This window comes from Kribbella sp. NPDC048928, from assembly GCF_043197975.1.
Lineage (GTDB): Bacteria > Actinomycetota > Actinomycetes > Propionibacteriales > Kribbellaceae > Kribbella.
Genome location: NZ_JBICUC010000010.1, coordinates 115,344 through 346,029, shown reverse-complemented (window position 1 = coordinate 346,029; position 230,686 = coordinate 115,344). Strand labels below are relative to the sequence as shown.

Here is a 230,686-nt window from a genome sequence, read left to right as displayed (position 1 = left end):
CCGACCCGCGTCAGATGACGCTCTCGGCGGGACTGGCCTCTCTGAAGGGCCAGTACCTCACCAACTATCCTGTGCTGATGGCCGGCGCCGTGATGGCGACGCTCCCGATGATTGTGGTGTTCGCGATGCTGCAGCGGCAGGTCGTCGAGGGCGTCGCGTCGGCCGGTACGAAGGGATGACGCGATGACGTCCACACCGGCCGGCTCCGTCGCCGGCCGGCTGGCCACCGGTGCGCCGCTCACCTGGCTCTTCACCGGCGACAGCGTCACGGCGGGCGAACAACACACGTACGGGCACCGTGACTTCAGTCAACTGTTCGAGGAACGGATCCGGTACGAACTCGGCCGGGGCACCGACACCGTGGTCAACACCGCGAAGAGCGGCTGGACGGCGGACGTTCTCGCCCGGATGCTCGACCACGCGGTGCTGCGCTGGAACCCGGATCTTGTGATCGTCGGGCTCGGACTGAACGACTGCCACGACGGTGAGGCCGGTCGCGACCGGTTCCGGATGAGGTACGCCGATGTGGTCGACCGCATCATCGCGGCCGGCGCTCATCCCGTTCTCCAGACTCCGAACGGCGTGCTGCCGTCGAGTCCGGAGGCGCGGACCGGCGCGCTTCCTGGTTACGCCGAGGACATCCGGGCCCTGGCCACTGCACGTGGCTGCACCCTGATCGACCACCAGTTGGTCTGGACACGGGCCGAGCGCGCCACCCAGGCGTGGATCAGCGAAGGCTGCCATCCGAACGGCTACGGGCACATCGTGATGGCGCACACGCTGCTGCGGTCGCTCGGCCTGTTCGATCCTCGCAGTCACCTCGGCCGGCTGCACGTCCCCTACGGTGATCTCGCGGACGGGGCGGGTTTAGACGATTCAATTGGGGCTGACTAGACTGCTCGCGACCTAGTTGGCTGCTGGACGGGGGATGATGGCGACGCCCAGCATCAAGGAGGTTGCGCGGCGGGCCGGGGTTTCGGTGGGGACCGTGAGCAACTTCTTGAACCGGCCGGCGATCGTGGCGCCGGACACGCGGCAGCGGGTGCGGGAGAGCATCGAGGCGCTCGGCTTCGTACGGAACGAGGCGGCCCGGCATCTGCGCGCCGGGCGCAGCCGGACCGTCGGCCTGGTGGTGCTCGACGTCACGAACCCGTTCTTCACCGCCCTTGCCGAGGGCGCCGAGGGGCTCGCGTACGAGCACGACACCGTGGTGATGCTGTGCAACAGCAAGACCGACCCGGTGCGCGAGGGTCATCACCTCGACCAGCTCGAGCAGCAACGCGTGATGGGCGTCCTGATCACCCCGATCGACAGCAACGATCCGCAGCTCACCTCGCTGGTCGAGCGCGGTACGCCGGTGGTCCTCGTCGACCGTACGGCCGACCGCGGCCTGTGCTCGGTGTCGGTCGACGACCAGCTCGGCGGACGGCTCGCCGGGAACCATCTGATCGAGTCCGGGCATCGCCGGATCGCCTTCATCGGTGGGCCTTTCACGATGCAACAGGTTGCCGACCGCAAGCAAGGCATCGCCGCGACCGTCGAGGCGGCGGGCGATGTCGAGCTGCAGTGCCACGAGGTGGACGTGATGGGCGTCATCGAGGGCCGGGCGATCGGTGAGCGGATCGCCGCACTGCCGCCGCGGTCGCGTCCGACCGCCGCGTTCCTCGCCAACGACCTGCTCGCGCTCGGATTCCTGCAGGGCATGGCGGTGGCCGGTCTGCGGGTCCCCCGCGACATGGCGATCGTCGGGTACGACGACATCGACTTCGCGCGCGCGGCTGCCGTACCGCTGTCCTCGGTGCGACAGCCGGCCGAGCTGCTCGGGCGTTCCGCGATGGAGCTGCTGCAGGAAGAGGTCGAATCGGCGGAGCGGCACCAGCACCGGCAGGTGATCTTCCAGCCGGACCTGATCGTCCGCGAGTCCAGCGACCACAAGCGCCGCCACTGATGCCGGTCCTGTACGAGAACGCTCTCGCGACGCCCGACGACCTCGACGCCTTCCGGCTCGAGGGCGACGGCGCTACGTCGTTCCCGCTCGGCCGGCTGCGGCTGGAGAGCGGCCGGCCGGCCGGGGACGGGCAGGACGCGAACGTCGTACTGTGGTGCCCGGAGGACTTCCCGCCGGACATCACCGTCGAGTGGGACTTCTGGCCGATTCGCGAGCCGGGGTTGTGCATCCTGTTCTTCCACGCCAGGGGGCGCGACGGCGAGGACCTGTTCGACCTGCAGCCGCGGACGGGGCCGTACGAGCAGTATCACCACGGCGACCTCGACACGTACCACGTCTCGTACTTCCGCCGGCGGTGGCCGGCCGAGCGCGCCTTCCACACCTGCAACCTGCGCAAGAGCTACGGCTTTCACCTGGTCGCGCGGGGCGCCGATCCGATCCCTGATGTCGCGGACGCGGACGGGCCGTACCACCTTCGGCTGACGGTCCGGGGCGGCGAGATCTCCTTTGCCATCAACGATCTTCGCGCCTTCTCCTGGCGCGACGACCGCCCGCTCGCGGGCGGCAAGCTGGGGCTGCGCCAGATGGCTCCGCTGATCGGCGAGTACGCCAACCTGCGCGTCTCCCAGTCCTGACGCAGCCTTGGCCCAGTCCTGACGCCCGTCCGCCGGGCCGCGTGACCAGTCTCTGACAAACGCTTTCCCAAGCCTTGACATTGAGACGATTCAACCATACGGTCACAACACTTTTTCGCCCGACACAAGGCAGGAACCGGCATGGACACTGGCTGGGCCGTCAAGCTGTACGGCGTTGCGGACGAGGTCCTCTGGACGATCAAGCTGAACGCGCTGTGGATCCTCTTCACGCTGGCCGGCGGCATCGCCCTGGGTATCGGCCCGGCTACGCTCGCGGCCTATTCGCTCACCAGACGCCGGTCATCGGGTGAATCGTTTCATGCTCTACCTGCCTTCCGGACCGCGTTCCGCCAGGAGTTTCGGCGCGGGACGCTGCTTGTCCTGCCCCTGGCCGTGGCCGCCGTACTCCTGGTCGGCAACTATCTGTACTTCGCCGCACTCGGGGCCGCACTCCCCCGGCTGGCCAGCCTGGTCGCGCTGGTCGCGCTCGGGCTGATTGCCGGCTACGCCCTGCCGATGGCCGTGCACTACGACCTCGGTGTCCGTCTGTTGTTGCCCAAGGCATCGCTGCTCGCGCTCGCGCGGCCGGCGTCGTCCCTGGTCCTGCTGTTCGTCGCGGTGTCCATCGCCTATCTGTCGGTCAGGTTCGCCGTGTTCGGCGTCCTGCTCGCCGGTGGTGCCTGGATCCGGCTCGACACCTGGCTCTGCTTGCGCTTCTTCGCCGAGAACGACGCGCGCCTGCACCCGAGTAGTCACTGAAAGGGAACCCATGACCATCATCTCTGCCCGGCGGATCGCCGTGGCCGCAGTCACGACGGCGCTGCTCGCCGCCTCCGCCTGCTCCGGCGGCGGCGACGACAAGGGCAGCGCCGCCACCGGCACCGAACTCACGGCGATGGCGCCGCTGTTCGGCACCGCACCGGATCCGAACGGCGAACTGCAGCAGGCGGTCGAGAAACTGATCGGCAAGAAGCTCAAGATCACCTGGGTGCCGAACGCGGAGTACGGCGACAAGTCGAACGTCACGCTCGCCTCGGACAAGATCCCGGACGTGATGGTGGCGAACGAGAAGAGCCCGTCGTTCGTGAAGGCGGCCGAGGCCGGTGCGTTCTGGGACCTGACCGGCAAGCTCGACAAGTACCCGAACCTGAAGCCGGCCGACGAGCAGACCGCGAGGAACTCGCAGACCAACGGCAAGACGTACGGCATCTACCGGGTCCGGCCGTTGCTGCGCTCGGGCATCGTGATCCGTAAGGACTGGCTCGCGAAGCTCGGCCTGAAGGAGCCCGAGACGGTCCAGGACCTGTACGCGATCGCCAAGGCGTTCACCGAGAAGGACCCGGACGGCAACGGCAAGAAGGACACCTACGGCCTGATCATCCCGAAGTGGCCGGGCAACTACGCCAGCGCGAGCCCGTACGACGTGATCGAGACCTGGTTCGGCGCACCGAACGGGTGGGGTGAGCGCGACGGCAAGCTGGTGCCGGGCTTCGACACCCCGGAGTTCCTGAAGGCCAACGAGTGGCTGCGCGGCTGGGTGAAGGAAGGCCTGGTCAATCCGGACTTCGCCACCTTGGACAGTGCGAACTGGAACGACCCGTTCGTGCAGGGCAAGGGCGGCATGATCATCGACGTCAACGTACGGGCGACGCAGCTCCTCGACCTGTTCAAGGAGAAGAACCCGAAGGACTTCGACAAGGTCACCCTGGTCGGCAACCTCAAAGGCCCGGACGGCCAGAAGCACTCGTACCCGTTCACCGGCTACAACATGGTGATCGCGATCTCCAAGCAGCACGTGCGCACCGACGAACAGCTCGACGACGTCCTGAAGACGCTCGACAAGCTCGAGTCCAAGGAGGGCTCGATCCTGCTCACCAACGGCATCGAGGGCCGCAACTTCAAGGCCGACGGGCAGTACGCCGTGCCGATCAACTCCGACGACCCGAAGGTGAAGGCGATCCAGAACGACGTCGACAAGGGCTTCATCCAGCTCGGGACGCGCGCGTCGGTCGGGCTCGGTGCGTACGCGCTGCGGCCGAACGACGAGGCCAGCCGGAAGATGCGGGAGAAGTTCGACGTGCTGATGAACGAGGACCTGAAGACCGCGGTGTTCAACCCGGCGCTCAGCATCATCGCGCCGACGTCGGTGTCGAAGGGACAGACGCTGGACACGATCGTCCCGGACGCGCGGATCAAGTACCTGTCCGGTGCGATCACCGAGGACCAGCTGAAGGCGCAGATCAAGCGCTGGTACGACAGCGGTGGCACGGACATCGTCAAGGAGGTCAACGACCTGTCCGCCAAGGCCGGCGGCTGAGGGGCTGTTGACCGATGGCCACCGACCTGGTGCCGGAGGTGGTGCAGCCGGCTGCTGACGCGCAGCGGCCGGCCTCCACCTCGAAGCGCACACGCCGTCCGCGGAATCTGGTCCGCGACCTGCTCCGCTACCGCTGGCTGTACCTGTTGCTGCTGCCCGGCCTGGCGTACTTCGTCGTGTTCAAGTACCTGCCGATGTACGGCCTGCACATCGCGTTCAAGGACTACGTGCCGTTCCTGGGCTACTCGGGCAGCGAGTGGGTCGGGCTGAAGCACTTCCAGGAACTGTTCACCGGACCGGACTTCGGCCGGTTGCTGTTCAACACGCTGCTCCTCGCATTGTTGACAATTCTCTTCGTCTTCCCGGCGCCGATCGTGGTCGCCCTGCTGCTGAACGAGCTGCGGGTCAACGTGCTGAAGCGGTCCGTGCAGTCGCTGGTCTACATTCCACATTTCCTGTCGTGGACAATCGTCGCGTCGCTGACGTACCTGCTGTTCTCGGTGGACTTCGGCGTGATCGCGAACTGGATCCACGGCCTGGTCGGCGGGCAGAAGACCGACTACGTCGCGCAGGCGGCGTGGTTCCGGCCGCTGATCGTGCTGCAGCTGCTCTGGAAGCAGACCGGCTGGGGCACGATCATCTACCTGGCGGCGCTGGCCGGCGTGGACTCGCAGCTGTACGAGGCCGCGCGGGTGGACGGCGCCGGGCGCTGGCGGCAGTTCTGGCACATCACGCTGCCGGCGATCCGGCCGACGATCGTGGTGATGGCGATCCTGACGTCCGGGCACCTGATGGACTCCGGCTTCGAACAGATCTGGCTGATGACGACCTCGCTGAACCGCGACGTCGCGGACGTGTTCGACACGTTCGTGTACTACATCGGCATCACCCAGGGCTCGTTCAGCTACGCAACCGCGGTCGGGTTGTTCAAGGGCGTCGTCGGCGTCGTACTGATCTTCGGCTCCAACCTGCTGGCCAAGCGCCTCGGCCAGCGCGGGCTCTTCTGAGGGGGACGCACATGAACCAACGGGTGCGGTACTACGACTCGGTCGGCAGCCGCGTGTTCGACGTACTGAACGCGGTGCTGCTGTCCGCGCTGGGCCTGGTGACGGTGCTTCCGCTGCTCTATGTGCTGGCCGGATCGTTCGCCAGCGAGTCCGAGATCAGCTCGCGGCCGTTCTTCCTCTGGCCGCACAAGTTCGTCACCGACACGTACCACTACATCTTCTCCACGGACACGTTCGTACGGGCGTTGCTGACCACGGTCGCGGTGACCGCGGTCGGTACGGTGATCCAGCTCTTCCTGACGCTCACCATGGCCTATCCGCTGGCGAAGCGATTCCTGCCGGGACGGGCCCTGGTACTGAATCTGGTGATCTTCACGCTGGTGTTCAGCGGCGGCATGATCCCGACGTACCTCGTCGTGCGCGATCTCGGGCTGCTCGACAGCTACTGGGCTTTGATCCTGCCGCTGGCGATCAACCCGTTCTACCTGATCGTGGTGAAGAGCTTCTTCCAGGAGCTGCCGGAGGCGCTCGAGGAAGCGGCCCGGATCGACGGGTGCAACGAGCTGAACGTGTTCCTGCGGATCGTGCTGCCGTTGTCGAAGCCGATCATCGCGACGTTCTCGCTGTTCTACGCGGTCGGCATCTGGAACGACTACATGTCGCCGCTGCTCTACATCGACGACAGCAAGAAGTGGACGCTGCAGATGATCGTCCGGCAGCTGACCGCGGCGAACGCGGACTCGGCGAACGTACTGCAGCAACTGGAGACGGTGACGTTCCCGGAACAGGGACTGAAGTTCGCGGTCGTGGTGGTGGCGACACTGCCGATCCTGTTCTTCTACCCGTTCCTGCAGAAACACTTCGCGAAGGGCGTCCTGATCGGGTCGGTGAAGGAGTGACGACGTTACAGTGGCTCGAAATGCCTTGCCGGCAAGGTGTTTCCTGGGGTGTGCCGTGGCCGCGCGGAACGGTTGCTGACGGCACCCGGTTCGCGCTGGCCGATGGTACGCCGGTGCAGAGCTGGACGACCGCGACGTGGCCGGACGGGTCGGTCAAGTGGTCCGCGCATGCGATCGGCCCGGCCGAGCAGCCGGAGTCGTCGTACGAGCTGGTGGTCGGCGAGCCGTCACAGCCGACTGAACCCATCCGCCTGGAGCAATCAGGGGACGAGGTACGGGTGACCTCGGGCGCAGTGACGTGGACGCTGCGCAAACCGAACCTGATCGCCTCGATCTCGTCCAACGGTGAGGAGATCGTCCGCGAGGTCCGGTTGGTCAGCATCCGTCAGGACACACCCGAGCCCGGCGCGGCCCGGGAACAGACGACCGCGATCGTCGACAATCTCATTGTCGAACAGGACGGACCGGTGCGCGCCGTGGTCAAGCTGACCGGCCGGCACGGCAACTGGCTACCGTTCGCCGTGCGGTTGTACTTCTACGCGGGCGCTGCCGACGTTCGGATTGTTCACAATTTCGTCTGGGACGGCGACCCGGAGCGGGACTTCCTGGCGGGGCTCGGGCTCAGCGCGGACGTGGTGATGCGCGACGAGCCGCACAACCGCCACATCCGGCTGGCAGGTCCGGCCGGGTTCCTCACCGAGGCAGTACGCGGTCTGACCGGCCTGCGACGCGATCCCGGCGAGGGCGTACGCCAACAGCAGGTGGCCGGCCGCGCCGTCACGGAGATCCCCAACCCGGAGGTGGCGGACCGCCTGCACCTCATCCCGCAATGGAACGACTACACACTCGACCAGAGCAGCGCGGACGGCTTCACACTGCGCAAACGCACCAGCGCGGGACATGGCTGGGTGACGATCCCGTCCGGCACCAGAGCACCCGGCTACGGGTACGTCGGCGGTGTCAGCGGCGGCCTGGGTTTCGGGCTCCGTGACTTCTGGAAGCTGCACCCGACACGCCTGGACATCCGCAACGCGGCGACACCGGTCGCCACGGCCACGGTCTGGATGTGGTCGCCCAGCGCGCCGCCGATGGACGTGCGCTACTGGCACGACTCCATGGGCCAGGACACGTACGACGAGCAGCTCGAAGGACTCGAGATCACCTACGAGGACTACGAACCCGGCTTCGGCAACGCCCACGGCATCGCCCGCACCCATGAGCTCCGGCTGCGCGTCCACGACACCACCCCGTCCGCAGCAGACCTGGCCGAGCATGCGGAGCTCCTCAACTCCCCCGGCCTGCTCACTGCCTCCCCGGCCCGCTTGCTGGAGGCAGGTGTCTTCGGCACGTGGAGCCTGCCCACAGCCGACGACCAGGACATCGAGGCCCGGCTGAACTTCCTCTTCCAGTACTACGTCGGTCAGCGCGAGCAGCGTCGCTGGTACGGGTTCTGGGACTACGGCGACGTCATGCACACGTACGACGCCGACCGGCACACGTGGCGGTACGACGTGGGCGGGTACGCGTGGGACAACTCGGAGCTCTCCCCCGACCTGTGGCTCTGGTACCAGTACCTGCGGACCGGCCGCGCGGACGTGTTCCGGTTCGCGGAGGCGATGACCCGCCACACCGGTGAGGTCGACGTCCATCACCTGGGTCGCTGGAAGGGCCTGGGTTCGCGGCACAACGTGCAGCACTGGGGCTGCAGCTGCAAGCAAGTACGGATCTCCAGCGCGATCTACCGGCGCTTCTACTACTACCTGACCGCGGACGAGCGGACAGGTGACCTGCTGGACGAGCTGGTCGACATCGAGGACGCGTTCCTCAGGATCGATCCACAACGCAAGGTACGACCGGACGTCTACTCCCCCGACCCACATGCGTTGTCGATCGAGCTCGGTGTCGACTGGGGCGCGCTGGCCGCGGCCTGGCTGACGCGGTGGGAGCGCCACGGGGACGAGCGGGCCCGCGCACGCCTCGTGGGCACCATGTCCGACATCGCCTCCCTGCGGTACGGCTTCCTCACCGGCAACGCCCGCCTGGACCTGTCCACCGGCCGCTTCGACTCCAGCCGCGACAACATCGCCGTATCGCACCTGTCGTCGCTCTTCGGCCTGCCGGAGATCTGTTCGGAGCTGATCGACCTGGACCTCGACGTACCGGGGTTCGAGAAGGCATGGCTCGACTACTGCAGGCTTCACCTGCTCACGCCCGAGGAGCAGGCCGCGGAGGTCGGTCAGCCCCTGCAGGGCATCTCACTCGTCCAGGCACACAGCCGGCTGGCCGCGTACGCGGCCGCCCGCACCGGCGACCCCGAGCTGGCCCGGCTCGCCTGGCGGAAGTTCTTCGTCGACGAGGGCGATCAGCTCAACCGCAACGCCATGCAACGCGAGACCGAGTGGCGGACCACTCCGGTCGACGGCGGCCTGATGCCCGTCGACGAGGCCGCGTTCATCAGTACGAACGGCGCGTCGCAGTACGCGCTGGCAGCGATCCAGAACCTGTCCCTGATCCCCGAACACCGGAATGACAGAGGTGGAACGGCATGGAGGTCTCCCGACGCACCGTCCTAGCAGGTATGGCCGCAGTCCCTGCGGTGTCCCTGCTCGACAACATCCAACCCGCCGCCGCGGCCGAGGCCCCGGAGGTCAAGCTCAGCTGGCTCGAGGGCAAACCCACCACGGCTGCTGTCACGACGTGGGGCACGCCGTGGCCGAAGGGCGCCGTACCGGCGAACCAGTCGTTCGCACTGCACGCCACGGACGGCAGCGACGTACCGCTGCAGAGCTGGCCCACCGCGTACTGGCCGGACGGCTCGCTCAAGTGGAGCGCCCACGCGATCGCGGTGGATGCACCTGCCGAGTCGTACACACTCGGTCCCGGTACGGCGACCGCACCGGCGCAGCCCGTCACGGTCACCGACGAGAAGCTGTACGTCGATGTGAACACCGGCGTGATCAAGGCCCGGATCCGCAAGAGCGGCACCGACCTGATCAGCCACATCTGGCGCGGTGACGTGCTGATCGCCCACAAGGGCCGGCTCGTCAGCCTCAAGCAGGACAAGATCACGGACGACGAGGACGGCGGTGCTGTCCGCGAGCGCTACGACAGCGACATCACCCAGGTCACCGTGGAGCAGTCCGGACCGGTGCGCGCCGTCGTCCGGGTCCAGGGCCGGCACAAGTCGCGGAAGGGCCGGACCTGGTTGCCGTTCTCGATCCGCCTGTACTTCGTGGCGGGCGCGGAGAACGTACGGATGGTGCACACGTTCGTGTACGACCGCGACGGGCAGAAGGACTATGTCGCGGGCCTCGGCGTCCGGTTCTCGGTGCCGATGCGTGATGCGGCCTACGACCGGCACGTGCGGTTCGTCGGCGAGGACCACGGGATGGTGTCCGAGGCCGTACAGGGCATCACCGGCCTGCGCCGCGATCCCGGTGCGACCGTACGGGCCGCGCAGATCGCAGGGACCAAGCTGGCCGACCCGGCGACCTGGGACCAGCGCGTGACGACCCGGCTGAAGTGGATCCCCGAGTGGAGCGACTACTCGCTGAGCCAGCTGAACGCCGACGGCTTCACGGTCAAGAAGCGGACCGCCAAGGACCGCGGCTGGATCTCGGTCGACCAGGGTAAGCGGGCCTCCGGGCTCGGGTACGTCGGCGGGGTGAGTGGCGGATTCGCCTTTGGGCTCAGGGATTTCTGGCAACGGCACCCGACGCAGCTGGACATCCGGAACGCGGCGAGCGAGGACGCCGAGGTGACCGTCTGGCTGTGGTCACCCGCGGCCGGTGCGATGGACACGCGGTTCTACCACGACGGCATGGGCGAGGACACGTACCCGGAGCAGTTGGACGCCCTCGAGATCACGTACGAGGACTACGAGCCCGGATTCGGTACGCCGTACGGCATCGCACGGACGGCGGAGCTCACGTTCTGGGCACTGGCCGCAACGCCGACGGCTGCGCGGCTCGGTGACCTGGCGGACCAGGTGCGGACGCCACCACAGCTCATCAACCCGGTGGACCACCTCGTCACCACACGGGTGTTCGGCGGGCTGTTCAGCCCGGTGGACCGGTCCGTACCGGCGAAGGCGGCGATCGAGGACCACCTGGACTTCCTCTTCGACTTCTACCGCGGGCAGGTGGAGTCGCGGCACTGGTACGGGTTCTGGGACTACGGCGACATCATGCACACGTTCGACGAGGACAGGCAGGTGTGGCGCTACGACGTCGGTGGGTACGCCTGGGACAACTCGGAGCTCTCACCGGACCTGTGGCTCTGGTACGCGTTCCTGCGGTCTGGGCGTGCCGACATCTTCCGGTTCGCCGAGGCGATGACGCGGCACACCGGTGAGGTCGACGTGTACCACCTCGGCCAGTGGGCCGGCCTGGGCACGCGGCACGGCGTCCAGCACTGGGCCGACAGCGCCAAGCAGCAGCGGATCAGTACGGCGGCGTACCGGCGGTTCTACTACTACCTGACGGCTGACGAACGTACTGGCGACCTGCTGTCGGAGCTGGTCGACTCGGACAAGACGTTCCTGGTACTGGACCCGATCCGCAAGATCCGCACCGAGCCGTACACGCCTGACCCGCATGCGCTGTCCATCGGCCTCGGCACGGACTGGAGCGGTCTCGCGGCCGCCTGGCTGACCGAATGGGAACGGCAGGGTCCGAAGGCCGCGGTGGCGAAGGCCAAGCTGCTCGGGACGATGGAGACGATCGGCGCGATGCCGAACGGCTTCGTGACCGGCAGCGGGCTGTACGACCTGGACACGGGTCGCTTCGCGCCGGTGACCGAGAAGATCGTCAGCGTGTCGCACCTGAGCGCCATGTTCGGCGAGGTGGAGATGTGCGCCGAGCTGATCGACCTGGTCGACATGCCGGCGTTCGAGGCGGCCTGGCTGCAGTACTGCCGCCTGTTCAACGCGACCCGCGCAGAACAGACCGCCGAGTGCGGCGCGTACTTCGGCAACCTGATCCTGCGGCAGGGCCACGCGCGACTGACGGCGTACGCCGCGGTCCGGCTGAACCGCGACGACCTGGCCACCCGCGCGTGGCACGAGTTCTACACCGGCGACGGCTACGGCCCGAACCTCCCCTGGAGCGCCGAGGACGTCACCACCACCCTCAACCCGACGAAGTCGGCCAAGTGGGTCTCCACCAACACCACCGCCCTCTACGGCCTGTCCGCGATCCAGACCCTCGCCCTCACCGGCGACCGGATCACCAACCCCTAAGAGGTCAGCCGACCTCGGCCATGATCTCGTCGGAGACGTCGAAGTTGGCGTAGACGTTCTGCACGTCGTCGCTGTCTTCCAGAGCGTCGATCAGGCGGAAGATCTTGCCGGCGCCGTCGGCGTCCAGTTCCACCGTCATCGACGGGACGAACTGGACGTCGGCGGAGTCGTAGTCGATGCCGGCGTCCTGCAGCGCGGTCCGGGCCGCGACCATGTCGGTCGCCTCGGTGACGACCTCCCAGGACTCGCCCAGGTCGTTCACCTCGTCGGCACCGGCCTCGAGGACGGCCTCCATCACGTCGTCCTCGGACAGGGACTTACCGTCCTGGTCCTTGGCGACGACGATCACGCCCTTGCGGTTGAACAGGTAGGCGACCGAGTTCGGGTCGGCGAGCGAGCCGCCGTTGCGGGACATCGCCGTCCGGACGTCGGCCGCGGCCCGGTTCCGGTTGTCGGTGAGGCACTCGACGAGCATCGCGACGCCGTTCGGGCCGTAGCCCTCGTACATGATCGTCTGGTACTCCGCGCCGCCGGACTCGGCACCGGATCCGCGCTTGATCGCGCGGTCGATGTTGTCGTTCGGGACCGAGGTCTTCTTCGCCTTCTGGATGGCGTCGTACAGGGTGGGGTTTCCGCCAGGGTCGCCACCGCCCATCCGGGCGGCCACCTCGATGTTCTTGATCAGCTTCGCGAAGAGCTTGCCGCGCTTCGCGTCGATGACGGCCTTCTTGTGTTTCGTGGTGGCCCACTTGGAGTGGCCTGACATGGCGAACCAACCCTTCTTACCCTCTTGCGAACGTCTAGCGGCCGCGGACCAGCTCGGCGAAGTAGCCGTGCAGCCGCGCGTCCCCGGTCATCTCCGGATGGAACGACGTGGCCAGCAACCGGTCGTGGCGAACCGCGACGATCCTACCCGTGGCAGGGCCCGACCTCACCGTCGAGAGTACCTGCACGTCCTGACCGACCTGCTCCACCCACGGTGCACGGATGAACACGGCGTGGTACGGCGTGTCGAACTCCGGGCCCAGACCGGGGAAGTCGAGGTCGGCCTCGAACGAGTCCACCTGCCGGCCGAACGCGTTCCGGCGAACCGTCACGTCCAGCCCGCCGAGCGTCTCCTGGCCACTGATCCCGCCGGTGATCCGGTCGGCCAGCATGATCATCCCGGCACAGGTGCCGAACACCGGCATCCCGTCCGCGATCCGCTTCTGCAGCGGCTCGAACAGCTCGAACGCCCGGGCCAGCTTGTCCATCGTGGTCGACTCGCCACCCGGCAGCACCAGCGCCTCGACCTGCTCCAGCTCCGACGGACGGCGGACCGTCCGCGCGTCGGCGCCGACCTCGGTCAGCATCGCGACGTGCTCGCGCACGTTCCCCTGCAACGCGAACACGCCGATCACTGGCTTGCTCACCGCGGTTCCTCCTTGTTCACGTACTCGGTCTCGCCGACCAGCCGCACCTCGTGCGGGCCGATCCAGAGGATCTGGAAGATCCCGGTACTGCGGCCGATCGGCGCGGCGATCCGCGCCGACTCCAGCTCGTCGAACTCCAGCGGCCGCTCGCCCCACGACTGCAGGCGGTACGCGACCCGCCGGACGACGTCCCCGGGCGCGATCGGCATCGCCGGCGGCGGGCCGAGCCGGACGTTCCCCTCGGGGAAGGTGACCAGCAGCTGGATCCGGCCGCCGGTCTCGTTCGCGTACGCCTGGGCGTCGGTCCGGCTGGCGTAGACGCGCGGCGCGGCGTACTTGTCCGGGACCGCCTCCCAGACCAACTGCCGGACCGCGGAGCCCGGCTGCACGAACGTCACAGCGTCACCCGGCGGTGCCAGGTGAGGGTGACCTCGATCCGGCCCTCGTCGTAGACGGACGGCAGGCCGCTCTCGTTGAGCAGGGTGAGGACGTCCTCGAGCAGTGGCTCCCCCGGAGCCACGTTGGCCGTGTCCGGGTGCCAGAGCTTCAGCTCGAGCATCCCGAAGTCGACCGCGTGCCAGACGTCGGTGTCGGTGAAGAACACCAGGCCCTGCGGATCGCCGGCGGCCTCGAGCGCCTGCCGAGCGGCGTGGTGGTCCGACGTGTAGCGGACCACCACCAGTCCCAGCCGCTCGAGCTCGGCCAGTACGACCTCGAGCCGGTCCGGATCGGTCGTGGCCGGCCAGTCCGCCGCCTCGGCGTCGAGGTCCATCACCGCCTCACCGATCAGCAGCGGCACCAGGCTCGCGGCGTCCATCGACGGCGCGTCCTCCTGGACCGCCTCGGTCAGCGCGGCGGTGATCGTCGCGTGGTCGGCGTACCCGGACCGCACCAGAACCCGTGCCAGGCCCCGCAGTTCCCGTGCGGTCCGTTCGTCGACGTGCATACCGCCCAGCGTAGTCGAGCGCGCTACTTCACACCGCCGGCGGTGACCGAGACCTGCAACTGCCGCTGGAAGATGATGTAGACGACGAGCACCGGCGCCACCGTGATCACCACGGCCGCGAACAGCGCACCGAAGTCCACCGCGTAACCGGCCTGCGACGCGAACGACGCCATGCCCTGCGAGAGCACGTAGTTCTTCGAGTCGGTGTTCAGGGCGACCGGCAGCAGGAACTGGTTCCAGAGGCCGAGGAAGTTGAAGATGGCAACCGAGGCCATCCCCGGCCGCGCCATCGGCAGCATCACCGAGAAGAACGAGCGCCACTCGCCGGCCCCGTCGATCTGCGCCGCCTCGTAGATCTCGCCCGGCAGCGCCTTGAAGAAGGAGTGCAGGAAGAAGACCGTGAACGGCAGCGCGAACGCGACGTAGGTGATGATCAGCCCGGGCAGCGTGTTGAGCAGGTTGAAGTTCTTCAGCGTGAAGAACAGCGGCACGATCGCCAGGAAGACCGGGAAGGTCAGGCCGGCGAGCATCGAGTAGTAGATCAGCCGGTTGCCGGGGAACGTGAACCTGGCCAGTACGTACGCGCACATGGCGCCGAGGACCATCACCAGCACGAGTGCGCAGCCCACGACGATCACGGTGTTCGCGAAGTACCGGCCGATGCCGGCCGTCGTCCAGGCGTTGGAGTAGTTCTCGAACCGCAGCTTGTGCGGCAGCGTCAGCGGGTTGCCCAGGACCTCCTGCGTCGACTTGAACGAGGAGACCAGCGTCCACAACAGCGGGAGGATCACCAGCAGCGACCACAGGATCAGCGCGATGTGCGCGGTCGTGGCGACGCCCTTGCCCTCCCGGGCGCGCCTGCCGGGCACGCGGGGCCGGGCGACCGGTTCGGCCCGGTCGACAGTCGTTGTCATCGGCGTACCTTGACCTTTCGCTCGCGTCCGCCGGTCAGGGCGTTCACCAGGAAGACCAGGAGCGCGAACAGCATCGTGACGGCGGCCAGGATCACGCCCATCGCCGTCGAATATCCGAACTGGCCCTTGGTGAAGGCCGTGGTGAACAGCTGCTGGGGCATCACGAGGGTCGAGTTCTGCGGGCCACCACCGGGGTTCAGCGCCTGCATGTACACGAAGGCGTCGAGCGCGGCGATCCCGAGATAGACGTACGCCGTCTGCACGTTGTCGCGGATCAGCGGCAGCGTGATCGAGACCGCGGTCCGGAACCGGCCGGCGCCGTCGATCCGGGCCGCCTCGAACACCTCGGGCTCGATGCCCCGGATGGCCGCGATGAACAGCACCATGTAGAAGCCGACGAAGCCCCAGATCATCACGAACATCGAGGCCGGCATCGCGGTCCGCGCATCACCGAGCCAGGCGTAGTTCTCGAAGCCGTGCAGCCCGATCTTGGACAGCACCGCGTCCAGGATGCCCGAGCCGGGCGTGAACACCTGGGCCCAGATCAGGCCGATCACGATCGCGGGGATCACGTACGGGAAGAACGAGACGATCCGGTAGTAGCCGGAGTTCCGCAGGCCGCGGACCGTACCGGTGCCCGAGCCGCCGATCGTCACCAGCGTCGCCAGGGTCAGCGACAGCACGATCGTCACCAACGGCACGACGATCGCGAGCTCGACGTTGTTGCGGACCGCTTTCAGGAAGATGTCGTCGTGGAACAGCTTGACGTAGTTGTCGAAGCCGACGAAGTTCTGTCCCGCACTGAACCCGGACCAGTCGGTCAGCGAGTAGTACAGCGCCTGCACGAACGGGGAGACCACGAAGATCAGGAAGACCGCCAGCGGCAGACCGAGGAACACGACCATGAAGCTGATCCGGTCGAAGGTCAGCGGCCGGCGCCGCCGGGCGGCGGGCCGCTGCGGCCCACCACCCGGTACGACGTCTTGCGTCACGGTCACTTCGTGACCGGGATCTTCTTGACGGAGCTGTCGTTGCGCACCTTGTCAGTGATCTGCTGCAGGCCCTTGGTCAGGCCGGCCGCGTCCAGCTTGCCGGACAGGAACGAGTTCCAGACCACGAGCTGGTCGGGGTTCGTGCCGTACAGCGTGATGAACTGGTAGTCGAAGACGTTGGTGCCGGCCGCGTCGAGCATCGCGGTCTGCGACTGCAGAGCGGTCGAGCCGAAGCCGTCCGCCGGAACCAGGCCCTTGACGATCGTCGGCGCCAGCCGGGTCTTGGCGAAGTTGGTCGCCGCGTCCTTGGACAGCATCGCCCGCAGTACTTCCTTGCCTCCGGCCACGTTCTTGGCCTTGGACGGCACGACGAACGGCTCGCCGGCCGCGCTGCGCAGCGTCTCATACGGCAGCTTGGAGTTCGCGGTCAGCGTGGGCTCCGGGATGCCCTTCATGTCGAAGCCGGCTTTGGTGGCCTTCTTCATCTCGTTCTCGATCCAGGAACCCGACGGGTACAGGATCGCCTGCTGGTCGTTGCTCCACTTCGCCTGCGCGGCGGTGAACTGGGTCCCCGCACCACCCGGCACGAAGTAGCCGTTCTTGACCATGGTCTCCATGGCCTTGAAGACGTCCTGGACCTGCTGCTTGGACCAGCAGTCGCCCTCGAGGTTGCCCAGCGACAGGCGGACGTCGTCGCCGCCCTCCTTGATCGCCGAGTCGATGGCCATCGTCTGGTAGTAGGTCGCGGCCTCCTTGCCCCAGACGAACAGGTACTTGCCCTTGGCCTTGGCCTTGGCGCCCAGGTCGAGCAGCTCCTCGTACGTCTTCGGCGGCGTCCAGCCGTTCGCCTTGAACAGGCTGTCGGAGTACCACAGGCCGTAGAGGGTCAGTACGTAGTTGATCGCGAGGAACTTGTCCCCGTACGTACCGGGAGCCTTGACGCCCGCGTACAGCGTGTCGGCGATCTTCGTGCCCTCGAGGTTGTTGGCCTCGAAGACGTCGTCCAGCGGTGCCAGCTGGTCCAGGATCGTGTTGAAGCCGATCTGGTTCGCGCCGGAGTTGTCGATCAGGTCCGGCGGGTTGCCACCGACGAAGCGCGGCTGCAACTGCTGAGCGATCTGGGTGGACGGGGAAACCTTGACCGTCGAGCCCGAGTGCTTCTGCTGAACGATGTTGGCCGCGAACGTCACATAGTCGTAGCCGTAACCACCGTTGAAGATCACCGCGTCGACGGACGACTTGTCCGCCATGCCGAACGGGTTGTCCGACGTCTTCTCCCCGCCCTGCGAGGAGTTGTCGTCGTTGCTACCACTGGCCGCGCAGCTGGCGAGCGCGCCGCCGAGGGGCAGCACCGCGGCCGTGGCCAGGCTCCCCCGCAGCAGACTCCGACGTCCGATCTTGCTGGTCTCGCTCATTTCGTCCTGCCTCTTCTCACTAGATTCCCGACGGTGCTGTTCGCACCTGCCCCTTGTGGTGAGCGTCCCCCGTCCCGTAGCCGGCCAGCGCTCGTCGCGGCCGGTCGCCCACGTTCCGGCCGCACGATCGGCAGCAGTGCGCGCTTCCACGCACCGCCCCCCTCGAGGCATTACGCATTGTCTTGACTAAAGTCGTTCGACGTCAAGCCTCCGGACGGCGAGTCCTGGACCCGGCAACCGGCGGCCGAACAGCCTCGAACCACTCTGCAATCCACGGCCCCCACGCTCGCTGTCCTGCCCCGGCGCCGCGACCGACGCGCCGAATCCGATCCCATTTCGTGACCTCTGGACAGGGGTGATCCGGTTCAGCGGCGCGGTTTCGGGCGCTTGGTCGGGACGGCGGTGAGTGGATCGTCCGGCCAGGGATGCCGGGGGTAGCGGGCTCGCAGGTCGGCTCGGACCTGCGGATAACCCTGTTGCCAGAACGAGGCGAGATCGCTCGTGATCGCTACCGGGCGCCGTGCGGGCGACAGGAGATGCAGTACGACCGGGACCCGGCCGTCCGCGACGACAGGAGTTTCGGTCCAGCCGAAAACCTCCTGGAGCTTCACTGCGAGGACGGGCGGCTCGACACCGTCGTACGCGAGTCGCACCTGGGTGCCGGACGGGACCTGGAGCCGTTCTGGTGCGAGTTCGGCGAACCGGGTTGCTGCGGGCCATGGGAGGAGCCGTCGGAGGGCGGAGGTCAGGTCGAGGTGGGCAAGATCCCGCGAGTTTCGTACCGAGGTGAGCTCAGGGCCCAGCCAGGCGTCGAGATCACCCAGGAGTGCTTCGTCGTCCACAGCGGGCCACGGGTCTCCGAGATGGGCGTGGCAGAACGCCAGCCGCTCTCGCAGGGCGAGCGCAGTGTCTGACCAGCGCAGTACGGACAGGCCGCTGCGCTGGATCCCGTCGCGGACGGCTGCCTGGACGAGCAGCCGGTCGGGGTTGGTCAGTGGTACGTCGTTGAGCACGATCGCACCGAGTGTCTCCACGCGCCGCGTCACGATCCGGCCGTCGTCCCAACGGATCTGGTCGGTGGTCGAGACCAGATCGGCCGCGACGTCCCGCGCGGTCCGCTCGTCGATCGGCGCCGCGGAACGGATCCTCGCGTCAGCACGACCGGGCGCGCGATCAGCGACCGCGATCGCCAGCCAACTCGTACTCCGCAGCGGCGACCCCGGATCCAGCGCGGCTCCCGTACCCCCAGACATCTGGTACGTCACCGAGTCAGCCCCCCGAACCCGCCCCACCCGATCCGGATAAGCCAACCCCACGACCACCCCCACCGCCAGATCATCCGCCGGCCGCGGTCCAACTCCAGTTGAGTGTTCTGTGGTTGGGGTATTTCGGGTGAGACGTTTTACTTCTTCTCGCCAGCGGGTTGTGGCGGCTCGGTCGGTGCCACGGCGGAGGGCTCGCCAGCGGGCCGGCAGGTCATCGCCGAAGTCGCGGCCGGAGTCGTCCGAGAGCATCGCGACGATCTCCCGGGCCCGATCGGCACCGACCCGCGGCGCACCGTCCAGCAACGCACGCGCCAACCGGGGATGCGCGCCGATCGCCGCCATCCGCCGTCCCCGCTCAGTGATCCGGCCACCGTCGTCAACAGCATCAAGCCGCCGCAACAACTCCGTCGCCGCGCTCATCGCCACCACCGGCGGCGCATCCAGCAACCGCAGCCCCTCACCACCCGGTGCACCCCAGGCCGCAAGATCGAGCGCGAACCCCGCCAGATCGGCGATCGCGATCTCCGGCGCCGGATGATCGTCCAGATGCGAGTGATCGGTAGCAGACCAGCACCGATAGACCCGGCCAGGCGCCTCCCGCCCAGCACGCCCCGCCCGCTGATCGGCCGACGACCTCGACACCCGGCACGTCACCAACGCCCCGAGACCACGGGACTGATCGGTCCGAGGCTCCCGAGCCAGCCCCGAGTCGACCACCACCCGCACCCCAGGCACCGTCAGCGAACTCTCCGCGACCGACGTCGTCACCACGATCCGCCGTGTCGCACCCGGCGTCAGCGCACGCTCCTGTTCGGCCCTCGACTGACGACCGAACAACGGCAACACGTTCGCATCGCCCAACCGACGCGTCACACCATTGATCTCGGCCTCCCCCGGAACGAACACGAGGATGTCGCCGTCGTTCTCCGTCAACGCCCGCCGCACCACAGCCGCAACATGATCCAGCAGGCGCGGATCAACCCGCCCACCGGGAAGCAACGGTACGGGCACCGGTGGTGGCGCCCATTCGATCCCCACGTCGAACAGCGCAGCCGACGCGATAACGACGGGCGCCGGCGCATCCGTACCCAAAGCACGACTCAGCCTGAGCGTATCCGCAGTCGCCGAGGTCGCAACCAGCGCCAGATCTTCCCGGAGATTCGCCCGGATGTCGATGCAGAACGCCAGCAGCAGATCCGCATCGAGGTGCCGCTCATGACACTCGTCGATCACGATCGCAGCGACCCCTGGCAACTCCGGGTCCTGCTGCAACCGCCGTACCAGAAGCCCAGTCGTCACTACCTCGACGCGGAGCCCCTTGCCGCCGCTGCGTTCGCCACGCATCGCGTAGCCGATCCGCTGCCCGAGCGGCTCGCCGACCAGCGTCGCCAGCCGGGTCGCCGCCGCGCGAGTCGCCATCCTGCGCGGCTCGGCGACGACGATCGTGCCCTCGAGCGCGTCCCCCAGCGCCAGCGGCAACAACGAGGTCTTCCCCGACCCAGGCGGCGCAACCAGCACCGCCGTACCGCGCGACCGCACGGCCTCAACAGTCGCAGGCAACACCGCCCGCACCGGCAGCTCCGCCCCCGGCACGGACGACTCAGGCAGCAACACCCCTAGAAGCTAGCCGACAACTCCTTACCAGCCGCGGTCGGCAAGGCGGTGCGGCTGGGGGATCTCGTCGACGTTGATGCCGACCATGGCTTCGCCGAGGCCTCGGGAGACCTTGGCGATCACGTCGGGGTCGTCGTGGAACGTGGTGGCCTTGACGATCGCCTCGGCGCGCTGCGCGGGGTTGCCGGACTTGAAGATGCCGGAGCCGACGAACACGCCCTCGGCGCCGAGCTGCATCATCATCGCGGCGTCGGCCGGGGTGGCGATGCCGCCGGCGGTGAACAGCACGACCGGCAGCTTGCCGAGCGCGGCGACCTCCTTGACCAGCTCGTACGGCGCCTGCAGCTCCTTCGCAGCGACGTACAGCTCGTCCTCGGGGAGGCTCGTCAGCTTGCGGATCTCCTGGCGGATCTGGCGCATGTGGGTGGTCGCGTTCGAGACGTCACCGGTGCCGGCCTCGCCCTTGGAGCGGATCATCGCCGCCCCCTCGGTGATCCGGCGCAGCGCCTCGCCGAGGTTGGTCGCGCCGCAGACGAACGGAACGGTGAAGTTCCACTTGTCGATGTGGTTCGCGTAGTCGGCCGGGGTGAGCACCTCGGACTCGTCGATGTAGTCCACGCCGAGGCTCTGCAGCACCTGGGCCTCGACGAAGTGACCGATCCGGGCCTTGGCCATCACCGGGATCGACACCGCGGCGATGATCGAGTCGATCATGTCCGGGTCGCTCATCCGGGAGACGCCACCCTGCGCGCGGATGTCGGCGGGCACGCGCTCGAGCGCCATCACCGCGACCGCACCGGCGTCCTCGGCGATCTTGGCCTGCTCGGCGGTGACGACGTCCATGATCACGCCGCCCTTGAGCATCTCCGCCATGCCGCGCTTGACCTTCGCGGTCCCGGTCTCCGGCGCAGCCTGGGTCTGGTTCTCGGTCACTGCTTCCTCCTGGTCGTGGGGCTCACTGTCCAGATTAGGAGGTTCCGGGCAGCTAACTTCAGTCCACCTCGGATCAAGTGGACTGAAGCGACTCCCCCAGCCGGGAAACGACCAGCCGCAGCGTCGCCGGCGGGGCGGTGAACGGGATCCGGATGTGCCGGCGATCAGTGGCGTCCGGCGTGAACAGGTCACCGGCGCCGAGCAGCAGGCTGCGTTCGCGGGCTGCGTCGAGCACCCGCCGCGCCCTGGTCTCGGTCAGCTCCAGCCACAGGGTCATACCGCCGGTCGGGGTGGACCACGCGACGCCGTCGAGCGTACGCAGACCAGTCTCGAGGGCGTTCAGGTTGGCTCGCAGCCTGGTGCGGCGGCGGCCGATGACTTTGTCGAGCTTCGGCACGATCGCCTGCGCCAGAAGGTCGTCCAGCGCACTCGGCGACGCAACACTGAGCTGTGCGGCACTGTTGATCCGCCGCCGCAGCTGCTTGCCGGTCCGGACCCACCCGACCCGCAGCCCACCCCAGACAGTCTTCGAGAGCGACCCCACGCTGACCGTCCTGGGGTATCGGCTCAGCGGCTCGGCCTGCTTGCCGTTCGCCAACCAGAGCGGACGCATGGTCTCGTCACTGATCAAGGCCGCGCCATAACGGCGAGCAATCTCAACCACCGCCTGCCGTCGGTCGGCCGGCAGGCTCAGCCCGGTGGGGTTGTGGTTGTCCGCCTGGAGGTAGATGACCTTCGGCCGATGCCGCCGGCACAGGTGGGCCAGCTGATCGGTGTCCCAGACCCCGGCCGGCCACCCGGCCACGTCCAGGCGGTGCTTACGCAGCAGATCAAAGGCCGCCGGGTACGTCGGTGTTTCGGTGATCGCCACGCCGGGTCCGAGGTCCAGTCCGGCCAGCGCGGCATTCAGGCCGGCTGCTGCACCGACGGTGAGCGTCAGCTGCTCCGGCTCCGTGGGAACGCCTTCGCGCGTAAGGCGGTCGGCCAACGCTGCCCTGAGCTCTGGCGAGCCACCTGGCGGCGGACCGTCACCTCCCATGGCCTGTGGGAGCCCGTCCTGCACGATCTGCGCTGCTGCTTCGGCCACGTCGTGCGGTGCGGCTGTGGTCGCGAAGCGCAGGTCCAGTACGGGGCGGTCCCCCGCTGTCACAGTCGACGCCGGTGCAACTGGGTCCAGTAGCCGGTCCAGTGGTCGTACCACGGTCCCGGAGCCGCGCTTGGTCTCGAGTACGCCGTCACGGCGCAGGTTCTCGAACGCGCGTACGACGGTCACCCGGCTCACCCCGAGCCGTTCCGCGAGCACCCGCTCCGACGGCAACCGGGACCCGATCGACAGGTCGCCACGCTCGATCCGCCGCAGTACGAGCCCTTCAACCTGCTCGGTCTTGGTCCCGTCCGCCCCGTCCAGATCCCCCACCCGCCACATAAGTCCAGTCTCCCACAACTGGCCTGATCACCCCGTCTGAGTGCTCAAAGTTGTCGGTGGGCGGTGTGAGGATGTGGGGGTGGACGAGCGGTGGGCTGTGGGGGTCGGGGCGGGTGGGGGCGCTGCATTGGTTGCGCTGCACCCGGACGGGCAGCCTGCTGGTGAGGTGGTGCACGAGGCGGACCTGGTGCGGGCGGTTGCGTCGCGGCCGCAGGTTTCGCGGTGGGTCTGGCGGGCTTCGGCCGAGATCTACCCGCGGTTACTGGCGGCCGGGGTCCGGGTCGAGCGGTGCTACGACATCGAGAACACCGAGGGCCTGCTGCTCGGTCACGAGGGCCGGCTCGGCGAGCCACGGTCCGCGGCCGCCGCGTGGGGCCGGTTGAGCGGCGGCCCGGTCCCGGCCGATCCGCCGCTGCGTGCCGTCGTGCCGGGTGAGCAGTCGTCGTTGTTCGACATCGCCCCGGAGCCGGTCCCGTTCGAGGCGCTCCTCCGGGTGTACGCCGATCAGCTCCGCCGGCACGAGCAGGCCGAGTACCCGGATCGCATGCGGTTGCTCACGGCATCGGAATCGTCCGCGATGCTGGTCGCCGCCGAGATGGACCTGGCCGGCCTGCCGTGGAGCGCGGACGCGCACCGGCAGGTGCTGAGCGACCTGCTCGGCGAGCGCTTCGGCGGAACGGGTGAGCCGCGGCGGCTGACCGAGCTCGCCGACGAGATCTCCGCGGCGTTCGGCCATCGGGTACGTCCCGAGCTGCCCGCCGACGTACTCAAAGCGTTCAAACAGGCCGGGTACCAGGTGAAGTCGACCCGCAAGTGGGAGCTCGAGCACCTCGACCACCCGGCTGTCCCGCCCCTCCTGGAGTACAAGAAGCTCTATCGGATCTACACCGCGAACGGCTGGAGCTGGCTCAACGACTGGGTCCACGACGGGCGCTTCCGGCCCGGGTTCGTGCCCGGCGGCACCGTCTCCGGGCGCTGGATCACCAACGGTGGCGGCGGGCTGCAGATCCCGAAGGTGATCCGCCGCGCGGTCGTCGCGGATCCGGGCTGGCGCCTGGTGGTGGCCGACGCGTCGCAGCTCGAGCCGCGGATCCTGGCCGCGATCTCCCGCGACCCAGCGCTGATGGAGGTCGCGAGCGATCCCGGCGACCTGTACAAAGCGGTCTCGGACCAGGCCTTCGCGGGTGATCGCGCACAGGCCAAGATCGCCGTCCTGGGAGCGATCTACGGCCAGACGTCCGGCGACGGCCTGAAGAACCTCGCCATGCTCCGCAAACGGTTCCCGCGCGCCGTTGCGTACGTCGACGACGCAGCCCGGCTCGGCGAGGACGGCCGGCTCGTGCGGACGTACCTCGGCCGTACATGTCCACCCGCCGGTCACGCACTCGACGCCGCGCTCCTGGAGGGCCCGCCCGCCGATGTCCCGGCTGCAGATCCACGGCACGCACGCGCCCGCGGGCGCTTCACCCGGAACTTCGTCGTCCAGGGCTCCGCCGCCGACTGGGCGCTGTTGATGCTCGCCGCCCTTCGCCAGTCCCTGACGTCGCTGAAGGCGGAGCTCGTCTTCTTCCAGCACGACGAGGTGATCGTGCATTGCCCTCAAGACGAGGCCGATCAGGTCACGGCGGCGATCCAGCAGGCGAGCGATCTGGCCGGCACGCTCACGTTCGGCTCGACGCCCACCAACTTCGCGTTCACCACCGCCACGGTCGAGGTCTACGCCGACGCCAAGTAGAACTATTCGCCGTCCTCGAGCTCGATCGTGGTCGGCATCGGCGCCCGGCCCGCGAGCCGGAACCAGCTGACCAGCCGGCGCTGCCGCAGGTCCCGGGTGGAGACCACGACATCGTTGTGGAAACGCCGCGCCAGCTGCACGCGACGCATCGCCAGGTTGAGCTCGCCCGCCCATGGCTCGACATCGGTGCCGGTGGCATGGATCGCCCGGGTCAGCGCGGACTCCGCCTGCTCGTGCACCTCGATCGGCTCCAGCGAAGCCGCTCGCGCCCGGTGCGCCGCGTCGACGAGCAGCAACGCGGAGGCCGCGTCGAGGATGTCGCTGCCCGCCAGCTCCGCGACCAGGGCGGAGCGCCGGGCGAGCTCGGTCTCCAGCGACGCGCGGGCGAGCTCGACCCGATGGTGCAGGCGATCGAGGCGGCCCGCGGTCCAGCTCGCGTAGGCGCCGAGCAGCAGCACCACGCCCACCGCGAGCAGCACCCAGGAGATCTCCACGCCCCCATTCGATCACCCCTTACGGAGCGCTGACGGTCCAGCCGGATCGCGTAGTCGCGGCGTGGGGTGGCACTAGCGTCGGGAGCATGGCTGACATCGGCGTGCTCGGCGGGTCCGGGTTCTACTCGTTCCTGGACAAGGCGGAGACCATCTCGATCGACACCCCGTTCGGGGCGCCCAGCGAGGCGCCCGTCGTCGGCGAGCTGGACGGGCGTTCGGTCGCGTTCATCCCCCGGCACGGTGCGGATCACCGCTTCGCGCCGCACCGCGTCAACTACCGGGCGAACCTGTGGGCGCTCCGCGAGCTCGGCGTCCGCCAGGTGCTCGGCCCGTGCGCGGTCGGCTCGCTGAAGCCTGAGCTGACTCCGGGCACGTTCGTCGTCCCCGATCAGTACGTCGACCGCACCTGGGGCCGCGAGCAGACCGTGCACGACGAGGTGGTGCACGTCTCCGCCGCGGACCCGTACTGCCCCGTCGGCCGCGCCACGGTGATTGCTGCCGGCAACGTCGTACCGGACGGGACCATGGTGGTGATCAACGGGCCGCGATTCTCCACCCGCGCCGAGTCCCAGTGGCACGCCGCGCAGGGGTGGTCCGTGGTCGGGATGACCGGCGCGCCGGAAGCGGCGATCGCCCGCGACCTCGCGCTCTGCTACACCTCGATCGCCGTCGTCACGGACCACGACGCGGGCGTCGAGACCGGTACGGGCGTCACGCAGGCCGAGGTGTACGCAGCGTTCAAGCAGAGCATCGAACGCCTCCAGCACCTGCTGAAGGACGTCGTCGGGCAGCTCCCCGAACCCGATGCCGACTGCAGCTGCCACCACCCGCTGGACGCCTGATGAAGGTCCTGCTCACCGGCGGCGCCGGCTTCATCGGCCGGCACGTCCACCACCAGCTCCTTGCCGAGGGCCACGAAGTCACGGTACTCGACTCGTTCCGCCCGGACGTGCACAGCGAACGTCCCGCGCCGCGGGACGATCTGATCATCGGCGACGTCCGCGACCCACGCACGTTCGAGGGCATCGACACCGTCGTGCACCTCGCCGCCAAGGTCGGCCTGGGCGTTCACCTGGACGACATCGACGACTACGTCTCCTCGAACAGTCTCGGTACGGCCGTACTGCTCAAGTCGCTCGGCAGCATCCGGAATCTCGTCTACGCCAGCTCGATGGTCGTGTACGGCGAGGGGCGCTACGACTGCGACGTCCACGGGCCGGTTGCTCCGGGACCCCGGCGCAGCGAGGATCTGGACGCGGGCCGTTTCGAACCGCCCTGCCCGTACTGCGCTGCGCCGCTCCGGCCGGGCTTCGTCACCGAGGACGCCGTCCTCGATCCGCGGAACGCCTACGCGGCCAGCAAGCTCAACGGCGAGCACCTCGCCGCGGTGTGGGCTCGCGAGACGGGCGGCCGGGTCACTGCGCTCCGCTTCCACAACGTGTACGGACCGGGCATGCCGCGCAACACGCCGTACGCCGGGGTCGCCGCGATCTTCCGGTCGATGCTCGAACGCGGTGAGACGCCACGAGTCTTCGAGGACGGCCGGCAGCGCCGCGACTTCGTCCACGTCCGTGACATCGCTACCGCCGTCACGCTCTCGGCGTCCGCACTCCCCCAGCAGCCGGCCTTCACGGCGTACAACGTGGGCAGCGGGACGGTCAGCACCATCGGGCAGGTCGCCAGCGAGCTGGCCCGCGCGTACGACGGCCCCGAGCCGATCGTCACGGGACAGTACCGCCTCGGCGACGTACGGCACATCACCGCGTCGTCGGACCGCATCAAGCACGAGCTCGGCTGGAAGCCCGCGTACGACCTGCCGACCGGACTGGCCGACCTACTCGGCGCTGCTGCCGACTGAGGCCGGGAGGTCGATCTCGAAGGCGCAGCCGCCGTCGATGTTGCTGACGGCAATGTTGCCGTCGTGGGACTCGACGACGCCGCGCGCGATCGCCAGCCCGAGGCCGCCGCCGCTCGATCCGGACGCGGCGGTGGCAGGCGTCCGCTGCTCGTCGCCGCGCCAGCCGATGTCGAACACCCGGTCCAGATCGTCGGTGGGGATCCCGCCGCAGCCGTCGGTCACCGCGAGCCGGACCCGCCCGTCGGTCTCGCGATCCACCGCGAGCGTCACGGTCCCACCCGGCGCCGTGTGCCGGATCGCGTTGCCGACCAGGTTCGTGACCGCGCGGGTCAGCTCGTCCGGATCACCTTGGACCGCGAGGCGATCCGCGTCGGTCGGCGTGGTCACCGCGAGCTGCACGCCCTCGGCCCGCGCGTGCTCGTTGTTCTCCCCGGCGACGTCGTCGACGAGCTCGCGCAGACTCACCGCGGACCGCCGCCGTGGCGGCGGAGCGGCCGACAGCCGGGACAGCTCGAACAGGTCGTCCACCAGCCCGGTCATCCGGTCGACGGTCGACCGCATCTGCCGCAACGCCCCCGGTACGTCGTCGATCACGCCGTCCTCGAGCCCCTCGGACACCGCCCGCAGCCCGGCCAGCGGCGTCCGCAGGTCGTGCGACATGAACGCGACCAGCTCCCGCCGGCTCGACTCCAGCGCCCGCTCCCGCTGATGTGAAGCGGCAAGCTTCTTCCGGGTGATCTCCAGCTCGTCGGTCAGCTCGGCCAGCTCCGCAGGAACCGCGCCACCGGCAACGTCCGGCGGCTCGTACGACGTCCCGAGATGCCGCAGCCGCCGTCCGACGTCGCGCGATCCGGTGCTGATCCAGTGCCCGAGCAGGACCGACATGACCAGGCCGAGCAGGGCCGCGAACGCCAGCGTCCACAGCACCACCCACGAGTCGTGCTCGGAGATGAACATCGCCCGGACGCTCTGCAGGACCGCGGCCAGCGCGGCGGCCATCGGCGCCAGCCCAGCGACGATCATCGTCACCCGCAGCGAACGGCGGCGGAACTGCCACAGGATCGCAGCGCCGACCGCCGCCACCACGAGCGTCCAGAGCGTCGTCAGGGCGAGGATCGTTGCCATGTCTTTGGTCATCGGAAAGCCTTGCTGATCACGCGTCGCCGGCGAACATGTACCCGGTCCGCGGGACCGTGAGCACCAGCTTCGGGTCGGACGGGTCGAGCTCGAGCTTCTCGCGCAACCGGCGGACGTGCACGATCACCGTCGACGAGTCGCCGAAGTCCCAGCCCCACACCCGGCGCAGCAACTCGACCTTCGTGTACGCCTTGCCGGCATGCGCCACCAGGTACGCGAGCAAGTCGAACTCGCGGTGCGTCAGCGACAACTGCTCGTCGTCGAGGTACGCGCGCCGTGCCGCCGTGTCGACGATCACCGGCCCCGCGCTGAGCTTCGTCGGCGTCAGGTCCAGCCCGGCCAGCCGCTCCTCGCGCCGCACCATCGCCTGCACTCGCAGCGTCAGCTCCCGCGGGCTGAACGGCTTCACCACGTAGTCGTCCGCGCCGACCTCGAGGCCGACCAGCCGGTCCTCCTCCTCGCCGCGCGCCGACAGCATGATCACGGCCGCACCGTCGTCGGCCGCACGCATCCGGCGCAGCACCTCCAGACCGGACAGCACGGGCAGCATCACGTCCAGTACGACGACCGTCGGTTTCCACTGCTGCCAGACCTCGACCGCCGACGCGCCGTCCGGGACGACACGGGCTTCGTACCCGGCCTTGGTCAGGTACGCCGAGACGACATTGGACACGGTCGGGTCGTCGTCGACGACGAGCACACGGGTAGCCACGCTCAGAGCCTAGATCCTCCGGACGGTCGGCAGTTCGGGCCTCCCCGGAACGCAGTATGCCGTAAGCGATCCGTAGTCGTGTTCGGGCTCCGGCTAGGCCGATCCGTACCTACGGTCGAGACATGCCCGTCGATCTCGTCCTGCCGTGCCTGAACGAGGCGGCCGCCCTGCCCTGGATCCTGGAAAGGCTCCCGGCCGGCGTCCGTGCCATCGTCGTCGACAACGGCTCCACGGACGGCTCACCCACAGTCGCCGCGGACCTGGGCGCCACCGTGGTGACTTGCGACGTCAAGGGGTACGGGGCCGCATGTCACGCCGGGCTGGAGGCAGCTGACGCGGACATCGTCGCGGTGATGGATGCGGACGCGTCGCTCGATCCGCAGCAGCTGGTCCGGGTGACGGCGCCGGTGGAGGGCGGTCAGGCAGACCTGGTACTCGGTCGTCGGCGGCCTGTCTCGCGCGGCGCCTGGCCGTGGCACCTGCGGCTCGCGAACGCGGAGCTCTCGCGGCGGATCAGGCGGCGTACGGGCGTCGCTCTGCACGATCTCGGCCCGATGCGCGCCGGTCGCCGTACGGCGCTGCTCGGCCTCGGGTTGACGGACCGCCGGTCCGGGTACCCACTGGAGACGGTCGTCCGCGCGGCCGACGCCGGGTGGCGGATCGCCGAGGTCGAGGTCGATTACCTGCCACGCTCGGGCCGCTCGAAGGTCACCGGCACACCCCTCGGCGCAGCCCGCGCCGTCCTGGACATGTCGAAAGTACTGCGCTGATGAGCGGCACCGTGATTGTGATTGCGAAGGAGCCCGTGGCCGGGCGGGTGAAGACGCGGTTGCAGACCGAGTTCACAGCGCGGGAGGCGGCGGCGCTGGCCCGGGCGTCACTCGTGGACACGCTGAGCGCCGTACGGGCCACGGGGGCACGGCTGGTGATCGCGTTGGAGGGCACGGCGGGGTCGTGGCTGCCGGGTGAGTTCGAGGTAGTGAAGCAGCGCGGGGACGGGCTGGACGAGCGGATCGCGGCGGCGTTCGAGGACGCGTACGACGGGACGCCGATGCTGCTCGTCGGGATGGACACACCGCAGCTCGCGCCAGAGCTGCTGTCGTTCGAGTGGAACGGGTACGACGCGGTGCTCGGGCTGACCGAGGACGGTGGGTTCTGGTGCCTCGGGCTGCGGATGCCTGATCCTCGCGCGTTGCTGGGCGTACCGATGTCGACCGACCACACCGGACGCGACCAGCTGCGACGCCTGCGGGCGCTGGGGTTGCGAGTCGGGATGCTGCCGACGCTGCGGGACATGGATACGCCGCGGGATGCCGCGTACCTGGCGGCCGAGTTCCCCGGGTTGCGGGTGTCACGACTCTTCTGCAGGCTCCAGCACTCGGCGCATCCAGGGCTGCTGTTCGACCAGGCGCTGGGCGGTACGGCGAGAGTTGTTGCCACTGGCATCGATGGGCGAACGGTGCCCGCACTGTCCGAGCTGGAGCGCTGGTCGGCGCCCGCGGATGAGGTGGATCGCCTCGCACTGAGCCGGTGCGAGGGACCCGTACTGGACATCGGCTGCGGACCGGGGCGGATCGTCACAGCCCTTGCAGAGCGTGGAATTCCGGCACTCGGGGTCGACGTGTCGCCGCAGGCGGTATCGCTCACGACGTCGCGGGGAGCGGCGGCGCTGCATCGGCCGGTCCAGGAGCCGCTGCCCGGCGAGGGGCGCTGGGGCAGCGTCATACTGATGGACGGGAACATCGGCATCGGCGGCGACCCCGCCGACCTGCTCCGGCGCTGCGCCGAACTCGTCCGCCCGGACGGCATCGTGCTCGTCGAGGTCGATCCCGACGACGACCTGGACGACACCACGCCGATCGTCCTGCAGACCTCCACCGGCCGCCGCTCCACCCCGTTGCCCTGGGCAAGAGTCGGCGCCCGAACGCTGATCCGTCACGCCCGCGAGACCACCCTGCAACCCACCGAAGACTGGCGCACCCCGCACCGAGCCTTCCTAACCCTCCGCCGCACCGCATGAGCCGCACTCCGGACGATCCCAATCCCACCACCCAAGCACAACGCCCAGAGGACGGTGCACCCACGTGCGATCACACCGCGCGCCCGCACCCCAACCCGCTGACGCTCCCAGCCGCCCCACCACACCCCAACCCGCCACCGCACCCCGCAGGCTCTATCCCGGCCCCTGCCCCTGCCCAGAGAGGTGGGGTTGGTGGGGCGGCTCGCGGGAGGCGGGTTGTTGGGCGGTGGGGGGTAGGTCTGGGTGCGGTAGCGGTCAGTGCGGGGGCTGTCGTGGCTGCGGCGTACGGGTGGTGGGCGGATGCGGTGTTGGTTGTGGGGGTTGTGGTGGTGGCGGGGCTCGTCTGGCGGTTCGGGCGGGGGTTGAGCATCGCGACGGTTGTGGTGATCGCGGGGCTGTGTCAGGTGCCGGGGTTGTTCCATGCGCCGATCACCAGTACGGATGCGTACCGGTACGTCTGGGACGGGCGGGTGCAGTTGGCGGGGCATTCGCCGTACCGGTATGTGCCGCTCGACGACGCGTTGGCGACGCTCCGCGACCCCGTGCTGTTCCCGGGTCTGACGTCCGATCAGCGCTCCGGGGTGAGCGGCATCCCCAAGGATGCGGCGCAGTTGCCGGTAGACGACGTACGGACGCCGATCAACCGGCCGGGCGTACCGACGATCTACCCGCCTGTCGCGGAGGCGTACTTCACGGTGGTCGCACTGTTCACGCCGTGGTCCGCCGGCACGCTCGGGCTGCAGATCGCGGCCGCATTGCTCGCAATCGCACTCACCTGGCTACTCGCCGTACAGAACCCGCGCTGGGCGGCCTTGTGGGGTTGGTCACCGATCGTCGCCCTCGAGGCCGGCAGCGCCGCCCACGTCGACGTACTCGCCGCGCTCCTGATCGCGGCCGCCGTCGTCACCGCCACCCGCCGCCCGAAGCTCGCCGCCGTCCTCCTCGGCGCCGCCGGCAGCGTGAAGCTCCTCCCGCTCCTGCTGCTCCCCGCCTTCCGCCACCAGAAGCCACTCGTTGCCCTGGGCACCTTCCTCGCCTCGTACGTCCCGCACGTTCTTGCCGTCGGCACCTTGGTGCTCGGCTTCCTGCCCGGTTATCTCAACCAGGAGGGCTTCGAGGACGGCAGCTCCCGGTCGGCGATTCTCGCGCTCCTGCTGCCTCCTGGGCCTCGTCAGCTCGCCGCCGCGGTCCTCGCGGTCGCCCTCGCCGCGCTCGCCTTTCACCGCGCAAAACGGGACCCGATCGCCCTCACCTGCTGCTGGCTGTACGGGGCCGCGCTGCTGATCGCCACGCCGACCTACCCGTGGTACGGCCTCCCGCTGATCGCCCTCGCCGTACTCGCCCGGCGCGCCGAGTGGATCGCCGTACCGCTGGCGGCCTACCTCGCCTACGCGAGCTTCGGGCACGACACCCGGCAGGGCCTGATCCACCTGACCGCCGCTGTCATCGTTGTCAGCACCATCACGGTCCGTCGCCAACTCGTTGCGAAATCAGGTTTGACCGCACCGCCCCCACGCACGAACACTGGCGAGCGTGACGAAACGCATCGCCCTCGCGACCTCGGCCGAGCTCGCTGAGTTGCTCCCGGACGACCGCCCGCTCCTCGCCGCGCTCCGCGCCGCCGGCCTGGATCCGGTGGTCGAGGTCTGGACCGACCCGTCGGTCGACTGGTCCGCCTACGACGCGGTCCTGCTGCGTACGGTGTGGGACTACTTCCGGCTGTACGACGAGTTCACCGAGTGGCTCGCCCAGCTCGACAAGGCCGACGTACCGGTCCTGAACGACACTGGCACGGTCCGCTGGAACAGCGACAAGCAGTACCTCCTCGAACTGCGGGAGCGCGGCGTCGCGATCGTCCCCTCGCAGATCGCCGCCGGCGCGTGCCTGCGCGAGGTGGTCGCCGGGCTGAGCGGCCAGCAGATCGTGATCAAGCCGACCGTGAGCGGCAACGCCCTGCACACCGTGCGCGGCGTCGCGGGCTCACCGGAGCTGGATCAGGCGCTCGCGGAGCTGCCGGACGTGGTCTATCTGGTGCAGCCGTTCCTGCCCGAGATCCAGTCCGACGGCGAGTGGTCGCTGCTGTTCTTCGACGGCGAGTTCAGCCACGCGGTCGTCAAGCGGCCCGCGGACGGCGACTACCGGGTCCAGGAGTCGCACGGTGGACGAACCGAGGCGGCCGACCCGACACCACACGTACTCGAGAGCGCCCAGACCGCCCTGGCCGCCTCCGGCCCGGCCCCGGTCTACGCCCGCGTCGACGGCGTGGTCGTGAACGGCCGCTTCCTCCTGATGGAGATCGAGCTGATCGAGCCGTACCTGTTCTTCCCCCAGTCCCCCGAAGCCATCACCAAACTCGCCACCGCAGTCGCCGCACGCCTCTGACCGGCAGCCTTCTAGAGTCGGGGTCATGCCGACACTTGAGGACATCCGCAAGGCCGCCCAGGAGCTCGAGGGACGGATCCATCGCACACCGGTGCTGACGTCGTCCGCGCTGGACGAGCGGTTCGGCGCGGAGCTGGTGCTCAAGGCCGAGCTGTTCCAGAAGACCGGCAGCTTCAAGGTCCGCGGCCTCCTGACCAAGCTGCTCCGGCTGAGCCCGGAGGAACGCACCCGCGGCGTCATCACCGTCTCGGCCGGGAACGCGGCCGGTGCACTCGCGTGGGCCGCACGGAACGCCGGCGTCCCGGCGACCGTGGTGATGGCGAAGACGGCCGTACCGGCGAAGGTCGACGCGGCCCGCGGCTACGGCGCGACCGTGGAGCTCGTCGAGGGCGACCTGATGGCGCAGTACGAGCAGATCCGCGACGGGCGGCAGCTGACCGGCGTCCACCCGTTCGACGACGAGGACGTGATCACCGGCCACGGCAGCCTCGGCCTGGAGCTGCTCGCTGACCGGCCGGACCTCGACACGGTACTGGTCCCGGTGGGCGGCGGCGGACTGATCTCGGGCGTCGCCACCGCGGTGAAGCTGCTCAAGCCGGAGATCCGCGTGATCGGGATCGAGCCGGAGCAGGCCGATGTGGTCAGCCGCAGCCTCGCGGCCGGCAGCCCGCAGAAACTCCCGTCCGCCCGCTCGATCGCGGACGGTCTTGCCGCCCCCGTCTGCGGCACCCGCAATCTCCCCCTCATCCAGCAGTACGTCGACGAGGTCGTCCGCGTCAGTGAAGCCGCCCTGCTGGAGGCGACCCGCCTGGTGATGTCCCGTACCAAGCTCGCCCTCGAACCCGCAGCCGCGGCGCCGTTCGCCGCGATGCTCGAGGGCAGCGTGCAGGCAGCCGGAGTCACCGCCGCGGTAGTGAGCGGCGGCAACCTCGACGTGTCGAAACTACTGCTCTAAACAGTCGCGAGTGGGGCGTGGGAACGGACGCCGTCGGACGGGTCGTCGACCTCGTCGCGGCGGCGTACCGGATCGTTCTCCGGGAGGAGGATGTCGCGGGCGACCACCAGCATCAGCCACAGCGTCCCGGCCATCCGGAGGATCACCGAGAGCCAGTAGATCCGGTCCGGCACGTTCGGATCGCCCGGTTGCAGGAACTGCGCCAGATGCATCCACACGAGCATCCAGTAGAAGCACTCGCAGGCCTGCCAGATCAACCAGTCCCGCAGCCGCGGCCGCGCCAGCGCGACCAGGGGAAGCAGCCACAGTACGTACTGCGGTGAATAGACCTTGTTGATCAGCAGGAACGCCGCCACCACCAGGAACGCGAGCTGCGCGAAACGCGGCGGCCGTGGTGCCATCAGCCCGAGAATCGCGATCGACAGGCACAGGCCGGCGAAGATCACGATGTTCAGCTGGTTGACGTCGGTGACCTCGTGCTTGGCGAGCTTCAGGACGTACCAGATCGAGCCGTAGTCGCTCTCCCGCTGGTCGTTGAACTGCCAGAACGAGAGCCACTCGTTCTTCGCCAGCAGGTAGATCGGCGCGTTCACCAGGCCCCACGCGACCGCCGACGCGATCGCCGCCTGGAACCACGGCCACAGCTTGCGCCCGCGGATGCACACGATCAGCAACGGCCCGAGCAGCAGGAACGGGTAGAACTTCGCCGCCGTCCCGAGCCCGAGCAGGATCCCGAACCACACCGGTTTCCCGCGCGACCACGCGAACATCGCCCCCGCCGTCAAGGCGACCGCGAACAGGTCCCAGTTGATCGTCGACGTCAATGCCAGCGCCGGGGCCGCGGCGACGTACAGGGCGTCCAGTGGCTGCCCACGCGCCGCGCCCGGCCGGGAAGCGACCCCGCGCGCGGTCGCGACCGTGAGACCGACGATCAGCAGCGCACAGAGGAACAGCATCACGGTGTTGACCAGGAAGAACACGCCGGCCGTGTCGCGCTTCTGCTCGACGGTGAGGTCCTTCTTCGGGTCGCCGGTCATCAGCCAGGTGATCTGCGCGGCGACCTCCATGAAGCCGCCGGTGAGCACCGGGTACTCGAGCACGGGGTAGTTGCCGGTGTCGAGGAACGGCCGGTTGCCCTCCGCGAACCCGCGCTCCTGGTAGAGGAACCCGATGTCGGAGTAGCACAGCGCCTTGAACGGCCGCCAGCTCTGCCGGTCCCAGCCGGCCTCCATGCACGGCGCCTTCTGCAGGACGCCGAGACCGAAGGTGAGCGTGCAGACGGCCAGCGCGATCCGCAGCGGTGTCCACCACGACGAGCTCAGCCGTGCGAACCGGCCCGTCGGCCCGTCGAGCCCCGCGGTCAGGCCGGCAAGGGCCGGATCGGCCTCCGACGGCGTCAGCGCGGGCTCGCGTTGTGGTCCGGTCACGGTCGGCATCATCTCCTATCGACTCCTCCGGCAACAGCCCGGGTCGCCGAGGTTACCCACCCGGGGCATCGGCGTCCGGGACGTCGGCGGCGCGCGCCGGGTCGAGGCGGTCGAGCCAAGCCGTGAGCAGCTTCTCGAGCTGGGCGGACTCCCCCGGAGTCAGGACGCCGAGCAGGCGCTGTTCGTTGGCCATGTGGGCGGTGAACGCCTTGTCGATCAGCCGCCGTCCGGCCGGGGTCAGCCGCACCACCCGGCCGCGCCCGTCGTCGTCACTGCGCCGCCTCCGGACCAGTCCGGCCGCCTCGAGCCGGTCGACCCGCTTGGTGACCGCTCCGGTGGTCACCATCGTGTGCAGCGCGATCTCCCCCGGCGCACGCTCGTACGGCGCTCCCGCCCGGCGCAGGGCCGCGAGGACGTCGAACTCCCCCTCGCTCAGCCCGTACTGCGCGTAGAGCAGCGTCAACTCGCCGGTCAGCTGGTTGGCGATCCGGTGCAGGCGGCCGATCACACCCTGCGGGGTGGTGTCGAGGTCCGGCCGCTCGGCCCGCCACTCCGCCTGGATTCTCGCTACGTGGTCCACCGTTCCACTCTATCTTCCCGGGAAGCTACAATATTTTCCATGGAAGATACTTTCCGCTGGACCCTGGTCACCGCGATCGCGCCGGTCGCGTGGGGCACCAACTACTTCGTCACCCACGAGTACCTCCCGGCCGGACATCCCTTGTACGGTGCGGTGTTCCGCGCGCTGCCCGCGGGCCTGCTGCTGCTCGTACTGGCGCGCCGGCTCCCCCGCGGCGTCTGGTGGTGGCGCTCGATCCTGCTCGGCATCTGCAACATGGGCGCGTTCTTCGCGCTCATCTACCTCGCCTCGCAACTGCTCCCGGTCAGCCTCGCGTCGACGATCATGTCCGCGGCGCCGTTCACGATGGCGCTGTTCGCGTGGGGCCTGCTCGCGGAGCGCCCGACCGTTCTGGTCCTGACCGGAGCGACCGCGGGCGTCGGCGGCGTCGTCCTGCTGCTCGGGGCCGGCTCCACGTCCGTCGACCTCCGGGGCGTCGCAGCATCCGCCGCCGCGCTCACGATGTCGTCCTGCGGGTACGTCCTGACCAAGAAATGGGGCCGCGCGTCCGACGGCCCGATCGCCACGACCTCCTGGCAGCTGATCGCGGGCGGCGTCGTCCTCATCCCGTTCGCGATCGCGGTCGAGGGCGCTCCACCACGCCTCGACGGGCCGGCTGTCGCGGGTTTCGCGTACGTCGGACTCGTCGCGACCGCGCTCGCGTTCACGGCCTGGTTCGCCGGCCTGCGCAGACTCCCCGCCGCGACCGTGGGCCTGATCGGGCTGCTGAACCCGATCACCGGCGTACTCCTCGGGCTGCTCGTCTCCGGAGACGTCCTGACCCTGCGCCAGGTCGGCGGGCTCGCCCTGGTCCTGCTCGGCATCGCGCTCAGCCAGGTCAAGCCGAACCGGCCGACCCGCAGGAGCGCAAATGAGTGTCGAAGCGCTTCGACTGGGGTAGAACTGGGGCAGGCACAGGAAAGGGGATGACGTGGTCACGATCGCGGATGTCGCGCGGCACGCCGGGGTCGCGGCCAGCACGGTCTCGTACGTCCTGAGCGGGAAACGCACGATCTCGATCGACACCCGTGAGCGCGTGCAGCGCAGCGTCCAGGCACTGGGCTACCGGCCGAACGCGAGTGCGCGCGCGCTGGCCAGCCAGCGGTCCAACGTCCTCGCCCTGGTGATCCCGCTGCGCACCGGGATGCACGTCCCGGTGATGATGCAGTTCGCCGCCGCAGTGGTCACCACCGCCCGCCGGTACGACCACGATGTACTGCTGCTGACCGCCGACGAAGGACCGGAAGGGCTCGAACGGGTCGCGCAGAGCTCGCTCGTGGACGCGCTCGTGGTGATGGACATCGAGCTCGACGACGAACGCGTCCCGGTCTTGCGGGAGCTGCCGATGCCCTCGGTCCTGATCGGCTACCCCGACCAGGCCGACGGACTCACCTGTATCGACCTGGACTTCGTCGCCGCGGGCGCGCACTGCGTGGACCACCTGGCCGACCTCGGGCACCGCTCGCTGGCCCTGCTGGGTACACCGTCCGCGGTCTACGAGCGGCAGACAGGCTTCGCGCAACGCACGCTGAGTGGTTTCACTGAGGCCGCCGAGCGTCGTGGCGTGCTCGGAGTCGAGACGCCCTGTGAGCACACGTTCGACGCGATCCTGCAGACCGTACGGCAACTGCTCGACGACCACCCGGACATCACCGGCCTCGTGGTGCAGAACGAGCCGATCATCGGACCGCTCCTGGACGTCCTGCGCCGCCTCGGCCGCCGGGTCCCCGAGGACATGTCCCTGGTCGCGATCTGCGCGGACGATGTCGCCGAGCGGCAGGTTCCGCAGCTCTCGTCGGTCTCGATCCCGGCCGAGCAGATCGGCGACCAGGCGGTCCAGTCGCTGATCACGAAACTCGAGGGCGGCGAGGTGCCGGCGTTGACCCTGCTGCCGCCTGCGCTCACGGCCCGGGAGAGCAGCTGCCAGGCCCCTCAGCGCGACTTCAGCACCGCATAACCACCGGGCGCCAACGGCACCTGCCCGACGACCAGCTCGCTCCCCTCGGCCGGTACGTCCACGTCCGTGTCGCCGTGGTTGATCAGGAACGTCCACGTGGTGTCGCCGGACCGCCTCCGCACCGTTTCGACGGGCGACGGTGACAGGTCGAGCAATCGCAGGGCGGTCTCGTCGTCAAGCTCGGTCGACACGTACCAGGCAACGCCCGCGCCCACCTCGTGCCGCGTGATCGCGGGCTTGCCGTCCAGCCCGCCACCGGCGTACCGATCGACCACTTCGGCCGACACGGCCCGTACGTCCTCGCTCCACACCCGCCCGCGTCCACCGGAGGACAACGCGATCTCGCGGTCGATCGGCAGCGGATGGAACTCCTCCACCCGGACGCCGAGCAACTCCGCATACGCACCCGGATACCCGCCGAGCCGCACCCGGAGCTCGGGATCCACGATCCCGCTGAAATACCCGACCACCAACCGTCCGCCGGCCTCGACATAGGCGGTCAGCGATGCCGCGGACTCGTCGCTCACCAGATACAGGTTGGGGACGACAACTGTCTTGTACGACGAGAGATCCGCAGTGGGCGCGACGACGTCGGCCGTCACCCCCGCCCGCCAGAAATGCCGGTGAGCCGACCGCACCGCAGCGAGATAGTCGAGCGCGGACGACGGCAGATGGGTCCCCTGCATCGCCCACCAGCACTCGACGTCCCACAGGATCGCCACGTCCGCCTCGACGTTGCTCTCGGCAACTTCAGCCAGCTGCGGCAGCACGGCCCCGAGCTCGGCGACCTCGCGGAAGATCCGGCTGTCCGCCCCGGCGTGCGGGACCATCGCCGAGTGGAACATCTCGGCCCCGCCGCGCGACGCCCGCCACTGGAAGAACAACGCGCCCTGAGAACCCCGCGCGATGTGCGACAGGCTGTGCCGCGCCATCCGGCCCGGCTCCTTCGCCTGCAGCCGGCGTCCCTCGTTGAGCGTCCCGGCCGCCTGCTCCATCAGCAGCCAGGGCTTGCCGCCCGCCCACGACCTGGCCAGATCCGCGGCGAACGCGGTCTGCTCCTCCGCACCGGCGTCGACCCGGTCCGGATAGTTGTCGATCGCAACAAGGTCGACGGCGCCGGCCCACTGGGCGTGGTTCACCGGCACCCAACCGCCGAAGACGAAGTTGGTCGTGATCGGCAGCTCCGAGAACGTCCGTAGCTCGGCCTTCTGCTCGAGGTACGCCGCCAGCAGTTCGTCGGACCAGAAGCGCCGATAGTCCAGGAACTGGGTCGGATTCACCAAGTACTGCGTCTTCCGCGGCGGCTCGATATCCGTCCAATCGGCGTACCTCTGGCTCCAGAAGGCGGTCGTCCACGCGTCGTTGAGCCGGTCCAGGTCGCCGTACTGCTGCTGGAGCCACTCGCGAAAACGCGCCGCCGCCAGTGAGCAGTAGCACGTGGTCCCGTACTCGTTGTGCACGTGCCACATCGCCAGCGCCGGGTGGTCGTGGTACCGCTCGCCCAGCACCCGTGCGATCCCCCGAGCGGCATCGCGGTACGCCGGCGCGCAGGCACAGTACGTGTCCCGGCTGCCGTGTGTCAGCCGTACGCCATCCGCTGTAACCGGCATCGCCTCCGGATGCAATCGGGTGAACCACGGCGGTGGTGACGCGGTCGGAGTCGCCAGGTCGACGCGTACGCCACCGTCGTGCAGCAGGTCGAGCACCTGGTCCAGCCAGCCGAACTCGTACCGCCCGGGCGCCGGCTCGAGCGACGACCAGGAGAACACCCCGACCGTCACCAGGTTCACGCCGGCCCGGCGCATCAGGTCGACGTCCTCCTTCCAGACCGCCGGGTCCCACTGCTCAGGGTTGTAGTCGCCGCCGTACCAAAGGGTCACGGGCTCAGCCTTTCACGGCGCCGATGATGACGCCCTTCGCGAAGTGCCGCTGGATGAACGGGTAGACCAGCAGCACGGGGACGATCGCGATCACCACGATCGCCATCTTGATCGCCAGGCCGGGCGCCGGGGAGAGCCCGAGCCCGACGCCGGTAGCGACCCCGCCGGCGCCGGTTGGCAGCGGCTGCTGCTGCACGATGTAGGTCCGCAGCACCATCTGCAGCGGCCATTTGCTGTTGTCGTTGATGTAGAGCAGCGCGTTGAAGAACGCGTTCCAGTAGCCGACCGCGTAGAACAGCCCGACGACCGCGACCACGGCCTTCGACAGCGGCAGCACGATCCGGCGCAGGATCGCGAGTTCGCCCGCGCCGTCGATCCGGGCACTGTCGATCAACTCGCCCGGGATGCCCATGAAGAACGCCCGCATCACGATCAGGTTGAACGCCGAGATCGCGGCCGGCAGGATCAGCGACGCGTAGTGGTCGATCAGCCCGAGGGAGTTGACGACCAGATAGCTCGGGATGATGCCCGGCCCGAACAGGAACGTCAGCAGCACCACGAACAGCAGCGGCCGGTGGAACAGCGATCCCGGCCGCGACAGCCCGTACGCCGCGAACACGGTGATCCCCAGGCTGAAGGCGGTCCCGACCGCGGTGATCAGGACGCTGATCAGCAACGCGCGCGTGACCACACCACCGGAGAGCAGTTGCACGTACGCCGCGATGGTCAGATCGCGAGGTACGACGACAAGTCCGCCGGCCTTGGTCACCGCCGCGGTCGTGGACAGGCTGGTGACCACCACGACGTACAACGGGAACGCCACGGCGAGCGAGATCAGCGTCAGCACCACCGGCTTCCCGAGCCGGTCGACGACGGTCGGTTCTTCTTCCCAGACAGCTCGTTCGCTCATGACCGTGAATACACCCCCTGCTCGCCCACCAGGTGCGCGAATCGGTTGGCGGCCAGGACGAGGACCAGGCCGACCACGCCTTTGAAGAGTCCGGCCGCGGCGCCGTACCCGAAGTCGCCGACCAGCAGGCCCTGGTAGTAGACGTAGGTGTCGAGGACCTCCGCGGCGCCGCCTCCGACAGCGCTGCGTTGCAGGATGAACTGCTCGAACCCGACGGTCAGCGCGTCGCCGAGGCGCAGGATCAGCAGCAGCACGATCACCGGACGCAGACCAGGCAAGGTGATGTGCCAGAGCCGGCGCCAACGGTTCGCACCGTCGGCCGCGGCCGCCTCGTACAGCGCCGGGTTGATCGTCGACAGCGCGGCGAGGAACACGATCATCCCCCAGCCGGCGTCCTTCCAGACCGCCTGCGCGGTGACGAGCAGGATGAACGTGTCCGGCTTGGTCATCAGGTCGACGGCCTGGTGACCGTGGTCCCGCAGGGTCTGGGAGAGCAGGCCGGCGCCGCCGATCATCTGCTGGAACAGCGACACGACCAGCACCCAGGAGAAGAAGTGCGGCAGGTAGACAACACCCTGCACGAGGTTGCGGATCTTCGCCGACAGCACGCTGTTCAGCAGCAGGGCCAGTGCGATCGGGACCGGGAAGAAGAACACCAGCTGGACGGCGGTGATCGACAGCGTGTTCGCGACCGCCCGCCAGAACGCAGGCTCGGAGAACATCCGCCCGAAGTTCGAGAACCCGATGAAGTCGCTGCCGCGGATTCCGGCGTACGGCGAATAGTCCTGGAACGCGATCACGTTGCCCAGCGTGGGAAAGTAGTGGAACACCCCGAGCAGCACCGTCACCGGCAGCACCATCACGAGCAACGGCCAGTCCCGCCGGAACCGATGCCGCAGACTCATCCCGCCGGTCCGGGCCGCCCGCACTCCCGTTCCGCGGACGCGCACCCTACCGACCGTTGTCACTGAGAACCTTGGCGTAGAAGTCGCGGCCCTCGTTGCCGCCGTTGTCCTGCCACTGCTGCACCGCGCTCTTGAGCTCGCTGACCGGCCGGCGGCCGCGGAAGATGTCCTGCAGGGCGTCGTCGAACGGCTGGGCGAGCGCGGCCATCTTCGCGGGCTGCTCGACCCGGATCCCGTCGAACAGGTTCTTCTCCCGGAGCTTCGCCGCCGCGTTCTGCCAGGCACTCATCGCCTGGACGTACCCGGGGTACTCGCTCTCGGTGATGGCGGTCGGACGGCCGCCCAGGAAGACGTACGTCTGCGAGACCTCCTTCTGGCCGAGCGCGGTCAGCTTCGGAGCGCCGGACGCCTGCTTCACGTAGTGCTTCCCCTCGACCCCATAGGTGTAGAGCTGGTACTCCTCGGTCCCGAACGGCGCGGCGGTGTAGTTGAGCACCCCGAGCAGTTCCTTGACGCGATCCTGCCCGACGCCCTTCTTCACGAAGGTGAAGATGCCGGCCGGTTCACCGCTCCAGACGATCGGCGTCCCGCCGTCGTGCGCGAACGGAGTCACCGCCTGCGGGTTGTACTTCGGGTTGATCGGCAGTTGCCGCTGCAGCGACTCGTGCCAGCCGCCGAGCCCGTTCTGCCGGATCAGCACCTTGCCGCCCTCGAACAGCGCGTTCTCGTCCGCACCGGCGTTGGCGACGACCTCCGGGTGCACGTACCCCGACTGGAAGAGCTTCCGGACGAAGGCCACTCCGGCCTCGAACTCCGGCGTCTCGATCTTGTTCACCAGCTTGCCGCTGGAGTCCTTGCGCCAGCTTCCCGGTGCCCCGAAGGCCCGGATCACCTCGTCGGACACGCCGCCGTACGCCCACCGGCCGGCCTTGGCATCGGTGAGCTGCTTGCCCAGCGCCAGCAGGTCGTCCGCGCTCTTCGGCGGTTGTGCACCGAGCTCGTCGAAGAGGTCCTTGCGGTAGAACAGCGCCCACGGGAAGCCCTCGGACGGGAACGGCACCGCCTTGAGCTGCGAGTTCCAGACGCCGTACGCCCAGGCGCGGGTCGGCAGGTTGGCCAGCATCGGGTACGCCGAGACCTTGTCGCCGGCCAAGTACGGCGTCAGGTCCTCGAACAGCTTGTCCGCGGCCTGGCCGAACCGGGTCAGGCCGGAGATGTTCCAGCCCGGGATGCAGAGCAGCTCCGGTACGTTGCCGGCGGCAAGGATCGGGCCGAGCTTGTCGCCGTAGTCGTTGCCGTTCAGGATGTTGAACCGGATCGGCGCCCCGATCCGCTCGTTGTTCGCGTCGAAGTAGGAGTTCTTCCCGAGGCCGGGCGGCAGCGGGCTCCACAGCGGCGTCATCGCCGACACTTCCTTGCCGCTCGGCACCATCTTGTCCGCGACGGCGCGCTTCAGCTCGTCCGGATAGTGCGAGAAGCCGGGCGAGGCGCCGTTCTCGCCGGGCAGGTCCGGCTTCACCGACTCGTACGGGACGTACTTGGGCAGCAGGCCGGACAGTTTGTCCTCGGTCTCGGCCCGGCCGCTGGTCCCTGATCCCGAGCCGCCGCCGGAGCAGCCGGTGAGCGTGACACCGCCGGCCGCCACCGCGCCGGCGCCGAGCAGGGAGAGGAAGGTCCGGCGGCGAGGGCCGCCGATCGCTGGTCCGGTCACGTCGCATCCCCTAGACTTAGTTGGGCTGGTAGCCAAACAAATTAACGCAGAGCCGACAGCGCGGCAAGGTGTAGAACTGACCCAGGCCGCGGTTCGGCGGCACAGCTCGCGACGGGACGGACCTTGACCACACAGACCGCGGACCACACCCACATCCGCGCGACCAACCTGGCCGCGGTGCTGGGCCACCTGCGCCGCGAGGCCCCCTGCTCGCGGGCCGCGATCGCGACCGGGACCGGCCTCAACAAGGCCACGGTGACCAGCATCGTCGGCGACCTGCTCGACCGCCGGCTGGTCCGCGAGACCCAGCAGACGCAGAACCATGTCGGCCGGCCGGCGACCCTGCTCGTGCTCGAGGGCTCGGCGTACGCGACGATCGGGCTCGAGGTGAGCGCCCGCGGACTCACGGTCCTCAGCTGCGACACGGCAGGCGACCAGGTACTGCGCTGGCACCGCGCCGGACCGGGCATCGACGCCGGGCCGGCCAGGACGATCGCCGCCGTCGCCGCCCTGACCCGCCGGGCGATCGCCGCCGTGCAGGCGTCCGGCCGGCAGGTCCTCGGGATCACCGCCGGGGTGCCCGGCCTGGTGAACCGCGACGGAGCCGTGATCCTGGCCGCCGCCCTGGGGTGGCGAGATGTGCCGATGCGCGCGGAGCTCGTGGCGGCCCTCGGCCGACCGGACATCCCGGTGACAGTCGACAACGACGCAACCCTGGGTGCACTGGCCGAGCATCTCTACGGCCCGCTGGCCGGCACGGCGAACCTGATCCGGCTCACCGGCGACACCGGCGTCGGCGCGGGCATCATCGCCGACGGCAAGCCACTCGCCGGCCATCTCGGGTACGTCGGGGAGATCGGCCATCTGCGCCTGGTCCCGGACGGTCCCCGCTGTGGTTGCGGCCGGCGCGGCTGCCTCGAGGCGCTGGCCGGTCTGCCGGCGATCCTGGCGTCGTACCAGGCGCGGACGGGCGGCCCGGCCGACAGCGACCCACAGGTCCAGCTCGAGGAGCTGATCCGGCACGCCGACGCCCAGGACACTGCGGCGACGCAGACTCTCGCCGAGGCCGGCACCCACCTCGGGAACGGCGTCGCCGCTCTGGTCAACCTGCTCAACCCCGAGGTCGTCCTGCTCGGCGGCGCCTACGCCCTGCTCGCCGACCACCTCACCCCGGCGATCGACAAGGCCCTCCGCGAAGCGACCGTCGCGCCCGACGCCGGGGGCTGCACCGTCGCCGCATCCACCCTCCCCGACACCGCCACTCCCCTGGGCGCCACCGCCCAGGCCTTCACCCCACTCACCCAGGGCCAACTCCCGGCCCGCTGACCTCACCCGAGGCGTACCGAAGAACGGGTCGTGGTCAGCCCCCGGCCGCACCCTCACGTGCACCTCCGCGCAGCCGCGAGGCATTCGGCACCACCTTCCCCACCACAACCCGTCCGTCGGTACGCGCCAGCTGTTGGTAAGCGCATGCCGGAGGCGGCGGTCGAGGTCTTGACCGTTGGCGCGCGGGATGCCACTCTCTGTTCACGCCCGACTGTCGAAGCGCTTCGATCATTTGTAGTTCGACTATCAGTCGAAGCGCTTCGACACCAGCCCGTGGAGTCGATCGCCGATGAGCACTCCAGCCCTGTTACCCCCGTACCGCGACCCGGCCCGGCCGACCGGCGAGCGGGTCGACGACCTGCTCGCCCGCCTCACCATGGACGAGAAGGTCGCATTGCTGCACCAGTACCAGCCGCCGGTCCCCCGGCTCGGCCTGGACGCGTTCCGCACCGGCACCGAGGCGCTGCACGGCGTCGCCTGGCTCGGTCCGGCGACGGTTTTCCCCCAGGCGATCGGTCTTGCCACCAGTTGGAGTCCCGACCTGGTCAAGGCCGTCGGGGCCGCGGTCGGCGACGAGGTCCGGGTCTTCCATCAGAAGGACCCGGCCGGTGTCGGCCTGAACGTCTGGGCCCCGGTGGTCAACCCGCTCCGCGACCCGCGCTGGGGCCGCAACGAGGAGGGGTACGCGGAGGATCCCTGGCTGACCGGTCTCATCGCCACCGCGTACGGACACGGTCTGGCCGGCGACGACCCGGCGTACCTGAAGACCGCTCCGACCCTCAAGCACTTCCTTGCCTACAACAACGAGACCGACCGCTGCACGACGTCGAGCAACCTGCCGCCGCGGGTGCTCCACGAGTACGAGCTGCCCGCGTTCCGCGCCCCGATCGAATCCGGCGCGGCGGTCGGGGTGATGCCGTCGTACAACCTGGTGAACGGGCTGCCCGCCCACCTTAGTCCGCTGATCAACGACGTACTCCGCACCTGGACCACCGACGAACTGCTGGTGGTCAGCGACGCGTACGCGCCCGGCAATCTCTTCGGGCTACAGCAGTTCCTGCCCGACGGCCCGACCGCGTACGCCGCCGCGCTGAAGGCCGGCGTGGACAGCTTCACCCAGGACGGCGCCGACTCCACGCCGACCGTCGACCGGCTCCACGAGGCGCTCGAGCGCGGCCTGATCGCGGCGTCCGACATCGACACCGCCGTCCGGCGGGTGCTCGCGATCCGCATCCGGCTCGGCGAGTTCCTCCCATCTGAGCTCGACCCGTCGCGTGATCTCGAGCCCGAGCTGGTCAACTGCCCGGCGCATCGCGAGCTGGCCCAGGATGCGGCCCGCCAGGCGATCGTGCTGCTGAAGTACGAGGACGAGGTGCTGCCGCTCGCACCGGCGACGATCGAACGGATCGCCGTCGTCGGGCCACTCGCCGGCGCTCTCCGGGAGGACTGGTACGCCGGCACACTCCCGTACCAGATCACCGCGCTGGACGGCATCGTCGAGCGACTCGGCCAGGAGCGCGTCGAGTACTGCGAGGGCGTCGACCGGATCACCCTGCGGATCGCGGGTTCCTCGTCGTACCTCGCCGTCGGTCCGGACGCTGTGCTGCGAGCCGACCGGGAGGCGGGCAGGTTCGACCTGTTCGACTGGGGTGGCAATGCGGTCGCGCTGCGCTCGGTCGGGAACGGGCAGCACCTGAGCGTGAGTGACGCCGGCGAACTCGTCGCGGACCAGCCCGGCCCGAACGGCTGGGAGGTCAAGCAGACGTTCAGGTTCGTGCGCCTCGCCGGTACGGTGCTGATCCAGCACCTGCACAGTGACCGCTACCTCCGGGTCGACGCTTCGGGCGCGGTCGGTCTCGCCGATCAGGCAACCGCCTTCGAGCTCGAGGTCGTCGTCGACGGCGCGGCCCAAGCGGTCGCACTCGCAGCGCGCGCCGACGTAGCGATCGTTGTCGCTGGCAACCATCCACTGGTGAACGGGCGCGAGACCGAGGACCGGGACAGCCTCGATCTGCCTGCGGCCCAGGACCGGCTGATCCGGCAGGTGCACGCGGCGAACGCGCGCACGGTCCTGGTGCTGAGCAGTAGCTACCCGTTTGCGATCGGCTGGGCCCAGGAGCGGCTGCCGGCGATCTTGTGGTCGGCGCACGGCGGCCAGGAGTACGGTCGCGCGCTCGCCGACGTACTCTTCGGCGACCAGGATCCAGCCGGACGCCTGACCCAGACCTGGTACGACTCCGCCGCGGACCTGCCCGACCTGCTCGACTACGACATCATCTCCACGGACGCGACGTACCTCTACTACCGCGGCACACCGCTGTATCCGTTCGGCCACGGCCTCAGCTACACGACGTTCAGGTACGGCGATCTGCGGCTGAGCGCACCGTCGATCCCGGTGGACGGAGAGGTCCGGGTCGCGTTCAGCGTCACCAACACCGGCGATCGTCCGGGCACCGAGGTGGCCCAGCTCTACACGCGCCAGCAGCGATCGCGGGTCAAGCAACCGCTGCGGCAGCTGCGCGGCTTCCGCCGGGTCACGCTTGAGCCTGGCGAGACCGAGGAGGTCGAGCTGACCATCGCCGCGGCCGACCTCAGCTTCTGGGACGTGACCCGGGACCGCCGCTGCGTCGAGGCGGCCCGCCATACGATCATGGTCGGCCGGTCCAGTACGGACCCACACCTGACCGCCGTACTCGAGGTACGTGGTGAACAGATCCCGCCCCGAACGTCCGGCCGCCTCGCCGCGACCAGCTTCGACGAGTACTGCGCAGTCACGCTGACGAGCGGTGACGCAGTGATAGCGCTGGAACTCCAAGCCTGGCTGGCCTTCGACGACACCGTACTGTCCGCGGACACCTGTACGGCACAGGCAGCCAACCACGGAATCGCGGCCGCAACGATCGAGCTCCGCGCAGAGGATCCCCTGCACGGCAAACTCCTCGCCACCCTGCACGTACCGCCCACTGACCAGCTAGTCCCGATCACCGGCGACCTGCAGCCGGATGGGACGCCAGAGACGCTCTACGTCGTCTTCTCCGCGGGTGGGGTCGTGCTCGAGGGGCTGACGACTGATCGGGGCTGACTCTCCCGCCAATCCAGGTAGGCGACCAGGGTGGCGTCGGCTCGCAGCCGGGACAGGCTGCGGGTGTGCAGTTCGGCGTCGCGCCGGCTGAGCTCGGCGCCGACCCGTTCCGGGCGGCCGTCGCTCGAGGAGTGCATCTCGTCGAGTGCGGCGCGGATGATCGTCATCGAGAAGTTCCCCTCGCGCAAGAGGCGCACGAGGTGGGCGTCGCGGGCGGCTGCCACGTCGTACCGCCGGTAACCGGTCGTTCGTTCGCGGACCGGTCGCACGAGTCCGGAGCGTTCCCAGAACCGCAGCGCCGACGTACGGACGCCCAGCAGGTTCGCGAGCTGGCCGATCCGCAGCGCGGCGTCTTGCCGGGCGATCTGCTCGAGCGCGGCCGCCATCCGCGGATCGGCGTCGAGGGGATGCGTGACGACGACCTCGAAGGCGTGCAGGGCCTGCTGGATGCGTTCGCGTTCCCGGTCCAGCGCAGCGTGCGCATGGTCGATGCTCGCCACCGCTGTCCGCAGGTCGTCGCGGTGCACGGCCGCCAGGATGGTCGCGGCGGCGTCCCACCCGTACGCCCGGACGAGCACCCGCGCCGCCGCCAGCGCCTGCCGATGCGACTCGTCGAACTGGCGGTAGCCGGCCGCCGAACGGGTTGCCAGCGGCAACAACCCGGCCTGCTCGTAGTTCCGTACCTGCTGGACCGAGATCCCGGCCTCCCGGGCCAGCGTCACGCCGCGCACACTCCTTGACGCACTGCTTGAGGGTTTTGCCACGTCGCTCCTCACCTGTTCCGCGGCCAACACTCCAGCCGTACTTCAACGATAAACTTTAATCATGAATGCCGTCGAAGTGGACCATCTGTCGATGACCTACCGCGTCCCGGTGCGCGACGGCGGACTGCTCGCCGCAACCCGGGCAGTGGTCCGGCGGCAGCACCGCGACGTCCGCGCGGTCCGTGACCTCAGCTTCGGCATCCCGGCCGGACAGGTCGTCGGCTTCCTCGGCCGCAACGGCGCCGGCAAGACGACCACGCTGAAGATCCTGGCCGGCATCCTGCACCCGACCGGCGGCGCCGTCCGGGTCCTCGGCGAGATCCCGTGGCGACGGCACAACCACTACCTGCGCGAGATCGCGCTGATCCGCGGCAGCCAGCCGATCGGCGATGCACCGGAGCTGACCGTCATGGACTCGTTCCACTACCAGCAAGTGCTCTACGACGTCGATGACGTCGACTTCAAGCGCAACCTGGCCGAGCTGAGCGAGCTCCTCGAGCTCGACGACATCCTGCAGCGACAGGTCCGCGCGCTGAGTCTCGGCGAGCGGATGCGGGCCGGCCTGGCGCTCGCGCTCGTGTACCGGCCGAAGGTGCTGTTCCTCGACGAGCCCACGATCGGGCTCGACGTCTCCGCCGCGAGGACCATCCGGACCTTCATCGCCGAGTACTCCGCCCGGACCGGCGCGACCGTACTGCTCACCAGCCACGCCATGGCCGACGTCGAATCCCTGTGTCCACGGCTGATCCTGGTGGACGACGGCGCGCTCGCCTTCGACGGTCGACGCGATGAACTCGGCTCGCTCTTCGCGCCGGCCAAGCTGATCCGGGTGACGGTGGCCGACAACGATCCGGACCTGACACCGTACGGCGAGGTGCTGCAGGGCGACGGGCATCAGTACCTGCTCCGGGTCGGGCGCGATGCGGTACCGGCGACGACCGCCGAACTGCTGGCCCGGTTCGCGGTCGCGGACCTGTCGGTCGAGGAGCCGTCGCTCGAAAGCGTGATGGACCAGGCGTACCGAAGCCTCCGGGGCCCGAAGGACCTGGCCTCGTGAGCCGCATCCTCCGCCTGGTGCGGCTGGAGATCTGGCGGCAGGTCATCGGCTGGTCGGGAGCGTGGTGGTTCCTCGTCACGCTGGTCCTGGGCCAGGCGGTCGCGCCGCTGCTGGGTCTGTTCCTGTGGCGGCACGTCCCCGGAGCAGGGCCCGACATCGGCAGCTACTACCTCGCCGTCATCTGTGTGGCGCTGCTGACGGCCTCGTTCGAGAACCACACATTCGCGCAGGCGATCTACAACGGCTCGGTCGCCGCGGTGCTCCTGCGGCCACAGCCGGCCGTCATCGGTCCGCTCGGTGAGAACCTGGCGATCCGCTTCTGGATGTTCCTGCTCGGGCTCCCGCTGCTCGCCGCGGTCGGGTTCACCGCCGGCGTACGTTTTGCGCCGTCGGCGATTCTGTCCGCCGTACCGGCGCTGATGCTCGCCGCCGTACTGCACTTCCTGTTCGTCTGGACGCTGGCGATGGCGGCCTTCTGGACCGAGCAGGTCCACGCGGTAGTTGCCTTCGGCACCGTACTGGTCTTCCTGCTCGGCGGTTCCGCGGCGCCGAACGCGCTGCTCCCCGACCCGTGGCGAACGATCGCGCAGGTACTGCCGTTCCGGTCGATGCTCGGCTTTCCCGCCGAGCTGGCCACCGGTGCTTTGACGCCCGCCGCGGCCTCAGCCGGGTATGCGGTCTCTGTCGCGTGGACAGTGATCCTGGGCAGCTGCGCCGTCGGTGCCTGGCGGCTCGGCGTACGCCGCTACAGCACAGTGGGGGCCTGATGCGATCTGCACGATTGTTCGGTACGGCGTTCTCGTTGTCGCTCCGCCGCGCGCTGGCGTACCGAACCAACCTGTTCTTCGACGCGTTGCTCGCACTGCTCGAGCTGACCGCGTCGGTCGCGGCCATCGGCATCGTCTTCTCCCGTACCGGGTTGCTCGCGGGATGGACCGTCGGGCAGATGCTGACGCTCACCGGTACGTACGCGTTCATCACCGGTCTGCGGGCGACGTTTCTGGATCCGAGCCTGTCAGGCTTCGCCGACCAGCTCCGCGACGGCCGGCTCGATGCGTATCTGCTCCGGCCGGCGAGCAGTGTCGTCCTCGCGACCTGTACGCGGCACGCGCCACTCGCCTTGGTACAAAGCCTGCTCGGCGTCGGTGTTGTTGCCTTCGGGCTTCACGAGCTGGGAACGGTACCGTCGCCGGCCGCGGTGGTTGGATGGGCGTTCCTCACCCTGGTCGGGCTACTGATCGGCTGGGCCACGTCGGTCGGCCTGGCTGCACTGGCGTTCTGGGCCCCGCGGCTCAGCCTCGGCGTACTGCACGGCGCCGGCTGGGAGGCGGGCCGCTATCCCGTCGACATCTACGGACCGCGGCTCCGGCGCCTGCTGACGTTCGTGTTCCCCGTCGCGGCTTTGACGACGTGGCCTGCTCTGACGCTCACGCGGGGACCTGACGCCGGCATCCTGATCGCGGCCGTCCTGCTCGCGGCAGGCTTCACGACCGCAACGCTGCTCCTGTGGCGGTTGGGAGTGCGGCGCTATACCGGTGCCACCTCGTAGTCTCAGCAGATCGTGACCGTGTAGTTCTCGCAGGAGCCTTCGATCACGCGGGAGCGCACCTCGCCGTTGCGGTACGTGAGTTCGATGACGGCAGCGACCTCGCCGTCCGGGCCTGGGAGAGTGACGGTCCGGTCCTCTGAGGGCTGGAACCACCGGAGCTCGACGCCCTCCGACCAGTCGTACTCGGGCCGGTCGTCCACGGCTCCGACCGGGATGACCGCTCCTTCGCGAACCAGCAGCGGAACGCTGTCGAAACCGTGGGTCTGGGTCAGCCAGCGCGAGCCTTCGAACACCTCGCCGGTCAGGAAGGAGGTCCAACGGCCTGCGGGAAGGTAGAACGACACCTCGCCGTCGGCGCTCATCACCGGAGCCACCAGGAGGTCCGGGCCGAGGAGGTACTGCCGGTCCAGGTGGGCGGTCGCCGGGTCGTCCGGGAATTCGAGGATCATCGGGCGCATCATCGGCACGCCGTCGCGGTGCGCCTCCTCGGCGGCGGTCACCAGGTACGGCATCAGCGACAGCTTCAGCTTGGTGAACGTGCGCAGAACGTCGACCGCTTCGTCGTCGAACGCCCACGGCACCCGGTACGACGAGGAGCCGTGCAGGCGGGAGTGCGACGACAGCAGCCCGAACGCCACCCAGCGCTTGAAGATCGCCGGATCGGGCGTGCCCTCGAACCCGCCGATGTCGTGGCTCCAATAGCCGAAGCCAGAGGCCGCCAGCGACAGCCCGCCACGCAACGATTCCGCCATCGCCTCGAACGTCGACTCGCAGTCGCCGCCCCAGTGCACCGGGAACTGCTGGCCGCCGGCCGTGGCGGAGCGCGCGAACAGTACGGCCTCGCCCTCACCGCGATTCTCCTCGAGCAGACCGAACACCGCCGCGTTGTAGAGCTGTGCGTAGTAGTTGTGCATCCGCGCCGGGTCCGAACCGTCGAACCAGGCGACGTCGGTCGGGATGCGTTCGCCGAAGTCGGTCTTGAAGCAGTCGACACCGATGTCGATCAGCGCCTGCAACTTCGAACGGAACCACGCGGTCGCGTCCGGGTTGCTGAAGTCGACGATCGCCATCCCGGCCTGCCACAGGTCCCACTGCCAGACCGATCCGTCGGGCCGCTTGAGCAGGTACCCGAGCCGGCGGCCCTCTTCGAAGAGCACCGAGCGCTGGGCGATGTACGGGTTGATCCACAGGCTGATCCGCAGACCGCGCTCCTTCAGCCGCCGGACCATCCCGGCCGGGTCCGGGAACGCGACCGGGTCCCACACGAAGTCGCACCAGTTGAACTGCCGCATCCAGAAGCAGTCGAAGTGGAAGACGCTCAACGGCAGGTCGCGCGCCGCCATCCCGTCGACGAACGAGGTGGTCGTCTGCTCGGTGTAGTCGGTGGTGAACGAGGTCGACAGCCACAACCCCATCGACCATGCCGGCACGCGCGCCGGTCGGCCGGTGAGCGCGGTGTAGCGCCGCAGGACGTCCTTCGGGGACGGGCCGGCGAACACGTAGTACGCCAGCTCCTCGCCCTCGACGCTGAACTGGTTGCGGGAGGTGACCTCCGAACCGATCTCGAACGAGACCATTGCAGGATTGTCGACAAGTACGCCGTAGCCCCTGCTGCTCAGGAAGAACGGCACGTTCTTGTACGCCTGCTCGCTCGACGTCCCACCGTCGGCATTCCAACTGTCGACAATCTGACCATTCTTGACCAGTGGACCGAAGCGTTCGCCGAGACCGTAGATCGTCTCGCCGACGCCGAGCGCGAGCTGCTCGTGGACGTACCGGTTGCCGTCGGCATCGGTGATCAGACCGACGCTGCGCTCCCCCGAGTTCGTCAGCGGGCGGCCGTCCTGCTCGAAGCGGACGTCCCACGACCCGTCCAGCCCGATCACCACGCTGAGCTCACCCGACGTCAGCCGTGCCTCGGCGGGCCCGACGTCCACCTTCACCGGATGTTGGTCGCCGGTGTTCAGCCGGTACGCCGGACGCGCGGGCGCGGCACCGTGGTGGTGCGAGATCCGGACGCCGATCACGCCGCGGGCCGGCGAGCTGAACGTGACCGTGAACAGCGGCTGGTTGAGCGTGTCGCCGCGGCGCTCGATCCGCCGGGCCGGCGCGTACACGGTCAGCTCCCGGTCACCGGCCTCGACGCTCTCGACCGCGGCCGGCCGCAGGCGGGTCAGTCCCGGGCGCAACTGCCAGTACCCGTCGGTGAACTTCATCGTTTGACCGGCCTCCTGATGCTTGTCGAAGCGCTTCGACAAGACGCTAGGCGGCGGCGCCGGGCGCGTCAATCCGGGGCCCTCTCAGCGGACTCTCAGCGGGTTGCGGTGACACTGTCTGGATGCGAGTGCTGATGGTCGAGGACGAACTGCGGCTGGCCGACACCGTTCACCGCGGGCTGACCGACTCCGGCTTCGTGGTCGAGTTGGTGCACGACGGCGAGAACGCCGTCTGGGCGGCGACCGAGCACAGCTACGACGTGATCGTGCTGGACATCATGCTCCCGAAGCTGAACGGCTACCGCGTACTGGAGCTGCTCCGGGCGCGCGGGATCTGGACGCCGGTACTGATGCTGACCGCGAAGGACGGCGAGTACGACCAGACCGACGCGTTCGATCTGGGCGCCGACGACTACCTGACGAAGCCGTTCAGCTTCCTGGTCCTGGTCGCGCGGCTGCGGGCGCTGATCCGGCGCGGCGGCCCCGAGCGTCCCGTCGTCCTGATGGCCGGCGACCTGTCGCTGGACGTGGCGCGCCGGCGGGTGGAGCGCAACGGGCGGGAGATCACGCTGACGCCGCGGGAGTACGGGCTGCTGGAGTTCCTGATGCGGCACCGCGGCGACACGGTCAGCAAGACCGAGATCCTCGCGAACGTCTGGGACCCGGCCTTCGACGGCGACCCGAACGTGGTCGAGGTGTACGTGCGCTACCTGCGCAAGAAGATCGACACCCCGTACGCCCGGCACGCGATCGAGACCATCCGCGGGATGGGCTACCGGCTGAACCCCGAGGGCGGCTGAGAACGCTCTGAGACCGGACCTGCGAAACTGGCCGGGTGAGCACGGTCGTGCGACGTCGCGTTGACGGGTGGTACCGGACCGCCGGCGGCCTTCGGCAGGCCAGTGTGCGGAGCCGGTCGACCGCTGCCGCCGTGATCGTGGTCGCCGTCGCCCTCCTGCTCGGCTCCGCTGCCCTGCTGCTGCTCCTGCAGCGCGCGCTGATCACCGAGGTGTCCGACGCCGCCGAGGGCCGGGTCGCCGACGTCGCACGCCAGGTCAGTACGAAAGGAACGCAGGGACTCGGCGCGGACCTGGCCAACACCACGCGCGCCAGCCAGCTCATCCAGGTGCTCGACCCGGCCGGCAAGATCGTGGCGGCGTCGTCGTCGCGGGTCGACAACACACCGCTGACCGACCTCCGCCCGCCGGCCGGTGCGCTGATGCGCGCCCAGGTCGGCGAGATGCCGTTGATCGACGACGACCACTCGTTCCTGATCGTCGCCCAGGGCGCGTCGTACGGCGGACAGACGTACACCGTCGTGGTCGCGTCGTCGGTGCAGACCCAGCGGCAGACGGTCGCGACCGTGACGAAGTACCTGATCATCGGTCTGCCGGTGCTGCTGATCGTGGTCGGTATCGCCGGGTGGCTGATGATCGGGCAGGCGCTCCGGCCGGTCGAACGGATCCGCACCCGCGTCCAGGGCATTGGCACCCGGGACCTGACCGAACGAGTCCCGGTCCCGGAGACAAGGGACGAGCTCGCGCGGCTGGCCGTCACGATGAACGAGATGCTCGACCGGCTCGAGACCGGCCAGGCGACCCAGCGCGCGTTCGTCGCGGATGCCAGTCACGAGCTGCGCTCACCACTGGCCACCCTGACCGCCGCGCTGGAGGTGATCGAGGCGGACACCACCGGGCGGGCCTGGCGCGACCTGCGGCAGGTGATGGGGACCGAGACCGACCGGATGCGGCAACTGGTCGAGGACCTGCTGCTGCTCGCGAAGGCCGACGACACCGGGATCCGGATGCGGCAGACCGACGTGGACCTGGACGACCTCGTCGAGGCTGAGGTCAAACGACTGCGCAGCTCGAAGCCCGAGCTGACCGTCGACAGCGACGTCCACCCGGTCCGGGTGATCGGCGATCCGGCCCGGCTGAGTCAGGTGCTGCGCAACCTGGTCGACAACGCCGCCCGCGCCGCGCACACCACGGTCCGGCTGACCACGGCCGAGCAGGACGGTTCCGCGATCATCACGGTCTCCGACGACGGCGACGGCATCCCCGAGGCCGACCGGCAGCGCGTCTTCGAACGCTTCGTCCGCCTCGACACCAGCCGCTCCCGCGCCAGCGGCGGCTCCGGCCTAGGCCTCTCCATAGCCCGCGAAATCACCCGAGCCCACCACGGCACCATCACCCTCACCCCAACCCCCACCGGCGGCACCACCGCCACAGTAACCCTCCCCACCTGACCCCACGCCCCGCACAACCCACACACCCACACACCCGCGCAACCCGCGCAACCCGCGCAACCCACCCACCCCGCACACCCGCGCAACCCACCCACCCCGCACAACCTGCGCAACCGGCACACCCCGCGCAACCCAGGCCTCGGCAGCGGGCGCCCAGTCCGCAAACCCACCATCTCAGCGGTCAACCTCTCAGCTGGTGGGTTGTCCTCTTGGCATACCGGGTGCCAACCCACCACCTCAGAGGTTGACCGCTCAGGTGGTGACCACAGATCGGAAAATCCTCCGACGGGGCGGCGCGGGTGGTCCAGGATGGACGGCATGGACGTGTCGGTGGTGCTCGGGTTTCTGGTCGCCGTGTTCCTGGTCAGCGTCGTGCCGGGGCCGGACATGCTGTTCATCGTCGCGAACGCAGCCGCTGGTGGCCGACGTACGGGCGTGGTCGCCGCCGCCGGGATGTCGACCGGCTTGGTGGTACACAGCGTCGCGGCCGCGCTCGGCCTGGGTGCGTTGATCCAGGCTGCGCCGCAGGTGCTGGACGGGGTACGCATCGCCGGCGCCGCCTTCCTGCTCTACCTGGCGTACCTGACCTGGCGCGCGAGCAGGCAGGAAGTCGGGGCAGCCGAGGAAGCGCCGGCTCTCCCCCGGCGGACGCTGCGTCGGACGTACGTGATGGCCACGCTCACCAATCTGGCGAATCCGAAGGTCATCCTGTTCTACCTGGCGTTCGTGCCGCAGTTCATCAGCACCGGCGCCGGCAGCTGGCCGGTGACGGTGCAGTTCCTGGTCCTCGGCGCACTGTTCATCACGGTCGGCTTCCCCGTCGACGCGAGCGCCGCCCTCCTGGCCGGCACCTTGTCCGAGCGCTTCTTCCGCACCGGCAGCCGTGTCCGCCGCCGGCTCGAACGGGTCACAGCCGCGATCTTCGCCGGCCTCGCCGCCCGCCTCGCCCTCGACCTCCGCTGAGGGGTCGGTTGCGGCCGCTGGTGGGATCGAGGAGGATCGCGCGCATGCTCGAACGACCTGTTGCCCTTGTCACCGGAGTCGGCCGTACGGTCGGGATCGGCGCGGGCGTCGCGCGCCGGCTGGCCGAAGCGGGGTGGGACGTAGCGTTCACGTACTGGACGGCGTACGACGGACGGATGAGTTGGGGTGTCCAGGACGGCGCCACGGCCGAGATCACCGCTGAGCTCACCGCACTGGGCGCCACCGCCGTACCGATCGAGGCAGACCTCGCGGACCCGGGCGCACCGGAGCGGATCTTCGCCGCCGCCGCGGACCGGCTGGGGCCGGTGACGGCGCTGGTGATGTGTCACTGCGAGAGCGTCGACTCCAGCATTCGCGACACCACCGTGGAGAGCTTCGACCGGCACTTCGCCGTGAACGCGCGGGCGACCTGGCTGCTGATCCGCGAGTACGCAGAGCGGTTCGCCGTACCGCACGGCAGCGGCCGGATCGTGGCGCTGACGAGTGACCACACCGTCCACAACCTCCCGTACGGCGCGAGCAAGGGCGCACTGGATCGCATCACCTTGGCGGCCGCGCACGAACTGTCCGACCTCGGCCTGACCGCCAATGTGATCAACCCCGGCCCGATCGACACCGGCTGGATGACTGAGGACCTGCGCGCCGCCTGCGCGGCCGGCACCCCACTCGGCCGCCTAGGCACCCCCGCCGACACCGCCGACCTGGTCGAGTTCCTCTGCTCCCCGCGAGGCCAATGGATCAACGCCCAACTCCTGAAAAGCAACGGCGGCTCAGCCCAGTAGACCGTCGCGCCTCAGGCTTGGAGGGTTTGGCCGGCTCGGCGGAGTTCGGTTAGGACTGTGCGGACTGCTCGGCGGGCGGATTGTTCGGGGCGGTGCAGGGCGTCAATGTGGCGGCGGGTGTGGACGTTGCGGAGGGGGCGGAGGGCTACGCCTGGGTGGCGTTGGGCGGTCCAGCGCGGGAAGAGGGCCAGGCCGGCGCCGGCGGCGACCAGTTCGCCGACGACTGTGAACTCGTTGACCCGGTGGACCAGGTCCAGGCGGCGGCCGGCTGCGGCGCCGATGGCCTCGATGGTGGACATCAAAGGGAAGCCGTCGTGGACGGTGATCCACGGTTCGCCGGCGACGTCCCGCGGGCTGAGCGACTGCTTCGCGGCGAGGGGATGATCGGCCGGTACGGCGACGTCGAGCGGCTCGTGCAGGAGCGGTGTGACCGCGACCGTCCGTGGCCACGCCGCCCCGTGGTTGAGCCGGTGCGCCAGTACGACGTCGTATTCGCGGGTGAGCGGCGGGAACTCGTGCTGCGCCACATCCTCGTCGTGCAGACTGACCTTCGGCGCGGCGCCGGACGCGAGCAACCGCGGGAAGAACGCCGCCGCCGCACTGTGGAACGCGGCGACCGACACGACCCCGTCCGGCTGCTCGACGAAGTCGTCCACGGTCTGCCGCGCGCGGGCGAGCGCCGTCTCCACCTCGGCCGCCGCACCCGCGAGCGCCCGGCCCGCGGCGGTCAGCACCACCCGCCTGCCGACGCGCTCGGTCAACGGCACCGGCATCGACCGCTGCAACAGCCGCAACTGCTGGGAGATCGCCGACGGCGTGACCAGCAACGCCTCGGCGGCCGCCGTCACACTCCCCAGCTCGCCGACTTCCCGAAGCACCCGCAGTTGCCGTTCATCCATCTCAACACTGTAGTTCCACTACAGCATCGCTGAAGAAGTTGGTTCTTGGCTTCAACGTCACGACCCGTCACCGTTGAGTCCGTGCCCGGATCCCGCCGTACTGATCTCGTCCTGCTGCTGGTCGCCGTCGTCTGGGGCTCGAGCTATCTCGCGGCCAAGACCGCGACCGGCAGCGCGCCGGTGCTGACCGTGCTCTTCCTGCGCTACGCCATCTCGGCCGTCGCCCTGCTGCCGCTGGTGCGCGGCATTCGGCGTACGGAGCTGAGGTCCGGACTGATCCTCGGCCTCACGCAAGCTTCGGTGCTGGTGCTCGAGACGTACGGCGTGACGCACACGAGCGCGGCGAATGCCGGACTGATCATCAGCCTCACGCTCATCCTCACCCCGCTGCTCGACGGCCGCGGCCTGCCGCCGCGCTTCTACCTCGCCGCGGGGATCTGCATGGTCGCCGTCGGGCTGCTCGTGTCCTCGCACGGTCTCCACACCCCCGGCCTCGGCGACCTGCTGATGCTGGCCGCCGCCGTGGTCCGCGCAGGTCACGTGACGCTCGTCGGCCGACTCTCGAAGGGGTCGCGTCCGTTGCCGCTGACAACAGTTCAGACTCTCGTCGGTACGGCACTGTTCGCGCCCGTCGGCCTGTCCCAGCTTCCGGTGCATGCCGGCGCCGGCGCGTGGCTGCAGCTGGTCTATCTCGCCTTGTTCTGCAGCGTTTTCGCGTTCCTCGCCCAGACCTGGGCGGTGCAGCGGACGTCCGCCAGCCGCGCCAGTCTGCTGCTCGGCACGGAACCGATCTGGGCCGTTGTCATCGGCATCGGTCTCGGCGACGAGCACCTGACGGTACTGGCGGCGATCGGCGCCGTACTGATGCTGGCCGGCACCACCTGGGGTCAGTCGATCGAGCGCAAGCACCGCGAGTCCGCCAAGCCGGCGCCGCTCGTCACGCCGGTTTGAGGACGAGCTCCAGCTGCAGCCACTGCGCGAGGTCGCGGATCTCGCGATGGACTGCGGCGGTGAGCGTCTTGGAGAACGGCTGGTCCTCGTGGATCGCGTCGACGCGGAACACGCCGGACTTGCGGTCGGACATCGCGTCGAGCTTCCCGACCAGGCGGTCGTTGTGCAGGATCGGGAGCGCGAAGTACCCCCAGCGGCGTTTCGCGACCGGCTTGTACATCTCCAACTGGTAGTCGAACTCGAAGATCTCGGTCAGCCGTTTCCGGTCGTACACCAGCCGGTCCAGCGGCGAGACGATCGCCGTCCGGCCCTTGAACGGCTGATCGAGCAGCTCCGGATCGATCCGCCACTCGCCGCGGACGCCCTCCACCACGGCCCGCTCCCCCGCCTCGCCGGCGTCGAGCGGCTCGCCCGGGCAGGCCGGGCCCTTCGCCCGCAGGAGACCCATCGACCGGAGCCGTTGCTCGTCGCGGATCCGGAGCGCCTTCGCGAGCGGGACCGGCGGGTCGTCCGGATAGATCCGGGACGCCAGGTCCCAGAGCCGGTCGCGGCCGTCGCGACCCGCGATCGCCACCTCGCCGCGCTGCATCATGAACTCGAGCAGCTGCGACACGTTCCGGTTGTTGGTCCAGCCGCTCGACTTCCACGGGGTCACACAGCTGTCCGGCAGCTCGCGCATCACCAGCGGGCCGTCCTGACGCAGCCGCTCGAGGATGTCGAGTCGGCACCCCTCGTTCGCCAGGACCCAGTCACGGCGGTACTCCTGCCAGTCCAGCGGCTCGCCGTCGGTCGGCCACGCGGCCATCTCGGCACGGAACAACGCCAGCGTCTCCGGCAGCCGCGCGAATCCGCGCAACTCGAGTAGCTCGAGCGAGGCGAGCGCGTCCGCCAACTCAGCAGGCTTGTACGACGAGCCGAGCCGGCTCCAGGTCACCAGGTCCGCATTCGGCGCGACGTACGCGGTCTGGTCGAGCTGCAGCACGTTCAGCCCGCGGACCACGTCGAACAGGTCCGCCGGCCGGTCGCTGGTGAGCAGCTGCGCACGCACAGCCAACCGCCGCGCATCGCGTCTGGAGAGCTGCTGAACGGTCACGATCTGAGCCTAAGCGACCCCGGGGACAGTATTCTGGAAGGGACAGCCGAGCGGGTGGGGACCTGGGCTCGGATTCAGGGGGGTCTTCGTGGCGGTACGTAGTCGGGCGTTTCTGTTCTGTGCAGTGCTGGTGCCGGGGTTGCTGGCAGCCGCGGGCTGCTCGGCCGCCAACGGCTCGGACCTGCCATCCGGATCCGACACGGTCATCTCGACGCCGTCGATCGTCGTACCGAAGTCTCCCGGGGCGCTCAAGGCCGCGACGACCTGCGCCCAGTCCACCGAGCCGCTGCCCACGGAGGCGGGCGCCGACGGTGTCGAGCTGACCGCCAGCACCGATCCGAGCCGTACGTCGCTGCTCCTGAAGAACACCGGCAGCCTGACCGTGGTCGTCGTACCGGACGCGCAGTTCAGCAGCCGGCTGACCGTCGCGTCGTACGCCAACCCGAAGGACGCGGCTTCCCGGGCCGCGCTGATCGCCGTCAACAACAGCGGCGGCGGTACGGCACCCGGCATCCCTCAGTACACGCCCAAGGGCCAGGTGATCACGCTGCCTCCGCAATGGGCGATCTGCGCGCTGACCGACAACGTGCAGGAGACCGCCAGCGTCCGCTACGTGCAGGACCGGGTGTCGAGCGCGAAGTACTTCGTCGCGAAGGCGGTCGCGGACCAACTGCTCCGCAAGGTCAGCTCGAAGCGGAGCGGGCCGACACTGATCCGCTGTGCGCGCGACACGTCGACCACCGTCGCGACGAACACGACGCTGCCCGACATCGAGCTGTACGTCGAGATCGTCGGCCCTCGCTCCGGCTGCCGGGCCGGGTACCAGGCACTGCTCGACGGCGACGAACGCGCCGCCGGTCAACTCGGCGCGACCGTACTGAACCAGCTCGGCAGCGCTCCCCGGCTGCTCCCGAACAGCGCACTGCTCAGCACCACCGCGGGTCCCTGAGCCGTCACGCCCAGGGTCGGATCCGGGTCCGGTCAGGGGAAACTCCACTGCCGTGGACCCCGCCGGACCCGCAGACTGGAGTCCTACCGTTCGACCCTCGGAGGATCTCAGCCATGATCGGCTTCATCATCGCCGGACTCGTTATCGGAGCACTCGCCCGGTTGTTCACGCCCGGGAAGCAGAAGCTCGGTCTGCTCGCCACCCTGCTGCTCGGCCTCGCCGGATCGGTGATCGGCGGCGTGATCGCCAGTGTCCTCGGCACCGGCAGCATCTTCGAGCTGAACATTCTCGGCTTCATCGTCGCCGTGATCTCGTCGGTGATGCTGGTCGGCACCGCGGAGTCGCTGGCCGCCAAGCAGAAGAACTGACCGAGCAAACCCACCGCACTAACCAACCGCGCAGGACCCAGGAGCGTCGTCCGTCAGACGTCCTCGTTGATCGCCATCGCCGGCCGTGGCTCACGGCCCGGCGGTTGCGGCGGCCGGGGCAGCAACGGGCGGCGCTTCCGCAATGTCCGGACGGCCGGCTGGGTCGCGCTGACCGTGACCTCCTCGCCGGCGTGCCGGAACGTCATCGACGCGTCCGGCCCGTCGTGCACGGTGTACTTCACCGCGACCGGATCGATCTCGACCTTCAGCCGGACGCCGCGCCAGCGGACCGTGAAGCTCAGCCCGGACAGCCCGAGCGGCAGCGCCGGATCGAAGGACAGCATCCCGTCCTGGTCCCGCAGACCGCCGAAGCCGGCCACCAGCGCGCTCCAGGCACCGCCGAGCGAGGCCATGTGCAGGCCGTCGCCGGTGTTGTGGTGCAGGTTGCGCATGTCGATCAGCGCGGCCTCGTACGCATAGTCGTAGGCCAGGTCCAGATGGCCGACCTCGGCCGCCATCACCGCCTGCACGCACGCGGACAACGAGGAGTCCCGGACGGTCAGCCGCTCGTAGTAGTCGAAGTTCCGCGCCTTCTCCTCGGCGGTGAAGGCGTCACCGCACCAGTACGTCGCGAGCATCAGGTCGGCCTGCTTCACCACCTGGGTGCGATACAGCTGGAAGTACGGGGCGTGCAGCAGCAGCGGGTACTTGTCCTTGTAGCCCTCGAAGTCCCACACGGCGTACCCGGTGAAGCCCTCGGACTGCGGGTGGACGCCGAGCTCCTTGTCGTACGGGACGTAGATCGCGCTCGACGCGTCCCGCCAGGACGCCTCTTCCTCGGCGTCGATCCCGAGCTCACGCGCGCGGCCCGGCAGCTTCGCCGCGACCTCGGCCGCGAACCGCAGGTTGCGCGCCGCCATCAGGTTCGTGAAAACGTTGTCGTCGGCAACGGCGCTGTACTCGTCCGGACCGGTCACACCGGGCAGGTGCCAGCGGCCGTCGCGGTCGTGGTGGCCGAGCGACATCCACAACCTGGCGGTCTCGACGAGCAGCTCCAGCCCGACCTCGTCGAGGAAGTCCTCGTCGGCGGTCGCACGGTAGTAGCGCATCACCGCCTCCGCGATGTCTGCATTGATGTGGAACGCCGCCGTACCGGCGGGCCAGTAGCCGGAGCACTCCTGGCCGCGGATCGTCCGCCACGGGAACGCCGCGCCCTTGAAGCCCAGCTCCTCCGCGCGCTGCCTCGCCATCCGCAACGTGGAGTGCCGCCAGCGTAGGGCGTCCGCGGCTGCGTCCGGCATCGTGTAGGTCAGCACCGGTAGGACGAAACCCTCGGTGTCCCAGAACGTGTGCCCGTCGTACCCGGCGCCGGTCAGGCCCTTCGACGGGATCGCTCGCCGCTCGGCCCGCGCGCCAGCCTGCAGTACGTGGAAGAGCGCGAACCGCACCGCCTGCTGGAGCTCCGGATGGCCCTGGACCTCGACGTCAGCGCCGTCCCAGAAGTCGTCGAGGAACTCGACCTGCTGCTTGGCGAGCCCGTCCCAGCCGGAGAACCGCGCACTCGTCAGGGCGGCCGCGACCTGGTCCCGGATCGCAGTCTCGGAGCGCAGGCTGGACCAGCCGTACGTCAGGTACTTCACGACGCGCAGACTCTCGCCCGGCTGCAGCTGCGCGATGACCGTGGTCCGGGCCCAGTCCTCGCGGACGTCCTGGTCCATCGCGTAGCGGACCGTGGTGTCGACCTCGTGGCCCATCGCCGCGGCCATCAGCTGCTGGCTGCGCGTGGTCCGGTGGATCAGGACGGTGCCGTGCTCGCCGCCGTCATGACTGACCGGGTGCAGCGGGTTGTCCAATACGGCGGCGACGCGCGGATCGTCGGACAGCTTGGGCTGTGCCTCGTTCGCGACCAGCTCGGACTGGATCACGAACCGCGCGGGCTGGTCGACCGGCTCCACGATGTACTCGATGGCGGCGACCGCGCGCTGGGTCAGCGACACCAGCCGCCGGCTGCGGACCTTGATCCGCTTGCCACCCGGTGACGTCCAGTCCACGTCCCGCTCGAGGATGCCGGTACGGAAGTCCAGCGAGCGCTCGTGCTTGGTCAGGTAGCCGTACCGGATGTCGAACGGCGAGTCGTCGACGAGCAGCCGGATCAGCTTGCCGTTGGTGACGTCGACGAGCGTCTGCCCGGACTCCGGGTACCCGTAGCCGGCCTCGGCGTACGGCAGCGGGCGCTGCTCGTAGAACGAGTTCAGGTAGGTGCCGGGGATCGCGTACGGCTCGCCCTCGTCGAGGTTGCCGCGCAGGCCGATGTGCCCGTTGGACAGGGCGAACAGCGACTCCGACTGGGCCAGCTTGTCCAGCGCGAGCCGGGTCTCCCGCAGCCGCCAGGGCTCGACCGGGTGGTGGCCTCTGTCGATCACTTCGCCTCCCCGTCCGCGAGCAGTTCGGACAGGTCGCGCACCACGACGTCGGCGCCGTGCGACTTCAAGTCGTCGGCCTGCCCGACGCGGTCCACGCCGACGACGTGGCCGAAGTGGCCCGAGCGTCCCGCCGCGACACCGGCCAGCGCGTCCTCGAACACGACCGCCTGGGACGGGTCGACGCCGAACCGCTCGGCCGCGGCGAGGAACGTATCCGGAGCCGGCTTGCCCTTCAGCCCCTCGGTGCGGATCGTGATGCCGTCGACGATCTCCTCGACGTACTGCGCGAGTCCGGTGACGTCGAGGACCTCGCGGGTGTTCGCGCTCGACGACACCACGGCACGCCGCAGCCCGGCCTCGACGGCGGCCTGCAGGTACCGCCGGGAGCCTTCGAAGACGTGCACGCCCTCGGTCCGGATCCGCCGCTGGACGGCCTCGTTCTTCCGGTTGCCGAGGCCGTTCACGGTCATCGCCGCGGGCGGGTCGTCCGGGGTGCCGTCGGGCAGCGTGATGCCACGCGCGGTCAGAAAGTCCCGTACCCCGCTGGCCCGCGGCTTGCCGTCGACGTACGCGTCGTACTCCGCGCGCGCGTCGAACGGCACGAACGCGATGCCGTGCTGTCCGGCGTAGTCGGTGAGGAACTCGTCGAACATCTCTTTCCACGCCGCAGCGTGGACGGCAGCGGTATCGGTGAGGACGCCGTCCAGGTCGAACAAACAGGCCTGGATCCCCGTGGGTAGTCCGAGCATGCGGACCACCCTAGGGGGTCAACAGGTGCTACCGGCCAACGGCCCGCTAACGGCTGGATTTCATCCGAGGATTTCGGCGAACCAGTCGAGCTGGGCGAGCTGCTGGTACGTCTGGCCGCCCTCGTGCTCGTTGTACTGGTAGACCTCGATCTGCTTGTTCGCGTTCGCGTAGTGGTTGAACGCGGCAAACACCGTCGACGGCGGGCAGGTGGCGTCCATCAGCGCGACCGAGAACAGCGCGGGCGCGGTGGCGAGGCGGCCGAGGTTGACGCCGTCGAAGTAGCTCAGGGTGCTGAGGACGGTGTCGACGTCCTGCCGGAAACCCTTCAGATAACGGGTGATCTCGGCGTACGGGTCCTTGTCGGTGATCCGCAGTGCGCGTTCGAAGTGGCACAGGAACGGTACGTCCGGTGCGCAGCCGACCAGGTCGATCCCGGCGAGCGGTGCGAGCCCGGCCGCGGCGATCGAGATGCCGCCGCCCTGGCTGCCGCCGCTGACGATGATCTTGTCGGGGTCCACGAACGGCGAGGTGCGTGCGGCGTCGAGTGCGCGGACCGCGTCGATGTACACACGGTGGTAGTAGTACGTCTCCGGGTCGGTGATGCCGGCCGTCATGAAGCCCGGGGTGTGGTTGATGCCGGCGTACGGCGTGTCGTCCGGGGTGTTCTCGAAGCCGCCCGCGCTGTAGCCCTGCCCGCGGGTGTCCATCACGAAGTGCGCGTAGCCGGCCTGCGCCCAGAGGTTGGTCGAGTGCGGGAGGCCGCGGCCGCCGCTGTAGCCGTGGTACTGCACGACGGTCGGCAGTGGGCCCTCGGTGCCGGCCGGGACGTGCAGCCAGCCCTTCACCGGGGAGCCGCCGAAGCCGGCGTAGGTGACGTCGTAGGTGTCGATCACCGTGAGCTTGTTGTCGATCGCGGTGAACGTGGCGGACAGGTCGTCGGTGCGCGCCTTCTCGATCGAGCGGCGCCAGAAGTCGACCAGGTCGGCGGGAGCGGCCACGTCGGGCCGGTACTCGCGGAGCTTGTCGAGGGAAAGGTCGAACATGGCCATGACCGCTTAACCTACGCCCACCGGGCGGCACCAGGAAAGCGGTGTCCAGATCCGGCCGGTACTGCAGCACCGCACTGTCACGCGCTGCATTACGGTGGACCGATGCCGACTCCGAACATCGTCTTCGTGATGTCCGACGACCACGCTGCGCACGCGATCTCGGCGTACGGCAGCAGGGTCAACAGCACGCCGCACCTGGACCGGCTGGCCACCGACGGCGTCCGGATGGACGCGACCTACTGCACGAACTCGATCTGCTCGCCGTCGCGCGCCTCGATACTGACCGGCACCTACAGCCACGTGAACGGTGTCGCGTCGATCTACACCGACATCGACTACCGGGTGCCGACGATCGCGGAGGTGCTGCAGGGCGCCGGCTACCAGACCGCGCTGTTCGGCAAGTGGCACCTCGGCGAGCGGCCGGAGTCGGCGCCGCGGCACTTCGACGACTGGCGCGTCTTCCCCGGCCAGGGCGAGTACGTCGACCCGCTGATGATCGGCCCGGACGGCGCCGCGACCGTGCCCGGCTACGCGACCGACATCGTCACGGACCAGAGCATCGACTGGCTCCGGCAGCGGGACACCGAGCGGCCCTTCCTGCTGCTCGTCCATCACAAGGCGCCGCACCGGCCGTGGGTGCCGGACGAGAAGCACAAGCACCTGTACCCGGTCGGATCGATCCCGGAGCCGAGCACGCTGCTCGACGACTACTCGACCCGGAGCAAGGCGGTCCGCGCCGTGACGATGTCCGTGGCCGATGACCTGGACGAGGCCGAGCTCGGCGAGCAGACACCACCGGAGCTCGAGGGGCCGGAGAACCGGGACGCGCGGATCCGGTGGAAGTACCAGCGTTATCTGCGCGACTACCTCCAGTGCGTGCAGTCGATCGACGACAACGTCGGCCGGCTGCTCGACTACCTCGACGACGAAGGGCTCGCGGAGAACACGATCGTGGTCTACACCTCCGACCAGGGCTTCTTCCTCGGCGACCACGGCTGGTACGACAAGCGGCTGATGTTCGACCAGTCGCTGCAGATGCCGATGCTGATCCGCTGGCCGTCGGTCATCCCCGCGGGCAGCACCTGCGACGACATGGTGACCAACGTGGACTTCGCGGCGACATTCCTGGACATGGTGGGGCTCGACGCGGGGACAGTGCTGCCCACGTCCCAGGGCCGGAGCTTCCTGCCGTTGCTGCGCGGTGAGCAGGTCCCCGACTGGCCCGACGCCGTCTACTACCGGTACTGGGAGCACGACGACCCGAACCACCACGCTCCGGCGCACTACGGCGTACGGACGAAGGAATACAAGCTCATCCACTACTACGGCGCCGGGCTGGGCGTGCCGGGATCGTCGGACCGGGTGTTCGACTCCGAATGGGAGTTGTACGACCTGCACAAGGACCCCGAGGAGCTCGTGAACGTGGCGGACGACCCGGCGTACGCCGAGACACGTGCGGCGCTCACCACGCGACTGGCTGAGCTCCAGGAGCACTACGCGGACCTGCCGTACGAGGGCCCGTCCACACCGGCGCCGAGCTGGCCGTGGACATGACCTTCCAGGCCGAGGCGGTGGCTGCCGCCTTGGGTACGTCGGTGCGTGGCGTCGAGGTGGTCGACACGTTCGCAGCCTCGGCAGCGGACGTGGCCCGGTTAGCGGTACGTCGTACTGCGGGGCCCGACCTCACCGTCATTGCAAAGCTGGCGCGTGGTGACGGGCTCGCTGCCGCACGACGGGAGGTGCTGTTCTTCAAGCAGCTCGCGCCACGGTGGCAGAACCCGGCTCCGCAGTATCTCGGTGCACATGACACCGGTGACGGGGTTCTGCTGCTGACCGAGGACCTCGGTACAAGCGGCTACCGCGTCATCGGGACCGATGTGTCGGACGAACAGCTCTACGGAGCCACCGAGGTCATCGCCGGCGTCCATGCACATTTCTGGAACGCCACCGACACCGTGCCATCACCAGAGCCGTCGGTGACGAGCACTGCGCAGGCCTGGCCGCCGGACGTGATCTCCAGCCACGCCACAGCCGTGCGCAACGCAGCGGACGAGTTCTTCGCCAACGCGACCGAGCTGGAGCCGGCGGAGCGTGCAGTACTCGGCGAAGTGCTGGACGTCTGGGCACCGCAGTTCCAGGCGCGGGTTGCCGGGCGCCGGGACCTCACGCTGATCCACGGCGACTTCCACTTCCTCGGGAACATCTTCTTCGCCGACGGCGATCCACGGCCCAAGGTGATCGACTGGTCCGAGCTGAAGCCCGGCCTCGGACCACACGACGTCGCGTACTCGCTCAGTGCGCTCCCCGATCGGCAAGGCGACGCGGAGGAGTTGCTGCGGCACTACTGGAAGGCCCTGAACGTGCCCGCGTACGGCTGGGACCTGTGCAGCTGGGACTTCCGGTTCTCGGTCTTCAGCAACCTGTTCCAGTCCGTGTTCCAGCGGAGCGTCCGCTGGTACCGCGCAGCCCTCACTGCGATCGACACGTTGGACAGTCGCTCGACGCTGAGCGGTCAGCCTGGCAGCACCTGATCGAGCTGGTTGCGGGATGTGATTCCCAGCTTCGAGAACACCTTCCGCAGGTGGTACTGCACCGTGCGGGCGCTGATGAACAGGCGCGTGGCGATCTCCGGGTTGGAGAGGCCGTCACGGGCCATCCGGGCGATCTGCGCCTCTTGAGCGGTCAGCTCGCTCCGGGTCGGGACGACGCGTTGCTGAGCGGTCCCGCCGGCGGCCCGCAGCTCGCGACGGGCACGTTCGGCGAACCCTGCCAGCCCCATCGCCTCGAAGGCGCCGTACGCGGTGCGCAGGCGTTCGCGGGCGTCGGCACGGCGGCGCTCACGGCGTAGCCACTCGCCGTACAGCAACTGTGCTCGCGCCATCTCGACCTTGAGTTGGGTCTGCTCGAGGTGCTCGATCGCCTCCAGGTACAGGCGTTCGGCGCCGGCGCCCGCGCTGATCATCGCCCGCGATCGCGCATGGACGCCGAGCGCCCACGGCGTACCTGTTGCGTTCGCCATGGTGCCGAGCACCTGGCAGGCGCGGTGGGCGGTGTCGATGGCTCCGGTCCGTACGGCGGCCTCCACGAGCTCCGCAGGCGCGAGCATCAGCGACAGCTCGTCACGAGGGTCCTGGAACGCCCGCTCCGCCGCGTCGGCCGCCTCCTGGTACCGGCCGAGTCCGTTGCCCAGTACCGCACTCGCCCAGTCCGCGAACGCGATACCGATCCCCTCACCGCGCCGCGTTCCGTCCTGCTCCGTGGCCCGCACCATCGCGAGCGTCTCGGCTCGGTCCCCGCGGAACGCTGCCAGCGCCAGCTGCCCGTACGGCGCGAGCTGCCCACCCGTCGCCTCGTTCGCTGCCTGTACTTCAGCCGTCAGGGTGGCCGCCGCGGACAGGTCACCGGCGAAGACCGACACGTACGCCAGCGACGTCAGCGCCAGCGCCACGTTGCTCAGTACGCCGGTCTCGCGCGCCAGCTCCACGTGCCGCCGGGACAGCTGCTCCCAGCGGTCCGCGTCCCACAGCCGCAGTGCGGTGGTTGTTGCCATCCACAACAATTGCAGCTCTTCCTCGACGGACACCTGGGTCCCGAAGCCGGCCAGCGCCTCATGGAGCGTCTTGACACCCGCCGCGTACCCGTCCCGGTAGTGCAGCGCGGTGCCGTCCAGCAACAGGTCCGCGGGACGTACCACCGCCGGCCGTGGTGCGGCGGCCGCGGCCCGCGCCACGTCGATCACGTCACCGCCCGGCTTGGCCAACCGGCCCGCGAAGATCGCCGCCGACAAGGCGTCGAGGTACGTCGTCCGAGCCAGCGCCACGTCGATCGTCTCGAGCCGTTTGGCCGCCTTGAGCATCAGTTGCGGCGCGTCGTTGCCACGGTTCGTGAGGAAGGCGAGCTGTGCTCGTACGACATCTGCCCTGGCCCGCTGCAGCTCGCTGAGCTGCTCGGTCTCGGCTGTCGCCAAGAGGTCGGCTGCCGAGTCGAACGCTCCGGTCTGCAGCTCTGCCTGCGCGGCGGCGAGCGCCCGGCCCGCCCGCTTCACGGGATCGACTGTGAGCGCCGCCGACCGCAGCAGGAACGCCGCGGTCGCTGCGAACCCACTCCGCGCCTGAGCACGCCCAGCGGACCGCTCCAACTCGTCCGCGATCTCCTCGTCCGGCCCGGCCGCACCCTGCGCTCGATGCCAGGCGCGGCGATCCGGGTCGGCTGCTGCGTCCGTCACCTCAGCCAGGGCGCGGTGTACCTCGCGCCGCTCGTCCGGGGACGCGGAGCAGTACGCCGCCGAGCGCACCAGCGGGTGCCGGAACCGGATGCGGGTCGTGAACTCCGCCAGCCCCGCGTCGACCGCGGCTGCTGCGGCTTCCAGCGGCAGGCCGAGCAGTACGGCAGCACGGCGCACCAGGCCGTCGTTTCCGGAGGGCTCGGCGGCTGCCAGAACGAGCAGACGGCGCGTCTGGTCGGGCATGGCGTTCACCCGGCGTACGAAGCTCTCCTCGATACCGCCTGCGCCGGGCAGCGCGAAGCCGCCGGCTAGCTGGGCCGGCGTGAGCTCCAGCAGGGCCAGGGGGTTGCCATGTGCTTCGGCCACCAGTTGGTCGCGCACCTGGGTGTCGATGGGAGACGCCAGCACCGCGTCCAGCAGTTGGCGGGCATCGTCGTCGTGCAGACCACCGATCGGGTACTCCGGTAGGCCGGCCAGCACCTGACTGGCCCGGCGGGTCGCGAAGACCAGCCCGACCGCTTCCGCGTCCAGCCGGCGGGCCACGAACGACAGGATCTGCGCGGAGCATCTGTCGAGCCACTGCTGGTCGTCGACCAGGCAGAGCAGCGGCTGGTGCTCCGCCGCCTCGGCCAGCAGGCTCAGGACCCCAAGGCCGATCAGGAACATGTCTGGCGGCGGACCGGCGTTGATACCGAACACGGTCCGTAGCGCCCCGGCCTGCGGAACCGGCAGCTGGTCGAGCAGATCCAGGACGGGTGCACACAGCTGGTGCAGACCGGCGAACGCGAGCTCCATCTCCGACTCGACGCCGGACACCCTGGCCACCCGGCAGCCGTCCGCGTGACCGGCCAGGTAGTCCAGCAACGCGGTCTTGCCCACCCCTGCCGCACCGGACAGCACCAGCGCCCTGCTCTGCCCACTGCGGAGTGCGGACACCACCTGATCGAGCGCACCACGCTCCGCACGCCGACCGGTCAGGTCGGGCGCGGGGAGATCGAGGGAGCGGTACACAGCCACAAGCTATCCCGACCGGCCAGCCACTGGCGGATGCGCACAGGGCACGCGTTCGGGTTCCGTAATCACATGACACTCGAGGACAAGACCGTTCTGGTGATCGGCCGCGGCGGCGGCATCGCCCGCGCGGTGACCCTGGCCGCTCGGGACGCCGGTGCGCAGGTCGTGACCGCCGGGCGGAACCAGGACAAGCTCAAGGCCGCGTACGACGGGGAGCCCGGGATCGTCAGCGAGTACGTCGACCTCACCGACGAGGCGACCATCGCGGCGCTCGGCGACCGGCTTGGCCAGGTCGACCACATCGTGTCGACGGCGTCCGCACGGGCGCGGGGCAAGCTGGCGGACCTCGACCGGGACGCCGTCCGGCAGTCGTTCGACACCAAGGTGATCGGGCCGCTGATGCTCGCCAAGCACCTCGCGCCGCGGATCAACGACGGCGGCTCGCTGACCATCTTCTCGGGCGTCGCGGCGGCCAAGATCGCGGTCGGCACGCTCGCCGTCGCGATCACCAACGGCGCGGCCGACGTACTCGCCCGGTCACTCGCCGTGGAACTGGCGCCGATCCGGGTGAACGCCGTCTCCCCCGGTGTCATCGACACCGGCGCCTGGGACGGGCTCGGCGACCGGAAGGCCGGCTACTTCGAGGAGATGACCGAGCGGAACCCGGCCCGGCGGATCGGGACGCCGGACGACGTCGCCGCGACCGTGCTGTTCGCCATGACCAACACCTTCGTGACCGGTACGACGCTGCGCGTCGACGGCGGCGAACCGCTGACCTGAGGAGGAGCGCGATGGGACTGGCATGGCAACAGGGCCCGCTGGCGACGAGTGCGGTCGGGCGGTTCCTGGTCCCGGCCCAATTGCCGGAACGGATGTTGTTCGCGGAGCCGTTGCGGCGGCGGATGCGGGTCCGGTGCGGTGACAGCTGGATCGCCGACAGCGAGGACGTCGTGCTGCTGCACGAGCCCGGGCGGTACCCGGTGGCGTACTTCCCGCTGGAGGACGTGGTCGCCGACGTACTGCGGTCCGAGGACCGTACGACGCGGCACAAGGATCTCGGCGCGACGGCATGGTTCACGGTGACGGCAGGTGACAGCAACAAGGCGCGGGCGGCGTGGCAGCACACCGAGCTGCCGGATCATGCGAGCGAGCTGAAGGGACGGGTCGCGTTCGCGTGGCGGGCGATGGACGCGTTCTACGAGGAGGACGAGCGGATCGTCGGGCACGCGGCGGACGCGTACCACCGGATCGACATCCGGCAAACCAGCCGGCACCTCGTGGTCCGGGACGGCGACCGGGTGATCGCGGACTCGTCGCGTCCGCTGGTGCTGTACGAATCCGGCTTCGCGCCGCGCTGGTACGTACCGCGAGAGGACGTCGACGAGAGTGCGCTGACACCGGTCGACGGGCAGACGTTCTGCCCGTACAAGGGTCTGTGCAGCTACTACGACGTCGGCTCTGATACCAGCACCGCGCATCGTGCCGTCTGGTCGTACGAGAACGCGTGGACCGAGGTACGGCGGATCTCGGGGCTGGTGTCGTTCGAGGCGGACAAGCTCGACGTGGAACTGGACGGACGGCAGCTGCGACTGGAACCTGGTCAGGGTGTGGTGTCGCACGGTGTCGACCGCGACCTGACCGTGGAGGAGCTGTCCGGATGAGTACTGCCTCTGTGCTTTCGGTGAACGTCGGCCTGCCGAAGGACGTCGAGTGGAGCGGGCGAACCGTCTACACCGGCGTCTGGAAGCAGCCGATCGACGGGCCGGTGACACTGCGCCGGCTGAACTTCGACGGCGACGGGCAGGGCGACACCGCGGGGCACGGAGGCGAGCAGCGGGCCGTTCTGGTGTACCAGATCGACTCCTACCGGTACTGGGAGCAGCATTTCGGACGGGATGACTTCGTCTACGGACAGTTCGGCGAGAACCTGACGGTCGACGGGCTGCCCGACGACGAGGTCTGCATCGGCGACCGGTACCGGATCGGTACGGCGGAGCTGGAGGTCACCCAGCCGCGGGTGACGTGCTACCGGGTCGGCCTGCGGATGGGTGAGCCGGAGCTGCCTGCACTGCTCGTCAGCCATCACCGGCCCGGGTTCTACTGCCGGGTGATCACCGAGGGTGCGATCACGGCGGGCGACCCGATCGTCAAGACGGCAACAGGTCCTGGCGCGTTGAGCGTGTCTGAGACGGACGCGCTGCTGTACCTGCCCGACAAGGACCTGCAGAAGCTGCGTACGGCCGTACAGATCCCGGCATTAAGTCCGGGCTGGCTCGGGTCGTTCCAGGAGTTGCTGGAGGAGGACGCTGCTCCGAAGCCTGCCTGGGAGGGCTTTCGGGAGCTACAGGTCGCGGCTGTCGTGGCTGAGACCGAGGACGTGTTCTCGATCCAGTTGAAGGGTGACGAGTTGCCTGCCGCGCGGGCCGGTCAGTACCTCACGTTTCGGCTGCCGGGTGCAGTGCGGAGCTACTCACTCTCCACCTCGCCCGGGTACCGCGTCAGCGTCAAGCGCGAACCACATGGGGTCGGCAGCGCGTACATGAGCCAACTGAAGGCCGGGAGCACGCTGGAGGTGGCTGCGCCGCGTGGTGAGTTCATGCTGGAGGACGGCGCCGGGCCAGTGCTGCTGATCTCGGCTGGTATCGGTGTCACACCGGTGCTCGCGATGCTGTACAGCCTGAGGGGTAGTGCCCGTGAGGTGTGGTGGATTCACACCGTCCGTACGCCGGCTGAGCACGCACTCGCCGCGGAGGCACACGACCTGCTCGCGGAGCTTCCGCATGCGCACGAACACGTGTACTACAGCGCTGACGGTGGGCGGTTGACGAAGGACAAGCTGGTCGAGCTGGGGCTTCCGGCCGATGCGACGGCGTACGTGTGTGGGCCGCAGTCGTTCATGACCGACATGCAGGAAGCGTTGAGCGCACTGGGGGTGGCACGGGTTCACACGGAGTTGTTCGGCGCGTTGTCGTCGCTGAACCCGGGTGTGGTCAGTGAGACGACCAGACCGCCACACCAGCCGGACGGTGTACCTGGGACAGGTCCACTGGTGACGTTCGCCCGCAGCGGCATCTCCACAGCCATGCGCGACGGCAGCTTGCTAGAGCTAGCGGAGGCATGCGACGTACCAACCCGCTGGAGCTGCCGCTCCGGTGTCTGCCACAACTGCATAACCCCACTCCTCTCCGGCGACCTCACCTACTCCCCCACCCCGCTGGAACCCCCACCCGCCGGCCAGGTCCTCATCTGCTGCTCCCGCCCCACCACCGACCTCGTACTGGACATGTAATGGACTACTCGCTCGAAGTACTCACCGTGCCCGTCAGTGACGTCGATGTGTCGCTGGCGTTCTACAAGAGCCTCGGCTTCGCGGTAGATGTGGACTATCACCCGCGGGACGGGTTCCGGGTCGTTCAGGTGACGCCGCCAGGATCGGCGTGCTCGATCCAGTTCGGCGAGGGTCTGACCGAGGCCGCACCGGGATCGGCCCAGGCCAACTACCTCGTTGTGCAGGATCTGGCTGCCGCGCACGCGGAGCTGGTCGCGCGGGGTGTTGCTGTCGGCGAGATCCGGCACAAGGCGCCGGAGGACATGTTGGCGGCGGGGCTCGATCCCGAGCGGCGTCCGTACGCGAGCATGGCTGTCCTGACCGATCCCGACGGCAACACCTGGACCCTGCAGGAGGTCCCGCGGACTACGGGAGGTTGAGGCCGAAGCCGGGTTGTTGGGTGAGGGTCACGTGGCCGTCTTCGAGGGGGTAGGCGCCGGGGCCCGGGACGCCTTCGATGATGGGGGTGTTGCCGAGGCCGGCGGCCAGGTGGGCGGCGTAGAGGGTCTTGAGCGGGAGGCCCCAGGCGTGCGGTGAGGCTTCGGCCTTGAGCAGCGGCATGGTGCGGCGCCAGGCGGTGAGGCCGTGGCCGATGACGTCCATGAGCGCGACGTCAACGAGTCCTTCGCCGGCCAGTGCGAGGACGTGGTCCACGTTCGGGTCGTACTCGCCGTCGGCCACCTTGGGCCGGTTCGGCAGGGTCTGCAGGCGTTCGTGCAGCGCCTGGAAGTCGGGACGGCGTTCCGCGAACGGCTCCTCGATCCAGTACAGGTCGCAGTCCGCGACGCCGTCGAGGTACTCGAACAGACCGTTGACAGTGAACCCGTCGTTCCCGTCGACCAGGATCGCGGCGTCCGGGTACAGCTCGCGCGTCAGCCGGGTCACCTCGATGTCGCGCTGCAGCCCGGCCGCCGGCTCCATCCACCGGTGCCCGCGGCCGATCTTCAGCTTGAAGTCGCGGAACCCGAAGGCATGGTCCTGGGCCAGGTTCGCCCGGATCGCGTCCAGGCCACCGTCGAGGTCGTCGAAGTAGATGCCGCCGGTGTAGCACCGCACCAGCGGCGTGCCGGCGCCCCCGAGCATCGCGTACACCGGCACCTCGAGGATCCGCGCCGCGAGATCGTGCAGCGGGTAGTCCAGGAACTCCGCGGCCGGGTCGATCACGCCGCGGTCCGGGTCGATCAGCTCGGCGACGTTCCGGCCGATCAGCGCGCTCGGGTCGGCGTCGCGCAGCGGCAGGCCCCAACCGGTCGCGCCACGGTCGGTCTCGATGACGTACGCCGTGACGCTGCCGCCGTTGCCGTGACTGCCGAGGAACGAGTTCCGGCCGATCGTGCGTAGGTAGGAGTAGTGGAGCTCCACGGTCGTGACCGAGCTGATCAGGTGCTTCGACAACGTCACTGGTAAACCCCTAGGAGTCGGCGGTAGGCAGATGGGTTGCTGAGTACGTCGGTGTTGTCCGCGAACTGGTCGATCGCGCCGATCGGTCCGTACCCGTGCAGGTGCGGGTCCGAAACCGTCGCCATCAGCGCGTGCGTGAAGCGCTCGGCGTCCACGATCTGAGCCGGCCGGTCGAAGAACGGCCGCGGCGCCGGGTCCAGCTGCTCGGTGATCCCGAGCGCGTTGTGCCGCCGGCCGACCAGCTCGTACGCCGTCACGAGCGCCCGCTCCCGGTCTGCGAAGTTGCCTGCGGCAACCGCATCGGCGAGCGCCCGGTCCAGCCCGTCCGGGTGCCCGAGCCGCGCGAACGCCGTCCCGAGCCATTTCGTGTACGGCGCGTAGGTGCGGGACTGCAGCAGCGCGAGCCGCATGACGTCGCGGACGAGACGCGCGGCGACGACCCGCGAACCGAGCTCGTCACCGACCTCGTGCGTACGCTGCATGAACGGCTCCTCCTGGGCGATCCGGGACCATTGGCAGCCGAGGATCCAGCGCCAGATCTCGTCCGGGTACCACGCCAGCGCCGTACGGACCGGTGCGAGTCGCCCGTCGTCCGCGTACACCCGGCCCTTCACGATGCCAAGGAACTGCTGCTGCGGTGTGACCAGCCAATCGGCCCGGCTGATGCCTTGCGACGCGTCGAACCCCAGGTGACCGCGCAGCCACGCACCGAGCGTCGTGACGGTCACGCGGTGCTCGACTGCGTGCACGGACGAGCCGAACCGGACCGGATAGCCGCGATACTCGTCCGGCAGCACCGCCTCGATCCGCTCGAGCGCCGGAGCCACCTCCTCCTCGTCGACGAGCACGATCAGGCGCGGACCCCAGTCATGGTCCGTCGACCGCTCCGTGTCGTACCCGAGCACGTCCGAACCCCAGCCCAGCAGACCAGCGGTGTGCGGGGTCGCGCCGAGCACAGGCGCGACCACCTCGGCATAGAACCCGCCGGCCAACTCCTGCGCGTGAACGAATTCCGGCATGCGGGCCATCCTCTCATTCCGCTTAGGGTGAGACCTGTGATTTCTCATGTGGTGTGGGACTGGAACGGCACGCTGCTCAACGACAACCACGCGGTTCTGGCCGCGGTCAACGCGGTGTGCACCGAGTTCGGTGCGGCCGGGCTGACCTGGGGCGAGTGGCAGGCGGCGTACGCGCGGCCGATGCGGCTCTCGTACGAGCAGGTCCTGCAGCGCACGCTCGACGACGTGGAGTGGGAGCAGGTCGACAAGCTCTACCACGACCGGTACGACGCGCTCCTGCCCACCTGCGAGCTCGCAACCGGCGCGCAGGACGTACTGCGCGCCTGCGCCGCCGGCGGACGGACGCAGTCGTTGCTGTCGATGTGGTTCCACTCGCGGCTCACGCCGACGGTCGAGCAGTACGGACTCACGGAGTACTTCACCCGCGTCGACGGCCTGCCCGGTGAGATCGGGGGCGGGTCGAAGGCGGACAGCCTGGTCCGCCACCTCGAGGCCCAGCGCCTGAACCCGTCCGAGGTGGTCCTGATCGGCGACGTCGTCGACGACGGCGAGGCAGCCCGCGCCGCCGGTGCGCACTGTGTCCTGGTCACCACCGGCGCGATGACCCCCGAAGCCCTACACACGACGGGCGCCCCCGTCACCACGTCCATAGCCGAAGCCCTACACCTCCTCGACAACTGAGTAGCCAGCAGGGGCTGTCGCTAACCGGCCCGCGCGGGCTGTTGACGCGGCTGCACAAGGTGGTGCTGGAGACCGCGGTGGACGCGGACATGACCGAGCACCTCGGCCATTAGAAGGGGCCCGCCGACTCGGGCAACGTCCGCAACGGCACCCGGTCGAAGTCGGTGTAGACCGAGGCGTCTGGCTCGGTCGAGGCGTCTGGTGTCCCTCGTCGTCCACGGGACGTGTCTCTCGTCGACCACGGGACGTGTGCGCTGAAGTGCTTCTGTCTCGTGCCCCGGTCAACCGTCCGAGGCCGCCCTCCAGCAGCCGGCGTCACCGAACTCGTTGGCACCGGCCCACACCGAACCGCACCGGCCTGCACCGGCCTGCACCAGACCGCACCAGCCGGCACGATCGGCACCAGCCGGCACGACCGGCACCAGCCGGCACGACCGGCACGACCGGCACGACCGGCGATGTGGTGGAAACTGGCGGCCAACGCGTTCGCGATCACCTTCGGCGACCGATTCCCGGCCGCCGGAACCTACTAATCAACTGCCGGATACATCGTTAGAGATCGTCCCCTGGTAACACCGTCAGCGCGATAGTCCCGGGTAGCCAGGTGGTCCGCGCTGGTCCGGTCATGCTTCTTGGCAGCGGAAGGCTTGGCGGCTCAGAAGGGTGGCGGGTCGTGCGGCGGGCCGTCGGCTGCCGGCGGGGTCGGGGATGTTGCGATGGGGCCGCGTGCGGGCGGGACTGTGGTGTAGCGGTGGCCGGTGGGGGTGGTGAGGGTGACGGAGCCGTCGGGGTGGGCAGTGGTCTTCCATCCCCAGGCGGGGGTGTCTTTGATGACGTGGTGGTATTCGCAGTACGGCACCATCCCGGACAGACTCGTGCGTCCGGATTGTGTGAACGGGGTCGCGTGGTCGCGGTCGCATTCGCGGGAGGTGCGGTTGCAGCCGGGCCAGGCGCAGGTGGGGTGGCGGGCGAGGAGGGTTTCGGTGACGAGTGCGCCGGGGTCGTGGCGGGTGGTTGAGGCTTCGAGGACGGTGCCGTTGGTGGGGTCGGTGAGGAGTCGGCGCCAGGTGCCGTCGCCGGCGATGCGGCGGGCCATGGTGGCGGGGATGGGGCCGTAGCCGGTGAGTTCGCAGGGGTCGTTGTCCACCCCGATCAGTGTGGTGATGGGGATGAGGACTTCGATGTGGGGGCGTCTGCGGTGTTGGTCGGGGAGTCGGCGGCCGAGCCAGTCGAGTCCGTTGTGCAGGATGTGCTGGAACAGGTCGGCCACCACGTCAGCGCGGCGCTGTGGCGCGGTCCGCCTGCCCTTGCCCTTGCCGGCGTCCGTGCCGGTGTCCTTGTCCGTGCCGCTGTCCGTGTCCTTGTCCGTGCCGTCTTCGTCGCTGGTCTGTCGCGGTGAGCGTCCGGCGTTGGTGACTGCCGACTCAGCCGACTCAGCCGACTCAGCCGATTCAGCGGACTCAGCAGGTGCAGCAGGCTGAGCGGATGCGGCGGATGCGGCGGATGCGGCAGGTTGAGCGGGCTTTGCGGTGGGTGTGGCGGGTTGGGTGGGTGGGGTGTTGGGGGTTTCGCGTTTGGTGAGGTCGGTGATGGCTTGGATGGCGATCCAGGCTTGCTGGATTTTGTCGGCGGTGTGGACGATCCACAGGCCGGCCATGCCGTTGGCGAGGGGCACGATTTTGCAGGTGCGTTCGGCGGCGGCGGCCTGGTGGTCGTCGGCCTCGGTTTTGGCGGCGTGTTTGGCGACCTGGCGGCGCAGGGAGGCTTGCAGGTTGCGGTGGGTCTGGCCGGGGGCGCGGCGCAGGACGTGGGATTCGACGGCCTGGGCGGCGTCGCGGGGCAGGTCGCGGGTGGCTTCGGAGATGGACAGCGCTTTGGACCAGGTCAGCGCACCACAACGCAAAGCGGTGTGGGTGGCGGTCAGGGTGCCGGTCAGGTGCAGGGCGGTGTCGACGTGCCGGCCGGCGGTGGGCCCAGACAGGTGCAGCGCGGCGCCGATCTCGGCGGTCCAGGACCGTTCGGGGTCGACCGGGCGGCCGGAGGAGTCGAGCCGGGTCGGGCGCGGTATCTCGGCTGCTTGGGTTTTGCGTTGCCGGTAGAACGAGGCCATCGCGGCGGCCTTGATCGCGGCCGCCCAGGCCTCCATCCGCGCTGCGGCCTTCATCGCCTCGATCAACGCGACCGGTGACTCGCACGGCGGACGCAGCAATTCCAGCTCCGCGGCCAGTTCCCCGCCCGGCGGCAGGAACACCCACGCCGGCGCCCTGCGGCGCAGCATCTCACGTTCGGCCTCGTCCTGCTCAACACCTGCCCACAACTCCCACTCCAACGCATCGACCCGCGACATCGACGGCAACTCGTCATACGGATCGAACGGGTCCGGATCGAACAGACCATCAGGACCCAACGCGCCATCGGCGTCATAGACACCGGGAAGGTCATAGGAATCATCGGGCCGACCCAAGAACGCATCGTCCAGGGCAGACGGCGCACCGGGACCAGGCAGCGCGGGTGCGCCAGGACCGGGTCCAGCTGCCGTCAACGTCATGCGCCTATATTAGAACAAATGTTCGAGTCACGCAAAATCGCCAGACCCTCCGCGCTAAAGGGTTGCCGTCGGCGGCGGGCGAACGCGAGGCTGCATCGAGTTCGCGGCTAGGCTGAGCGGCGTGCTGGGGAAGGGTCATCGAGAACTCCTTGGGCGGCGGCGGGAGACCGAAGTACTGAACGGCCTGCTCGGTGCGGCGAAGGCCGGGCAGAGCCAGGTACTGCTGCTGACCGGCGAAGCCGGAGTCGGCAAGTCTTCGCTGCTGGATGCACTGGTCGCGGAGGACGGTGGCTGCCGGATCGCCCGGACGGTCGGCATCGAGTCCGAGATGGAGCTCGCGTACTCCGGCCTGCACCAGCTCTGCCAGCCATTCCTGGACGGCCTCGACCGGCTGCCGAAGCCGCAGCACGACGCACTGGGTACCGCGTTCGGGCTGGTGAGCGGCCCGACGCCGGACCGGTTCCTGATCGGGCTTGCCGTCCTCAATCTGCTCTCCGAAGCTGCCGGTCAGCAGCCGGTCGTGTGTGTCGTCGACGACGCCCAGTGGCTGGACCTGATGTCGGCGCGCATTCTCGCGTTCGTCGCCCGGCGACTGGCGGCGGAGTCCGTGGTGATGGTCTTCGCGGTCCGCGACGGCATCGAGCACGCGTTCACCGGCCTGAACGAACTGGAGGTCCGCGGACTCGACGACGCCGCCGCGCGCGCCCTGCTGGACTCCGTGATGCCGGGCCCGATCGACCCGCGGATCCGCGACCGGATCGTCGCCGAGACCCGCGGCAACCCGCTCGCCCTGCTCGAGCTCCCGCGCGCCTGGACCACGGCCGAACTGGCCGACGGTCTGACCGCAGGCCCGCTCGCGAGCCGGATCCAGGACGGCTTCGTCCGGCGTCTCGAAGCGCTGCCCGCCGACACCCGGCTGCTCCTGCTGACCGCGGCCGCCGAGCCGCTCGGTGACCCGACGCTGCTGTGGCGCGCGGCCGAGCTGCTCGGCCTGGGTACAGACCCGGCGGCCGGCGCGCTCGAGTCGGGGCTTATCACGTTCGGGCAGCACATCCGGTTCCGGCACCCGCTCGTACGGTCGGCGGCGTACCGGTCGGCGACCCCGCAGCAGCGGCTGGCCGTGCATCGCGCGCTGGCGACGGTGACCGACCCCGAGACCGATCCGGACCGCCGCGCCTGGCATCGTGCGCAGGCGACGATGACCCCGGACGACGAGGTCGCCGCCGAGCTGGAACGTTCCGCGCGGCGCGCCCGGGCCCGTGGCGGATTCTTTGCCGCGGGCATCTTCTTGGAACGTTCGGCCGCGCTGACCCTCGACCCGGCCCTGCGGGCGGACCGCGTACTGGCCGCAGCGACCGCGAAGCGCACCGCCGGCGCGCTCGACTCGGCACTCGACCTGCTGGGCGGGGCGTCCGCCGGTCCGGCGGATCCGATCCGCGAAGCCGAGATCACCCGGCTCCGCGGCGAGCTCGCCTTCGACCGCGGGCACGCGCACGAGGCAGCGCGGACCCTCCTCGACGCGGCTGCGCGGCTCGGTCCGCACGATCACGAGCAGGCGCGGGTGACGTACCTGGAGGCGATGTCGGCGGCGATCTGGGCGAGCGGTCCGGACGCACCAGGAATCCTGGAGCTGGTCGCGGCAGCCGCACCCGCTCCGGCCCTGACGGACCCGCCGGGCGACCTGTTGCTACAGGCCCTCGCGGTCCGCTTCACCCGCGGATACGCCGCGGCCGCGCCGCAGCTGGTCAAGGCAGTCGATCTGGCGCGCACCAGCGACGCCGAGGACGTACGAGGCTGGCTGTGGCTCGCCGGCAACCGGGCGAGCGGGATCGTCGCACTCGATCTGTGGGACTTCGATACCGCGCTCGAGCTGGCCGCCCGGCACGAACGGATCGCTCGCGACAGCGGTGCGCTCGTCCAGCTCCAGTGGGCGCTGAACTTCCGGGCCAACGTGGTGTCGATGACCGGTGACCTGAACGCCGCCGCGGCGTACGTCGAGGAGGAACGGCAGATCGCCGCCGCGACCGGGAACCGGGTCCTCGGGATCGGTGCGATGCAGCTCGAGGTGCTGCGTGGCAACGAGGCTGCGGCGACGGTGCTGATCGACGCGATGATCCGCGAGGCGCGCACCCAGGAGCAGGGCCGGATGACCGCGATCGCGACGTACACGAACGCCCTGCTGCACAACGGTCTCGGCCGGTACCAGACTGCGCAGGACGCCGCGCTGCAGGTGTTCGAGCAGGACCCTGTCGCGTACGGCGCGCTCGTGGTCGGTGAGCTGGCCGAGGCGGCGTCCCGGACCGGTGACACGAAGCACGTCGAAACCACACTGACCTGGCTGAACGAGCGGGTGGCCGCAGTGCCGACGGACTGGGGCCGCGGGCTGGAGGCACGTGTCCGCGCACTGCTGACCGGCGACGAGGCTGCGTACCGCCTGTCGATCGAGCACCTCGGCCGGACCCGGCTGCGGATCGAGTCGGCGCGGAGCCAGCTGCTGTACGGCGAGTGGCTGCGGCGGCAAGGCCGACGTCAGGACGCCCGCGAACAACTGCGACCGGCCCACACTGAGCTGGCCGAGCTGGGCGTCGAGGCGTTCGCTGAACGTGCCCGCCACGAGCTGCTCGCCACCGGCGAGACGGTTCGTACGCGTACGCCCGACACCGCCACCAACCTCACCGCCCAGGAGTCCCAGATCGCCACCCTGGCCCGCGACGGCCTGACCAACCCCGAGATCGCCGCGCAGCTGTTCATCAGCCCACGGACCGTCGAGTGGCATCTCCGCAAGACCTTCTCGAAGCTCGGCATCACCTCCCGCCGCCAGCTCCGCACCACCCTGCGCTAGCAACCTGGGCTAAAAGTGGTCGATCCGCGGCTGACTGCGGTCCTCCGTAGCGACCAGTACGTCCATGAGCATCTCCTGGAGTCGGAGGCGCTCACCAGCATGGCCCGTGTCGTCCCAGAGGTTCTCCAGCTCCTGCGGATCCGCCGAGAGGTCGTACAACTCCCCCGTACGCTCGCGGTCCGTCGCGGGCAACCCGTGGTAGACCACCATCTTCCACTGGCCGGTCCGCAACATCGTCGTGTGTACGGCGGGATCGTACGGATGCCCGCTGTTGCGGTACTCGCACAGCGCCCACCCCCGGGTGAACGCGTCGTCCTCTCCGCGCGCCAACGGCAGCAGACTCTCCCCCTGCGCCCGCGGCAGCGCCGGCGCACCGGCCGCCTCCAGGAACGTCGGCGCCAGATCGATCCACTGCACCAGCTCGGCACGCCGCTCCCCCGCCGGCAGCTGCCCCGGCCACCGTACGACGAGCGGCACCCGGACGGCGCAGTCGTACATCATCGGGCCCTTGAGCATCAGCTGGTGGTCGCCGAGCATCTCACCGTGGTCACTGGTGAAGACCACGATCGTGTTGTCCGCCAGCCCTTCCTCCTCGAGCGCCTCAAGGATCCGCCCGACCTCGTCATCGACGAGCGTGACCATCGCCCAGTACGCCGCTTTGACGTCCTGCAGCTCGTCCTCGGAGTACGTGACGTAGCCGGGCGCGTGGCCGCCGTACGACTCCTTGGACGCCTCGGTGAGGATCGGCGGCTTGCTGTCCAGCTCTCCCGGTCGTGTCACCGGCCGCGGGAGCTCCTGGGACTTGTACCGCTCGAGGTACTCCTGCGGAGCGCCGAAGCCGTGGTGCGGGTCGAAGAAGTTCGCGATGAAGCAGAACGGCTTCGAGGCGTCCCGGGACTCCTGCAGGAAGTCGATCGTCTCGTTGCCGATCCAGCGGCTGTAGTGCGCCTCGGTCGGTACGTTGTCGAACCCGTGCCGGGGCGTCCGCGCCTGCGCGTAGATCTCCGGGTACGCCGTCTTCAGCCAGCGGTGGTACTGGTTCTCCGAGGAGCCCGGGTACGGATCGTGGGCCCAGCGGAACACCCGGAAGCCGTCGTCGTGCCGCGGCTCCAGCCGGCCGTCCTTGCACGCCGACAGGTGCAGCTTGCCGACCAGGCCGCAGTCGTAGCCGTCGTCGGCGAGGTTCTTCGTGAAGAACTGCTCGTGGTCCGGCAGCTGTACCCCGTTCGCCCACAGGCCGTGGGCATGCGGGTACCGCGAGGTCATCAGCGTCGCCCGCGACGGCGAACAGACCGGGTTCTGGACGTAGCAGTTCTCGAACAACACCCCCTGCTGCGCCAGCCGGTCCAGGTTCGGCGTCTGCACGAACTCGTTGCCATAGGCACCGAGCGTGTCGTAGCGCTGCTGGTCGGTGCAGATCAGAAGGATGTTCGGACGTTCACTCATGACTTGACGGCTCCTGCGATTCCCTCGACGAAGTAGCGTTGGAGTACGACGAACAGCGCGACCACCGGCAGCAGCGAGATCGTCGCCGCGGCGGCCATCCCGGACCAGTCGGTCGAGTTCTCACCGACGAACGCCAGCATTCCGACACTGAGCGTACGCAGGTCCGGCCGCGAGAAGCTGAACACCAGCGGCAGGAAGAACGCGTTCCAGGTGCCGAGGAACGTCAGCAACGTCACGGTCGCGGTGACCGGGTTGGCCAGCGGCATCATGATCCGGCCGAAGATGCTGAGGAATCCGGCACCGTCGATCACGGCCGACTCCTCCAGCTCCCGTGGCAGTTGCCGGAAGTAGCCCAGGTACAGCAGCACCGACGCGACGTGCGCCCCGCCGGACAGCGCGAGCACCATGCCGGTCAGCGAGTTCAGCAGGCCGAGCCGCTGCGAGATCTCGACCACCGGGATGATCGTGTACCCGGTCGGCACGAACAACGTGGCGATCAGGATCCCCATCACGATCTTCCGGCCGAAGAACTGGTGCCGCGCGAGTACGTACCCGGCCATCGCACACCGCAGTACGACGAGCACCACGGTCGTCACGGTCACCACGACGGTGTTGAACAGGTACTGCCCGAAGCCGGCGTCGCTCCAGGCCCGCCCGTAGTTGCCCCACTGGGTGTGCTTCGGGATCAGCGACAGGCCGGACGTGAACACCTCGAGCGGATCTTTCAGCGACGCGCCGATCATCCACAGGAACGGATAGATCCAGAGCAGCCCGCCGATCCCGATCACCAGCGCGGCACCCCACCACGGCAGCCTGCGGACGATCCGCGCCGCGGTCCACCGATTGCGCTGAACGACCGTACTCATGCTGCGCTCCTCGTCTTCCGGGCCGCCCGGATCCCGAGCAGCTGCAGCACCCCGAGCAGCCCGACGAACAGGCCGAAGATCACCGCGGCCGCCGAGGCGAAGCCGAGCTCGGGCACGGTGGCCGCGAACGCCCACCGGTAGATGTAGATCTCCACCACCTCGGTGGCGTAGAACGGGCCGCCGTTGGTCATCGTCAGCATCAGGTCGAACACCTTCAGCGTGCTCTCCAGCGTCAGCAGCGTGATGATCACCGCGAACGGCTTCAGCAGCGGGAACGTCACGTACCGGAGCAGCCCGACGGGCCCGGCGCCGTCGATGGCCGCCGCCTCGTACACCTCGTCCGGCACCGTCTGCAGCGCAGCCAGCCAGTAGATCAGCGTGACCCCGAACCACTTCCAGATGTAGACGGCGACCACTGTCCACAGCGCGGTCTTCGGGTCACCGAGGAAGTTGACCCCGTCGGCGACCAGGCCGAGTTTGCGCAGTACGACGTTCACCGGGCCGGATGCGGGGTCGAAGACGAACTGCATGACCACGCCGACGATGGCGGTCGTGGTCACCACCGGCAGGAAGAACGCCGTCCGGAACAGGGTCCGCATCGGCAGCTTCGGCGAGTTCAGGACGAGAGCGAGGAGCAGCGTCAGGACGACCTTGAGCGGCACCACCGCGATCATGAACAGCACGGTGATCTTGAACGAGTTCCAGAACAGTGGGTCGGCGAGCACCGCCCGGTAGTTCGCCAGCCCGACCCAGGTCTTGGCCGCGTCGAACCCGTTCCACTCGACGAACGAATACCAGTAGCTCGCGAGGACCGGATAGACCGTGTACGCGCCGTACAGGATGACTGTCGGCGTGAGGAACAACCAGATCCACAGCCGGTTCCGCGCCATCCTCACGACGTCTTGTACTTGTCGCGGCCGTAGTCCTGCCCCGGAACCCAGTTCGCGAAGGCCCAGTCGTCGGCACTGACCTTCACGCCCTTGGCGGCGACGGCCTTGATCGCACGCTCGCGCTCCGCGGTGAGCTTGCGGTCCAGGTCGGTGAGCGCCTTGCGGGCGTCCGGCAACTGACCGGACAGCACGCCCTGCACGATGCCGCCGAGATCCGGCTCGATCTGCTTCATCTCCGCGACCACCTCGCTGACCCCGGAGTTGCGGACCTCGGGCGCGGGCCGGAGCTTGATCTGCTTCCCGAACAGCTCGGCGGCCTTCTTGTACGTCGGGTGCACGTTCGCCTTGCTCACCAGGGCCAGGTCGACCGGCATGCCGTCCATCTGCTCGGTCTCGGCGAGCATCACCTCTTCGGTGGTGAAGATCTTCAGCAGCTTCGCGACCAACTCGGGGTCCTTGGAGGTCGCCGCGGTCACGTAGTCGCCGGCCTTCGGCGGTGCGTAGACGACCAGCGGCCTACCGGCCTCGGCCGTCGGCATCGACACCACGCCGACCTTGTCCAGGAACACCTTGAACTGGTCGTTGATCACGCCGATGTTCCACGGGCCGTCGAAGAACAGCCCGGCCACACCGGTCGACCAGCGGGCGCGGGCGGTCCGTGCGTCCAGCGACGAGGACGCCGGGAAGATCAGCCCGTCCTTCTTCAGCGACATCAGGAAGTCGATCGCGTGCACGTACGGATCTGTGCCGTACGCGTACGCGCCGGTCCGCGGGTCGGTGGCGCCCGCTCCGCCGGCCGCCATCGCCAGATCGGAGACGTGCTCGCCGAGCCGCTGGGCGAACTGCAGCGGCGCGATCCAGCCCGAGATACCGTCACCGCCCGAGGACTTGATCTTCGCGGCGGCGGACCGGAAGCCGTCCCAGGTAGCCAGGTCGCGCTCCGCGTCGAGTCCCGCCTTCTCGGCTAGTTCCACGTTGTACCAAGTAAGTGTCCCGTACTGCCGGTAGTTCACCATCGGCAGCGAGTAGAGCTTGTCGTCGAAGTGCGTGAACCCGTTCAGGAAGCAGTCGGCCGGCATCGCTGACAGGTCTTGTTTGGTCAGCTCGATCGGCGCGATCCAGCCGTCCTTCTTCAGCCGCGGCTGCGGCAACTTCACGCCGGCAGTGGTGTAGATGTCGGGCAACTGCTTGCTGCCGAACGCCAGTTGCAGCGCCTGACCCTGCTGGTTCGGGTTGTAGACCGTGTACTGCACAACGGTTCCGGTGGACTTCTGGAAGTCCGCGAACAGTTTCTTGTGCAGGTCCTCGCGCGGCTGGAAGTGGTCCCAGACGCGCAGCGTCTTGGCACCGGCAGCCTGCCCACCGCCACCGGGAGCGGTACTGCAGGCGCTCGCGGCGAGCGCGCCGAGCACACCCCCGGCCGATGCGCCCAGGAACTTTCGCCTGCTGATCATGAGTCCTCCTCGGGAAACGGTGCCCGGCCGGTGTTGGTACAGCGTTGTATCAAGAACTGCGGCGCTGTGTATAGTCCCTGGCGAGGGGAGGTTCCGATGGCCGCAACACTGAGCGACGTCGCCGCGCGGGCCGGAGTGTCGATCAAGACCGTGTCGAACGTCGTGAACGGCACCGGCCGGGTCGGCGCCGCGACCCGCGAACGCGTCGAGCAGGTGATCGAGGAGCTCGGCTACCGCCCGAACGTCTCCGCGCGGAGCCTGCGGCACGGCCGTTCGGGCGTGATCGCCCTGGCCGTGCCGGAGATCGGCAACCAGTACTTCGCGGAGCTGGCCGAGCTGGTGGTGAAGGCCGCGGAGGGGTACGGCTGGACCGTCCTGATCGATCAGACCGAGGCCGATCCGGATCGCGAACGCCTTGTCCTGCAAGGGATCCGGTCCCATCTGATCGACGGCCTGCTGTTCGTCCCCGGCCGGATGCTGAAGCCGGCGGACTTCGCGGCCCGTACGGACACCACGCCGATGGTGCTGCTCGGCGAGCGGATGACCCGGGTCGCGGACCGGGTGGCGATCGACAGCTACGCCGCCGGCCGCGCCGCGACCGAGCACCTGATCGATCTCGGCCGGAAACGGATCGCCTCGATCGGCGCCGCGCCGAGCGGCGACGCCGTCTCCCGCGGCCGCTACGAGGGGTACTGCGACGCGCTGGTTGCCGCTGGCATCCGTCCGGCGGCGCGGCTGGTGATGCCGCTGCGGCGCTGGCGCCAGGAGAAGGGCGTCGAGGCGGTCGAACGGCTGCTCTCGCTCAGCAAGCCGCCGGACGCGATCTTCTGCTCGAACGACCTGCTCGCGCACGGCGCGCTGCGTGCCCTGTACGACCATGGTGTCCGGGTGCCGGAGGATGTCGCCGTGGTCGGCATCGACGACATCACCGAGAACCGCTACACCCGGCCGAGTCTCACGTCGATCGCGCCGGACAAGCGGCACATCGCCGAGACCGCGGTCGGGCTGCTCGCCGACCGGTTGAAGGGCAGCTTCTCGTCGGCGCCACGCGAGTTCATCGCGGGCTTCCATCTCGAGGTCCGGGAGAGCACGGGTGGCTGAGCCACCGCGGGACATCGTCCTGGTGATGACCGACCAGCAGCGCGCGGACCTGACCGCCCGCGAGGGCTTTCCGATCGACTGCACGCCCACCCTCGACGGCCTCGCCACCACCGGGCGTTGGTTCAACCGTGCGTACACCACGACGCCGCTTTGCGTGCCGGCCCGTATCAGTCTGCTGACCGGACGCTTCCCGTCGGCACACGGCGTCCTCGGCAACAACGGGTACGACGACCCGGTGCGCGGACCGGACCTCATCGACGTACTCGGGAAGGCCGGCTTCCGTACGGCGCTGGTCGGCAAGAACCACTCGCATCTCACCCCTGATCGCCTCGACCACTGGGTCGAGTACAGCCACTTCGGACGTGTGCCGGCGATCGCGGCGACCGGCCGCGACCGCGAGTTCGACGACTGGCTGCGCGCCAACCCGGGGACGACGCCCAGGCCGACGCCGTTCCCGCTCGAGCACCAGTTGCCGGTGCGGATCGTCGACGAGGCGATCAGCTGGCTGGATTCGGCCGCGCCTGAGGAGCGTTCGTTCCTCTGGCTGTCGATCCCCGAACCGCACGTCCCGTACCAGGTGCCCGGGCCGTACTTCCTCGCGCCTGATGCAGTCCCACCGGCCGCGACCACCTTCGACGTACTGAAGGATCGCGGCTTCGACTGGCGCTACGCAGGTCAGCTTGCGCAACGCAGCGGCGAGGCGGATCCGGACCTGCTGGCGCGCGCTCGCGCGAACTACGTCGGCATGCTGCGGCTCGTCGACGACCAGTTGGCGAGGCTGGTCGCACATCTCGAGGAGACCGGCCGGCTGGAGTCGACGCTGTTCGTGCACGTCGCCGATCACGGCGATTTTGCCGGCGAGTACGGTCTGATGCGCAAGGGCCCTGGCCTTCCGGAGGTACTGACCCGGATCCCGATGCTCTTCCACGGGCCCGGGGTCCGCGCGGACGTGCGGCCCAGTCCCGCTCACGTGTCGATCGCCGACGTACTGCCGACGCTGTGTGAGCTGGTAGAGCAGCCGGTGCCAGAGGGCACGCAGGGCCGCAGCCTCGTGCCGCTGCTGACGGATCCGGACGCCCCTGGATTCTTGAGTGTCTATGCCGAGCAGGGCTACGGCGAGCCGCTCGACGAGGACGCGCTCGGCGACCGGACCCCTGGACTCCGCGAGACGGCGTCCGGTGGCGTCGCGGTCGACACCGTCAACGAGGTCACCCAGTCCGGCAAGCGCCGGATGATCCGCGCCGGCCGCTGGAAGCTGCTGGCCACCGCGAACGCGACCCAGCTCTTCGACCTGGACGCGGATCCCTTCGAGTTGCACGACCTGGCCGGCCGCACCGAGCTGGCCGCGACGCTGCGCCAACTTCAGCAGGAGCTGGAGCGATGGAGCGTCACAGACTGACGAGCGGGCTCGTCGTGGTGAGTTCGATGATCGAGTACGAGCTCGGCGGCAGGACCAGTGCGAGACCGTCGTCGAGCTTGACCTCCGCGGACCGCGGCCGAACGCTGTCAGGCTCCGACACGGTGTTCCGGTCGAGCGGATCCTCGGTGTGCAACTGGTGGACCCGCACCACATTGCTCAGCAGCGGCACACCGAGGTCGACCGCCAGCCGCGCGGAGCGCTCGCGGTCGCGGTTCACGACAGAAAGCCACACCGTCGTACCGCCCGCATCCGTCGAGGCACTGGCGTCGAGCGCCGGCAGCTCGATCGCGGCGCGCTCGAGGGTCTCCCCCGGCACCGTCTCGCACCGGGTGTCGCCGCCCAGCGAGATCCCGCCACTGTGGTGGCGCTGCAGTTGCAGCGGCCAGTAGACCGTCTCCCGTACGACCTGGTCGTCGGTGACGACGAGGGCGCCGACGACGTTGATGGTCTGGGCGAAGTTCGCCAGCGTAACGCTGCTCGACTGTCGCTGCAGGACGTTGAGGAACGAGGCGACCGCGAGCGCGTCAACGGTCCGGTAGCGGGTCTCGCCCGGACGCCACTTCGGGCTCATCTCGAAGCGGGTGGCGTCCGCACAGTTCCACTCGGTGAACGCGAGCTCGGGCTTCGGCGTCCCGGGCTTCTCGCGGGCGACCAGGTCCACGAGTCCCTGGATCGCGACGATCGCGTCCTCGGTACGGTACGGGCCGCTCAGCACCCGCGCGTAGTCGCCGCCCTCGGCGTTCGGGTCGAACTGCCAGTAGGTGTGCAGCGTCAGGTAGTCGATGTGGTCCCAGGCCTCCCGCAGCAGCGCGAGATTCCAGTCGATGGACTGGTTCGGCTCGAAACAGCCGATCGCCAGCACCTTCAGCGTCGGGTCGATCCGCTTGATCGCCTTCGCCCATTCGCGGCAGCGGACCGCGTTCTCCTGCGGGCCGATCTGGCCGAGCTCCCAGGTACCCCACTCCTCGTTGCCGATCTGCCAGTACCGGACATCGAACGGTTCGTCGTACCCGTGCGAGCGGCGCAGGTTCGCGTAGACGGAGTCGCCGCTGCCGTTGCAGTACTCGACCCAGGCGAGCGCCTCGCGCAACGATCCGGTGCCGGTGGTCAGGTTGATCTGCGGCTCGGCCCCGATCCGCCGGCAGTACGCGACGAACTCCGCCGTACCGAAGCCGTTGCCGACGTCGTAGCCGAAGTGCCAGTCGACCGTCCGCTCACGCTCCGGACCGGTCCCCCGTTCCCACTCGTACGACGTGCCGGTGCAGCCGCCCGGCCAGCGCACCACCGGCGCGCCGAGCTCGGTGATCGCGTCGACCACGCTTCGGCGGAGGCCGTCGGCGTCCGCGTCCGGATGACCGGGATTGTGCAGCGCCTCGTCGGCCACCCAGCGGCGCCGGGACAGGAACTGCCCGTAGATCTCCGGCCGGATCGCCCCGCCGACCGTCCCCCGCAGCGTGAACGTCGCCTCTGTACGCACTGATCAGCATCCTTCCGCCGTTTTTTCTCTGACTTGAAGATAAAGACTCGGCGCCGAGGGTGTCAACGTGTCGGACCGCCTCCGACGTGCTAGAACCGTTCCCATGAAGGAGCTCACGCGTTCTGCCCAGCTCAGCGACATCCGGCAGCAGAACTACTCGACGATCATGCGTGAGCTGATGCGCTCCGGCCCGACCGCCCGCACCGACCTCGCCACCGCGATCGGGATGTCCACCGGCTCGGTCACCCGGCTCACCGGGGCGCTGGTCCGCGCCGGACTGCTCCGCGAGTCCCCCGAGCCGGCCCAGCGCGGCACCGGCCGTCCGAAGGTGCCGGTCGCGATCGACGACTCGACGTACGGCGTCGTCGGTGTGCACTTCGGCCTGCGCCGGGTCAACATGTGCCTGATCGACCTGCGCGGACAGCTCATCGCCGAGGCCCACACGACCGAGCGCACGACCAACTTCGAACGGCTCGCCCGCAGCGCTGCCCGCTCCGTACGGAAGCTGATCGACGGTCACGATCTGACCGTTCTGGGGGTCGGCGCGAGCACCGGCGGCTGGGTCGACAGCGCTAGCGGGCTGGTGCACGGGCAGCCGGTCCTCGACTGGCAGGAGGCCCCGCTCGCCTCGACCCTGCACGAACTGCTCGACCTCCCGATCCTCGTCGACTCGCAGGTCCGGGCGCTGGCGCTCGCCGAGCACTGGTTCGGCGCAGCCGTCGGCGTGGACAACTTCGTGCACCTGTTCGTCGGGAACGTGGCCGGCGCGGGGTTCGTGTTCAACGGTTCGCCGTACCGTGGGGTGCACTCGGCGGCCGGCGGTCTCGACCACTTCCCCGTCGCCGGACGGTCCAGCGAACCGTGCACGTGCGGCAGCCACGACTGTTTCGCGGTCGTCGGCGGGGACCTCGAGGTCGCCCGCCGGGCCCGCGTGGCCGGCCTGATCACCGACGAGCAGGAGGTGTACGACGTTTTCGCGCTCGCGCTGGGCGGCGACCTCCGCGCACGCGGCCTGCTGCAGGACCGGGCCGCCCTGGTCGGCACCGCCACGGCCACCCTGATCGAGCTCCTCGATCCGGAGCTGGTCGTGATCGGCGGCGGCATCAGCGCCCCGGTCGACGACGTCTCGATCCTCCGCGAAGCCGCCCAGGACAAACTAGCCACCAACCGAGGCACGACCCCCACGTCCCACAGCAACTCCGCCGAGGGCGCCGGCTCCTTCACCGCGCGCATCCTGCCCAGCGCGTTCGGCCCGCACGCGCTCGGCATCGCCGCCGCCGCCATCATGCTCGACGCCGTCTACCGCTCCCCCGAGTCCCTGGTCCCCGCCCTGGTCTAGATCCGCGTACCGAAGAACGGGTAGTGGTGACCACAGCCCACCCGAGCTACGCCTGGCCGGCTCGTCCGATATGGCCTACGGCCGACCACTACCCGTCCTTCAGTACCGAAGCTCGATCAAGTTGGCTGAGTGTGGAGGCAGGTCGGCCTGGACCTTCTGGCCCTTGGCGAGGGTCTTGGTCGTCCGCTGTACCGGTTGTTCCTGGTCGTTGTTGAACGCCGTGATGTCGTCGTTCGTCACCGTCGTCTGCCGCGCCGACTTCACCGCCGGACCACCGGCCGGATCAACCGTGATCGGCATCGACTTGTCCAGGCTCCGGTTCACCACCAGCAACTGCACACCGCCGTGCGCCCGGGTCGCGGCAGCCACCACGGCCGTGTAGTTCTGCCCGGGCAGCACCGGGTTGCCGGTCGTCGTCACCTGCCGCGGTGCGGACCCGATCATTGGTGCCGCCAACGTCAGCGAGAGCGAGCGCCCGGTGATCCCGAAGCCGGGCGGGGACCCGAGAATGTTGCCCCAGTCCCGTTTCGCCGGATCGGCGTTCGGCCCGCCGTTCAGGTTCGAGTTGATCGACAGCCGGACACCGTTCGTGAGCTGCCCGATCAGCATCGTGGTCTCGTACACGTTGTGCATCTGCATCGCCGCGAAGTTGCCCGGCGTACTGACCCCGGTCGGCCCGTTCCGGCTGATCGTGCCGTACTCCGTCACCGTCAGCGCGGGACGCTTCCGCCGGTCAGGGAAGTTCTTCGCGATGTCCTGGCGCAGCTCGGCGAGCTCCTGCGTCGGCACGTCGCTCGCGTTCATCAACTGCTGGTACAGCTCCGTCGAGTCGTACGCCCCGTCGGCGTCACCGCCCGCCTGATCCGTGTAGGAGTGGATGCCGATGCAGTCGTACGGCCGCGCGCCCATCGCCTCGACGAACTCCGGCTTGCCCCAGCCCGAGCAGACCGTGATCTTCGGGTCGACCGCCTTCATCGCCCGCACGAAGTCGAGGAACCCGTCCTGCCGGCCGGTCGTGTACTCGATGCTCAACCTGGCACCCTGCACCGGGATCGCCCCGTGCGTCCCGTCCCCGAACTTGATCGTGCCGTCAGCCTTCCCGACCTCGTACACCTGATCCGTCGCACCTGCGGTCGTCAGCGAATCAACCCGCTTCCACTGCGCGCCGTTGACTGTGAGCACCGGCTCCGCGATCGGCCCGGAGGCAGCAGTCGCGTCGGCCGGCAAGGCGATCGGGTTGTACCGCGTGCGGTACGTCTGGCCGGCGGCGCCCGTGCTCGCCTTCCGGTTCACCAGGTCGCAGCCGCTGAACAGCCCGTCGTCGTCCTGGTACGTGGTGGATGCGGCCGTCTGCCGGCTCCAGCCGCCCTCGATGAACTGCTGCACGCGGGTCTGCGGGTCCTGATCGCGCCAGTACCGCTGACCGTCGAGGAACGGCTCGTTGCCGTACTCCCAGGTCTTGATGCCGTACGCGGCCGGATGCCCGTTCGCCGCCCGGACCTCGGCCCAGTCGGTGCCGCCGTTCGGATTGGTTGCTTCGCCGTCGCTGGGCGAGTTCATGTACTCGACGTAGTCGGCGGCGTCCTGGGCCGTCTGATTGATCGACGGCACCATCACCATCGTCTTCGCGCCGATCTGGGAGACGAGCGACTCCTCCTCGTCCGGCCCGAACCCGTTCCGCGCGCCAGGCAGGTTGCCGAAGCGTACGGCGGCGAACCCACCCGACGTCTGGCAGCCGCGCTGCGCCACCGGGCCGATCGCTTTCTTGAAGTCGAAGAAGTTCGCGACCGTGCCGCCCGGGTAGCGGATCAGCCCGAGGTCGGCAGCATGCGCGGCGTCGGCGAACCCGGCTGCGGGCCCGTGGGTCGCGGGATCCCAGGCGCCGAGCTCGTTGTCGATCCAACGAGCGTTCGCGCCGAAGATCTCCGGCGTGATCGCCGGAGCGGGCACGCCGTCGGACATCACCAGCGGCCCACGATCGACCCGGATCCCGATCCGCCCGGCGTCAGGCCACTCCGCCCCAGGCTGGGCCGCGCTGGACTGGGCCGCGGCCGGCAGTTGGGTCAGGAGAACAGCCGCCGCAACCGCGATCACCCCGGTCTGCTTCCTCATGGCTGCACCTTCCGGCCCGTCTGCACAGCGCGGATCCGCGCGATGTCGAACTTCTCCGACCGGTCGAACCCGTACAGCCCGTTCTGTTCCTGGAAGACGTCGGTGAGCTGCGTGTAGCAGTACCCGAACATGTCCGGATCCTCGAGCAGCACCCGCGTCAGACCCTCGAAACGCTCGTAGAACTCCTCCAACGACCTGACGCGCTGCCCGTACCCCCACGACTCCCGCCGGTCCGTACCACTCGCCGCCGCAGCCTCCGCGTTCCACCAAATACCGCCGTACTCACTCACCATGTACGGCTGCCCGCTGTACGGAAGCGACTGCGGCGCACCCTCCCGGCTCACATTGCCGAACGGCTCGCCCTTCGCCAGACCGGCCAGCTGGCGAGCGAACGCCTCCGGATCCTGCTCATACGAATGGCTGTCCCAGATGTCCGTCTCCGGAACGCGGTGACTGTAGCCGGAGGCATCGATCACCGGCCGGGTCGGATCCGCGGTCTTCGCCGCGCGGAACATCGCGCGGGTGACGTCGTCGAGCTGCGTCTCGCGGTCGTGCAGGTCCTGGTGCGTCTCGTTGAGCGGGCACCAGCCGATGATCGACGGATGGTTGTAGTCCCGCGCGACCACGTCCTGCCACTCGGCGACGTACGCCGTCGTGGGCTGTTGGTTGTTGCCCCGCGGGCCCTGCCCCTGCGCACCCCAGTCGGGGAACTCCCCCCAGACCAGGTAGCCGAGGCGATCCGCGTGGTGGAGATACCGCTCCTCGAAGACCTTCTGGTGCAGGCGGGCACCGTTGAACCCGGCGGCGAGACCGAGCTCGATGTCGCGGACGAGCGCATCGTCGCTCGGCGCGGTCATCAGGCCGTCCGGCCAGTACCCCTGGTCGAGCACGAGCCGCTGGAAGAACGGTTCGCCGTTCAGCAGCACCTTGTTGCCCTCGATCGCGACCGACCGCAGCCCGGCGTAACTCTCGACCTCGTCGACCACTCCACCGTCCGCGAGCACGAAGCGCAAGCCGTACAGATGCGGATCATCAGGACTCCACAGCCGGCGCCGGTCGGCCGGAACGGTCAGCACGCTGGCCGGCGTGAAGTCCGTGCCGATGGCAATTTCCTCGGAGGCGACCACACCGTCGGCGTCGGTGAGCTCGACGGTCAGCCGTTGCCCGCGGCGCGGGTTGTCGATCGGCGTGCTGACGATGAAGCGTGAGTTCGTCACGTCCGGGGTGATCCGCGGGCGCTTCAGGTACGAGCGACCGACCGGCTCGAGCCAAACGGTCTGCCAGATGCCGGTCGTACGGGTGTAGTAGCAGCCGGTGTTCTCGTACCAGGTCGCCTGCTTGCCGCGCGGCTGGACCCCCGTCCGCGGATCACGTGCGCGGACGACGATCGTCGCGCGGCCACCGTCGAACGCCTCGGTGATGTCGAACGCGAACGGTGTCGACCCGCCGCGGTGCCGGCCGACCTCCACGTCGTTCACCCACACCGTCGTGTCATGATCGACGGCCTGGAAGTGCAGCAGGATCCGCTCACCGACCCAGCCCGGATCGACGGTCACCTCGCGCCGGTACCAGACCGCATCCATGAAGTCGGTGTTCCCGATCCCGGACAACTCCGACTCGGGCGCGAACGGCACCAGGATCTCCCGCCCGTACGGCGCGGTGCGCAACCCACGCTGCAGTCCCGTGTCGCTCTGGTCGATCTCGAACTCCCACGCGCCGTTCAGCGACTGCCAGCGCTCCCGCCGCCACTGCGGCCTGGGGTACTCCGGACGTACCTCCATACGACTGCTCCTCTCAGGCGGGTTGGTTCGGCATCGTGGCGCGGGCGGTCAGTACGTCGCCGTACGGGATGACGCCGACGGTGTCGGCCCAGGTCTGCCACCGAGCGGCCAGGTCCTGCACGCGTTCGGGCTGTTCGGGCGCGAGGTTTCGGCTCTCACTGCGGTCCGCCGACAGGTCGTACAGCTCCCACGGTCCTTCGTACTCGCGGACGAGTTTCCACTGGCCCGAGCGGATCGCGGCGTTGCCGATGTGCTCCCAGAACAGGTCGTGCTCGTTCGCGGGTCCACCACGCAACAGGTCGAGCATGCTCCGCCCCGGCAGCGTCGGCAGCTCCTGTCCGGCGCGTTCGGTGAGCGCCGGTACATCGGTTGCCTCAAGCAACGTCGGCGCGATGTCGGTGAGCTGGTTCGGTGCGTCGACGACGGTCTCGTTCAGACCGCCCGCCGGCCACGACACGATCAGCGGAGTCGCAATGCCGCCCTCGTGGACCCAGCGCTTGTAGAGACGGAACGGCGTGTTGGAGAGGTTCGCCCACGCCTGGCCGTAGCTCGTGTACGTGTCCGGGGTCCCCGGCCGGATGTCGGGCGAGTTGCCCACCTTCATCGGCGTTCCGTCGGGGGCACTCGGCGGGATGATCAAATGATGCTGCCGGAACTTGTCGGCCGCTTCCGGCGCGCTGTTGAGCTCCTCGGCGCAGCCGCCGTTGTCGGACAGGAACACGACGATCGTGTTCTCCCGCTGCCCGGTCTCGTCGAGGGCCGCGAGGATCGTGCCGACCGCACGATCCATCGCGCGGACCTGGGCGGCGTACGCCTCCATCCGCTCGAGCTGCCACTTCTGCTCGGGCTCGTCCACCCACGCCGGCACCTCGGGGTCGCGGCGGTCGAGGGTCGCGTCCGCCGCGCAGATGCCCGCGTCGAGCTGGCGCTGCCGCCGACGGGTCCGCAGCACGTCCCAGCCTTCGTCGAACGCACCACGCGTCTCGGCGAGGTCCGACTCCTTCGCGTGCAGCGGCCAGTGCGGTGCGGTAAAGGCGACGTAGGAGAAGAACGGACCTTCGCTCTCGCGGATCGCCGCGGCCGCGTGCGCACCGATCTCGTCGGTGTAGTAGAAATCCGGTCCGAGGTCGGACAGCGGTACGGGCGTCTCGCCGTCGTGCAGCGTCGTCGTCTGGAAGTAGCTGCCGGCGCCGCTGATCGTCCCCCAGAACCGCTCGAACCCACGCCGCGTCGGCCAGGTGTCCGCGGGCTGCTCGCGCTCGTTCGCGAGGTGCCACTTGCCGGTCATGTGCGTGCGGTAGCCGGCCGCCCGGAAGGTCTCGGCCAGCGTCGCGGAACGGTCGGTGAGACTGCCCGGGTAGCCGCCGGGACCGTCGTTGTTGACCAGCTCGGCGACGCCGGTCTGGTGCGGATGCAGGCCGGTCAGCAGCGATGCGCGCGACGGGCTGCAGCGTGCCGTGTTGTAGAAGTTCGTCAGCCGGGCGCCGTGCGCGGCGAGGCCGTCGATGTTCGGGGTGCCGATCTCGCCGCCGTAGCAGCCGATGTCGGAGTAGCCCATGTCGTCGACCAGGATGATCAGGACGTTCGGTCTCATAGATCCCTCGCAGTTCAGTGAGTAAGTGATCAGGCCCAGCGCGGCAGCGTTGCGAGCATGCCGCCGTCGACCGGCAAGGACACGCCTGTGACGGCCCGCGACTCGGGGCCGAGCAGGAACGCCACCACCTGCGCCACGTCTTCGGCGGTCACGAAACGGCCGAGCGGATGGTTGGCGAGCAGTTCACGGGCAGCGTTCGGGTCGGACCAGCGGGCTTTGTTCCGGTCGACCGGTACGAATCCTGGCAGTACGGCGTTGCACCGCACTCCACGCGCACCCCACTCGACCGCGGCTGCCCGTACGAGCGCGTCCAGCGCCGCCTTCCCCATCGCGTACGCCGCCATCCCCGACTGCGCCCGCTGCGCATGCACGCTCGAAACATGCACGATCGACACATCGTCGTCAGGTGTGCGGGCTTCGCGGGCGACAGCTGTGCTCCACGCCCACGCGGCAGCAACCTGCACGTCCAGCACCTCCGCAAGCGCCGAGCTGCTCAAGCCCTCGAGCGCACTACGTTGTTCGGTGAGAGTTGCAGTCACCAGACCGCGTACCGGCCCCATCCTCGCCGCCGCCTCGAGCGCGCGGCTGATGGTCGACTCGTCGCGTACGTCGCCCACGACCCACTCGACCCCGTCCAGGACGGCCGGCCGATCCACCAGGTCGACGCCGACCACAGCCCAGCCGTGCTTCACGAGCGTCGCCACCATCGCCGTACCGATCCCGCCGCCCGCGCCGGTGACGACGGCGACCGCACTCATCCCTTCAGCCCCGACGTCGCGACGCCGTCCACGATCTTGCGCTGGAACGTGACGAACAGGACCAGCGGCGGCACCAGCGCAAGGGTGCTCATGGCAAGCATCGGCCCCCACGACGAGTCACCGGTCGAGTCGAGGAACTGCCGCAACCCGAGCGGCACCGTGAACAGCTGCACGTCGTTCAGGTAGATGAGCTGCTTGAAGAAGTCGTTGTACGTCCAGATGAACGTGAAGATCACCGTGGTGACCAGCGCCGGCCGCAGCAGCGGGAACACGATGTGCCGGTAGATCGCCCACGGCGAGCAGCCGTCCAGGCGCGCCGCCTCGTCCAGCTCGGGCGGCAGCGACCGGATGAACTGCACCATCAGCAGTACGAAGAACGCGTCGACCGCGAAGAAGTGCGGCACGAACAGCGGATAGAACGTGTTCACCCAGCCGAGCTTGTTGAACAAGATGTACTGCGGCACCAGCGTCACGTGCGTCGGCAGCATCAGCGTGACGAGCATGGTCGCGTACGCGATCCGGCGGCCGATGAAGTTCAGCCGGGCGAACGCGAACGCCGCCAGACTGCAGGAGAACACGTTGCCGATGATCGCCAGCACCGAGATGAACAACGAGTTCTCGATGAAGATGCTGAACGCCGTCGAGATGCCCTTCCAGCCTTCGGAGTAGTTGGACGGCTCGAAGTGCCGCGGGATCAGCCCGGGCTGGGAGAAGATCTCGTCGGTCGGCTTGAAGGAGCTCGCCACCATCCACACCAGCGGATACAGCATCACGAGCGTGACCACGATCAGCGCGAAATGCGCAAACAGCCGCCTCTTAGTTCTCATAGTGCACCCAGAACTTGGCGAAGAAGAAGTTGACGGCCACCACGGCGCCGGCCAGCAGAACGAGCATCCAGGCCATCGCCGCGGCGTAGCCCATGTCGAAGTTCACGAAACCCTCCTGGTAGAGGTACAGCGAGTAGAACAGCGTCGAGTCGGCAGGTCCACCGGAGCCGTCGCTGATGATGAAGGCCGGGGCGAACGCCTGGAACGACCGGATCAGTTGCAGAGTCAGGTTGAAGAACAGGATCGGGCTCAGCAGCGGCATCGTGATGCTCCAGAACTGCCGACCCCGGCTCGCCCCGTCCACCTGCGCCGCCTCGTAGAACTCCCGCGGGATCTGCCGCAGCCCGGCCAGGAAGATCACCATCGGCGCCCCGAACTGCCAGACCTCGAGCGCGATCAGCGTGCCGAGCGCGGTATGCGGTTCGGAGATCCACGACGGTCCGTGGATGCCGACCAGGGCGAGGATCTGGTTGACCAGGCCGTCGCCGTTGAACACCTTCCGCCACAGCACCGCGATCGCGACGCTGCCGCCGAACAGCGACGGCAGGTAGATCGCCGAGCGGTAGAAGTCCAGACCGCGCAGCCCGCGGTTCAGGACCACGGCGACACCGAGCGCGAAGCACAGGCTCAGCGGCGTCCCCACGACCACATAGATCGCAGTCACCTTGAGCGACTGCAGGAACAGCGGATCGTCGCCGAACATCCGCCCGAAGTTGCCACCGCCGATCCACTTCGGCGCGGTCAGCAGGTCGTACTTGGTGAAGGCGAGGTACAGCGACATCAGCATCGGCCCCGCCGTGAACGCCAGGAACCCGATCAGCCAGGGCGCCAGGAACAGCAGCGCCCACCCGTTCTGGTACCGAGTCCGCCGTCCGCCACGCAGCGCCGCAAATGCAACCGCCACAACTCACTCCTCTCCGACTCGACATACCACCGCGGCCCCGATCCCGGGACCGGCCGGCAAGAACTTGCCATCGACAACCAACTCGGCGGGGTCCAGCTCACCCCACGCGTACTCCAGCCACCCGTCCGCACCCGCCAGCGCAGCGAGCTGTGCTGCATGCGCCGTACCGACAGGACCGCTCGGGTTGTGGAACGTCAGCGACGTGTCTCCGATCGCCTCCGCGATCCGCGCGACACCCGCCGGCCCGCCCGCGTGTTTCGGGTCGACCAGCCAGTACATCAACGCACCGCCCGCACACGCCGCCGCGGCGAGCTCCGGCTGCCAGACGTGCTCCCCCGCGGCCAACGCCAGCCCCGCCGAGGCCGCGGCCTCGATTGCCGTCCGATCGCCGATCAGGTCCTCGACCCAGTACGGCTCCAGCGCGGCGAACTCCCGTACGACGACCGCCACGAACTCCGGCGGTACGAGGTGATGGCAGTCCACCATCAGCCGCACGTCGTCCGGGATCGCCGCCCGAACCTTCTCGACCAGCTCGAGCCCCGCGTCGATCAGCCGTGTACCCGACATGCCGCGCGCCCGGTTGTCCAGGAACGGCGCCACCTTGACGGCCGAGAACCCGTTGCCGGCGGCCCGAACCGCCTCGGCGACGATCGTCTCCGCGCCGTCACCGCCGAAGCGCCGATTCAGGTTCGCGTACAACCGAACCGGCCGCGGCGCGCCCAGTCCCAACGACTCCGAGACCGCCAGCCCGTCGCGCCGCGCTGTCAGATCCGCCAGCGCCGACGCGAAGCCTCCACGCACTGTCGACCACAGGAAGCTGTCGGCCGGCCGCGCGAGCTCGACCCGAGCCTGCTCCAGCGACAACCCGATGATCGACGACCGCACCGTCTGCGCGGCCTCGAGCACAACGTCGAGCGGTCCCCCGTCGGACAACTCACCGACACCACGGATGCCGTCGGCAACCAGCTCGACCATTACCCACATACTCCGGGGCGAGGGCCGGTGCGACCACACCCGCGCGGACTCGACGTACGGACCCATGCCAATCACCCGTACCGCAGCTCGAGCAGGCCCGGGACGAACTCCGCGGGCGCCGCATAGATCCGGTCGAGAATCACGCTCGCCGCGGAGACGGCCACACCGTCGGTACCGAAGGCGCTCAGCCGGATCACCGACTCCAGGTCCACCGGACGTTTGTCGTGCAGGTACGCACGGGCCCCGCGCTGCACCGATCGCAAGTACTCCGGTGCGTCCACCACTCCACCGCTGACGATCACCAACTCCGGGTCGAGCATGTCGATCAAGGTGCCCGCGGCGACACCAACAAGCTCGGCGCGATCGACCAGCAGCCGGTCCGCCCGCTTGTCTCCGTCGCGCGCAGCCTGCAGGAGATGTTCCAGCGTCCCGCGAGCGCCGATCAGCCCGGCTTTCCGCGCCTGCGCGAGCACAGTCAAGTCGCTGGCCGCGACGTGCAGGCAGTCCCGCCGCCCGCACGAGCACACGTCGGCCGCGGTCACACCGACGGACAGGTGATCGACGCTTCCGGCCGCCGCGTGGTGCCCGGCGCGTACCCGGCCGCCGATCACGAAGCCCGCGCCGACGACGTTGCCGACGAACAGACCGATCAGATCGTCCACACCCTGCGCGCCGCCGAACCACCGCTCGGCCATCGCCAGCGCCCGGAAGCTCGAGTCGATCTCCGTGGGCAGCCCGAGGCCACCGCCGAGAGCGTCGCGCAGCGGCACATCCCGCCACCGCAGCATCCGATGGTCTCGGACCACACCGGCCTCCCGATCGACCCAGCCACCGGTGCTCGCCCCGACCCCGAGAACCGTCCCCGGATGCTGCGCGACGAGTTGCTGGACGCCCTCGATCGCCTGCTTCACCAGCGCTTCGAACGCCCGCCGGCTCTTGTGCGGCAGCCGTACCTCGGCCAGCAGCGTTCCGCGCAGATCAAGCAGACACACCGTCGTACGCCGCAGTCCGAAGTGCACGCCCACCACGCGGTAGGTGCGTTCGTCGACGACCATCGGCGTCGGCGGCCGGCCGAGCGAGCGGTGCTCCGTCCCGGCCGGCAGCTCACGCAGCAGACCGGCCTCGCACAGCAGACTGGTCAGCTTCGTCATCGTGCCGGTCGACATCCCGGTCAGCCCGGCCAGCTCGGACCGCGCGATCGGCGCGTGCCGCATCACCGCACGCAGGATCGCCGAGTAGTTCTGCTGCCGGACGCCGAACGGCTGGACGGACCTCACGCAGGCCTCACTTGAGCGCGGCCTTGGCGTCGGAGAAGAACTTGGTCACCGCCTGCGACACCGAGCTCTTGCCGAAGCCGACCACCTGGTTCGCGTTCGGCAGCGACGTCTGCAGCAGCTTGCTCGCACCCGGCGGGTACATCTGCAGCGCCGCCGGGCCCTGCGACGCGACCAGCGCGTAGTTCTCGAGGACGAGCTTGTTCAGACCGGTCGCCGTCTTCGCCACGTCGGTCCTGATCGCCTCCGGGATCGGCACGCCGCGCGCCAGACCCATCGCCTGCGCGGCGTCCGGCTGGCTGGTCAGGTACTTCAGCATCGAGACCGCGCCCTCGATGTTCTTCGACTTCGGCGAGATCGCGAACCAGCCGGCCGGGATGATGTTCGTGCCGGGCTGGGAGCCCGGGCCGCCACTCGGGAACGTACCGAGGCTCAGCGTGTCCTTGGTCAGGCTCTGCATCGACGGCAGGCCCCGTGAGGTCGCGGTGCCGCTGTACGCCGCCTTGCCGACCGTCACCGGGTCGTTCTGGAACCCGGTCGCCGCAGCCGTGACCGCCATCTGCACCGCGGAACCGTTGCCGCGCAGGTCCTGCCACAGCTGCAGCCACGCAGCGAAGTCGTCCTCGGCGAACCCGAGCGAGCTGCCGTCGCCGAACAGCGCCTTGCCGCGACCGCGCAGGAAGGACTCGAGCGCGATCGGGCTGCCGCCGAGGTCGGCCGTACCCGCGAGCTTGTGACCGCTCTTGCTCCAGACCTCGGCCATCGTCGCCTTGTACTGGTCGATCGTCCAGTCCGGACTCGGCGCGCTCAACCCGAGCGGCTTGAGCTTCGTCGTGTTCACGATGATGGCCGGCTGGGTCGCCGCGCCGAGCAGCGCGAAGTAGTACTTGCCGTCGGCCTTCGTAGTGGTGGCGACGTAGTCCGGCATCTTGTCCAGGCCGAGATCGTCCTTGTACTGGTCCAGCGGAGCAACCGCACCGCGCTTGATGTACTCCATCAGGTACGGCAGGTGGATCTGGAACACGTCCGGCGGGTTGCCCCCGGCAACGCGGGTCGCGAGCTTGTCGTAGTACCCGGAGAAGCCGGAGTACTGCGGGTTGACCTTTGTCGCGCCCTCGCTCTTCTGATAGAGGTCGAGCGCCTCGATCAGCTTCTTGTTCTGGTCGCCCTCGCCCCAGAACATCACGTCCAGCGACGAGCCGGCGCCGCCGCCGGACGACGACTTGTCGCCGCCGCCCAGGCCGCGGGTGCAGGAGGAGACGGCCGCGACTCCGGCCGCCGCCGCCCCGAACCGCAGCAGTGTCCGCCGCGACAGCGGGGTGCCCTTGATCGACGTCATGATGTGCCCTTCGCATTCGATGCTGATGCGCGCTCGCGAACCAGAGCGGCGCCTTCGGGAAGTACGTCGGCCACCTCGTCGGCGAGCAGCCCGGCCAGCAGTGCAGCCGTCTGTGCGCCGTCGGCCGTGGCCGCGATGTTGTGCTGCTCCCACGGGTCGGCCGCCAGGTCGTACAGCTCCGCCTCGTCGTGGGAGCGGAAGACGTACCGGTGATCGGCGGTCCGGACGGACAGGTTGAGACTGTCCTGCGGGTACTGCCAGTCCTTTGCGTGGAACGGGTCCCCGTTCCCGCCGGGACGGCCGTCGTGCAGCATCGTCTCGGCGGTGACGTACTCGCGGGTCGGCGTCGCGGAGTCGTTGCCGACCATGCTCGCGAACGACCGCCCGTCATGCGGTTCGTGCCACTCGACGCCGGCCAGCTCACCGAGCGTGGCGGCGATGTCGACCATCGACACGAAGTTCGAGTTCCGGCTCTGCCGGCCGTCCGGGTGCCGCACGATCAGCGGGACCCGCAGATCCTCCTCGTAGTGCAGCCAGTGGCCCTTCTCCATCAGCCGGTGCGCGCCCATCAGGTCGCCGTGGTCGGACGTGAACACCACAACCGTCCGGTCCCACTCGCCGGCGTCCTCGAGGTACCGGCGGATGCGGCCGAACTGCGCGTCGACGAGCGCGCAGAGCCCCAGGTAGTGGCTGGTCACCTCGATCCAGCCCTGTTCGTCGAGGTTCTCGAAGTCGCGGGCGAAGTGCGACTCGCGGACCTCGCGCGGCTTCGTCGCCGTCCCCGTCTTCCAGCTCTCCGGCAGCTGCACCTTGTCGCGGTCGATCAGCCGGTCGTACGGACTCGGGACGAGCATCGGGAAGTGCGGAGCGTTCATCGAGCAGACCGCCAGCCACGGCTTGTCCGCCGGTCGCCGATCCAGTCCTTCGAGGAAGGTGTCGCACTGCCACGTCTCGAGGAACGAGTCGAGCGGGATGCTCGAGGTCGCGTACGGCTGCTCCCGCAGCGCCGCGAGGTCTTGGGTCGTGAGGTTCTCGATGTGCTCGGGGTCGAACGCGTACCCGCGCTCGCCGGCCCATGAGCGGTAGTCCTCGATGTAGCGGCCGCGGTCTTGTCCCCGCAGTACTGCGGGGATCGCGCTGCTGTCTGCCCAGCCCATCCGGTCCGGGGTCGTGCCCGGCACGTGCCATTTGCCGTTGTAGTGCGTGTGGTAGCCGGCGGTGGCGAACGCCTGCGCGATGCCTGCCTCGCGCAGCTGCGGTTCGATCGGGCGCCAGTTCCCGAGGACGCCGTGGTGCCGTGGCATCAGACCGGTCCACAGGCTCGTCCGCGACGGGCAGCACAGCGGGAACGGCGTGTAGCAGGCGTCGAAGACGGTCGACTCCCCCGCCAGCGCGTCCAGGTTCGGCGTCTGCGCAGCGGGGTTCCCGGTACAGCCCAGAGTGTTCCAGCTCTGCTCGTCGGCCATCACGACCAGAACGTTCGGACGGTCAGTCACGCGTCCCACCTTGTCCGGTTCGACGGGTTTACTTCCAGCTGAAGTTAAGTGGCCGGGCGGTGGCCTGTCAACCACTCGCCCGGCATTAACTTCAGCCAGAAGGAAATCGCCGGAACCGGCCGGACTAGCTGCGCCGGAGGTTCACGACGGTGCTCGTGGTGGCGGTGATCGACCCGCCGGTGGTGAGGCCGAGATGGCACACGACGACATCGGCACCGGCCTCGGTCATCGCGACCGCGTCGGCGCTGGAGAAGACGTACGGCGTGGTGAGCAGGCCGAGCTCGTGGGCGACCGCACTCCCGCGACCTCGACGACGCTTGGCATCAGCACGAGATCGGTCTCTCGCACGTACGCCGCCGTGTCGCCGGACGTCGCGGTCGACACGATCACCTTCGGTACGCCCAGGGGTAGCTCGCGGAACGCCGCAGCGGCGATCGACGTACCGCCCGTCCCACCGAGTGCTAGGGCGCATCCAGGTCCGCTCCACCTGCGGCCGCCACGGACGAACGGTCCACGTCGGCGGCCAGATGGGCGCCGCGACCTGCGGTCCGTCCGGGACCACGTCACTCACCGACCGTCCGCCGATCCGGGGCCGAGAACGCGATCATGAAGATCGCCTCGTCGGTACCGATGTTGCGGGCGTTGTGCAGCGCGCCGGTGGGGATGCTGATCGTGTCGCCCGGCCCCATCGTCACCCGGTCGTCGTCGACGGTGTGCTCGATCGTGCCCTGCAGCACGTGCAGCACCTCGTCACAGTTCGGGTGGTAGTGCCGCGGATTCTGCTCCCCCGGCCGGATGTAGCAGCGCCCGACCGTCATCGTCGACGAGTTGCCGAGGGCACCGGACACCATCCACTCCAGCCGCCCCCAGGGCTGCTCCTCCACTGTCACGGCGCCGGCGGCGGTCACACGGCTCTTCTCTCCCATGATCAACTCTCGATCTCGGCCGACTCACCGGCGGGCAGCCGGCGGTACAGCTCGTACAGCTTGAGGATTTCCCGGACGTCGGCGAGCGTCCCCTTCTCGACCGGTGTCCCGGCCAGTACGTGCTCGCAGAAGTGCACGATCTCGGGCACGTAACCGAGGTAGAACAGGTTCTTGTTGTAGAGCTGGCCGAGCGAGAACTCCGGCTCCCAGCGCAGCGGCGCGACCGCGTCGTCGGTGACGAACGACGACGACCGCCCGTACCCGAGCTCCGCACCGGCTCGGTAGTAGGTGATCCGGACACCGTTGTCGACCACCACGTTCGCTCCGGCGCCGATCACCTCGACACGCTCCAGTGGCGCGCCGTTCGCGGAGCCCGCGGCGAGGTGCAACGTGCCGACCGCCCCGGATTCGAACAGCAGGCTCGACACGCTGGCGCCGGTCCGCGGCTCCCACTCGTAGCTCAGCCTCCGCACCGGGCCCATCAGGTGGGTGAGGATCGCGGCCGGGTGGAAGATGTGGTCCAGGAACCCGATCATCCGCACGTCGTCCGAGCGGTCGTCCGGCGCGGGCAGGGCCTGCGGGTAGCGGACCGAGATCGAGGACACCGGCCCGAACTCCGGCGTACCGATGATCGCCTTCACCTTCTCCGTCGCGGGCGTGAAGATCTTCTTCAGCCCGGTCATCACCGTGCGGCTGGTCTCGTCGGCGGCGACCTGCAGCCGGTCGAGCTGCGCCAGCCCGGCGGCCGTCGGCTTCTCCATCCACACATGCGCGCCCGCCCGCAGACAGTCCTCGGCCAGCGCCGTCGCCTGGACGTCGCCGTCCGGGGTGTAGGACGTGACGATGAAAACCGCATCCGGCTGCTCGGTCGCGAGCATCTCCCGATGGTCGTCGTACGCCGCCGCGGCGCCGAACCGCTGCGCGTAGGTCTCCGCGCGATCGAGCTGCACGTCACAGACCGCGACCAGATCGACCGGTGCGTACTGGAACGCGGGATAGACGTTGCGGTACGAGTGCCCGCCCGCGCCGATGAAGGCCACCCGCAAACGCTCGGAGTACTCGAACTGATAGGTCACGGTCATCGCCAGGTTCCCGTCCGTCGCATTGCGCCTCTTCTCGCCGGCCAATAGGCTCGATCGCGTCCTAGATTGGCGTTCGAAACCCGGGGGCAGCTAGAGCCACAGCGACGAAATTGGACCCTGTTTGTGATTCAGCACGGTAATGGCCTCAGATTCTCGGCCGACGAGCTCGCCCGGATGCTCGTCGGCACCGGTGCCCGGTCCGGGCCGCTCTACCGTCAGCTGAGCGACAGCCTCGCCGAGCTGATCGAGCGCGGCGAGCTGCCACCGGGCGCGGCCCTGCCGCCGGAGCGTGCGCTCGCCACGGCGCTGACGGTCAGCCGTACGACGGTCGTCGCGGCGTACCAGGCGCTCCGGGAGAGCAAGCGTCTCGAACGGCGCCAGGGCAGCGGGACCCGGGTCAGTCCGGACCGCAACCGGGAGACGGTGTCCGGGCTCGCCGGCGACCACGCGGCCAGCCAGTTCCTGAACGGGCCGTTGGTAACGATCGACTTCGCCACCGCCGCGCTCCCCAGCCTGGATCTGGTCGCCGATGTCGCCGCGGGACTGACCCGGGACGACTACCTGCGGCTGACCGGCACCTACCACGGGTACCACCTGCGCGGTCTGCCGGCGCTGCGCGAGCGGATCGCCCGCTGGTACAGCGATGGTGGTCTGCCGACGGCGCCCGAGGACATCCTGATAACGTCCGGCGCACAGCAGGCGCTGGAACTCGTGGCGCGCGGCTGCCTGCAGGCGGGCGACGGCGTGGTCGTCGAGCAACCGACGTACCGCGGGGCTCTCGAGGCGTTCGCGCGGACCGGCAGCCGGCTGCGGACGGTACGGATCGACGAACACGGCCTCGATGTCGCGGCGCTCGAACGCCTGCTGACGAACGAGTCTCCACGACTCGTCTACGTGCAGGCAGCCGCGCACAACCCGACCGGCGTCGTCCTGTCCGACGAGCGGCGGCAGCGGCTCGCCAAGCTGCTCGACCAGCACGAGGTGGTGCTCGTCGACGACACTTCGCTGGCCGGTACGGCGTTCGACGGGCGATCGACGCCCGCCGCGCTGGCGACCCACGAGCGGCTCGTCACGATCGGGTCGCTGAGCAAGCTGTTCTGGGGCGGCCTCCGTCTCGGCTGGATCCGTGCCGTACCGCAGGTGGTGTCGCGGTTCGCTCAGGTCCGCGGCATCACCGACCTCGGCAGCTCGCTGGTCGCCCAGGAGGTCGCACTCCGGCTGATCGACCATCGCGAACAGGCTGCGGCAGAGCGCCGTACGACCTTGCCCGTCGGACTGCAGACGTTGACCGGCCTGCTGGCGGAGCACCTCCCCGACTGGTCGTGGCGCGAGCCGGAGGCCGGCGCCTCGCTGTGGGTGCGGCTGCCGCACGGCGACGCCACCCACTTCGCCCAGATCGCCCTCCGGTACGGCGTAGCGCTGCTGCCCGGCGCGGTCTTCTCCGCGGACGGCAGCACCGACCACCACACCCGCCTCCCGTACGCGTTGCCCACGGCAACGTTGACGCAGGGCGTCACGCGCCTCGCGCAGGCGTGGACCGACTACGTGAACCGCACCACGGTCGACGTCACGCTGACCTCGGCGGTCACCTAGGTGGACTGCAGCGTCAACAGGTAGGCGTCGACCGCGGCGGGGCTCAGTGCGTGTTCGACGACCATCATTGCGGCGCCGTACAGGCCGGCGTCCGCGCCCATCGTCGCCGGTTCGATCCGTACGTCACCGGCCGGCCCGGCCTGCGCCGAGCGCGCGATGCTCTCGCGGATGCCCGCGATCAGCTGGTCCTCGGCCTCCGCGAGGTAGCCCCAGAGACTGATCACACCGGGGTTGAGCAGGTTCACGACGCTCGCCAGCACGTCGCCGATGTCACGGCCGGCCATCCGGACGGCGTGACCGGCGTCGACGTCACCCGACCGCGCAAGGACGGCCACCGCGCGCGCGTTCGGCGTGTCGACACCGTTCGCCCGCAGCCGCTTGGCGAGCGCAGCGCCGCTGGCGACGGCGTTCAGGCAGCCCACGTTCCCGCAGCTGCAGGGCTCCTCGGATACGCCGACGCGGGTGTGCCCGATCTCGCCGGCCAGGCTCGAGACGCCCTGGACAACCTTGCCGTTGACAACGACCCCGCAGCCGATGACCGTACCGGCCTTCACGCTGATCAGCACCTCCGGCGCATCCGTACGGGCACACAACTCCCCGAACGCCAGCAGGTTCACGTCATGATCCACGAACACCGGTACCGGCAGCCACTCGGTCAGCACCGCCTCGACCGCCTCGCTCGACCAGTCCGCACCGGGCGCATGCGTGGCGAGCTCGATCCGGGCCGGCATCCCGACCCCGATCCCGTGCACGAGCGCCGGGTCCAGCTCGAGCCGCTCCAGCATCCGCCCGAACTCCGCGACCACCAGCACGAGCACCGGACCGGCACCGCTCGTCACGTCGATGTCGATCATCCGGCTCTCCAGGATCTCGCCGGACAGATCCGTGACCGCCGTCCGGACGCCGGAGATCCCGAGCTGGGCCGCCAGCGTCACGCCCGACCGCGGATTGAAGCTCAGGGTCGCGGCCGGCCGGCCGCGGGAACCGGCCTGGGTCGCACCGTCGAGCGTCAGCATCCCGGACGCCAGCAGGACCTCGAGCCGGTCGTTGACCGTCGAGCGCGCAATGCCGAGGTGGTCGGCGAGCTGCCCGGTCGTGTTCGCGTCACCGCGCCGCACCAGGTCGAGGATCTCCCCGGCCCGGACGATCCGCGACGGGGACACCCGCGGGAAGGCTCGCGGGGACACCCGAGAGGGCACTGTGCTCATCGACTCTCCTCTGCGATCGCGCTGTGTCAGGGTACGTCGACCCAATTATGTCAGAATCAACATCTTTCTGTTGACCATCGACATTAAGCGCCCTACGCTCACCGAAACGAAGCGAGGAGCATTCCGATGACAGAGTTTCGTGCGAGCAGGCGCCAGCTGCTGCGAGCCGGTGGCGCGACCGCTCTCGCCGCCGGACTGGGACCGGCCGTCCTGACCGGCTGCGGTGGATCCGGCGACGCCGCCGGCGGTGGCGGCCAACTGAGCTTCATGTACTGGGGCTCGGCCTTCGAGAAGAAGGCGATCGACCAGATGCTGAAGAAGTACGCAGGCGAACACAAAGGCGCGAAGGTCGACCCGATGTTCGTGCCGGTCGCGAACTACCCGACCAAGGTGTCCAGCCTGGTCGCCGCGAACACGCCGCCGGACCTCGGCTATCTCGGTACGTCGCAGATGTACGACCTGGCGCAGAAGGACCTGATCCTCAACCTCTTCCCGTACGTCGAGAAGTACCCGGCGCTCAAGGACCGGCTGCCGAGCAGCTACTTCTGGTACGGCAAGGACAAGCTCGCCGCGAACCAGCTCGCGATGGGCGTGCAGATCCTCTACTACAACACCGACGCCTTCAAGGCGGCCGGCGTCGACCCGGCACCGTTCACCGCCGAGACCGCGTGGAGCTGGGACGACTTCGTCCAGGCCGCGGACAAGCTGACCGTCGACCAGAACGGCAAGCATCCGTCCGAGGACGGCTTCGACGGCGGCAAGATCAAGCAGTTCGGCACCATCGCGCCGTTCGGCGGCGGTGGCCTCTACAGCCTGCTGCGCTCGAACGGCGCCGACATGGTGAACGAAGACGGCACGAAGTTCGCGCTCGACTCGGCGGCGGCGGTCGACGTACTGAAGAAGCTCCAGGACCTGATCTACGTCCACCGGGTGGCGCCGACCCCGGCCCAGCTCGGCAAGAACGCGCCGACCACCGCCGTCCAGCTGCAGACGAAGCGGGTCGCAATGGTGATCGACGGCAACTGGCAGATGCTCGACCTGATGGAGGGCAAGGTGCCGTTCGGCGTCGCGGTGCTCCCGAAGTTCCAGGAGTCGCTGACCATGACCGGCGGCGCGGCCGGGGCGATCTTCGCGAAGACCAAGCACCCGGAGGAGGCGATCGAGCTCTACCTCTACTACAACGACCCCGAGCACGTGGACCTGTTCAAGGACGGGCTGTGGGCGCCGCTGCAGAAGAAGTACTACACAGACGAGGCCGAGATCGACAAGTGGGTGCTGAAGGACAAGTATCCGCCGAACTTCCGGACCGCGGTCGTCGACACCACCGCGAAGCACGGCGTCACCGACTGGGGTCAGCAGATGAAGAACTCCGAGCGCATCCACCAGGTGCTCGACCCGGCGATCGAGCAGATCAGCCTGAACAAGGGCGCCCCGATCGACATCGTGAAGGCGCTGAAGCCGAAGATGCAGGCGCTGCTGCAGGGCAAGTGGCCCACCCAGGAGTTGTGATGCCGTCCTCTCCGATGAAGCAGGAGGCCCGCTGGGGCGTCCTGCTCGCGCTGCCGGCGATCATCGGGTTCGTCGCCTTCACGTTCCTGCCGATGATCGCGTCCGCGGTGATCAGCCTGACCGACTGGACTATCGGCGCCGCCCCGAAGTTCGTTGGCCTGGCCAACTACAAGCGGATGTTCACCGCCGACGACAGCTTCTACAAGTCGTTGTGGGCCACCGTGTACTACACGCTCGGCGCCGTGCCGCTGCTGCTGATCGTGGCGTTCGGAGTCGCGCTGCTGCTGAACCAGCCGGTCCGCGGCCAGTCGTTCTTCCGGGTGATCTACTACCTGCCCGCGATCGTGCCGATCGTGGCGAACTCGATGCTCTGGATCTGGCTGTTCAACCCGGACTTCGGACTGCTGAACACGCTGACCGAGAAGGCCGGGCTGCCCCGGTCGCAGTGGATCTTCGACGAGTCCACGGCGATCCCGTCGCTGATCCTGATGTCCGTGTGGGGCTTCGGCAACGTCGCTGTCATCTTCCTGGCGGGACTGCAGGGCGTGCCGCGCCAGCTCTACGAGGCGATCGCGGTGGACGGCGGCGGCGCCTGGCGGAAGTTCCGGCACATCACGCTGCCGATGATGACGCCGACGATCTTCTACAGCCTGGTGACGAGCGTGATCGGGGCGCTCCAGGTGTTCGTACAGGCCGCGGTGATGACCGAGGGCGGGCCGAACGACTCGACGCTGTTCTACATCTACTACCTGTACCGGACCGCGTTCACCAACAACGAGATGGGCTACGCCAGCGCGCTGGCGTGGGTGCTGTTCCTGGTGATCATGGCGGTCACCGTGGTGCTGTTCCGCAACTCGAGCCGCTGGGTCTACTACGAGGCGGGGAGTGCTCGATGACCGCCGTACTGGACAAACCCACCACCGCGGCCAAGGCGCCACCGGCGTCGCGCCCGCTGGCGCCGAAGGGCATCGGGAAGAAGCTCCTCGTGTACGTGCTGCTGATCGCGGGCGCGGTGCCGACCTTGCTGCCGCTGATCTGGCTGGTCCGGAGCGCGCTGATGGACTCCGGGCAGATCTTCGTCTCGCCGCCGGAGTGGATCCCGAAGCCGTTCGCCTGGGACAACTTCACCGGCGCGCTCACCCAGGTCCCGTTCGCCCGGTACTTCCTGAACACCATTGTCCTCGAGGCGGGCGTCCTGATCGGGACGATGCTGTCCTGCTCGCTGGCGGCGTTCTCGTTCGCGCGGCTGCGCTGGCGGCACAAGAACCTGGTGTTCGGCATCCTGATGTCGGGGGTGATGCTGCCGTACGCCGTGACGCTGATCCCGACGTTCCTGTTCTGGCAGAAGCTCGGGCTGGTGAACACGTACGTCCCGCTGATCCTGCCGCACTGGTTCGGGACCGGGGTGTTCAACATCTTCCTGCTCCGGCAGTTCTTCCTGTCGATCCCGTACGAGCTGGACGAGTCGGCGTACATCGACGGCGCGACGCCGTTCCAGGTGTACTGGCGGATCATCCTGCCGCTGTCGAAGCCGGCGCTGGCCGTGGTCGGGGTGTTCACGTTCCTCGGGGTCTGGAACGACTACCTCGGGCCGCTGATCTACCTGAACGACTCCGACAAGTACACGCTGGCGATGGGGCTGGCCTCGTTCCAGGGCACCTACACGGCACAGTGGGGGTACCTGATGGCCGCGGCCGCGGTCGTCCTGCTGCCGATCGTGATCCTGTTCGCCTTCGCCCAGAAGTACTTCGTCGAAGGCATCGCACTGACCGGACTGAAAGGCTGACATGTACAAGGTGACCGTTCTGTACGGGCCGCCGGACTCGACCGAGGCGTTCGACCGGTACTACGACGAGACGCACATCCCGCTCGCGCAGAAGATGTCCGGGCTGAAGCGCTGGACCGTGTGCCGCTTCGACCCGGCGCCGGACGGGACCCCGCCGCAGTACCACTATCAGGCAGAGCTCTACACCGACAGCCGCGCCGACCTGGAGCTGGTGCTCGACTCGCAGGCCGGTCAGGACGCCAACCAGGACCTGGAGAACTTCGCCACCGGCGGCGCGGTCTTCCTGTTCGGAGAAGAACGAGAGGTGCCCGTATGAGCATTGACGTGATCGTGGTCGGGCTGGGGTTCGGCGCCGACTTCGCCCCGATCTACCAGGCGCATCCGGACGTCGGCCGGGTCGCGGTCGTGGACGCTGATCCGGCCCGTACGGCGGCAGTCGCGGACCGGCTCGGGATCGACCATCGGTTCGCGTCGCTCGACGAGGCGCTGGCCGCGGACGGCTGGGACGCAGTGCATCTACTCACCCCGGTGCGGTTCCACGCCGAGCAGGTACAGCAGGTACTGAAGTCCGGGCGGCACTGCGCGTCGGCGGTACCGATGGCAACGACTCTCGAGGACCTGGACGCGCTGATCGCGGCGCAGGACGATGCCCGGCGCAACTACATGATGATGGAGACCGCGGTGTACTCGCGCGAGTTCTTCCACGCCCGTTCGCTCCTGGACGATGGGCACCTTGGGCAGCTCAGCTACTTCAAGGGCGACCACCTGCAGAACCTCGACGGATTTCCCGAGTACTGGCGCGGCTATCCGCCCATGCACTACGTCACGCACGCCCTCTCCCCCGCGCTCGCCCTGGCGAACACCCGCGTCGAGTCGGTGCGGTGTGTCGGGTCCAGCCGGCTCACGCCCGACCACGTGGGGGTCGCCGGTGACGGATTCGGGACCGAGGCGGCGTTGTTCAAGCTGGCCGGGGACGATCTCGTCGCGAACGTGACGATGTCGTTCTTCCAGCTCGGGCGGAGTTATCTCGAGGGCTTCTCGGTCTACGGCGACGAGGGAGCGCTGGAGTGGCCGCAGCTCGAAGGCGGGCCGATGAAGGAGTTCCGGATGCAGCCGATGGCCGACGGCCGGCGTGGCCGAGCGGTCAGCGAGGCGGACATCGAGCCGGCCGGTGCGCCGGACCTGCTGCCTGAGGTCCTGCGGCCGTTCACCGGCGGCGGGCACGGTGGTTCGCATCCACATCTGGTGCACGAATTCGTGTCCAGCATCGTGCAGGATCGCAAGCCCCGCGTCGACGCGCGCACGGCGGCGACCTGGACGGCACCGGGGATCTGCGCGCATCAGTCGGCGCTGCAAGGCGGTGTCGAGATCGAGGTGCCGGACTACGGGGCGCATTGATGCCGACCATTGCGCTCGTCGGCGCACTCGACACGAAAGGAGCGGAGTACGCCTACCTGGCCGACCAGGTCAGTGCACTGGGCGCTGCTCCCCTCCTCGTCGACATCGGCGTCCTCGACGAGCCCACGGTCACCGCGGACATCCCGCGGGAGCGCATCGCCGGCGCCGGCTTCCGTGATGCGGTCGGCGGCCGGTCGAACAGCGCTCTCGACGAATTGCGGCGCGAGCACGACCGCAATGCCGCGATGCGGGTGATGGCGCGCGGTGCGGGTGCCGTGCTCGCGGAGCTTGTCGCAGCGCGGCGGGTGGACGGCGTACTGGCGGTCGGCGGCTCCAATGCGGCGTACGTGATGGCCGAGATCTGCGGGCGGCTGCCGTTCGGCTTCCCGAAGGTGCTCGTCTCGACGATCGCGGCCGGCGACACCCGCGCGTACGTCCGCGAGACCGACCTGACCCTGATGTACCCGGTCGTCGACATCAACGGCCTGAACCGCCTGAGCCGCCCGGTCCTCGGCAACGCCGCCCGCGCCGTCGTGGGGATGGCGGGGCGCACCGAGCAGGAGCTGGCCTGCAGCGTACCGACCGTCGGCGTCAGCATGTTCGGCGTCACGACAGCCGCCGGATCCGCAGTCGTCCAGGGCCTGTCGACGTACGGAGTCGAGGCGCTGACGTTCCACTGCACCGGGGTCGGCGGCCGCACGCTGGAGTCCCTGATCCGCAACGGCACCATCGAGGCCGTCGCGGACCTGACCACCACCGAACTCGCCGACGAGCTGGTCGGTGGGGTCTGTTCCGCCGGGCCCGGCCGGTTGACGGCCGCGGCGAGTACGGGCGTACCGCAGGTGGTCAGCGTCGGCGCGCTCGACATGGTCAACTTCTCCGGCACCGTACCGACCGAGTTCGCCGACCGCCGGCTTCACCCGCACAACCCGGCGGTGACGCTGATGCGTACGACGCCGGACGAGTGCACCGAACTCGGCCGACGGATGGCCGCACGACTCAACCCGTCGACCGCCCCGGTCGCCGTCCTCTTCCCGCACTGCGGACTGTCCCAGCTGTCCGTACCAGGCGCGGCCTTCCACGACCCGGACGCGGACCAGGCGCTGTACCGCGCGCTGAAAGACGGGCTGCGACCCGGCATCGACCTGTACGACTTCGACACCGACATCAACGACCCGGTGGTGTCCGGCACCGCCGTGGAGCTGCTGGCCACCTGGCTGAAGAAGGAGACACCGTGAACACCAAGTCACGTACCGAGCTGCTTGCCCAGTACCGCCGCAAGGTCGCCGAAGGGCGCCCGATCATCGGCGGCGGCGCGGGCACCGGCCTGTCCGCCAAGTGCGCCGAGGCGGCCGGCCTGGACTTCGTCGTGATCTACAACTCCGGCCGGTACCGGATGGCCGGCCGCTCCTCGATGGCCGGCCTGATGCCGTACGGCGACGCGAACGCGATCGTGATGGAGATGGGCAACGAGGTGCTGCCGGTCACCGACCAGCTGCCGGTGATGGCGGGTGTCTGCGGCACCGATCCGTTCCGTGACATCCCGCGCTTCCTGGACCAGGTGAAGGCGGCCGGGTTCGCGGGCGTCCAGAACTACCCGACGGTCTGCCTGTTCGACGGCATGATCCGCGCGAACCTGGAGGAGACCGGGCTCGGCTTCTACCGCGAGGTGGAGATGATCGCCGCCGCCCGCGAGCGCGGCCTCGTCACACTCGCGTACGTGCACAGTGCGGAGGAGGCGACCGCGATGACCGAGGCGGGCGCGGACATCCTGGTCCCGCACATGGGCCTGACCACCAACGGCATGATCGGCGCCCGTACGTCACTGACTCTGGACGACTCCATCGAGCTGGTCACGCTGCTCCGGGACGCGATCGTCGCCGTCGATCCGGACGCGCTGGTGATCTGCCACGGCGGTCCGATCGCCACGCCCGAGGACGCCGGCCACATCCTCGAGAAGGTCAGCGGCATCTCCGGGTTCCTCGGCGCCTCCAGCATGGAGCGGCTGCCGACGGAGATCGCGATGGTCGACCACATGCGCAGCTACCACGAGATCCGGCCGACGCGCCGGTAGCTATTCCCCGATCTTCTTGGAGCGCAGGACGATCTTCGTGTCGGGTGCGGCCTTGGTACCACCGGCGGGCTGCTGGGAGACGACGACCCAGTTCCGGTCGTTGATCAGCAGCCGGCCCTGCCCGGTGGCGTCCTCTTCGGTCAAGAAGTAGAAGCCGGCCGCCTGCATGGTGTCTTGAGCCAATTGATGGTTCAGCCCCACGACATTCGGTACCACGCCCTGCTGCGCAGACGGCCGCACAACCGACGGCTGGGTGGACGTGTTCTGCGAGGGCAGAACCGTCTGAGTGACGGTTGCGGCGGCCGTCGCGGTGGGCTGGGTCCCGCCCGCGCCGGATCCTCCGCACGCGGTCAGCAGGGACAGCGCCAGCCCGACCGTTGCCGCACCCACGACGATTGCCCGAGTCACTCTCTACCAATACCCCATTACTCCTCGTGTAACCAGCACCGCGACCAGTGACCGTCGGTGAAGGTGGTCCGCGGCGGTGGCTTCTCGGTACAGACCGGCATCGCGTGCGGGCAGCGGGCCGCGAACGGGCAGCCCGCGAGCTCCTGCTCCCGGTCGACCGACTCGTTCGCCGCGTCGACGATCGGCAGCGCCGTGCGCTCGCTGTCCCGATCGGGGTCCGGCGAGGACTCGAGCAGCAGTTGCGTGTACGGGTGCCGCGGCCGTTGCGTCACCTCCTCGGCCGGCCCGCCCTCGACCATCCGGGCCGCGTAGATCACGTTGATCTCGTCGGCGAAGTACCGGGCGCTGGCGATGTCGTGCGTGATGTACAGCATCGCCAGCCCGTCCTGCGCGCACAGGTCCGCGAACAGCCGCAGTACGTCGAGGCGGATCGACACGTCGAGCATCGACACCGGCTCGTCACCGATCAGCACCGCCGGACCGGCCGCGAGCGCGCGGGCGATCGCGACCCGTTGCCATTGGCCACCGGACAGCTCGTGCGGGTACTTGTCGAGGTACTGCTCCCCCGGCGTCAGGTTGACCCGTTCGAGCAGCTCGATGATTCGCTGCCGCAGGTCGCCGGCCACCCCGAAGTTCCGCAGCGGGCGGCTGAGGATGTAGCGCACCTTGTGCAACTGGTTCAGCGAGGCGAACGGGTCCTGCATGATCAGCTGCACCTGACCGAAGTGTGCCTGCCGGTCGGCGCGGCGACGGCCGCTGACCTCCCTGCCGGCCAGGCGGATCGTGCCGGCCGACGGCTCGTCGCCGAGCGTGAGGATCCGCGCGAGCGTGCTCTTGCCCGAACCGCTCTCACCGACGAGTGCGACCACCTTCCCGGCCTCCAGCGTCAGCGACGCCGAGTCGACCGCGGTGAACCACTGCCCGTGCCGCCGCCCGTGCAGCGGCATCCGCTTGGTGATGTCAACGGCCTCCAGCATGGCCGGCCTCCTGACGGTCGAGCAGCAGGCAGGCCGCCTGCGTACGGTCGCGCTCGATCAGCGCGGGCAACGTCTCCCGGCAGTCGTCGACGCGCTGCGGGCAGCGGGGTTCGAACGCGCAGCCGGCCGGCAGCCGGCGCAGGTCGGGCGGTGTGCCGCCGATCCCGCGCAGTTCCCGGCGCGGTCCGTGCAGTGACGGGAACGAGTCCCGCAATCCTTGCGTGTACGGGTGTTTCGGGTCGCGATAGATGTCCTGTGCGGACGCGATCTCGACGGCCCGCCCGGCGTACATCACCATGATCCGGTCGGCGAGCTCCACGAGCAGCGACAGGTCGTGCGTGACGAACAGGACCGAGAACCCGAACGTTGCCTGCAGCTCCTTCAGGTTGTCGAGAATCTGCCGCTGCATCACCACATCGACCGCGGTCGTCGGCTCGTCCATCACAATCAGGTCCGGCTGACAGGAGAGCGACAACGCGATCGCCGCCCGCTGCCGCATCCCGCCGGACAGTTCGTGCGGGTAGCTGCGCACGCGGTCGCGCGGAATGCCGACCAGTTCGAGCAGTTCGGCGGCGCGCTGCCACGCCTCGGCGCGCTTCATCGCCCGGTGCGCACGGATCGCGTCGGCGAACTGCGTACCGACCCGCATCACCGGGTTCAGCGAGCTCATCGCGCTCTGGAAGACCACGGCCAGCCGTTCCCAGCGCAGTTCGCGCAACTGCTTCGCCGTACAGCCGATCAACTCGACCGGATCCCCTGTGGCGGGCCGGTACGTCACTGTGCCGCCGGCGATCCGCGCGGGCGGGCGCTGCAACCGGGTGATCGCGGTCATCAGCGTGGTCTTGCCGCTACCGCTCTCCCCCAGCACGCCGAAGATCTCACCGCGTCCGACGTCGAACGACACCTTGTCGACGGCCCGCACCTCCGCGCTGTACTCCACCACCAGGTCACGCACTTCGAGCAACGTCATGCCGTCACCACCTTCTGCTTGGCACGACGCTTGGGTTTGCGGGAGGAGGTCCGCAGCGTACGGCGACGTGGATCGGACAGTTCGTCGATACCGAAGTTGACGAGGCCTGCTGCCGTACCGACCAGGGCGATGCCGAGGCCCGGCGGCAGGAACCACCACCAGGCACCGCTCTGCAACGCGCCCTGCGACTGCGCCCAGTAGAGCATCGTGCCCCAGCTGACCGTGTTGGTGTTGCCGGCGCCGATGAAGTCCAGCCCCGCCTCGGCCGCGATCGAGCCGACCACCGCGAACAGGAACGTCGACGCGATCACCGGTGCGAGGTGCGGCACGACCTCCATGAACAACACCCGGCTCTGCTTGTCGCCGCTGTACCGCGCGGCGGAGACGAAATCCCGGTTCCGCAGCGACAGCGTCTGCGCCCGCTTGACGCGCGCACCACCGGCCCAACTGGTCAGGCCGATGATCAACGCGACCGCCGGCCACCCGCCACGACCCCTTGTATAGCTGGCGATCAGGAGCAGCAGCGGCAGTCCAGGGATGACCAGGAAGATGTTCACGAACCCGGTCAGCGCCGCACCGGCCTTTCCCTTGTGGTAGCCGCTGACGAGCCCGAACACGACGGCGAGGAACGTCGAGATCGTCCCACCGACGAGTCCCACGAACACCGAGACGCGGGTGCCGGTGATGAACTGCGCGAACACGTCCACGCCCGACGACGTCGTACCAAGCCAGTGCGCACCCGACGGCGCAGCCGAGGGCGGACCGGCATGCAACTTGGTCGGCGACTGCCCGAGCAGCGAAGTCACCAGGATCGGTCCGAAGATCGCGATCAGCAGCATTACGATCAGGATCGCCAGCCCCACGGTCACTTTGCGATCGCGCCCCATCACGACATCTCCCGGGTACGAGGGTCGATCAGCACGTACAGCGAGTCGACCACGAAGTTCGCCGCCAGGACGGTCAGCGAGATGATCAGGAACAGGCCCTGCATCAACGGGTAGTCCACGTTCACGATCGCCTGGTTGAGCAGGCTGCCGAGCCCCGGATAGTTGAACACCATCTCGGTCAGCAGCGAGCCGCCGACCACCATCCCGATCGAGACCGCGAAGCCGCTGATGCTCGGCAGGACCGCGTTCCGCGCCGCGTACGAGAACACCACCCGGTGCCCGGCCAGCCCCTTGGCCTGCGCGAGCAACACGTAGTCCTCGTTCACCACCGAGGCCATCATGTTGCGCATGTGGATCATCCAGCCGCTCACCGACGTCAGCACGATCGTTGCGGCTGGCAACATCGCGTGCCGGACCGCGCTGCCGAGGAAGTCCGGCGTGAACCCGGGCACCAGCCCGAGATCGGCGCCGCCGGACAGCGGGAACCAGCCGAGCGTGAACGCGAACGCGTAGGCGAGGATCAGCGCCACCCAGAAGTACGGCATCGAGTGCAGGAAGATCGAGACCAGGCTGCCGACCGAGTCGATCGCCCGGCCCGGCCGCCAGCCGGCCAGGATGCCGAGGCTGGTGCCGAGCACGAACGCGATCACGGTCGCGCTGCCGACCAGCAGCAGCGTCCACAAGAACCCGGACTTCACCACGGACGACACGGTCGCCGGGTAGAACGAGATCGACCGCCCGAAGTCCAGGTGCACGATCCCGTTCAGATAGCTGACGTACTCGTGCCACCAGGACTGCCCGCGCGCACCGCCGAACAGCCGGTGCACCAACTCCTCCTGCTGCTCCGACACCGGCCCGAGCTCGGCCATCTTGAACAGGATCGCCGACGCCGGGTCGCCCGGCATCAACCGCGGGAGGACGAAGTTGATCGTGACAGCGGACCAGGCGGCGATCAGGTAGAACCCGATCCGCTGGACGATCGGCGCGTTCCGGAGTCGGGTCATGCCGGCTTCAGGGACAAGAACAGCTTCGCCGCGAACACCCCGCTGATCGCGCCCGGGTCCGGCGTCGTGTACGGATCGTCGGCGGTCGGCCAGCCGGTCCAGTGCTCGGTGTTGTACATGTACGGCGTACCCTTCACGGCCACCGGGATGACCGGGAGCTGGGTGACCATGATCTGCTGCAGTGGCTTCGACGCCGCCAGCTGGGCGTCGGGCGCGGCCTGGGCGAGCGCGCCGAGCGCCGCCTCGGTAGCCGGGTCGTCCCAGCCGACCACGTTCGTCTTCGACTTCTTCGACAGCATCCTGTTGTAGAACGTGTACGGGTTCGTACCGAAGGTGAACGCGTCGCCGTAGATCGCGTCGAAGTCCCGCTTGTCCTCGTCACCGGTGTACGCCGCGGACGGCACGCCGTTCACCGCCGCGTCGATACCCAGCGCGGCCAGCTGGCCGGCCAGTTCCTGCGTGTACGCCATGCCATCTGCGAACGCACTGACGGTGAGGATCCGCAGCTTCAACTGCTTGCCGTCGGCACCGATCAGCTTGCCGCCCTGCTCCTTGTACCCGGCCTGCGCGAACTCCGCCAGCGCGGCCGCCTTGTCCGGCTTCACCGGGTCGCGGTCCGCGGGGTCGACCCACTTCGACCAGGTGCCCTGGTACAACCCTGTCGGGCCGACCGGTTCGTAGACGCCCGGGTTGTACGCATCGGTGACGGCCTGCCGGTCGATCGACAGCGCGATGCCCTTGCGGACGTGCACGTCGTCGAACGGCTTGCGGGTCAGGTTCAGCATCAGCGGCTTCATGCTCGCGTAGACCGGCCAGAGATGGTTCTGCGCCGCGTTCTTCTGCACGTACTGGTTCTTGACGTCCGGGATCCCGGCGTACGCCAGGTCGACCTCGTGCCGGACCAGCTGCTGGGCGAGCAGGTTGGTGCTGCTCGTGGTCACGTACGTGATCTGCGGGACCGGGACCTTCTGCTTCCAGTAGTCGTCGCGCGCCTTGAACGTGGCCTGCTGGCCGGTCACCTGACCGAGCTCGTACGGACCGGAGCCCATCGGCTTCAGGTTGGTGTCGGTGTCCGGGTCCTTGCCGGTCCACACCTTCTTCGGCACGATCACGGTGCGGCCCAGATCCTGGAGAGCGGCGTACGCCGGCTTGGTGAAGGTGAGATGCACGCCGTCGGCGGTCTTGGTCACCTTGTCGATCGGCAGCGCCAGCAGCTGGTGCTGTTTCATGAAGTCGAACGTGAAGATCACGTCGTCCGCGGTCAGCGCGCTGCCGTCGGCCCATTTCGCGCGGTTGTCCAGCGCGAGGTCGATCGCCTTGCCGCCGGGCGCCCAGGTGTACTTGGTCGCCAGGCTCGGCATGAACTCGTTCTCGTGCGCGGTGTTGAAGTCGAACAACTGCTCGTAGATCAGCCCGATCGTGCCGCGCAAGGCGTTCACCGAGAACGGGTTGAAGTTCGGCTGCAACGTCGGTTGCGAGTACGCGGCGACCGTCAGCGGCGCGGCCTTCGCGGCGGCCCCACCCGCGGCGCCTCCGGAACAGGCCGTCACCGAGGACAGCAGGGCCAGACCAGCCACAACCGCTGTCAGTTTCACTCTGGAGCGCACGGGATCTCCCTTCGGTCCCCGGCCGGACCGGCCGGGGTGAGATGAGACTGCCAACGTTTGCAGCAAGAGTCAACGGTTTGCAGTGGAAACCGGGCCAAGTGGTTACAATCAGAGTCCAGAGCAGCGGCAATCGTTTGCGCTACGATGCCGGGACCTATCCGTACGCGACCTTGGGGAGCTTGCCTTGGCAGTCACGCTGGCGGAGGTGGCCGCGGCCTGCAACGTGTCGACCTCGACCGTGTCACGGGCGTTGACCGACCCGGAGAAGGTGAACGCCGAGACCCGGTCCCGGATCGAACGGGTCGCCCGGCAGCTCGGGTACGCACCGAGCCGGGCCGGCCGGTCGCTGGTGTCGGGCCGTACGGACACCGTCGGCCTGGTCGTCCCGGACATCGCGAACCCGTTCTTCCCGCCGATCATCAAGTCGGTGCAGGCCCGCGCCCGCGACAAGCGGTACGCGGTACTGATCGCCGACACCGACGAACACGTCGCCGACGAGCTCGAGCTCGCCCGCGGACTGAGCCGGCAGGTCGACGGGCTGATCCTGGCATCGCCGCGGACCGCACCCGCCGAGCTGACCCGGCTCGCCCAGCAACTCCCGGTGGTGTTCGTGAACCGTGAGGTCGAAGGCGCCGGCAGCGTGGTGATCGACGAGAACGAAGGAATGCAAGAGGCGGTCGAGCACCTGGTCTCGCTCGGCCACCGCCGCATCACCTACCTGGCCGGCCCGAGACGCTCCTGGTCGAACCAGCAGCGCCGCGACGCGCTCGCGGCCGCCTGCGAGCTGAACGACGTCGAGCTGCGCGAGCTCGGGCCGTTCGAGCCGCAGATCCAGGCCGGCATGCGGGCCGCCGACCTGTTGCAGTCCTCCGAGGTCGCGGCCGCGATCGCGTACGACGACCTGATCGCGCTGGGCGTCATGTCCCGGCTCACCGAACGCGGCCTGCAGGTCGGCCGCGAGATCAGCGTGATCGGCATCGACGACAGCCCGCTCTCGACGGTCACGCACCCGATGCTCACGTCCATCCACGTCCCCGCCGCCGAGTTGGGCTCCGCCGCCGTGGATCTGCTCCTCGACCAGCTCCGCGAGGGCGAAGACGCGCCCGCCCCGAGCACCGTCAAACTCGAGACCCGCTTGGTGATCCGAGGCTCGACCGGCATTCCGCCGGCCGAGCTCCGGTAGCTGACGTCAGCTCTTCTTCAGGACCAGGCCGGTGTTGGCGGGGACGGTGATCCGGCCGGAGTACTGGACTCCGTGCAGGTCTGTGTAGGTGCCGGCCGGGAGGATCAGGTCGGCAGCCTGGGTCGATGACGGGTTCACCACGGTCAGACCCTCGCGGTACAAGCGGGTCCAGAGCGTCGGGCCGCGGCGTACGGGTGGGGTGATCGCAGTGCCGAGGTCGGCCGACAGTTCCGGGATCTCGTTGAAGGCTGCGTAGTCCTTGCGGCCGGTGGTCTCGAGCATCGCGGGCGCTTCGCGGTACAGGAGGTAGTTCGCGACGACCCATTGGCGCTGTTCGGGCGTCGCCTGGTTCCAGTAGTCGGTAGGCAGCTTGTTCATCACCACGGACGGCTTACAACGGTGCCGGCGCAGCAGGTCGAACATCAGCTGCCACTCGTCGTCGACAACGTTCTCGACGCGGTGCACGGTGAAGCCCTGCTCGTTCAGCCAGATGTCGGAGATGTCGATCATCTGGTCGATCGCCGCCAGATACTCCGGCGACTTGTCCTGGAACTCGTCGTGCAGACTGCCGTTGAACGTCAGGTTGAACGCGACCGCGACGCCGCGGGCGTGCGCATAGTCCCGCAGGTACCGCAGCCAGTCGAGCACGTCGGCCACCCACGCCGGATCCTTCGGATCGGCGCCGAACTGCTGCACCCAGTTCCCGGCCTGGTCGTAATGCCCGCTGACATGGAAGTCGTTCCGGACGCCGATGTTGTCGACGGCAATCACCTTGAAGCCGGCGGCGATCGCGGGATCGATCAGCGTGCTGGTGAACCACTGCCGTACCTCGGGGTTGCCGATGTCGATCGGCGTGTAGACCTGGTTGTTGAACTCCCAGGCCGGTGTGGTCCGGTCGGCGGTGTACTCGATCCAGTCCGGGTGGTTCGTCTTGAACCACTCCGGCGTGTACTGCCGAGCAGGCGCGTTGCGGAACGCGGTGACGTACGAACTGGCGAGCACGCCCTGCGGCTGCGCGGACTGCAGCGCGGCCCAGACGAAGCCGACGCGACCCGCGTACACCGACGGATCCGGCACCTGACGGTCGAACACCTGCGCCTGCAGGACGCCATGATCCTGCGTCACCGGCAGCGGTACGTCCCCGGCCGCCGGCGCGCACGCGCCACCCGCCCGACCTGGGTCGGCCGCCTGCGCCATAGGTGCGAGCATTCCCAGGCCGGCGGCGGCGATCACCGCGGCCAGGGACATTCGGCGAAGTCTCATCAACAGTCCTCTCGTCGATCAGCGGAAGAGCACGGTGCGCCGGACGATACGGACTGCAAACGTTTGTCGCAATAGCAGAGAATCTTGCTATCGTATCCGGCATGGCGAACAGCACCGGAGGGCCGGCCGTGACGGCCGCGTTGCAGTCGGCAGAGCCGATCCGCTGGTCCACGATCGGCGACAGCATCGCCCAGGGCGCGCACTGGACCGGCGCCGAGCGCGACTACGTACAACTGCTCGAGGAACGCGTCCGCTACGAGCTCACCCGCTCCGGCGACTCGTTCGTCCGCTGGGCCGTCTCCGGAGCAACCACCGAGGACACCCTCGGCCGGCTCCCCGCCGCACTCGACCTCGCACCGGATGTCGTCGTCATCGGCGTCGGTACGAATGACGCCAAGGCCGGCGCGGACGGCGTCGAGCAGTTCGCCAGCCGCTACGACACCTTGCTCAGCACAATCCTGCACACCGGCGCGATCGTGGTCGCGCAGACGCCGCCGGCCGTACTGCGGACCTGCCGCTACCACCTCGGCGACCACCTGCCCGCGTACGCGGAGACCATCCGCACCGTCGCCGCCAAGCATGATGTCTTGCTGGTCGACCACTTCGCGCGCTGGACCGCGGCCGGCGACGGCTGGGCTCCGGCCGAGTGGATGGCCGACCCCATCCATCCGGGCGGCCGCGGCCACCGGGTGATCGCACGCACCCTCTTCGAGAGTCTTGGCCTGTACGCCGCCGACAGCGCCTGCTGCCGGCTGCTCGTCTGAAGGAGACCCGATGCCCTCCATCCGCCGGTACGCCGTCTGCGGCCTGTCCGCCCGCGGCCTCGCCAGCTTCGTCCTGCCGATCCTCGACCTCACCGACCGGACCACGGACGGCGGCTTCGGGTACGGCAGCGACGAGGACGACCTGTCCGGGTACGCCGAGGTGGTGGCGATCGTCGACACCGACGCGGACCGGGTCGCCGAGTTCAACCGGGCCCTGGAACGCCTCGGTCGTAACCCGGTGCCGTACTTCACGCAGCGGCAGTACGACCAGATGCTCGACTCAGTCGTACCGGACGCGGTGATCGTGACGTCGCCGGACCACACGCACGAGCAGTACATCCTCGGCGCGCTGCGGCACGACGTCGACGTGATCACCGAGAAGCCGATGGTCACCACGGCCGCCGCCGCCCGCGCCGTCCTCGCCGCCGAACGGGAGTCGGCCGGAACGGTCCAGGTCACGCACAACTTCCGCTACCCGGCGGCGCATCGCGAGGTGAAGCGGCTCATCCAGGCGGGCACGATCGGGCGGATCACGCGCGTCGTCATGGACTACCACGTCGACCTGCGGCACGGCGCGAGCTACTTCCTGCGCTGGAACCGCCGCCGCGCGCTGTCCGGTGGGCTGCAGGTGCACAAGTCGTCGCACCACTTCGACCTGCTCAACTGGTGGATCGGCGCCGTCCCGGAGGAGATCTTCGGGTACGGCGCCCTGAACTACTACGGGCCGTCGAGCCCGCACCGGGCGGCTACCCGCACCGACGACCCGTACTTCCTTGCCCAGCAGGGATCCGGCGTCTTCCCCACCGACGACGACACGGCCCGTGCGGGGCTCTTCGGACTGCACTACCCCGAGCAGTATCCGGCGTCGCAGTCTCTGTACCTGTACGACGCGGAGATCGACGTCGAGGACACGTACAGCGCGATCGCCCGCTACCCGGATGGAGCCTCGCTGACGTACTCGGTGGACTTCTCCAGCACGTGGGAAGGGTTCCGCGCCGGCATCTCCGGTACGCACGGCTCGATCTCGTTGCTGCACGGACGGACCGTCGACGGCGCCGCTCTCCCCGGCTCCGACCAGATCACCGTCGCCGAGCTGTTCGGCCCGAGCCGCACCATCGACGTACAGCCCGAGGCCGGTGGACACGGCGGCGCGGATCCCCTGATGCGCCGCGACCTGTTCACCGGCCCGAGCCCCGAATCCATCGAACTGGGTCTGATGGCCACCACCACCGAGGCCGCCTACGCGGTAGCCATGGGCGATGCCCTGACCCAGTCCCTCACCACCCACCAGCCCGTCAACCTCCCGAACCTCCTGGCCTCCCAAAACCCCAACACCTAACCCCGACCCCAACCGCGCACCCACCCCGGCCTGGCCTCACCCGCCCGCACCCGCAGCAAACCCACCACCTCAGCGGTTAGCCGCTGCGCTGGTGGGTTGGCCCCTCGCACGCCACCGACCAAACCCACCATCTGAGCGGCTAACCGCCGAGGTGGTGGGTTGGCCGGCCAGCTGGCGGGTTGGGTCGGGCACGGGTGGGTGAGGCCAGGCCCGGTGGGTGAGGCCAGGCTGGGTGGGTGAGGTCAGGCTGGGTGGGTGAGGTCAGGCTGGGGTGGGGAGGAGGTCGAGGGAGTCGCCGGCGGAGGCGGCGTCCAGGTAGAGCGTGGCCGTGGGGGTGCGGCGGAGGATGGTGGACGGGCAGGTGGCGTCGATCGGCAGCGTCAGGGTGTTCCGTACGGCGGCTGCCTTGCGCTGCTCCGGGGCGACGACCTGTACGGACCGGGCGCTCAGCAGGGCCGGGATCGTGAGTGAGATCGCCGTCGGCGGGACCGCGTCGACGTCCGGGAAATGACCCTCGCCGACCTGCTGGTGCAGCGATTCCGGCGTCAGCGTGATCGGCTTGACCCAGCGCGCGTCGTCGAAGTCCGCCTGGCCGGGCTCGTTGAACGCGAGGTGCCCGTTCTCGCCGATCCCCATACAGGTCAGGTCGATCGGCGCCTCCCGCAGCAACGCCTCATACCGCGCACACTCCGCCTCGACGTCGGCAGCCTCACCGTCGATGTACTCGACCCGCGCCGGGCCGAACGGCTCCGCGATCCGCTCCCGGATCCAGCGCCGGAACGACGCCGGGTGGTCGGCGTCGATCCCGACGTATTCGTCCATGTGGAAGACGGTGATCTGCGCCCACGGCACGTCCTCCGCCGCCAGGGCCGTGACGAACGCGAGCTGCGAGTTGCCGGTCGCGATCACGACCCGGGCCGCGCCGCGCTCGAGCACCGCGCGGCGGAGGACCTCGGCAGTGTTGGCCGCGGCCGCCGCGGCCATGTCGGCGGTGGCGGCGAAGACTGCAAGGTGGAGGTCCTCGATCTGGGTGTCGGACACGGTGCGCTCCTCGGGACGGACGACGATGTACTCTACAAACGTTTGCAGCAAACTAGCAGGTTTTGCCGCCAGTCCCAAGATGTAGTTAGCTGGCAGCCCGAGGACAGGGAGGCGAGTGTGGCGAGTGAGGTCCTGGAAGGACGCACGGCCGCGGGGCGCGGAGTACGGGTGCGGTTCTCGCCGGACGGCATCGAGGAGGTCACCGACCATCCGGATGCTCCGGATGTACTGCTGATCCCCGGCCTGATCGACATCCAACTCAACGGGTACGGCGGGATGGACGTCAACGACGCGTCCCGGCCCGAGAGCGCACTCCCCCAACTGGTGCGCGCGCTCTGGGCGCAGGGGGTGACGAGCGTCGTCCCGACGATCATCTCCGCGGACGACGCGACGACCACCACGCTCGTCAAACAGGCGGCGGCCGTTCGTGCGGCGGATCCGGTCGTGGCGTACGGCGTACCGGGGCTGCAGCTCGAGGGTCCGTACATCTCCTCCGTGGAAGGTGCTCGCGGTGCGCACGACCCCGCGGTGATCCGGGATCCGGATCCGGACGAGTTCGACCGTTGGCTGGCCGCGGCCGACGGGGCGATCGCGATCATGACGGTGGCGCCGGAGCGCGACGGCGCGATCGAGTTCACCCGGCACCTGGTGGCGCACGGCGTCGTGCCGTCGGTCGGGCATTCGATGGCGACCGCGGCGGACATCCACGCGTTCGCGGCAGCCGGTGGACGGTTGTCGACGCATCTGGGCAACGGGCTGCCGGCCCAGGTGGACCGGCACCACAATCCGATCTGGGCACAGCTGACCGAGGACGCGCTGACCGCCGGGTTGATTGCCGACGGCCACCATCTGCCGGCCGACACCTTCCAGGCGCTGGTCCGTGCGAAGGGTTCCGAACGCTGCGTCCTGACGAGCGACGCGGCCGCGCTGGCCGGTTGCGCGCCGGGCGACTACAAGACCGCGGTCGGGGGCGCGGTCACCGTCTCCGAGGACGGCAGCCTTCGCCTGCAAGGCACGCCGTACCTCGCCGGCAGCGGCGCCTCCCTGCTCGACTGCCTCCGCTGGGCCGCCCAACAAATACCACTCGAGACCGCCGTCACCATGGCGACACGGACCCCCGCCGAGCTCCTCGGCCTGCACGACCGCGGCCGCCTCGAGCCAGGCACCCGAGCCGACCTCCTCCAACTCACCCGCACCCCGGCCGGCGGCCTCGGCACCCTCACCACCGTCGTCGTCAACGGCTCAATCATCAGCCAGTAACTTCCGCAACCGCCCGGCAATAGCCGGGGACGTGCCGGGCGCGAGGAGCTGCAGCAGGTGCTCGGCGCGCGCCCAGGAGGCTCGGGCAGCAGGCAGGTCCCCTGCTCTGCGGTGCGCGACACCGAGGTCCGCGAGGACGTCGATCGCCTGGACGTACAGCCTGGACCGCAGCGCCAGCGCGGCCGCCCGCTCAAGGTAGGGCACCGCCGGCTGGAGGTTGCCGAGCAGACTGTGAGCCTCGCCGAGGGCGTTCAGCGACACGACCAACTGCTCGATGTGGCCGATTTCCTCGGAGATCGAGAGCGCTTCGCCGGCCGGCTCGAGAGCCGCTCGCGGATTCCCCGACTGCACGTGAGAGATCGCGAGGGCGCTGAGGGCGCCGCACAGCCAGTCCCGGTCGTCACGCTCGCGGCAGATCGCCACGGTCTGCAGGTTGAGTGCGATCGCGGCCGGGTAGTCGCCCTGCCGCTCCTTCAACATGGCCAGGTTGGCCCGTGCCATCGACTCGCCGTCGCGGTCCCCGGTCCGTACGCAGATCTCCATCGCCATGGTCAGTTGCTCGTCGGACCCGACCAGATCCCGCACCGAGGCGAGAGTGCCGGCGAACTGGTTCCGCGCGACGACCTCGACGTCGGGCAGTCCGGTCTCCTGGGCCGCCGCGATCGCGATCCGCTGCACGGCTGACGCGTCATCGACGGCACCGCGGGACTGCAGGTCGGTCCACAGCTGGACGGCGAGGTACGCGGCCAGGCGAGGATGTCCGTTCGCGTGCGCCATCCGCACGGCGGACGTGAGGAACCTGCCCTCCGACGCGAACCAGTCGGCGGCGGCAGCTGCATCCGCGAACTCCAACGGCGCCACGCCTTCCAGTCGCTCCGGCTGGAAGCGAATGCGTTCACCACTCGCGCGCCGTGCGGCTACGGCGGTTTGCACGTACCAGTCGAGGAGGCGTTCTTCGGCGGTCCAGCGGTCGGGGGCGGGGACGGCGTCCGCGACCAGCTCGGCGGCGTACGCGCGCAGCAGGTCGTGGAGCCGGAACGTACCCGCGGACTCCTCGACCAGATGTACGTCGACCAGCCGACGCAGAATCTTCCGCGCGGCGGCGACCGGCGTACCGGAGAGAGCTGCGGCGACCCCCAAGCTGAACAAGGGCGACGGGCAGAGGCCAAGCAACTGGAACAGCCGGCGGGCCGGTTCGTCGAGGGCGTCGACCGACCACGACACGACGGTGCGGAGGTCACTCGATGCGTCGCCGAGCTCGAGCAGATCGAGGCGGTCCGACAACTCCTCCAGCTCCTGTACGACGGCGCGCAGCTCGCCGACGCCGCGCTGCTGAACGTGGTCGGCCGCGACCGCCAGCGCCAGCGGCAGGTGGTTGCACCGCTCCGCGAGCAGATCGAGCAACGCGTCGTCGTACACCTCGGCACGCAACCGATCGCGCAACAACCGCCGCGATGCCGCCGCCGTCAACTGGGTGACCGGCACCGATCCGGCTGCTTCACGAGCCGACAGCCCGCGCAACCGGCTCCGGCTCGTCACCACGACGACCGAACCACCGCCGGGCAGCAGCGGACGGACCTGCTCCTCGGTACGAGCGTTGTCCAGGATCACCAGCACGCGCCGCCCTGCGAGCGTCGACCGCAGTAATGCGGCGCGGGCATCCAGCCCTGGTGGAGCCGGCTGCCCCAACCCGCCGAGCAGGATCTCCAGCGCGGTCGCGGACTCCATCGGCTCGCCCGGCCCGTACCCGTGCAGATCCACGAACAGCTCACCGTCCGGGAACTGTTCCGCGACCCGATGCCCCCAGTGCACCGCGGTCGCGGTCTTGCCCACGCCGCCTTCGCCGTGCAGTACGACGGCGCGCACCGGTTCCTGGTCCGCCAGTACGGCGTCGAGTCCCGCCAGGACCTCGTCCCGTCCGACGAACCCGGGCACGTCGCGCGGCAGCTGATGCGGCTCCACAACCGACGCCACCGCCGGCCGCTCGGCCGCGAGCAGCCGCTCGAACAGCGTCCGCAGCTCCACGCCCGGCTCGACGCCGAGCTCGTCCGCGATCCGGGCCCGGACGACGCCGTACACATCGATTGCCTCCGCCGGCCGGCCCGCCGCGTCGAGCGACGTGAGCAGGCTGGCCCAGAGCGACTCGCGGAGCGGATGGCTCGCGGTCAGCTCGAACAGCTCGGGCAGGGACTCGGCCGCGTGGCCGTCCGCCACCCGCAGCTCCGCACGCCGCTCGATCGCCGACAGGTACAGCTCGATCAGGCGCGGCCGTTCGTGCCGGTTCAGCCACTCGCAGAACCCGGTGCCGAACGGCTCCCCGCCCCACAACGCAAGCGCCGCCGCCACGGCCACATGGTCGGCTCCCGGTGTCAGCAGCCCCGCAAAGGTTGCCGCGTCGACCTGCTCCGGCGGCAGGTTCAGGTAGTAGCCGTAATCGGTGGTCCCGATCGTGTCGGCGCCGAGCGCCACCCGCAGCCGCCGGACGGCGACGTGCAGGCTGCCCTTCGTGTCGGCCGGCGCATCTTCACCCCAGCACCGCTCGATCAGGACACCGGTCTCCACCGCCTGCCCCGGTGAGAGCGCGAGCACGGCGAGCAGGTTCCGCACCCGGCTACCACCGAGCTGCACCGGCCCGGCGTCCGTCAGTACCTCGAACGTCCCCAGCATCCGGATCCGCAGCACCCGAGCCTCCCCTGTCCCCAGCACCCTAGCCGCCGCCCAGGTTAATTGCTCCAAGCAACAGTCAAGCATTCAGCCAGCAGCATTGATGAAAGGCTGTGCTTGCCGGTGAACCGGAAGATCGCGTATAAGGCCTACATGACGGCGATCCGGCTCGAGGCGGTGTCCAAGGTGTTCGATGGCGAACACCTGGCTGTGGACGAGTTGTCGCTGGACATCGGTGACGGCGAGTTCATGGTGCTGCTCGGCCCGTCGGGCTGCGGCAAGACCACCCTGCTGCGGATGATCGCCGGGCTCGAGCGGGTGACCGGCGGCGAGGTCTGGTTCGGCCGGACGAACGGGACCCAGCTGGCGCCCCGGGACCGCGGTGTGGCGATGGTCTTCCAGACCGGCGCCCTGTACCCGAACCGGACCGTCCAGGAGAACATCATGTTCCCGCTGCAGGTCGCCGGGCAGGACGACGCGCAGGCCGGGACGACCGCGGTCGGGCTGGCGCAGATCCTGAGCATCGAGTCGGTGCTCGACCGGATGCCGCGGACGCTGTCCGGCGGTCAGCGGCAGCGGGTCGCGATCGGCCGGGCGCTGGTCCGGCGGCCGCAGGTGTTCCTGCTCGACGAGCCGCTGTCGAACCTGGACGCCACGATGCGTACCGAGCTCCGGCAGGAGATCGGCGCGATGACCAGGGACCTGAACGTCACCACGCTCTACGTCACCCACGACCAGGTCGAGGCGCTCACGCTGGCCGACCGGATCGCGGTGATGCGCGACGGCCGGATCGAGGACGTCGGTACGCCGACGCAGGTCTACAACGACCCGGCGACCGCGTTCGTGGCGGGCTTCCTCGGGACGCCGCGGATCAACCTGCTCGCGGCGACCGTCAACGTCAGCGCGCACCACCGGGTCCAGCTCGAGCTCGGGAGCCAGTCGATCGGGCTGGACCCCACCGACCGCCGCTCGCTGATCCTGCGGCACCACGATGGTGCGCGGGTGATCGTCGGCGCCCGGTCGAGCGCGTTCAGCCTGCTCGGCGACCAGGACGCGGCCAACCGGCTGACCGGCACGATCCGCGCGTTCGAGTTCCACGGCCAGCAGTCGATCGCGTTCGTCCAGTGCGGGGTCGAGGTCGTCGATCCCGACCGGATCGGCCGGCCGGCCCCGGCGCACGCGTCACCCGACGACCTGGCGCCGTCCTTCTTCGGCCGGGTCCGCGCTCGTCTCGGCCGCACCGCGCCGCTTGCTCCCGCACCGGAGGCGCACGGCCCGACCCACCGCCGTGCCGACCTCGTCGTCGAGCTCCCGGTCGACACCGAGCTGGCCCGCGGCACGCGGGTGCAACTCGCCGTGGACACGTCCCGCATCCACATCTTCGACCAGACCGGCCACCGCGTGGACCGCATCACCCGCTGACACTGGGCTGGTCCCGGGGGCAGGTGCCGGACGCCGAGAGGAGATGCGTCCGGCCTGCCCGCGTGATGATCTCGCTCCCCAGGAGATCCTGCGGTCGAACGTTCATATCACCGTCCGCGCACGCTCCGAGCGCAGTGCTTCGGGTACGGGCGCGGGGCTTCGGGTACCGGTGTGTCAGCCGTTCGCGGCCCGGATCATCTCGTCCCGCGGGACGACCTTGATGCGCTCCCGGCCGGCCGGCGCGCCGAGGGCGACCTCGTGAGCATCCAGGCGGGACCAGCCGTCACCGTCGATCACGGTGGCGCCGTTGCCCGCGAGATGCTCGAGAATCCCTTGTGGGTCAGCGATCTCGGGCCGCGGCAGTCCGTCGAGATCCTCGAGCAGACTGGCGATCGTCTCGGCGGCATCCGACTTCGTGTGGCCGATCAGCCCGATCGGGCCACGCTTGATCCAGCCGGTCACGTACAGCCCGGGCAGCGGTACGCCGTCGAGGTCGAGCACCCGGCCGCGCTCGTTGGTAATCACACCCGTCTGATGGTCGAACGGAACCTCCGGCAGCTGCGACGACAGATACCCGACCGCGCGGTACACGGCCTGCACCGGCGTATCGACGTACTCGCCCGTGCCCTTGACCGTGCCGTCGCCCTGCAGTTCGGTGACCTCGGTCCGCAGCCCCTCGACCCGCTCGTCGCCGAGCACCTCGACGGGTGCGTGGCACAGGTGGATGTGGATCCGGTGCGGCGCTCCGGTCGGCTCTGCCTCGACGTACTTCAGCAAGGTGTCGACGACGAGCCGCGTCCCCTTGCTGCTGTTGATCGCGGCCTGGCTCGCCGCGTCGATCTCGAACCCCTCGGGGTGCACGATCACGTCCACCGACGGCGAGTGCGACAGCTCCCGCAGCTCCATCGGCGTGAACTTGATCTGCGCCGGCCCGCGGCGCGCGAAGACGTGCACGTCGGTCGCCTGGTTCAGCTTCAGGCCCTGGTACACGTTGTCGGCGATCTCGGTGCTCAGTTGCTCGTCGGCCGGCTTCGCGAGCATCCGGGCGATGTCGAGCGCCACGTTCCCGGCCCCGATCACCGCGACCTCGCGGGCCTCCAGCGGCCAGTCCCGCGGTACGTCCGGATGCCCGGCGTACCAGCTGACGAAGTCGGCCGCGCCGTAGCTGCCCGGCAGGTCGATGCCCGGGATGTCGAGCGAGCGGTCGGCCGTCGCACCGGTCGCGAAGAGCACGGCGTCGTAGTGCCGGCGCAGGTCGTCGAGCTTCAGGTCGATGCCGTACGCAACATTCCCGACGAAGCGGATCCGGTCCTTGCCGACCACCCGCTGCAGCGCCTTGACGATCTCCTTGATCCGCGGATGGTCGGGCGCCACCCCGTACCGGACCAGTCCGAACGGCGCCGGCAGCCGCTCGATCAGGTCCACGTGCGCGCCCGGGTGTTCCTGCGTCACTATGTCGGCCGCGTAGATGCCTGCCGGCCCCGCGCCGACGACAGCAAGGCGGAGATCCCTCATCATCACTCCCAGTAAGTTAGGCGACCCTAACCTATCTGATGAGGGCTCCGATCCCGCACGCTTGAGACTCAATTCACAAGCTCGGCGAACCAGCGGGTGATAGTGGTCGGATGGGTGATCGCGGTGCCGACCACGACGCTCCAGGCGCCCGCCGCAACAGCCTGCGCGGCCTGGTCCGGGGTATGGACCCGACCCTCGGCCAGGACCGGCCTGTCGAGGGCTTCAGCCAGCCGGGCGACCAGGTCGAGGTCCGGTCCGTCGCCTTTGGTCGTGTACGGCGTGTAGCCCGACAGCGTCGTACCGACGACATCGGCGCCGGCGTCCGCGGCCGCGAGACCTTCGTCGTACGTCGAGCAGTCCGCCATCACGAGCTTGCCGGTGCGGTCGTGAACGGCCGCGACGGTCTCGGCCAGCGTGCGGCCGTCCGGGCGCGGGCGCTGCGTCCCGTCCAGGGCGACGATGTCCGCGCCCGCCTCGGCGACCGCGAGCGCGTGGTCGAGGGTCGGCGTGATGAAGACGCCGTGGTGCCCGTCCTTCCAGAGCCCGATCAGCGGCAGGGCGACGGCGGCGCGGATCGCGGTGATGTCCTCGATCCCCTGCACCCGCAGACCCGCGGCCCCGCCGTCGACGACCGCGAGCGCAACCGCGCGCATCGTCGACGGCGTGTTCATCGGCTCGCTCGGGTACGCCTGGCAGGAGACGACCAGCCGCCCGCGGATCGCCTGCAGTACGTCGCTCATCCTGTCCTCTCCCAAGCCGCCTTGGCTGCTCCGATCAGAGCCGCGTCGTTCCCGAGTCGCGCCGCAGACACCGGTACGTCGGCCAGCCGCGGCAACGCCTCGCGCCGGAACTCGGCCCGGAGCGCATTCCACCAAAGCACGCCGAGGCCCGCGACGCCGCCACCGATCACCACTTCGTGCGGATCAAGCATGTTGACCAGTCCACCGAGCGCCGAGCCCACGGCCGTACCGCCGTACTCGATCACCTCGGCCGCGACCTGATCACCTGCAGCCGCGCGCTCAGCGACCGCTCGCAGGTCGCCGGCCTGCTCGCCCGACAGTTGCTCGTACTTCGCGACGAGCGCGGGGCCGGATGCGATCGCCTCGAGGTGGCCGCGTCCGCCACACGTGCACGGCGTACGGTCCGCGTAGACGGACGGCACATGTCCCGCATGACCGGCGACGGAGTGTGCGCCGGCGAGGACGGCTCCGTCCACGACGTACGCGCCGCCGATGCCGGTGCCGACGGCCAGGAAGAGCATGGTGTCACCCGCGGACGCTTCGCCCAGGGCATGAGCGTGTACGTCGTTCATCGCCGCCACCGGGAGCCGCCAGGGTGCGCCGAGCTCGGTCAGGTCCGTACCGGCCCAGTCGGCGAGTTGGTCCGTTGCCGCGAGCACCCGTCCGGAGACGGGATCCACGACCCCGGCACTTCCGATGCCGAGAGCAACGAGTTCGGCGGGCGAGCCGGCGTGCAGGGCTGCGACGAGCTCGCTCGCCACGGCGAGGATCGCCCGCCCGCCGGCCTTCGCGGGCGTCGGCGCGGTGCGCCGATCTACGAGCTCCCCCGAACGCCTGACGAGCGCAGCGGCGAGCTTGGTGCCGCCGATGTCGAGCGCAGCAACAACTTCGCCCACTACAGCAGCCCTGCGTGGTCGAGCTGCGTCCGGACCCGTACGGCCTCCTGCTCGTCGAGTGGGCGCAGCGGCAGCGACACCGCATTGGACTCGATGATCCCGAGCATCGTCAGCGCGGTCTTGAACGCGCCGACCCCCCGCGTCGCGCCCGCGGACGTCGCGGGATCCGCGGCATCGACGATCCGGAACAGACGGGTGAGCCGATCCTGTTCGCGCCGCGCGGTCTCCCAGTCGCCGGCGACGCAGGCCTGGTGCAGCCGCACGTACCCGGCGGGATCGACATTCGCGAGCCCTGGAACCGATCCCGACGCACCCGCGAGCATCATCGCGTCGACCACGACCTCGTGCCCGGTCAGCAGGCTGAAGTCCGCATCCTGCACCGCGAGGCACAACTGCCGGAACGCGACGTCGTCGCCGCTCGAATCCTTCACCCCGGCAAGTACGCCGTCGGCGGCCAGCCGTGTGAGCAGCTCCACCGACAACTTCGTGTGTACGCAGACGGGGATGTCGTACGCGAACACCGGTACCGGTACCGCCGCGGCGATCGCCCGGAAGTGCCGCTCGATCTCGTGCGGCCCGACGATCGCGTAGAACGGCGCGGTGGTCACGACGGCCTCGACCCCCAGCCGTACGGCGGCCGCGGTGCGATCGATGACGCGCTGCGTGGACGGTTCGATGCATCCGGCAAGGACCGGGACGGCGCCGCCGACGGTCTTCACGATCACCTCGAGTGCACGATCGCGCTGGTCGTCGCTGAGAAACACCGTCTCGCCGGAGCTCCCGAGCGCGAAGACACCGTCGACACCGGCTGACAGCAGATGCTCGACCAGGCGTTCCAGCGAGGCAGCATCGACCGTCCGCTCCGCGGTCAGCGGGGTGACGATCGGCGGTACGACGCCGGCGAAACGTGGGACGGTCACTGAATCTCCTCAACAGGCTCGACAGGCCCTGTGCCGGTGGACCGCGCGAGCTCGACGAGTCGCCGATCGCTGGTTCCGCCGGGGACAGGGTGGTGGCATCGGAAGACGTGCTGGGCTTTCTCTGCGTGCCCGTTCATCGCGCCGGCGGTCGCCACCGGGAAGCTCTCCGCGCAGACCTCGGTGGCCTTCCAGCACCGGGTCCGGAACGGGCAGCCACTCGGTGGCTGGGTTGCCGAGGGCACTGGTCCGACCAGTGGAATGGGTTCCAGTGGGGACAGCAGTCCGGGCGTCGCCGAGAACAAGGCGCGCGTGTAGGGATGCTGCGCATGGCCCGGTACCAGACCGGCCGGCGTCTCCTCGACGATCCGGCCCAGGTACATCGTCACGACCCGGTCGCTGACCCGCTTGACGGTCTGGATGTCGTGCGACACGAACACCATCGCGAGCCCGAGCCGGTCCTTCAGGTCCAGCAACAGGTTCAGGATCTGAGCCCGCACCGAGACGTCGAGCGCACTGGTCGGCTCGTCGGCGATCACCAGTCCGGGCTCGAGCGCGAGCGCCCGGGCGATCGACACCCGCTGCCGCTGGCCGCCGGACAGCTGGCTGGGCAGTACGTCCGCGACCGAACGTGGCAGGCCGACCAGCCCCATGAGTTCGTCGACCCGCCGCTCGCGCTCGGCCTTCGTACCACGACGGTGGACGTCGAGCGGGTCGCGCAGGATCTCCCGTACCGGCATCCGCCGGTTCAGCGACGTCGCCGGGTCCTGGAACACCATGCCGACGCCGGCACCGATGTGCTTGCGCCGTTCGGCGGCGTTCATCGACCAGACGTCCTGGCCGTCCATACTCACCACGCCGGCCGTCGGCCGTTGCAGGCCGACGAGCACCTTGGCGAGCGTCGACTTGCCACATCCGGACTCCCCCACCACGCCCACGGTCTCGCCGGCCCGGATGACCAGGTCGGCGGCGGTCAACGCGTACACCCGCTCCCGGCTGAACAGCCCACCGCCGCGCGAACGATGCACGACGTGAACGTCCTGCAGCCGAATCAGGTCGGTCATCGCGCCAGCTCCTTCTCGGGTACGGCAAGCGCCGGGTGGTGACAGGCGAGCCGATGCCCGGTCGTGCCTTCCAGTGCGGGTGCCTCGTCGCGGCACACCTGCGTGGCCATCGGGCAGCGGTCCGCGAACCGGCAGCCCGCGGGGAAGTCCGCCGGTGACGGGACCACGCCGGCGATCTGCGTGAGCCGTTCGGCGCCGGACTCCAGCGAGAGCACCGACCCGAGGAGCCCGCGGGCGTAGTGATGACCCGGGGCGCCGATCACCTCGGCCGTCACACCGGCCTCGACGATCTGGCCGCCGTACATCACGACGACCCGGTCCGACACGTCGCTGACCAGCGCGAGGTCGTGGCTGACGAGGACGAGCGCGAACCCGAGTTCGGCACGCAGGCGCAGCAGCAGCTCCATGATCTGGGCCTGCACCGTGACGTCGAGCGCCGTCGTCGGCTCGTCGGCGATGATCAGCTTCGGGTCGCGGGACAGGGCCATCGCGATCACCACGCGCTGCCGTTGGCCGCCGGAGAGCTCGTGCGGGTACGACGACAGGGTGCGGCGCGGGTCGAGTCCGACGAGTTGCATCAGCTGCTCCGCGCTTCGGGTGCCGCCGCGGCGGATCAGCTGGGCGAGCTGGGTGCGGATCTTCAACGCCGGGTTGAGCGCGGACAGCGCGTCCTGGTAGACCATCGCGATGTCGCGGCCCATCAGCGCGCGCCGGCGCTTCGCGTCGAGCTCGAGCAGGTTCGTCCCCTGGAACCGGACCGCACCACCGACGCGAGCACCGCGAGCCAGCAGACCCATCACCGCGAGCGCGGTGAGCGACTTGCCGGACCCCGACTCCCCCACCAGCCCGAGCACTTCCCCGGGCCGCACCTCGAACGAGATCCCGTCGACGATGTCGACCCCGTCATGGCGCCCCTCGAACCCGATGGACAGCCCATCCACCTCCAGCACCAGCTCCCCGGTGGGCAACGGCCGAGCCCGCTCCCGCAACCGCGCAGCCGCAACCTCAAGCCCCGGCAACGCAACAACTTGCCGGCCACCGTCGCCCGGAGGCTGCGGGGTATCCGGGTTGTTGGTGGGCGACGTCGCTGCCTGGTCCTGGGCGACTGCGCGGCGGGCGGCGGGGGTGGCCCAAGCGTCTGAGATGCCTTCGGAGAGGATGTTGAGGGCGAGGACGGTGAACAGGATCAGGAGGCCGGGGAAGAACGTCGCCCACCAGCCGCCGATCTGCACCATCTCCTTGCCGAAGGCAATCACCGAGCCCCACGACGACTGCGCGTCCTGCGGTGCGAGCCCGCCGCCGATGAACGACAGCGACGCCTCGAACACGATCGCGTCCGCGACCATCACGGTGACGAAGACCAGAATCGGTGCCGCACAGTTCCGCAGCACGTGCCGCCAGAGAATGTGCGGACGCCGCGCCCCGATGATCTGCTCCGCGGCGACATAGTCCTCGCCGTACTGCGCGAGCACGTTGGCACGCACGATCCGCGCGACCGACGGCAGGAACACGAACCCGATCGCGATCACCAGTACGAGCAGGCTGTTCTTGCCGAACGAGATGATCAGCAACGCCGACAGCACCACGGCCGGGAACGCCATCACCACATCCAGACAGCGCATCACGATTTCGTCGACAATCCGACGACTGGTGCCCGCGATCGCCCCGAGGATCGCGCCGCCGACCAAGGCGATCACCGCAGCCCCGAACCCGACGATCAACGAACGCCGCGTACCGGCCACCAACCGCGCGTACACGTCCCGTCCGAGCCGGTCGAGACCGAACCAGTAGTCGCCGTTCGGCCCCGTCAACGCCGGCCCGAGCCCCGTCTGACCGGGATCATGCCGCTGCAACAACGGCGCGAACACCGCGACCAGCACGATCAGCGCGACGAACGCCAACGCAATCCGGGACGGTACTCGCAGCCGCTGGAAGGCGATCCCGGGCCGGGACAACCGCCGGGTCAGGCCCGCGCGCATCAGTGCGCTCCTCTCAATCGGGGGTTCGCAAACAGATACAGAATGTCGACAATCAGATTGACGACGACGAACCCGAGCGCGATGGTCAGCACCGTGCCCTGCGCGAGCGCGGTGTCGTTCTGCTGCACCGCGCTCATGATCTGCGTACCCATCCCGGGCAGCGAGAAGATCGCCTCGATGATGACCGTCCCACCGATCAGGTAGCCGATCCGCAGGCCGAGCACCGTCAACGGATTCACGAGTGCGTTCCGCAGCACGTTCCGTCCGATCACCACCCGTGGCGGCAGCCCGGCCCCGACAGCGGTCCGGACGTAGTCCTTGTCCAGTTCTTCCACCATCGACGTACGGACGATCCGCGCCAGCGAACAGCCCACCGGTACGGCGAGGGCGAGCGCCGGCAGCGTCATCGATCGCAACCACTCAGTGGGCGAGTCGGCCGGGTTCACGTACCCGCCGGTCGGGAACACACCCCGCCGGACCGCCAACTCCTGGATCAGCAGCAGCGCGAGCCAGAACGACGGCATCGCGATGCCGGCCATCGACACGAACCGCATCACCTGGTCCGGCCAGCGGTCCCGGTAGACGGCGGCAGTGATGCCGAGCGCGAGCGCGATCACCAGCGCACCGGCCACACCGAGCAGCGTGAGCTGGACGGTCAGCGGCAGCGCGGTCGAGATCTTCGTTGCCACCGGCACCGATGGCGGGAACGTCACCCCGAGGTTGCCCTGCACCAGGTCACCGAGGAAATGCACGTACCGCAACGGGAACGGGTCGTTCAGGCCGTTGGCGGCCTTGAACGCCGCGATCTGCGCCGGCGTCGCCTGGTCCCCCAGTACCGACAGCGCCGGGTCGATCGGCGAGAACTGCATGACCGCGAAGACGAACAGCGTGATGCCCAGCACCAGCGGCACCAGCGTCAGCAGACGCCGCGCGATCATGGCAAGGACGGTCAGCATCGGGAACTCTCAGCCCTTCCGGCCGACGCCGAGGAAGTACAGGCCGGTGGTCGGCGCCGGCTTGAACCCGGTCAGCTTGTTCGGGTCGTACGCGGTGACGACCTTCGTGTGCAGGATCGGGTACAGCGGGACCTCGGTGGCGGCGAAGTCGAGCGCCTGCTTCCAGAGGTTCTTGCGCTCGGCGTCGTCGGAGGTCTGCGCGGCCTTGTCCAGCAGGCCGGTCATCTTCGTCCGGTCGGCGGTGTCCCAGCGGTACCGCGCGCCCGGCCAGGTCTGGCCGTAGTAGAACCAGCGCAGCAGCAGGTCCGGGTCGTTGCCGTACACGCTCGGGTCGCCCGAGGCGGCGAGCACCCGGAACGTGTCCTTGGGTACGACGTCGCCGTAGATCGCGGCGGACGGCTGCGTGTTCAGCGTCGCGTTCACGCCGATCTTCTTCCACGCCTCGACGAGCAGCGGCGCGACATCCTTGACGATCGCGTTGTCGGTGGTGTCGAGCTGGAAGGACAGGTTGCTGACACCGGCCGCGGCCAGCAGCGCCTTCGCCTTCGCGGGATCGTACGTGTAGACGGTCGACGCCTTCTGGTAGTCCTTGTTGCCCTCGTCGAGGTAGCTGGTGGCCGCCGTACCGTAGCCGTTCAGCGCAGTCTTGATCACCGACTCGGTGTCGATCGCGTAGTACAGCGCCTGTCGTACGCGGCGGTCGGTGAACGGCTTCGCGGCGGTGTTGAACATCAGGAACACCTGATTGAAGGCCTGCTTCTCCTCGACCGTGTACTTGGACTTGAGCGCGTCCACGTTCAGGTACGGCACCTGCTCGATCGCCTGTACGCGGCCGCCCTGCAGGTCCGCGATCCGGGCCGATGCCTCGGTCGTGGTGTTCCAGGTCATCGAGTCGACCTGCGCCGGCCGCGGGCCGTTGTAGTTCGGGTTCTTCGACAACCGGAGACCGGATTCCTTCGACGCGCTGTCCAGCTTGAACGGACCGGAGCCGATCGGCGCGGTGTCGAACGCCTTCGAGGCCGTCGCGTCCGCGGTCTTCGCCTTCGGCACGATCTTGATCACCGAGATCCGCTGCTTGAACAACGCGAACGGGTACTTCAGCTGGAACGACACCGTGCTCGTGTCCTTCGCGGTGACCGCGGCAATGAACGGGATGAACCCGGCCATCAGCGGCGGCGACGCCGGGTCCGCGGGCTTCAGCACCCGCTCGAACGACCAGGCGACGTCCTCGGCCGTGACCGGCGTGCCGTCGGAGAACTTCGCGCCGTCGCGCAGACTGACGGTGTACGTCTTGCCGTCGCTGCTCCCGACCGGGTCGGACTTGGCGAGCGCCAGGTACGGCTCGCCGGTGCTCAGGTCGAGGTCCAGGAGACCTTCGAAGATGTGCTGGTTCGCGGCGGTGGCGACCGCGCTGGACGCGTTCGCCGGGTCGAACCCACCGGACAGCGTGAACGCCATCGTCGCCTCGATGGACTTGGCCGTGCCCTGGTCGACGGCATTGGTCGAGGCCGGACCGCCACTGCAGGCGGCCAGCCCGACAGCCAGGGCAACGGCCGCGGCCAGGGTGCTGACTCTGGTCTTCAGCTTGGTCGATGTCGTGCTCACGTGAGGCCTCCAGAGACTGTCGACATCGAGATCTGATGTCTGATGTCTGATTCCGATATGCTGAGGTTGGCAGATCGATCAGTGAAGGGTCAAGAGCATGGCGACAATCGACGCGGGTCCGCTCCAAGGGTCCGAACGTCCCGCCGACCGCCGTCAAACGGTCGTCGCAGGGATCAAGGACTACATCCTCCGTAACCGCCTGCGTCCCGGCGATCCATTGCCGACCGAGGCCGAGCTCTGCTCCGCGATCGGCGCCAGCCGGTCCAGCGTCCGGGAGGCGGTGAAGACCCTCTCGACGCTCGACATCGTCGAGGTCCGGCACGGCCACGGCACGTACGTCGGCGGCCTCTCGCTGACCGCGCTGGTCGAAAGCCTGACGTTCCGCGGACTGCTCAGCACCGACGAGGACCGGCTCGTGCTCGGTCAGGTGGTGGACGTCCGCCAGACCCTCGAACAGGGCCTGGCCGGCGACATCATCTCGACCCTGGACGAGGACCACCGGGCCGCGCTCGCCGAGCTGGCGCAGGAGATGCACGACCGCGCGGAGCAGGGCGAGGACTTCCTGGAGACCGACCGCGCGTTCCACCTGAAGCTGATGGAGCCGCTCGGCAACGACCTGATCCTGCAGCTCACCGGCGCCTTCTGGGAGGTCCAGGCGATCGTCGCGCCGACCCTCCAGGCGGACGCGCAGGATCTGATCATCACCGCCCAGCGGCATCAGGCGATCGTCGACGCGATCGCCGCCGAGGACGTGGCCGCGCTGCGCACCGCGATCGCCGAGCACTACGCCCCGGTCCGGGCCGCGATCGCCCGCGTCCAGGCGTCCTAGACCGCAAGGAAGTTCCGGGTCAGGTCTTGACCCGGGACCTTCTGCTGGACAACATCAGACATCTGAGGTCAGACACTCTCCCCGCCTTGGAGGCCTGCTGATGCCCATCCCCCACCCCTTCCGCCCGGTGCGCCGCGGTGTTGCCGCGATCTCCGCGGTCCTGCTTAGCCTGGGTGCCATGACCGCCGGACAACCTGCCGCGTCCGCTGCGGAGCCGGCGCTTGTCTCCCAGGACTTGGCTGCCGCCGGTTCTGGTTCGCCGTACTACCGGATCCCAGCGCTCGCCGTGTCGACGAAGGGCACGGTGCTCGCCGCGTACGACGCGCGTCCGACGCTCGGCGACCTGCCGTCGAACATCCACATGGTGGTGCGCCGCAGTACCGACAACGGCACGACCTGGCAGGACCAGCAGATCGTCCGGCAGGACCCGGCGCCGCACGGGTACGGCGATCCGAGCTTCGTGGTCGACCGGCAGACCGGCCGGATCTTCCTGTTCTACGCGGCCGGCCAGAACCAGGGCTACATCGGCGGCACCACCGGCAACGACCCGGACGACCCGAACGTCCTGCAGGCCGACTACTCCTACTCCGACGACGACGGCCTGACCTGGCAGCATCGCCGGATCACGCCGCAGATCAAGGATCCCGCGTGGGGCGGCATGTTCGCGGCCAGCGGCGCCGGCATCCAGATCAAGCGCGGCCCGTACGCCGGCCGGCTCGTCCAGCAGTACTCGATCCGCTACCAGGGCAAGAACTGGGCGGGCAGCGCGTACAGCGACGACCACGGCGAGACCTGGCACATGGGCGCCCTGACCGGACCGGGGACCGACGAGAACAAGGCGGTCGAGCTCGAGGACGGAAGCCTGATGCTGAACAGTCGCGCGATACCGAACCGCTTGGTCGCGTACTCCTCCGACGGCGGCGAGAGCTGGCAGGGTCTGCACGCCGACCCGAACTTGATCGACCCCGGCGACAACGGTTCGATCCTGCGCTACAACGCGGACGCGGCGCCGGGCACGCAGCAGGCGAGTTGGCTGCTGTTCAGCAACAACGAAAGTACGTCGTCGCGCAGCAACCTGGTCGTGAAGCAGTCCTGCGACAACGGGCAGACCTGGCCGATCCGCAAGGTCGTGGAGCCGGGCTTCGCCGCGTACTCGACGCTGACCCGGCTGCCCGACGGGAGCTTCGGGCTGCTGTGGGAGAGCAAGGACTACACGCGGATCACGTTCTCGAAGTTCGGCCGGGACTGGCTCGGCGGGGTGTGCGCGCCGCTGTCGGTCAGCGCGCCGCGGGACGCGACGGCCGGCGGATCGATCGACGTGTCGGTGAAGGTGACGAGCCAGCAGGCCGGAGACCTGAACGGTACGGTCACGTTGACCGATCTTCCGTCCGGGTGGAGCGCCGGGACGGTTCAGGTGCCGCGGCTGCGGGACGGGCAGAGCGCAACGGTCTCCGTACCGCTGACAGTGCCGAGTGGTACGTCGACCAACGCGTACCCGATCCGCGCCGTGTACACGACGAGTAAGGGCCGGTCCACCACGCCGAACCCGACGCAGATCGTCGTGCGCGGCGGGAACACCGTGTGGAGTGACACGACCGAACGCTCCTTCGACGGCACGATGTTGCGCGATGTGTCGGACCAGTTCGCGGCACTGAAGGATCTGAGCGCCGGTGCGGTGACGATCAAGTTCCGTACGTCAGCCACTGCGCCCGCGGCAACCTTGCTGTCCAGCGCCGACCCGATCAGCCAGGTCCGCGATCTGGTCGTCTCGCTGAACTCCGGCGCACCGTACGTCGAGTTCCGCACCGGCTCGTCGACGTACCCGATCCGGATCCAGAGCGCGGTGAACGCTGCCGACGGCAACGACCACGAACTGATCTTTGCCAGCAGCAACGGAATCAGCACCCTGATCCTCGACGGCCAAGTCATCGGCCAGGCGAAAGCGCAACGCTTCTTCCGCGACGTCGACGACATGACCCCCACCCACACCCTGAACCCGTCCGGCCTCCCCAACCTCACCCTCGCCGGCAACCGCGCCTACGTAACCCCACCAGCCGCCCCCACCAACCGCTGGCTCTACACCGGCACAATCCACTCGATCAACATCACCACCGCATGACGGGCGGAACCGCGCGGCGGACCGTGCTCGCGGGTGCACTCGTCGGCACGGTCGCGGTCGCTGCCCGAAAGGCGCCGACGCTGCCTCGGACCGGACGACGACTTCGGGCAGTTCCTGGCTGCGCATCACCAGGTCGAACTGCTGCCGGCAACGTACGTACTGCCTGAACCGGTCGAGGTCCCGGACGGCTGCGTGATCATCGGCAACGGCGCGCACATCACGGTCGCCGGTTCGACCGGCGCATTGCGGATCACCGGCCGCCACGACGTGACGATCCGGGACGTGCGATTCGTTGGTCAGTCCACCAATCCGCTCGGTACCGGCCAGGTCGTCGACCACGTCGGTGTCCGGATCACCCGCAGCACGAACGTCCGTACGCTGCTATTTCGGCGTTCGTCGGCAACACCGCGAACCATAGCAACGGTGGCGCCAAGGCGCTCTGGTCCACGGGCACCGCCTTCCCGATCGGCGGCGTCCCCTCCGACCCCGGCCACGGCGTAGTCGTGAGCGGTGTTCTGCCGCCGACGTTCACCGGAAACACCTTGTGGTACACGGATGTCACCGCGACGAACCTCGCGGGAACCCGCTGGCTGCTCTCCGGCTGCACACTCTCCAACCTCACCATCAACGCGACAGGCACGACCGGCATCCGCATCGCCGGCCTCCGGTCGAACACCACCCCCACCCTGACCGGCAACGTAAAGGACCTGCTGGCGAACCTCTACTAACCACTCCTCTCACAGCTTGGCGAGGCGGTTTGCTAGTTGGGTGGCGGCGGGGACCTGTACCTCGGTGTAGAGGTCCAGGGCGCGTTGCCAGAGTTCGGCTGCCTCGGCCTGGTTGCCCAGGTCGAGGCGGCTTTGGCCAAGTCCTTCGTACGCCCTGGCGCGCTCGTGCGGGTCGCCGGTGTCGCCGAGCAGCTCCAGCGCCTCTTCGTACCGGCTGCCCGCCGCTCGTGGCGCACCGGCCTCCAGCAGCGACGGAGCCAGATCGAGCAACGATCTGAGCTCGGACATCGGGCAGACGAGTTCGCGGGCGATGACGAGTGACTCCTCGTGGTGAGCAACCGCGGCTTCGTGGTCACCTGCGTGGCGAGCAACCGTTCCGAGGTCGCGCAACGCACCCCACTCGCCGGTCCGGTCGCCGAGATCCCGCACGGCTGCGAGGGCCGCGCTGATCAGCTCGCGTCCGCCGTCGACGCCGAGGCGAACCCGCAGGGCTCCGACGTTGCTCATCGCGCGGGTCTCGCTCATCACATCGCCGCAGTCCCGGAAGATCTGCAGCGCCTGCTCGGCGTGCGCAAGCGCCTGGCCGTCCTGGCCGAGACGGTCGTACACCAAGGCCAGGTTGGCGAGGGTCGAGGCGAGCCCGACCTGGCGACCGGCGCCCCGGAACGTCTCGATCGCCCGCCGGCTCAACTCGACGGCCTCGGGATAGCGTCCCTGCGACATCCGCACCAGCGCCAGGTTCTGCAGTGCGCCGCCGGCGGTGTCACTCGTACCGGCCTCGTCGTAGATGCGCAAAGCCCGTTCGAGTTCGACGGAGGCGTCCTCGGTCCGGCCGCCGATCCACAACGTCCAGCCCAGCCGGCTGCACGCCCGGGCCTGGTCGTCCCCGGTGAGACCTCGGGCGGCACGTCCGTGGATCGTGAACGCAGCCCGATGGCTGCCGGTGGATTCGAGATACCGGAACAGCAGCGCGGACAGGTCACTCAAGTAGTTCGGCATCCGATGGTCCGCGGCGTAGGTGGCCATCGCCGTGAGGTTCGCGAGCTCCGCATCCAGCCACTCGCGAGCCGCGCCGCTTCCGGTGATCGCCGCGGCCTGCCGCAGCGGCGGCGCGACCCGTGGCCAGATGGACTCGAGGCTCGGAACCAGCTCGCACATCGCGAGCCGGACCAGGTGACGGTAGTGGTCGAACAGCCGGGTGATCGCGCTGCGCCGGTACCTCGGCGGGTCGCTGTGCTGGCCGCGTTCGGTGGCGAAGATGCGCACCAGGTCGTGCAGTTCGTACCGCCCGGTGCGCCGGTGCTCGACCAGATGCGCGGCGACCAGGTCCTGCAGGCAGTGCTCGACCTCGGCGGGATCGCGGTTCACGAGTGCGGCCGCGGCGTCACGGTCCAGGTCTCGTCCCGGGTGCAGGGCGAGCAGCCGGAGGAGCTGCTGCCGGTCCATGGGCATCGCGTCGTACGACAAGCGGAGTGCGACCGCGACGCCGTCCTCGAGGTGGAACGAGGACAGCCGGTCGCGAACGCGGTCGCTGTGGTCGGCGAGCGTCCAGTCCGGGGTGGCACGGACCAGGCCGCCGAGCAGAGCGACCGCGAGTGGCAGGTGGCCGAGCAGTCCGACGAGCTGCTTCGCGGCGGCGTCCTCGCTCCGGCCGGACGCGGTGGTGAGCAGCTCGAGAGACTCGGTGGGCGCGAATACGGGCAGCTCAACTCGCGCTGCGGGCAGGCAGGCCAGGCGGCGCCTGCTCGTCACCAGCACCACGCAGTGCGGGCAGTCCGGAAGTAGCGGCCGTACCTGATCTTCGCTCGCGGCGTTGTCCAGCACGATCAGCGCGTGCCGTTCGGCGAGCAGTTCCCGGAACATGGCTGTCCGGCGCGCGAGGTCCAGCGGCTGGATCCGTCCGCCGAGCACGCCCAGGTGCCGCAGGAACCCGTCCAGGACAGCGGCCGGGTCCGCGGGTGGGCGGTCGGCGTCGAAGCCGCGGAGGTTCACGAAGAACTGCAGCTCCGGGGACCGTCCGCGCCGGACCAGCTCGTGCGCGGCGCGGACCGCCAGCGTGGTCTTGCCGACGCCCGCCATACCGTCGATCGCGGAGATGACGATCGGCCGGCCGACGGAGTAGCCGCCGAGCAGCTGGTCCAGCTCGGCGGCCCGGCCGACGAACACCCCGCCTTCGTCCGGCAACCGGTCGGAGACCGAGACGACCGCGGCCTGGTCCGCCGACTGTGCGGCGACCTGGCACATCTGCCGCCACTCGGCCGCAGCTGAACGGTCACCGAGCAGCACCCCCGCGATGTCGACAACCAGCTCGACGTCGAGCCGGCTCCGGCCCGCCTGCAGACAGCGGTAGACCGAGTTGTACGAGGGCTGCTCGGCGATCCCCCGTTCCCGCCGGGTGCGCAGTACCTGCCGATGGATCTGCCGGTACGACAGTCCGGACCACGCGCGCAGCTCGCGCAGCCGCACGCTCAGATCGTCGTACGACCGCACGTCGCGTGGTCCGGGTGGAGCGGCATCCGCCATCGGTCTCCCCGTTCGGTTGGTGATGTCCACACCAACCGACGACGCCGACCGGGCTTTGGTTCGCCCCGGCCGGCGTCGACCGAGAACGGATGCCGAACCGGATCAGCCCGTGTACGAGCAGCTCTTGAACGCATCGGTGCGCGAGTCGTAGATCGGCCAGCGCATCTTGCCCCGGGTGTTCGGGCCGTATACCCCGTTCTGGCCGTTGACCCGTCGCACCGCATCCGCAGTTGCCAGGCCGTACGAGCCGTCGACCGCGAGGTGCATACCATGGCACCTGTTCAGGGCGTTCTGCAGCGCCGCCACCGCAGCGCTGCCACCATGACCGACGTACATCTCACAGTTCCAGGTGCCGGCCGTGCTGCTGAACGGCTGGTAGCGGTCGTACGTCGAGCCGCCGTACGTGTCGACCGCGGTGTTGCAGATCGGCGCGGCTGCGCTCGCGGCCGGCGCGCTCACGACTGCTACGCCGGCCAGTGCTCCGGCTGCGACCAGCATGGTCGCTGCGGTCTTCTTGAAGTTGAGGTTCATGGGATTCCCTTTCGAGGTGTGGTGATCGAGTTCGATCGGATTGCTGTGTTGCGCCGCCGGCGGCTCGCATGCTCGGTGCTCGTTGCTGTCAGATCGAGCGCCACGGGGGACCCGATGCCGGCTGCTGAACCGATCCGCCGCGTTCTGGGCACGGCGAAGCCGCCGCCCAAGCGGCATCCGTACCGCCGGACGGTCCGGGTCGAGCCGTCGTCCGGCGTGCTCAGCGCCCGCCAGCGCGCTGTCGCGGAGTTGCTCGCCTCGGGCGCGATCGACGACGCGATCGCCCGGGCGCTCCGGATCAGCGGACGGACCGTGCGGTCCGAGGTGGCGGCGATCATGTCCGCCTTCGACGCCGGCAGCCGGTTCCAGGCAGGCGTCCGCTACGCCGGCTGGCGCGCTGCTCAACCCACCTGAACGCAGGCGTAGCCTCCGTTGGCCTTGTAGCCGATCCAATGCATCTTCGCGCGCGTCTTGGGACCGTAGATACCGTTCTGGCCGTTGACGTTTCTGACCGCCCGCGCCGTGGCCGGACCATAGCTGCCGTCGACGGCGATGTTCTGGCCGTTACATGCCCGGAGCGACGCCTGCAGCACTCGCACCTTCTCGCCCGTGTGCCCCAGCCACATCTCGCAATTCGAGGTGCTGACGCTCGACACGTAGGCGGGCAGCGGTATGTCGACGCTCGGAAAGCTCCACGGCAGGCTAATAACGCCGTTGCACTCCGGGTTTGCTGCTTGGGCGGGTCCGGCTGCGGCGGCCACTCCGCCGGCGACAGCGCCGGTGGCGGCCAAGGTGACTGCGAGCAGTCTGCGGAGCCTCATCTGGTTCCTCCCGAGTTGGTTTCTGTACGCGTCCAGCCCAACCCGCCAGCCCCCGCCCCACCAACCTTCCTGCCGGTTCCGGCAGTTTCCGAACCAAGTCCGCCCCGCCAACGTCCCCGGGCCGTCAACCACCCAGCGGTCTAGCTCGGTAGGAGTTGCTGGCCGCCGTCGACGTCGTAGGTCGCGCCCGTCAGGGACGAGTTCGTCATCAGGTGCAGGACCAGCGCCGCCACATCGTCCGGACCGACCACGCGCCGGATCGGCAACGTCGCTTCCAGATCGGCTCGGCGCCGGTCGAGCTGATCGCCGAGCAGCCGCGCCGACAGCGGTGTGTCGACGAAGCCGGCCGCGACGGCGTTCACCCGGATCGGCGCGAGCTCGAGAGCAGCGTTCGCGGCAATCGCCGGCACCGCGCCTGCGCTGATGGCCGCCAGGCTCAGCCCGACCCCCGCATGCCGCGCGCCCGTTCCGCTGATCAGCGTGAGGGACCCGCCCGCCCGAACCCGGCCGATGCACAGCCGCGCGATGCGGAGCGCGCCGATCAGGTGCTCGCCGAGCGCACGTTGCGCCCGATCGAAGTCCAGCTCCGCGATCGGTGCGTAGAACGGACCGCCACCGCTGACCAGGACATGGTCGAGCCGAGCCGGTAGCTCCGCGAACACCTGCTCGAGCCGCGCCGGATCACCGAGGTCCAGCGCCGGAGCGCTCTCGGCGCCGACCTCTGCGGCGGCCTTGCCAAGGCGCTCCGGGTCGCGGCCGGTGATGACGATCCGGGCGCCCGCCGCGCGGGCCTGCTGGGCCGTGGACAGCCCGATGCCCGAACTTCCGCCGATCACGACCACGACCTGCCCATCCAGACTGCCGGTCATCGTGCTCTCCATTCAGTGTGAGGGTGAGGAGACAGGTACCGCACATCCGTGAACGCGCGGAGTCGCCGGCAGATGCGCCGCCGGTGTGCGGCCGCGGGCGACGTACAGCGAAGTGATCACGGCGGCGACAACGCTCAGACCGGCCATCACCAGCATCGCGGTCTGGTAGTTGCGTGCGAGTGGCTGTACGAGTTCGTCCGAGCCACCGACGCCGAGAAGGGCCGGAAGGAGCGCGACGAGTACGACGCCACCAACTCGCGATGCCGCGTCGTTGACCGCCGACGCCTCGCCGAGGTCGGCATCATCGACAGCGGCCAGTACGCCCGCGGTGAGCGGCGCGACAGTCAGGCCGATGCCGAGACCCCACAGCAGCGCGCCCGGGAGGATCGCCTGCAGGTAGCTCTGACCGGGTTGGGCCGCGGAGAGCCAGGCGAACCCGCCGGCGACGATCAGGATGCCGGCACTCATCGGTCCCCGAACACCGACGCGCGCGACGATGCCGCCGACGAACGGAGACACGATCAGGAAGACCGCGGACTCGGGGATGAGCGCGGCCCCTGCCTGCGTGGCGGTATAACCGAGCTGCAACTGACACTGCAGGACGACCAGATAGCTGGCCGCCGACAACGCACCGTAGAAGAGAAGCGTCGCCGCGTTGATCGCGACGAACTGCCGGATCCGGAACAGCGCCGTACGCAGCATGGGCGCCGTCAACCGTTGCTCGACCGGGATCAGCGCGGCCAGGCAGACCACCCCGATGACACCCGGCACCAGCACCGCGGCACTCCCCCAGCCCGATGCAGGTCCTGCCGTCAGCGCGTAGATCACCCCACCAAGTCCGAGAACGGTCAGCAGGGCACCGGCGACGTCGACCGAGAGCGCCCGGAGCGGCCGGCTCACTTCCGGTACGCCGCGAAGCACGAGCAACGCCGCCACGATCAGCGGGACGTTCAGCAGGAACACGTACCGCCAAGAGACGTGGTCGACCAGCCAGCCGCCGCCGTACGGGCCGAGCGTCGTACCGAGCGTCGAAAGTCCCGCCCAGACACCGATGCCCTTGGCCCGGTCGGCCGGTCGCAACGTTCCGTTGAGCAGGGCGAGGCTGCTGGGCACGACCATCGCTCCGCCGATTCCCTGCAGTACGCGGGCGGCGATCAGCGCCGTGACGTTCGGCGCGATCGCGCAACACACCGAGGCAATCAGCATGACGACGAGCCCCGCGACCAGGATCCGGCGCCAGCCGAAGTGATCAGCAAGCGCACCGGCGAGCAGGAGCAGCGACGCGACCGTCACGAGGTACCCGGTCAGCACCCACTGCAGCCCGCTCACCCCGGTCCCGAGATCACGTCCGATGGCCGGGATCGCGACGTTGATCATGTACGCATCGATGAAGCCGACCATCGACGCAAGCACGGTCGCGGCAACGAGCAACGCCCCAGCGCCGCCGCGCAACGCGATCCCCTGGTACGCCGCCCCGCCCACCGACCGCTCGTCCCTCGCCGTCATGTCGTGCCTCCAGGTGATGGCTGCTCCGGATCCACGATCCGCCGAGTGGCGCCGGAACGACCCCCGTGGGAGTCCCTGGTCTGTCGTGACCAGGGACATTCACTGGGCTGCGGGCGCCCGCCGGCGCGTCAGTCTGAGGGCGGGTCGGTCTGGAGGCGGGGCGAAGGGAGTGCGCGATGGACAGGAACCGCGAGTACGACGCGATCGTGCTCGGAGCGGGTGCGCCGGGCGAGCACTGTGCTGCGACGCTGGCCAAGGGCGGCGCGCGGGTCGCCGTCGTCGAGCGCGAACTGCTCGGTGGCGAGTGCTCGTACTGGGCGTGCATCCCGTCGAAGACCCTGCTGCGGCCCGGGGAGGCGTTGGCCGCGGCGCTCGACGCGCCCGGTGCCCGCGAGGCCGTCACCGGGAGCCTCGACGTCCCAGCGGCGTTGGGCTGGCGGGACTTCATGGTCTCCAGCTACGACGACTCCGGTCAGGTCTCGTGGGCCAAGAGCGCCGGCATCGACGTACTGCGTGGCTACGGCAGGCTGGCGGGCCCGCACACGGTGGCCGTCGACCAGCAGCTCTACAGCGCAGAGTCGATCGTGATCGCGACCGGCGCGGACCCGGTGATCCCGCCCGTCCCCGGGCTGCAGGATCTGCCTGGCGTCTGGACCAATCGCGATGTCACCGGGCTGGTCGACGTACCGGACCGGCTGCTCGTCCTCGGCGGCGGCGCGACGGGCGTCGAGATGAGCCAGGCGCTCGCGCGGATGGGTGCCACTGTCACCCTGCTCGAACGCAGCGCACATCTCCTGCCCCGGGAACCACGAGCCGTCGGCGAGGCGGTCGCGAGCGCACTCGCGGCGGACAACGTCGACGTACGCGTCGGGACGGGCGCGGAACGCGTGACGCTCACCGGAGCGACGTACGTCATCGCGCTCAGCGACGGCACCCAGGTGACGGGCGACCGGATCCTGGTCGCAACCGGCCGCCGGCCGCGGGTCGGCGCGATCGGGCTGGAGACCGTCGGCATCGAGGCGAACCCGCGCGGCATCCCGGTCGACGGCACCCTCCTGGCCGGCCCCGGCATCTGGGCGATCGGCGACGTTACGGGCCTGTGGCAACTAACGCATGTCGGCGAGTACCAGGGGCGGGTCGCGGCGAGCAACATCCTCGGCAAGCCACGGACAGCGGACTACGCGGCGGTCCCCCGCGTCGTGTACTGCGATCCGCAGGCCGCGTCCGTCGGCGCTGCGGACGGCCAATTCGTGAGTACGATCCAGCTCTCCGGAGTGGCGCGTACGGCGACGTACCTACGCTCGTACGACACCCGCCCCGGCTTCCTCACGCTCGTCTCGGACGGAACGGTGATCACCGGCGCGTACGCAGTCGGGCCCGAAGCCGGCGAATGGCTGCAGCAAGCCACCCTCGCGATCCGCGCGAAGGTCCCGCTGCCGACGCTCCTCGACGTCATCCAGCCGTTCCCCACCTTCTCCGAAGCCATCCTCCAAGCCCTCCGCGACCTCGAAGCCCAGATCGGGAGCTAGCGGAGCATCAGGACGGCTGCGGTGATGCCGGCGATCACGATCAGGATCCGGAGGAGGGTGCTCGGGAGCCGGCGGCCGATGTGGGAGCCGACGTAGCCGCCGGCGACCGAGCCGATGGCGAGCAGCGCGATCGCGGTCGGATTCAGATCGGCGATGAAGATGAAGATGATGCTGGCGACCAGGTTCGCGGCCAGCAGCGACAGGGTTTTCAGGCCGTTCAGTACGCGGAGCTCGAGGTCCAGACCGAGGGCGAGCACGGCCATCATCATCACGCCCGCACCGGCGCCGAAGTAGCCCCCGTACACGCCGGTCAGCGCGGCGAAGGCGGTCGTTGCCGGCGTCATCGTGGTCCGGGTCTCCTGCGGGCCGTTGCGCCGGGACCGGAGCCAGCGCGAGATCCACGGCTGTACGCCGACGAGCAGGCAGGTGAACAGGATCAGCCACGGCGCCGCCGCCGCGAACACGCCCGCAGGCAGGGCGAGCAGCAGTACGGCGCCGCCGATCGCGCCGATCGCACAGGTCAGTACGACCGCGATCGTGGTCGGCCGGGACACCTCACGCAGCTCGCGGCGGTAGCCGAACGAGCCGCTCAACGCGCCGGGCAGCAGGCCGATGGTGTTGGAGGCGTTCGCGACCACCGGCGGGATCCCGAGCGCGATCAACGCCGGGAAACTGATCAGCGACGCGACGCCGACGGTCGACGTGAGCACGCCGGCACCGAGCCCGGCCGCGATGATCGCCAGGTGCTCGGCGCCTGTCACGTCCGATCCCGCAGCAGTGCCACGTCGGACACCAGCATCACGTGCTCGTGCATGGCCTGCGCGGCCGCATCCGGATCCCCGGCGCCGATGGCGTCCGCCACCTTGCGATGGCCGGCCAGCGATTCGCGCGGGCGCCCCGGCTGGGACAGCGACTCCAGCCGGGTCTCCCGGATCAGGTCGTGGATGGCGCCCATCATCTGCGTCAGCAACTCCGACCGCGCCGCCGCCGTCACCGCTCCGTGGAACGCCTCGTCGGCCTCCACGCCGCGGCCGCCGGCGTCGATGTCGCTCTCCATTGCTGCCAGCGCCGCGCGGATCGCAGCCAGGTCGCCCTCGGTACGGCGTGCCGCCGCCAGCGCGGCCAGCTTCGACTCGAGGGCGTCCCGGGCCTCGATGATCTCGGGCAGCCGGTCGGCGTGCGCGCGGATCGCCTCGATCACCGGCGCCGTCCGGGCCCGCTCGGTCAGGACCGTACCGTCGCCGTGCCGGACCACCACCACACCGATCACCTCGAGCGCCACCAGCGCCTGGCTGAGCGTCGCGCGGCTGACCCCGAGCCGCTGCGCGAGCTCCCGCTCCGGCGGCAGCCGATCACCGGCGCGCAGGCCGTTCTCCGTGATCCAGGTGGTGATCTGATCGGCGACCTGCTCGTAGAGGCGGGACCGCAGTACCGGACGGGGTGGTGGCGGCGACTCCATGCCGACAGCTTATTGACAACCGGAACACTGGGCTATTGGCTAGGCCACTGATCCACCAGATGTGAGCTGTACCTCAGTCAGTACCATTCCCCCGCCCGGAAGAAGGACTCGACATGGGACCAGAGTGGGTTGCGATTCTGGCGCTCGTCGCGCTGTTCGTCGTCGGTACGGTCCTGCCGATCAACATGGGAGCGCTCGCGTACGTCGCGGCGTGGTTGGTCGGCGTCTACTCGTTGCACCTGAGTGAGAAGGAGATCCTGGCCGGGGTCAGTGGTGACCTGGTCCTGACCCTGATCGGCGTCACCTACCTGTTCGCGATCGCGAAGAACAACGGCACCGTCGACCTGATAGTCGCCAGCGCCGTCCGGGCCGTCGGCGGCCGGGTCGCGCTGATCCCGTGGGTGATGTTCGCGGTCACCGCGGTGCTCACCGCGATCGGCGCCGCCAGCCCGGCGGCCTGCGCGATCATCGGCCCGATCGCGCTCGGCTTCGCCGCGCGCTACAAGATCAACCCGTTGATGATGGGTATGTTCGTCGTACACGGCGCCCAGGCCGGCGGGTTCTCCCCGATCAGCATCTACGGCACGATCACCAACTCGGTGATGGCGGACGCCAAGCTGCCGTCCAGCGAGCTGACCGTCTTCTTGTCCAGCCTCGTCGTCAACCTGGTGATGGCGACGATCCTCTTCGTACTGTTCGGTGGCCGCAAGCTGATGGACCAGCGTGCCGACCTCAGCGACCAGGCAGGTCTGACCGAAGACCTGCACCACGGCGGCGCTACGGTCACCGCCCGCGGTACGGGCGCCTCAGCGCCGACCGGAACGCTTGCGCGTGGCGTCCAGCGGGACCAGTTGCTGACGCTGATCACGTTCGTCCTGGTCGCCGTGGTCGCTCTCGCGTTCGACAAGAACATCGGGTTCGTCGCGATCACCGCCGCCGTACTGCTCGCGATCCTGTCGCCGACCGAGCACAAGGACGCCATCAAGCAGGTCGCCTGGCCGACCGTCCTGCTCGTCGCCGGAGTCAGCACGTACGCCGCGGTGCTCACCGAATCCGGTGCGCCGCAGTTCGTCGGGAAATGGGCCGCGGGCCTCGGCGCCGCAATCATCGGCGCACTCGTCCTGTGCTACGTCGGCGGTGTGGTCTCGGCGTTCGCCTCGTCGACCGCGCTGCTCCCGGTGATCATCCCGATCGCCGTGCCGCTGATCGGCCACGGCGGGATCAGCGCCGGCTTCTTCGTGGCGGCGCTCGCGATCGCGTCGACCATCGTGGACGTCAGTCCGTTCTCCACCAACGGTGCGCTGATGCTTGCGAACCGGCCGGACACGATCGCGGAACCCGTGTACTACAAGCAGATTCTCACCTACAGCGCGATCGTGGTCGTGGTCGGTCCGCTGCTTGTCTGGGCGGCTCTCGTCCTGCCGGGTTGGTGACCTCGGTGCAGGGGCCGCTGAGCGGAGTACTGGTCGTGGACCTGACGCGCGCCTTGGCCGGGCCGCACGCGACCATGATGCTCGGCGACCTCGGCGCACGGGTGATCAAGGTCGAGGCTCCCGGCCGCGGGGACGACACCCGCGGCTGGGGGCCGCCGTTCGCCGGTGACGAGTCGACGTACTTCCTGTCCGCGAACCGCAACAAGGAGTCGATCGCGCTCGACCTGAAGGACGCCGCCGACCGGGACGTCGCGCTGCGGCTGATCGATCGCGCCGACGTCCTCGTGGAGAACTTCCGGACCGGAGTCCTCGAGCGGCTCGGTCTCGGCATCGACGTACTGCGAGAACGCAACCCGCAATTGGTCGTGCTGTCGATCACAGGCTTCGGCCACGACGGCCCCGAAGGTGGACGGGCCGGCTACGACCAGATCGCGCAGGGTGAGGCCGGCTTGATGTCGTTGACGGGTTCGGGGCCGGACGATCCGCAGCGGGTCGGCGTACCGATCGGTGACCTGCTGGCCGGGATGTACGGCGCGTACGGCGTCGTCGCGGCACTCCACGAACGCTCGGCGACCGGAGTCGGTACGACCATCCGTACGTCATTGCTCGCGGCAATCGTCGGCGTGCATGCCTTTCAGGGCACGCGCTACACCGTTGCGGGCGAGGTCGGCGTGGCCCAGGGCAACCACCATCCGTCGATCGCGCCGTACGGGCTGTTCCACTGCGCGGACGGCGCTGTGCAGATCGCGGTCGGCAGTGAGGGCCTGTGGCAACGGTTCGCCGAGGCATTCGCGCTGGAGGTCGACGGGCTGACGACCAACGCCGATCGGGTCGCGCACCGGGACCGGCTGATCGCGGTGATCGAGGAAGCCTTCACTGGTCTGACCAGCGAAGAGCTCCTCGCGAAACTTGCCGACGCGGGGGTTCCCGCCGGCCGGGTACGGGCGCTGGACGAGGTTTACACATGGGATCAGACCGCCAGCCAGGGCCTGCTCATCGACGTCGACCACAGCACGCTCGGACCGCTCCGGCTGCCCGGTCCGCCGCTGCGGTTCTTCGACGGCGAGCAGGAACGGACGCCCGGTGATCACCGGCCGCCGCCGACGCTCGACGAGCACGGTCCCGCGATCCGCGCCTGGCTGGACCGATGAGTGCGCACGGGCTGATCGACGCGGTGCTCGATGCCGGCTCGTTCGAGTCCTGGGACCGGCCGGGGACCCAATCGGCTGACGCCATGTATCAGCAGCAACTGGAACGCGCCGCCGAGCGGGCCGGCACGGACGAGTCCGTGATCACCGGTCGCGGCACGGTCCGCGGCCGGCAACTCGCCGTACTCGCCGGGGAGTTCGCGTTCCTGGCCGGATCGATCGGCCGCGTCGCCGCCGAGCGCATCACCGCCGCGGTCCGGCGGGCCACCGCGGAACGGCTGCCGATCGTCGCCTCGACCGCGTCCGGCGGGACCCGGATGCAGGAGGGCGCCACCGCCTTCGTCGAGATGATCACGATCTCCAGGGCCCTGATGGACCATCGCGCCGCGGGTCTCCCCTATCTCGTACATCTCAGGCATCCGACGACCGGCGGGGTGTTCGCGTCCTGGGGCTCGCTCGGCCACGTCACGGTCGCCGAACCCGGTGCCCTGATCGGCTTCCTGGGGCCGAAGGTCTACCAGGCCCTGCACGGCAAACCGTTCCCCGCCGGCATCCAGACCGCGGAGAACCTCGCCGCACACGGCGTCATCGACGGCGTCGTGGAGACCGAAGACCTTCCGTTCCTGCTCGATCGCGCGCTCGGCATCCTGGTCGACTCGCCGGTCGCGCCGACCCTCCCCCGGCGGACCGGCGCTGCCGGACCGGTCGATGCCTGGACCTCGGTCCTGCGGACACGACGGGCGGACCGCGCCGGCGTCCGCGACCTCCTCCGGTACGGCGCGACCGGAACCGTACGGCTCACCGAGCCCGACGCGGCCGTTCTCGTCGCGCTCACGCGGATCGATGGTCGCCCTTGTGTCCTGGTCGGCCAGGACCGTTCACAGACCAAGCCGATGGGACCGGCCGCCCTCCGCCAGGCGCGCCGCGGCATGAACCTCGCCCAGAGCATCGGCCTCCCGCTCGTCACGGTCGTCGACACCGCGGGCGCCGAGCTCTCCCCGGCCGCGGAGGAAGGCGGGCTCGCCGGCGAGATCGCGCAGTGCATCTCCACCATGACGACGCTGACGGTTCCAACGCTGTCCGTACTCGTCGGCCAAGGCGCCGGCGGCGGTGCACTGGCGTTGCTCCCGGCAACCACCGTGATCGCCGCCGAACACGCCTGGCTCGCCCCGCTCCCGCCCGAAGGCGCCAGCGCCATCGTCTACCGCGACACCACCCACGCTCCCGAGCTCGCCACCGCGCAGCGCATCACCGCGCCCGATCTGCACGCGTCCAGCACGATCGACCATCTGGTCCCCGAACATGCCGCCGACACGGCAGAGACCCTCGCCCTGGCAATCGCCGCCGAGTGCGCGGCCCACCTGACACGCTCAGCGCACTGAAGTACGGAAGTGATAGGTGCCGGACCCGACCCCGAACACCGCCCGATCGCCATCCACCCGGACGAAGTCTGAACCGGCCGCCGTGACCTCCTGCGCAGCGGCAGCCGGAACGAAGACCTCCGCTGTGGTGTTGACCGGAATCGTGACGGTCAGGTGCAATCCATCGTCCTGCCGGCGCCACTGCGATCCGACGACGCCGTGGACCGTACGGACCGACGCCGACACCTCATCCAGCCCGGCCGGAACGTGCGGCCGGATCGCGATCCGCGCGTAGCCGGGCGCGGCCGGTCTGATCCCCGCGAGATCGCGGTAGAACCAGCCCTCGATGCTGCCGAGGAAGGCGTGGTCGCGAGACCGGGTGTTGGTCTCCCACGCCTCCCACAAGGTGGTGGCGCCGTTCTCGATCCAGAAGCCCCAGCTCGGGTACGTCCGTTGAGTGGCGACGGCGAACGCGACATCGACGTGCCCATGCGCCGTGAGCGCCGGCAGAAGTTCCTTGGTGCCCGCATGGCCGGTGTTCAGATGGTTGCCCCTGGCCCGCACATCGGCCACCAGATTCTCGACCACCCGGTCGACCTGGTCTGCCGGCACCAGGCCGAAGGACAGTGGCACCGCGTTGGAGGTCTGCCGGTAGCCGACCTCACGATCGGTCCGATAGACGCCGGCCGAGCGGTCGAAGAACTTCGCATCGAAAGCAGCGGCGATCCGGCTCGCGAGTTCGCGGTACCGCGTCGCATCGTCCTCACGCCCGAGTTCGTCGGCCGCCGCGGCCAGCACACCGACGTACCGGTAGAAGTAGGCGGTCGCGGTGAGCTGCGCGCCTTCCGGCGGCCACGGGAAGGTCCCGGAGGTGGCCGGCGACACCCAGTCGCCGTAGAACCCCTGCTGGATCAGCCCGTCCGAGGAACTCGTCAGATAGTCGACGTACCGGGCCATCGAGTCGTAGCTCAGCTCGAGAACGTCGCGGTCGCCGTAGTCCTGGAACAGCTGCCACGGAAGGTCGACGATGACCCCTGCCCAGATCGGGTCCGTGTAGGCCGCGGGGTCCGGGTTCGGCGACAACTCGACACCGGCACCGTCGGAGGTCTGGCCGTCCTGGATGGTTCTCAGCCAGTTGCGGTAGAACCGATGCATCCCGAAGTTGTCGATGGTTGCCGGGAGCAACACGTTGACGTCGCCGAGCCAGCCGCGCTTCTCGAAGATCGGAGTGTCGGTCATCACCGAGTGCAGGTTGTTGAGGATCGTCCGCCGGCTGATCTCGTGGATGCTGTTCAGTGTCGGCGCGGAGCAACTGAAGCTCCCGGTGGACTGCACCTCGCTGTGCACGACCTGTGCCAGTACGTCGTCGACCGTAGGGACGCCCGGGTAGCCGTCGACCTGGACGTACTGGAAGCCCTTGTAGCTGAAGCTCGGCTCCCATATCTCCGTCGCGTTGCCGCTCAGTACGTACCGATCGGTCTGGATCGCGCCGTTCGTCAGGCCGGCATCACCACGATTGTCGACCGTGCCGTCGGGGTGGAGCGTCTCGCCGTACCGCAGCGTGACCTCGGTGCCTGCCGGACCGGCCACCCGCAGCCGGATCCAGCCAGCGGTCACCACCGGGTACTTGAACACGTAGCTGCCGGCCGACGGACTAGTGATCTCAATGGCTCGCAATGTGTCGGCCACCCGGATCGGCTCCATCAACTGCGGGCGGAGCTGGGACGTCGGGGCCGCCACCTCCGCGGCGCGCCGCCACTCGCTCGCATCGAAGCCCGGGCGATCCCAGCCCGTCTGGACCAGGCGGGCGTCGTACGTCTCACCCAGGTAGACCGAGTCGCGCGTGGTCGGGCCGCCGCTCACCAGCCAGTCGGTGTCGCTTACGACCACGTCCCGGCTGCCGTCCCGGTACTCGACCTGCAGCTTGAGCCGCAGCCGTGGACTTCCCAGCCACGGCGCCGACCCCCAGTACTTCGTGTCCTCGGGCGACAGCCCGTAGAACCCACGGCCGAGAGTCACCCCCAGCACATGCGGGCCCTGCGCCTGGACCGCGGCAGTCACGTCATGAGTCGTGTACAACGCCGACTTGTCATAACTGGTGACGCCCGGGTCGAGCACGTTCTCAGTGACGCGCGCGCCGTCGATCATCAGCACGTGGTACCCCAGGCCGCACAAGTAGACCCGCGCCCGTACGACCTCCCCACGAACGGCGAACTCTCGCCGCAGTTGAGGGCTACCGTCCTCGAACCCGCCGATCCACCGAGCCCCTGCCCAGTCCGAGTCGTCGAACAGTCCGGTCTCCCAGTACGCCCGCGCACTCCACGGGGACGGGTCGCCGTTCTGATCCCAGCACCGCACCCGCCAGTGGTATCTCGTGCCCGCGGTCAGCTCCGGACCGTCGTACCGAACGCCTACTGACTGCGATGACCGGATGACGCCGCTGTCCCAGACATCTGCGACCTCGACCTGATAGGCGCTCTGCGAGAACCCAGGCCCGGCGGACTCGAGCAGCCACGTCAGCCGTGGGCGGGGACCGTCGATGCCGATCGGGTTGTCCGCGTGCTCGGTGAACAGCTCGGACACGGTCAGTCCCGGCCCGCTCTTGGTCATCGCGCCACGCTAGGTCATCGCGATGGACGGTCCAACCGACCTGTCCGGTTCTGGACGCGCGGTGCACTCGGCGTACCGGGTCGGCAGTTCTGTCCGGCTTATGATGGGCAGTCAGCGCTGCAGGAGAAGGTGAGAGAGGAACGACGTGGCCGGGCGAGTCGGAATTCGCGAGGTGGCTGCCCGCGCAAATGTGTCCGTCGGTACGGTCTCGCACGTACTCAACCGGCCCGAGCTGGTCTCGAGTGCCACGCTGGAGCGCGTGCTCGCGACGATGGACGAGCTCGGCTTCGTACGCAACGATCTCGCCCGGCAGCTCAAGATGGGCGGCGGCACCACGCTCGGCATGATCGTGCTGAACGTGGCCAACCCGTTCTTCGCCGATCTGGCGCACGCCTGCGAGAGCGCGGCCGAGGCCAACGGGCACACCATCATCCTCGGCAGCAGCGATCAGCTGGGCCGTCGCGAGGACCGCTACATCGAGCTGTTCGAGGAGCAGCGCGTCAGCGGCATGATCATCGCCCCCCTGGCGGGCGAGACCGCGCGGATCCAGCACGTGATCCGGCGCGGCATGCCCGTCGTACTTTTCGACATCCATGCGGTCGACGGAGACTTCTGCTCGCTGGCGCTCGACGGCGACGCCGGCGGGTATCTCGCGGTCCGGCATCTGCTCGACACCGGACGGCGGCGGATCGCGTTCGTCGGCGGCCCCCTCCATCAGGTCGAGGACAGATGGAACGGCGCCTTGCGCGCCACCGCCGAGGTCAAGGGCGCGACCCTCACCCACATCGACACCGAGGACCAGACGATCGCCGACGGCCGGGCGGTCGGCGACGTCCTGGCCACCAAGGGACCGCGGTCCCGGCCCGACGGGGTCTTCGCGGCGAACGACCTGCTGGCTCTCGGCCTGATGCAGTCGCTCCTGATTGCCGACGGCATCGAGGTTCCGCGCGACGTCGCCATCGTCGGGTACGACGACATCGCCTACGCGGCGTCCGCCGCCGTGCCACTGACCACCGTGCGGCAGCCGAAGGAAGCGCTGGCAGCAGAGGCGGTTCGCCTGGTGCTGGACCATGTCGCGAACGGCGGCGGGCACGTCCACGAGCACTCCCTGCTGCCACCCGAGCTGATCGTCCGGGCCAGCACCGGCGGCCGGCCGGCACGCTCCCCCAGGCGTGGAGCACGGGCCCGCTAACTCGTCCGGCCGTCTTCGGCATCCGCCCTTGACAAGGTTATCCAGCCACGCCCAGTATGGCCTGAAAGCTTTCAATCTGAAAGCTTTCAATCTCGGTGAATGTGCCCGGAAACCGGTCGGAGTGCACGCTCATCGCTGGGTTGAGTCATGCATTCATGCTGGATTCAGATCAACCGAAGGAAAGCCGACAATGACGTTACGCACAGCGCGTCACCGGGTGGTTGTTGCCGTCGCCGCAGCCGTCATGTTCACCGTGCTCGCGGCCTGCGGCGGAAACGCGGCCTCCAGCTCCGGAGGCGCCGGGAAAGTCGACGGAAGTTCCATCGTCCTGACCACGATCACCGCCCTCGAGCCACAGTTCAAGAAGTACGCGGATGCGTACATGAAAGCGTTCCCCGACCGGAAGGTCGAGGTGCGCAGTACCACCGACAAGGCCGACGAGTACGCCCAGCAGCTGGCGACCGCCCGGCTGAGCGGTGAACTGCCCGACGTCTTCTTCAACGTGGACTTCCTGGCCGACACGCTCGCGACCGACAACGTCACGCTCGACCTGGCACCAGGACTGAAGGACGGCAAGCTCCACGGTCTCAAGGAGGACTCCTTCCTGCCGCAGTTCCTCGGTCAGTACCGGCCGCTCGCGAAGCCCGAGCAGATCACCGGGCTCCCGGTGAGCGCGGACTCCGTGGGCCTGTTCTACAACAAGACCCTGTTCGACCAGCTCGGCGTGAAGGAGTACCCGAAGGCCGACTGGACCTGGGACGACATGCTCCGGGTGGCGGCCGAGATCCAGACGAAGTCCGGCGGCCGGATCACGGGCATCGGCGCTCCCCTGGGCGACGGCACCGCACAGATCGTCTACGGACCCGTCATCAAGGCGTACGGTGGCTCCGTCTACGACCCCGCCACGCACAAGTCCGGCATCGGGCAGCCGGCCGCCCAGAAGGCGTGGAAGCTGCTCCTGAGCGCCTACGGGAAGGCCTCCGGGCCGTACAGCGCGACGGCGAACGACCCGAAGGCCAGCTTCGGCTCCGGGAAGGTCGCGATGGCGATCGCCTCCCGGGCCACCATCCCGCAGACCAAGACGTCGCTGGGCAAGGCGAACTGGGACGTCCAGGTGCTCCCGACGATCGAGGGCAAGTCGACGGCCGGCGGTGGCTCGTACGGCCTGTCGATCGCACAGACCAGCAAGAACCAGGACGCGGCGTGGGCGTTCCTGAGCTGGTTCTACGACACCAGCGCGGGCATGAAGGTCGCCCAGGACGTCGGCGGCGTCATCCCGCCGACCGCCGACGGCATCGACAACGGCACCTGGAAGGACGGCACCCCGCCGCCGGCGAACATCGCCATCTTCGGCAAGTCGGCGCGCACCGCGGTGCTCCTCGCGCAACTCCCGGGCTCGTCGTCGACCACCATGCAGGCGGCCACGAAGAAGGCGACCCAGGAAGTGCTGCTGAAGGGCCGCTCGATCGCGGACGCGTTCGGTGAGGCCGAGGCGACCGTCAACGCCGCCATCGAGAAGCAGAGCAAATAGACAGCACGCCGGGGCGGGAGACATTTCCCGCCCCGGCGGTTCGATCTTATCGGAGGTCCCGGGTGTCGACCCCAATTCTTGACGTTTCACTATCTCGACCCGGCGCGGAGAAACGGCCGGGTCCGGCCGACGATCCGGGCCACCGGCGCGGTAAACACCTCGATGCGCTCACGGCGGCCGCATTTCTCACGCCCGGAATGCTGGCGTTCGCGCTCTTCGTCATTCTTCCCGCCCTCGGCGGCCTGGCGCTGACGTTCTTTCAATGGGACCTCTTCGGCACCCCGAAATGGGTCGGGCTGGCGAATGTGAGCCGCCTGTTCGGGGACGCCGACATGTGGCACGCGCTCGGCGTCACCGTACTGTTCGTCGTGATGGGCGTCGTCCCGACAACGCTGATCGGCTTCGTACTGGCCGTTCTCATCAATACGAAAATGCCGGGTGTCGGTGTCATCCGGGTGTTCTACTTCGCGCCGATGATCGCCTCGGCCGCGGTCTCCTCGCTGATCTGGGTCAACCTGTACAACTCCAAGGGCCTGGTCAACCAGGTGCTCGCCTGGGTCGGCGTCGACGGCCCGAACTGGCTGTCCGACCTGACCTGGGCACGTCCCGCGCTCGTCGTCATGATGATCTGGAGCGGCCTGCCGCTCGTCATCATCTTGTACCTCGCCGGCCTCCAGCGGGTACCGGAAGACATCTACGCCGCCGCGTCGCTCGACGGCGCCGGGAAGTGGCGCCAGGTCTGGTCGATGACCTGGCCGAACGTCCGGGGCACGACGCTGCTGATCACGGTCCTGCAGGCGGTCGGCTTCGTCAGCGGGTCGTTCGAGGTCGCGCTGATCATGACCGACGGCGGTCCGCTCGGCACCACGCAGTCGCTTGCGCTCTATGCGTACAAGGTCGCCTTCGCCGAGCGGGACATCGGTTATGCGAGCGCCCTGTCGCTGTTCCAACTGGTTCTGATGGTCGCCGTGGTACTGCTCGTGCGCACGATCGTGCGCTTCCGAAGGGAGCACAACTGATGCGTACGTCTCGTCTGCACGGTGCCGTCCGGTACGTCGCGATCCTGCTCGGCGGACTGGTGATGGCGACGCCGCTGTTGTTCATGGTCACGAGTTCGCTGAAGTCCGGCGCCGAGGTCAATGCGTTCCCGCCGAAGCTGTTGCCCGACACACCGATCTGGGAGAACTTCGCCGAGGCCTGGAGGTATCTGACGCCCCAGGTCATCGCCAACACCTTCATCTTCAGCCTGGGCATCATCGGTCTCCAGCTGCTGCTGTCGCTGCCGGCCGCGTTCGCCCTCGCGAAGATCCCGTTCAAGTGGTCGGCGGCCATCCTCGGAATCCTGGTCGTGCCGATGATGATCCCGGGCAACCTGACCCTGATTCCGCTCTTCGTGATCACGTTCCAGCTCGGCTGGCTGAACACGTACGCGGGGCTCATCGTCCCGATGGCGGCCCAGTGCGCGTTCGCGATCCTGCTCTTCCGGCAGTTCTTCGCGAGCCTGCCGACCGGCCTCATCGAGGCGGCCCGGATCGACGGTGCGGGCTGGGGCCGGGTGCTGACCTCCATCGCCCTGCCGCTCGCGAGGCCGGCGCTCGCCACGTTCTGCTCGATCAGCTTCCTGACCGCGTGGAACATGTACATCTGGCCGCAGGTGATCGCCCCGAACCCGGCCAACCGGGTCATCAACGTCGCGCTGGCCCCGCTGGCGGGCGGCGAGAACTCTACGATCTCGCCGTCCGTCGGCCTGGCCGGCGGGGTGATCGCGATGCTGCCGGTGCTCATCGTGTTCATCGTCTTCCAGAAGTGGTACCTGAAGGGCATCGCCGGAACGGGTCTCGAGTAGGCCCTACAGTTCGGCGGCCAGGACGCGCACCGTGCGGCCCGCCTTGTAGCGCCGCTTGATCTTCAGTCCCTTGCCCGTGATGGTGACGCTGTCACGCGTCACCATCACGTCGAGCTGCTGTCCGCGATAGTGCAGATTCCGTACGCCCGCGGTGGCCAACGTGACGGGAAGATTCGGCGTGACGACCAGCGCATCCGGCTCGGCCTCGACGCCGATGAACGCGTACAGGAAGCTGGCCGGCGCGAGTCCGCTCTCCGGGAACGGGATGTCGGTCCCGACCGAGCTGCCGGCCGCGCTGCCGACCGTGCTCTCCCCGCGGAACAGCGGAGCGCCACCACAGATGTGGTCCGGCTCGCTCCACCGGTCGAGGATCGCCGTCATCCGCGCCCAGGCATCGTCGGCGGACCGGTAACGGGCGCGCGCCATCACGTCGAAGCCCGAGGTGTAGAGGATCGCTCCGCCGTCCTGCACCTCGTCTCCCCAGGGCGTCGTGAGGTGCGACAAGAAGAACCAGTAGCTGTTGCGACGGGTCGTCGACCTCGGTGCGAACACCCACTTGGAATAGATGTCCGCCGGCCCCTCCACATGGTCGCCGAGGGCAACGATGAATCTGGTCGCGGCATCCGGCGCGAGAGTCCCGTCCGTGTACGCCTTTGCGCCCGCTACCGGCGTCGCCGAGGACCACCACGCGAGCGTCCCCGTGACCTGTGAGACCTCCAGGTAGTAGACGCCGGGTGACTGCTTCGGTACGTCGACGTGGGCGATCTGACCGTCGGTCCAGTCGCTGAACTGCTGCTCGATGATCTTGACCGGAGCGGCACCCGGCAGCCCCTGGTAGAGCGTCATGGTGAATGCGGCACCGCGCGCACCATAAGTCGGGAACCGCGCCGCGACACTGGTGAACTCGGCATCCGCCGTGAAGCTCTGCCCCAGCGAGTGGCCGGCCGCGATCTTCGGCGCCAGTCCCCCGCTCTCGATCATCACAACCGCTTCCTGAACCTCCGTGTGACCGTTGTCCAGCCAGTCGAAGATCCGCGCGGCCTGCGCCTCGGTCGGGAGGCCGAACGACGCCGCCTCGAGATTGACGTACGTCGACCCGTAGTCGTGAACGACCCCGTCGGCGTCGATCGCCTGCACGTACCGGCCGGCCGCGTCGTTGAAGAACAGCTCGTTGTAACGCGACCGGACGCGCAGGCGCAGTGCCCTCAGCTCTCCCGCCCGCGCCTTGTCCCCGACGTGGTCCTCGAGCTGAGCCATCGCCTCGAGAGCCCCGTAGAAATAAGCGTTCAGGTACGCGTCCTGATGGCCGAACGACGTGACGTCCCAGTAGTTCGAGGCCAGCGCCCCGTCGCGTCCACTGTGGTCGGGCGACGCGATCGTGACGACCCCGGTCGATCCGCCGAGCGAGTCGAGATAGAAGTTCATCGCGCGGCGCGCCCGCGGCAGCATCGTGGTGAGGAACTGGGCGTCGCCGGTCCACGAGTAGTAGCGCCACGTACCGAGGACGTACATCGCGTTCGACGTGAAGTGCCTGGCGTCGAACAGCGCCGGATCCGGGAACGGCCAGTTCGGCGAGTCCGTCCACGACCAGACATACCCGTCGCTGTTCAGTTTGGTGTTCAGGAGCGAGTCGGCCTGCGCCTGTGACCCGGCTGTGCCGGTCCAGTCCAGGATGCGACCGTTCCAGTCCGCCCAGTCCATGGCGTGTCCGGTGAACCGGAAGCTCAGCGCGCGCTCCCAGTAGAACGTGGACAACTGCGCTGCCCGCTGCGCATCGGATGCCACGAAGACCGGGAAGACGTCCGGCAGTACGTCGGATTGCGGCCGGACCTGCACCGCCACCGATCGTGCGATGGTGGCCTGCGCGTCGGCGCTGCCCGAGTTGAGCGTGAGCGCCATCGACGTACCGGTCATCGCACCGTCGAGAACTGGCTCGTCGCCGGTGATCTTGAGGTCGTACGGCCCGCTGCCGCCTGCCGTGACCGTTGTGGAGCCCGAGACCGGGTTGGTCCACGCGTCGCGGCGTTTCAGTTGCTCGGCGGGCATGTAGTCGCCGGTGTCCCCGTAGAAGCGGTTGAACAAGACTCCGTCCGCAGCCTCGACGGAGTACCCGTCGCGGCGCCAGGAGGTGTTCAGCGTCAGGCCGGGGTCGGACCGCTGCGCGTTGTTCCACTGGATGTCGTACGTCATCGCCAGGTTCGGGCCGGTCAGCTTGAGGTCCCACGAGGCGGTGCCGTCGACGTTGAAGCCGGTGACGTCGAGCGTCATCGTCCGGCCGGCCAGCACCTGACGATCGCCGTACGCCGAGCCACCGACGTCGACCGTCGCCGTCCCGAGCTGACTCCACCAGCCAGGCGTTCCCGACAGGTGCGAGATCTCCAAGTAGTAGGCACCGGCGGGTTGATCCGGTACGTCCAGATAGGCCCATCCGTTGTCCTGGAGCGGATTCACCTCGCGGCTGGCGATCTCGGTCAGTCCGCTTGCCGGCGTACCCGCGTACAGCGTCATCGTGACCGCCGAGTTCTGGCTGTTCCAGGTCGGGAACTCGCCGCCGACGCGGGAGAAGCGATACATCGTCGCGGTGAACGACTGCCCGAGGGTGTGTCCCGAGCTGAGTGGGACCGGTGAGTTCTGCTGTCGCTGCTGGAGGTTGAGCGCGGAGGGCAGCTGGATGCCGGCCAGGCTCAGCGTTGTGTCGCTCGCCTTCCAGGTGACGCCGTTGTTGAATCCGGCGTCGAAGAAGTCGGTCGCGCCGAGGAACACCGAGCCGAACGCGGTCGGCTCGTACTTTCCGGCGCCGGACGGATCACAGCCGAACCGGGTCAGCTTTCCGTAGGCGCCGGACAGACTGACGAATCCGTTCTCCAGTTGGTACGTCGCGCCCTCGGCGGCGGCCGCCTGAAGCGGCCGGCCGATCCCGCCGCCCGCGGCCAGGACCAGGCCACTGCCCGCCCCCTGGAGAAACCTTCGCCGACTGATCCGAAAGCGCGTGCTGCGTGTGGCCATAGGGGTCTCCAACCCACTTGAAAGCTTTCAGGTAGCGTCACAGACCCGATCGAAACCTGTCAACGAAGTGCCGGTTCTGGCCACCTCGCCGGAACCGGGGCCGCCGATCCGATTATGTTGCTTTAGGCAACTATCGTCTCCGCCGCCTTAATTGCCTCTAGCCCCTATTTGCTGACGGCCGGACAATTGCCCGGGCTTGTCCAGATCTGGACACCCTTCCCGCAAAGGGTTGCGCTCGGTGGACGAGGTCGTCACTCTGAGCACGCCCGGCATGGCTCGGTCTGGGGAAGGAAACATCATGCATCCGAGAAGACGGCATCGATGGAGATTCGCGGCGGTCGTGGCGATATCGGCGCTACTGCTGAGCACTCACACAGCGCAGGCCGCAGTACCTCCACCCGCGCAGACAGTTCATCGGATTGCCGCCGCATCCGCCGAGGGCATCGCGTCCGTCGCCGTTGCAGACGATGCGGTCACCGTGTCCGGTTCGGTGGGCGCGGCGCGAGCAGGTTCCACCGTTGACGTGTTCGCCTCCGGTGCGCAGTCCTCGGCCACAACGGCCGACGCGCAGCCGTTCGGAACTGTCGTGGCGGATGCGGCCGGCCAGTTCTCCGTCCAGGGTTCGCGGCATCGTGGCGACGGGACGGACAATCTCTATGCCCAGTTCACGGCAACCGTCGACGCAGTAGCGGTCGGCGCACCGCATTTCGCGGACGACGTGCAGTTCAAGGCGCCCAACACCTCGCCGTTCCCGCAGGTGCTCGACAAGAAGGGCCTGCAGGTTCAGATGTCGGACGACGCCGAGAGTCTGGGCGTGCAGCACGCGGCCATCAACCTCGATCTCGCGGCCATCATGCTGAACAAGAAGACGAGCGATCAGAACATCACGTTCTCCAGCGGCGGGAACGACTACTACTTCGACGCCGCCGCAGTCGCCGCGCTCGACACCCAGATCAAGGCAGTGTCCGACAACGGCACTCTCGTCAACCTGATCGTCTTGCTGTACCGGCACGACAACGACCCGAACAGTGCGGCCGGCATTCTGATCCACCCCGATGCGTCGCGCGAAGCCGGCGCGGGTCCGGTCTACGGGTTCAACACCGCCACGGCCGAAGGCATGCGCTACACCACCGCCGCGATGGAGTTCATCGCCAGTCGCTGGTCACGCACGGACGAGAAGTTCGGGCGCGCCGTCGGCTTCATCGTCGGCAACGAGGTGGACGCACAGTGGATCTGGTCGAACTCCGGCGAGAAGACGATCGACCAGTTCCTGAACGACTACTCGCGCGCGCTGCGGGTGATGTCGCTGGCGTCCAGGAAGTACTACGACAAGGCGCGTACCTACATCTCGCTGACCCAGCACTGGTCGATCCCGGCCGGCGCGAACTCGACCCGCTTCTATCCCGCCAAGGATGTGATCGACACCTTGAACGCGGTGTCGAAAGCCGACGGGGACTTCCCCTGGTTCATCGCGTACCACCCGTATCCGCAAGACCTGTTCAAACCCGATTTCTGGAACGACACCGAGGCCACCGACAGCGTCGACACCAAGCTGATCACGTTCAAGAACGTTCAGGTGCTGCCGCGGTACCTGGCCTCGAGTGACCTGCTGTACAAGGGCGAACCCCGCCGGATCATCCTTTCCGAACAGGGCTGCCACACTCCGGGCAACGGCCGTAATCTGAGCCTGGACGCGGAGAAGCTGCAGGCGGCCTGCTTCGCGTATGCGTACTACAAGATCCGCTTCCTGCCCTCGATCGACAGCTTCATCCTGCATCGCCATGTCGATCATCAACTGGAGGGCGGGCTGAATCTCGGGCTGTGGACGTCGGACTATTCCACCGACAACCCGAATGCACCGCTACGCCAGAAATACAGCTACAACGTCTTCAAGTACATCGACACCGCGCGGTCGCTCGAAGTCACGGATTTCGCGAAGAAGATCATCGGTATCGACGACTGGTCCCAGGTGATCGAGGGCTTCGATCCGGCCGCGCTCGACCAGCGCCCGATCACCACGACGGCCGGAACCCGGCTCGACGCGAAGGAACACGGCGCGCACCCGCTCGGTTCCTTCGCGACCGGGGCCGACGGCTGGGTGGCTTCCGACAACGTTGCGGCCGCGACTGCGGCCGACGGCGCGCTGCACGTCGTCGATGCACCGAAGACCTTCGCCAAGCAATGGCGAGGCGTCGCCAAGACCTTCGCCGGCGACCAGGCACCCACTGCGCGTGGCTGGCTGAGTGCATCGGTGCGAGTCCCGAGCGACACGAAGCTGGGCACTGAGACGGTCGCGCGGATCACGGCCACGACGTCGGCCGGTCAGGTCGTCGAGGGAGATGCCCACGTCCCGGCCGACGGCAAGTTCCACTCGCTGGCGCTCCCGTTGCCTCGTACGGTGGCGACCGGCACGCTGGCCAAAGTGAAGGTCCGGATCCGCGGGACCGGGACCTCCGAACCGGTGACGTCGTTCGATCTCCGGTCGGTTTCGCAGTCCGATGGTGTCAGCCGTTCTCAGTTGCCCAACGTCTTGGTTGCCGCCGCGACGGACAGCGCAGAACTGGTCGGCTCGAAACTGACGGTGAGTATCACCAACCTGGACACCGACGTGCTGCAAGGTGCAGCGCGGATCCCACCGGCCTGCGGCGACTTCGAGACGCGACCGAACGCGGCGCCGATCCCGCCGACAACGTTCGGCGGCGTCGCAAGGGTGACCTTTCAGGTCGCGGCCGTGCGTGGCGACCCCTCGACGGTCTGCGTGGAACTCGGAGACCACACCTTCAAGGTGCCGGTCACCATTCCGCCTCCCGCAGAGAATCTGGTCTACGACTTCGAGACCGACACTCAGGGCTGGGTCGCCGGCAGCGGCGTCGACTCCGTCGCCCGGGTGACCAGCTTCGCGAACGGGCCGGGCGCCCCGCGCGGCGGATTCGGTGCGCTCGAGGCGACGGCCGCACCCGCCCCGGCGACGGCAGACCGGACGATGTCCGTGACACCGACCAGTCCGCTCGACCTGAGTCCGGCGAGGTCGGTGTACGTGTGGATGGACTCCTACGGCGGCGCTCCCGGCGCCACGGGCTATGTGGCCACGTTCACTCTGACCGCAGCCGACGGTACGACGATGACCGAGAAGGACACCGCGTTCACGCCGGACACCTGGAACAAGCTGTCGATCGATGTCAGCGGGTGGGCGTCACGTACCGCGGTGACTTCGATCCAGGTCACCTTCGCGGCCACCGGTACCGACTATCCGAACTGGACCACCAGGTTCCAGGTCGACGACCTGGGATATCTCACCAGCTGACCCGAGAAAGGGATGAAGATGACAACAGCATCCAGACGCCGTGTGATGGCGCTGGGCATCGGCCTGGTGGCCTCCACGATGCTGGTCGCGGCTTGCGGCGGCTCGGCCGGGTCGGGCAAGCCGGGCGACAAGGTGACGATCACACTCTCCGGCCCGAATCAATGGAACAGTTCCGGCTCGAGCTTCGGGAAGCCCTGGGAGGAGCTCGTCGCGGCCTTCGAGGCGAAAGAGCCCAACATCAAGGTCAAGACCGTGGTCCTCCCGCTCAACAGCTTCGCCCAGACCATTTCCACCCAGCTCGCGGCCGGCACCGCCCCTGAACTGGTGTTCAACCAGGCACCGCACAAGCCGGAGATGGTCGTGCCGCTGGACGACTATCTGAACAAGCCGAACCCGTACATCGACGGCAACAAGCAGTGGATCGATGTCTTCCGCAAGAAGTTCTACGGATTCGGCAACGGGAACAGTCGCAACGCCGCCGGAAACATCGAGTTCGTGCCGTTCAACCTGGTGGGCATCGGCCTGTTCACCAACAACGACGCGTTCCAGAAAGCCGGCGTTCAGCTGCCCTTCAAGGATTTCGAGGACCTGATCGCGGGCTGCGGGAAACTCAAGTCGGCCGGTTACACGCCGCTGGCGATGGATGCGTCGGATCTGGGGCCCGGCTGGACGATGGCGACCATCAGCGGGATGCTGCTGGACAAGTACGCCGGTAAGTACAACGTCTACGCACCGGACGGGTCGGCCGGCAAGGCCCCGACCGTCACCGCGAAGGGCACCGCGCGCGCCGTGCTGTCCGGCGAGTTCAGCAGCCGTACCCCCGAGGTGACCGAGTCACTCAACCTGCTCAAGAGGCTGTGGGACGGATGCGTCGACAAGAACTGGTCCGGAGTGACCGGTGACAACGGCGCGGTCATCGGGCTCCGGGACTTCGCGGCCGGCAAGGCGGCCATGGCCTGGGGGGTGAACTTCGGCGTCAGCGCGCTGGCCGACGTTCCGTTCAAGGTCGGCAGCATGCCGTTCCCGAAGATCACCACCGCCTCCTCGTCGTTGGCGACCGACGCGCCGGCGCGCTTCGGCGCGAGCCCCGGCGGAACCAGCTACATGATCCCGAGTGCGACCAAGGGCGCCAAACTCGATGCCGCCGTCAAGTTTCTGCAGTTCGTCAGCGCACCGGACCGGATCCAGCCATGGCTCGCCGCGACCGGCGGCATCCCGGCGGTCGAGGGTGCGAAGGGCGCGGATCAGACCAATGCGTTCGCCGCGGGATCGTGGGGCGAGGCGATTCCCTTCGCCATGCCGGGTCCGCCGCCCGGAGTGACGCAGCTCAGTCTCTGGGACGGCTGGCTGCTCGGCTCGCGCTCCCTGGACAAGGAACTCGACTACCTGCAGGACATGTGGACCAAGGCCCAGAAACAGGCTGTCACCGACAACAAGTGGCAATCAGAGCCTTGGGCAAAGAAGTAATGGCCCGGGCGGAGGCGCCGGTCCGGCGCCGCCGACGGGTGCCCTGGGCGGTCTACCTTGCCCTGCTGCCGTTGTTCGCGGTGCTCGGCGTCTTCGCCTACTACCCGGCCGGATCCGGGATCTGGCACTCCCTGTACGACTGGCGGCCCGGCTTCGAATCGTCCTGGGTCGGGCTCGACAACTACGTGGCGATGTGGCACGACGATCTGTGGTGGCGGTCCTTCCGCAACCTGGGCTACATCTTCGTCTTCCAGGTCACCGTCGCCTGGGCACTGCCGCTGCTGGCCGCCGAACTGATCATCTCGCTGCGCAGTGAACGGGCACAGTTCTTGTTCCGAACGCTCCTGATCGCCCCGATGGCCTTCCCGGGCGTGGTCACCGTACTGCTCTGGTCGGCGATGTACGACCCGAACAGCGGCGTGATCAACCGCTTCCTGCAGTCGATCGGGCTCGACCCGCTCGCTCACAACTGGACCGGCGACCCGCGGACCGCGCTGCTTGCCCTGTTGTTCATCGGGTTCCCGTTCGTGGCCGGGCTGCCGTTCCTGATCTTCCTGGCCGCGCTCCAGGGCATTCCCAAGGAGGTGTTCGAGGCTGCTTCGCTGGATGGTGCCAACAGGCTGCGCCGATTCTGGAGTGTCGACCTTCCGCTGATGACGTCGCAGGTCAAGCTCCTGGTCTTCCTCGCGACCATCGGTGTCCTCCAGTACGGCTTCGCGGCCTACCTGTTGACCGGCGGCGGACCGGACAACGCCACCCAGGTGCCGGTACTGCGGATGCTCGGCGTCGCGTTCCAGGGCAGCCAATGGGGCTACGCGGCGACGCTGTCGACGATGTTGTTCCTGATGACCATCGTGTTGAGCATCATCGTGGTCGTCGTCAAGCGAGGGGACAAGACAGATGTCAAGTCGCTCTGAGCGCCGGCGCAGCGGTCAGCCACTGGTGATCCTGGCCCTCAGCCTGATCGCGTTCGTCGGGCTGTTCCCGTTCCTGTTCATGCTGATGACGTCGCTCAAGACCAATCAGCAGTACTACGACACCTTCTGGCGGCCGACGCTGCCGCTGCACCTGGAGAACTACAGCGCCGCCTGGCAACAGATCCAGCCGTATTTCATCACCTCACTGATCGTCGCGGCCGCCGCGATCGCCGGGACGCTCCTGCTCTGCACCGTCGCAGCCTTCGTCTTCGCGAGGTACGAGTTCTGGGGGCGCAAGGTGCTCTTCGCGATCGTTGCGCTGCTCTTGATGGTTCCCGGGATCTCCAGCCTGATTCCACTGTTCGTCCTGATGCGCGATCTGGGCATCCTCAACACCCGGCTGGTTCTGGTCCTCCCCCATATCGCGGGCGGAGCCGTGCTCGGGACGCTGCTGATGAAGACGTTCGTCGAACAGATGCCGCAAGAACTGTTCGAGGCAGCGCGCGTCGACGGGGCCTCGGGTCCGCGGATGTTCTGGTCGATCATGATGCCGTTGTCGTTGCCCGTGGTCGGCACGATCTCCCTCGTCACGGTCATCGGGGTCTGGAACGACTTCTTCTGGCCGCTACTGACCATCGCGGACAACAACCTGCGCACTGTGTCGGCCGGCCTGCAGTTCTTCCAGACCCAGAACGCCACCGAGTACGGGCCGCTGTTCGCCGGTTACGCCTTGGCCAGCATCCCGCTTCTGCTGCTCTTCCTGTTCCTGTCGAAGTACTTCCTGGCCGGCCTGCAAGGTGGTCTTCCCGGGTCGGGACGCTAGTGCATCAGATGGCTGGGTAGGCTTCCAGTTCGTAGAGGGAGTAACCGTATTGCGTGGCGCGGTGGACGCCCTGGAAGCGGACGTAGCGGGCGGTGGTGTCGAGCCACAGGGTGTCGGTTCCGCCGTCGCCGTTGGTGACCTCGGTCGCGGTGGTCCAGGTGTTCGCGTCGTCGGACACCTGGATCTGGTACGCGGATCCGTACGCGGTCTCCCAGCGCAGCACGAGCTTGCCCAGGTGCGTCGACGTACCGAGATCGAGCTGCAGCCAGGCCGCGTCGTCGTAGCCGGACGCCCAGCGGGTGGTGGCATTCCCGTCGACGGCGAGGTCGGCGGTGAACGACGTACCGGATTCGATGCTGGAGGCAACGACTGGTTGGTGGACGGCGACGTTCGTGGTTCCGGTCCGCGGGCGGACGGCGACTCGCAGTACGGCGTCGAAGCTGGTCTGACCGGCGGTGAACGTGACCGGGATGTCGACGTCGGCCAGGGTTGCGTCAGCGGGCGGGGTCAGCTTCACCGGTACGGACTGGGTGAAGCCGCGCTTGACGACGACGGCCGCGCTGGTCTCCGCAGTCCACCCGGCCGGTGCTGTGACGGCCAGCGTGCCGCTGACGTCCGTACCGCGGTTCGCCGAGACATCCACGGTGAAGGTCGACGCCACCCCGCGCACGATGTCGGCCCGATCCTCGGCGACGCTCAAGGACGCGAGCGGCGTGTCCGACCACAGCGGCACGATCTCGGCCACACCAGGTGTGCCGCCCGTCCAGACCAGCCGTACTGCCTCGGCCTTCAGATCCGGCACCGGGACCTCGGCGTACGCCGACGACACCGCGCCGACCTTCTGCCACACTCCCCCGACCTGTACCTCGACGTCAGCCGATCCGGCGCCGGGCTGGAGGACGGTGAGTCCGGCGACCTCCCGGGGCTCCGACAGCGTGACGGTCAGCGCATCGCCGGCCTTCGGCGCCGTCGCCGGGACGTAGGCGGTGTCGAGGCTGCCGTCGACGGCCTGCTGGTACGACGATCCGGCGGCCGGCGCCGGTGCGCCGCCGGCGGTCAGGGTCGTCTTCGTTCCACCGATCGTCTCGACCGAGAACTCGCGGACGACCAACCAGTAGTCGCTGCCGCTCAACGAGCGATAGCGGACGTACCGCGCGGTGATGCCGGCCGGCGCAGTGAACCGCACCTCGGCGGTGGTCGCGCGGGTGAGCTCGGTCCAGTGCGTGCCGTCGAGCGAGTACTCGAGGGCGCCGGAGCGGATGAAGTCGTTCGGGCTGGACGACTTGCCCATCAGCACGGCGATCGCGCCGAGCGTCGCCGGTTCGCCGAGATCGACGCGGATCTCGGAGCCGGTGGTCGGCGATCCGTTGCTCCAGTAGAACGTGTTCGGGTCGCCGTCGACCATCCGCGCAGCGACATTGTCCTGGTACGTGCCGAGGCTGGTGGTGGCCGTCCGGCCGGGGTGGACGCCGAGCCAGCGGCCGTGGACGCGGCCGGCTTCAGCGACCAGTTGGTCGACGACGCCTTCGCCGATCCGCGGATACGTTCCGCTGTGCGGCAGCCGGCTGTCCCGGATCGCCTTCGCCTCGGTGACGAGCGCACCCATCCCCTGCCGTGCGGTCCAGGCTGCGGCGCCGTCGCCTGCGTCCAGAGCGTTCAGGAGATCGAGTGCGCGACCCATCGCGCGGCCCCACAGTTCGGTTGCCTCGAGCCACGATTCCGCCTGGTCGACGAAGGCCGGGTCGACCACGCCGGCGCGGATCGTGGCAGGCGCGGCGGTGATCGCGTTCACCTTCGGCCGGAGGGCAGCAATCGCCTGTGCCCGTTGGCCGGACCGCCACAGCTGCCAGAATTTGTCGACAGCCGCACCGAAGACCGGGGCACTGTCCGGGTGCAGCGTGCCGTCGTACGTGTTGAGGTCGGCGAACACCTGTAGTGCGGCAGCCGTCCGTGGATCTCCGCCCGCACGCTCGGCAAGCGCACGCAGCCAGGATGCCTGGGCGTTGTACTTGGCCGGGTTCCAGCTGAGTTCGGCGAACGAGTAGAGCGCGACCTTGCTGACCGCCGCCTGGTTCATCGGGTTCGAGATGACGCCGACCACGCTGTCGGTGATCGCCGGCTCGCGTCCGGTGTACGGCGCGAGCAGCAGGCGGCCCGCGGCGTAGTCGTTGACCGGGTAGTTGTCCCAGATGAGGATGTCGTGACCGAACACCGCCTTCGCCTGGGCGGCCTGCGCCGCGGTGATGGTCCGCGGGACGACGCCGATGCCGGTCCAGTGCACGACCACGTCGCTGTCGAGCTGCTCCCGGATGGCCTGCTTGTACGGTGACTCGCTGACGTTGGAGTACTCCGTCGGCACCATCTGCAGCGGCGCGACGTCCGGCTTGGTCTCCACCCACTCGCGCTGCACGCGGTTCAGCAGGTCGCTCTGCGCGCGTCCCGCGGCGCCGCCGCCGGTCCCGTACTTCGCCTTGTCCGCATCGCAGTGCCACGTGTTGTAGTCGATGTCGTCGAGCGGGACGTTGAAGGACCGGGCGCCGACGTCGTACAACGCCTCGAACTTGGCGATCAGGGCCTGGAAGTCGGCGTCGGAGGTGTAGCAGATCGACAGCCCCGGCGACAGCGCGAACGTGAAGTCGACCTTGTTCTGCCGGGCGCGGGTGACCAGTTCGGCGAGCTGCGCGAGCTTGTCGGCCGGGTACGGGTCGCGCCACTGCTCGCGGTGGTACGGGTCGTCCTTGGGCGCGTACTCGTAGGTGTTCATCCGGTGCTCGCCGAGATAGCTGAGCTCGTCCAGCCGGTCGGCCTGCGACCAGGGCGTGCCGTAGAAGCCTTCGATCGCGCCGCGGTAGCGCATCGCCGGCCAGTCACGGATCGCGACGCCGGGCAGCCAGTCGCGGCCCGGGCGGGCCTGGATCAGCTGCGCAAACGATTGTGCGGCGTAGTACGTACCGTCGCCGTCGACCCCGTCCAGGACCGCCTGACCGTCGCCTGCGGCCAGTACGTAGCCCTCGGCGGGCAGCCCGGTGCTGTCCTGGACGCGCAAACGCTTGAGCACCGCCGGGTCGCGGCCGAGCCAGATCGTCGTCGGCGTCTCCGGATCGGCGCCGTCCGTGGTCCGGATCGTCTTCACCCCGGCACGCTCCAGCGCCTGCCGTACGACACGCTCGGCGTCGGCGTCCGTGCGCGCGGTCCGGACCAGGCCGACCACCGGCGTGATCGGGAAGCCGTCGGTGCGCGGCACGAGCTGTTGCGGCTCCGGCGAGACGGTTGCCGGCGCGGGAGGCGCGGCCGGCGCCTCCTGCGGAATCAGGGCGAACGGGGCGGCCAGGGCAAGCACGCTGACAGCAGACCGGAGCAGGCGCATCGAGTCTCCTCGGACAGGCGGGTGCCGCTAGTTAGCCATTGCGCAGAAGTGCTCGTCAAGGGCTCGCCGCAGGCAGCTTCAGGCATCCGATTCACGCGCCGACACGGCACACCGGTTCGAATGGACAGAACCGGCGGGCTGAGGCTTCATAAATCCTGTGAGCACCCAGCATTCGGCGCGGCGGCTGTCCCGCCGGAAGCGACTCGGCAGCGTCGCGACCTGGACCGTGTTCACGCTGATGGCCGTCGTGATGTTCTCGGTCGGCGTGCTGACGCTGATCTGGGGCATTCACCGGATCAACGACCTCGGCGACCTGTCCGCCCATCAGGAACGCGCCGTCGGTCAGATCGTTGCCACCCGCAAACTCCCGTCCGAGCCACAGGGAACCGGCGGCCGCACCGAGGTCACGATCGGCTTCAAGGCCCCGGACGGCACGTTCCACACCACCACGCAGACGCTGCAACTGTGGAGCCGCGCCCGGCACACCGGCGACAAGGTCGACGTCGTGTACGACCGGCGCAACCCCGACTCGTTCTACGCGACGTCCCTCGGAGTCGAGCGCCTGCGCGACATCCTGATCCTGCTGCTCGCCGCGACGCTCCTGATCGGAGCGCCTGCCGCGTACATCGTCTACGCCCGCGACGCGCTGTAGTACCGGCGACTATCCACCCCGAGCGGTGGGCACAGGACAGGCATGGCGCAAACAACGCATGCAGTACGGACACCCCGGGCGCCGCAGCTCAGGTATGTCAGGATGCTGAATTGTGACGCCGACCGCCTGTGGGACCTGATCACCAAGCCGGACCTCCTGAGCGGCTGGCTCGGTCTGACAGTGCTGAGCGACACGGAGTACGGCGGCTTCCTGGTCACGACCGGCGCGCACACACAGCAGACGGGCATCGTGACGGCCTGTGAGCCGCCGCACTACTTCCAGGCGACCTTCAACGACCCACCACACAGCCCGACCACGGTCCTGGTGGACGTGGTCCCCGCTCGCCACGGCGCCCACCTGATCCTCACCCAGGCCGGCATCCATCAGTCCCGCCTCAACCACTACGCCCACTTCTGGGAACAGTCCCTCGAACGCCTTGCCGACGCCACGCCCCGGGCACCGCTGGCGCCCGGGGCAGGTTCGCCTGCTAGTACGTGATCGCGGCGGCGACCTTTGCCGGGTCCTGGAGGAACGGCGTGACCGCCTTCAGGACGTCAGCCTTCGGGATCCCGACCTCGGTCGAGCCCATGTAGACGCCGCCCTCGGCCTTCAGCCCCAGGAGGTTGCCGACCACTGCTGCGTGCCGGGCCTCGACACCGAAGATGCCCGCAGCAGCCTGCAGGATCATCTTGTCCTTGATGAAACCGGCAGCCCCGAGATAGGCGCCGACACCCTTGTTCTCGAAGATGTGCGACGTCGTGAGATAGCTCTTCCGGCTGTCGAACGCGCCGCCGAAGTCGACCGCCGGCGCGCCCACCGGCGTACCGCCGAGCTTCTGGACCGTCGACATGACGGTCGCGACGTGCGACGCCTCGTCGGCGCCGATCTGCATCAGGTACTTCTTCTCCTGACCCTTCAGCAGCCCGGCGGAATTACCCTGCCGGTAGAACTCCGCCTCCAGGTACTCCAGCGTCAGCGCGTAGTTGAGCACCTCGACGTCGCTGGAGAAGTCCTTCGCACTCGTCAGCTCGAAGCCGTGCGTCAGCGCGCCCAGCGCGGCACCCGGCGCCACCAGGGAGGCGTTGCCGTGGATCAGATCACGAACGGTGTCAGTCATCAGCTGTCCTCCTCTACTTGGCGATGAACGGCATGGCGGCCTTGAGCACCGGCGCCATCCCGAGATGGGCTTCGATCGGCGCCGGGAACGGGTTGCCGCCCGACACCTGCGCGATGATCGCCGCGTGCCGGGACTCCACTCCCGCGATCGACGCGGCCGCGGCCAGGATGTGCCCGTCCTTCACCAGCGGCACCTGCCCGTGGTACGCCTTCACACCGAGCTCTTCGAAGGTGCCGGCCGTCTTCAGGAACGCGGCCCGGCTGGCGAACGTACCCGCCGGGAACTTCACCTTCGGCGCGGCGACCGGCTTGCCGCCGAGATCCTGGATGGTCGTCTTCACGGCCGTCACGTGATTGGCCTCGTGCTGCTGGATCGGGTCGATCAGCTCGAGCTCCCGGCCCTTGAGCAGCTTGGCCTTCAGGCCCATGGTGTAGAACGCCGACTCCAGGTACTCCAGCGTCAGCGCGTAGTTCAGGATGTCCAGGTCGCTCTTCGCGGCCTCCTTCCCGAACCCGCGATCGGCGTTCCCGGAGCTGCCGAACGCGACCGGATCGCCGGCCCGCGTCGCGGCGTACGTGAGACCGACACCGACGAGCGCGGCGTTGCGCAGAAAGCTGCGCCGGCTCTGCTCGTCGCGGAACTCGAGGACCGGACGGCCCCCGAAAATCGTGCGGATACCCATGACTCTCCTCAAATGGATCGATTCAGGTCCCCGTCGACTCGTTGCAGGGGTATCTCCTCCTCGGACCGGCTCGAATTCGTTCACGCCGCGCGCGCCTGGACGACGATGCGCTGGTAGTGGGCGGTGATCGGGTTGCAGGCGAACAAGGTGACGAGCTTCGTGGCTGGGTCCTTCGGCTGCTGCAGCACGAACTTCACGTACTGCGCCTGCGGCACGATCGTGACCCGGACGACCTTGTACGTCGTCCGCGTCGAGCCGATCGTCGCCACGATCGGGTCGCCGGGCCGGAGCCTGTTCAGATACAGGAACGGCTTCTCGTGCGTACTGCGATGCCCGCTGATCACGCTGTTGCCGGCAGCACCGGGCAGCGGCGTACCGGGCCAGTGCCCGACGCCTTTCACGAGCGCCGCCTCGTCGACCCCGTTGTTCAACGGCTGGTCGACCTTCAGACGTGGGATCTGCAGGCGACCGAGCCGCAACTGCTCGCCCGGCTTCGCCTTGATCGCCTCGATCGGCACCCCGGCGGCCGGATTGTCACCGGCCGCGAACTGCGGCTCGACGGGCTTGCCGGCCCGCAACTGATCCAGCATCCGATCAACGAGCGCCTCGTCCCCAGGAGCCGCTTTCGGCGGCGGTGCGTTCGACGGTGATGCTTCTGACGGCGATGTCTTTGGTGGTGCTGCGCTGCTCGGCGACGTGTTGTTGCCGGGCCCGAACACGACGATCGCGACCGCCACCAGCACCACCAGTGCGGTACTGGCCGCCAACCACCGCCACAACGGCTTCCAAGCCTTCATCGGCCCTCCTCACGGACGACTGACAAAGCCTTCGAAGCCGCTCCACCCTCAGATAGGTCCCTTCCTCAGAAAGTTCGCCGGCTTTGTAGCATCGGGTTATGCGACCGGCGGTGTTCGAGCGACTCGAGACGCCGGATCAGCAGTCCTGGCGGCTGTTCGAGCGGACCGGGATCTTCACGTACCTCTGGCACTACCATCCGGAACTCGAGGCCGTGCTGATCACGGCCGGCTCGGGTTCGGTGATGGTGGGCGACCGCGTCCGCCCGTTCGCGGTCGGCGATGTCGTACTGGTCGGCTCCAACCTCCCGCACGCGTACGTTTCCAGTACGCCGAGCCGCGCGCTGGTCTGTCAGTTCCCGCCGGGGCTGCTCGGCGCTGAGCTGGTCGAACGTCCCGAATTCGAGACGCTCCGGTTGCTGCTCGCAGATGCGGAGACCGGCGTCGCCATCCCCGGTTGCGGCGAGGACAGTTGGTCCGTACTGCGGCACGACGACGCGGCCCGCCGTACGGTCGGACTGCTCGGCCTGCTCGTGGAGCTCGCCGGGACGACCCCACGCGAACGCCTCGCCAGCGCCGGGTACACCCCGTTGCCGGACCAGAAGTCCCTCGACCGGCTCCAGGCGATCCTCGACCACTTGGCCGCGAACCTGCCCCAGCGCGTCAGCCTCGCCGAGCTCGGCCGGGTCGCCGCGCTGTCCCCGTCCGCGACCAGCCGGTTCTTCCGCCGGCAGACCGGAATCACGATCTCCGAGCACGTGAACCGGTCCCGGATCGCGAACGTCTGCCGCCTGCTCGCCGACTCCGATGACTCGGTGGCCTCGATCGCCGGGGCCAGCGGGTATCCCAACCTGGCACACTTCAATCGCGAGTTCCGGCGGCAGACCGGGCGGACGCCGCGCGAGTTCCGCCGGCGTCGCCAGGGAACTCTGCAGGGACCTCGTCAGGGATCTCGTCAGGGATCTCGTGAGGGACCTCGTCAGGGATAGAGCACCGGGTTCAGTTCGGTGTCGAGCCGGTCTCCCGGCTTCCGCCCCGGCGCCCACGCCGCCAGGTCCTTCACCTGGTTGTCGTTGCGCGGCTCGCCGATCACCATGCCGGCGTCGACGTAGATGATCGTCATGACCCGGCGCGCGAAGTCCGCAGTGTTCTCGCCGGCCCGATGGAACGTCCAGCCGAGGTGGTAGCTGACATCGCCCAGCGCGTACGGTCCGGCGTCGACGGCGTACTGCTGCTCCAGCATCAGCTCGGCGATCCGCTGCTCGGACTCGGCGCTGATCGGCAGGTCCCGCGCGTACTGGAATCGATGGCTGCCGGTCGCGAAACTGAGCGGGCCGGCTTCCAGCGGGGTGTCCTGGAGCGGGATCCAGATCGTCACGGCACGGTCGGTCGAGAGCGGCCAGTAGTACTGGTCGGCGTGCCACGGGGTGATGCCGCCGCCGCGCTCCTTGTAGAGCGCCTGGTCGTGGTACAGCCGGACCGACTCGACGCCGAGCAGGTCCGCGGCCAGGCGCGCGAGATCTGTCGACCGGACGAACTTCTCGACCAGCGCGCTCTGTCGCCAGAGGTTCGTCACCTGGAGGAACGCACGGCTGTAGAGATCGCGCTCCGCCAGCGGGAGGCTCTGCGTGTTCAGCCGGATGACCTGGTCGGTGATCTCGTCCGCGAACGGCCGCAGCTCTTCGGGATCGATGACACCACGCAGCTTTTGAAAACCCCGGCGCTCGAAGGCCAGCCGCTCGGTGTCGGTCAGGGCGTAGTCACTGGAGATCGTCGTCATACAACCAATTCTTCGACCGCCGGCCGGTGCCCCACCAGACCACAGATCGGCCGGAACTGATACTTACTTGCCGCTCGACCACACCCGATCTTCCTTACACGTAAGGGATTCTGGGGTTTGGTGGATTTGGCGGTGATCGTTTCGTGATCTAGAATAGAACACATGTTCGGATGTGATCTCGATGAGCTGTCGACCGCGGACCTGCTGGCCGCGGCGGGCGAGTTCGTCCAGCTCGAGAGGGACGCCGCGGTACGGGTCCTGCAGGCGGCACTGGCCTTCGCCGATCGCCACGCGACCCTCCCACGGGTCGCGCGTGACGCGGTGCCGGGCAGTGAACGGATCTGTGGCTACGGTGGCGAGGGCTGTCCAGGGGTGGCGGAGTTCGCGGTGATCGAGTTCGGCGCCGTGCTCGGCATGTCGACCGGAGCCGCCGGGTCACTGATCGGCGAGGCCCTCACCCTGCGCCACCGCCTCCCGCGCGTCTGGGCCGCAGTGCTCGGTGGCGAAGCGATCGCCTGGCGCGCCCGCGAGATCGCCCGCGCCTGCGCCGCACTGTCCCTGGAGGCCTGCGCGATCGTCGACGCCCGCGTCGCCGCCATCATCAACACCATCACGCCCGGCAAACTCACCACCATCACCACCGCCGCCGTCTGGGAGGCCGACCCCGACCTCGCCCAGGCCCGCGCCGAAGCCGCCGCCCGCACCCGCGGCGTGTTCGTCGCCCAGACCGACGCTCGCGACGACCACGGAACCAAACGCATCTGGGTCCGCGCCGCCGCCGGCGACGTCATCCGCTTCGACGCCACCATCGACGATCTCGCCCGCGCCCTCAAAACCCTCGGCGACACCACCTCCCTCGACGAACGCCGAGCCAAAGCCATCGGCTGGATCGCCGACCCCGCCGCAGCCCACCACCTCATCGAGGTAGCCCGCCACCTGGCCCGCACCAAGGCCGCCGCTGCTCAAGCCACCGAGCCTCCGCAGCCCACAGGCGACACCGACGCCACCTTCGGCAACGAGCCCTGTGATGAACGCGGTGCGGGAGACGAGCACGGTGCAGGAAACGAACGCGGTGCAGCTGATGACGCGGATCGGTTTACGTGGTTGGCGATGGCGGGATCACTGCAGGCGCGCCTCGCGGCGATCAAGCAGGATGCCTACACCCACGGATTAGGAGCCGGGACCGGCTTACGTAGACGCCACACCGTCTACGTACACCTCACCGACAAAACCCTTGCCACCAGCAACGGCGTACTCCGCGTGGAAGAACTCGGCCCACAACTCGCCACCCAGCTCACCGAACTCCTCGGCCACGACCACATCACCGTCAAACCCGTCATCGACCTCCACGACCAAGTCAGCGTCCACGCCTACGAAATCCCCGACCGGATCCGCGAACGCGTACGCCTGCGCCACCCCACCGACATGTTCCCCTACGGCGCCGCCGAAGCCACTCCCTCCATGGACCTCGACCACGTCACCCCCTACAACCACACCAGACCATCAGACAAACCCGGGCAGACCAGCACCGACAACCTCATACCGCAAAGCCGACGCCATCACCGCGCCAAAACCCACGGCGGCTGGCGCAACCGACGCCTGCCCAACGGAGCCATCGAATGGACCAGCCCCCACGGATTCCGCTTCCACGTCGACCACACCGGCACCCACCAACTCCCACGCCACCAGACCAGCAACCACACACCCCGGAGGGACCATGAATCGTGAAGACGGTCAGCGGCCGGCAGACGCGCGGTGGCGCTCGATCTCTGACATGTGGGTTTCGGCCCACTCGCGCAGGATCGCGAGCGGCTCGTCGAGTGAACGTCCGAGTGCGGTGAGGGCGTAATGGACCGCCGGTGGAACCGAGTCTTCGACACGTCTGGTGACAAGTCCGTCAGCGGTAAGGCGCTGCAGGGTCTGCGAGAGCATCTTGTGGCTGACCCCCGGCATCGCGCGCTGCAGCTCAGAGAACCGCGCCGAGTCCGGGTAGCGCTCCGCCAGCAGCTTCACCGTCATCGACGTCCACTTGTCCCCGATCCGATCCAGCAGATGCCGCGTCGGGCACTCCACCGAGAACAGATCTCCCCTGCGGTCGGTCACCGTCAGGTCACCACCTTTCGCGAAAGTGCCTTCTTGTGGCTGCTCGATCGGCCGCTCAGGCTTGTCGGTAACCAAAGGTTACCTACTGAAGGACGGTTACAGCATGGGTTCTCGAGAGCCGGATGTTCTGGTCACCGGTCGCGGGACAGCTGTGGTGCTACTGCACGGTTGGCCACATACGCCGTACTTATGGCATCGGGTCATCCCGGCGCTGTCGACGGATCACCTTGTCATCGCGCCCAGTCTCCGCAACCTGAGCGAGGGTGGGGCCGACGCCGGTGCGCTGGCCTCGAACCTGATCCAACTGCTCGACAACCTCGACATCACGCGCGCGGCAGTCGTCGCGATCGATGCCGGCGTGCCCGCAGCATTCTTGGCCGCCCTCCAGCATCCCGACCGGGTTTCGCGGCTTGTACTGATGGAGGGTGTGCTTCCGGGAGTGGAGAGCACGTTCAGTCCGCCGTGGTGGTTCGGGTTCCACGCGGTGCCGGGGCTGGCGGAGAGCGTGCTGCTCGGACACGAGGCGGAGTATCTGGACTGGTTTCTGAGCGGCCCGAGCGTACGGCAGGACATCGGCGCCGACACCCGCGAGAACTTCATCGCCGCATACACCGGTCGCGAGGCACTCAGGGCCGGGTTCGAGTACTACCGTGCGATGGGGACGAGCGGCGCGCAGATCCAAGAGGCCGTGGCGACGTCTCGGCTCACCGTGCCGACGCTGGCGATCAGTGGTGGCATCGTCGGCGACGCGATCCACGCGCAGCTCGTCCCGTACGCCGACGATCTCGCGCGCGCGTCCGTGCCGGACTGCGGTCACCTCGTCCCGCTCGAGCAGCCGGTCGCCCTCACCGCCACGATCACACCGTTCCTCGCAGCACCGTCCTTCAGAGCACCGTCCTTCAGAGCACCGGTCTAGGGCTCGAGGCTTGTGAGGAAGGCGGCGGCTGCGGTGTTGACGCGGGCGCGGTCGCCGGTGGTGAGGAGGTCGAGGAGGAGGCCGCGGACGGTGGCGAGCACGAGGGTCGCGGCAGAGCCAGAAGTCGAGGTGGCAGCGAAGGCCTTCGGGCTCGGCCGTACACGGCGAAGAACAGCCGGAACTCGCCTGCGCGAGCTGGATCATCGTTCCCGGAGTTGCTGGCGCACGGGCACACTGTCATGGGCCTGGCGCGTTCGGACAGTTCCGCGGCGGCGGTGCGAGCCTGGTCTGATCAGGCATGGTCGTACCAGGCGACCGCCGAGATTCGCCAGCCCTCCGGGGACCGTACGAACTGGATGGTCTTGTTGCCGCCACCCTCGAATGCCTCCCCGTCGCGGACGCCCGACTTCTCATAGGTGCTGAACCGGACCGCGAGATCGCCGTCGATCTCGGTTCGCTCCGTGACCTCCCACTCGGAGAACTCGGTCAGCCCGCCGTCGGTGAGCAACTGCCGGCGCGGCTCGATGAAGTCCTCCACGCCGTAGACGTTGAACTGCGGCGCGGTGCACACGATCACGCCCTCGGCGAGCATCAACTTCCGGATCCGGTCGACGTCCGGCGCCTGACCTCCCCGGTTGTCGAAGGCGCCGAGGAACTCGGTGGTCAGACGGTCGATCTCAGCCTTGGACATGCGCGCGATCTTACTGGGCATTTCGGGGTACGAGCGGAAAGCGTGGGCGGTAGCCGGCGAAGACGCGTTCGAGCTCGTCGACCATCAGGTCGAAGAACCGCGGCTCGCACTGCGCGGTGACGCCCGCGATGTGCGGGCTGAGGAACACGTTGTCCATCGACCGCAGCGGCGAGTCGACCGGGATCGGCTCCGGGTCGAACACGTCCAGGCACGCGATCAGGTCGCCGGTACGCAGCCGTTCGACCAGCGCGTCCGAGTCCACCACCGGGCCGCGGGACACGTTCACGAAGACCGTGCCGGGTCGCATCGCCCGGATCTGGGCCGGCCCGACGAGTCCCGCCGTCCGGTCGGTCAACGGCGCGAGGCAGACCACGACGTCCGACCGGGCCATCACCGTGTCGAGGTCGGTCAGGTCGAGGTCGTACACGCCGGCGAGCAGATCCGGTACGCCGGGATCGGACACGAGTACGTGGACACCGAAGGGCCGGAGCAGCTCGATCAACCGTCGTCCGATCAGCCCGGCCGCGATCAGGCCGACGGTCTTGCCGGTCAGCTCCCCGCGCAGATAACCGGGGTCGGACTGGAACACGGTCCGGTCCGGCCAGAGCAGCTCGCCGCGTACGAGGCGACGGAAGTGCGCACCGGCGTTGCGGAGCCCGATCAGCATCAATGCCAGCGCCCATTCGGCCACCGGGTCCGATGAGCCATTGGTGGTGTCGACCACCGCGACACCGGCTGCAGCGGCGGCCGCGACATCGACCCGGGCGGCGAAACGATCACCGTGGGTGTCACCAACGACCATTAAGCGTGGAGCCGCGGCCAGTACGTCTGCGGTGACCCGCGGCGCGCCGTACCCGACCACCAGCGCGTCCAGGTCCGCGACGAACGAGAGCAGCCGGGCGACCGATTCCGGATCCGACGGTGGCGGGCCGGACTGCCGGTCGGTCCCCGGATACTCGAGCCACCGTACGTCGGCCACGCGACGGAGGCGCTCGACCGAGGCGGGCTCGACGTACCGCTCCCACGATGCACGTGTCCCGACAATCCCAACCGTACGGCGCTCGCTCATGCCACCACCTCCCGGGACAGGACGCGCGAGAGGTTGCCGCCGAGCACGAGCGGCAGCGCGGCGGAGTCGATGAACGTCGCATGCTCGCGGACGATCTCGAGTGACTGCCGATAGCTCAGGTGCGCGACGACGGACGGCCAGTCCGAGCCCCACACCAACCGGTGTGGACCCCAGGAATCGTGCAGAGCCCGAGCCACCTCCAGCGCCTGCCTGTTCGGATACCCCCAAGGACGATCGGTGCCGTAGGCAAACCCGGACACCTTCACCATCAGGTTCGGCAGGTCCTCCGCGCTCACAGTCATCTCCAAGGCCTCCTCGACTCCGCCGGGCCACAGCGTCACCCCGGCCAGGTGGTTCACGAGGATCGTCACCGACGGGAACTCGCGCGCCACCGCGCGCAAGTCCGCCTGCCACGTCGGAGCGCAGGCGAAGTTGACGAACAGCCCTGCTTCCGCGGCCACCTCGAACACTGCGCGGCCTTCACGGGATCGCAGCCAGCCGTCGTTCTCGGGCGCGAGGTAGTGCGACACACCCGCGGGGCGGAACTGCTCGACCAGACCGCGCAACCGATCGGCCGCACCGGGCGTGTGGTACGCCGGATCCCACCGGCCGTCCAGATCGACGACCTGCGCGAACCGATCAGGATGCGCCGCAACGGCCGCGGCCCCGTACTCGTTGTTGTCCGCACTCCGCGTGATCCGCGCGTTCACCAGCAACGCCCGCTGCACACCGGCCGCGTCCATCGTGTGCAACAAGTTCTCGTAACTGCCACGCGAGGAGTCGTCCGGAACAGCCGGCTCGTACGGCCACCGCGGCCACACGTGGGTGTGCCCGTCGATGATCATCCCTTCACCGACCCAGCGGTCAGGCCCCGCATCACCTGACGGTTGATGAACAGATAGACGAGCAGCACCGAGAACACCGTGATGCTGATCGCGGCGAACAGCGGGCCGTACTGCAGCGAGCCGTACTCGTCGCTGAAGTTCAGCAGGCCGACCTGCACGGTCTGCAGGTTCCGGTCGACGTTGAACGTCAGCGCGATCAGCAGGTCGTTCCAGATCGAGAAGAACATCAGCAACGCCACCGTGAACAGGCCGTTGCGCACCATCGGTACGCCGACCGACCAGAACATCCGGTACACGCCGGCACCGTCGATCACGGCCGCCTCGTACATCTCCCGCGGCACACCCCGGAAGTACGTCGCCATCAGGAACACCGTCAACGGCAGCCCGTGCCCGACGTAGGTGATGATCAACGGCCACAGCGTGTTCGACAACCCCAGCCGGAAGTAGATCGTGAACAGCGGCAGCAGGATGATCTGGGCGGGCACCATGATGCCGCCGACGATCAGCAACAACGTCGCGCTCCGCCCGCGCCACACCATCACCTCGAGCGCGAACGCCGCCGCGGAGCCGAAGACCAGGATGATCACCAGCGACGGCACCGTCACCAGCACGCTGTTCAGCGCGTTGTGCCCGAGGTGACCGTTCGTCCAGGCGTCGGTGTAGTTGGACAGGCTCAGGTGGTCCGGCATCGACCACAGCGGTTTGTTCAGGAACTCGTCCTGCTTCTTGAACGACGTCGCCAGGATCCAGAACATCGGATAACAGACGACGAGCAGTAGGACAACCACCAGCACCCGGGTCAGGCCCTTCGTCGCGAACCGCGCGATCAACCCGTCGGTCATGCCTTCACCCCTTCGTGAGGTCACGGCGCGACGATCGGAAGATCACCAGCGTGACGGCCAGGCACAGTACGGTGATCAGCAGCGCGATCGTGCTGCCGTAGCCGTAGTCCGTGCTCAGGAACGACGTCTTGTACATGAACAGGTTCAGCGGGGTGGTGTCGTTGCCGGGCCCGCCCTTGGTCAGGGCGAGCACCGAGTCGAACACCTTCAGCGACGAGTTGAAGCTGAAGATCACCGCGGAGAACAGCACCGGCAACGACATCGGTACGACGACGTGGCGCACCAGCCGCCAGCCGCCCGCACCGTCGACCCGCGCCGCGTCCAGCACCGCGTCGGGGATCTCCACCAGGCCGGCGTACAGCAGAACGGCGTAGAAACCCTGCGTCCGCCACAGGTCCATGACGACCAGGACCAGGAACGATGTACCGCCGGTGGCGAAGAAGTCGACGTGCTGGGCGCCGATCGCCCCGAGGATCGAGTTGATCGGGCCCTCGGTCGGCGCGTACTGGAAGAACCTCGTGAACAGCAGGCTGACCGTAACCGTTGGCAGCACCACTGGGAAGAACACCATCGTCCGGACCAGCGTCGACGCCTTCCGCAGCACGAAGACGTACAGCAGGGCGAGTGCGTACCCGAGCAGGATCTGGCCCACGGTGACCACGAGTGCGTACTTCACCGTGAACCAGAGCGCCTTGTGCGCCTCCGGATCGGACCACAGCCGGGCGAAGTTGTGCGCCCCGACGAACGTGAAGCCGCGGATCACGTTCCCGGAGTACAGGCTGTACACGAACGACCAGACGACCGGGACGACGATCACCCCGAGGAAGACGATCAGCGCCGGTCCGAGCAGGATCGCGACCGCCTTCTTGTTGCCGAGTACGGATTCCATGCCGTGCGTCTCCTTTCTGCTCCCCCTCCCTCTACTCCGCGGTGTCGAGGTCCTTCTGCAGCATGCCCATGTAGTCCGCGGCCGAGATGCCGCCGGTGAGCAGCTTGGCCGAGTAGCCGCCCGAGTCCTGGGTGGCCTTGTTGTTGAAGAGCGCCTCGAACCAGAGCACCGTCGACTTCGCGTTGTCGATCCGGTTCTGGACGTCGGCGGTCAGCGGTGGCAGGTTCGCGACCTTGTGGTCCATCACGAAACCCGAGAACGTGCCGGTCTTCTCCATCGCATCGGAAGCGTAGTTGTTCGCGATGCACTTCACCCAGGCCTGTGTCTTCGGGCCGTACGTCTTCGGGTTCACCGAGGTCGGCGCGCCGGTGTTGGCCGGGTAGGCGTTGATGTCGCCCTTGCCGCCGTCGACCGCGGGGAACGGCATGAAGCCGACCGCGGTGCCGATCTTGTTCTTGCTCGGATCGTTGACCGGGCCGAGCATCCAGCTGCCCATGTACATCATCGCGGCCTTGCCGGTGAGGAACTGGTTGTTCGCGGTGTCGTAGTCGATCCCGGTGACGCCGTCGGTGAAGTAGCCCTTCTTGCCCAGGTCCTGGATCGCCTGCGCACCGGCGACGTACTGCGGGTCGGACAGCTTGGCCTTGCCCTGCTTGACGTCCAGCAACGCGTTCGTACCGAGCGAGCGGAACAGGTACGCACCGACCCAGCGACTGATCGTCCAGCCGGTGCTGCCGGACGCCGTGAACGGGGTGACTCCGGCAGCCTTCAGTTTGTCCGCCGCGGCGAGCAGCTCGGTCCACGTCTTCGGTTCGGTGATGCCCTGATCGGCGAAGAGCTTCTTGTTGTACCAGATGCCCTCGATGTTGTACTGGAACGGCAGCGACGGCATCGTGCCGCTGTAGAGCTGGTGCAGCGTCGACTTCGCGGCCGGCGTGACCTTGTCGCCAATGGTCTGCTCGAGGTCCATGACCTGGCCGTTCTTCTGCAGGTCACCGCCCTTGTCGATGAACGAGTTGCCGGCCGCGAACAGCGTCGGCAGCGCACCCTGGCCGGCGAGCAGCTGGATCTTCTGCTGGATGTCCGAGCTCGGCGACTGCTGCACGTCGACCGGCAGGTCCTTGCCCTCGGTCTGGCACTTGCCTGCGGCAAGCGACTTGAGCTCGGCGGGGACGGAGGTGTTCTCGGTCGTCACCAGGATCGAGAGCGCCTTGCCGTCCTTCACCTCGCCGGAACCGCCCGCGCCGCCGCCGCTGCCTCCGCAGGCGGTCACGGTCAGGGCGAGCGAGCAGAGGGCGGCACCGGCGAGGGTCACCCGGCGCTTGCGGAATGTAGTACCGAATGCAGTGTTCACGATGGTCTCCTTGCGCTGGTTCATGCTGAGGGTTGGCGCCGACGACGGAGCGTGCTGCCGATGGCCTCGAGGTTGCCGAGGTCCATCTCGGAGTACTTCCGGGAGAGGATGACGCCGTCGGCCCCGGCGTCGAGCGCCGTGGTCAGCGAGGCGGCGATCTCGTCGGGACCGGTCTGCTTGACGTGCGCCGGCGTCGGGACGTTCACGTCCAGGCCGGGATAGACGCGGACCTGTCGGTCGACGGCGCGCACGGTGCGGGCCGTCTCCCGGCGGACGTAGTCGGTGGACAGGCCGTTGGCGGGGAGATCGGCGAACGGCATCGCCTCGTCGTAGCCGAGCGACTGCCGGAACAGGTCGTACACCGTCTGCTCGTCGATCTCGCGGAAGATACTGCGCCGCCACGCGGAGATGTGGTGGTGCAGCCGGTAGCCGGCGCAGTTGTTGTACATCACCGGCTTGACGAAGTCGGCGTACTGCCGAATCCGTGTGTAGTCCATCTGCGCGCGGTACAGCGGCGAGAACGTGTTGTGGTGCCAGACGTGCCATCCGACCTGTACGTCGGGGGCGAGGAACTTCACGGCGCCGTACACCCGCTTCTGCAGTTCCTCGTAGCCTTCGTGCCAGAGCTGCTCCCAGGCCATGATCTCGGGGTACGTCAGCAGCAGCCGCAGGAACCGGACCAGGCTCGAGTCGCCCGGCGCCGCAGGATCGTCCCCGCCGCGCGCGAGCTCGTACAACTTCACGTACCCATCGGCGGCGCGACGGCTGTCGATGCCGCGCCGCTCCCCCGCCGCCACGCAGTGCGGGCAGAAGCAGTACGGGCGTCCGTCCCGGGCGAACCCACCGTCCTCAAGCACGTTGCCGAGCGGACCGTTGCGCTCCGAGCCGAACATCATGCCGTCCAGCTCGTAGTGCCGGACCTGATCCTCGACGAGGCTCAGCCACCACGCGATGTAGTCCGGGTTCCGCACGCAGGCGTAGCTGTCGGTCCGGCCCCACGCGTCGAGCTGGAGCACCTTCGACCAGTTGGGGACGTACTTGGCCAGTCCGGAGTGGCTGTTCTCCAGGACGAACGAGTAGGTCTGCAACCCCCGTTCTCTTGCCTTGGGCAACACATTGGCGAGTACGTCGAAGCCGTCGACGTCACGATCCGCCGCACGGTACGGCTGCAGGACCGTTCCGCGATAGTGCTCGGCGTGCTGGGTGACGTACGAGCCGCCCCAGTGGTCCTCGTCGAACTCCGAAGGCCCATGGCCCGGGTACGGACGGCCCTGGATCTGGCGTCCCTGCACGCCCCGGTCGAAGGCCTGGGTGGCGACGAACAGTGCCGTCACGCCGGCCTTGTCCGCGAGTGTGTCGATCAGGTCGACACCTTCGTCGACGAACGAGATGGCCCCGATCTGCAGGCCGATCAGCGGTTCCGCGGTCATGCGACGGCCTCCTCGAAGGTCCGGATCAGTGGTAGCCAGACGGACATCTCGCCGGGACCGCGGTTCGCCCAGAGGGCGTACGGCACGAGTTGGATGTCCAGTGGACGGGCCGGCGCCGGATCCAGTTCGGCGTACAGGTGGTTCTGCGGCGGTGTTGCGATGACGGCGGCGGACGCGCTGAGCAGGGCGTGGCCGGCGAACAGGCCGGTGCCGGGCGTCTCGCTGATCTTGGTGGTCTGCGGGACGCCGAGGTTCTCCAGGCCGACGCCGTCGGGGAGATCGGCGCTCTCCACGCAGTACACGACCGGTCCGCGCGTGACGCACACCTGGTTGGTGGCCTCCTCTACGAAGTGGTGCGCGGTGAGCACGCGTGGGCGGAGCGGCAGCCGTACGTCGACCGTGTCGGTGTGCCACTCGCGATCGATGACTACGTATCCACGGTCCACGGCCTCCGCCGGCACTCCGTCGATCTCGATCCCGTCGGCCCATCCCGGTACGCGGATCCGCAGCCGGCCCTGGACCGGGCGGTCGGCGCTGACGTGCAACCGGACGTCGCCGCTGACCGGGAAGTCCGTCTCCTGCCTGACCGTGACCGGGACGCCCGCGAAGCTCGTGCTGACCTCACCCGCGGCGTACTGATGGATCCACAGCTCGTCCTCGCCCTGGCCGTAGACGTAGTACGGCAGCTCGGCGGACACGCGCGCGATGTTCGGCGGGCAGCAGAAGCAGGCCTGCATGTACTCCTGCCGCAGCCGCTCCTCGGACGGCGGTGGCGCGACGTCCTTCGGGTCGCCCGGCCGCCGCAGCGGGTACGTCAGGTTACGGACCTGGCGGAGCGGATTGACGTAGAAGTACGTCGCACCATCGTCCCCGATCATCGCGGGCAGCGCGTTGTAGAGCACGCGTTCGATCTCGTCGGCGTACCGCGCATCGCCGGTCCGCACCAGCATCCGCCAGGCCCAGAACACCAGGCCGAGCGACGCACACGACTCGTTGTACGCCGTTGTCTGCGGCAACTGGTACGGCCGCCCGTACGACTGGTGCACCTTCGTGATCGAGTAGTAGTCCTGATCCGCGTCCGGCGACGCCCCGTCGTACAGCGCGCCGCACCCACCGGTGACGTACAGCTTGCTCGAGACCAGGTCGTCCCAGATGCTGTCCAGCGCCGAGACGACCGTCTCGTCCCCGGTCTCGACCGCGTAGTCGGCCATTCCGGCGTACAGATAGTTGGCGCGCACCGAGTGCCCGACGGCGCGGCGTTGATCGCGGACCGGCAGCACGTCCTGGTTGTCGTCGGTGCCGGCCTCGCCCTTGCCGCCGTGCAGTTCGAGCAGCTTGCCGGCCAGTTCGAGGTACTGCTTGTCGCCGGTGACGCGGTACAGCTCGACGACTCCCATGTAGTGCGACGGGCAGACGTTGCACTCGGCGAGCCGCTCCGGTCCCTGTTCGCTCTGTACGGCGAGGTAGCCGGCGATCCGGCGCGCGACCGCAAGCAGTGTCTCCTCGCCGGTCACGCGGTGGTGGATGCACGCCAGCGTCATCAGGTGACCGAAGTTGTAGGTCTCGAAGTCGGTCCCGACCGCGAGCGGCTCGACGTCGGAGCCGTGGCCGCGGGCGATCTGCGTCTTCGTGTGCAGGTAGCCGTCGTCGCGTTGCGCACGGGCGATCGCCGCGGCCGACCGGTCGATGATGCCGCGCAGTTCGGCGTTCCCGTTCTCGGCGACCGTCGCCGTCGCCGCCTCGAGATACTTGTACAGGTCGCCGTCCATGAACGGCGGGCCGTCGTGCTCACCGGTCGCCTCCCCCGCGGCGACCAGGAAATTCTCGTACGCGTGCGCGACCTCGGGGTCGAACATGATCGCGCCCATCGACGGGACCGTCACGTCCAGGGCGCGCCGGTGCAGTCGGGCCAGCGGGCCGTCGCCGTCGAGCGTCACGGCGTTCGCGGGCAGTGAGGTGAGTCGGGCGTACGGACTGGAACTGGTGTCGGTCAGCAAGTGAGCCTCCAGGGATCCACCGGCAGCGGCTGCCCGGTGCGGATGTCGTCGAAGAGCGATGCGTGTCCCATCTGCCCGCCCTTGAGCACGATTTCGAGCTGCGGCAGGGCCGCGCCGCTCGCGTGGCAGAGGGCGACGTTGCCCCAGGGCCGGGCGGCGATCCGGAGCTGCTCGACACCGAGCCGCCGCAGTACGTTGCCGGAGGTGTCGCCGCCGGACAGCACCAGCCGCAGGTTCGGATCGCGTCGCAGGGAGTCGTCGCCGATCGCGGCCAGCGCCTCCTCGATGGTTGCGCTGGGCACCTTCCGCCCGCCGACCACCGAATCCACGAGAACGCCCCTGCCGGTCGCCGTGCGGACACGCTCCGGGGTATCGGTAGCGAAGAGGTCCAGCACGAGCCAGCCGGCTCCGGCCGCGGCGTCGACCTGGCGGCGCGTGAGTTGGGAACGGCTGCCGTTCAGCACGAGGGTTGGGCCGGCGGCCGGTGCGATCGTTGTGGTGAGTGGTGGCAGTCGGCGGGCGACGGGCGCCTGGCGGCCAAGCGCGCCACTGATTCCTCCGGAGCCGATGACGAACCGCTGTCCTGCGCCCGTCAGGATCGCCGTTGCCAGCCGGTCCAGGTCCTCGTCGCTGGCGGCATCGCAGACGACACCGGCCGCGGTCTGATCCGCGAGCAGTCCCGGCAGGTCGCCGTACGCCGGCCAATGCACTGCGCCGAGTTCGAGTTCGGTCTGCGCGCCGAAGTGCAGTCGCAGGTCGGACTCCGTCATCGGCGTCACCGGGTGCCGGCTCATCGTCGGCTGGCGATCGAGGCGGTACACGGTGCCGTCGTCGCGCGCGAAGTGGTGGCTGAAGAGCGTGTACCGACCCGCATCGGGCTGCGCGAACACGATCGGCACCGGCGGACCGGGAAAGAGGTCGGCGGACAGCTCGAGGACCCGCCCGATGCTGCCGGTGTGCGGTGCCGAGTCCGCGGTCGAGCAGGCCTTGTACTGGATGATGCGGGCCGCCAACTCGCGCAGCCGCCGGAGTGCGGGCAGGACTTCGTCCGCCATCTGCTCGGTCGGCAACGAGCGCGCCGTTCCGGCGATGCCCACTACGTCGGTGTGCTCTTGATCGAGCGCGAGGTCCGGTGCGGTGACGAGCACCCCGGACAGGCCGGCGCGGCGGAACTGCAGCAGCGCGTCGACCGATCCGGTGAAGTCGTCGCCGTAGAACCCCGCGAACACCATCAGACTCTGCCGAACGTGTCGAGAGCCGTCGCCAGCGCCGGGACCTTGGCGGCCCGGTCGTCGAGGGATTCTCCGGACAGCGTGGCGTCCCACGCCTGCCGCATGGCGAGGACGCCGCTCGCGGAGCCGTCCGGGTGACCGTGGATCCCGCCGCCGGCGAGCACGAGCAGGTCGGTGGTCCGCGTGCGCTCGTACGTCAGCGGAGCGAGCCCCGGCGTCTGCGCGGACGACAGCACCGGCAGCGCCTGGTAGCCGCCGAGGAGCGGCTGACGTACGGCGTTGATCGAGGCGAGCACCTCGTCGTCGGTCTCGTAGAACTTGTTCGCGAAGCCGTTGGTGTGGACGTGGTCGGCGCCGGCCAGCCGCGCGAGCTTCTGCCAGACGCGGAAGTCGATGCCGAGCTGCGGCGAGCGGGCGTGCGCGCCGTACATCGCCCGGTGCCCGTGGACGGGCAGCTGGGACCGGCGGCTCACGTACTCGAGCCCGGCCAGGCCGACCAGGTTCACGCAGACCATCACGCAGGACCCGCCGGCGGCGAGCACCACGTCGTGGTTCTCGGCCAGCCGGTCGATGTCGTCGGTGATGTTGAAGGCGTACATCGGCATCCGGCCGGTCCGGTCGGCGACCGCTTTCAGCGCGCCCATCACCACCTGGACGCGCTCCCGAAGCGGCAGCCCGGGCGGGTTGCCCTGCAGCTCGTCGTCCTTGATGAAGTCGATCCCGGCCTCGCCGAGCTCGGTGACGAGCTGGGCCAGCTGCTCGCCGGTCAGTCCGATGCTCGGCTTCACGATCGTGCCGATCATCGGGCCGTCCGGCCGGTCCAGGAGCCGCCGGGTGCCGTCGACGCCGAACCTTGGCCCCGGGTAGCGCTCGGCGAACTCGATCGGCAGGTCCAGGTCGACCAGGCGGAGGGCACCGACATCGCGAAGCTCGAACAGGTTGCCGGCCACCGCGGCCATCAGGTTGGGCATCGACGGGCCGAAGTTCAGCATCGGGAACTCGATCGTCACCCGGCCGCGGCGCACCTCGTTGGGGTCACCCACCATCCCGGGCAGCGGCGGCCGGCCGCTCGCAGGCAGCTCCTCGACCGCGACGACCGTCGCGCCGTGCCGGGCCCGCAGGTCGTCGGTCTCCCGGGCGACCCGCAGGAACGTGCCACTGGACTGCTCCCCCGCCATCACTTCGGCGGCGCGTTCGAGCGGTCCGGCGGTCTCGATCTCGTAGACGGCGGTGACAGGTTCGGGCACGGTTGGCCTCTCAGTGCTGCGACGGGGCGGAGTACGGGACTGTGAAGCTGTGGCGGCCGTTACCGACAGGCTCGGGATCGCGACCTGGTAGCTCGACGACCGCATCGGTGCCGGTCGGTACGGTGACGTCGACGCGCAGCTCGCCGTCCTCGATCGACCAGGCGATCGCGGCCCGGCCGTACGGCGTCTCGTGTTCGGCGCGGGCCCAGGTGAGGCCGCCGCCCGGCTGCGGGCGGAACTTGATCGACCGGTAGCCGGGTGCTGTCGGAGCCAGGCCGGCGACTGTCCGGTGCATCCAGTCGGCGACCGCGCCCAGCGCGTAGTGGTTGAACGAGGTCATCCGGCCCGGGTTCACCGTGCCGTCCGGCCGCATGCTGTCCCAGCGCTCCCAGATGGTCGTGGCGCCTTGCGTGACGGCGTACAGCCAGGACGGGCATTCCTTCTGGAGCAGTACGTCGTACGCGGAGCCGACCGCTCCGGCACGGGTGAGCGCGTCGCAGATGATCGGCGTCCCGGCGAACCCGGTCGCGATCAGGTTGCCGTCCTCGGCCACGAGCTCGGCGAGGCGATCCCCGGCGGCGGTCCGCTGCTCGACGTTCTCGATCAGCTCGAACTCCAGAGCGAGTGCGTACGCGGTCTGCGCGTCGCTCGTCATGCGGCCGTCGGCGCCGACGTACTCCGCACAGAAGGCCTCCCGTACCAGCGCGGCCAGCTCCCCGTAGCGCTTCGCATCGTCGGCGCGACCGAGGACGTGCGCAGTCTTGGCCAGATGCTCCGCGGAGTGGGCGAAGTAGGCGGTTGCGACGAGGTAGCGATCGGTGCGGGCGTCGGCGGGATCGTCCGGTGGCGCCGCCGGGTCGAGCCAGTCACCGAGCTGGAAACCATCGCTCCACAGGTGATCCGGGCCGGCGAGCCGGTCCATCAGCTCGACCCAGGCCTTCGCGCTGTCGTACTGGGCGCGCAGTACGTCCGCGTCGCCGTATCGCTCGTACAACACCCATGGCGTCAGCACCGCGACGTCGCCCCACAGTGCGCCTGGCCGGATCGGTGTCCACATGTCATGTGCGGGGATCACCGGGACGTACCAGGGGACGCATCCGTCGGGCAGTTGCTCGACCGCGACGTCCTGCAGCCAGCCCGACAACATCCCGGCCACGTCGTACAAGTAGGACGCTGTCGGCGCGAACACCTGGATGTCACCGGTCCAGCCGACCCGCTCGTCCCGCTGCGGGCAGTCGGTCGGAATGTCGAGGAAGTTGCCGCGCATGCTCCACACGACGTTCTCGTGCAGCTTGTTCACCAACGGATCCGAGCACTCGAACCAGCCGGTGCGCTCGAGGTCGGTGTGCAACACTCGCGCAACCACATCGCCCGGGTCGAGATCACCAGGCCAGCCGTCGATCTCGGCGTACCGGAAGCCGTGGAACGTGAAGCGCGGCTCCCACTCCTCGACCTGATCGCCCTTGAGGATGTACGTGTCGGTCGACTTGGCCGTGCGCAACGGGCGCTGGTAGATCTCCCCGTCCTGCAGGACCTCGGAGGTACGGATCGTCACCGTGGTCCCGCGCTCGCCGCGGACACGGATCCGCAGCCGGCCGACGAGGTTCTGCCCGAGGTCGAGCACGACCCGTCCGCTCGGAGTCCGCAATACGGCGATCGGCGTGACCTCCTGGGTGCAGCGCACCGGCGGACCGTCAGGCGCGACCAGCGTTGCGGCGTCGCGCTCGTGCACGGCGACGGCGGTCCAGTCGCTCGCGTCGAAGCCGGGCGCCGACCAGCCGGGCTGCTCCTCGCGGGCGTCGTACGTCTCGCCGTCGTAGTTGCCGGTGAGCAGGATCGGGCTCGGCGCCGCCTGCCAGTCGGGGCCGGTGGCAACGATCTCGGACGATCCGTCGGCGTACTCCACCTCGAGCTGACCGATGAACGACTGGTCGCTGCCGTAGAGGTTGCGGAAGCCTCCGTTCCAGCCGAGGCGGCCGCGGTACCAGCCGTCGGCGAGCCAGGCGCCGAGCACGTTGGCGCCGGGCCGGACGAGGGAGGTGACGTCGTACGTGTAGTAGCGCAACCGCTCGCCGTAGACGGTCCAGCCGGGCGACATCGTGTCGTCGCCGACCCGTTCGCCGTTCAGCTCCGCCTCGTACAGGCCGTGGGCACTCGCGTACAGACGGGCTCGGATCACCGGGCCGCGGAGCGCGAACGCGTGCCGCACGAGCGCGGGCCGGCGGTCCGACTCCGGATCCTCTGGCCAGCCGGCGCCGACCGGTGCCGCGGTCCAGTCGGCCGGATCAAGAAGTCCGGTTTCGGCCACGCCGGGGTCGCTCCAACCGGACCATTCGCCGCCCTCACCACGGACGCGGACCCGGACCTCGGCCCGCTCGCGGGACCGCAGCGGCGCGGCCGGCCACGGTACGAGGACGCTCTCCGCGGACTCGACCACCGAGCGGTCCTGCACCCCGTCGGCACGCACGATTTCGACCTCGTACGCCGCCTGGCGCCAGCCTGACTCAGCGTCCGTGCAAACGGTCTGCCAGGTCAGTCGCGGAGTCGGCGTACCGATGCCGAGAGCGACGCGATGATGCTCGAACGCAGGCCTGGACGGAGTCGTCATGCCCGCACATTGACACGTTTCACAAGAATTGGTCAACCAGTTGACCAGTCCTTTCCGAGCTGCCTACGGTTGGCGCGAGTCCTTGTCCCCGACCCAGCCGAGGAGCGCTTATGAGCACGAGCCAGGAGACGGTCGTCGTTGTCGGCGCGGGCGGCAAGATGGGCCTGCGAGTCTCCGCCAACCTGGCCCGCTCCCAGTTCCGCGCGCTGTACTGCGAGGCGTCCGGACCTGGCACCGAACGGGTCCGCGCGGAGGGTCGGGCCGTCGTCCCGACGGCCGACGCGGTCCGCGAGGCCGATGTCGTCGTACTGGCGACTCCGGACACTGTGCTGGGGCAGGTCTCGCACGAGATCGTCCCGCTGCTGAAGGACGGCGCGGTTCTGCTCACGCTGGACCCGGCTGCGGCGTACGCCGGCCTGCTCGCGACCCGCGACGGTGTCGTCCAGGCGGTCGCGCATCCGTGCCATCCGTCGGTGTTCCTGGAACGCACGACGGCGGAGGAATGGGCCGACACGTTCGGCGGCGTCAGCGCTCCGCAGGACGTGGTGGCGGCCGTCGACGATCCGGCTGAACAGTCCCGGGTCGAGGCAGTCGTACGGGTCATCTACGGACCGGTCCTGGACGTCCACTGGGTGACGGTGAAGCAACTTGCCGTCCTGGAGCCGACGCTCGTCGAGACCGTCGCCTGCATGGTCGGCACGCTGCTGAAGGAGGCTCTGCACGAGACCGTGCACACGGTCGGCGTGCCCGAAGCGGCCGCCCGGGCCATCCTGCACGGACACATCCAGATCGCACTGACCAACGCCCTGCGCGGGTCGAACCCGTTCTCTTCAGGCTGCGAGATCGCGATAGCCTACGGCCACGAAACGATCATCAAGGACGACTGGAAGCGCATCTTCGACGATGCCGAGCTCGACCGGGTGATCACGCGCATGCTCCGCCTGGAACCGAGCACCAAGTAGGGGGCCGATCGTGACCGACGCCGGGGGTACGCCGTTCGTGCGGACCCGCTTCCGCCCGGTCGAGCGGCTGTCGGCCGCGAGCCTGGTGGCGCGGCAACTGCTCGAGCAACTCGGCGCGGACCAGGTGCCGGTCGGCGCGCGGCTGCCCTCGGAGCGGGACCTGGCGCAGATGCTCGGGGTCGGGCGCTCCACACTGCGGGAGGCGATCGCCGCACTCGAGCTGGTCGGCCTGGTCGAGGTGCGCCCCGGGTCCGGTTCCTACCTTCGGGCGGACAGCACCCAACTGCTGGCGCAGACGCTGCAGTGGAGCCTCGCCCTCGGCGAGCCCGAGATCGGCGACCTGGTCGAGGTGCGCGAGGAGCTCGAACTGCTGGCTGCCCGGTTGGCGACCGCGCGCGCCGACTCCGGGCAAATCGAGCGTTTGCGTGCGCACGTCGAGCGGATGCATGCCGCGGGCAACGATATCGACGCGTTCGTGCAGGCGGACGTGGCGTTCCACCTGGAGATCGCGACGATCGCCCGGAACGTCGTCCTGGAGAGCCTGCTCAAGAGTCTGCAGTCGCTGCTCGCCGACTGGTTCGAGCGGACGCTGCGGGTGCCGGGCACGATGGAGGCGACGCTCGGCGAGCACGACGCGGTCTTCGAGGCGATCCAGAAGGGCGATCCGGATGCGGCGGCCGCTGCGATGGCCACGTTGATGACCGCCGCGGACCATCGGGTGCGTCGCTCTCCTTAGTGCACGAGCACGCCGGGTGGTGCGGTGAGTTCGGCGCGCTGTCCGTCGTACCGGACCTTGATCGGGCCGGCCGGGGTCGGGACGGTCAGCTGGAACGGTGCCATTGCCGGCGGGATCTGCGGTGCGAAGCGGATCTCTTTCCAGCCGGGCTTCTCCGGGCGGAGGCCCACGATGCCCTCGATCAGGACGGGGATCGGTGCGCTCGCCCAGCCGTGGCACAGGCTCGTGTTCCACTTCTGGTCCTTGCTCCACACCTCGCAGCAGGCGGTCGCGCCCTCCTTCAGCATGGTCGACCACGAGTTCGGGTCGTCTCCCCCGATCAGCTCGTACGCCAGCGCAGCCTCGCCGTGCGCGGTCAGCGCGTTCAGCAGGAAGTACGAGAAGTACGTCCCGCAGTTCAGGCGGCGCTCGCGGATCATCGCGACGATGCGCGGTACGACGGGCTCCGGCGCGAGTCCGAAGTACAGCGGGAGAATGTTCGCGTGCAGTGAGCTGTGGCTGGACAGCTCGGCGTCGGTGAACACCTCGCCCGATCCGAGGAACGTGTGCAGGAAGGCGTCGCGCAACCGCGGGAGTTCGTCGCGGTACGGGATGCCGAGGATGTCCTTGATCTGCTGGACCGTGTCCACACACCCGTAGTAGAAGGCGTTCACCACGTTGTGGCAGCCGGGGCCGACCGGTTGGCCGAGCGCGAAGTCGTACCCGTCCCGCATGCCCTCGGGCCAGTCGACAAGGTTCCACTTGTCGACAACGTCGGTGAGCAGGCCGTCGGCGCGCGCGAAGGTCCGGAAGTGTTCGAGGATGCCGTCCGCCACCTCGGCCATCTCGCGCAGGAAGTCGAGGTCGCCGCTGTAGCGGTAGTACGTCAGCAGTTGTAGCGGCCACTGCAGCGAGAAGTCGGCGATCTCCTGCATCCGATGCCCCGGCGCAACAGCCAGCAGTCCCGGGCAGACCGAGCGGGTCAGCGCGAACTCGCTGATCGCCTTGCGGAACAGGCGCGGATCGCCGCTGAGGTACAGGTGCGAATGACCGATCACGGTGTTGTCGCCGAGGTACTGCCCCTTCTCCCGCGACGGGCAGTCGACGAAGTTCTCCTGCGCACAGAGCTGTACGCCGCGGCGGCACAGCTCCCAGATCCGGGTCAGCTTGTCGTCGGCGGACGTGAACTCGCAGCGGGCCGGGTCCATCGGGTAGTGCCGGACGACCGCCGCGAAGCTCTCCGGCTCGACGGCGCCCGACGGCCCGCGTACCTCGACGTACCGGAAGGCCTTGTATTCGTACTGATCAAGGACGTCGTCGTTCCCGGACAGCGTCCAGGTCTCGTCGTACGTGCAGTTGCAGCGCAGCTCGAACCGCACACCGCGACCGTCCTCGTTCAGCTCCTCACCGCAGCGCAACTGCTCCGTGTCGCCGGCCGCGCCACGGGCTCTCAGCTCGAACTGGCCGGTCAGCTCGCGACCGAAGTCGATCAGGTAGTGGCCGTCGCCGAGCTGGTCAACCTTCTCGGGCGCGACCCGGTACACGTCCAGCGTCGCCGTCGGCTGCGGGACCAATGTGTGATTGAGGTCGTTCTGCGCCGCTACCGGCGCCCAGTCGTCGCCGGCGAGTCTGCGCTGGTCGATGTTCTCCAGGTACTGCGTGTCGTACCCGACTATCGGTGCGGGACCGTACTGCGACGCGATCCGGTACTGCCAGGACGCGTCGGTGGCGAGTACGACGCCTGCCTCGGTGTGGAGCTCCGCGATCATCCCTTGGCGGAGATCGCCGCTGTTGTACGCCCGGTTCACCAGGCCCTGGTAGTAGACGTCGACGTCGATCCGGTTCTCGCCTGCGCGCAGGCGAGAACGTACGTCCCACGCGTTGTAGTAGTAGTTGAACGAGTAGCACTGCGCGGGGCCCTGCCCGACGAACTCACCGTTGATGCGCAGCTTGTAGTAGTCGTCGGCGGTGATGCGCAGCACGGCCTCGGCGGGCAGCTCGTCGAGTACGAAGGTCTTCCGTACCAGCATGTGCCGGTTCTGCAGCTCGGGCGGATGATCGAACGCGGGATGCTCGCCGGACTCCTTGTGCAGCAGATCCAGCGGTGTGCAGCCGGCGAATGCGGGGTCCGAGATCCAGCGCGCCACCCAGTCGGTCATCGCGCCACCCTAACCGTCAAGGAGAGTTAGTTAGCTCACTAACCATTAGTACGCATAATGTTGCTACACTAAGCATGTGGCTGGGACGAAGGCGGTGCACAACCCGCTGGCACTCGAGCATCAGGTGTGTTTTGCATTGGCGGTCGCGGCACGGAGTGTGATTGCGCTGTATCGGCCGGTGCTCGAGCCGATGGGCCTGACCCACCCGCAGTACTTGGTGATGCTGGCGCTGTGGGAGTTCGAGCCGGTGTCGGTCAAGGACCTGTCCGGGATGCTGCAGCTCGAGCCGGCGACGCTGTCCCCGCTGCTCAAGCGGCTCGAGAGCACCGGGCTGCTGCGGCGCGACCGCGACTCCAGGGACGAGCGCTCGCTGGCCGTCGCCCTGACCGCGAAGGGGCGGGCGCTCCGCGAGCAGGCGCTCGAGGTGCCGCCGACGATCGTCGACCGGCTCGGAATGGACATCGACGAACTGATGCAACTGCACGAACGGCTCACGCGAGTGATCGCTGCCGCCAAAAGGACAAAGCCGAGTGAGGACTGATGGAGAAGACCCCCGCCCTGCGCCGTCGCCGGACGCCGCGGCCGATGAACATCGAGACCGTCCAGCGCTGGGTGGTCTCCGCGATCCTGTTCCACGTCGGCAGCGTCCCGGCGGTCACGCTGGCCGTGTACAGCATCGGCGTCTCGCACGACGACTTCGGCAAGGGCGTCGGGCTGTGGCTGATGTCCGGCGTCATCGGCCTCCTGACCGCGGCCGGCATCCTCGCCCTGCACAAACGCTTCCCGTCGCCCTGGCTGCTGCTCGGCGCCATTCCGACCGTGGTGACCGGCTTCTACATCTTGGGGTAGACCCCGCGGCTTGACCTTGACGTAGGGTCAACCCTCCATGCTGATCGGTATGAGTACCGAGACGGCAATCCGGGTGCAGGGACTGCAGAAGTCCTATGCGGAACAGCACGTGCTGCGCGGGGTGGACTTCGAGGTGGCGCCGGGCAGTATCTTCGCGCTGCTCGGCTCCAACGGCGCGGGCAAGACCACGACGATCAGGATCCTCAGCACGCTCGTGAAGGCGGATGCCGGGGCTGCCGAGATCAACGGCTTCGACGTCGCGACCCAGGCCGCCGACGTGCGGGCGTCGATCAGCCTGACCGGACAGTTCGCGGCCGTGGACGAGATCCTGACCGGCCGGGAGAACCTCGTCCTGGTCGCCAAGCTGCGGCACCTCGGCCACCCGGGCAAGATCGCGGACGACCTGCTGGCGAGGTTCTCCCTGACCGAGGCGGGTGCGCGCAAGGTCGCGACGTACTCCGGAGGGATGCGCCGCCGGCTGGACATCGCGATGAGCCTGATCGGGAACTCGCCGGTGATCTTCCTGGACGAGCCGACCGCCGGGCTCGACCCCGAGGCGCGGATCGAGGTGTGGCAGATGGTCAAGGAGCTGGCCGGCTCCGGTACGACCGTGTTGCTGACCACGCAGTACCTCGACGAAGCCGAACAGCTCGCCGACCGGATCGCGATCCTGCACGAAGGCCGGATCATCGCGAACGGCACCCTGGCCGAGCTCAAGCAGCTCTTCCCGCCGGCCCAGGTCGAGTACGTCGAGAAGCAGCCCACCCTCGAAGAGATCTTCCTGGCGATCGTTGGAGAGAAGCGATGAGCACCTACTTCGTCAGCGACACCGTCACGCTCACCGTCCGTACGCTGCGGCACGTCACCCGCAGCCTGGACACCATCATCACGACCGTGCTGACACCGATCGCCCTGATGCTGATGTTCGTGTACGTCTTCGGCGGCGCGATCGACACCGGGTCCACGGCGTACGTGAACTACATGTTCCCGGGCATCCTGCTGATCACGGTCGCGTCCGGCGTCGCCTACACCGCGTTCCGGCTGTTCATGGACCTGAAGACCGGGATCTTCGAACGGTTCCAGTCGATGCCGATCGCCCGCTCGGGAGTGCTGTGGGCGCACGTCTTCACGTCCCTGGTCGCGAACCTGATCTCGCTCGTCGTCGTCCTGGCGGTCGCGCTCGCGATGGGCTTCCGCTCGGGCGCCGGCGTACTGGCCTGGCTGGCGGTGGCCGGCATGCTGTTCCTGTTCACTCTCGCGCTGACCTGGCTCTCGGTGATCCCTGGGCTGACCGCATCTACGGTCGAGGGCGCGGGCGCGTTCGGGTACCCGCTGATCTTCCTGCCGTTCGTCAGCTCGGCCTTCGTACCGACGCAGACGATGCCGGGGCCGGTGCGGTGGTTCGCCGAACACCAGCCGGTGACCTCGATCGTCAACACGATCCGCAACCTGCTCGCGCAGCAGCCGGTCGGTGATGGCATCTGGACCGCGCTCGCGTGGTGCGTCGGAGTGCTGGTGCTGGCGTACGTCCTGGCGATGTTCACGTATCGCCGCAAGATCGCTTGAGGCAGGCTGGAGCCATGCTCACCATCAGCCAGCTCGCGGCGTACGCCGGAGTCACGGTGCGGGCAGTGCGCCACTACCACAAGATCGGCTTGCTGCCCGAGGCCGAACGCGACCGCTCCGGCTACCGCTCGTACGACGCGGCCGCGGTCGTCCGGCTGATCCGGGTCCACACTCTCGCCGACGCCGGCGTCCCGCTGGCCCGCGTACAGGAGCTCCTCGACGCGGGCCCGGACGAGTTCGAGGCCGGCGTACAGGAGATCGACAAGAGCCTGCGAGCCGAGATCCGGCGGTTGCAGGACAGCCGGCGCCGGCTCGCCAGACTCGCGGCCGGCGACCACCTCGCGCTGCCGGAGCCGGTGGTGGGTTATCTCGACCGGTTGCGGAGCAACGGCGTCAGCGAGCGCTACATCGAGATGGAACGGGATGCCTGGATCATGATCGCGGCCCAGGTGCCGGACCTGATCGATGCGGTGATCGCGGCCAAGCACGAGCAGTTCGACGATCCCGACGCGCGGAAGCTCTACAGCCTGGTGAGTCAGGCGGTCGACCAGCAAGGCGACGAGGCGCTGCTGGTGGAGATCGCCGACGTCCTGGAACGCCTGTACATCCGGGCCGCACAGGCCGGCGAGCTCGGCGACGAGCCCTTCGACGAAGGGCTCGTCAAACTGCTGGATGCGGTGATGCTGGAGTCGGCCCCCGAAGCCGCGCGGTTGCTCGCGATCCTCGAAGAACGCGGCTGGAAGGGCTGGACCCGCATCGAACAGGTCCCTGCCGCACGGCTGAGGTCGCTGGAGTAGCTGTTGTCACCAGCCGAGGCGGGTGGCGGCTTCGGCGATGGCGGTGGGTTCGTCGGCGGCCTCGGCGAACGCGGTCAGGGCGCGGACGAGTTCGCGGCGGCGGCCGACCGGCATGCCGAGCACGATGCGCTCGATCTCGGCCTGCCGTTTGCGGGCGACCTTCCGGACCAGCTTGCGGCCCTCGGCGGTCAGGTCGATGACGACCTCGCGCCGGTCGTTGGCGTTCTCGCGACGGTCGACCAGGCCGGCGGCGATCAGCCGGTCGACCATCCGCAGGGCCGTGGAGGCGGTGACGTCGAGCCGCTCGGCGAGCAGGTTCAGGCGGCTCGGGCCGTGCCCGTCGAGCACGACCAGCGTCCGGAACTGGGTCAGCGTGACCGATTCCTCCACCTGGGCGAGCGATCGCGCCGACACGCCGACCAGCACCCGCGAAGCCGTGAGCACCGCGGCAACCAGCTCGTCCGCGGCCTCTTCTGTAGCAGCACCGGTCACGGGCCCACCTCCACAGCTCGGGATCATTGCTGAGGCTAACCGATCCCCCGCCCGCCCCTCGAACTCATTCCGAACTCGAGGTGTTGCGGTCCGTGAATTGCATTGTGCAATAGTTGGCGTCGGCAATGGCGAGTGGAGTGGTGGGGGTCGAGGTGGAGACGGGCCGAGGCGCGTGGTCGAGGCTGCGGGCTGCTCTGCGCCGGAAGGGCGGCGCCCAGCGACGTGCCGAGCTGGCAGCCCGTCGGGAGTTGCGGGACTGGGCGGACTCCGAGCTCTACTCGGTCTGGTGTGCCAGCGCCGCGGAGGTGCTCGATGCGTTGCATGCCGGGCAGACTGCGACGGCCGCCGAGGCCCGGCAGTACCTGCTGGCCGAGATCGAGCGGCGGCACCCGCGGGACGCGCGGGCCTGGCTGGAGTCCGACGCGGTCCTGACCGGCGAGCCGCCGGCGTTCCTGCTCAGCAGTGGCGGCAATCAGTAACCGAGTTCCTTGTCGACGACGTTGTGCAACGGGCGGCCGCCGGCGAAGCGGGAGAGGTTGTCGAGGAAGATCTCGACCCCACGGCGCGCGGTTCCTGGAGTCGTGGCGCCGTTGTGCGGTGTCACGATGACGTTCGGCAGATCCCAGAACGGGCTGTCGGCCGGCAGCGGTTCGATGCCGTGGGCATCCAGTCCGGCGGCCCGGAGCTGCCCGTCGCGGAGCGCCTGCAGCAGGTCGTCGTCGACCACGATCCCGCCGCGCGAGATGCAGACCAGGTTCGCCGTGGGCTTCATCGCCGCGAAGACGTCCGCGTCGAAGGCGTTCCGGGTCTCGGGTGTCAGCGCCGCCGTGATCACGACGTGGTCGCACCGGCTGACGAACTCCTTCAGCTGCCCGGGGCCGTACAGCTCGTCCACCCCGTCGACCGGCACCGTCGCGTTCCGGCGCAGGCCGAGCACCCGCATGTGGAACGCCTGCGCCTTGAGCGCCAGGTCCTTGCCGGCGTTCCCGAGCCCGTAGATCCCGATCGTGCTGCCCATCAGCTCGCTGTGCCGGTGCCTCCCCCAGCGGTGCTCCTGCTGGGCCGAGACCCAGAGCAGTGCCTCGCGATCCAGCATCAGCAGCAACATCATCGAGTGCTCGGCCAGCGGTACGCCGCCGTTGCCGGCCGACGACGTGAGCACGACCGAACTCGACACCAACTCCGGGAAGATCGCCGCGTCCGGTCCGGCCGCCCAGCTGTGGATCCATCGCAGCTCGGGCAGGCGTCCGAAGTCGGCCGGCGGCACCGAGCCCGCGACCGCGATCACGCGCCCGGTGTCGACGTCCGCAGGACGGTCGGTGAATTCCAGAGTGAACTGCGGCGCGAGCGCGGCAGCTCGGCTCCGGTCGTCGTCGCTGAAGGAGCCGGTCACCACGATCACGTCGTCGGAACTCACTGTTGACTCTCCATTCCGTTCAGGGCACGGGTCAGTCGTAGCAAGGCGGAATGATCCAGCCCGCCGTCGCCGCGAGCGCGCAGGGCGCTCATCAGCTGGGTAACGATCGCGGTCCCGGGCAGCGACAACCCCTGCTCGCGCATGATCCCACCGACGATGCCCAGGTCCTTGCTGTGCAGGTCGACCCGGAACCCGGGCTCGTACGTACCGGTCAGGAACGCGGTGCGCTTGCGATCCAGTACGGCCGAACCGGCCAGTCCACCACCGATCGCGGACAGCGCCGCCTCGAGGTCGACACCGCAGCGCTCCAGCAGCACGACGGCCTCCGCGACGGCCTGCAGGTTGGCCGCGACGATCAGCTGATTGGCGGCCTTGGTGAGCTGACCGCTGCCCGGCGGACCGACGTACGTGATCGTGCTTCCCATCGTCGCGAGCAGCGGACGCACCTGCTCGAGCGTCGCGGGATCGCCTCCGGCCATGATGCTCAGCGTGCCGTCGATCGCGGCCTGTTCGCCACCGCTGACCGGCGCGTCCAACGCCGGTACGCCTCGCGCCGCCAGCGCCTGGTGGACCTCGACGGCAACCGACGGCGCGATCGTACTGAGGTCGACGAACACCTGTCCCTCGCTGCAGGCCTCCGCCAGACCTCCCGTAGCAAGGACCACGTCCTGTACGTCGGGTGAGTCGGCGACCATCGTGATCAGGACGTCGGCGCCCTCGGCAACCCCCGCCACCGAGGACGCGAGGGTGCCGCCCGCAGCCTCGATCCGGTCGCGTGATGCGGGCGATCGGCCGTAGGCCCGTACGACGTGGCCGGCGCGGATCAGGTTCGCGATCATCGGCGCACCCATCACCCCAGCTCCGACGAAGCCGACTCGAGTCATTCCAGTCATCGCAGGCCCCGTACGACGTCCAGCCCGTCCACCCAGCTGAGTGTCTCGACGGTCGGCCCGGTCGGCTGGTACTCCGCGGCGATCGTGCCGCGATAGCCCGTACCGACGAGGGCTTTCACCGTCTCCTCGATCGGCAACTCACCGCTGCCGGGCTCGCCACGCCCTGGGCTGTCGGCCAGCTGCACATGCCCGATCCACGGTGCGAGCCGTTCGGCCGCGGCGACCAGGTCGACGCCGTTGCTGCCGAGGTGAAAGAGGTCGAACAGCAGCCGGACATTCGGCGTCGACCGCAGCGGTCCGGTCAGCATCTCGACCACGTCATCTCCGTCCACCAGTGGGTACGAACCGTTCAGGCCGAGCGCGAGCGGCTCCAGCAGGACGACCCCGTCGATCTCCGCCAGCTTCGCCGCCGCCACCTGTACGGCCCGGATCGCCGTGTCGCGCTGCTCGGCCGCGGACCATCGATCGTCCAGCTGGCCGTACAGCAGATTGAACGCGCGGCAGCCGGTCCGCCGCGCGATGCCGATCAGCCGGGCGGTGTTGAGCTCGAGCTCTTCCTGCCGGTCGGGGCGGCACGCGATGCCGCGCTCACCGGCGGACAGGTCGCCGCCGAAGAAGTTCAGTCCGGAGAGCTCGACCCCCGCTGTGTCCAGCGTGGCGACCAGTTCGTCGACCTGGTCCGGTGCCGCGTCGGGTCCGGGAAACGGCCACCAACTCTCGACCTGTTCGAAGCCCGCGGCGCGCGCGGCGGCCGGGCGATCCAGGTAGGGCAGCTCGGTGAACATGATCGAGATGTTCGCGCTGAGAGGGAGCGTCGGCATGACACAACTCTCCTGCAAACTCGTCTTATCTGCAATCTTGACAGACAAGTTTGCTGAACTAAGGATGGTGCCCAGAACTTTCCCTAGCGCAGCGGAGCCGCAGTCTCCGACCGCGCCGAGCGAAAAAGGTGATGGCGATGTCCGTCCCGCTCCCCTCTCTGTCGCGCCGGTCCGTCCTCCGCCTCGCCGGCGGGCTCGGCGCCGCCGCGGTCGCCGGGCCGGTGCTCGCGGCCTGCGGCGACTCGACGGGCTCCGGTTCGTCCAAGTCGGCGAGCCTCCGGTTCATGTTCTGGGGCTCCGACGACCGGGTGAAGCGCTTCCAGAAGGCCTGTACGACGTTCACCGAGAAGAACTCCTCCATCAAGGTCAGTCCCGAGTTCGGCGACATCGACGCGATCGAAACCAAGATCACCGTCGCGATGTCGGGCAAGAACCTGCCCGACGTGTTCTGGGTGACCAGCGACCTGCTCCCCCAACTGGTGTCCGGCGGCCACGTCATGGACCTGACCTCGCACCTCGGTGCCGGCAAGGGCATCGACGACGCCGGCTTCACCGACTCGATCAAGGCGCCCGGCGTCGTCGACGGCAAGCAGTACGCGATGACGCACGGCCTGCAGTCGATCGGCATGTTCGCGAAGAAGAACATCCTGGACGAGGTCGGCGTACCGGTGAAGAACTACCCGGACTCGTACAGCTGGGACGAGTTCGCGCAGCTCAGCGCCAAGATCCACTCCGCGAAGGGCGCGAAGTTCTTCGGTACCGACGATCCGAACACCGGCGGCGCGGCCGACTGGTTCGGGGCGTACGCGCGCCAGCACGACCAGGACATGTGGGCGGCCGACGGCGATCTCGGTTTCACGAAGGACCTGATGACCGAGTGGCTGACGTACTGGAAGAACCTGCGCGACTCCCAGGCGTCGGTGCCGACCGCACTGGCCCTGGAGCAGAACCCCTATTTCGAAGGCGCCCCGATGATCCGCGGCCTGGCGGCGTACCACCTGCGCAACTCCAACCAGATGCTCGAACTGCAGGGCCTGACCAAGGATCCGCTGGTCCTGATGCCGTGCCCGGGCAACGGCGGAACCGGGACCAAGGCGATCGCGCTCTCGCCGAACATGCTCTGCGTCGCGGCCAACAGCAAGTTCCCGGACGCGGCGCTCAAGTTCGCCGACTACCTGCTCAACGACGTCGAGCGCGCCAAGATCATCGGCACCACGATCGGCGCGCCGCCGACCCAGACCGTCCGGGACGCGATCACGTCCTCGGTGTCGGACGCCGAGAAGCAGTTCCTCACCTACATCGGCTTCGAGGCCGGCGCCAAGACCCGGCCGGTGCGCAACGGCCTGCCGACGTCCGGAGCCTTCTCCGGCGACATGGTCAAGGCCTGGCAGAACCTCGCCTACGACAAGGCGTCGATCCAGCAGACCGTCGACCTGATCTTCGGCGACCTGCGCACCAAGCTCCTGAAGAAGTAGACCGTTCCCCCTCGAGAGATCTGCGGAAGAGGACTCCTATGCCGTTGAACGAGATCGCCGCCAGCCTGTACGCGTGGGACCTGGCCGACGAAGGCATCGAGCACATCCTCGATGTCCTGAGCAGCCGCGCGGAGGTGAACTCGGCGTACCTGGTCGGCCTGATGCACAAGGAGAAGCGGCCGCTGCACGCCCGGCACTACCCGCACAACCCGGTCCGCCGCTACTACGTGCCCGAGGACAGCCGGGCGTACTGGGCGCCGGATCCCAGCAAGTACAAGCGGATCAAGCCGCTGACCACCGAACGCGACTTCCTGATCGGGCACGACTGGCTCGACGAACTGACCACGGCCGCCAGAGCCCGCGGGATGCGGACCGGCTGCGAGATCTCGCACACGATCATCGACGCGCAGTACGCCCGGGACAACCTGTCCGACGTTCTGCAGCGCGATGTGTACGGGAACATCGTCGGGGCGTTCGAAGCGGTCGAGGCGCAGCGCGCGCTGCCCTGCCTGAACCATCCCGACGTCCAGGAATATCTGTACGGGCTGTTCGCCGACGTCGCGGCCAATCACGATGTCGACTACGTGCAGACCTGCCTGGTCCTGTTCGGCGCCGGCCGCGACGACGGCGGGACGCACAGCTTCGGACCGACCTCGTGGCAGCAACTGCTCGCGGTGGCGACCGGCGGCTGCTTCTGCGACAGCTGCCGCGCGAAGGCGACCGAAGAAGGCCTTGACTGGGACGAGGTCGTGCACCAGGTCACGCACCTGGCCAACCTCTCGCGCCGGATCGGGCTGGAGGAACTGCACGAACGCCAGTTGCTCGACGAGTCCAATTACACCGAGTCGGCCCTGCTGGTGGAGAACGAGGCGTTCACCGCCTGGCTGCAGTTCCGGAAGCGGTCGGTCAACCGGCTGTTCGCCTTGGTACGCGAGGCACTCGCGGCCTCCGGTCGCCAGGTCGAGTTCCGCTACAACACCTACATGGCCTCCCCGGAGCGGGCCGGTCTCGACTTCGCGTCGGCGTTCACGTACGTCGACTCGGTCCGCGAATCCGACTACTCCGATCAGCTCGGCACCGCCGAGGGAGTCGCGACCAAGCGCGCCAAGCTGATGAAGTGCCGGCGCGCGCTGCGCGAGGACCAGCAACTGATCGCCGCGCTCGGGGTCCGGCCGAACGCGACCACGCAGACGCTCACCGACAGCGTCAAGGCCGCCGTGGACGCGGGCGCGGACGGTCTGTCGCTCGGGCACTACGACGGCGCGACGATGGAACGCCTGGACGCGGTCCGGATCGGTCTGCGCCGCTGGGAAGGTCAGGAGCGCGACTGGCAGGCACTCACCGAGGCCCCGGCGGAATAGCACGATGGCCCTGATCACCGAGGTACAGCAGGCGGCCAAGGCACGCAGCCGCGGCCGGCGGTCGAAGATCGCCTACCTGTTCCTGCTGCCGTGGATGGCGGGCGTGCTGCTGATCACGCTCGTCCCCATGGTCACCTCGCTGTATCTGTCCTTCACCGACTACCGGCTCGGCGACTCGCCGCGGTTCACCGGGCTGGAGAACTACCGGCGGATGTTCGGCGACGCGGACTTCCTCGCGGCCGCCGGCGTGACGGCGAAGTACGTCTTCATCTCCGTACCGCTGCAACTCGCGTTCGCGCTGGCGATCGCTGTGCTGCTCAACCAGGGCGTCCGCGGGCTGTCGATCTACCGATCCGTGTACTACCTGCCCTCGCTGCTCGGCGGCAGCGTCGCGGTCGCGGTGCTGTGGCGGCAGCTGTTCTCCAGCACCGGACTGATACCGGAGCTGGCCGGGAAGCTCGGGATCCAGATGGGGTCCTGGATCTCCGACCCGGCCCATGCCCTGGACACGCTGATCATCCTGCACGTGTGGACGTTCGGGTCGCCGATGATCATCTTCCTGGCCGGGCTGCGGCAGATCCCCGAGGAGCTGATCGAGGCGGCCAAGGTGGACGGCGCGAGTGCGTGGCGGCGGTTCACCTCGGTGGTCCTGCCGCTGCTCAGCCCGGTCGTGTTCTTCAACCTGATCCTGCAGCTGATCGGCTCGTTCCAGGCGTTCACGCAGGCGTACATCATCTCGGCCGGCACCGGCGGTCCGTCGAACTCGACGCTGTTCTACACGCTGTACCTGTTCGTGACCGGCTTCAAGAACTTCGAGATGGGGTACGCGAGCGCGCTGGCCTGGATCCTGTTCGTGGTGATCGGCATGCTCACCGCGATCAACTTCGTCGCCGCCCGGTACTGGGTGCACTATGAGGACTGACCTGCTGGAGTGGATGCTGCGCCGCGGCTGGCGGCACGTGCTGCTGATTGCCTTCGGCATCATCATGATCTATCCACTGATCTGGATGCTGAGCCGGTCGTTCATGAACAACAACGACATCTTCGGCGACGGGACCGGCGGCGGCAAACTCACCCTGACCAACTACCTCGACGGCTGGAACTCGCTCGGCATCCCGTTCGGGCGGTTCATGCTGAACTCGATGATCGTCGCGCTCGCCTGCATCGTCGGCAACCTGGTCTCGTGCACGCTGGCCGCGTACGCCTTCGCCCGGCTGCGCTTCCGGTACCGCGGGGCGATGTTCGCGACCATGCTCGCCACGATCATGCTGCCGTTCCACGTCACGGTCGTCCCGCAGTACGTGATCTTCTCGACGCTCGGGCTGACCGACACCTACGTACCGCTGATCCTGCCGAAGTTCCTCGGCGTGGAGTCGTTCTTCATCTTCTTGATGGTGCAGTTCATGCGGACGCTGCCGACGACGCTCGACGACGCGGCCGCGATCGACGGCTGCGGTCCGCTGCGGACGTTCTGGAGCGTCATCCTGCCGCTGTGCACTCCGGCGATCGGCGTTACCGCGGTCTTCACGTTCATCTGGACCTGGAACGACTTCTTCACCCCGCTGCTCTACCTCAACCGGCCGGATCTCTACACCGTGCCGCTGGGGCTGAGTACGTTCTCCGACTCGGCCGGGCTGAGCAACTACGGGGCGTTGTTCGCGATGTCCATCGTCACGCTGGTCCCGGTCTTCGCAGTCTTCCTGTTCGCCCAGAAGGCCCTCACCCAGGGCATCGCGACCACCGGCCTCAAGTAGGAGGTTCATGTCCGTCATCGATGCAGTCGAGTTGATCGAGTTCGATCACACCGTGGTGCGCCGCTACGACCGTAGCGGCGAGCCGCTCACCGCGGTGAGCCCACCGAGCCGTACGACGCGCCGGTTCGGGATCCGGATCCGCACCGACGACGGTGCCGAGGGTGGGTACGTCGTCATGTGGAGCGCCCCGCCGTACGCGATCGGTCAGGTGAAGGCGATGGCGGCCAGCCTGCCCGGACGCGACCTGCACGACCGGGAGGCGATCTGGGACTCCTTCAACGGCGGCTTCGCGAAGACCGACCGGATCGGGGCCGGCGCGATCGACATCGCGTTGTGGGACGCGGCCGGTCACCTGGCCGGCCTCGGGATCTCGCAGCTGCTCGGCCGCTACCGGGATCGTCTGCCCGCGTACGTGAGCACGGTCGGCGGCGGGCACGGACTCGGTACCCTCGCCACCGCGGACAGCTACCGCGACTTCGCGGACCAGTGCGCGCAGCTCGGCGTACCGGGCTTCAAGATCCACGGCCGCTCTGCCGGCACCGCCAAGGACGAGATCGAGATCTTCGGCGCCACCGCCGAGGGCTCGGCCGGTCGCAGCGACATCATGACCGACCCGGGTAAGAGCCTGCCCACGCTGGCCGCGGCGCTCAAGCTCGGCCGGTTCTGCGACGAGGTCGGTGCGTTCTGGTGGGAGGACCCGCTGCGCGGCGACGCCCCGCTGGCGCATCAGATCCTGCGGCAACGGGTCCGTACGCCACTGCTCATCACCGAGTTCGTCCGCGGCCTGGAGTTGCGGACCGCGCTCGCCCTCGAAGGGGCGACCGACTTCCTGCGGGCGGATCCGGAGCTCGATCTCGGCATCACCGGTGTGATGAAGACGGCGCACGCGGCCGAGGCGATCGGCCTCGACCTCGAGGTGCATGCGGCCGGTCCGGCGCAGCGGCACTGCATGGCGGCGATCCGGAACACCAGCTACTACGAGCTCGGGCTGCTGGACCCGACCACCGGGAACCCGTCGCTGCCGGACGTCTTCGCCGACGACTACGCGGACGATCTGACCGCTGTCGGGGACGACGGATGTGTCGGCGTACCGGCAGGACCCGGCCTTGGGGTGACCTACGACTGGGACCGGATCGGCACCATGAACGCGGACCGGGTGGTCTACCGATGATCGGCGCCGGGCACTGGTACACCTGTCAGGCAGGATGGCCACCGATCAATTAGGATGCGCAACAGACCGACCGAGACCCGCGTCGGGGGCAATCCAAGGAGGCGGTAGGAGTGAGTGTCGAACTCGAGAGCACCACGCTGACCGACTCGCTGACCACTGCGCTGCGCAAGCAGATCATCGCCAGCGAGATCCCACCCGGAGAGAAGCTCTCGGAGATCTGGGTCGCCAACCGGTTCACCGTCGCCCGGCCGACCGCCAAGGCGGCGCTGGACCGGCTCACGAACGAGGGCCTTCTGCGCCGCGGCCCGCGCCGCAGCGCGGTCGTCCCGCAGCTGTCCGCCGACGACGTCAGCGATCTGTACTTCGCCCGCGAGCCGATCGAGTCCAGAGCGGTGATCACGCTCGCGCTCCGCAAGGAGGTGCCCGGCGACGCCGACCGTTCGCTGGCATTGATGCGGATGGCGGCCGAGCGGGATCAGCACGGCGAGCACACCGAGGCCGACATCGCCCTGCACCGCGCGCTCGTCGCCGCCACCGGCAGCGCGCGGCTCCGGCGGATGCACGAGACCGTGATGGGCGAGACCCAACTGTGCATCGCGCAGGTCCGCGCCCACGCCGGTCTTGACCTGATGGCGTTGACGGATCGGCACGCCGCGGTGCTCGACGCGATCCGGAGCGGCGACCCGGACCAGGCGGTCGCCGCACTGCTCGCCGACCTGGACAACTGCCGCGACACGCTGCTCTCCGACCTCAAGACGGCCGAGGAGCAGCGCGGCTGACCTGGTGTCGGGTGGCTAGGTCTGCTTGGTCTTCGAGGGTTTGGCTGAGGACCTGGACTCTTGCGACCTTGGCCAGTTCGCGGGCTCGCGCGGCAGTCGTGCTGTCGGCTACTGCGAAAGGGAAGGCGTAGCGGGCGAGACGGTTCGACGCGGACCAGTCGGTGGCTTCGATCAGCCGTTCGAGGAACTGTGTCGGACGCTCGGCCAGGAGGTCGGTCTGGCGTGGTTGCCAGAGGGCGGCGGCGAAGGTTCGTAGTACCGCGGCAGGAACACCTGGTGGTGTGAGGAGCAGGTCGAGGGCGGCGTCCTTCGCGGGTGCGGTCGGGGTTGCGGCTCGGGCGGCGGCTGCCTGCCAAGTGGCGTCCGGGTCGGGGTCGTTCGCCTGCTCGGCGTCGATCTGGTCCGGGCCGGCGAAGTCGAGGGCAACCAGGCGGGTGCGGAGCCGCCAGCGGATCGGCTGCGGCAGGTCTCGTTCGGCCAGCAGCGCGTCGACCAGTTGCAGTTGGTCGCCCGTGTCGGCGAAGTCGGCCAAAGCTTCGGCGAGGACGAGCCGGTTCGTGGGGTCGGCTTGGGCGAAGGTTGCCACGGTCGCTGTGGCGAGCTTGCGTTCGAGTGCCTCGCGGTGGGCGGGCGCCGTGTACGGTCCGGCTGCCTCGGCGCCCAGGGTCGTGAGTGCCTTCAGCTGCACGGGATCGGTCTCGGTCGCGAGTGCGGACGCGACGTACTCGACGACGTCGGCCGAGGACAGCAAGCCGTCGAGCAGCAGGCCTCGTACGGTGCGGCGGGCGGTGTTGCGGGCGATCGGGTCGCGCAGTTCGGCGCCTGCGGCAACTATCGTATTGATCGACTGAGCGTCGGGGCGGACGATCGCGTACGTCGTGTCGCGGTCGTCGAGCAACACCAGCGGTGCGGGCCGGAGCGGTACCTCGGTGCGCTCCCCCGTCACTTCGAGGTCGATCCGTTCGAGCTCGGCGAGCGGCGCACCGCCGTACGTACCGATGGAGATGGTGTGCGGGCGCGGCAGGCCGCCCTGCACCAGGACCATCGAGTCGATCTCCAGGGTGAGCGTGTTGATGCCGCTCGACTCCAGCCAGAGCCTGGACCAGGTGGTCAGGTCGATCGCGGTGAAGGGCTGGATTGCTGCAGTCAACATGGGCAGGCTGCCGTTCGCGCCGGCGTGCTGGGCGAAGTACTTGCGGAGACCGTCGAGGAACGCCTCCTCGCCGACCAGAGCGACGAGTTGGCGGAGCATGCACGCGCCCTTGGCGTACGTGATCGCGTCGAAGTTCGCCTCCGCAGCGGCGATGTCGGGCACCGGACGGCTGACAGGATGGGTCGAGCCCAGCAGGTCGGCGTCGGCCGCACGTTCCTTCTCCAATGCCGTCGCGACCGACCAGCGGCTGTCCAGCACACCTAGTTGCGCGGCGGCCCACAGTGCGGCCCAGTCGGCGAAGGACTCGCTGAGCCACAGGCCGTCCCACCACTGCGGTGTCACCAGGTTGCCGAACCACATGTGCGACATCTCGTGCAGAAGGACGAGCGCACGCCGCCGGCGCTGCTCCGCGGTCGGCTCGGACCGGTACAGCACCTGGTCGTTCCAGGTCACGCAGCCGTGGTTCTCCATCGCGCCGGGCTGATCCGGCAGAAACACGTGATCGTAGGAGTCACCATCGAAGGCGATACCGAACGCGTCCTCGAACAGCACGAGCGCGCGCCGGCTCAGGTCGAAGATCTCCTCCGCGTTCGACTCCAGCGCCGTGGCCAGCGAACGCCGCGCGCAGAGCGTCATCGGTGCACGCGACGACCGGACGACGTGGAACGGGCCGGCGCAGACAGCCGTGGCGTACGTCGGCAGCGCGGGCGTCGGGGGGAACGTCCAGACCGCGACGTCGCCGTCCTCGACGACCTGTGACTCGCGGCAGTTGCTCACACAATGCCAGTCGAGCGGCACCCGGACGGCGAACGCGAACGTCGCCTTCAGATCCGGCTGGTCGAAGCACGCGAACGCCCGCCGCGCATCGAACGGCTGGAACTGGGTCCACGCATACACGGCGCCGTCGTCGACGCTCTTCGACAACCCACGTCCCGCACCGGCATGATGCCGGGCCCGCACCTCGAGCCGATGACGCCCGCCCAACGGCCCGAGGCGGAGCCGGTCGCCGCGCACCACCTCGTCCGGATCGAGCAGTACGTCGTCCAGCACCACCTGCTCGACCTCGTCGGCGACCAGGTCGATCCAGGACAGCCCGGGGCCGCCCGTGCCGTCGTACGAGAACTCGACGACGCTGCGCGAGCAGAAGGTCTCGCCGTCGGCCAAGCCGGTCAGGTCGAGGGTGATGTCGTACGACCTGACGGACAGCACCGCCGAGCGTGCGGCTGCCTCTGCCGCGGTCAGGCCGCCGTCATCCAGCATTGGTTGCCCCCAGCACCGGTTCTGTCAGCGGGAAATGACACGCCACCGCGCTCGCTCCGGTGCGAAGCAGTGCCGGATCATCGGTCGCGCAGCGATCCTCGGCCAGCCAGCAACGGGTCCGGAAGTGACAGCCGGACGGCGGATTCAGCGGGCTCGGCGGCTCACCGCGCAGCACGATCTCGGGCGGCCGGTGCCGTGCGGACCGATCGGGCACCGGCGCCGCGGCGAGCAACGCCTTCGTGTACGGGTGCCGCGGCCGGTCGTACACCTGCACCGAGTCGCCCTCCTCGACGAATCGGCCGAGGTACATCACCGCGACCCGATCGGCGATATGCTGTACGACCGCGAGATCGTGGGCGATGAAGACGTACGCGATGCCCAGCTCGCGCTGCAACTGCTCGAGCAGGTTGACGATCTGGGCCTGCACCGACACATCGAGCGCCGACACCGGCTCGTCGCAGACCAGCACCTTCGGGCGCAGCGCCAACGCGCGTGCGATCCCGACTCGTTGCCGCTGGCCACCGGAGAACTGGTGCGGCAGGCGTTCGGACTGGTCTGGGTTCAGCCCGACCATCTCCAGCAACTCCGCGACCGCCTTGCCCCGGTCGCCCCGCGGTACGACGTCCGAGTGGATCTCCAGCGGCTCACGGACGATCGCGCCGATCGTCATCCGCGGATCCAGCGAGGTGTACGGGTCCTGGTGCACCAGCTGGATGTCGCGCCGCGCCCGCCGCAACCGCCGGCCGCGCATCGTGTGCAACGGCTCGCCGAGCAGCTCTATCTCGCCGTCGCTCGGACGTTCCATCCCGACCAGCAGCTGCGCCAACGTCGACTTCCCCGATCCCGACTCCCCCACGATGCCGAGCGTTTCGCCGCTGTGCAGTTCCAGATCAACACCGTCGACCGCGCGGACCAGCCCGCGCCGTCCGGCGAGCAGTCCGCCGGTCCGGAACGTACGCCGTACGCCGCTCGCTCGCAGTACTGCGGTCATCCTGCACCTCCCGCGAAGTGGCACGCTGCGTAGTGAACTGTCGAGACCGCCGCTACCGGAGGGAACGTCTTGCAGACGTCGGCGGCCTGACTGCAGCGGGTGCGAAAGGCGCAGCCGGACGGCAGGTTCCCCAGGTCCGGTGGCTGGCCGCTGATCACCCGCAGCGGCAGGCCCTTCCGGTCCGCTGTGCAGATCGAGTCGAGCAGAGCACGGGTGTACGGGTGCGCCGGGCGTTCGAACACGTCGTCCGCGGGGCCCTGCTCGACGACGCGGCCGGCATACATCACCAGGATGTCGTCCGCCATGCCGGCCACGACACCCATGTCGTGGGTGATCAGCATCAGGCTCATCTGCCGATCGGCCTGCAGGGTCGCGAGCAGTTGCAGGATCTGGGCCTGCACCGTGACGTCGAGCGCCGTCGTCGGCTCGTCGGCGATCAGGATCTCGGGATCGGCGGCCAGCGCGGTCGCGATCATCACGCGTTGCCGCATCCCGCCGGAGAACTGGTGCGGGTAGTCGTCGATCCGGCGCGCGGCGTCGGGGATGCCGACCAGATCGAGCAGCTCCAGCGCTCGCCGGCGCGCCGCCCGTCGGGACATCCCCAGGTGCACGCGGCAGCCTTCACCGATCTGGTACCCGACCGGAAGCACCGGGTTCAGCGCGGAGAGCGCGTCCTGGAAGACCATCCCGACCCGGGCGCCCCGGACCGTACGTCGTTGCTCGGCGGACATCTGCAACAAGTCCTGGCCGTCCAGGACCACGCGACCACGCCCGACCCGGCCGACCTGCGCCGGGAGTACGCCCATGATCGCGCGGGCCGTGGCGCTCTTGCCCGAACCGGACTCCCCCAGCACGGCTAGCGTCCGCCCCGGCGTCAGCGACAGGTCGACACCGTCGACGGCGACGCTCCAGCCCCGCGACGTCCGGAACTCGACACACAGGTCGGAGACTTCGAGCAGACTCGTCATCGGGACCTCGGATCGAACGCGTCCCGCAACGCGTCCCCGAGCATTACGAACGAGAGCACGGTGACGGACAGGAACAGGGACGGGAAGAGCAACAGATGCGGGTGTTCACGGAACGAGTCCTGCGCCTGGTTCAGCTGCACGCCCCAGGAGATCGACGGCGCGCGCAGGCCGACGCCCAGGAAGGTCAGCGCCGACTCGGCCGTGATCATCCCGCCGACGCCGAGGCTCGCGACCGCGAGGATCGGCGCGAACGAGTTCGGCAGGACGTGCCGAGCGATCACCCGTACCGGACCGGCGCCGAGGCCGCGCGCGGCCTTCACGAAGTCCAGGTCGACGGTGGCGAGGGCCGCCGAGCGCATCAGCCGGGTCATCGCCGGCCACGCGAACAGGATCAGCACCGCGGACACGATCACGACGTTGCGCTTGTGCAGGGTGTTCAGGATGACGACCTGCCCGACCAGCGCCGGGAAGCCGAAGAAGATGTCCATCGTCCGGCTGATCACCGCATCGACGACGCCGCGGTAGTACGCCGCCAGGCAGCCGAGCACCAGCGCGATCAGTACGCAGCCGAAGGTGACCGTGAAGCCGATCGTCACCGAGGAGCGCGTGCCGTGCACGACGTTGCTGTACAGGTCGCACCCCTGGATGTCGAAGCCGAACGGATGCCCGGCGACCGGGCCGGTGCCGCTGTTGCCGAGGTCGCAGGCCCGCGGATCGGCAGGCGCGAACAGCCCCGGTACGGCGGCGACGACCAGGATCAGCACCACGACCCCGAGCGGGATCGCGATCCGCGGCTTGCGCAGCAACCGCCGCCGGATCTTCGGGACGGCGACGACGCCGACGGCCTCACCCGCGGCCGGCAAGGCTGATCCTCGGGTCGAGCAGCCCGTAGACGATGTCCACGAGCAGGTTGATGACCAGGTACACCAGCACCAGCAGGCTGCAGACCCCGACCACGACCGGGCCGTTCTGCTGCGAGATGCCGTTGAAGACGACGTACCCGAGTCCGGGGATGTTGAAGATGCCCTCGATCAGTACGGTCCCGCTGACCATGTAGCCGAGGCTCAGGCCGAGCACCGACACCACGGGCACCAGCGAGTTCCGCAGGATGTGCCGGATCACGATCATCCGCTGCGGCAACCCTTTCGCGATCGCGGTGTCGACGTAGTCGGCGTACCGGTTCTCGATGATGCTGGCGCGGGTCAGCCGGACCAACTCGGGGATCCCGAAGAGCGCGAGCACCGCGGCCGGTAACAGGTAGCTGGCCGGCCAGCCCTCCCGTACGCCGGACGTCGGGAACCAGCCGAGGTTCACACCGAGCAGGATCTGCGCGACGTACGCGATCACGAAGTACGGCACGCCGACCATCACCGTCGTCCCGGTCAGTACGGCCCAGTCGATGCCGCCGCCCTGACGCATCCCGGCGAAGGTGCCGAGCGCGATCCCGACGACCGCCATGATCGCCCACGCGGTGAGGCCGAGTTGCAGCGTGTACGGCCACGCGCGGGCGACCAGCGCGGACACCTCGTGCCCTTGCAGGTCGATCCCCAGGTCACCGCGGACCAGCCCGCCCAGATAGTGCCCGTACTGCACCCACAGCGGCTGATCCAGATGGAACCGTTCGCGCAGCGCCTCCTCGGCCGACGGCGAGAGCACGCGTCCCGGACCGGCGAGCGCCTTGATCGGGTCGCCCGGCAGCGCGTACACCGCGGCGAAGATGAGCAGCGTCGTACCGAGCACCACCGGGACCATGCCGGCGAGCCGGCGGATCACGTAGCCGGTCATGTCAGCCCACCTTGACGGCCGACAACCGGGCGCCGCCCAGCACCTCCGGTACGACGCCGCTCAGCTTCTCGGAATGCACCAGGCCGCCCACCGGCCAGTACAACGGCGCCACCGGCAGGTCGGCGAGGGCCTGATCCGTGGCCTGCCTGGCGAAGTTGGTCGTCGAGTCGGCGTCCTTGCTCGATGCGGCCTGGGCGAGCAGGGCGCCGACGGGCTTGGAGTCGTACCCCGTGACGTTGAGCGGTGCGCCGGCCGAGAACATCTGGTCGGCCATCGCGTAGATGTGCGGGTAGGGCGCACCGGAGTACAGCAGGCTCGGGCCCTTGATCGACTTGCCTGCGAGTCCTTCGTACAGCTGGGCGATCGGCTGCGCTTCGAAGGTGACCTTCTCGAGGCCGAGGTTCGTACGGAGCTGGTTGGCGATTGCCTGCAGCACCTTCTCGTTGGTCGGGTCCTGGTAGGTGTAGAGCGTCATCGGGCCGTTCCAGCCGCCGGCGGCCTGCAGCGCCGCCTTGGCCTGTTGCGGATCGAACGTGCAGCCGTCGCACTTCGCCTCGCCGCCACCGGTCAGCGTCGGCGGTGCGAGACCCGTTGCAGCCTTCGCGTTGCCGGACAGCAGCGACTTGACGATCGCCTCCCGGTCGATCGCCATCGAGATCGCCTTGCGCAGCTGCGGGTTGGCGAACCGGCTGTCGTACAGCGGGAAACTCAGGTAGACGACGGCCGGATACTGTACGTCGACCACCTGGTCGGGCGTGTCCTTCTTCGCCTTGGACAGGTCGGCGCCGTCCAGCAGCGCCAGGTCGATCGTGCCGGCCTGGAAGTCGGTGTAGATCGCGCCGGTCTGCTCGTAGACGTGCAGGTCGACGTCGGAGGCGACCGCCTTCTGCCCGGCGTAGCCGTCGTACCGCTCGAGCTTGATGTCCTGCGCACCGTTCTCCCAGCCGCCGTCCTTCACCTTGAACGGGCCGTCGCCGATCGGGTGCGTGCCGAACTTCTTCAGGTCCTTCGTCGCATCGGCCGGCAGCGGCGCGAACGTGGTCGAGGACAGGATGTACGGCAGCAGCGCGTTCGGCTTGGCGAGCGTGACGTTCAGCGTGGACTTGTCGACGACCTTGACGCCGGACAGGGTCTTCGCCGCGGTCTTGCCCTTCGGCGGGTTCATCGCGGCGTACCCGTCGAAGATCGCCAGCGACGCGTTGCCGGTCAGCGCGTTCGCGCCGAGCGCGGTGGCGTTCCAGGAGTCGGCGAACGACTGCGCGGTGACCGGGCTGCCGTCGTGGAACGTCCAGCCCGACTTGAGTTTCACCGTCCAGTGCACGTTGTCTCCTGACTCGATCGAGTCGGCGACGAGCATCTCGAGCTTGCCGCTCTGGCCGTCGACCCTGGTCAGCGGCGACCAGATCGCATAGTCGACATAGCTGCTCCCCGAGCTGCCGGGTGTCAGGTTCTGGGCGAAGAACGTCGGGATGCCGACGGCGAAGCTCTGGTCCCCGTCGGTCGCGGAACTGTTGCCGGCGCAGGCTGCGAGCGCCAGTAGCGTGACGGCCGCGAGTCCGCCTGTGAGTCCGGCTGTGACACGGCGTCGTACGGAACTGGCCGGGATTGCGGTCATCAGGGGCCTCCAGGGGATCGGTCGGACCCATCCTCGGCGGGACCGCGAACACGCAGCCTTATCGGACAGCGCAGAAACACCGCGCCGATGTTGTCGAGTTCGACAGCTTCAGATCCCGGTCGGTCCGGACAGGATTGCCGGCATGACGATGCTCGCAATCCACGGCGGCACCGTGGTCCCGATCGAGGGCCCGCCGATCCCCGGCGGAACGGTGCTGATCGACGACGGCCGGATCGTGGCGGTCGGTGCCCAGGTCGCTGTACCCGACGGCGCAACGCTCGTGGACGCCCGCGGCCGGTGGGTGCTGCCCGGCCTGGTCGACGCCCACACCCACATGGGCACGCTCGAGGAGGGTGAGGGCTGGGCCGGCGACGACCACGACGAGGCGACCGTGCCGGTGACCGCGCAACTGCGGGCACTGGATGCGATCAACCCTGCCGACGAAGGCTTCCGGGACGCGATCGGCGGTGGTGTGCTCGCGGTTGGGATCAACCCCGGCTCGTGCAACCCGATCGCCGGTCAGAGCGTCGCCGTCCGCTGTACGGGACGCCCAGGGAACAACACCGTGGACGACATGGTCCTGCGCTCTCCCGCGGGCATGAAGTCCGCGCTCGGCGAGAACCCGAAGCGCTACCACGGCGACGCCGGCAGGCTGCCGTCCACGCGGATGGGGATCGCGGCGGTCATTCGGCAGGCACTCGCGGAGGCCCGCCAGTACGAGGGCACGCCGGTCGATCTCGGCCTGGAGGCGCTCGGACGCGTACTGCGGCGGGAGATCCCATGGCGGCAGCACTGTCATCGCGCGGACGACATCCGTACCGCCGTCCGGCTGGCCGAGGAGTTCGGGTACGACCTGGTGATCGACCACGGTACGGAGGCGCATCTGGTCGCGGACCTGCTGGCCGAACGCAACATCCCCGTCCTGCTCGGTCCGCTGATCGTCGGGCGCGGCAAGGTCGAACTCCGGAACCGGGCGTTCCGCAACGCCCGCCTGCTCGCCGAGGCCGGGATCGAGCTGTCGCTGGTGACCGATCATCCGGTGATCCCTGCGCATCTGCTGATCGTGCAGGCCGCGTACGCGGTCCGCGAGGGTCTCGATCGTGAGGTCGCGCTGCGGGCCGTGACGCTCAATCCGGCGAAGGTCCTGGGCATCGCGGACCGGGTCGGGTCGCTTGCTCCGGGCAAGGATGCGGACGTCTGCATCTGGTCCGGCGACCCGCTCGACCCGATGCAGCGCGTCGAGCTCGGCTACCAGCGCGGCCGCGAGATCTTCCGCTGGGACCACGAACGCCGGGTCGGGATGATCGACGGCCGGGAGTGGTGGGCCTAACGCCCGAGGGCCCACCGGAGTTCGGTGGGGAGTTCGGCCAGCCAGCAGTTCAGGTCGTGGCCGCCGTTGTACTCCCGGTACAGCACCTCGGCGGCGTTCGGGGTGAGCGCCGCGGCCAGGCGCCGGGTCTGCGGGATCATCCAGTCCCCCTCCTGCAGGCCGACGTCCAGGCAGAACCGCGCCGGCACGCTCCGGTCGACCTGGCGGAGCAGCCACTCGGTCTCGTCGTCCGGCGGGCACCACCAGAACGAGCCCGACTGCGCGATCACGTTCCCGAACACGTCAGGTCTGCGGAGACCGGCGAACACCGACGCCAGCCCGCCGTAGCTCTTGCCGGTGATGACAGTGCGGCCGGGATCCGCTGTCGCTCCGGTCCGTTCGCGTGCCCACGGCAACAGCTCGTCGGTGAGGAACTGCAGGAAGCCTTCGTGGCAAGGAAGTTCCCGCGCACGGGTCGCGAAGTCGATGCTGTCCGGCAGGACGGCGACCAGCGGCGGCAGCACGCCCTCGGCGACGAGGTTGTCCAGCGTAGGGAAGATCGGCAGCACCTCTGTCCAGTCCCGACCGTCCAGCAGGACGAGCAGCGCCGGTTCGGGCGCCTGCAGCGCCGACTCCCAGAGCCACACGCGCCGATCGTTGCCCAGGACCTCGGAGTGCACGCTGACCTCACGTATTGCACCGCGGCGTACGCCCGCACGTGGTTCGCACCAGTCCCGCGGTGTTGCCCGGTCCAGCGCGAACGTGGAGAAGTGTTGTGGCGGGCTGACCGGATCGCCCGCGATGCCGGGGAGCGTGAACGGGGTGCGGTTGAAGGGATCCGGGACGAATGTGGCGGCGCGCTCGACCGCGGCCGGCGTACCCGCCGTCTCCAGCGGCTTCAACGGGTCGTCCGGCGACAAAACGT

At 68.8% G+C, this 230,686-nt stretch carries 197 protein-coding genes and 1 pseudogene (2 of these 198 only partly in view); 93 read left to right on the top strand and 105 right to left on the bottom strand.

Going from position 1 to position 230,686, the window contains the following annotated elements:
- From ACGFI6_RS36585 to ACGFI6_RS36540, 10 genes are all read left to right on the top strand, one after another.
- A protein-coding gene (locus tag ACGFI6_RS36585) for a carbohydrate ABC transporter permease (RefSeq protein WP_393126965.1) crosses the window boundary here: on the top strand, positions 1–179 show its 3' portion. It extends 655 nt beyond the left edge of the window; only the last 179 of its 834 coding nucleotides appear in the window; the start codon falls outside the window, past its left edge; its stop codon occupies positions 177–179.
- Between the two features lie 4 nt (positions 180–183).
- A complete protein-coding gene (locus tag ACGFI6_RS36580; protein ID WP_393126963.1) occupies positions 184–894 on the top strand; it encodes an SGNH/GDSL hydrolase family protein in 711 nt (236 codons plus the stop codon).
- Between the two features lie 34 nt (positions 895–928).
- Positions 929–1,948, top strand: a complete 1,020-nt coding sequence (locus ACGFI6_RS36575) for a LacI family DNA-binding transcriptional regulator (protein ID WP_393126961.1) — start codon at positions 929–931, stop codon at positions 1,946–1,948.
- On the top strand, positions 1,948–2,583 hold the full coding sequence (locus tag ACGFI6_RS36570; RefSeq protein ID WP_393126959.1) for a DUF1961 family protein: 636 nt from the start codon (positions 1,948–1,950) through the stop codon (positions 2,581–2,583). Before ACGFI6_RS36575 ends, ACGFI6_RS36570 begins: the two co-directional genes overlap by 1 nt.
- Before the next feature lie 141 nt (positions 2,584–2,724).
- Positions 2,725–3,342: a YesL family protein gene (locus tag ACGFI6_RS36565; protein WP_393126957.1), complete on the top strand. Its 618-nt coding sequence runs from the start codon at positions 2,725–2,727 to the stop codon at positions 3,340–3,342.
- 10 nt (positions 3,343–3,352) lie between these two features.
- Positions 3,353–4,900, top strand: a complete 1,548-nt coding sequence (locus ACGFI6_RS36560) for an extracellular solute-binding protein (protein WP_393126955.1) — start codon at positions 3,353–3,355, stop codon at positions 4,898–4,900.
- 14 nt (positions 4,901–4,914) lie between these two features.
- Positions 4,915–5,907: an ABC transporter permease gene (locus tag ACGFI6_RS36555; RefSeq protein ID WP_393126953.1), complete on the top strand. Its 993-nt coding sequence runs from the start codon at positions 4,915–4,917 to the stop codon at positions 5,905–5,907.
- An 11-nt stretch (positions 5,908–5,918) separates the two neighbouring features.
- Complete coding sequence (locus ACGFI6_RS36550) at positions 5,919–6,806, top strand: carbohydrate ABC transporter permease (RefSeq protein ID WP_393126951.1); 888 nt, start codon at positions 5,919–5,921, stop codon at positions 6,804–6,806.
- Entirely contained in the window at positions 6,803–9,379 is a 2,577-nt protein-coding gene (locus ACGFI6_RS36545) for a Tat pathway signal sequence domain protein (RefSeq protein ID WP_393126949.1), read from the top strand. Before ACGFI6_RS36550 ends, ACGFI6_RS36545 begins: the two co-directional genes overlap by 4 nt.
- The gene (locus tag ACGFI6_RS36540; RefSeq protein ID WP_393126947.1) at positions 9,352–12,045 is read left to right on the top strand and encodes a Tat pathway signal sequence domain protein; all 2,694 of its coding nucleotides are present in this window, start codon (positions 9,352–9,354) and stop codon (positions 12,043–12,045) included. The genes ACGFI6_RS36545 and ACGFI6_RS36540 overlap by 28 nt, the downstream gene beginning before the upstream one ends.
- A gap of 4 nt (positions 12,046–12,049) precedes the next feature.
- Here ACGFI6_RS36540 and ACGFI6_RS36535 read toward each other — a convergent pair whose 3' ends face one another.
- From ACGFI6_RS36535 to ACGFI6_RS36490, 10 genes are all read right to left on the bottom strand, one after another.
- Positions 12,050–12,811, bottom strand: coding sequence for a YebC/PmpR family DNA-binding transcriptional regulator (locus ACGFI6_RS36535; protein WP_393126945.1), 762 nt, complete (start codon positions 12,809–12,811; stop codon positions 12,050–12,052).
- A 34-nt stretch (positions 12,812–12,845) separates the two neighbouring features.
- Complete coding sequence (gene pdxT / locus ACGFI6_RS36530; RefSeq protein WP_393126943.1) at positions 12,846–13,457, bottom strand: pyridoxal 5'-phosphate synthase glutaminase subunit PdxT; 612 nt, start codon at positions 13,455–13,457, stop codon at positions 12,846–12,848.
- On the bottom strand, positions 13,454–13,855 hold the full coding sequence (locus ACGFI6_RS36525) for a hypothetical protein (protein ID WP_393126941.1): 402 nt from the start codon (positions 13,853–13,855) through the stop codon (positions 13,454–13,456). Before ACGFI6_RS36525 ends, pdxT begins: the two co-directional genes overlap by 4 nt.
- Positions 13,852–14,403 carry a DUF6891 domain-containing protein gene (locus tag ACGFI6_RS36520; RefSeq protein ID WP_393126939.1) on the bottom strand — a complete coding sequence of 184 codons (552 nt, stop codon included), beginning with the start codon at positions 14,401–14,403 and terminating at the stop codon, positions 13,852–13,854. Before ACGFI6_RS36520 ends, ACGFI6_RS36525 begins: the two co-directional genes overlap by 4 nt.
- Positions 14,404–14,426: 23 nt before the next feature.
- Positions 14,427–15,317: a carbohydrate ABC transporter permease gene (locus ACGFI6_RS36515; RefSeq protein WP_393126937.1), complete on the bottom strand. Its 891-nt coding sequence runs from the start codon at positions 15,315–15,317 to the stop codon at positions 14,427–14,429.
- Positions 15,314–16,315 (bottom strand): carbohydrate ABC transporter permease, encoded by a 1,002-nt coding sequence (locus ACGFI6_RS36510; protein ID WP_393126935.1) that lies wholly within the window; start codon positions 16,313–16,315, stop codon positions 15,314–15,316. Before ACGFI6_RS36510 ends, ACGFI6_RS36515 begins: the two co-directional genes overlap by 4 nt.
- Complete coding sequence (gene ngcE, locus ACGFI6_RS36505; RefSeq protein ID WP_393126933.1) at positions 16,312–17,724, bottom strand: N-acetylglucosamine/diacetylchitobiose ABC transporter substrate-binding protein; 1,413 nt, start codon at positions 17,722–17,724, stop codon at positions 16,312–16,314. Before ngcE ends, ACGFI6_RS36510 begins: the two co-directional genes overlap by 4 nt.
- A 365-nt stretch (positions 17,725–18,089) precedes the next feature.
- A complete protein-coding gene (gene hrpB / locus ACGFI6_RS36500) occupies positions 18,090–20,603 on the bottom strand; it encodes an ATP-dependent helicase HrpB (protein ID WP_393126931.1) in 2,514 nt (837 codons plus the stop codon).
- Between the two features lie 24 nt (positions 20,604–20,627).
- A complete protein-coding gene (pdxS, locus tag ACGFI6_RS36495; RefSeq protein WP_393126929.1) occupies positions 20,628–21,536 on the bottom strand; it encodes a pyridoxal 5'-phosphate synthase lyase subunit PdxS in 909 nt (302 codons plus the stop codon).
- Positions 21,537–21,609: 73 nt separating this feature from the next.
- Entirely contained in the window at positions 21,610–22,962 is a 1,353-nt protein-coding gene (locus ACGFI6_RS36490) for a PLP-dependent aminotransferase family protein (RefSeq protein ID WP_393126927.1), read from the bottom strand.
- A 79-nt stretch (positions 22,963–23,041) separates the two neighbouring features.
- Between ACGFI6_RS36490 and ACGFI6_RS36485 the strand changes: the two genes are divergently transcribed.
- Positions 23,042–24,697: a bifunctional 3'-5' exonuclease/DNA polymerase gene (locus ACGFI6_RS36485; protein WP_393126926.1), complete on the top strand. Its 1,656-nt coding sequence runs from the start codon at positions 23,042–23,044 to the stop codon at positions 24,695–24,697.
- A 2-nt stretch (positions 24,698–24,699) separates the two neighbouring features.
- On the opposite strand, the gene ACGFI6_RS36480 is transcribed toward ACGFI6_RS36485, so the two are convergent.
- The gene (locus ACGFI6_RS36480) at positions 24,700–25,191 is read right to left on the bottom strand and encodes a hypothetical protein (protein WP_393126924.1); all 492 of its coding nucleotides are present in this window, start codon (positions 25,189–25,191) and stop codon (positions 24,700–24,702) included.
- A gap of 86 nt (positions 25,192–25,277) precedes the next feature.
- Between ACGFI6_RS36480 and ACGFI6_RS36475 the strand changes: the two genes are divergently transcribed.
- Together ACGFI6_RS36475 and ACGFI6_RS36470 are read left to right on the top strand one after the other, a co-directional pair.
- A complete protein-coding gene (locus tag ACGFI6_RS36475) occupies positions 25,278–26,033 on the top strand; it encodes an S-methyl-5'-thioadenosine phosphorylase (protein WP_393126922.1) in 756 nt (251 codons plus the stop codon).
- Positions 26,033–27,049 carry an NAD-dependent epimerase/dehydratase family protein gene (locus tag ACGFI6_RS36470; RefSeq protein WP_393126920.1) on the top strand — a complete coding sequence of 339 codons (1,017 nt, stop codon included), beginning with the start codon at positions 26,033–26,035 and terminating at the stop codon, positions 27,047–27,049. The genes ACGFI6_RS36475 and ACGFI6_RS36470 overlap by 1 nt, the downstream gene beginning before the upstream one ends.
- Here ACGFI6_RS36470 and ACGFI6_RS36465 read toward each other — a convergent pair.
- Positions 27,026–28,186 carry a sensor histidine kinase gene (locus ACGFI6_RS36465; protein WP_393126918.1) on the bottom strand — a complete coding sequence of 387 codons (1,161 nt, stop codon included), beginning with the start codon at positions 28,184–28,186 and terminating at the stop codon, positions 27,026–27,028. The genes ACGFI6_RS36470 and ACGFI6_RS36465 overlap by 24 nt on opposite strands.
- Positions 28,187–28,202: 16 nt before the next feature.
- Positions 28,203–28,898 carry a response regulator transcription factor gene (locus ACGFI6_RS36460; RefSeq protein WP_393126916.1) on the bottom strand — a complete coding sequence of 232 codons (696 nt, stop codon included), beginning with the start codon at positions 28,896–28,898 and terminating at the stop codon, positions 28,203–28,205.
- Positions 28,899–29,020: 122 nt separating this feature from the next.
- Here ACGFI6_RS36460 and ACGFI6_RS36455 point away from each other — a divergent pair, with 122 nt between their 5' ends.
- The 5 genes from ACGFI6_RS36455 to ACGFI6_RS36435 all read left to right on the top strand — a co-directional run bounded on the left by ACGFI6_RS36455 (position 29,021) and on the right by ACGFI6_RS36435 (position 34,255).
- A complete protein-coding gene (locus ACGFI6_RS36455) occupies positions 29,021–29,668 on the top strand; it encodes a glycosyltransferase family 2 protein (RefSeq protein ID WP_393126914.1) in 648 nt (215 codons plus the stop codon).
- Between the two features lie 11 nt (positions 29,669–29,679).
- On the top strand, positions 29,680–30,918 hold the full coding sequence (locus ACGFI6_RS36450) for a DUF2064 domain-containing protein (protein ID WP_393126912.1): 1,239 nt from the start codon (positions 29,680–29,682) through the stop codon (positions 30,916–30,918).
- 314 nt (positions 30,919–31,232) lie between these two features.
- Positions 31,233–32,495 carry a glycosyltransferase 87 family protein gene (locus tag ACGFI6_RS36445; RefSeq protein WP_393126910.1) on the top strand — a complete coding sequence of 421 codons (1,263 nt, stop codon included), beginning with the start codon at positions 31,233–31,235 and terminating at the stop codon, positions 32,493–32,495.
- The gene (locus tag ACGFI6_RS36440; protein WP_393126908.1) at positions 32,452–33,300 is read left to right on the top strand and encodes a RimK family alpha-L-glutamate ligase; all 849 of its coding nucleotides are present in this window, start codon (positions 32,452–32,454) and stop codon (positions 33,298–33,300) included. Before ACGFI6_RS36445 ends, ACGFI6_RS36440 begins: the two co-directional genes overlap by 44 nt.
- A 25-nt stretch (positions 33,301–33,325) precedes the next feature.
- The gene (locus ACGFI6_RS36435) at positions 33,326–34,255 is read left to right on the top strand and encodes a threonine/serine dehydratase (protein ID WP_393126906.1); all 930 of its coding nucleotides are present in this window, start codon (positions 33,326–33,328) and stop codon (positions 34,253–34,255) included.
- Here the strand turns inward: ACGFI6_RS36435 and ACGFI6_RS36430 are convergent.
- Both ACGFI6_RS36430 and ACGFI6_RS36425 read right to left on the bottom strand, forming a co-directional pair.
- On the bottom strand, positions 34,252–35,694 hold the full coding sequence (locus ACGFI6_RS36430) for a glycosyltransferase family 87 protein (protein ID WP_393126904.1): 1,443 nt from the start codon (positions 35,692–35,694) through the stop codon (positions 34,252–34,254). The two genes, ACGFI6_RS36435 and ACGFI6_RS36430, sit on opposite strands and share 4 nt — an antisense overlap.
- A gap of 40 nt (positions 35,695–35,734) precedes the next feature.
- A complete protein-coding gene (locus ACGFI6_RS36425; RefSeq protein WP_393126902.1) occupies positions 35,735–36,262 on the bottom strand; it encodes a MarR family winged helix-turn-helix transcriptional regulator in 528 nt (175 codons plus the stop codon).
- Positions 36,263–36,301: 39 nt separating this feature from the next.
- Between ACGFI6_RS36425 and ACGFI6_RS36420 the strand changes: the two genes are divergently transcribed.
- Together ACGFI6_RS36420 and ACGFI6_RS36415 are read left to right on the top strand one after the other, a co-directional pair.
- Positions 36,302–37,231: a DMT family transporter gene (locus ACGFI6_RS36420; protein ID WP_393126900.1), complete on the top strand. Its 930-nt coding sequence runs from the start codon at positions 36,302–36,304 to the stop codon at positions 37,229–37,231.
- A gap of 1 nt (position 37,232) precedes the next feature.
- Positions 37,233–38,258, top strand: coding sequence for a LacI family DNA-binding transcriptional regulator (locus ACGFI6_RS36415; protein WP_393126898.1), 1,026 nt, complete (start codon positions 37,233–37,235; stop codon positions 38,256–38,258).
- Here ACGFI6_RS36415 and ACGFI6_RS36410 read toward each other — a convergent pair.
- Genes ACGFI6_RS36410 through ACGFI6_RS36395 form a run of 4 tightly spaced genes read right to left on the bottom strand, consistent with a single transcriptional unit; the run spans position 38,234 to position 43,664 of the window.
- Positions 38,234–40,138: a beta-galactosidase gene (locus ACGFI6_RS36410; RefSeq protein WP_393126896.1), complete on the bottom strand. Its 1,905-nt coding sequence runs from the start codon at positions 40,136–40,138 to the stop codon at positions 38,234–38,236. The genes ACGFI6_RS36415 and ACGFI6_RS36410 overlap by 25 nt on opposite strands.
- Positions 40,139–40,142: 4 nt before the next feature.
- Complete coding sequence (locus ACGFI6_RS36405) at positions 40,143–41,048, bottom strand: carbohydrate ABC transporter permease (RefSeq protein ID WP_393126894.1); 906 nt, start codon at positions 41,046–41,048, stop codon at positions 40,143–40,145.
- Positions 41,045–42,016: an ABC transporter permease gene (locus ACGFI6_RS36400; RefSeq protein ID WP_393126893.1), complete on the bottom strand. Its 972-nt coding sequence runs from the start codon at positions 42,014–42,016 to the stop codon at positions 41,045–41,047. Before ACGFI6_RS36400 ends, ACGFI6_RS36405 begins: the two co-directional genes overlap by 4 nt.
- Complete coding sequence (locus tag ACGFI6_RS36395; RefSeq protein WP_393126892.1) at positions 42,000–43,664, bottom strand: extracellular solute-binding protein; 1,665 nt, start codon at positions 43,662–43,664, stop codon at positions 42,000–42,002. Before ACGFI6_RS36395 ends, ACGFI6_RS36400 begins: the two co-directional genes overlap by 17 nt.
- Before the next feature lie 123 nt (positions 43,665–43,787).
- Here ACGFI6_RS36395 and ACGFI6_RS36390 point away from each other — a divergent pair, with 123 nt between their 5' ends.
- A complete protein-coding gene (locus tag ACGFI6_RS36390) occupies positions 43,788–44,990 on the top strand; it encodes an ROK family protein (RefSeq protein ID WP_393126890.1) in 1,203 nt (400 codons plus the stop codon).
- A gap of 289 nt (positions 44,991–45,279) precedes the next feature.
- Positions 45,280–48,072 carry a glycoside hydrolase family 3 C-terminal domain-containing protein gene (locus ACGFI6_RS36385; protein ID WP_393126888.1) on the top strand — a complete coding sequence of 931 codons (2,793 nt, stop codon included), beginning with the start codon at positions 45,280–45,282 and terminating at the stop codon, positions 48,070–48,072.
- On the opposite strand, the gene ACGFI6_RS36380 is transcribed toward ACGFI6_RS36385, so the two are convergent.
- Positions 48,012–48,794: a MerR family transcriptional regulator gene (locus ACGFI6_RS36380; protein ID WP_393126886.1), complete on the bottom strand. Its 783-nt coding sequence runs from the start codon at positions 48,792–48,794 to the stop codon at positions 48,012–48,014. The two genes, ACGFI6_RS36385 and ACGFI6_RS36380, sit on opposite strands and share 61 nt — an antisense overlap.
- A 103-nt stretch (positions 48,795–48,897) precedes the next feature.
- Here ACGFI6_RS36380 and ACGFI6_RS36375 point away from each other — a divergent pair, with 103 nt between their 5' ends.
- From ACGFI6_RS36375 to ACGFI6_RS36365, 3 genes are read left to right on the top strand one after another with little or no spacing between them, the layout of a single operon-like run.
- Complete coding sequence (locus ACGFI6_RS36375; RefSeq protein WP_393126884.1) at positions 48,898–49,893, top strand: ATP-binding cassette domain-containing protein; 996 nt, start codon at positions 48,898–48,900, stop codon at positions 49,891–49,893.
- Positions 49,890–50,660, top strand: a complete 771-nt coding sequence (locus tag ACGFI6_RS36370) for an ABC-2 family transporter protein (protein ID WP_393126882.1) — start codon at positions 49,890–49,892, stop codon at positions 50,658–50,660. Before ACGFI6_RS36375 ends, ACGFI6_RS36370 begins: the two co-directional genes overlap by 4 nt.
- The gene (locus ACGFI6_RS36365; protein WP_393126880.1) at positions 50,660–51,442 is read left to right on the top strand and encodes an ABC transporter permease; all 783 of its coding nucleotides are present in this window, start codon (positions 50,660–50,662) and stop codon (positions 51,440–51,442) included. Before ACGFI6_RS36370 ends, ACGFI6_RS36365 begins: the two co-directional genes overlap by 1 nt.
- 2 nt (positions 51,443–51,444) lie before the next feature.
- Here ACGFI6_RS36365 and yicI read toward each other — a convergent pair whose 3' ends face one another.
- Positions 51,445–53,658: an alpha-xylosidase gene (gene yicI / locus ACGFI6_RS36360; RefSeq protein WP_393126878.1), complete on the bottom strand. Its 2,214-nt coding sequence runs from the start codon at positions 53,656–53,658 to the stop codon at positions 51,445–51,447.
- A gap of 122 nt (positions 53,659–53,780) precedes the next feature.
- Between yicI and ACGFI6_RS36355 the strand changes: the two genes are divergently transcribed.
- From ACGFI6_RS36355 to ACGFI6_RS36340, 4 genes are all read left to right on the top strand, one after another.
- Positions 53,781–54,458, top strand: a complete 678-nt coding sequence (locus ACGFI6_RS36355) for a response regulator transcription factor (RefSeq protein ID WP_393126876.1) — start codon at positions 53,781–53,783, stop codon at positions 54,456–54,458.
- A 419-nt stretch (positions 54,459–54,877) separates the two neighbouring features.
- The gene (locus ACGFI6_RS36350) at positions 54,878–55,906 is read left to right on the top strand and encodes a sensor histidine kinase (protein ID WP_393126995.1); all 1,029 of its coding nucleotides are present in this window, start codon (positions 54,878–54,880) and stop codon (positions 55,904–55,906) included.
- A 318-nt stretch (positions 55,907–56,224) separates the two neighbouring features.
- The gene (locus tag ACGFI6_RS36345; RefSeq protein ID WP_393126874.1) at positions 56,225–56,869 is read left to right on the top strand and encodes a LysE family translocator; all 645 of its coding nucleotides are present in this window, start codon (positions 56,225–56,227) and stop codon (positions 56,867–56,869) included.
- Between the two features lie 44 nt (positions 56,870–56,913).
- Entirely contained in the window at positions 56,914–57,672 is a 759-nt protein-coding gene (locus tag ACGFI6_RS36340) for an SDR family oxidoreductase (protein ID WP_393126872.1), read from the top strand.
- An 11-nt stretch (positions 57,673–57,683) separates the two neighbouring features.
- On the opposite strand, the gene ACGFI6_RS36335 is transcribed toward ACGFI6_RS36340, so the two are convergent.
- Complete coding sequence (locus ACGFI6_RS36335; RefSeq protein ID WP_393126870.1) at positions 57,684–58,571, bottom strand: LysR family transcriptional regulator; 888 nt, start codon at positions 58,569–58,571, stop codon at positions 57,684–57,686.
- 81 nt (positions 58,572–58,652) lie between these two features.
- Between ACGFI6_RS36335 and ACGFI6_RS36330 the strand changes: the two genes are divergently transcribed.
- Positions 58,653–59,522 (top strand): DMT family transporter, encoded by an 870-nt coding sequence (locus tag ACGFI6_RS36330; RefSeq protein WP_393126868.1) that lies wholly within the window; start codon positions 58,653–58,655, stop codon positions 59,520–59,522.
- On the opposite strand, the gene ACGFI6_RS36325 is transcribed toward ACGFI6_RS36330, so the two are convergent.
- Positions 59,509–60,615 (bottom strand): DNA glycosylase AlkZ-like family protein, encoded by a 1,107-nt coding sequence (locus tag ACGFI6_RS36325; protein ID WP_393126866.1) that lies wholly within the window; start codon positions 60,613–60,615, stop codon positions 59,509–59,511. The two genes, ACGFI6_RS36330 and ACGFI6_RS36325, sit on opposite strands and share 14 nt — an antisense overlap.
- 88 nt (positions 60,616–60,703) lie before the next feature.
- Here ACGFI6_RS36325 and ACGFI6_RS36320 point away from each other — a divergent pair, with 88 nt between their 5' ends.
- Positions 60,704–61,564: a hypothetical protein gene (locus ACGFI6_RS36320; protein WP_393126864.1), complete on the top strand. Its 861-nt coding sequence runs from the start codon at positions 60,704–60,706 to the stop codon at positions 61,562–61,564.
- Positions 61,565–61,677: 113 nt separating this feature from the next.
- On the top strand, positions 61,678–61,932 hold the full coding sequence (locus ACGFI6_RS36315; protein ID WP_393126862.1) for a GlsB/YeaQ/YmgE family stress response membrane protein: 255 nt from the start codon (positions 61,678–61,680) through the stop codon (positions 61,930–61,932).
- Between the two features lie 53 nt (positions 61,933–61,985).
- Here ACGFI6_RS36315 and ACGFI6_RS36310 read toward each other — a convergent pair whose 3' ends face one another.
- From ACGFI6_RS36310 to ACGFI6_RS36300, 3 genes are read right to left on the bottom strand one after another with little or no spacing between them, the layout of a single operon-like run.
- On the bottom strand, positions 61,986–64,355 hold the full coding sequence (locus ACGFI6_RS36310) for a glycoside hydrolase family 65 protein (protein WP_393126860.1): 2,370 nt from the start codon (positions 64,353–64,355) through the stop codon (positions 61,986–61,988).
- On the bottom strand, positions 64,352–65,104 hold the full coding sequence (locus ACGFI6_RS36305; protein WP_393126858.1) for a beta-phosphoglucomutase family hydrolase: 753 nt from the start codon (positions 65,102–65,104) through the stop codon (positions 64,352–64,354). The genes ACGFI6_RS36310 and ACGFI6_RS36305 overlap by 4 nt, the downstream gene beginning before the upstream one ends.
- A gap of 60 nt (positions 65,105–65,164) precedes the next feature.
- Complete coding sequence (locus ACGFI6_RS36300; protein ID WP_393126856.1) at positions 65,165–66,154, bottom strand: acetylxylan esterase; 990 nt, start codon at positions 66,152–66,154, stop codon at positions 65,165–65,167.
- Between the two features lie 102 nt (positions 66,155–66,256).
- Between ACGFI6_RS36300 and ACGFI6_RS36295 the strand changes: the two genes are divergently transcribed.
- Both ACGFI6_RS36295 and ACGFI6_RS36290 read left to right on the top strand, forming a co-directional pair.
- Positions 66,257–67,708, top strand: coding sequence for a sulfatase (locus tag ACGFI6_RS36295; protein WP_393126854.1), 1,452 nt, complete (start codon positions 66,257–66,259; stop codon positions 67,706–67,708).
- Positions 67,705–68,685: an aminoglycoside phosphotransferase family protein gene (locus ACGFI6_RS36290; RefSeq protein ID WP_393126993.1), complete on the top strand. Its 981-nt coding sequence runs from the start codon at positions 67,705–67,707 to the stop codon at positions 68,683–68,685. The genes ACGFI6_RS36295 and ACGFI6_RS36290 overlap by 4 nt, the downstream gene beginning before the upstream one ends.
- Here the strand turns inward: ACGFI6_RS36290 and ACGFI6_RS36285 are convergent.
- A complete protein-coding gene (locus ACGFI6_RS36285; protein WP_393126852.1) occupies positions 68,667–71,390 on the bottom strand; it encodes an ATP-binding protein in 2,724 nt (907 codons plus the stop codon). The two genes, ACGFI6_RS36290 and ACGFI6_RS36285, sit on opposite strands and share 19 nt — an antisense overlap.
- A gap of 72 nt (positions 71,391–71,462) precedes the next feature.
- Here ACGFI6_RS36285 and ACGFI6_RS36280 point away from each other — a divergent pair, with 72 nt between their 5' ends.
- Genes ACGFI6_RS36280 through ACGFI6_RS36265 form a run of 4 tightly spaced genes read left to right on the top strand, consistent with a single transcriptional unit; the run spans position 71,463 to position 75,101 of the window.
- Positions 71,463–72,173, top strand: coding sequence for an SDR family oxidoreductase (locus ACGFI6_RS36280; RefSeq protein WP_393126850.1), 711 nt, complete (start codon positions 71,463–71,465; stop codon positions 72,171–72,173).
- Between the two features lie 11 nt (positions 72,174–72,184).
- Positions 72,185–73,054 (top strand): DUF427 domain-containing protein, encoded by an 870-nt coding sequence (locus tag ACGFI6_RS36275; RefSeq protein WP_393126848.1) that lies wholly within the window; start codon positions 72,185–72,187, stop codon positions 73,052–73,054.
- Positions 73,051–74,682, top strand: a complete 1,632-nt coding sequence (locus ACGFI6_RS36270) for an MOSC domain-containing protein (protein WP_393126846.1) — start codon at positions 73,051–73,053, stop codon at positions 74,680–74,682. The genes ACGFI6_RS36275 and ACGFI6_RS36270 overlap by 4 nt, the downstream gene beginning before the upstream one ends.
- A complete protein-coding gene (locus ACGFI6_RS36265) occupies positions 74,682–75,101 on the top strand; it encodes a VOC family protein (RefSeq protein ID WP_393126844.1) in 420 nt (139 codons plus the stop codon). The genes ACGFI6_RS36270 and ACGFI6_RS36265 overlap by 1 nt, the downstream gene beginning before the upstream one ends.
- Here the strand turns inward: ACGFI6_RS36265 and ACGFI6_RS36260 are convergent.
- Together ACGFI6_RS36260 and ACGFI6_RS36255 are read right to left on the bottom strand one after the other, a co-directional pair.
- On the bottom strand, positions 75,088–76,122 hold the full coding sequence (locus tag ACGFI6_RS36260; protein ID WP_393126842.1) for an enolase C-terminal domain-like protein: 1,035 nt from the start codon (positions 76,120–76,122) through the stop codon (positions 75,088–75,090). The two genes, ACGFI6_RS36265 and ACGFI6_RS36260, sit on opposite strands and share 14 nt — an antisense overlap.
- Positions 76,119–77,141, bottom strand: a complete 1,023-nt coding sequence (locus ACGFI6_RS36255) for a DUF4037 domain-containing protein (RefSeq protein WP_393126840.1) — start codon at positions 77,139–77,141, stop codon at positions 76,119–76,121. Before ACGFI6_RS36255 ends, ACGFI6_RS36260 begins: the two co-directional genes overlap by 4 nt.
- Positions 77,142–77,177: 36 nt before the next feature.
- Here ACGFI6_RS36255 and ACGFI6_RS36250 point away from each other — a divergent pair, with 36 nt between their 5' ends.
- On the top strand, positions 77,178–77,822 hold the full coding sequence (locus tag ACGFI6_RS36250) for an HAD family hydrolase (RefSeq protein ID WP_393126838.1): 645 nt from the start codon (positions 77,178–77,180) through the stop codon (positions 77,820–77,822).
- Between the two features lie 655 nt (positions 77,823–78,477).
- Here the strand turns inward: ACGFI6_RS36250 and ACGFI6_RS36245 are convergent.
- Positions 78,478–80,370 carry a DUF222 domain-containing protein gene (locus ACGFI6_RS36245; protein WP_393126836.1) on the bottom strand — a complete coding sequence of 631 codons (1,893 nt, stop codon included), beginning with the start codon at positions 80,368–80,370 and terminating at the stop codon, positions 78,478–78,480.
- A 121-nt stretch (positions 80,371–80,491) separates the two neighbouring features.
- On the opposite strand from ACGFI6_RS36245, the gene ACGFI6_RS36240 reads away from it, so the two are divergent.
- On the top strand, positions 80,492–83,212 hold the full coding sequence (locus tag ACGFI6_RS36240) for an ATP-binding protein (protein WP_393126834.1): 2,721 nt from the start codon (positions 80,492–80,494) through the stop codon (positions 83,210–83,212).
- A gap of 9 nt (positions 83,213–83,221) precedes the next feature.
- Here ACGFI6_RS36240 and ACGFI6_RS36235 read toward each other — a convergent pair whose 3' ends face one another.
- Genes ACGFI6_RS36235 through ACGFI6_RS36220 form a run of 4 tightly spaced genes read right to left on the bottom strand, consistent with a single transcriptional unit; the run spans position 83,222 to position 87,868 of the window.
- Positions 83,222–84,658 carry a sulfatase gene (locus ACGFI6_RS36235; RefSeq protein ID WP_393126832.1) on the bottom strand — a complete coding sequence of 479 codons (1,437 nt, stop codon included), beginning with the start codon at positions 84,656–84,658 and terminating at the stop codon, positions 83,222–83,224.
- Positions 84,655–85,524 carry a carbohydrate ABC transporter permease gene (locus ACGFI6_RS36230; protein WP_393126830.1) on the bottom strand — a complete coding sequence of 290 codons (870 nt, stop codon included), beginning with the start codon at positions 85,522–85,524 and terminating at the stop codon, positions 84,655–84,657. Before ACGFI6_RS36230 ends, ACGFI6_RS36235 begins: the two co-directional genes overlap by 4 nt.
- Positions 85,521–86,414 carry a carbohydrate ABC transporter permease gene (locus ACGFI6_RS36225; protein ID WP_393126829.1) on the bottom strand — a complete coding sequence of 298 codons (894 nt, stop codon included), beginning with the start codon at positions 86,412–86,414 and terminating at the stop codon, positions 85,521–85,523. The genes ACGFI6_RS36230 and ACGFI6_RS36225 overlap by 4 nt, the downstream gene beginning before the upstream one ends.
- A 2-nt stretch (positions 86,415–86,416) precedes the next feature.
- Positions 86,417–87,868 (bottom strand): ABC transporter substrate-binding protein, encoded by a 1,452-nt coding sequence (locus tag ACGFI6_RS36220; protein WP_393126827.1) that lies wholly within the window; start codon positions 87,866–87,868, stop codon positions 86,417–86,419.
- Between the two features lie 96 nt (positions 87,869–87,964).
- Here ACGFI6_RS36220 and ACGFI6_RS36215 point away from each other — a divergent pair, with 96 nt between their 5' ends.
- Both ACGFI6_RS36215 and ACGFI6_RS36210 read left to right on the top strand, forming a co-directional pair.
- A complete protein-coding gene (locus ACGFI6_RS36215) occupies positions 87,965–88,969 on the top strand; it encodes a LacI family DNA-binding transcriptional regulator (RefSeq protein ID WP_393126826.1) in 1,005 nt (334 codons plus the stop codon).
- A complete protein-coding gene (locus tag ACGFI6_RS36210; RefSeq protein WP_393126824.1) occupies positions 88,962–90,368 on the top strand; it encodes a sulfatase in 1,407 nt (468 codons plus the stop codon). The genes ACGFI6_RS36215 and ACGFI6_RS36210 overlap by 8 nt, the downstream gene beginning before the upstream one ends.
- Here ACGFI6_RS36210 and ACGFI6_RS36205 read toward each other — a convergent pair.
- Positions 90,358–91,866: an alpha-L-arabinofuranosidase C-terminal domain-containing protein gene (locus tag ACGFI6_RS36205; protein WP_393126822.1), complete on the bottom strand. Its 1,509-nt coding sequence runs from the start codon at positions 91,864–91,866 to the stop codon at positions 90,358–90,360. The two genes, ACGFI6_RS36210 and ACGFI6_RS36205, sit on opposite strands and share 11 nt — an antisense overlap.
- A 103-nt stretch (positions 91,867–91,969) precedes the next feature.
- Between ACGFI6_RS36205 and ACGFI6_RS36200 the strand changes: the two genes are divergently transcribed.
- Positions 91,970–93,205 (top strand): ROK family protein, encoded by a 1,236-nt coding sequence (locus ACGFI6_RS36200; protein WP_393126820.1) that lies wholly within the window; start codon positions 91,970–91,972, stop codon positions 93,203–93,205.
- 99 nt (positions 93,206–93,304) lie between these two features.
- Here the strand turns inward: ACGFI6_RS36200 and ACGFI6_RS36195 are convergent, their stop codons facing one another.
- From ACGFI6_RS36195 to ACGFI6_RS36130, 14 genes and pseudogenes are all read right to left on the bottom strand, one after another.
- Positions 93,305–95,317, bottom strand: coding sequence for a hypothetical protein (locus tag ACGFI6_RS36195; RefSeq protein ID WP_393126818.1), 2,013 nt, complete (start codon positions 95,315–95,317; stop codon positions 93,305–93,307).
- Complete coding sequence (locus ACGFI6_RS36190; RefSeq protein WP_393126816.1) at positions 95,314–97,098, bottom strand: glycoside hydrolase family 2 protein; 1,785 nt, start codon at positions 97,096–97,098, stop codon at positions 95,314–95,316. The genes ACGFI6_RS36195 and ACGFI6_RS36190 overlap by 4 nt, the downstream gene beginning before the upstream one ends.
- Positions 97,099–97,111: 13 nt before the next feature.
- Positions 97,112–98,692, bottom strand: coding sequence for an arylsulfatase (locus tag ACGFI6_RS36185; protein ID WP_393126815.1), 1,581 nt, complete (start codon positions 98,690–98,692; stop codon positions 97,112–97,114).
- Between the two features lie 29 nt (positions 98,693–98,721).
- Entirely contained in the window at positions 98,722–99,450 is a 729-nt protein-coding gene (locus ACGFI6_RS36180) for an SDR family NAD(P)-dependent oxidoreductase (protein ID WP_393126814.1), read from the bottom strand.
- A complete protein-coding gene (locus ACGFI6_RS36175) occupies positions 99,447–100,277 on the bottom strand; it encodes a carbohydrate ABC transporter permease (protein ID WP_393126812.1) in 831 nt (276 codons plus the stop codon). The genes ACGFI6_RS36180 and ACGFI6_RS36175 overlap by 4 nt, the downstream gene beginning before the upstream one ends.
- A complete protein-coding gene (locus tag ACGFI6_RS36170) occupies positions 100,267–101,181 on the bottom strand; it encodes a carbohydrate ABC transporter permease (RefSeq protein ID WP_393126810.1) in 915 nt (304 codons plus the stop codon). The genes ACGFI6_RS36175 and ACGFI6_RS36170 overlap by 11 nt, the downstream gene beginning before the upstream one ends.
- Positions 101,182–101,184: 3 nt before the next feature.
- On the bottom strand, positions 101,185–102,156 hold the full coding sequence (locus tag ACGFI6_RS36165) for an enolase C-terminal domain-like protein (protein WP_393126808.1): 972 nt from the start codon (positions 102,154–102,156) through the stop codon (positions 101,185–101,187).
- Positions 102,157–102,227: 71 nt separating this feature from the next.
- On the bottom strand, positions 102,228–103,433 hold the full coding sequence (locus tag ACGFI6_RS36160; RefSeq protein WP_393126806.1) for an ROK family protein: 1,206 nt from the start codon (positions 103,431–103,433) through the stop codon (positions 102,228–102,230).
- 7 nt (positions 103,434–103,440) lie between these two features.
- Positions 103,441–104,769, bottom strand: a complete 1,329-nt coding sequence (locus tag ACGFI6_RS36155) for an ABC transporter substrate-binding protein (protein ID WP_393126804.1) — start codon at positions 104,767–104,769, stop codon at positions 103,441–103,443.
- Positions 104,766–106,265 (bottom strand): sulfatase-like hydrolase/transferase, encoded by a 1,500-nt coding sequence (locus ACGFI6_RS36150; RefSeq protein ID WP_393126802.1) that lies wholly within the window; start codon positions 106,263–106,265, stop codon positions 104,766–104,768. Before ACGFI6_RS36150 ends, ACGFI6_RS36155 begins: the two co-directional genes overlap by 4 nt.
- A 124-nt stretch (positions 106,266–106,389) precedes the next feature.
- Positions 106,390–106,545 (bottom strand): annotated as a pseudogene (locus ACGFI6_RS36145) (phosphoenolpyruvate hydrolase family protein); the annotation flags it as partial.
- Entirely contained in the window at positions 106,491–106,832 is a 342-nt protein-coding gene (locus ACGFI6_RS36140; RefSeq protein WP_393126800.1) for a Tm-1-like ATP-binding domain-containing protein, read from the bottom strand. The gene ACGFI6_RS36140 and the pseudogene ACGFI6_RS36145, both read right to left, overlap by 55 nt.
- Positions 106,829–107,191, bottom strand: coding sequence for a cupin domain-containing protein (locus ACGFI6_RS36135; protein ID WP_393126798.1), 363 nt, complete (start codon positions 107,189–107,191; stop codon positions 106,829–106,831). The genes ACGFI6_RS36140 and ACGFI6_RS36135 overlap by 4 nt, the downstream gene beginning before the upstream one ends.
- A 2-nt stretch (positions 107,192–107,193) precedes the next feature.
- The gene (locus ACGFI6_RS36130; RefSeq protein ID WP_393126796.1) at positions 107,194–108,273 is read right to left on the bottom strand and encodes a Gfo/Idh/MocA family protein; all 1,080 of its coding nucleotides are present in this window, start codon (positions 108,271–108,273) and stop codon (positions 107,194–107,196) included.
- Positions 108,274–108,396: 123 nt separating this feature from the next.
- Here ACGFI6_RS36130 and ACGFI6_RS36125 point away from each other — a divergent pair, with 123 nt between their 5' ends.
- Positions 108,397–109,866: a PLP-dependent aminotransferase family protein gene (locus ACGFI6_RS36125; protein WP_393126795.1), complete on the top strand. Its 1,470-nt coding sequence runs from the start codon at positions 108,397–108,399 to the stop codon at positions 109,864–109,866.
- Here ACGFI6_RS36125 and ACGFI6_RS36120 read toward each other — a convergent pair.
- Positions 109,863–111,074 carry an ROK family protein gene (locus ACGFI6_RS36120; protein ID WP_393126793.1) on the bottom strand — a complete coding sequence of 404 codons (1,212 nt, stop codon included), beginning with the start codon at positions 111,072–111,074 and terminating at the stop codon, positions 109,863–109,865. The two genes, ACGFI6_RS36125 and ACGFI6_RS36120, sit on opposite strands and share 4 nt — an antisense overlap.
- Positions 111,075–111,200: 126 nt before the next feature.
- Here ACGFI6_RS36120 and ACGFI6_RS36115 point away from each other — a divergent pair, with 126 nt between their 5' ends.
- Genes ACGFI6_RS36115 through ACGFI6_RS36085 form a run of 7 tightly spaced genes read left to right on the top strand, consistent with a single transcriptional unit; the run spans position 111,201 to position 117,841 of the window.
- Positions 111,201–112,583: an ABC transporter substrate-binding protein gene (locus tag ACGFI6_RS36115; RefSeq protein ID WP_393126791.1), complete on the top strand. Its 1,383-nt coding sequence runs from the start codon at positions 111,201–111,203 to the stop codon at positions 112,581–112,583.
- Positions 112,583–113,479, top strand: coding sequence for a carbohydrate ABC transporter permease (locus ACGFI6_RS36110; RefSeq protein ID WP_393126789.1), 897 nt, complete (start codon positions 112,583–112,585; stop codon positions 113,477–113,479). The genes ACGFI6_RS36115 and ACGFI6_RS36110 overlap by 1 nt, the downstream gene beginning before the upstream one ends.
- Complete coding sequence (locus tag ACGFI6_RS36105) at positions 113,476–114,369, top strand: carbohydrate ABC transporter permease (RefSeq protein ID WP_393126787.1); 894 nt, start codon at positions 113,476–113,478, stop codon at positions 114,367–114,369. The genes ACGFI6_RS36110 and ACGFI6_RS36105 overlap by 4 nt, the downstream gene beginning before the upstream one ends.
- A gap of 10 nt (positions 114,370–114,379) precedes the next feature.
- Positions 114,380–114,685, top strand: coding sequence for an EthD family reductase (locus tag ACGFI6_RS36100; RefSeq protein ID WP_393126785.1), 306 nt, complete (start codon positions 114,380–114,382; stop codon positions 114,683–114,685).
- The gene (locus ACGFI6_RS36095) at positions 114,682–115,767 is read left to right on the top strand and encodes a Gfo/Idh/MocA family protein (RefSeq protein ID WP_393126783.1); all 1,086 of its coding nucleotides are present in this window, start codon (positions 114,682–114,684) and stop codon (positions 115,765–115,767) included. The genes ACGFI6_RS36100 and ACGFI6_RS36095 overlap by 4 nt, the downstream gene beginning before the upstream one ends.
- On the top strand, positions 115,767–117,005 hold the full coding sequence (locus ACGFI6_RS36090) for a Tm-1-like ATP-binding domain-containing protein (RefSeq protein WP_393126781.1): 1,239 nt from the start codon (positions 115,767–115,769) through the stop codon (positions 117,003–117,005). Before ACGFI6_RS36095 ends, ACGFI6_RS36090 begins: the two co-directional genes overlap by 1 nt.
- A complete protein-coding gene (locus tag ACGFI6_RS36085) occupies positions 117,002–117,841 on the top strand; it encodes a phosphoenolpyruvate hydrolase family protein (RefSeq protein WP_393126779.1) in 840 nt (279 codons plus the stop codon). Before ACGFI6_RS36090 ends, ACGFI6_RS36085 begins: the two co-directional genes overlap by 4 nt.
- On the opposite strand, the gene ACGFI6_RS36080 is transcribed toward ACGFI6_RS36085, so the two are convergent.
- From ACGFI6_RS36080 to ACGFI6_RS36055, 6 genes are read right to left on the bottom strand one after another with little or no spacing between them, the layout of a single operon-like run.
- A complete protein-coding gene (locus ACGFI6_RS36080; RefSeq protein ID WP_393126778.1) occupies positions 117,842–118,249 on the bottom strand; it encodes a PASTA domain-containing protein in 408 nt (135 codons plus the stop codon). It abuts the gene before it with no gap.
- A gap of 17 nt (positions 118,250–118,266) precedes the next feature.
- A complete protein-coding gene (locus tag ACGFI6_RS36075) occupies positions 118,267–119,226 on the bottom strand; it encodes an ABC transporter ATP-binding protein (protein ID WP_393126776.1) in 960 nt (319 codons plus the stop codon).
- Positions 119,210–120,196: an ABC transporter ATP-binding protein gene (locus ACGFI6_RS36070; RefSeq protein ID WP_393126774.1), complete on the bottom strand. Its 987-nt coding sequence runs from the start codon at positions 120,194–120,196 to the stop codon at positions 119,210–119,212. The genes ACGFI6_RS36075 and ACGFI6_RS36070 overlap by 17 nt, the downstream gene beginning before the upstream one ends.
- The gene (locus ACGFI6_RS36065; RefSeq protein WP_393126991.1) at positions 120,193–121,083 is read right to left on the bottom strand and encodes an ABC transporter permease; all 891 of its coding nucleotides are present in this window, start codon (positions 121,081–121,083) and stop codon (positions 120,193–120,195) included. Before ACGFI6_RS36065 ends, ACGFI6_RS36070 begins: the two co-directional genes overlap by 4 nt.
- Complete coding sequence (locus ACGFI6_RS36060; RefSeq protein ID WP_393126772.1) at positions 121,083–122,087, bottom strand: ABC transporter permease; 1,005 nt, start codon at positions 122,085–122,087, stop codon at positions 121,083–121,085. The genes ACGFI6_RS36065 and ACGFI6_RS36060 overlap by 1 nt, the downstream gene beginning before the upstream one ends.
- Entirely contained in the window at positions 122,084–123,694 is a 1,611-nt protein-coding gene (locus tag ACGFI6_RS36055; RefSeq protein ID WP_393126770.1) for an ABC transporter substrate-binding protein, read from the bottom strand. The genes ACGFI6_RS36060 and ACGFI6_RS36055 overlap by 4 nt, the downstream gene beginning before the upstream one ends.
- Before the next feature lie 184 nt (positions 123,695–123,878).
- Here ACGFI6_RS36055 and ACGFI6_RS36050 point away from each other — a divergent pair, with 184 nt between their 5' ends.
- On the top strand, positions 123,879–124,877 hold the full coding sequence (locus ACGFI6_RS36050) for a LacI family DNA-binding transcriptional regulator (protein ID WP_393126768.1): 999 nt from the start codon (positions 123,879–123,881) through the stop codon (positions 124,875–124,877).
- A gap of 6 nt (positions 124,878–124,883) precedes the next feature.
- Here ACGFI6_RS36050 and ACGFI6_RS36045 read toward each other — a convergent pair whose 3' ends face one another.
- Positions 124,884–126,140, bottom strand: coding sequence for a putative glycoside hydrolase (locus tag ACGFI6_RS36045; RefSeq protein ID WP_393126766.1), 1,257 nt, complete (start codon positions 126,138–126,140; stop codon positions 124,884–124,886).
- A gap of 101 nt (positions 126,141–126,241) precedes the next feature.
- On the opposite strand from ACGFI6_RS36045, the gene ACGFI6_RS36040 reads away from it, so the two are divergent.
- Positions 126,242–126,904, top strand: coding sequence for an SGNH/GDSL hydrolase family protein (locus ACGFI6_RS36040; protein WP_393126764.1), 663 nt, complete (start codon positions 126,242–126,244; stop codon positions 126,902–126,904).
- Between the two features lie 10 nt (positions 126,905–126,914).
- On the top strand, positions 126,915–128,243 hold the full coding sequence (locus ACGFI6_RS36035) for a Gfo/Idh/MocA family protein (protein ID WP_393126762.1): 1,329 nt from the start codon (positions 126,915–126,917) through the stop codon (positions 128,241–128,243).
- Between the two features lie 261 nt (positions 128,244–128,504).
- Here ACGFI6_RS36035 and ACGFI6_RS36030 read toward each other — a convergent pair whose 3' ends face one another.
- A complete protein-coding gene (locus ACGFI6_RS36030) occupies positions 128,505–129,284 on the bottom strand; it encodes a glucosamine-6-phosphate deaminase (protein ID WP_393126760.1) in 780 nt (259 codons plus the stop codon).
- A 117-nt stretch (positions 129,285–129,401) separates the two neighbouring features.
- Here ACGFI6_RS36030 and ACGFI6_RS36025 point away from each other — a divergent pair, with 117 nt between their 5' ends.
- The gene (locus tag ACGFI6_RS36025; protein WP_393126758.1) at positions 129,402–130,544 is read left to right on the top strand and encodes an N-acetylglucosamine-6-phosphate deacetylase; all 1,143 of its coding nucleotides are present in this window, start codon (positions 129,402–129,404) and stop codon (positions 130,542–130,544) included.
- Here the strand turns inward: ACGFI6_RS36025 and ACGFI6_RS36020 are convergent.
- Complete coding sequence (locus ACGFI6_RS36020) at positions 130,527–133,226, bottom strand: BTAD domain-containing putative transcriptional regulator (RefSeq protein ID WP_393126756.1); 2,700 nt, start codon at positions 133,224–133,226, stop codon at positions 130,527–130,529. The two genes, ACGFI6_RS36025 and ACGFI6_RS36020, sit on opposite strands and share 18 nt — an antisense overlap.
- A 105-nt stretch (positions 133,227–133,331) precedes the next feature.
- Here ACGFI6_RS36020 and ACGFI6_RS36015 point away from each other — a divergent pair, with 105 nt between their 5' ends.
- Entirely contained in the window at positions 133,332–134,630 is a 1,299-nt protein-coding gene (locus ACGFI6_RS36015; protein WP_393126754.1) for an ABC transporter ATP-binding protein, read from the top strand.
- Between the two features lie 174 nt (positions 134,631–134,804).
- Here ACGFI6_RS36015 and ACGFI6_RS36010 read toward each other — a convergent pair whose 3' ends face one another.
- From ACGFI6_RS36010 to ACGFI6_RS35975, 8 genes are all read right to left on the bottom strand, one after another.
- Positions 134,805–136,145 (bottom strand): FAD-dependent oxidoreductase, encoded by a 1,341-nt coding sequence (locus ACGFI6_RS36010; protein ID WP_393126752.1) that lies wholly within the window; start codon positions 136,143–136,145, stop codon positions 134,805–134,807.
- A 68-nt stretch (positions 136,146–136,213) separates the two neighbouring features.
- Positions 136,214–136,885: an N-acetylmannosamine-6-phosphate 2-epimerase gene (locus ACGFI6_RS36005; protein ID WP_393126750.1), complete on the bottom strand. Its 672-nt coding sequence runs from the start codon at positions 136,883–136,885 to the stop codon at positions 136,214–136,216.
- The gene (locus ACGFI6_RS36000; protein WP_393126748.1) at positions 136,882–137,781 is read right to left on the bottom strand and encodes an ROK family protein; all 900 of its coding nucleotides are present in this window, start codon (positions 137,779–137,781) and stop codon (positions 136,882–136,884) included. The genes ACGFI6_RS36005 and ACGFI6_RS36000 overlap by 4 nt, the downstream gene beginning before the upstream one ends.
- On the bottom strand, positions 137,781–138,701 hold the full coding sequence (locus tag ACGFI6_RS35995; RefSeq protein ID WP_393126746.1) for a dihydrodipicolinate synthase family protein: 921 nt from the start codon (positions 138,699–138,701) through the stop codon (positions 137,781–137,783). The genes ACGFI6_RS36000 and ACGFI6_RS35995 overlap by 1 nt, the downstream gene beginning before the upstream one ends.
- Positions 138,698–139,762, bottom strand: coding sequence for an oligopeptide/dipeptide ABC transporter ATP-binding protein (locus ACGFI6_RS35990; RefSeq protein WP_393126744.1), 1,065 nt, complete (start codon positions 139,760–139,762; stop codon positions 138,698–138,700). Before ACGFI6_RS35990 ends, ACGFI6_RS35995 begins: the two co-directional genes overlap by 4 nt.
- Positions 139,759–141,741 carry a dipeptide/oligopeptide/nickel ABC transporter permease/ATP-binding protein gene (locus ACGFI6_RS35985; RefSeq protein ID WP_393126742.1) on the bottom strand — a complete coding sequence of 661 codons (1,983 nt, stop codon included), beginning with the start codon at positions 141,739–141,741 and terminating at the stop codon, positions 139,759–139,761. The genes ACGFI6_RS35990 and ACGFI6_RS35985 overlap by 4 nt, the downstream gene beginning before the upstream one ends.
- Complete coding sequence (locus ACGFI6_RS35980; RefSeq protein ID WP_393126740.1) at positions 141,741–142,679, bottom strand: ABC transporter permease; 939 nt, start codon at positions 142,677–142,679, stop codon at positions 141,741–141,743. Before ACGFI6_RS35980 ends, ACGFI6_RS35985 begins: the two co-directional genes overlap by 1 nt.
- Positions 142,680–142,706: 27 nt before the next feature.
- Positions 142,707–144,302: an ABC transporter substrate-binding protein gene (locus tag ACGFI6_RS35975; RefSeq protein WP_393126738.1), complete on the bottom strand. Its 1,596-nt coding sequence runs from the start codon at positions 144,300–144,302 to the stop codon at positions 142,707–142,709.
- A 97-nt stretch (positions 144,303–144,399) separates the two neighbouring features.
- Here ACGFI6_RS35975 and ACGFI6_RS35970 point away from each other — a divergent pair, with 97 nt between their 5' ends.
- The 4 genes from ACGFI6_RS35970 (at position 144,400) to ACGFI6_RS35955 (ending at position 147,978) form a co-directional block, all read left to right on the top strand.
- Entirely contained in the window at positions 144,400–145,131 is a 732-nt protein-coding gene (locus ACGFI6_RS35970) for a FadR/GntR family transcriptional regulator (RefSeq protein WP_393126736.1), read from the top strand.
- A 178-nt stretch (positions 145,132–145,309) separates the two neighbouring features.
- Complete coding sequence (locus tag ACGFI6_RS35965) at positions 145,310–147,250, top strand: exo-alpha-sialidase (protein ID WP_393126734.1); 1,941 nt, start codon at positions 145,310–145,312, stop codon at positions 147,248–147,250.
- 33 nt (positions 147,251–147,283) lie between these two features.
- Entirely contained in the window at positions 147,284–147,751 is a 468-nt protein-coding gene (locus ACGFI6_RS35960) for a hypothetical protein (protein ID WP_393126732.1), read from the top strand.
- 2 nt (positions 147,752–147,753) lie between these two features.
- Positions 147,754–147,978 carry a hypothetical protein gene (locus ACGFI6_RS35955; RefSeq protein WP_393126730.1) on the top strand — a complete coding sequence of 75 codons (225 nt, stop codon included), beginning with the start codon at positions 147,754–147,756 and terminating at the stop codon, positions 147,976–147,978.
- A 9-nt stretch (positions 147,979–147,987) separates the two neighbouring features.
- Here the strand turns inward: ACGFI6_RS35955 and ACGFI6_RS35950 are convergent, their stop codons facing one another.
- Complete coding sequence (locus ACGFI6_RS35950; protein ID WP_393126728.1) at positions 147,988–150,501, bottom strand: tetratricopeptide repeat protein; 2,514 nt, start codon at positions 150,499–150,501, stop codon at positions 147,988–147,990.
- Positions 150,502–150,603: 102 nt separating this feature from the next.
- Positions 150,604–151,032: a peptidoglycan-binding domain-containing protein gene (locus tag ACGFI6_RS35945; RefSeq protein ID WP_393126726.1), complete on the bottom strand. Its 429-nt coding sequence runs from the start codon at positions 151,030–151,032 to the stop codon at positions 150,604–150,606.
- Positions 151,033–151,053: 21 nt separating this feature from the next.
- On the opposite strand from ACGFI6_RS35945, the gene ACGFI6_RS35940 reads away from it, so the two are divergent.
- Complete coding sequence (locus tag ACGFI6_RS35940; protein ID WP_393126724.1) at positions 151,054–151,446, top strand: LuxR C-terminal-related transcriptional regulator; 393 nt, start codon at positions 151,054–151,056, stop codon at positions 151,444–151,446.
- Here the strand turns inward: ACGFI6_RS35940 and ACGFI6_RS35935 are convergent.
- From ACGFI6_RS35935 to ACGFI6_RS35925, 3 genes are all read right to left on the bottom strand, one after another.
- Positions 151,434–151,853, bottom strand: a complete 420-nt coding sequence (locus tag ACGFI6_RS35935; RefSeq protein WP_393126722.1) for a peptidoglycan-binding protein — start codon at positions 151,851–151,853, stop codon at positions 151,434–151,436. The genes ACGFI6_RS35940 and ACGFI6_RS35935 overlap by 13 nt on opposite strands.
- Before the next feature lie 140 nt (positions 151,854–151,993).
- Positions 151,994–152,722, bottom strand: coding sequence for an SDR family oxidoreductase (locus tag ACGFI6_RS35930; protein WP_393126720.1), 729 nt, complete (start codon positions 152,720–152,722; stop codon positions 151,994–151,996).
- A gap of 12 nt (positions 152,723–152,734) precedes the next feature.
- Positions 152,735–154,228 carry an MFS transporter gene (locus ACGFI6_RS35925; RefSeq protein WP_393126718.1) on the bottom strand — a complete coding sequence of 498 codons (1,494 nt, stop codon included), beginning with the start codon at positions 154,226–154,228 and terminating at the stop codon, positions 152,735–152,737.
- A gap of 176 nt (positions 154,229–154,404) precedes the next feature.
- Here ACGFI6_RS35925 and ACGFI6_RS35920 point away from each other — a divergent pair, with 176 nt between their 5' ends.
- Entirely contained in the window at positions 154,405–155,757 is a 1,353-nt protein-coding gene (locus ACGFI6_RS35920; RefSeq protein ID WP_393126716.1) for a dihydrolipoyl dehydrogenase family protein, read from the top strand.
- On the opposite strand, the gene ACGFI6_RS35915 is transcribed toward ACGFI6_RS35920, so the two are convergent.
- Positions 155,754–156,518 carry a sulfite exporter TauE/SafE family protein gene (locus tag ACGFI6_RS35915; protein ID WP_393126714.1) on the bottom strand — a complete coding sequence of 255 codons (765 nt, stop codon included), beginning with the start codon at positions 156,516–156,518 and terminating at the stop codon, positions 155,754–155,756. The genes ACGFI6_RS35920 and ACGFI6_RS35915 overlap by 4 nt on opposite strands.
- Entirely contained in the window at positions 156,515–157,216 is a 702-nt protein-coding gene (locus ACGFI6_RS35910) for a FadR/GntR family transcriptional regulator (protein WP_393126712.1), read from the bottom strand. Before ACGFI6_RS35910 ends, ACGFI6_RS35915 begins: the two co-directional genes overlap by 4 nt.
- A 113-nt stretch (positions 157,217–157,329) precedes the next feature.
- Here ACGFI6_RS35910 and ACGFI6_RS35905 point away from each other — a divergent pair, with 113 nt between their 5' ends.
- The 3 genes from ACGFI6_RS35905 to ACGFI6_RS35895 are packed head-to-tail and all read left to right on the top strand — an operon-like array spanning position 157,330 to position 161,179.
- Positions 157,330–158,649 carry an SLC13 family permease gene (locus ACGFI6_RS35905; RefSeq protein ID WP_393126710.1) on the top strand — a complete coding sequence of 440 codons (1,320 nt, stop codon included), beginning with the start codon at positions 157,330–157,332 and terminating at the stop codon, positions 158,647–158,649.
- A 5-nt stretch (positions 158,650–158,654) separates the two neighbouring features.
- Positions 158,655–159,800 carry a CaiB/BaiF CoA transferase family protein gene (locus ACGFI6_RS35900; RefSeq protein ID WP_393126708.1) on the top strand — a complete coding sequence of 382 codons (1,146 nt, stop codon included), beginning with the start codon at positions 158,655–158,657 and terminating at the stop codon, positions 159,798–159,800.
- Positions 159,797–161,179, top strand: coding sequence for a carboxyl transferase domain-containing protein (locus ACGFI6_RS35895; RefSeq protein ID WP_393126706.1), 1,383 nt, complete (start codon positions 159,797–159,799; stop codon positions 161,177–161,179). The genes ACGFI6_RS35900 and ACGFI6_RS35895 overlap by 4 nt, the downstream gene beginning before the upstream one ends.
- On the opposite strand, the gene ACGFI6_RS35890 is transcribed toward ACGFI6_RS35895, so the two are convergent.
- Complete coding sequence (locus ACGFI6_RS35890) at positions 161,168–163,768, bottom strand: family 78 glycoside hydrolase catalytic domain (protein ID WP_393126704.1); 2,601 nt, start codon at positions 163,766–163,768, stop codon at positions 161,168–161,170. The genes ACGFI6_RS35895 and ACGFI6_RS35890 overlap by 12 nt on opposite strands.
- 145 nt (positions 163,769–163,913) lie before the next feature.
- Here ACGFI6_RS35890 and ACGFI6_RS35885 point away from each other — a divergent pair, with 145 nt between their 5' ends.
- The 4 genes from ACGFI6_RS35885 to ACGFI6_RS35870 all read left to right on the top strand — a co-directional run bounded on the left by ACGFI6_RS35885 (position 163,914) and on the right by ACGFI6_RS35870 (position 168,337).
- Entirely contained in the window at positions 163,914–164,960 is a 1,047-nt protein-coding gene (locus tag ACGFI6_RS35885) for a LacI family DNA-binding transcriptional regulator (RefSeq protein WP_393126702.1), read from the top strand.
- 190 nt (positions 164,961–165,150) lie between these two features.
- On the top strand, positions 165,151–166,491 hold the full coding sequence (locus ACGFI6_RS35880) for an extracellular solute-binding protein (RefSeq protein ID WP_393126700.1): 1,341 nt from the start codon (positions 165,151–165,153) through the stop codon (positions 166,489–166,491).
- Positions 166,492–166,688: 197 nt separating this feature from the next.
- On the top strand, positions 166,689–167,510 hold the full coding sequence (locus ACGFI6_RS35875; protein ID WP_393126698.1) for a carbohydrate ABC transporter permease: 822 nt from the start codon (positions 166,689–166,691) through the stop codon (positions 167,508–167,510).
- Positions 167,510–168,337 (top strand): carbohydrate ABC transporter permease, encoded by an 828-nt coding sequence (locus tag ACGFI6_RS35870; RefSeq protein WP_393126696.1) that lies wholly within the window; start codon positions 167,510–167,512, stop codon positions 168,335–168,337. Before ACGFI6_RS35875 ends, ACGFI6_RS35870 begins: the two co-directional genes overlap by 1 nt.
- A gap of 3 nt (positions 168,338–168,340) precedes the next feature.
- On the opposite strand, the gene ACGFI6_RS35865 is transcribed toward ACGFI6_RS35870, so the two are convergent.
- Positions 168,341–171,343 carry a GH116 family glycosyl hydrolase gene (locus tag ACGFI6_RS35865; protein WP_393126694.1) on the bottom strand — a complete coding sequence of 1,001 codons (3,003 nt, stop codon included), beginning with the start codon at positions 171,341–171,343 and terminating at the stop codon, positions 168,341–168,343.
- Positions 171,344–171,821: 478 nt separating this feature from the next.
- Here ACGFI6_RS35865 and ACGFI6_RS35860 point away from each other — a divergent pair, with 478 nt between their 5' ends.
- Genes ACGFI6_RS35860 through ACGFI6_RS35845 form a run of 4 tightly spaced genes read left to right on the top strand, consistent with a single transcriptional unit; the run spans position 171,822 to position 177,854 of the window.
- Positions 171,822–174,647 (top strand): DUF5722 domain-containing protein, encoded by a 2,826-nt coding sequence (locus ACGFI6_RS35860; protein ID WP_393126692.1) that lies wholly within the window; start codon positions 171,822–171,824, stop codon positions 174,645–174,647.
- An 18-nt stretch (positions 174,648–174,665) separates the two neighbouring features.
- On the top strand, positions 174,666–176,114 hold the full coding sequence (locus ACGFI6_RS35855) for an ABC transporter substrate-binding protein (protein ID WP_393126690.1): 1,449 nt from the start codon (positions 174,666–174,668) through the stop codon (positions 176,112–176,114).
- The gene (locus tag ACGFI6_RS35850; protein WP_393126688.1) at positions 176,114–177,031 is read left to right on the top strand and encodes a carbohydrate ABC transporter permease; all 918 of its coding nucleotides are present in this window, start codon (positions 176,114–176,116) and stop codon (positions 177,029–177,031) included. The genes ACGFI6_RS35855 and ACGFI6_RS35850 overlap by 1 nt, the downstream gene beginning before the upstream one ends.
- A complete protein-coding gene (locus ACGFI6_RS35845; RefSeq protein WP_393126686.1) occupies positions 177,015–177,854 on the top strand; it encodes a carbohydrate ABC transporter permease in 840 nt (279 codons plus the stop codon). The genes ACGFI6_RS35850 and ACGFI6_RS35845 overlap by 17 nt, the downstream gene beginning before the upstream one ends.
- Before the next feature lie 4 nt (positions 177,855–177,858).
- Here the strand turns inward: ACGFI6_RS35845 and ACGFI6_RS35840 are convergent, their stop codons facing one another.
- The gene (locus ACGFI6_RS35840) at positions 177,859–181,221 is read right to left on the bottom strand and encodes a beta-N-acetylglucosaminidase domain-containing protein (RefSeq protein ID WP_393126684.1); all 3,363 of its coding nucleotides are present in this window, start codon (positions 181,219–181,221) and stop codon (positions 177,859–177,861) included.
- Positions 181,222–181,378: 157 nt separating this feature from the next.
- On the opposite strand from ACGFI6_RS35840, the gene ACGFI6_RS35835 reads away from it, so the two are divergent.
- Positions 181,379–181,873 carry a DUF3592 domain-containing protein gene (locus tag ACGFI6_RS35835; RefSeq protein ID WP_393126682.1) on the top strand — a complete coding sequence of 165 codons (495 nt, stop codon included), beginning with the start codon at positions 181,379–181,381 and terminating at the stop codon, positions 181,871–181,873.
- A 102-nt stretch (positions 181,874–181,975) separates the two neighbouring features.
- Positions 181,976–182,371, top strand: coding sequence for an SRPBCC domain-containing protein (locus ACGFI6_RS35830; RefSeq protein WP_393126680.1), 396 nt, complete (start codon positions 181,976–181,978; stop codon positions 182,369–182,371).
- On the opposite strand, the gene ACGFI6_RS35825 is transcribed toward ACGFI6_RS35830, so the two are convergent.
- From ACGFI6_RS35825 to ACGFI6_RS35815, 3 genes are all read right to left on the bottom strand, one after another.
- Complete coding sequence (locus tag ACGFI6_RS35825) at positions 182,361–182,990, bottom strand: ferritin-like domain-containing protein (protein ID WP_393126678.1); 630 nt, start codon at positions 182,988–182,990, stop codon at positions 182,361–182,363. The genes ACGFI6_RS35830 and ACGFI6_RS35825 overlap by 11 nt on opposite strands.
- A 13-nt stretch (positions 182,991–183,003) precedes the next feature.
- A complete protein-coding gene (locus tag ACGFI6_RS35820) occupies positions 183,004–183,672 on the bottom strand; it encodes a ferritin-like domain-containing protein (RefSeq protein WP_393126676.1) in 669 nt (222 codons plus the stop codon).
- A gap of 80 nt (positions 183,673–183,752) precedes the next feature.
- Positions 183,753–184,469 carry a class E sortase gene (locus tag ACGFI6_RS35815; protein WP_393126674.1) on the bottom strand — a complete coding sequence of 239 codons (717 nt, stop codon included), beginning with the start codon at positions 184,467–184,469 and terminating at the stop codon, positions 183,753–183,755.
- A gap of 98 nt (positions 184,470–184,567) precedes the next feature.
- Here ACGFI6_RS35815 and ACGFI6_RS35810 point away from each other — a divergent pair, with 98 nt between their 5' ends.
- Positions 184,568–185,455: an AraC family transcriptional regulator gene (locus ACGFI6_RS35810; protein ID WP_393126672.1), complete on the top strand. Its 888-nt coding sequence runs from the start codon at positions 184,568–184,570 to the stop codon at positions 185,453–185,455.
- Here ACGFI6_RS35810 and ACGFI6_RS35805 read toward each other — a convergent pair.
- Positions 185,446–186,246 (bottom strand): phytanoyl-CoA dioxygenase family protein, encoded by an 801-nt coding sequence (locus ACGFI6_RS35805; RefSeq protein ID WP_393126670.1) that lies wholly within the window; start codon positions 186,244–186,246, stop codon positions 185,446–185,448. The genes ACGFI6_RS35810 and ACGFI6_RS35805 overlap by 10 nt on opposite strands.
- Positions 186,247–186,633: 387 nt before the next feature.
- Here ACGFI6_RS35805 and ACGFI6_RS35800 point away from each other — a divergent pair, with 387 nt between their 5' ends.
- Positions 186,634–187,974: an HNH endonuclease signature motif containing protein gene (locus tag ACGFI6_RS35800; RefSeq protein WP_393126668.1), complete on the top strand. Its 1,341-nt coding sequence runs from the start codon at positions 186,634–186,636 to the stop codon at positions 187,972–187,974.
- 6 nt (positions 187,975–187,980) lie between these two features.
- Here the strand turns inward: ACGFI6_RS35800 and ACGFI6_RS35795 are convergent, their stop codons facing one another.
- Complete coding sequence (locus ACGFI6_RS35795) at positions 187,981–188,349, bottom strand: winged helix-turn-helix transcriptional regulator (protein ID WP_393126666.1); 369 nt, start codon at positions 188,347–188,349, stop codon at positions 187,981–187,983.
- A 103-nt stretch (positions 188,350–188,452) separates the two neighbouring features.
- On the opposite strand from ACGFI6_RS35795, the gene ACGFI6_RS35790 reads away from it, so the two are divergent.
- Complete coding sequence (locus ACGFI6_RS35790) at positions 188,453–189,265, top strand: alpha/beta fold hydrolase (RefSeq protein ID WP_393126664.1); 813 nt, start codon at positions 188,453–188,455, stop codon at positions 189,263–189,265.
- Between the two features lie 292 nt (positions 189,266–189,557).
- Here the strand turns inward: ACGFI6_RS35790 and ACGFI6_RS35785 are convergent, their stop codons facing one another.
- From ACGFI6_RS35785 to ACGFI6_RS35735, 11 genes are read right to left on the bottom strand one after another with little or no spacing between them, the layout of a single operon-like run.
- Entirely contained in the window at positions 189,558–189,956 is a 399-nt protein-coding gene (locus tag ACGFI6_RS35785) for a DUF4440 domain-containing protein (RefSeq protein WP_393126663.1), read from the bottom strand.
- Between the two features lie 10 nt (positions 189,957–189,966).
- Positions 189,967–191,025, bottom strand: coding sequence for an NAD(P)-dependent oxidoreductase (locus ACGFI6_RS35780; protein ID WP_393126661.1), 1,059 nt, complete (start codon positions 191,023–191,025; stop codon positions 189,967–189,969).
- The gene (locus tag ACGFI6_RS35775) at positions 191,022–191,870 is read right to left on the bottom strand and encodes an amidohydrolase family protein (protein WP_393126659.1); all 849 of its coding nucleotides are present in this window, start codon (positions 191,868–191,870) and stop codon (positions 191,022–191,024) included. Before ACGFI6_RS35775 ends, ACGFI6_RS35780 begins: the two co-directional genes overlap by 4 nt.
- Complete coding sequence (locus ACGFI6_RS35770; RefSeq protein ID WP_393126657.1) at positions 191,867–192,712, bottom strand: carbohydrate ABC transporter permease; 846 nt, start codon at positions 192,710–192,712, stop codon at positions 191,867–191,869. Before ACGFI6_RS35770 ends, ACGFI6_RS35775 begins: the two co-directional genes overlap by 4 nt.
- 4 nt (positions 192,713–192,716) lie before the next feature.
- Positions 192,717–193,601, bottom strand: a complete 885-nt coding sequence (locus tag ACGFI6_RS35765) for a carbohydrate ABC transporter permease (RefSeq protein ID WP_393126655.1) — start codon at positions 193,599–193,601, stop codon at positions 192,717–192,719.
- 31 nt (positions 193,602–193,632) lie between these two features.
- Entirely contained in the window at positions 193,633–194,955 is a 1,323-nt protein-coding gene (locus tag ACGFI6_RS35760) for an ABC transporter substrate-binding protein (protein ID WP_393126653.1), read from the bottom strand.
- A gap of 20 nt (positions 194,956–194,975) precedes the next feature.
- Entirely contained in the window at positions 194,976–196,385 is a 1,410-nt protein-coding gene (locus ACGFI6_RS35755; protein ID WP_393126652.1) for a hypothetical protein, read from the bottom strand.
- The gene (locus ACGFI6_RS35750) at positions 196,382–198,382 is read right to left on the bottom strand and encodes a glycoside hydrolase family 127 protein (protein ID WP_393126650.1); all 2,001 of its coding nucleotides are present in this window, start codon (positions 198,380–198,382) and stop codon (positions 196,382–196,384) included. Before ACGFI6_RS35750 ends, ACGFI6_RS35755 begins: the two co-directional genes overlap by 4 nt.
- A complete protein-coding gene (locus ACGFI6_RS35745) occupies positions 198,376–199,614 on the bottom strand; it encodes a four-carbon acid sugar kinase family protein (RefSeq protein ID WP_393126648.1) in 1,239 nt (412 codons plus the stop codon). The genes ACGFI6_RS35750 and ACGFI6_RS35745 overlap by 7 nt, the downstream gene beginning before the upstream one ends.
- Entirely contained in the window at positions 199,614–200,861 is a 1,248-nt protein-coding gene (locus ACGFI6_RS35740) for a RuBisCO large subunit C-terminal-like domain-containing protein (protein ID WP_393126646.1), read from the bottom strand. The genes ACGFI6_RS35745 and ACGFI6_RS35740 overlap by 1 nt, the downstream gene beginning before the upstream one ends.
- A gap of 10 nt (positions 200,862–200,871) precedes the next feature.
- Positions 200,872–203,469: a family 78 glycoside hydrolase catalytic domain gene (locus ACGFI6_RS35735; protein ID WP_393126645.1), complete on the bottom strand. Its 2,598-nt coding sequence runs from the start codon at positions 203,467–203,469 to the stop codon at positions 200,872–200,874.
- A 110-nt stretch (positions 203,470–203,579) separates the two neighbouring features.
- Between ACGFI6_RS35735 and ACGFI6_RS35730 the strand changes: the two genes are divergently transcribed.
- A complete protein-coding gene (locus ACGFI6_RS35730; protein WP_393126643.1) occupies positions 203,580–204,431 on the top strand; it encodes a phosphogluconate dehydrogenase C-terminal domain-containing protein in 852 nt (283 codons plus the stop codon).
- 10 nt (positions 204,432–204,441) lie between these two features.
- Positions 204,442–205,167 carry a FadR/GntR family transcriptional regulator gene (locus tag ACGFI6_RS35725; RefSeq protein WP_393126642.1) on the top strand — a complete coding sequence of 242 codons (726 nt, stop codon included), beginning with the start codon at positions 204,442–204,444 and terminating at the stop codon, positions 205,165–205,167.
- Here the strand turns inward: ACGFI6_RS35725 and ACGFI6_RS35720 are convergent.
- Positions 205,164–207,305, bottom strand: a complete 2,142-nt coding sequence (locus ACGFI6_RS35720; RefSeq protein ID WP_393126640.1) for a family 78 glycoside hydrolase catalytic domain — start codon at positions 207,303–207,305, stop codon at positions 205,164–205,166. The genes ACGFI6_RS35725 and ACGFI6_RS35720 overlap by 4 nt on opposite strands.
- A gap of 76 nt (positions 207,306–207,381) precedes the next feature.
- Here ACGFI6_RS35720 and ACGFI6_RS35715 point away from each other — a divergent pair, with 76 nt between their 5' ends.
- Genes ACGFI6_RS35715 through ACGFI6_RS35695 form a run of 5 tightly spaced genes read left to right on the top strand, consistent with a single transcriptional unit; the run spans position 207,382 to position 210,517 of the window.
- Complete coding sequence (locus tag ACGFI6_RS35715; RefSeq protein WP_393126638.1) at positions 207,382–207,846, top strand: MarR family winged helix-turn-helix transcriptional regulator; 465 nt, start codon at positions 207,382–207,384, stop codon at positions 207,844–207,846.
- Positions 207,846–208,154, top strand: coding sequence for a hypothetical protein (locus ACGFI6_RS35710; RefSeq protein WP_393126636.1), 309 nt, complete (start codon positions 207,846–207,848; stop codon positions 208,152–208,154). Before ACGFI6_RS35715 ends, ACGFI6_RS35710 begins: the two co-directional genes overlap by 1 nt.
- A gap of 49 nt (positions 208,155–208,203) precedes the next feature.
- Complete coding sequence (locus ACGFI6_RS35705) at positions 208,204–208,962, top strand: ABC transporter ATP-binding protein (RefSeq protein ID WP_393126634.1); 759 nt, start codon at positions 208,204–208,206, stop codon at positions 208,960–208,962.
- Positions 208,959–209,720 (top strand): ABC transporter permease, encoded by a 762-nt coding sequence (locus ACGFI6_RS35700; RefSeq protein WP_393126631.1) that lies wholly within the window; start codon positions 208,959–208,961, stop codon positions 209,718–209,720. The genes ACGFI6_RS35705 and ACGFI6_RS35700 overlap by 4 nt, the downstream gene beginning before the upstream one ends.
- A 14-nt stretch (positions 209,721–209,734) precedes the next feature.
- Positions 209,735–210,517, top strand: coding sequence for a MerR family transcriptional regulator (locus tag ACGFI6_RS35695; RefSeq protein WP_393126629.1), 783 nt, complete (start codon positions 209,735–209,737; stop codon positions 210,515–210,517).
- A 6-nt stretch (positions 210,518–210,523) separates the two neighbouring features.
- Here ACGFI6_RS35695 and ACGFI6_RS35690 read toward each other — a convergent pair whose 3' ends face one another.
- Positions 210,524–211,009: a MarR family winged helix-turn-helix transcriptional regulator gene (locus ACGFI6_RS35690; RefSeq protein ID WP_393126627.1), complete on the bottom strand. Its 486-nt coding sequence runs from the start codon at positions 211,007–211,009 to the stop codon at positions 210,524–210,526.
- A 125-nt stretch (positions 211,010–211,134) separates the two neighbouring features.
- Between ACGFI6_RS35690 and ACGFI6_RS35685 the strand changes: the two genes are divergently transcribed.
- Positions 211,135–211,488 carry a hypothetical protein gene (locus ACGFI6_RS35685; RefSeq protein WP_393126625.1) on the top strand — a complete coding sequence of 118 codons (354 nt, stop codon included), beginning with the start codon at positions 211,135–211,137 and terminating at the stop codon, positions 211,486–211,488.
- Here ACGFI6_RS35685 and ACGFI6_RS35680 read toward each other — a convergent pair.
- Genes ACGFI6_RS35680 through ACGFI6_RS35670 form a run of 3 tightly spaced genes read right to left on the bottom strand, consistent with a single transcriptional unit; the run spans position 211,482 to position 214,140 of the window.
- Positions 211,482–212,426 (bottom strand): D-2-hydroxyacid dehydrogenase, encoded by a 945-nt coding sequence (locus ACGFI6_RS35680; RefSeq protein ID WP_393126623.1) that lies wholly within the window; start codon positions 212,424–212,426, stop codon positions 211,482–211,484. The two genes, ACGFI6_RS35685 and ACGFI6_RS35680, sit on opposite strands and share 7 nt — an antisense overlap.
- A complete protein-coding gene (locus ACGFI6_RS35675) occupies positions 212,423–213,319 on the bottom strand; it encodes an NAD(P)-dependent oxidoreductase (protein ID WP_393126621.1) in 897 nt (298 codons plus the stop codon). The genes ACGFI6_RS35680 and ACGFI6_RS35675 overlap by 4 nt, the downstream gene beginning before the upstream one ends.
- Complete coding sequence (locus tag ACGFI6_RS35670) at positions 213,316–214,140, bottom strand: hydroxypyruvate isomerase family protein (RefSeq protein WP_393126619.1); 825 nt, start codon at positions 214,138–214,140, stop codon at positions 213,316–213,318. Before ACGFI6_RS35670 ends, ACGFI6_RS35675 begins: the two co-directional genes overlap by 4 nt.
- A gap of 137 nt (positions 214,141–214,277) precedes the next feature.
- Between ACGFI6_RS35670 and ACGFI6_RS35665 the strand changes: the two genes are divergently transcribed.
- The 6 genes from ACGFI6_RS35665 (at position 214,278) to ACGFI6_RS35640 (ending at position 220,680) form a co-directional block, all read left to right on the top strand.
- Positions 214,278–215,615 (top strand): ABC transporter substrate-binding protein, encoded by a 1,338-nt coding sequence (locus tag ACGFI6_RS35665; RefSeq protein WP_393126617.1) that lies wholly within the window; start codon positions 214,278–214,280, stop codon positions 215,613–215,615.
- Between the two features lie 38 nt (positions 215,616–215,653).
- Positions 215,654–216,976, top strand: a complete 1,323-nt coding sequence (locus ACGFI6_RS35660; RefSeq protein WP_393126615.1) for a hypothetical protein — start codon at positions 215,654–215,656, stop codon at positions 216,974–216,976.
- A 4-nt stretch (positions 216,977–216,980) separates the two neighbouring features.
- Entirely contained in the window at positions 216,981–217,898 is a 918-nt protein-coding gene (locus tag ACGFI6_RS35655) for a carbohydrate ABC transporter permease (protein WP_393126613.1), read from the top strand.
- Positions 217,888–218,730 carry a carbohydrate ABC transporter permease gene (locus ACGFI6_RS35650; RefSeq protein WP_393126611.1) on the top strand — a complete coding sequence of 281 codons (843 nt, stop codon included), beginning with the start codon at positions 217,888–217,890 and terminating at the stop codon, positions 218,728–218,730. Before ACGFI6_RS35655 ends, ACGFI6_RS35650 begins: the two co-directional genes overlap by 11 nt.
- A gap of 7 nt (positions 218,731–218,737) precedes the next feature.
- Complete coding sequence (locus ACGFI6_RS35645) at positions 218,738–219,901, top strand: enolase C-terminal domain-like protein (protein WP_393126609.1); 1,164 nt, start codon at positions 218,738–218,740, stop codon at positions 219,899–219,901.
- Between the two features lie 110 nt (positions 219,902–220,011).
- The gene (locus tag ACGFI6_RS35640) at positions 220,012–220,680 is read left to right on the top strand and encodes a GntR family transcriptional regulator (protein WP_393126607.1); all 669 of its coding nucleotides are present in this window, start codon (positions 220,012–220,014) and stop codon (positions 220,678–220,680) included.
- Here ACGFI6_RS35640 and pepN read toward each other — a convergent pair.
- The 6 genes from pepN to ACGFI6_RS35610 are packed head-to-tail and all read right to left on the bottom strand — an operon-like array spanning position 220,652 to position 228,452.
- A complete protein-coding gene (gene pepN, locus ACGFI6_RS35635; RefSeq protein ID WP_393126605.1) occupies positions 220,652–223,093 on the bottom strand; it encodes an aminopeptidase N in 2,442 nt (813 codons plus the stop codon). The genes ACGFI6_RS35640 and pepN overlap by 29 nt on opposite strands.
- Complete coding sequence (locus tag ACGFI6_RS35630; protein WP_393126603.1) at positions 223,083–224,084, bottom strand: ABC transporter ATP-binding protein; 1,002 nt, start codon at positions 224,082–224,084, stop codon at positions 223,083–223,085. The genes pepN and ACGFI6_RS35630 overlap by 11 nt, the downstream gene beginning before the upstream one ends.
- A complete protein-coding gene (locus tag ACGFI6_RS35625) occupies positions 224,081–225,052 on the bottom strand; it encodes an ABC transporter ATP-binding protein (RefSeq protein ID WP_393126601.1) in 972 nt (323 codons plus the stop codon). The genes ACGFI6_RS35630 and ACGFI6_RS35625 overlap by 4 nt, the downstream gene beginning before the upstream one ends.
- Positions 225,049–225,915, bottom strand: coding sequence for an ABC transporter permease (locus tag ACGFI6_RS35620; protein WP_393126599.1), 867 nt, complete (start codon positions 225,913–225,915; stop codon positions 225,049–225,051). The genes ACGFI6_RS35625 and ACGFI6_RS35620 overlap by 4 nt, the downstream gene beginning before the upstream one ends.
- Positions 225,899–226,837, bottom strand: a complete 939-nt coding sequence (locus tag ACGFI6_RS35615) for an ABC transporter permease (RefSeq protein ID WP_393126597.1) — start codon at positions 226,835–226,837, stop codon at positions 225,899–225,901. The genes ACGFI6_RS35620 and ACGFI6_RS35615 overlap by 17 nt, the downstream gene beginning before the upstream one ends.
- A 1-nt stretch (position 226,838) precedes the next feature.
- Positions 226,839–228,452 (bottom strand): ABC transporter substrate-binding protein, encoded by a 1,614-nt coding sequence (locus tag ACGFI6_RS35610; protein WP_393126595.1) that lies wholly within the window; start codon positions 228,450–228,452, stop codon positions 226,839–226,841.
- Positions 228,453–228,594: 142 nt separating this feature from the next.
- Here ACGFI6_RS35610 and ACGFI6_RS35605 point away from each other — a divergent pair, with 142 nt between their 5' ends.
- Positions 228,595–229,782 (top strand): amidohydrolase, encoded by a 1,188-nt coding sequence (locus ACGFI6_RS35605; protein ID WP_393126593.1) that lies wholly within the window; start codon positions 228,595–228,597, stop codon positions 229,780–229,782.
- On the opposite strand, the gene fes is transcribed toward ACGFI6_RS35605, so the two are convergent.
- Positions 229,779–230,686, bottom strand: partial view of an enterochelin esterase gene (fes, locus tag ACGFI6_RS35600; RefSeq protein WP_393126591.1) — the 3' portion only. Its footprint extends 301 nt past the window's final position; 908 of the gene's 1,209 nt are visible here — the last part of the coding sequence; the start codon falls outside the window, past its right edge; its stop codon occupies positions 229,779–229,781. The genes ACGFI6_RS35605 and fes overlap by 4 nt on opposite strands.

Bases quoted from the DNA above. Each gene is read 5' to 3' on its own strand.
- yicI (WP_393126878.1), bottom strand. From the start codon at position 53,658: ATGAAGTTCACCGACGGGTACTGGCAGTTGCGCCCGGGACTGACCCGC.
- ACGFI6_RS35700 (WP_393126631.1), top strand. From the start codon at position 208,959: ATGAGCACCTACTTCGTCAGCGACACCGTCACGCTCACCGTCCGTACG.
- pepN (WP_393126605.1), bottom strand. From the start codon at position 223,093: ATGCTGGATGACGGCGGCCTGACCGCGGCAGAGGCAGCCGCACGCTCG.
- ACGFI6_RS36165 (WP_393126808.1), bottom strand. From the start codon at position 102,156: ATGGTCGAGCTGGTTGCCGACGGCATCCGTGGTGTCGGTGAGTTGTCC.
- ACGFI6_RS35770 (WP_393126657.1), bottom strand. From the start codon at position 192,712: ATGACCGACGGGTTGATCGCGCGGTTCGCGACGAAGGGCCTGACCCGG.
- ACGFI6_RS36580 (WP_393126963.1), top strand. From the start codon at position 184: ATGACGTCCACACCGGCCGGCTCCGTCGCCGGCCGGCTGGCCACCGGT.
- ACGFI6_RS36230 (WP_393126830.1), bottom strand. From the start codon at position 85,524: ATGAGTACGGTCGTTCAGCGCAATCGGTGGACCGCGGCGCGGATCGTC.
- ACGFI6_RS35845 (WP_393126686.1), top strand. From the start codon at position 177,015: ATGTCAAGTCGCTCTGAGCGCCGGCGCAGCGGTCAGCCACTGGTGATC.
- ACGFI6_RS35615 (WP_393126597.1), bottom strand. From the start codon at position 226,837: ATGACCGGCTACGTGATCCGCCGGCTCGCCGGCATGGTCCCGGTGGTG.
- ACGFI6_RS35870 (WP_393126696.1), top strand. From the start codon at position 167,510: ATGCGTACGTCTCGTCTGCACGGTGCCGTCCGGTACGTCGCGATCCTG.
- ACGFI6_RS35920 (WP_393126716.1), top strand. From the start codon at position 154,405: ATGGACAGGAACCGCGAGTACGACGCGATCGTGCTCGGAGCGGGTGCG.
- ACGFI6_RS36110 (WP_393126789.1), top strand. From the start codon at position 112,583: ATGCCGTCCTCTCCGATGAAGCAGGAGGCCCGCTGGGGCGTCCTGCTC.
- ACGFI6_RS36560 (WP_393126955.1), top strand. From the start codon at position 3,353: ATGACCATCATCTCTGCCCGGCGGATCGCCGTGGCCGCAGTCACGACG.
- ACGFI6_RS36190 (WP_393126816.1), bottom strand. From the start codon at position 97,098: ATGGAGGTACGTCCGGAGTACCCCAGGCCGCAGTGGCGGCGGGAGCGC.
- ACGFI6_RS35950 (WP_393126728.1), bottom strand. From the start codon at position 150,501: ATGGCGGATGCCGCTCCACCCGGACCACGCGACGTGCGGTCGTACGAC.
- ACGFI6_RS36470 (WP_393126920.1), top strand. From the start codon at position 26,033: ATGAAGGTCCTGCTCACCGGCGGCGCCGGCTTCATCGGCCGGCACGTC.
- ACGFI6_RS35675 (WP_393126621.1), bottom strand. From the start codon at position 213,319: ATGACTGGAATGACTCGAGTCGGCTTCGTCGGAGCTGGGGTGATGGGT.
- ACGFI6_RS36105 (WP_393126787.1), top strand. From the start codon at position 113,476: ATGACCGCCGTACTGGACAAACCCACCACCGCGGCCAAGGCGCCACCG.
- ACGFI6_RS35880 (WP_393126700.1), top strand. From the start codon at position 165,151: ATGACGTTACGCACAGCGCGTCACCGGGTGGTTGTTGCCGTCGCCGCA.
- ACGFI6_RS36120 (WP_393126793.1), bottom strand. From the start codon at position 111,074: ATGAGCACAGTGCCCTCTCGGGTGTCCCCGCGAGCCTTCCCGCGGGTG.
- ACGFI6_RS36215 (WP_393126826.1), top strand. From the start codon at position 87,965: ATGGCCGCAACACTGAGCGACGTCGCCGCGCGGGCCGGAGTGTCGATC.
- ACGFI6_RS36475 (WP_393126922.1), top strand. From the start codon at position 25,278: ATGGCTGACATCGGCGTGCTCGGCGGGTCCGGGTTCTACTCGTTCCTG.
- ACGFI6_RS36235 (WP_393126832.1), bottom strand. From the start codon at position 84,658: ATGAGTGAACGTCCGAACATCCTTCTGATCTGCACCGACCAGCAGCGC.
- ACGFI6_RS35865 (WP_393126694.1), bottom strand. From the start codon at position 171,343: ATGGCCACACGCAGCACGCGCTTTCGGATCAGTCGGCGAAGGTTTCTC.
- ACGFI6_RS36405 (WP_393126894.1), bottom strand. From the start codon at position 41,048: ATGAGCGAACGAGCTGTCTGGGAAGAAGAACCGACCGTCGTCGACCGG.
- ACGFI6_RS35905 (WP_393126710.1), top strand. From the start codon at position 157,330: ATGGGACCAGAGTGGGTTGCGATTCTGGCGCTCGTCGCGCTGTTCGTC.
- ACGFI6_RS35780 (WP_393126661.1), bottom strand. From the start codon at position 191,025: ATGAGCGAGCGCCGTACGGTTGGGATTGTCGGGACACGTGCATCGTGG.
- ACGFI6_RS35890 (WP_393126704.1), bottom strand. From the start codon at position 163,768: ATGACCAAGAGCGGGCCGGGACTGACCGTGTCCGAGCTGTTCACCGAG.
- ACGFI6_RS35805 (WP_393126670.1), bottom strand. From the start codon at position 186,246: ATGACGACGATCTCCAGTGACTACGCCCTGACCGACACCGAGCGGCTG.
- ACGFI6_RS35710 (WP_393126636.1), top strand. From the start codon at position 207,846: ATGGAGAAGACCCCCGCCCTGCGCCGTCGCCGGACGCCGCGGCCGATG.
- ACGFI6_RS35855 (WP_393126690.1), top strand. From the start codon at position 174,666: ATGACAACAGCATCCAGACGCCGTGTGATGGCGCTGGGCATCGGCCTG.
- ACGFI6_RS36375 (WP_393126884.1), top strand. From the start codon at position 48,898: ATGAATGCCGTCGAAGTGGACCATCTGTCGATGACCTACCGCGTCCCG.
- ACGFI6_RS35670 (WP_393126619.1), bottom strand. From the start codon at position 214,140: ATGCCGACGCTCCCTCTCAGCGCGAACATCTCGATCATGTTCACCGAG.
- ACGFI6_RS35745 (WP_393126648.1), bottom strand. From the start codon at position 199,614: ATGGTGTTCGCGGGGTTCTACGGCGACGACTTCACCGGATCGGTCGAC.
- ACGFI6_RS36300 (WP_393126856.1), bottom strand. From the start codon at position 66,154: ATGGCCATGTTCGACCTTTCCCTCGACAAGCTCCGCGAGTACCGGCCC.
- ACGFI6_RS35650 (WP_393126611.1), top strand. From the start codon at position 217,888: ATGAGGACTGACCTGCTGGAGTGGATGCTGCGCCGCGGCTGGCGGCAC.
- ACGFI6_RS36060 (WP_393126772.1), bottom strand. From the start codon at position 122,087: ATGACCCGACTCCGGAACGCGCCGATCGTCCAGCGGATCGGGTTCTAC.
- ACGFI6_RS35815 (WP_393126674.1), bottom strand. From the start codon at position 184,469: ATGAAGGCTTGGAAGCCGTTGTGGCGGTGGTTGGCGGCCAGTACCGCA.
- ACGFI6_RS36280 (WP_393126850.1), top strand. From the start codon at position 71,463: ATGACACTCGAGGACAAGACCGTTCTGGTGATCGGCCGCGGCGGCGGC.
- ACGFI6_RS35925 (WP_393126718.1), bottom strand. From the start codon at position 154,228: ATGACGGCGAGGGACGAGCGGTCGGTGGGCGGGGCGGCGTACCAGGGG.
- ACGFI6_RS36345 (WP_393126874.1), top strand. From the start codon at position 56,225: ATGGACGTGTCGGTGGTGCTCGGGTTTCTGGTCGCCGTGTTCCTGGTC.
- ACGFI6_RS35825 (WP_393126678.1), bottom strand. From the start codon at position 182,990: ATGACTGACACCGTTCGTGATCTGATCCACGGCAACGCCTCCCTGGTG.
- ACGFI6_RS36420 (WP_393126900.1), top strand. From the start codon at position 36,302: ATGGAAGATACTTTCCGCTGGACCCTGGTCACCGCGATCGCGCCGGTC.
- ACGFI6_RS36035 (WP_393126762.1), top strand. From the start codon at position 126,915: ATGCCCTCCATCCGCCGGTACGCCGTCTGCGGCCTGTCCGCCCGCGGC.
- ACGFI6_RS35755 (WP_393126652.1), bottom strand. From the start codon at position 196,385: ATGACCGCGGAACCGCTGATCGGCCTGCAGATCGGGGCCATCTCGTTC.
- ACGFI6_RS36305 (WP_393126858.1), bottom strand. From the start codon at position 65,104: ATGCTCGGACTACCCACGGGGATCCAGGCCTGTTTGTTCGACCTGGAC.
- ACGFI6_RS35645 (WP_393126609.1), top strand. From the start codon at position 218,738: ATGTCCGTCATCGATGCAGTCGAGTTGATCGAGTTCGATCACACCGTG.
- ACGFI6_RS36225 (WP_393126829.1), bottom strand. From the start codon at position 86,414: ATGGCGCGGAACCGGCTGTGGATCTGGTTGTTCCTCACGCCGACAGTC.
- ACGFI6_RS35730 (WP_393126643.1), top strand. From the start codon at position 203,580: ATGAGCACGAGCCAGGAGACGGTCGTCGTTGTCGGCGCGGGCGGCAAG.
- ACGFI6_RS36335 (WP_393126870.1), bottom strand. From the start codon at position 58,571: ATGGATGAACGGCAACTGCGGGTGCTTCGGGAAGTCGGCGAGCTGGGG.
- ACGFI6_RS35830 (WP_393126680.1), top strand. From the start codon at position 181,976: ATGCTGAATTGTGACGCCGACCGCCTGTGGGACCTGATCACCAAGCCG.
- ACGFI6_RS36065 (WP_393126991.1), bottom strand. From the start codon at position 121,083: ATGGGGCGCGATCGCAAAGTGACCGTGGGGCTGGCGATCCTGATCGTA.
- ACGFI6_RS36455 (WP_393126914.1), top strand. From the start codon at position 29,021: ATGCCCGTCGATCTCGTCCTGCCGTGCCTGAACGAGGCGGCCGCCCTG.
- ACGFI6_RS36520 (WP_393126939.1), bottom strand. From the start codon at position 14,403: ATGCACGTCGACGAACGGACCGCACGGGAACTGCGGGGCCTGGCACGG.
- ACGFI6_RS36010 (WP_393126752.1), bottom strand. From the start codon at position 136,145: ATGAGGGATCTCCGCCTTGCTGTCGTCGGCGCGGGGCCGGCAGGCATC.
- ACGFI6_RS35850 (WP_393126688.1), top strand. From the start codon at position 176,114: ATGGCCCGGGCGGAGGCGCCGGTCCGGCGCCGCCGACGGGTGCCCTGG.
- ACGFI6_RS35720 (WP_393126640.1), bottom strand. From the start codon at position 207,305: ATGACCGACTGGGTGGCGCGCTGGATCTCGGACCCCGCATTCGCCGGC.
- ACGFI6_RS35910 (WP_393126712.1), bottom strand. From the start codon at position 157,216: ATGGAGTCGCCGCCACCACCCCGTCCGGTACTGCGGTCCCGCCTCTAC.
- ACGFI6_RS35810 (WP_393126672.1), top strand. From the start codon at position 184,568: ATGCGACCGGCGGTGTTCGAGCGACTCGAGACGCCGGATCAGCAGTCC.
- ACGFI6_RS35785 (WP_393126663.1), bottom strand. From the start codon at position 189,956: ATGTCCAAGGCTGAGATCGACCGTCTGACCACCGAGTTCCTCGGCGCC.
- ACGFI6_RS35790 (WP_393126664.1), top strand. From the start codon at position 188,453: ATGGGTTCTCGAGAGCCGGATGTTCTGGTCACCGGTCGCGGGACAGCT.
- ACGFI6_RS36540 (WP_393126947.1), top strand. From the start codon at position 9,352: ATGGAGGTCTCCCGACGCACCGTCCTAGCAGGTATGGCCGCAGTCCCT.
- ACGFI6_RS36355 (WP_393126876.1), top strand. From the start codon at position 53,781: ATGCGAGTGCTGATGGTCGAGGACGAACTGCGGCTGGCCGACACCGTT.
- ACGFI6_RS35875 (WP_393126698.1), top strand. From the start codon at position 166,689: ATGCTGGCGTTCGCGCTCTTCGTCATTCTTCCCGCCCTCGGCGGCCTG.
- ACGFI6_RS36180 (WP_393126814.1), bottom strand. From the start codon at position 99,450: ATGAGTGCGGTCGCCGTCGTCACCGGCGCGGGCGGCGGGATCGGTACG.
- ACGFI6_RS35685 (WP_393126625.1), top strand. From the start codon at position 211,135: ATGGCGAGTGGAGTGGTGGGGGTCGAGGTGGAGACGGGCCGAGGCGCG.
- ACGFI6_RS35765 (WP_393126655.1), bottom strand. From the start codon at position 193,601: ATGGAATCCGTACTCGGCAACAAGAAGGCGGTCGCGATCCTGCTCGGA.
- ACGFI6_RS35930 (WP_393126720.1), bottom strand. From the start codon at position 152,722: ATGACCGGCAGTCTGGATGGGCAGGTCGTGGTCGTGATCGGCGGAAGT.
- ACGFI6_RS36245 (WP_393126836.1), bottom strand. From the start codon at position 80,370: ATGACGTTGACGGCAGCTGGACCCGGTCCTGGCGCACCCGCGCTGCCT.
- ACGFI6_RS36465 (WP_393126918.1), bottom strand. From the start codon at position 28,186: ATGACCAAAGACATGGCAACGATCCTCGCCCTGACGACGCTCTGGACG.
- ACGFI6_RS36255 (WP_393126840.1), bottom strand. From the start codon at position 77,141: ATGCCGGAATTCGTTCACGCGCAGGAGTTGGCCGGCGGGTTCTATGCC.
- ACGFI6_RS36350 (WP_393126995.1), top strand. From the start codon at position 54,878: ATGCGCGCCCAGGTCGGCGAGATGCCGTTGATCGACGACGACCACTCG.
- ACGFI6_RS36045 (WP_393126766.1), bottom strand. From the start codon at position 126,140: ATGAGACTTCGCCGAATGTCCCTGGCCGCGGTGATCGCCGCCGCCGGC.
- ACGFI6_RS36385 (WP_393126888.1), top strand. From the start codon at position 45,280: ATGAGCACTCCAGCCCTGTTACCCCCGTACCGCGACCCGGCCCGGCCG.
- ACGFI6_RS36555 (WP_393126953.1), top strand. From the start codon at position 4,915: ATGGCCACCGACCTGGTGCCGGAGGTGGTGCAGCCGGCTGCTGACGCG.
- ACGFI6_RS35625 (WP_393126601.1), bottom strand. From the start codon at position 225,052: ATGACGAGTCTGCTCGAAGTCTCCGACCTGTGTGTCGAGTTCCGGACG.
- ACGFI6_RS35655 (WP_393126613.1), top strand. From the start codon at position 216,981: ATGGCCCTGATCACCGAGGTACAGCAGGCGGCCAAGGCACGCAGCCGC.
- ACGFI6_RS36575 (WP_393126961.1), top strand. From the start codon at position 929: ATGATGGCGACGCCCAGCATCAAGGAGGTTGCGCGGCGGGCCGGGGTT.
- ACGFI6_RS35630 (WP_393126603.1), bottom strand. From the start codon at position 224,084: ATGACCGCAGTACTGCGAGCGAGCGGCGTACGGCGTACGTTCCGGACC.
- ACGFI6_RS36095 (WP_393126783.1), top strand. From the start codon at position 114,682: ATGAGCATTGACGTGATCGTGGTCGGGCTGGGGTTCGGCGCCGACTTC.
- ACGFI6_RS36365 (WP_393126880.1), top strand. From the start codon at position 50,660: ATGCGATCTGCACGATTGTTCGGTACGGCGTTCTCGTTGTCGCTCCGC.
- ACGFI6_RS36295 (WP_393126854.1), top strand. From the start codon at position 66,257: ATGCCGACTCCGAACATCGTCTTCGTGATGTCCGACGACCACGCTGCG.
- ACGFI6_RS36315 (WP_393126862.1), top strand. From the start codon at position 61,678: ATGATCGGCTTCATCATCGCCGGACTCGTTATCGGAGCACTCGCCCGG.
- ACGFI6_RS35775 (WP_393126659.1), bottom strand. From the start codon at position 191,870: ATGATCATCGACGGGCACACCCACGTGTGGCCGCGGTGGCCGTACGAG.
- ACGFI6_RS35980 (WP_393126740.1), bottom strand. From the start codon at position 142,679: ATGATCGCGCGGCGTCTGCTGACGCTGGTGCCGCTGGTGCTGGGCATC.
- ACGFI6_RS36275 (WP_393126848.1), top strand. From the start codon at position 72,185: ATGGGACTGGCATGGCAACAGGGCCCGCTGGCGACGAGTGCGGTCGGG.
- ACGFI6_RS36220 (WP_393126827.1), bottom strand. From the start codon at position 87,868: ATGATCAGCAGGCGAAAGTTCCTGGGCGCATCGGCCGGGGGTGTGCTC.
- ACGFI6_RS36340 (WP_393126872.1), top strand. From the start codon at position 56,914: ATGCTCGAACGACCTGTTGCCCTTGTCACCGGAGTCGGCCGTACGGTC.
- ACGFI6_RS36115 (WP_393126791.1), top strand. From the start codon at position 111,201: ATGACAGAGTTTCGTGCGAGCAGGCGCCAGCTGCTGCGAGCCGGTGGC.
- ACGFI6_RS35705 (WP_393126634.1), top strand. From the start codon at position 208,204: ATGAGTACCGAGACGGCAATCCGGGTGCAGGGACTGCAGAAGTCCTAT.
- ACGFI6_RS36515 (WP_393126937.1), bottom strand. From the start codon at position 15,317: ATGACAACGACTGTCGACCGGGCCGAACCGGTCGCCCGGCCCCGCGTG.
- ACGFI6_RS35935 (WP_393126722.1), bottom strand. From the start codon at position 151,853: ATGAGGCTCCGCAGACTGCTCGCAGTCACCTTGGCCGCCACCGGCGCT.
- ACGFI6_RS35965 (WP_393126734.1), top strand. From the start codon at position 145,310: ATGACCGCCGGACAACCTGCCGCGTCCGCTGCGGAGCCGGCGCTTGTC.
- ACGFI6_RS36070 (WP_393126774.1), bottom strand. From the start codon at position 120,196: ATGACGTTGCTCGAAGTGCGTGACCTGGTGGTGGAGTACAGCGCGGAG.
- ACGFI6_RS35990 (WP_393126744.1), bottom strand. From the start codon at position 139,762: ATGACCGACCTGATTCGGCTGCAGGACGTTCACGTCGTGCATCGTTCG.
- ACGFI6_RS35665 (WP_393126617.1), top strand. From the start codon at position 214,278: ATGTCCGTCCCGCTCCCCTCTCTGTCGCGCCGGTCCGTCCTCCGCCTC.
- ACGFI6_RS36290 (WP_393126993.1), top strand. From the start codon at position 67,705: ATGACCTTCCAGGCCGAGGCGGTGGCTGCCGCCTTGGGTACGTCGGTG.
- ACGFI6_RS36090 (WP_393126781.1), top strand. From the start codon at position 115,767: ATGCCGACCATTGCGCTCGTCGGCGCACTCGACACGAAAGGAGCGGAG.
- ACGFI6_RS36175 (WP_393126812.1), bottom strand. From the start codon at position 100,277: ATGAGAACTAAGAGGCGGCTGTTTGCGCATTTCGCGCTGATCGTGGTC.
- ACGFI6_RS35695 (WP_393126629.1), top strand. From the start codon at position 209,735: ATGCTCACCATCAGCCAGCTCGCGGCGTACGCCGGAGTCACGGTGCGG.
- ACGFI6_RS36185 (WP_393126815.1), bottom strand. From the start codon at position 98,692: ATGAGACCGAACGTCCTGATCATCCTGGTCGACGACATGGGCTACTCC.
- ACGFI6_RS36075 (WP_393126776.1), bottom strand. From the start codon at position 119,226: ATGCTGGAGGCCGTTGACATCACCAAGCGGATGCCGCTGCACGGGCGG.
- ACGFI6_RS36130 (WP_393126796.1), bottom strand. From the start codon at position 108,273: ATGACCGTGACCTATCAGTTCGAGTACTCCGAGCGTTTGCGGGTGGCC.
- ACGFI6_RS36490 (WP_393126927.1), bottom strand. From the start codon at position 22,962: ATGTGGCGGGTGGGGGATCTGGACGGGGCGGACGGGACCAAGACCGAG.
- ACGFI6_RS35660 (WP_393126615.1), top strand. From the start codon at position 215,654: ATGCCGTTGAACGAGATCGCCGCCAGCCTGTACGCGTGGGACCTGGCC.
- ngcE (WP_393126933.1), bottom strand. From the start codon at position 17,724: ATGAGCGAGACCAGCAAGATCGGACGTCGGAGTCTGCTGCGGGGGAGC.
- ACGFI6_RS35945 (WP_393126726.1), bottom strand. From the start codon at position 151,032: ATGAACCTCAACTTCAAGAAGACCGCAGCGACCATGCTGGTCGCAGCC.
- ACGFI6_RS35820 (WP_393126676.1), bottom strand. From the start codon at position 183,672: ATGGGTATCCGCACGATTTTCGGGGGCCGTCCGGTCCTCGAGTTCCGC.
- ACGFI6_RS36005 (WP_393126750.1), bottom strand. From the start codon at position 136,885: ATGAGCGACGTACTGCAGGCGATCCGCGGGCGGCTGGTCGTCTCCTGC.
- ACGFI6_RS36550 (WP_393126951.1), top strand. From the start codon at position 5,919: ATGAACCAACGGGTGCGGTACTACGACTCGGTCGGCAGCCGCGTGTTC.
- ACGFI6_RS36265 (WP_393126844.1), top strand. From the start codon at position 74,682: ATGGACTACTCGCTCGAAGTACTCACCGTGCCCGTCAGTGACGTCGAT.
- ACGFI6_RS35895 (WP_393126706.1), top strand. From the start codon at position 159,797: ATGAGTGCGCACGGGCTGATCGACGCGGTGCTCGATGCCGGCTCGTTC.
- ACGFI6_RS35610 (WP_393126595.1), bottom strand. From the start codon at position 228,452: ATGACCGCAATCCCGGCCAGTTCCGTACGACGCCGTGTCACAGCCGGA.
- ACGFI6_RS36195 (WP_393126818.1), bottom strand. From the start codon at position 95,317: ATGAGGAAGCAGACCGGGGTGATCGCGGTTGCGGCGGCTGTTCTCCTG.
- ACGFI6_RS35840 (WP_393126684.1), bottom strand. From the start codon at position 181,221: ATGCGCCTGCTCCGGTCTGCTGTCAGCGTGCTTGCCCTGGCCGCCCCG.
- ACGFI6_RS36430 (WP_393126904.1), bottom strand. From the start codon at position 35,694: ATGATGCCGACCGTGACCGGACCACAACGCGAGCCCGCGCTGACGCCG.
- ACGFI6_RS36535 (WP_393126945.1), bottom strand. From the start codon at position 12,811: ATGTCAGGCCACTCCAAGTGGGCCACCACGAAACACAAGAAGGCCGTC.
- ACGFI6_RS35735 (WP_393126645.1), bottom strand. From the start codon at position 203,469: ATGACGACTCCGTCCAGGCCTGCGTTCGAGCATCATCGCGTCGCTCTC.
- ACGFI6_RS36270 (WP_393126846.1), top strand. From the start codon at position 73,051: ATGAGTACTGCCTCTGTGCTTTCGGTGAACGTCGGCCTGCCGAAGGAC.
- ACGFI6_RS35985 (WP_393126742.1), bottom strand. From the start codon at position 141,741: ATGCGCGCGGGCCTGACCCGGCGGTTGTCCCGGCCCGGGATCGCCTTC.
- ACGFI6_RS36570 (WP_393126959.1), top strand. From the start codon at position 1,948: ATGCCGGTCCTGTACGAGAACGCTCTCGCGACGCCCGACGACCTCGAC.
- ACGFI6_RS35605 (WP_393126593.1), top strand. From the start codon at position 228,595: ATGACGATGCTCGCAATCCACGGCGGCACCGTGGTCCCGATCGAGGGC.
- ACGFI6_RS36200 (WP_393126820.1), top strand. From the start codon at position 91,970: ATGAAGGAGCTCACGCGTTCTGCCCAGCTCAGCGACATCCGGCAGCAG.
- ACGFI6_RS36565 (WP_393126957.1), top strand. From the start codon at position 2,725: ATGGACACTGGCTGGGCCGTCAAGCTGTACGGCGTTGCGGACGAGGTC.
- ACGFI6_RS36040 (WP_393126764.1), top strand. From the start codon at position 126,242: ATGGCGAACAGCACCGGAGGGCCGGCCGTGACGGCCGCGTTGCAGTCG.
- ACGFI6_RS36135 (WP_393126798.1), bottom strand. From the start codon at position 107,191: ATGGGAGAGAAGAGCCGTGTGACCGCCGCCGGCGCCGTGACAGTGGAG.
- ACGFI6_RS36155 (WP_393126804.1), bottom strand. From the start codon at position 104,769: ATGACGTCGATCAAGGGCACCCCGCTGTCGCGGCGGACACTGCTGCGG.
- ACGFI6_RS36435 (WP_393126906.1), top strand. From the start codon at position 33,326: ATGCCGACACTTGAGGACATCCGCAAGGCCGCCCAGGAGCTCGAGGGA.
- ACGFI6_RS35970 (WP_393126736.1), top strand. From the start codon at position 144,400: ATGGCGACAATCGACGCGGGTCCGCTCCAAGGGTCCGAACGTCCCGCC.